This window comes from Arthrobacter sp. SW1, from assembly GCF_001766675.1.
In the GTDB taxonomy this organism is placed as follows: Bacteria; Actinomycetota; Actinomycetes; order Actinomycetales; family Micrococcaceae; genus Arthrobacter.
Genome location: NZ_MJLT01000012.1, coordinates 111,492 through 337,365 on the forward strand (window position 1 = coordinate 111,492; position 225,874 = coordinate 337,365).

Here is a 225,874-nt window from a genome sequence, read left to right on the forward strand (position 1 = left end):
GGTGGAGGATGTGCTGCTGTTCCGCGGAATCATCGAGCCGGCCGCTGCCGTGCTGTCAGCCAAGGCGGCGCTGACGGCAGCTGCCCGCCAGCACCTGCAGCAGTGCCTTTCGGAACTCATGAACGCGACGCCGGAGACATACCGGCCGCGGGACGCCAGGTTCCATATCGCGATCGCAGAGCTCTCCGGTTCAGCGAGCCTGGTGGGCGCCGTCGCCGAAACCCGGGCGCGGCTCAATGAGCTGCTGGACCGGATCCCGCGGCTCGGGCCGAACCTTGAACACGCCAACGAACAACATGCGGAAATCGCGGAGGCGATTCTCCGCGGAGATGCGGTGACGGCAGAACGCGTGACCGTGGAACACCTAGAAGGCACGGCCTCGCTGCTGCGCGGCTTCCTGGCTTAGCTTCCCTGCGCCGCCTGGCGCGGCGCGGGAGTGCCTACTTCCACCAGTTGTCGAAGATGGTCACCGGAACGGTGCGCTTGTGGCGGGTGCGGAGGTACTTGTCCTCGATCAGCGTCGCCACGCCCTCCGGAACCTCGCGGCCCTCAAGGTAATCGTCGATCTGGTCGTACGTCAGGCCGAGTTCTTCCTCGTCGGTCCGGCCGGGCTGGCCGTCCAGCAGGTCCGCCGTCGGGACCTTTTCCCAGATCCGGGCGGAGGCACCCAGCTCAGCCAGCAGCGCCCGGTTCTGGCGCTTGTTCAGGCCGAACAGCGGCAGGATGTCCGCGCCGCCGTCGCCGAATTTGGTGAAGAAGCCGGTGACGGATTCCGCTCCGTGGTCCGTGCCGATCACCAGGTAGTTGTGCTCGCCGGCCAGGGCGTACTGCGCCATCATGCGCACCCGGGCCTTGGTGTTGCCCTTGTGGAAGTCGGAGATGGCAGCGCCGGTAGTCTTCTCGAATTCGTCCTCCAGGCCGTCCACGGCCGCGGAGATGTTGAAGGTCCATTCGGTCTTGGCGCGGATGAAGTCCAGCGCGGCCTGGGCGTCCTCTTCATCGTGCTGGATGCCGTACGGAAGGCGGACGGCCACGAAGTTGGCTTCCACGCCCTCGCTTTCCAGTTCCTCCACGGCCAGCTGGGCAAGACGGCCGGCCAGGGACGAATCCAGGCCGCCGGAAATGCCCAGCACGAATCCCTTGGTGCCGGTGGCCAGGAGGTATTCCTTCAGGAACGTCACGCGCTTGCGCACCTCCCCGGCAGGGTCGATCCGGGGCTGCACGCCCATTTCCTCGATGATCTTCGCCTGGAGTTTGCGCATGGCACCAAGACTAGCCAGCCGTGTCCGCAGGGCTCAACTGTGGCGGCGGAACGGCGGGGCGCCGCGGCTAGTAGAGGAATACCGGCAGCCAGTCCCGGTTGTGTGCGTGCACCAGGGCCAGGAACAGGACCAGGTCGAAGAGCAGGTGCACGGACACAACATAGCTAAGCGACTTGGTCAGCTTGAAGGTGTAGCCCTGCAGCAGGGCGAAGGGGAACGTCAGCAGCGGACCCCACGCCTGGTAGCCGATCTCCCACAGGAAGGACGAGAAAATGACGGCCTGCAGGAGGTTGGCCAGCCAGTCCGGGAAGTGTCGGCGCAGCAGGGTGAAGGTGGTGCAGATGAAGAACAGCTCGTCCCAGATGCCCACACTGTTCACGCCGAGGAAGAGCCGCCAGAAGATGGTCGGATCGGAAGCGTCCGGCCAGTTCTGGTAGACGCCCGTACGGATCAGGTAGGCCGGGAGGATGAAGTAGCCCAGCGCCACCACGCCCAGCAGGTACAGCTTGGCGGCCAGCGGCCAGGGCCTGCCGGTGTTCACGGGAAACCGGATGATGTTTTCCCGGTACACAAACCTCGACACGAGCCACGGCAGCAGCACCGCCAGCGCCAGCGCGCCGCCCATGAGCGCCATGTGCCCCAGGCTCAGGTCCGCGTTCAACGGCACCAGGCTGATGATGAGCAGTCCGGCGGCGACCAGGGCCAGGTGCTTCATCAGCTGCCGGTCGATGAACGCCGCGCTGACCACGCCAGCGGCGAGGAGGCCGAGGCCCAGGGTTTCGTTCCCGGCGGCGAACAGCGGGACCGCGGAGACGGACAGGAGCGACGCCGGAAGCAGCTTCCAGCTGAGCGCGGTCCGGGTGGTTTCCGTGGGAGTCATGGGCACCTTCCAAGCATGTCAGGCTGCGCCGGCTTCATGCGGCGCCCGTTTAGAATTGGAGCCATGACTTCTGCTGCTGACACCTCTTCTGCCCGCGCCCGCCTGCTTGAACTGATCAAAGAGCTCGCGGTGGTCCGCGGCAAGGTGATCCTCTCCAGCGGAAAGGAAGCCGACTACTACGTCGACCTCCGCCGTATCACCCTCCACCACGAGGCCTCCAAGCTGGTGGGCCAGGTCATGCTTTCCCTGATCGACGACGCCGGCGTGGACGTCGAGTGTGCCGGCGGCCTCACCATGGGAGCCGATCCCGTCGGTACCGCCGTGATGCACGCAGCCGCCGACGCCGGCCGCGCCGTTGACGCCTTCGTGGTCCGCAAGGCGCAGAAGTCCTACGGCATGGGCCGCCAGGTGGAAGGCCCCTCGGTGGAAGGCCGCAACGTGGTGGTCCTGGAAGACACCTCCACTACCGGCGGCTCCGCACTGGCCGCCGTCGAAGGCGTCCGCAACGCCGGTGGCAAGGTGGTTGCCGTCGCGGTGATCGTGGACCGCAACACCGGCGCCAAGGAAAAGATCGAAGCCGAAACCGGCGTGCCGTACCTGTTCGCCTTCGGCAAGGACGAGCTCGGCCTCGACTAACAGTTTTGAAGCAAGCGTGCCCGGCCCCCGCAGAAGGGGGCCGGGCACGCTTCGTTTTGAGGCAGGGTTCAGAAGAGGCAGGGTTCAGGAACCGCTGTAGGGGACCCGTTCCCAGCCCAGCACATCGCTGCCTGTGGCTGAGTTGGGTGCCACGGTAACGCGCAGCCACTCATTGCTGGTAGCCGCACCTTCCACCGTCACACGGTGCAGGTTCTCCACCACGCCCTCGTTGTAGACCTCCAACCACGGGGAGCCTTCGGCGAGGGGAGCGTCGTCATTGAAGACGTGGCTGTCGCCGTTGAACAGGTACACCGGACCGCCGAAGGTACGGGCTCCCTCGGCAAGGGCTTCGACGATCGGACGGAAGCCGCTCACCAGCTCCGGGTTCTCTTCGACGCCGTTTGCGAGCATGTAGGGGTCGAACATGTCCGCCTGGGTCATCACGACGACGGCCCTCGCCTTGGTCCTGGCGGCGTCGGCAAAGGTGCGCTCCAACTGGGCGACGTCAGCCGCCGTACGTGACTGCACCTCCGCGAGCTGCGCCTGGTTGGGTTCCGTCTGGCCCAGTCCGGACCACGGCAGCAACGAATTGTTGGACCCCTGCACGTTCACCACGGAGAAGGCGATCCGCTGCTCGGCGAAGGTGACGTTTTCGGGAAGACCCTGCTCGGCCGCGGACTTCACCGGCATGTTCCCGCCGAGGGTCTTGCCCGGTTCGGCGAAGAACAGCTTGCGGAGGGCGTCCAGCCGTTCGAGGGGATCGTAGCTGCCGTTGTTGACCCGGTGGCAGTCCACCCATTCGTTGTCGCCCGGGGTATAGACGAGCGGCGCTTCGAAGCGGTCGAACTGCGTCTTGATGGCGGCGAAGTATTCGTCCGTGCATTGCGCCGATCCGGCCTTGATGTCGCCGAGATGGGCAACGAAGTCCAGCTCGTCCTGGCCGTTCAGTTCGGTGACCATGGCCGGGAAGCGGTCGAACTGCGCCGAACCGTAGGGAACGTCGCCGATCACGGCAAAGGAGAAGGACCCCGGCTGCGGCTCTGCCGGCACCTCGGCGGGACCGGCCGCCTGGGCCGGAACAGCGGTGGAAGCAAGAAGGGCGAGGGCTGCGGCGGCCCCGAGGATCCGGGAATGGGTGCGCGTGGGCATGATTGTCTCCATCAATTCGTCAGATGCGGTGTCCGCAAATCTAGGGCGACGAGGCAACCATGAGGGGACGCGCGGATGTCGCAGAATTGAACACCTTCAAGGAGCATCCGTAACGCCAGGCAATGCTCCCGCCACCGCCCCTGCATGACCCCGCGGCTTGTGCCTAAGCTGGCTGAGTGGACCAGCAGGCAGCGCAGATCCTCCGCCAGGCCGCCCAGCTCAAGGACATTTCCCGGCGCAGCTTCCTCATCGGCGCGGGTGCCTCGGGCCTGCTCGCAACGGACATGTTCATCACCCGCCGGATCCAGGCGGAACGCCGCATCACCAAAATCCTCACCGTTGACGACGACGTCGCCGAAGCGTACGTCCCGGACGCCTCCTGGATCCTGTTCCCCGGCTACAAGACCAGCTGGGAGGAGGCGCAATGGATCCTCAACTCGCTGCGCGGTGCGCTGCGGCAGCGCGGCCGCCTCGCCGCCGTCGGGTACTCAAACCTCGGTTTGGAAGTCGATGAGGTGACGGACGCCGTCGTGCGTTATGTCCGCGAACAGAAGCTCAGCAAGCTCTACTTCTACGGCCACAGCTTCGGCGGGATGCTCGCCACTGAGGTGGCCACGCGGCTGCGGGAGTGGCACGGCATCAAGGTGGAGCTGATCCTGCTGGACTCCTCCCCGTACAGCAAGTACGACGTCCTGGACCAGAGCTGGTTCGACGGCGTGGTGTTCCTGTACGAGAGCGGTTTCCGGGTGCCGTCGGTGCTGCGCGGCGGGTACGAACTGGGCGAGCGGGTAGTGCATAAGAACGAACGCAGCTGGCGGCAGATCTGGGACCAGACCCTGGAGCAGCTCACGCCGATCGCGCCGTCCAGCGTGCTCATCCAAAGTGAGTCGGCGTACATCTACCACTACGACGCCACGCGTTTCGCGGACCGGCTCGGCGAAACGAAGATGGCGTTCATCGGCAATCCGAGGGACGGCACCGTGAACTACGAGACCGCGCGGGCCGGCTGGGCGCGGACCTTCCGGAAGAACATGCTGTCCACGGATCGCCGTACCGACGGCGCCCTGCCGCCGCATGCCAGCCCGCAATGGAACCCGTTCGTGTACCGGCCCATTGTCGAGGAACTGCAGAACGAGCTGGTCCCGCTGCCCGGTGCGGCGGGCCGGGTGACGGCGTTCTGAATCACCGTTACAGGACTGCACGACGGCGGCCGCCCGCCAATGCGCGGAGGGTCCGGTGCCGTATGGCGCCGGACCCTCCGCGTGGGTCAAGCGCTACTTGACCCCGTTGATCTCCGGCTTCATGGCGCCGTAGGCGATGCCCCACTGGTCCAGGACCTTCTTGTACTCGCCGTTGTCGTACAGCTTCTGCATGCCGTCCTTGATGGCGTTAAGAAGCTGGGTGTTGCCCTTCTTCACCAGGATGCCGTTGGGCTTGGAGGGCAGCGGATCCAGCACGGTGGCGTACTTGCCGGGCTCGGTCTTGGCGAAGTAGGCCAGGTTCTCGGCGCCCTGGGCGGCCAGGTCGGCGCGGCCCTGGTCCAGCTGCAGGCGGGCAGCCGGGCCGGAGTCGGCTGCCAGGATCTCGATGGCGGGCTTGCCCTTGTCCGTGCAGAGCGTGGTGTTGAGGGTCTTGATGGTGTTGAAGAATTCGGTCTTGCCGCTCACTGCCACCTTCTTGCCGCAGGCGTCGTCCTGCTTGGTGAACTCGCCGGCGCGGGCGCCGGTGGTGTACAGGCGGCCCTGCGAGCGGAAGTAGTCCACGAAGTCGCCGGACTTCTGGCGCTCCACGGTGTCCGTCATGCCGGACATGACCATGTCCACACGACCGGTCTGGACCGAGTTGATCAGCTGGTCGAAGGGGGCTTCGACGATTTCGATCTGCACGCCCAGGACCTCGCCCAGTTTCTTCTGCAGGTCCACGTCCGCGCCAACGTACTTTTCGTCCTTGTCCTTGAACTCCATGGGCGGGAAGTTGGCGGACAGGCCCACGCGGAGCTTGCCGGAGGACTTGATGTCGGCGGGCAGGCCTTCGGTGGAGGCTCCGGAGGAGGTGCCGGCGTTTCCGCTGACGCAGCCGGTGAGGGCCAGTGCGGCGACGGCGGCCACGGAGGCCAGGCGGGCGGTGTTCTTGAGGTTCATCATGGGTACTCCTGGGGTTGGGGATTAGAAAACGCGGGAAAGGAACGCGGCGGTGCGTTCGTGTTGGGGGTTGTCCAGCACTTCCGAGGGGGTGCCGATTTCCACGATTTGGCCGTTGTGCATGAAGGCCACGCGGTCCGCCACTTCCTTGGCGAAGCCGATTTCGTGGGTGACAACGATCATGGTGAGGCCGGAACGGGCAAGGTCCTTCATGACGTCCAGCACCTCGCCCACCAGCTCCGGGTCCAGGGCCGAGGTCGGCTCGTCGAAAAGCATGAGCTCCGGCTTCATGGCCAGGGCCCGGGCAATGGCGACGCGCTGCTGCTGGCCGCCCGAAAGCTGGCGCGGGTAGGCGTTCTCCCGGCCGGCCAAGCCCACGCGGGCCAGGAGTTCGGAGGCGAGCTGCCTCGCTTCGGCGGGCTTCTGCTTCTTGACCTGCACCGGGCCTTCGATGATGTTCTCGAGGGCGGTCATGTGCGGGAACAGGTTGAAGCGCTGGAAGACCATGCCGATGTTGCGGCGCTGCCGGGACGCTTCCTTGTCCGAGAGTTCGTGGAGGTTGTTGCCGTCCTGCCGGTAGCCCACCACCTCGTCGCCGATCCAGATGCGGCCCTGGCTGAGGGTTTCCAGGTGGTTGATGCAGCGCAGGAAGGTGCTTTTGCCGGAGCCGGAAGCCCCCAGGAGGCAGACCACCTCGCCGGCAGCCACCTCGAGGTCCACGCCCTTGAGGACATCGTTGGCACCGAAGCTCTTGTGGACGTTCTCTGCACGCACAAGTACGTTGCTCATCGCATGGCCTTTCGATTGGTGCCGAAGAAGGCCTTCAGCCGCTGGACCGGGGTAGGGGGAAGCTGCTTGGCGGAAGAGCCCTTCGCGAAGCTGCGCTCCAGGTAGTACTGGCCGATGCTCAGGACGGACACCGCGCCCAGGTACCAGACGGCACACACGATCAGCAGCTCCATGATCCGGTTGTTGACGAAGTAGATGTGCTGGGCTTCGGCCAGGATTTCCGTCACGCCGATCGCCGAGGCGAGCGAGGTGGTCTTGAGCATGCCGATCACTTCGTTGCCCACCGGCGGGATGATGACCCGCATGGCCTGCGGCAGGATGATCCGGCGCATGGTCTGCAGCTTGGTCATGCCGATGGCCTGCGCGGCTTCGGCTTGGCCTTCGTCCACGGACAGGATGCCGCTTCGGACCACCTCGGAGGTGTACGCGCCTTGGTTCAGGCCCAGGCCGATCGACGCCGCCACGAACGGGGTGAGCATGTCGATCATGCGGCCCTGGAACACCCCGGGGATGCCCACCACGGGGAAGATCAGCGCCAGGTTGAACCACATGAGCAACTGGAGATACACCGGCGTTCCGCGGAACACCCAGACGTACATCCACGCGACGCCGGACACCACGGGGTTCTTGGACAAGCGCATGACGGCGGTGACCACGCCAAGGACCAGGCCGATCACCATGGCCACCACCGTGAGCACGATCGCCAGGCCGATGCCCGCGATAAGCGCCGGTGCGCTCAGGTACTCCTGCACGGTGGGCCAGTCGATCTGTGCCTGCGCGAAGGACACCGCGAGCCACACCAGCAGGAGCACGACGGCGGCGGCAGCGGCCCAGCGGCCCAGATGCTTCCGGGGGACGATCCTGAGTTCCGGCGCCGGAGCGCTGCTCCGGACGTTTTGCTCGGTCTGGCTATTCATGGGTGTCCTGATCGTGGTCGGAGTGGGAGGGGAGGACGCGCAGGCCTTGATAGTCGTTGGTCCAGCCGGACACCTGGTCAAGGCGGGCACGCAGCCGGGTGAGCTGTTCGGCCACACGGGCGGGCGCGGTTCCGCCGAAACCGGAGTGCGCCTCAAGGGCCGCTTCGACCGTCAGCACGGCCTTGACTCCGGGGGTGAGGCGGGGATCAACCGAGGCGAGCTGCTCGTCGCTCAGGTCACCGTAGTCCAGCCCGTTCTCTTCGCAGAATCTGACCAGGGCGCCGGAGATATGGTGGGCTTCGCTGAACGGAATGTCCTGGCGGGCCAACCAGTCGGCCACTTCGGTGGCGAGCGTGAAGCCGGCTGTCGCCTGGCGGGTGACTTCCTCGACGTTCACTTCGAAAGTGCGGACCAGGCCGCTCAGGGCCGGCAGCGCCACCTCGAGGGTTTCGACGGCGTCGAGAACGGCGTTTTTGTCCTCGGCGAGGTCGCGGTTGTAGGCGAGCGGCAGGGACTTGACCGCGGCCATCAGGCCCATCAGGTCGCCCAGCACGCGGCCGGCCTTGCCGCGGGCGAGTTCGGCGATGTCCGGGTTCTTTTTCTGGGGCATGATCGAGCTGCCGGTGCAGTAGGCATCGTCCATGCGGATCCAGCGGAACTGCTGGGAGGCCCAGGAGATGATCTCCTCGCACAGGCGCGAGATGTCGATCAGCGTCAGTGAGCAGACGAACAGGAATTCAATCGCGGCGTCGCGGCTCCCGACGGCGTCAATGGAGTTTTCGGCGCTGCTCTCGTAGCCCTGTTCCAGCGCAGCCGTTTCCGGCGTCAGCGCGAAGGTGGACCCCGCCAGTGCCGCTGCCCCGAGCGGCGAGACGGCGGCGCGGCGGTCCCAGTCCTGGAAACGATGGAGGTCGCGCAGAAGCGGCTGGGCGTGTGCCAGGAGCTGGTGCCCGAACACCACCGGCTGTGCGGATTGCAGGTGGGTGAATCCGGGAACCGGGGTGTGGAGGTGCTTTTCGGCCTGCCCGGCCAGGGCCTCGGCCAGTTCGACGATCAAGGCGCTGACGCCGCGGACCTTGTCCCGCATGTAGAGGCGCAGATCGTTGGCTGCCTGGTCATTGCGGGAACGTCCGGCCCGGATTTTGCCGCCCGTTGGGCCCATGCGTTCGATCAGCAGGCGCTCAAGGAAGGTGTGGACGTCTTCGTCGGCTTCCTGGGGCCGGGCGGTGCCCGCGGCGACGTCGCGCGCCACGTCATCGATGCTGGAGATGAACAGGCTGAGTTCGGAATCGCTGATGAGTCCGGCACGGTTGAGTTCGCGGACGTGGGCGCGGGAGCCGTGCAGGTCATACGGCGCCATGGCGAAGTACCGCGGATCGGAACGGGAGAAACGGGCGAGCTCCGGGCTGGACGAGCCGGCAAAGCGGCCGCCCCAGAGCTTGGTGTTGTCGGTCATCGGGGGAGGGCTCCTAGAGGGGGCTGCGTATGACATGAGTCACTGGGAATAAACAGAAGTATTTCTTTGGTAAACCGGCAAAGTCAATGGGCTGTGGAATTAATTGGAGGCCGGCGAGAATTTTCGAGTCATCGCTCCCGGTTTCGCCTGGACTTCCGCGGAATCTCGCGAAAGTCGACCTTTGGATACCGGTATCCGGGTCCGTAACAAATTGCCCGGATACCGGTGTCTTAGGCGAGATTAGCAATGCCAGACACCGGTATCCAATGCCGGTCCAGCATCCGGAAGCCGGCTGTCAGGGGGCACGGCGAAGCCCCGGCCGGCGCCTGCCAGGCGGGGTGGAGAAAGGGCCTGCTATGCCGTTGCAGACAGGGCGGGAGCCGCCACGGAGTCCCGGCGCATGAAGGTCGATTCCAGGACGTGGGAAGTCCCGGCAGGTCCCTCACCGTTGGTGCGGGCAAGCAGGATTTCTGCGGCGCGTTCGCCGATCCGGTATGCGGGCAGCGCGACGGCGGTTACCGCAGGGGCGCTCACGGTCATCCATTCGGCATCGTCCAGGCTTACGAAGGACATGTCCTCCGGGATCCGGAGCCCGGCTTCCCGCAGTGCCTGGAAGGACGGCAGGGCCAAGCGGTTGTAGGACACGATCAAGGCGGTGGGCCGGTCCGGGCGCCCAAGCATGCGCCGGAGCACGTCACGCGCGGCCTCGGGATTCATGGCTCCGGGAAGGAACTCGTAACGGATCCCCGCGTCCCGGGCGGTGTCCCGGATGGCACGGACCTTGTCCGCAATCGTGGAGATCGGCAACGGATCGCCGGCCTCCAGTTGCTCCGGCGACTTGGTGGTGCCCGCGATGAACGCCACGCTCTTGTGGCCTTCCTCGATGAGGTGCCGCATCACGGCGCAGGTATCGGCATAGTTGTCCGTGCCCACCCAGTCTGCAGGGACGTTGTCCGGCCTGCGGTCCAGGAGCACCAGCGGGCGGCCCATCTTCACCACGTCCAGGAGGTGGGAGGTGTCCACCCGGGAGGAGGCCGCGATGATCAGCCCGTCCACCCGCTTGTCCAGGAAAACGTCCACGGCGTCACGCTCGGCCGCAACGGCCTCCCCGGTGTTCGCCAGGATCACGTCATAGCCGCCCCGCTTGGCTGCCGCCGTGATTCCCTGGACGGCCTGGGCGAAGTAGGGGTTTTCGATGTCGCTGACCACCACGCCAATGGTGTTCGAGCGGCCCGAACTGACGCTGCGGGCCAAGGCGTTGCCACGGTAGCCGAGGGTTTCCGCCGCAGCCGCAACCATCGCCGCGAGCTCCGCGTTCACGGAACCATAACCGCCCAGGACGCGGGCCGCCGTCGAACGCGAAACCCCGGCGAGCCGGGCCACATCAAGCAGGGTGGCCGCACGGCGGCTGGAGGGGACCATAAGGGAAATCTACAACAAAGCGGCCGCGCGGATGACCGTGTGTGACACCGGTATCCGATGGGTGGTTTTACGCGGCGGTGGAGCGCAGTGCCGCAAGCTCCGCGGCACTCAATCCGGCTTCCCGCAAATAGTCCGCGGCGCTGCCGAATTCCTGCTCGAAAGCGGCCAGGAAATGCCGGATGGCGGCCTCGGGCGACTGCAGCAGCAACTGCGCCGGGTTGAAGGCTTCCGCCGGGAGGGCGGGCACCGCCCGGCCCCAGGTCTCGGCCATGACCGCGAGCAATTGCGGCAGGGCCGAGGTGGTGGCGATGTAGTCAGCTACCACCGCTTCAGGGTCGGTGCCGGCTGCCAGCAGTGCCAACGCCGCGACGACTCCGGTGCGGTCCTTGCCAAGCGAACAATGCACAAACACCGGGCCGTCCACCGCCGGCCGCAGCGATGCCGCCACCCAGGCGGGCCCCTGCCGGACCCAGCTCAGATAGAGCTCGCCGAGCTCCTCGGCGGTGCCCACCGGCGGCAGCCCGGCAGGTGCGGGGTCGAACGGGTTCTCCAGGAGCTCGACGCCGTTGCCCGCCGCGAGCTGCCATGGCAGCAGCTCGCGTTCCCGGCTGCTGCGCAGGTCCACGACGGTGCGGATGCCGTACCGTGACAGGAAATCCGTGGTGCCGGCAGCGTCCAGGCCGAAAGGCTGGCTCCCACGGAGGAGCCTTCCTCCCAGCAATGGCCGCAGGTTGAGCACCGCCATGGCCTGGCCTTCCTAGATCTGTTCCTTGAGCTCCGCCACCGAGGACAGGACCTGGTTGGGACGGAACGGGAAGGACGCGATTTCCTCGCGCTGGGTAATGCCGCTGAGGACCAGCACGGTGTGCAGGCCGGCTTCCATGCCCGCCACGATGTCGGTGTCCATGCGGTCGCCGATCATGGCCGTGGTTTCGGAGTGGGCATCGATCCGGTTCATCGCGGAACGGAACATCATCGGGTTGGGCTTGCCCACGATGTAGGGCTCCCGGCCGGTGGCTTTGGTGATCATCGCGGCAATGGCGCCGGTGGCGGGCATCGGCCCGTCCTGGGACGGGCCCGTGGCATCCGGGTTGGTTGCGATGAAACGGGCGCCGGCTAGGATCAGGCGCACAGCGGTGGTGATTGCCTCAAAGGAGTAGGTGCGCGTTTCGCCGAGCACCACGAAGTCGGGGTTCTGGTCGGTGAGGATGAAGCCGGCCTCGTGCAGCGCCGTCGTCAGTCCCGCCTCGCCGATTGTGTACGCGCGGTTGCCGGAACCGGAACCTTCCACCTGGTCCTTCAGGAACTGGGCGGTGGCCAGGGCCGAGGTCCAGATGTTCTCCTCCGGGACCTCCAGGCCGGAAGAGCTGAGGCGGGCGGCGAGGTCCCGCGGCGTGAAGATCGAATTGTTGGTCAGCACGAGGAAGCGCTTGGACGTGTCCACCCAGCGCTGGATCAGTTCGGAAGCGCCCGGAATGGCCTGGTTCTCATGGACCAGGACACCGTCCATGTCCGTGAGCCAGCATTCGATCTCACGGTCGTGCCGGTAGTTGGTGGACTTCTTCGGTTCCTCGCTTGCGTTCGCCATGCTTTTCCTCCGGGTCATTGGCAGATTCCTGCCCCAAGTCTTTCATTCCGCGGGAGGGTAGAGGTACCCATGACGGAGGGTGAAACATACCGGCTGACTCCTCTAGGCTGGTGCCTGTCGTGCGGGGGACACGCGCCGGTCCGCGGTCCTGCCTCCAAGCCCTGATCCGCAAGGATCGCCCCGAAAGGATCGTCCGATGACCACCAATAACGGTGACGGCACCCACGGAGCTCCCCAGTGGCCGGGGCAGCAGCCGCTCCAGGGCCCTCCGCCCCAGTACCAGCCCGGCCAGTATCAGCCCGGCCAGTACCCCGTTCAACCGGGCCAGTACCAGCCGGGCCAGTATGCCCAGCCGCAGGCGCCGTACCCTGTTCAACCGGGCCAGTACCAGCCAACCCAGTACCAGCCCGGCCAATATCAGCCGAACCAGTCCGCCCACCCCGACGACCTGGTCGAGGAGACCGTGCACCGCTACCCGGAACCGGTGGCCCAGCCGGCGCCCGTACCGCCGCCCGCGCAGCCTTCCAGCGGCAAGACCCTGGCCATCGTGATCGGCTCGGTTGCGGCACTGGTGGCGATCGCCCTGGTGGTGGTCTTCGTATGGATCGTGCCGTCCTTCACCAAGGCGCCCGCCACTCCCGGCCCCGCCGCGGGCGGAACATCCGCGGCTCCGGCGGATCCGCCGTCGGGAGCTGCTCCGTCCTCCAGCATCCCCGCGGACGCCATTCCGCTGCCGCCCGGCTGGGAGCAGTTGCAGGGCCCCGCCAACGTCCCGGCCGACGGCGACCCCGCCTTCGCGAAGTTCGTCACCGGGGAATCGTCTTTCCAGAGGCTGAAGGACTGGAGCTACGACGGCACCTTCGGCATCTCCAAGGACCCGGCCACCGGCAAGGAACTGCAGCAGGTGGCGCAGGGAACCGAGGAGAAGGACGCTGACGGTATTTCCCTGGCGTTCTCCTTCTTCGCCGAGAGTGAGGAAGGCAAGTACGGCAAGGATCCGGCGAAGGTGAAGGCCGCCATCCGGGCCACGCAGGCCAAGCTCGCCGCCATCCCGGCCGCGGAACTGCCCAAGCACCTGGTGGGCCACAAGTGCGCCTCCGACTTCAATGCCTCCAAGCCTGCCATCCGTGAATTCCGCCGGGGGATCGCTGTGGTTCTGCCGTTTACCTGCAAGACGGCGGCCGGGAACGACATCCAGGCCGTGAACCTGTTCTCAGTGACGCCATGGGGCACGCCGCAGATGATGGGCGTCAGCGGTCACCAGAGCTATTGGGACGCCCACCCCGGCGTCTTCGCCAAGCTGGCCAACAGCTACCGTGTCAACAAGTGGAAGCTGGGCTGACGCTAGGCTTGGGTGGTGAGCGAAGAACTGCCTGAGACGCCCGTTGCGGAGGTCGGAGTCGGCCCGTGGGAGGGCCCTTGGCCGGAGGGCGACCACTGGGATCCGGACCTGCTGGCCGACGGCGACCGCCGGAATGTCGTGGACAAATACCGGTACTGGAAGCACGAGGCGATCGTCGCGGACCTGGATTCACGCCGGCACGACTTCCATATCGCCATCGAAAACTGGCAGCACGACCTCAACATCGGCACCGTGGTGCGCACCGCGAATGCCTTCCTCGCCAAGGAGGTCCATATCATCGGCCGACGCCGGTGGAACCGCCGGGGCGCCATGGTCACCGACCGCTACCAGCACGTCCGCCACCACCCCACCGTTGAGGACTTTGTCGCCTGGGCGCAGGGGGAGGGGCTGGCGATCATCGGCATCGACATCTTCCCGGACTCGGTGCAACTGGAAAACTACGACCTTCCGCGGAACTGCGTGCTGGTGTTCGGCCAGGAGGGCCCCGGCCTGACTCCCGAGGTGCACGATGCCGCCGTCGCCACCTTGTCGATCGAGCAGTACGGCTCCACGCGGTCCATCAACGCTGCCTCGGCCGCGGCCATTGCCATGCACGCGTGGATCCGGCGGCACAACTTCGGCCAGCGCGTCACGGGCTGAGCGCTTCGGCACCGGGGCGGCGCCCGGGAGACGCCGGGACGGCGCCGGGGGCGTCCGAAAAAAGACCGACGGAACCCTAGGCCTGAAAGTTACCCGCCAGTAGCATGTGGCGTGGGCCGCGCTCATCGGAGAGCACGGCATTGACTGGAGGTTCAATGAAGCGCCGTCCTGCCCGTACCTTGTCAGCACTTGTCTTGGCCTTGGCCGTCACCGCGGGTGGTGTTGCAGCCGGCGCCGCCCCTTCCGCGCATGCCGCTCCCTTGCTTGAGTCCGCGGATTTCTACAGCCCTCCGTCCCTTCTTCCGCCGTCCAACGGCGACCTCATCCGAAGCGAACCCTCGGTTTTCTACGTTGACCCGCTGAAGGTCGTTAAGGCGAAAGCTTCGGCAACCCGGATCATGTACCGCTCGCTGAACAGTGCCGGAGTCCCCGTCGCGGTGACCGGAACTGTCCTGGTCCCGGACGCACCGTGGCTTGGTTCCGGGTTGCGCCCTTTGGTGAGCTACGCGGTAGGGACCCAGGGCCAGGGTGACCAGTGCGCGCCGTCCCGGGCGCTCGCCGCCGGTGAGGAGTATGAGGGGGTCTTCATTGCAGGGCTCCTGGCCCGCGGCTATTCGGTGGCGGTGACGGACTACGAAGGGCTCGGAACGGCCGGCCGCCACAGCTACATGGCGCGGGCGTCCCAGGGTCATGCCGTGCTGGATGCCGCCCGCGCCGCCCAGCGCCTGGGCGATCCCCGGATTTCGCCCAACGCCCCCGTGGCGCTGGCAGGCTACTCCCAGGGTGGCGGAGCCTCAGCGTCGGCCGCGGAACTCGCCCACAGTCATGCGCCGGAACTCAAGCTGAAGGGCGCCTATGCCGGAGCGGTTCCGGCCGACCTGCCCGCTGTCGGGCGGAACCTCGACGGCAGGCTCTACACCGCTTTCCTGCTGTACGCAGTGTCCGGGATGAGCGTCGCAGGAGGGATCGATGTCGGCCCTTACCTCAACGCAGCCGGACGTGCGAAGATCGCCGCGACGGACCAGGAATGCACCCTCCAGTCGATCGCCTCGAGCGGATTCCTGGATACGAGCCGTCTGACGGTGTCCGGGCAGAAGATGAGTTCGCTGCTGGATGTTCCGGCGGTGAAGGCCGTGGTGGCTGAGCAAAAGATCGGCAATGGCCGTGCTCCGAAGGTCCCGGTGCTGCTCTCGCACAGTTTGCTGGACGATGTCATTCCCTATGATCAGGGCCGGCAGTTGACCAAACGCTGGTGTGCAGCAGGTGCCCCGGTGTATTTCGATACGACGGCGGGCGCCACCCATGTGGGCGGGTACGCCGCGGCCATACCGCAGGCCTTCATCTTCCTTGAGCGCCGCTTCGCCGGTGCGCCGGCTGCCGGAAACTGCTGGCTCTACCGCTAGCAGGCCCTTGTGTTACCGACGGGTGACCCGAAACACGCCGCCGGAACGGATCTGGCTAGGATGGTGCCTAGCCGTAAGCGGTCTGTTTCAGGGTCATCACGCCCATAGACGAAAACACAGCATAGGAGTCACCATGCCCATTGCAACCCCAGAGATCTACTCGGAAATGATCGACCGCGCGAAGGCCGGCGGCTACGCTTTCCCGGCGGTGAACGTGACGTCGTCGCAGACCCTGAACGCTGCGATCCGCGGTTTCGCCGAGGCCGAGTCGGACGGCATCATCCAGGTCTCCACCGGTGGCGCTGCGTACTGGTCGGGCGCTTCGGTGAAGGACATGGTTGCCGGTTCGCTGGGTTTCGCCGCGTTCGCCCGTGAGGTCGCCAAGAACTACAACGTGAACATCGCCCTGCACACGGACCACTGCCCGAAGGACAAGCTGGACGGTTTCGTGCTGCCGCTGCTTGCCGCTTCCGAGGCCGAGGTGAAGGCCGGCCGCAACCCGCTGTTCAACTCGCACATGTGGGACGGCTCGCACGAGACCCTCACCGAGAACCTGCGCATTGCCCGCGAACTGCTGGAACGCACGGCTGCCGCCAAGATGATCCTCGAGGTCGAAATCGGCACGGTCGGCGGTGAAGAGGACGGTGTGGAGAACGAGATCAACGAGAAGCTCTACACCACCACCGAGGACGCCCTGGCCACCATCGAGGCCCTGGGCGCCGGCGAAAACGGCCGCTACATCACGGCCCTGACCTTCGGCAACGTGCACGGCGTGTACAAGCCGGGCGGCGTGAAGCTGCGTCCGGAGCTGCTGAAGCAGATCCAGTCCGAGGTTGGCGCCAAGATCGGCAAGGACAACCCGTTCGACCTCGTCTTCCATGGCGGTTCTGGCTCCACGGACCAGGAGATCGCTGACGCTGTGTCCTACGGCGTCATCAAGATGAACGTGGACACGGACACCCAGTACGCCTTCACCCGTCCGGTGGCCGGCCACATGTTCGCCAACTACGACGGCGTGCTGAAGATCGACGGCGAGATCGGCAACAAGAAGACCTACGACCCCCGCGTCTGGGGCGCTGCTGCCGAAGCCGGCATGGCCGCCCGCATCGTCGAATCCGCCCGCCAGCTCGGCTCGGCAGGCAAGACCTTCTAAGTCATGTCCGACGAATTCCGCAAGAACCTGCTGGGTCCCGAAGCCACGCTCCTTCCGGCTGAGACCGAGGTGTACCAGCACCTCGCCCTCGGCCAGGAAGCCCTGGACCTCGTGGCCAAGCACCCCACCTCCTCGCTGCTCTGGGCCATCCTTGCCGAGGAAGCCTGGGCGGAGGGCCGCACCATCGATTCCTACGCCTACGCCCGCGTCGGCTACCACCGCGGCCTGGATTCGCTCCGGCGCAACGGCTGGCGCGGCGTCGGTCCCATCCCGTGGGAGCATGAGCCGAACCGCGGATTCCTGCGCGCCCTGTACGCGCTGGGCCGGGCCTCGGCGGCCATCGGCGAAGCCGATGAACCGGAGCGGATCGAGAAGTTCCTGAACGACTCCGATCCCGCCGCGAAGGCGGCCATCGAGGCGTAAAGCCAGTACGACGGCGGCGCCCCTCACTGAACGGTGAGGGGCGCCGCCGCGTTTTAACGCCGTCGTCGTTCCTGCTGTGCGGGTGCTGTTCAGTTTTGTCGATTTCATTGACAGCTTTTGTTCAGCTTGCTTGGGTATTTGTCACAGCCGCAATGGGGGACGTGGCCGGCTGACGCATCCAACGCACGTGAAAGAGGTACAGAACCGTGAAAAGAACCTTCAGGACCCTGGCCGCATCGGGCGCCCTGGCGCTGGCCGTCGTGGCCGGGGCGGCGCCAGTGGCAACAGCCGTCGGAGAGGGCCCGGGCTACGGCGACAACGGCCAGATCACCACCTCCAAGCTGGCCACCTATGACGAACTGGTGTCCTTCCTGAAGGACCAGGACGCGCGCCAGGACGCCATGGAACTGGAAGTGATCGGCCAGACCGTCAAGGGCCGCGACATCCACCTGGTCAAGTACCTCACTGATCCGGCCAAGCCCACCATCCTGTACCTGACCCAGCAGCACGGCAACGAGCAGCTCACCACCGAGGGCGCCATGGCGTTCATCAAGCAGCTGGGTACCGCCAATTCCTCGGGCATCCTGGACGGCGTGAACATCCTGATCGTTCCGATGCTGAACGCGGACGGCGCCATGGGCGATGTGAACTTCCCGCTGGACGATTACATCGCCAAGGGAGACCGCCACCTCACCCGCTACAACGCCGAGGGTGTGGACCTGAACCGGGACCACGTGGACAAGATCCAGCCGGAAACCCAGGCGCTGCACAACAACGTGATGCGCAAGTACCGGATCGATTACATGATCGACCTCCACCATCAGGGCACCCGCAGCGAACGCGACGGCGAACTGGTGTCCGGCTCCATCCTGTACCCCACCACGCCCAACGCGGATCCGGCCGTGGTGGAGAAGTCCAAGCAGCTCGGCTCGGTGGTATTCAACAGCGTCGATTCCACCGGTTGGGGCCACCTGGGCAAGTACCAGGGCGGCAGCGCGGAAACCATCAGCCGCAACGGCATCGCCGTGGAATACGGAATCGCCACCCTGCTCTTCGAAATGCGCGGCATGTCCGACCACTACCTGGACGGCTACGCGCTCGGCCAGCGCAGCAACGGCTACCTGATCAAGCAGACGGTCACCACGCTGACCTCGACGGCCGCGGCCATTGCGGACGGTTCCATCGCCGACGCCGACACCACTTTCTGGGACACCCTCGCCACCCAGAACAGCCGCGACGGTGGGGAGGAAGACGAGTAGGACACCCTCGCGAACGTACAGTTGGGGCCCTTAAACCGCCGGTTTAAGGGCCCCAACTGTACGTTCGCGCTTCAAGAGGGCGGAAAACCTTACTCGAGTCCCATTGCCTGGCGGACTTCGACCACTACCCGGTGCATCGCTTCTTCGGCCTTGCCGGTATCGCCGCGGGATACCGCGGCGGCAACGTCTTCGTGCGCCTTGAGGGCCGCCTGCTCCGGGCGGAACGGCATGAGGCCCTGTTTCGTGCGGCTGGTGAGGACCTCGGCCACCATTTCGTCGATCGCCGCGAACATCTCATTGCCACTGGCGTGCAGCAGCAGCCGGTGGAAGGCGATGTCCACGGCAAGGAAGGCTTCCAGGTCCCCGGCCTCGCCGAGCCGGCGCAGCTCCGCGGCCAGGGCGCCAAGTTCCCCGCGCTGGGCGTGCGTGGCGCGGCGGGCTGCTGCCGCTGCGGCGATGGGCTCGACGGCGATGCGCAGCTCCGTGAGGGAGGCGTACTGGGCTTCGCGGCGTTCGGAGAGCAGCCGCCAATGCACCAGCTTGGGGTCGAAGACGTTCCAGTGCCGCGGATCCTGCACCACGATTCCCACGCGCCGCCGCGAATAGACGAGGTTCATGGACTCAAGGACGCGCATGGTGTCCCGGGCGATGGTGCGGGAGACGTTGAACTCCTGCTGGAGGTCATCGAGCGTGAGGCGGGTGCCGGGGGCCAGCTTGCCGGAGGCGATCGACTCTCCCAGTGTGTCCAGCATGCGTTGGTGGAGGCCGCCGCCTTCTGCTGTCGCCGTCGACATGTCCTGCCTTTCACGTGCCGGGTTCACACCCCAGCTTAAGGTCTCCGGCGCAAAAGTATGACCAAAAGCACAAAAAGTACTACCAATCACTTTTCAATGGTGCTATCTTTTTCAGGAACGCGGCGCATCAGCGCCGAACCCGAGCTTCTTCGGAAGCCAACGACGTCTTCCTGCGGAGGTAGGGCAATGGAGTCATCTGCAATCCACGTGGTCGTCATGGGCGTTGCCGGCGCAGGCAAGTCCACGATTGCCGAAGCGCTGTCGTCGTCCCTTGGCTGGGACATGGCCGAAGCGGACCGTTTCCACCCGTCGGCCAACATCACCAAGATGGCCGGTGGAGTCCCCCTCACGGACGAAGACCGCTGGCCTTGGCTGCGCAGCATCCGCGACTGGATGACGTCCGAGGCGCAGGCAGGCAAGAGCACCGTGCTGACTTGCTCCGCGCTCAAGCGCAGCTACCGCGAGCTGCTCGCGGAGGCGCAAGGCCGCGTGGTCTTCGTCCACCTCGACGGCACTCCGGAACTCCTCGCCGAACGCATGGGCGGCAGGGAAGGGCACTTCATGCCGCCCAGCCTCCTGCCCAGCCAGCTGGCAACCCTGGAACCGCTCAGCGCCGAAGAATATGCCTCCGGAAGCCTGCGTCTGGACATCTCCCGGGAGCCGTCCGCCCTGGTGCGCGCCGTCGTCGACGGGCTCATGCTGCAGGCCGCCTAGGCACTTCCCCCAACACCCACCCTGTTTCAAAGGAGAACCATGACCATCGAAGGATGGACCCAAACGCTTGGCGCGGGCCCGCTGCTGCTCATCGCAGCCGCCGCCATCGCCGTCCTGCTCGTCCTGATCATCCGTTTCCGGATGCACGCGCTGCTTGCCCTGATCACTGTCAGCCTTGCCACGGCGTTCGCCACGGGAATCCCCGCGGACAAGGTGGTTCCGGTGCTCGTCAACGGCTTCGGCACCACGCTGGGCACGGTGGCCCTGCTGGTGGGCCTGGGCGCCATGCTCGGCCGGATCGTGGAAACCTCGGGCGGCGCCAAGGTGCTGGCCGACTACCTCATCAGCGTCTTCGGCGAGAAGCGGGCGCCGTTCGCCCTGGGCCTCGCCTCGCTGATCTTCGGCTTCCCGATCTTCTTCGACGCCGGCCTGGTGGTCATGCTTCCCGTGGTCTTCGCCGTGGCACACCGCCTCGGCGGCGGCCTGCTCCGCTACGGCCTCCCGGCCGCGGGCGCCTTCTCCGTGATGCACATCTTCGTCCCGCCGCACCCGGGCCCGGTATCCGCTTCCGCGCTGCTCGGCGCAAACGTCGGCCTGGTGGTCATTGTCGGCCTCGTCGCAGCCATCCCCACCTGGTACGTCACGGCCTACCTTTACGGCCTGTGGACCGGCCGCAAGCTGGTCCTCCCGGTTCCCGCCATCCTCGGCGAAGCGGACGAAGAAGCCGAAAAGCACCCGCCGCGCTTCAGCACCGTCATGGGCGTGCTGCTCCTTCCGCTCGTGCTGATCTTCCTCAACACCGGCCTGAACACGCTGGCTTCCTCCGGCGTGCTGGACAAGGCCGTTACCGCGGAGCCGTGGTTCCAGATCCTCCGCACCATCGGTGAGACCCCGGTGGCCCTGCTGATCTCCGTCTTCGTTGCCGCCCTGGTCCTCGGCATGCGCCGCGGCATCCACGGCTCCGTGCTCGAAAAGCTCCTCGAGTCCTCCCTCGGCCCGGTCTGCTCGGTTATCCTCATCACCGGTGCCGGCGGCATGTTCGGTGGCGTGCTGCGCACCTCCGGCATCGGCAAGGCCCTGGCCGACGTGCTGGGCGGAATCGGCATCCCGCTGATCGTTGCAGGCTTCCTGATTTCCGCGATCCTGCGCATCGCCCAGGGTTCCGCCACGGTCGCGCTGACGACGGCGGCCGGCCTGATCGCTCCGGCCGTCGCCGACGCGGGACTCAACGGCATGCAGCTGGCAGCCCTCGTGATCGCCGTCGCCGCCGGTTCCGTGGTGGTGTCCCACGTGAACGACTCCGGCTTCTGGCTGGTGGGCCGCTTCTTCGGCATGGACGTCAAGACCACCCTGAAGACCTGGACCGTCATGGAAACCCTGATCGGCGTGGCAGGCTTCGCGGTCGCAGCCCTGGTGTTCGCCATCGCGGGCGCCGCAGGCTAGCGGTACCCGCACCCCCCGAACGCGACAGCGCGGCCGGCACCTCTGGAAGGTGCCGGCCGCGCTTTGCTTTGGGTCCGGCGTCGGGCATGATTCCGGCATGGAGAAACGCGAGTCGTCCGCTGCCGCCATCGCCGCCTTCGAGGAATTGGGCGCTGACCTGCTGGACGCCGGCGTGGTGGCCGGGCAGATGTTCGGCGCCCGTTCGCTGCTGCTGGAGAAGAAGGCGATCGCCTGCCTGAACGGGGACCTGGTCGCTTTCAAGCTGGGCCGTGATACTCCGGAACACGCGCGGGCGCTCGCGTTGCCCGGCGCCGTGCTCTTCGATCCTTCAGGGATGGGCCGGCCGTTCAAGGACTGGGTGGAAGTCCCGCTCGCGGCTTCGGCCGAGTGGCCTGCCCTGGCGGACGCCGCCCTCGCGAACGCCCGCCGGTAAGCGGACCGCGGACGACGGCGGCCGCCCGGCTCCTAGCGGGCGCTCACCGGGGCGGGCGCCTGCTCGGTTTCGGGGTAGATGGTCTCCAGCGGCGCCCGGTTGGTGGCCTTTGCCCACGGGTAGTAGACCGCCATGGTCACCACGATGCCCACGATCCAGGAAATGTCCGCGCCGCCCAGCCAGTGGGTGACCGGGCCGGTGTAGAGGGCCTGGGCCAGGAAGGGGATCTGGACCACGACGCCGATGCCGTAGGAAACCAGCGCGGCAACGTTCCAGCGGCCGTAGCGTCCGTCCGGGTTGTAGAGCGCCGGGATGTCCAGGCGGTCACGGGAGATCTTGTAGTAGTCCACCAGGTTGATGACAGACCACGGCGTGAACACCATGAGCAGCATCAGCACGAAGTTCTTGAACAGGTTCAGGAAGTCCTTGCTCGCGAACAATGCGATCAGCACGCTCACCGTGATCACCGCGATGATGAACACGATCCGGGTTGCCTTGGATACGGAGTCGCGGCGGTTGAGGGCCGTGCCGATCGTGACCGCGCACATGAAGGAGCCGTAGGCGTTGAGGCAGTTGACGGTCAGCTTGCCGGAGACGATCACCAGATAGATGAAGATGGCGATCAGCCCGGCACCTGCCAGTTCGCCCATGTAGCCCACCTGGTTCTTCAGGAAGTTGCCGCCCAGCCCTGCGGCGGAGAGTGCACCGGCGATCGCGCCGATGGTCATGGCCCACTGGGCACCGCCCACGGATCCGGCGAAGGTGTACCAGAAGGTCCGGCGCTCGCTGGTTTCCTGCGGCAGGTAGCGGGAGTAGTCCGCCACGTACGGCCCGAAGGTCATCTGCCAGCCGGCGCTCAGTGCGATGGCGGTCAGGAAGGTGGGCCACTCGAAGCCCTTGAGGAACATCACCTGGCCGACGTCGTACTTGCTCAGCACCGCGAAGGTCAGGTACAGGAAGCCGGCCAGGCCAAGGATTGTGGCGATCCGGCCCAGGGCGTGGATGTACTTGTAGCCGAGAATGGCCAGCAGTGCGGTCGCCCCGCCGAAGATCAGGATGCCGACGGCGGGAACGTTGACGCCGAGGATCAGGTTGATGGCCTGGCCTGAGAGCACGGTGCCGGTGGAGGCGAAGCCCACGTACATCAGGATGACGAGGACCAGCGGAATGATGGCACCGTACACGCCGAACTGGGCGCGGCTGGAAATCATCTGGGGCAGGCCCAGCTTCGGTCCCTGGGCGGAATGCAGGGCCATGACCACACCGCCCAGGACGTTGCCGATCAGCAGGCCGACAATGGCCCAGAAGGCGTCGGCGCCGAACACGACGGCGAGGGCGCCGTCCACGATGGCGGTGATCTGCGCGTTGGCGCCAAACCACAGGGTGAATTGGGATTTCGGGTGGCCGTGGCGCTCGCCGGCCGGGATCATGTCGATCGACCGGGCTTCGACGGCGCTGCTTGGTGCTGCTGCCATGGGTAACTCCTAATGCTGAACGGGCATGTTCCATGTCACAGGAATGCCCGCCGCGGAACAATGGGTCCAAGGCCGGACCTGTCGCGGATCCCAGACACTTTTCGCGTGTCGCTGGCCGGTTCCGGGAAGCGGGCGTGTGCGTCCCGCGGCACCGCAGGGCCGCCGTCGCGCCCTGTTACGGAAGCATGACGCCGTGCCTTAAGGCCGGATCCGCTAAACTTGGCTGGTAAGAGCCCCGGAACTCTTGCCATCCTGCCCGTGAATGTCTGTTGAAGACCGTGGGCGGGGCCAGTCTTCGGGGCGTTCTCATGTACGGCGCCAAGCGAGGTGTTCCCGCCCGCTTGCCCGAAAGAATGGGGGAGGATCCCATGCCCGCTATCGTGATCGTCGGAGCCCAGTGGGGCGACGAAGGCAAAGGCAAAGCGACCGACCTGCTCGGTGGCCGCGTTGACTACGTGGTCAAGCCCAACGGCGGCAACAACGCCGGGCACACCGTCGTCGTCGGCGGCGAGAAGTACGAGCTCAAGCTCCTTCCGGCCGGCATCCTGAGCCCCAACGCCATTCCGATCATCGGCAACGGCTGCGTGGTGAACCTCGAAGCCCTGTTCCAGGAAATCGACGGCCTCGAAGCCCGCGGCGCCGATACCTCCCGCCTGCGCGTTTCCGCCAACGCCCACCTCGTGGCCCCGTACCACCAGGTACTGGACAAGGTCACCGAACGCTTCCTCGGCAAGCGCGCCATCGGCACCACCGGCCGCGGCATCGGCCCCGCCTATATGGACAAGGTGGCCCGCCTCGGCATCCGCGTGCAGGACGTCTTCGACGAATCGATCCTCCGCCAGAAGGTGGAAGGCTCGCTGCGCCAGAAGAATGAACTCCTGGTCAAGGTCTACAACCGCCGCGACGTTGTGGTGGACGAGATCGTGGAATACTTCCTCTCCTTCGCGGAGCGCCTGCGGCCCCTGGTCATCGACTCCACGCTGGTGCTGAACAACGCCCTGGACGAGGGCAAGGTGGTGCTCATGGAGGGCGGCCAAGCCACCTTCCTGGACGTGGACCACGGCACCTACCCGTTCGTGACGTCCTCCAACCCGACGGCCGGCGGCGCCTCCGTGGGCTCGGGCATCGGCCCCACCCGGATCTCCCGCTCCATCGGCATCATCAAGGCCTACACCACCCGCGTCGGCGCCGGTCCGTTCCCCACGGAACTCTTCGACGAGATGGGTGTGTACCTGCAGAAGACCGGCGGCGAGTTCGGTGTGAACACCGGCCGTCCGCGCCGCTGCGGCTGGTACGACGCCGTCCTGGCCCGCCACGCTTCCCGCGTGAACGGCTTCACCGACTACTTCGTCACCAAGCTGGATGTCCTCACGGGCATCGAGCAGATCCCGGTGTGCGTGGCCTACGACGTTGACGGCGTGCGCCACGACGAAATGCCCATGACGCAGACCGAGTTCCACCACGCTGTGCCGATCTTCGAATACTTCGACGGCTGGACCGAGGACATCACCGGCGCCAAGACGCTGGAAGACCTCCCCGAGAATGCCCGCAACTACGTGCTGGCGCTCGAGAAACTCTCCGGCACCCGCTTCTCCGCGATCGGCGTGGGCCCGGACCGCGACCAGACGATCGTGCTGCACGATTTGATTGAAGACTAGGCTGATCGAGGACTAAGCCTTCGAAAGAGTACGACGGCGGCGGGCTGCCCCGGGTTCCAAAGGAACCTTGCGGGCGGCCCGCCGTTGTTTTTGCGGGGCATTGCGGCCCTCCGGAGCACCTTCCAAACAGCCGGGAAAAAAATTTCAGAAAGTGCGTAACCCTCCGTGTATCTCCGTCGATTACCTCAGTGAACGGGCCGAGCTGGAATTTGTCCCCCATCATGTTCCAGCTCGGCCCTTCGCTTTACCCGCAAGAGAAACCTGGGCCCGGGTGGGTGTCTTGGGCTGTTTACGCGGGGCGGTTAAGCTGGAGGGGAGCGCCCGCAGCTTTTCCGTCCGGGGAAGCTGCGTACAACTGCCGAAAACCCTGCACCCACTGAAAGCACCTGAACTGTGACCGACGCCCTGACTGATGAAGCGTTGCAGGCCCTTCAGGGCAACGACGCCGAGCTGTTCAGTGCCGTGTACCAGGCCTTTGCGGGCCAGGTGTTGGGTTACCTGAGCGCCAAGGGGGTGAATGATCCCGAAGCCGTCACCCAGGATGTCTTCCTGGCGGTGTTGCCGCGGATCAACACCATCACCGGCGGCCTCAAGGGACTACGCACGTTTATTTTCTCCGTTGCCCACGCCCGGATGGTGGATGATCACCGCAAGCAGGGCAGGGCACCGGAACACCAGGAATTCGAAGCCGAGCGGGACACCAGGGAAGTCCTCTCGGCCGAAGCCGAGGTGATGGACCGGGTTGCCCCCGGCGAGGTTTTGGCACTACTCGCTTTTCTTGGAGAGGAACAGCGGGAAGTCCTGTCGTTACGGATCGTGGCCGGCCTGACGGTGGACCAAGTTGCCGAAATCATGGGGAAAAGCCAAGGTGCAGTAAAGCAGTTGCAACGGAGGGCCCTGAATGCCCTCCGTGAACACTCGGCAGTAAAGGAATATGTGGCGCCATGACGCGTTCCAATATGGATCGTGACGATATCGTCTCCGAGCTCATGCTCGACGCCGGGCTCGCCGGCGATGCGCCCCTCAAGGCCGCCCTGGACTCCATCAGCAGCCTTTCTACTTTGCCTGTACCGGCTCCTCGCGGTGAGCTCGCCGCGCTGCTCGGCGTACCTGCCGCCGCGTCGGAAAACCCTGCGTCGGAAAACCCTGCGTCTGAAACTCCCGACGGCGACGCCGGGGACGAGCTCGCAAAGCGCCGCCGCCTGAAGCGCCGCACCGCCGTCGTTGCCGGAGCCGTGGTGACCGCCATGGGACTGGGGATCGGCGGCGTGGCTGCCGGCGGCTTCAAGGAGCAGACGCCGGAATTCGTTGAGCGCCTGGTGGCGGGCTGGGGTCCGGAATGGAACCCGGCGCCGCCGTCGCTGGTTCCGGCCGCTCCCGTCCCTGACGCTCCGCGCGTGACCACCATACCTGCGCCCGTCACCCGCCCGGCTCCGGAAACCGCCCCCGTGGCACCGCCCAAACCGGCTGCCCCGAAGAATGCCGACGCGCCCGTCGCTGCGCCGAAGGCACCCGCCTTTGCCGAGAAGAAGGCGCAGAAGCCGCCCAAGGCGAAGCCCAAGGAAGCCCTGGATCCGCGCAACGAACGCCGCCTCGCCGAGGCTGCCCGCTCAGCGCGAAAGCTGTCCTCCGGCCCGTCCAAGCTGAGCTTCCGCGAGGCCCTCAGGATTGTCCTGAACAAGGAGGGCCTGCTGGGCGGAAACACGGTGGAGGACATCCTGCGCTGGCTTGTCCGGCTCGGCATCCGGGTCTGAGGCGTAGGCTGGGGGCATGACGCATGTCAATGACCCCGCCGTAATCGAACGCCTCATGCGCACCAAGGGCCGTTGGGCAATCGTCGGGCTGAGCAACAACGAATGGCGCTCGGCCTACGATGTTGCGCTCTACGTCCGCGACCGCATGGGCATGGAGATCATTCCGGTGAACCTCAAGGGCGAAGACGTCCACGGCGAAACCGGGTACAAGACCCTGGGCGAGATTCCGGCGGACAAGCACCCCCTCGACGTCGTGGATTGCTTCGTCAATTCCAGCCATGTGGGCGCGGTGATCGACCAGGCGATCGACGCCGGCGCCAAAGCCGTCTGGCTCCAGCTCGGGGTCAATGACGAGGCCGCCGTGGAACGCGCGAAGGCCGCCGGCCTGGATGTCGTGGTCAACACCTGCCCGGCCCGCGAAGGCTGGCATTACGGTCTGTAGGCCCGGTTAGGCTCGGAACATGGACGCTGCCACCCTTCGACGTATCTGCCTGGAATTCCCGGGTGCCTTTGAGGACTTCCCGTTCGGCCCGGAAGCTTCCGTGTTCAAAGTCCGCTCCACGGTGTCCGGCGGGGCACAGGCCGCCAAGATGTTCGCGCTCTCCGTCCTGGACGCCGAGAAACTGTCCGTCAACCTCAAATGCGAACCCGCCCTTGCCGTCCAGCTGCGCGCGGCCCATCCGGAAATCACCGGCGCATGGCATATGAACAAGACCCACTGGAACACCGTGGGCCTGGATGGTGCCCTTCCTGACGACATGATCCGGGACCTGGTGGAAGACTCCTATGACCTCGTGGTGGCAGGGATGAGCAGGAAACAGCAGGAGCAGCTGGGGTGGGCACGCCTCGCCGGGAAGTGAGCTGACGCGGCGCGTACGCCGTCGGCTAGATTGAGAGTGCGCAACACCATTCGATGCATTCGACGCAATCGGGAGCGGCCAGATGCTGGAGCAAAAGACACTCGACGAGTTGTGGACCTTTGACGATCCGGCGCTGTCCGAATCCCGTTTCCGGGAAGCGATGCAGGATCCGCGCTTCGACGATTACGAACGCTTGGAACTGGCCACCCAGCTTGGCCGTGCCATCGGAATGCAGGGGCGCTACGAGGAAGCCGATTCCCTCCTGGATTCCATTGATACCGAAGAAGAGCCCACCGTGGCGGTCCGGGTGCTGCTGGAGCGAGGCCGCCTGCTGAGCTCCTCGGGCCATCCGGCCATGGCTGTCCCGCTGTTGGAGCAGGCCGCGGAACTCGGCGACCACCTCGGCGAAGCGTTCCTTACGGTGGATGCGCTGCATATGCTCGCGATCGCGGACTCCGGGCACCAGGAATCCTGGACACGCAGCGCGCTTGAGTACGCGTCCGCCGTCGACGATCCGCGCACCAAGCGCTGGATGGTTTCGCTGCACAACAACCTGGGATGGGCGCTGCACGACGACGGCCGCCGCACCGAAGCGCTGGTGGAGTTCCAGCTCGCTGAGCAATGGGCGGAACGCGTGGGAACTCCGCAGCAACAACTCTTGGCACGCGAGGCGATCGCAGAGTGTGAAAGGGCGCTGAGCGGGCGGGCCTGAGCTGGGATTTCTCTCGCCAAAGGTCCTTCCAGCGCTTCCTCCCGGAGCCCTGGAAGGGTGCTTCCGCTACATCACATTTTGACTAAAGTTGATTGAAACTGCCTCGAAATATTGATTTTCGATCACCGGTGGTGAATTATGTCACACGAGGGTGGCGCTGCTTCGGGCGCCTTCCAGCCGACCGGAACACAGGCACGGGCGCCGTCCGGATCGGCCCTACGAGTCTTTGGAGGGTTTTAGGATGAACGTTCAGCAGTCCTTCGCACGCCGCGGTTTCCTCCGTGGTGCGCTTGCCACCGCCGTGCTGGCACCGATGGGCGGAGCCCTGGCTTCCTGCGCGTCCGGCGGCACTGCTCCCGCCGGCCCCACCGGGCAGGTGTCGGAGAACAATCCGTTCGGTGTGCCGGACAAGTCCACCCTTGACGCGGTGATCTTCAAGGGCGGCTACGGCATCGACTACGTGGAGTTCGCCGGCAAGCTCTACGAGAAGAACCTGCCCGGGTCGACGGCCAAGATCAGCCCCTCCACGGCCATCTCCGCCGAACTCCAGCCGCGCTTTGCCGGCGGCAACCCGCCGGACCTCGTGGACAACTCCGGTGCGCAGTCCATCGGCATCAGCACCATCCTGGCCCAGCTGGAAGACCTGCAGCCCGTGGTGGATGCCAAGAACCTCGAAGGCGTGCCGATCAAGGACACCCTCTACGAAGGCGTCCTTGCCCCGGGTACCTTCGACGGCAAGCTGGTAGCCATCAACTACGTGCTCACCCTCTTCGGTGTCTGGTACTCCTCCTCGCTCTTCGAAGCCAACGGCTGGGCTCCGCCGAAGACCTGGGACGAAGCCTTCGAACTCGGCGAAAAGGCCAAGGCCAAGGGCAAGTACCTGTTCCTGTGGGGCAAGGAAGCCGCCAGCTACTACCTGGAGCTTGCGCTGTCCTCGGCCATCAAGGAAGGCGGCGACGAAGTCCGCGTGGCCTTGGAAAACCTCAAGGAAGACAGCTGGAAGCACCCGGCCCTCACCAAGGTCTTCGAAGCCCTGGACAAGCACGTCAAGGCCGGGCACTTCAAGCCGGGCGGCTCCGGCACGGCCTTCACCGCAGCGCAGGCCCAGTGGTCCAACAACCAGGACGCCCTGCTCTACCCGTCCGGCTCCTGGATCGAAAACGAAATGAAGGACCAGACCAAGGCCGACTTCAAGATGATGGGCGCACCGGTGCCCACCGTCACCACCAGCCCCAAGATGCCGTACGAGGCCCTGCACTCCGGCGGCGGCGAGCCGTTCATCGTTCCGTCCCAGGCCAAGAACAAGGCCGCTGGCAAGGAACTGCTGCGCGTCATGCTCTCCAAGGAAGCTGCTGCGAACTTCGCCAAGACCAAGCTGGCCCCCACGGTCGTCAAGGACACTGTTCCCGCGGACGGCTTCGGTTCCACCGCCCTGGTTTCCCAGACCAAGATGCTCGAAGCTGCCGGCAAGAACGTCTTCAACTGGCAGTTCCTGGACCTCTACGGCATGAACAAGGATGTGCTGGTTGTCTGGAACGCCTTCCTGGACGGCAAGTCGAACGCCGCCAAGCTGGCCGAGGACATGCAGAAGATGTCGGACAAGATCCGCAACGATGCCTCCATCAAGAAGGTTGAAATTAAGTGACCTTGCCCCCAGCAACCGTTTCCACGCGCGGTGGTGGCCTGTCCACCGCCGCGCGCGGGCGGCGCAAGCCGTCCTTGGACCGGATCTCCTTCATGGCGGTGTTCCTCGGAATCCCGCTGGCGATCTACCTCCTGTTTGTCATCTGGCCGTTCCTGCAGGCGTTCTTCTACTCCCTGACGGACTGGTCCGGCTTCAGCCCCAGTTTCAACTTCGTGGGCCTGGACAACTACGCCCGCATCTTCACGGATGACCTCTTCCTGAAGGCACTGGGCAACAACATCATCCTGTTGATCGTCGTTCCCCTCGTCACCGTGGTCCTGAGCCTCATCCTGGCCACGCTCGTGACGGTCGGCGGCAGCAGCAAGGGCCAGATCAAGGGCCTGAAGAACTCCAGCTTCTACCGCGTGGTCTCCTTCTTCCCGTACACCATTCCCGCCGTCGCCATCGGCATCATGTGGGGGCAGATCTACGATCCCTCCGGCGGCCTGCTCAACGGCATCCTCAACGGCCTTGGCCTGAACTTCAAGGACTACGCCTGGCTGGGCAACGCCTCCACGGCCATGTGGTGCTCCATTTTCGTGATCATCTGGGGCTTCGTGGGCTTCTACATGGTCCTCTTCATCGCCGGCATCAAGGGCATCCCCTCGGAGATCTTCGAAGCTGCCCGCATCGACGGCGCCGGCCGCCTGCGTACCGCGCTCAGCATCACCATCCCGATGATCCGCGACAACATCCAGACGGCCTACGTCTACCTGGGCATCTTCGCCCTGGACGCCTTCGTCTACATGGCTTCCCTGTTCCCCAACGCAGGCGGCCCCGAAAACACCACGCTGGTCATGTCCCAGCAGCTCTTCTTCACCGCCTTCCAGCGCGGCCAGTTCGGCATGGCGACCGCCATGGGCGTGGTCCTCGCGGTGGCAACCCTGATCTTCTCCGGCCTCGTGTTCCTGGTGAACAAGCTGACCGGCGGTTCCGATGGAGGCCGGCTGTGACCCTTCTCAAGCAACAACGGGTATCCGCCCCCGCCGGCCACGTGGAGCGCGAAGCGAAGACCACCGCCGGGGACAAGGCAGTAGCCGCCACCTCGCACGTGGTCCTGGCCATCTGGTCCGCGATCGTGGTCCTGCCGCTGCTGTGGACCTTCATGTCCTCCTTCAAGACCTCCAACGAGATCTTCGCCTCCCCGTTTGCCCTCCCGGGCAGCTGGAAGCTGGACAACTACATCAAGGCCTGGTCCGAGGCCGGCATCGGTGCGGCGTTCATGAACTCGGTGATCGTCGTGTGTGTATCGCTCGTGCTCGTGATGCTCCTCGGCTCCATGTGCGCCTACGTCCTGGCCCGCTTCACCTTTCCCGGCAGCAAGCTCATCTACGTGCTGATGCTCGCAGGCCTCACCTTCCCGGTATTCCTGGCCATGGTTCCGTTGTTCGGTGTCCTCAAGGGCATGGGCCTGCTGAACCAGCTGCCCGGCGTGATCATCACCTATGTGGCGTTCGCGCTGCCCTTCACCGTGTTCTTCCTGTTCTCCTTCTTCAAGAACCTTCCCGGCGAAATCGCCGAGGCCGCGGCGATCGACGGCGCCGGCGAATGGCGCACCTTCTTCCAGATCATGCTGCCCATGGCCAAGCCCGGCCTGGCCTCCGTAGCGATCTTCAACTTCCTGGGCCTGTGGAACCAGTTCCTCATCCCGGTCACCATCAATGCCGGCGGCCCGAAGGTCCTGTCCCAGGAACTCGCGGCTTTCGCCAGCCAGATGGGTTACGCAGTGGACTTCGGCGCTCTGTTCGCCGCTGTCACCGTCACGGTCATCCCGGTGCTGATTGCGTACATCCTGTTCCAGCGCCAGCTGCAGGGTTCGGTGTCGCAGGGCACCTCCCGCTAGGCGGACTTGCAGGACCAAACGCACGACGGCGGCTCCCACCTTCCGGTGGGGGCCGCCGTCGTCGTCCGGCTGATGGCAGGATGGGGTCCATGATCTTCATCGTCGTCAAATTCAAGACCAAGCCCGAATGGACCGAACGCTGGCTGGAGCTCGTGGCCGATTTCACCGAGGCCACCCGTGCCGAGCCGGGCAACCTGTGGTTCGACTGGTCCCGCAGTGTCGATGATCCCCACGAGTTCGTGCTGGTGGAAGCCTTCAAGGACGACGCCGCGGGGGACCACGTCAACAGCGATCACTTCAAGAAGGCCATGGCGGATATGCCGCAGGCCCTCGCAGAGACCCCGCGGATCGTCAGCCGCCAGATCGACGGCGAAGGCTGGGACCTGATGGGCGAGCTCCACATCGGCTAAGGGGCACGTCACCATGTGGATTGGCTGGATCGAGTTCGACATCCTCCTGGGCGATGTGCACAGCCTCAAGGAGAAGCGCTCCGTGGTGCGGCCGCTGATCGCCGAGATCAAGCGACGCTTCGAGGTGTCCGTCGCCGAAACCGGTACGCAGGAGCAGCACCGCCGGGTGCTGCTCGGGGCGGCGTTGGTGTCCGCGGACCACGGGCACCTCGTTGAGGTGCTCGACGCCGTCGAACGCCTGGTTGCCGGGCGCCCGGAAATCGAGCTGCTCAGCGCTCGCCGCCGCGACCTCCACAGCGAGGATTAAACAGCAACGCGGGGTCACTTACGGCCCATCCCGAGGGGATTTATGGGCCGTAAGTGACCCCGCGTTGGGGCTACGGAAGGGTGAGGCTAGCCGAAGTACTTCGGCAGGGTGCCTTCGTGCGCTTCGCGGAGGGCGTCCAGGGACATGGCCTCCACACCGTTGATCTCCAGCGCGTTGGAGGCTGCGTCCACCACGCCGATGCGCAGGTGGGCGAAGCCGCGGGCGGTGCACATGTCCTTGAAGCGGACCTCTTCGGAGCGCGGCACGGACACGATGGCACGGGCCTGGGATTCGGAGAACAGGGCCGTGAACAGGTCCACGCCGTCGCGCTCCAGCAGTTCCTCGAGGGCGATCCGGGCGCCGACGCCGTAACGCAGGGCGGATTCGACCAAGCCGGCGGCGAGGCCGCCCTCGGAGAGGTCGTGCGCGGAGTCCACCATGCCGTCACGGCTGGCGTTGATCAGGATCTCGCCCAGCTCACGCTCGGCAGCGAGGTCCACGCGCGGCGGCAGGCCGCCGAGGTGTCCGCGCAGCTTGGCCCATTCCGAACCGTCCAGCTCGTCCGCGGTGGTGCCCAGCAGGTAGATGGCCTGGCCGTCTTCCTTCCAGCCCGACGGCGTACGGCGGGCGACGTCGTCGAGCTTGCCGAGGACTGCAACCACAGGGGAGGGGTGGATCGGCGTGGTGCCCGTCTGGTTGTACAGCGAGACGTTGCCGCCGGTGACCGGGACGCCCAGCTCCATGCAGGCATCGGACAGGCCACGGATGGACTCGGCCAGCTGCCACATGACGTCCGGGTCCTCGGGGGAACCGAAGTTCAGACAGTCGGAGACAGCCATCGGCACGGCGCCGGAGGTGGCCACGTTGCGGTAGGCCTCGGCCAGGGCCAGCTGTGCGCCGTTGTACGGGTCCAGGTAGGTGTAGCGGCCGTTGGCGTCGGTGGCCAGGGCAACGCCCAGGCCGGTCTTCTCGTCAACGCGGACCACGCCGGCGTCGTCCGGGAATGCCATGGCGGTGTTGCCGCCAACGTAGCGGTCGTACTGCTTGGTGATCCAGGACTTGTCGCACATGTTCGGGCTGGCAACCAGCTCGGTGACGGCGGCGGCCAGCTCGGCCGGTGCGGCGGGGCGGCCGGCGTCGGCTGCGGAGCCGGTGAAGTGGTCCGCCTGTAGGGCGTCCTGCCAGGACGGGCGGGCGTACGGGCGGTCGTAGACCGGGCCGTCATGGGCAACGGTGCGGGGATCGACGTCGACGATCACCTCGCCTTCCCAGGTGATGATGAGGCGGCCGGTATCGGTCACCTCGCCCAGCCAGGCGTATTCCACGGCCCACTTGTCCATCACGGCTTCGAACGCTTCCACGTTCTCCGGGGTGACGACGGCCATCATGCGTTCCTGCGACTCGGACATCAGGATTTCGCCCGGGGTCAGCGTGGGGTCGCGGAGCAGCACGTTGGTCAGCTCAACCTGCATGCCGCCGTCGCCGTTGGAGGCGAGTTCGGAGGTGGCGCAGGAGATGCCGGCGGCACCGAGGTCCTGGATGCCTTCAACCAGGGAGCCCTTGAAGAGCTCGAGGCAGCACTCGATGAGCACCTTCTCGGCGAAGGGGTCGCCCACCTGGACGGCGGGGCGCTTGGACGGCTTGGTGTCGTCGAAGGACTCGGAGGCCAGTACGGAGGCGCCGCCGATTCCGTCGCCGCCGGTACGCGCACCGAAGAGGACCACCTTGTTGCCCTTGCCGGAGGCATTGGCCAGGCGGATGTCCTCGTGGCGCATGACGCCGACAGCCAGGGCGTTGACCAGCGGGTTGCCCTGGTAGACGGAGTCGAAGACCATTTCGCCGCCGATGTTCGGCAGGCCCAGCGAGTTGCCGTAGCCGCCGATGCCGGCCACGGCGCCGTGCATGACGCGGGCGGTGTCCGGGTGGTCGATCTCGCCGAAGCGCAGCGGGTCCATGACGGCGACCGGGCGGGCACCCATGGAGATGATGTCGCGGACGATGCCGCCGATGCCGGTCGCGGCACCCTGGTAGGGCTCAACGAACGACGGCGAGTTGTGCGACTCGATCTTGAAGGTGACGGCCCAGCCGTCCCCCAGGTTGGTGACGCCGGCGTTTTCGCCGATGCCCACCAGCATGTCCTTCTTCATTTCCTCGGTGACCTTCTGGCCGAACTGGCGCAGGTGGTTCTTGGAGGACTTGTAGGAGCAGTGCTCGCTCCACATGACGGAGTACATGGCCAGTTCGGCGCCGGTGGGGCGGCGGCCCAGGACCTTGACGATCTCCTCGAATTCGTTCTGCTTCAGGCCGAGTTCGGCCCAGGGCAGTTCGGTGTCCGGGGTGTTCGCAGCGTTCTCGACGGTGTCGATGTTGAACTTCTTGTTCGTCTCCGTGGTCACTTGGCGCCTCCCACAATCTTGTTCAAAACGGAGGTGAAGAAACCGAGGCCGTCCGTGCCGCCGTTGGACTCCGGGCCGAAGCCGGATTCCACTGCGTGCTCCGGGTGCGGCATGAGGCCCACCACGTTGCCGGCCGCGTTGGTGATGCCGGCGATGTCGCGGCGGGAGCCGTTCGGGTTGAAGCCCACGTAGCGGAAGGCGACGCGGCCTTCGCCCTCAAGCTCGTCGAGGGTCTTTTCGTCGGCGATGTACTGGCCGTCCTGGTTCTTCAACGGAACCAGGATTTCCTGGCCGGCGGCGTAGTCGGCGGTCCAGGCGGTGGTGTTGTTCTCCACGCGCAGCACCTGGTCCCGGCAGAGGAACTTCAGGTGGTCGTTCTTGATCATCGAACCGGGCAGCAGGTGCGATTCGGTGAGGATCTGGAAGCCGTTGCAGATGCCGAGGACCGGCAGCTTGGCGTCCGAGTTGGCGGCGTCGATGATCTTGGACATCAGGGGCGCGAAGCGCGAAATGGCGCCGGCGCGCAGGTAGTCGCCGTAGGAGAAACCGCCCGGGATCACCACTGCGTCGACGTCGGCAAGTTCGGTGTCGGCATGCCAGAGCGCGACGGCGGTGCCGCCTGCGAGGCGGACGGCACGGGCGGCGTCGCGGTCGTCAAGGGTGCCGGGGAAGGTGACGACGCCGATTTTCGCGCCGTCCAGCCGGGAGTCGGCGGCCACGGGGGCTTCGCCGATCAGGGGAAGTTCAGTCATGTCAGGCCTCGACGACCTCGACGTTGACGACGTCTTCGATGACCGGGTTGGACAGCAGGGTTTCTGCTGCTTCGCGTGCCTGCGCGAGGATGGCGTCGGTCACCTCGCCGTCGACGGTCAGTTCGAAGCGCTTGCCCTGGCGGACTGCGCTAAAGCTGGTGAAGCCGAGGCGGGGCAGTGCTCCCACGATCGCCTTCCCCTGCGGGTCCAGAATCTCGGGCTTGGGCATGACGTCGACGACGATCCGGGGCATCCGGTTACTCCTGTGCGTGAGCGTGTGGTTGAACCTGTTAAAGGCTTCCGCGGAGTGGTGCCGTCTCACGCCGATCCGCATCCAAACAGAGGTCAGCAGGGGGTCCGGCAACGGTGTTTGGTGCAGTGTGTCTTACGGATAAGGGGCGCTCCGCGAGCTTGCGTCTCCTATTCTACCGGCTGCGCGCGGTGCTTCATGCCTCCCCGTGGAGCGGTCGCGACGGCCGGTTTGGCACCTCCGGAATCCCGTGGCAGGGTGGGAAAGGCAGCCCTCCCGGGGCTATGACAGAAGCGCAAATCCATGTGACAGAAAATTCATGCGGCCACCTTCTTGTGACTATGATTGTCATGTCATTCACATGATGGGGCAGAAGCAGGAGAGGGGCCGATGGCCCGCGACTATGGGACCGCAGACGCCGCCGAACGGGAAGTATTGGAGCTTTCCGAACAACTGAACTCCACGACGCACTGGTACACCCGCCGGCCCCGCAGAATCCCCGGGGTTCCGCGCCGCCGTGAGCAGCCTGCCGTGCATCCCGCCCCCGCTCCGGGAAGCATTTTCGGCGGAAACCTGGCCCTCGTCCTGACGGCGGTGGCTTGGCTGACGTATGTTTTCACCACCGCGTTCGGCCTCCTGCTGGCGCCCTCGGGTTCCCCGCCGGCGGCCTGGCTGGAAGCCGGACTGGCAGTCCTCCTGGTGACGTTGCTGACCTTCTCCGCCGTGTCCTACATCCTGGCCCGGAACGGTGCCTTGCGGCGTTTCCGTGCGCACCGCCCCTTCTCCAGCTCGGCCCTGCATGAACACTTCCGGCAGGTCCCGGCGTCGATGGCGGTCCTGGTTCCGTCCTACGCCGAAGAGCCGGACATCGTAGCGGCCACCCTGTTCTCTGCTGCCCTGCAGGAATTCCCCGATGTCTCGGTGGTGCTGCTGATCGACGACAAACCGGAACCCGCGACGGCGGCGGATAGGGCCCGGCTGGAAGCCACCCGCCGGCTGCCCCTTGAGTTGGAGGAAAGGCTGCGCGGCCCGCGCGAAAGAGCCGAAGCCCTTGCCGGGCGCTTGAAATCCATCCATGCGGAGTCGACGTCGGACAAAGCGCCTGCCGCGTGCTGCGCTGACGCCGCGCGGGAGTTCGCCTCAGCCGCCTCCTGGCTCGAAAGCGCCGGGGCGTCCTGGCCGGTGACCTCCCACGAGGCCGCGTTCTTCGTACGGAATGTCCTCGGCTCGCTGGCCGAGGACTTCCGGGAGATCGCCGGTGCCCTGGATCTTGCCGCGAAGGCTCCGCGCCGTTTCCCGGTGACGAAGACCGCACTCGAGAACCTGGCCCGCAGGCTCCTCTGGGTGTTCCGGGCCCGCGTCACCTCGTTCGAGAGGAAGCTCTTCAGCCAGCTGTCCCATGAACCGAACAAGGCCATGAACCTGAATTCCTACATCGGGCTCATGGGGGCCCGCTGGGATGTCCGGGTGCTGGGCGGTATCCCCGGCCAGATGCGTACAGGCGCCGGAACGGGGCGCCTGCCGGAAGACGGAACCCTCGAAGTTCCGGACGCGGACTATGTGCTCACGCTCGACGCCGACTCTGTGCTGCTTCCCGAGTACTGCCTGCGGCTCACCCGCGAACTCGAAGCCGCGGGCAACGAACGCGTGGCGGTGATCCAGACGCCGTACTCCTCTTTCCCCGACGCCGCGAGCAAGATCGAGCACATCGCCGGCGCCACCACCGACCTCCAGCATCTCCAGCACCAGGGCAAGACCTTCTTCGACGCCACCTACTGGGTGGGCGCAAACGCGATCATCAGGAAACGCGCACTCGAGGACATCGTCGAAACGGAGCACGCGGATACGGGATCCTCTCCGCAGCAGCACGGGCAGCGGCCCCCGCTCAAACGGTACATCCAGGACCGCACGGTCATCGAGGACACTGAATCGAGCATCGACCTCGCCGCCAAGGGCTGGACCCTGATGAACTATCCCGAGCGGCTCAGCTACAGCGCCACCCCGCCGGACTTCGGTTCCTTGGTGGTGCAACGTCGTCGCTGGGCGAACGGCGGGCTGATCATCCTGCCGAAACTGCTCCGCACCTTCCACGAACGGCGGAAACTCAGCGAGCGGATCCGCTTCGGCGAGGTGCTCCTGCGCGTCGATTACCTCGCGTCCCTGGCCTGGAGCAGCCTGGGTGGAATCCTGCTGCTGTTGGTGCCGTTCGGCCGGCATCTGTTGAATCCGCTGGTCCTGGCCGTCGCCCTTCCGTATTTCGTGGTGATGGGAATGGACCTGCGGGCCCTTGGCTACCGCTTCAGCGATGTGCTGCGCATTTACGGCTTCAACCTGGTCCTGCTGCCCGTCAACGCCGCCGGAGTACTTACTTCGCTCCGGCAGGCGGCTACCGGCAAGAAGATCCCTTTCGCGCGGACACCGAAGATCAAGGACCGGACGGCGGCGCCGATGCCCTTCGTGGTGGCTCCGTACCTCCTGGTGCTGTGCTTGGTACTCCTGGGCCTGCGGCAGCTGGCACAGGAAGGCATCTTCTCCGCGATCTACGCCTTTGGAACTGCCGCACTGGGCATGCTGGCCATCCACGCCTGCATCGGCTTCCGCAATTCCGTGGTCGATGTGGTGCTGGGCCTGAAGCTGCTGCGCAGGAACCTCCGCGTGAAGACGGCGCGCCGCGGACGGAACGGGGGGAGTGAAAGAGGGGAAGAACTGCTCGCCCGCTGACGGCCGTCCGTTAATAGGCAACGAAAAAATGCGCAAAAGCGGCGGGTGAAACCGCTGAATCCGGGCGTACCGTGGAACCACCAAGAAGCGTCGGACACGAACTTCCAGGAGGAACCATGACTGAACATGTTGCCGAAGTCTCCGCCTGCAGTGTTGGCAGTTGCGGGTTCAACCACGATGGCTGTACCGCGTACGGAATCACCATTGGCGGCACCACGGACCACGCGTCCTGCGCCACCTTCATCGACACCACGGCCATGGGCGGCCTTCCCAAGGTCCTTGCCCACGTGGGTGCCTGCCAGCGCAGCGAGTGCATCCACAACAACCACCTCATGTGCGAAGCGCACGATGTCAGGGTCGGACCGGGCGCGGAAGCCGCCGACTGCCTCACCTACCAGCACGCTTAAGGCCTGAAGCCGAACGGGCACGCTCCATCCGGAGCGTGCCCGTTTCCATGCCCGGGACAGATCATCCGAAGCCGACAGAAGAGGCGCGCATGACTTGAAATGAAATCCCCTTTGTGTCCTATGTCATATTCAGCTCTCGCTCTGTACTGTATGAAGCGGTTGTTTCCGAACGGTTGTCACGAACTGTCAACCGGCCGGGCAGGCCACATTGATTGATCCCGGCAGTCTCGCCCGGATCGCCTTCAGAAAGGTGCAATCACCCGTGAAATCAAGAGGAAAGAGCTTCGTGGGAAGCGGGGGTCTTCGAAGGGCTGCGGCACTCGCCGTCGGTGTCCCGGTGCTGCTGTCATCCATGGCGATGGCGCCGGCACAGGCCGCGCCGGCGCAGGGCAGCAACACCGCCGCCATCAAGAAGAATCTTGATCCCAACGCATACAAGGACGGACGCTACATCGTGGTGCTCGCGGAAAAGCCCGCAGCCACCTACGACGGCGGCACCCCCGGCTACGCGGCCACCAAGCCCAAGGCCGGCAAGAAACTCGACGTCCGCAAGACCGAGGTGAAGCGCTACCAGGCCCACCTCCAGCAGCAGCAGCGGGAAGTCGCCGCCCAGGAAAACGTCAGCATCAAGCGGGACTTCACCTCGGCGCTCAACGGCTTCAGCGCCAACCTCACGGCAGACCAGGCGGTCAACCTCGCCAAGAACCCCAAGGTTCTCCTGGTCGCCCCGGACACCCAGCGTTCACCCGATTACTCCACCACCGACTACCTGAAGCTCAGCGGCCCCGGCGGCCTCTGGGAGACCCGGTTCGGCGGCAAGGACAATGCCGGAGCCGGCACCGTGGTGGGTGTCATCGACACCGGCTACACGCCGTCGAGCGCTTTCTTCGAAGGCGAACCCGTGCAGCCGCTCGCCGGCAACCCCCAGGTGGGCGTGCCGTACCGCACCGATGACGGCAAGATCGCCATGCTGAAGGCCGACGGCGAAACGTTCGTGGGCGAATGCCAGACCGGCCAGGACTTTGACGGCACTGCGTGCAATTCCAAGGTCCTCAGCGCCCACTACTTCGCCGATGCCTTCCTCGAAACCGTTCCCGAAGAGCACCGCGCCCCGCAGGAGCGCATCTCCCCGGTGGACGTGGACAGCCACGGCACCCACACGGCCAGCACCGCAGCCGGCAACTCCGACGTCGAGGCCACCGTTGACGGCCGCAGCTTCGGCATCACCAGCGGCATCGCCCCCGCAGCCAAGCTCGCCGTGTACAAGGTGTGCTGGGAAGACGACGACCCCAACACGGGCGGCTGCTACGGCTCCGCTTCCGTTGACGCGATCGACCAGGCCATCGCCGACGGCGTCGATGTGCTGAATTACTCCATCTCCGGCTCCACGGACACCACCACCGATCCCGTGTCCCTGGCCTTCCTCTCCGCAGCGTCCGCCGGCATCTTCGTCGCGGTGTCCGCCGGCAACTCCGGCCCCACCGCGAGCACCGTCAACCACGGCGCACCCTGGCTGACCACCGTTGCCGCCAGCAGCTTCTCCCAGGAACTGCAGGGCACCGTGGAATTCTCCGACGGCAGCAAGTACCGCGGCGCCAGCATCATGAACGCCGAAGTGCACGACGCCGGCGTGGTCCTTTCCGCCAACGCCGCCTCGGGCACCGGCAACGCAGCCCTCTGCGAACCCGGATCGCTGGACCCGGCCAAGATTGCCGGCAAGGTGGTGGTCTGTGACCGCGGCGTCGTAGCCCGCGTGGACAAGAGCGCCGAGGTCAAGCGCGGCGGCGGCGTCGGCATGATCCTGGTGAACCTCTCCGCCTCCTCCCTGGACACGGACAAGCACACCGTTCCCACCGTGCACGTGAACCCGCCGGCCACCGGCGAAATCAAGGAGAAGGTGGCCGCGAACCCGGCACTGACGGTCTCCCTGATCGACCACGACACCACGGGGCTTCCCCTCGAAGCACAGCCGCAGATCGCCGGATTCTCTTCCCGCGGCCCGCTCTCGGCCACCGATTCGGACCTGCTGAAGCCGGACATCGCCGCACCGGGCGTTGCCGTCCTGGCCGGCGTTTCACCGATCGGCACCGGCGGTGACACCTTCGGGTTCCTCTCCGGCACCTCCATGGCATCCCCGCACATCGCAGGCTTCGGCGCCCTGATCCTGGGCAAGAACCCCACCTGGTCCCCGGCCACGGTGAAGTCCGCCATGATGACCACGGCCTCTGACGTGGTCAACGCCGACGGCAGCAAGAACACGGATGTCTTCGCCACCGGCGCTGGCCACATCAACGCTGCCCGCGTGCTGGATCCGGGCCTGGTGTACGACGCCACCACGGAGGACTACCTGAAGTTCATCCAGGGCACCGGCGTGGACCTGGGCATTCCGGGCCTCGGCAGCACCCCGGCGCGGAACATGAACGTTCCGTCCTTCGCCCTCGGCAACCTGGCCGGCAAGGTGGAGGTCACCCGTACCCTCACCGCGCTCACCCCGGGCATCTACCGCGCAAGCGCCAGCGTTCCCGGCGTCAACGTGAAGATCACCCCGTCCGTGCTGAACTTCGAGGCAGCCGGCCAGAAGAAGACCTTCAAGGTCACCTTCGAGAACAAGAACGCGGCCCTCTCGCAGTTCGCCATGGGCTCCCTGAAGTGGGAGGGTGCCGGCAAGTCGGTGGTTTCCCCGGTGGCGGTGCGCCCGCAGTCCGTGATCGCGGGCAAGGACCTCGCCTTCACTTCGGACCAGGCCAACGGTTCCGCGATGATCGACATCGTCTCGGGCACGGACAAGCCGACGGCGGTCACCCTGGACGGCCTGTCCAAGGCCGATTCCTCGGCTGCTGAACTCGTCCCGGGCCCGGCTGCGGTGGAGAACAACGCCTCCAACTTCGTCAAGGAAGCCACCGTTGCGGAGGGCGCGGCGCTCGCCAAGTTCTCCGTGATCTCGGCCGACGACGCCGCGGACTTCGACCTGTACGTGTTCACGCCGTCCGGTGAACTGCTGACCGCTGCCACCGCAAGCGCCAGCGAATCCCTCTCGATCGAGAACCCGGAAGCCGGCACCTACACCGTCCTGGCCAACCTGTTCGCCAGCCCGGACAACCGGGCCACCCAGGCCAGCGTGGATGCCGCCATCCTCGGCAGCAACGAAGGCAACGCCACGGTGACGCCGAACCCGATCAAGCTGAAGAACGGCAAGAAGGGCCAGATCACCCTGGCCTGGACCGGCCTGGAACCGGGCTCCTACATCGGCCGCCTGAGCTTCGACGGGACCAGCGCACCGAGCTTCGTTTCCGTGATCATCACGGGTGACGGCGCGGTGGCGGTTGCTCCCGAACAGCAGCTGAACAACGGCGTCCCCGCCCAGGAGAAGCTGCAGGACGAGGAACGCGAGCTCCCGGACAACGCGGGCTGACGTAAACCTCACCACACACAGGCTGCGGTCGGCGGTAATCCCGCCGGCCGCAGTTTTTGTCTGCGCTCCTGCCCCTTGCCCTCTTCCACCTCTTGCACACCGGCGCCCGACGGGTGTCGAATCGGTGTAACGTCCGGCTGCAGCTTTCCCAGGAGGTGCCCATGTCGGCCAAGAACGGAAACAGCCAAGGCAAGGCAGGCGGCCCGGGCAAGGAAGCCCGCCGCAACGACGCCACCGCCGGCCTGGCCGCCGAACAAGCGGACATGATCCGCAACGTCGCCTTGGTGGGGCATTCGGGCGCGGGCAAGACGACGCTGGTGGAGGCCCTCCTCGCGGCTACCGGCGTGATCTCCCGGATGGGCTCGGTGGTGGACGGCACCACTGTGGGCGATTCGGACCCGGCCGCCGTCCACCAGCAGCGCTCCGTGGGCCTGTCCGTGGTTCCGCTGCTCCTGGACGGGGTGAAGGTGAACCTGATCGACACCCCCGGGTATGCAGACTTCACGGGCGAACTCCGTGCCGGGCTCCGTGCTGCAGATGCCGCCCTGTTCGTGGTGTCCGCGAACGACGGCGTGGATGCCGCCACGGTGGCGCTCTGGCAGGAATGCGAACGCGCCGGGACGCCCCGGGCCGTGGCGGTCAGCAGGCTGGACCATCCGCGCGCGGACTATGACGCCGCCGTCGCTGCGTGCCGGGACGCGTTCGGCGAGTCCGTTCTTCCCTTGCAACTGCCGCTGCGGGAAGGCGGTGAGGTCAGCGGCCTGCTGGACCTGCTTGGCAGGACGGTTTCCGGAACAGCCGACGACGGCGGGCAGCCGGCCAGGCGACCGGCGGAGCAGGCGGAACTCGCCGCCGTCGAAGGGAACCGCGCCGAACTCATTGAGGGGATCATCGCCGAAAGCGAGGACGAAACCCTCATGGACCGCTACCTGGGCGGGGAAGAGATCGCCCTGGACACCTTGGTCGCGGACCTGGAGACCGCCGTCGCGCGCGGGTCCTTCTTCCCGGTCTTGGCGGTGTCCGCGCTCACCGGGCTCGGCCTGGCGGAACTCCTGGAGTTCCTGCGCCGGGCCTTCCCGTCGCCGCTGGAGCGTGCCCTGCCGGAGGCCACCGGCTTGGACGGGGCACCCCGCAAGCGCTTGTCCTGTGATCCGGACGGCCCGTTGCTCGCCGAGGTGGTGCGGACCAGCGTGGATTCCTTCCTGGGGAAGGTCTGCCTGGTCAGGGTCTTTTCCGGGACCCTGCGGGAAGACACGGCCGTCCATGTGGGCGGCCGTGGTTTGTCCGGGCGCGGCCACCCCGACCACGACGCCGACGAACGGGCCAGCCACCTGTACTCGCCCTGGGGGCCTGCCTTGCGGGCCGTGCCCTATTGCGTGGCCGGCGATATCTGCGCGCTCAGCAAGGTGGCCAGCGCCGAAACCGGGGATACCGTCTCGGCCAAGGACGATCCGATGCTGATCAAGGTGTGGGAGATGCCCGAGCCCCTGCTGCCCCTTGCGGTCGAGGCCGCCGCGCGCAGCGATGAGGACGCGCTCGCGAAAGGCCTGGCCAGGATCGCGGCCGGTGACCCGGCGCTGCGCGTGGAACGGAACCCCGAAACCCACCAGCTGGTGCTGTGGTGCACCGGGCAGGCCCACGCCGACGTCGTCCTGGACCGCCTCCGCGAGCAGGGGGTCAAGCTGCAGACCGTGGACGTCATCACCCCGCTGCGGGAAACGTTCGCCGCCCCGGCGAGCGGACACGGCCGCTACGTGAAGCAATCCGGCGGGCACGGGCAGTTCGCCATCTGCGACATCGACGTCGAACCCCTGGAACGCGGCGCCGGATTCGAGTTCGTGGACAAGGTGGTGGGCGGCGTGATTCCGGGCCCGTTCATCACCTCCGTGGAAAAGGGCGTGCGCGCCCAGATGCAGAAGGGGGTGGCCGAGGGCTTCCCCGTAGTGGACATCAGGGTCACCTTGCACGGCGGCAAGACCCACAGCGTGGACTCCTCGGACGCCGCGTTCCAGGCCGCCGGCGCCCTGGCCCTGCGCGAAGCCGCCGCGGCCGGAAGGATCCAGTTGCTTGAACCGGTGTCCTCCGTGGTGCTCCGCGTCCCGGACGATTACGTGGGCGCGGTGATGAGCGATCTTTCTGCCCGCCGCGGCCGCCTCACCGGAACCTCATCGGAGGAGGGCTACACCGAGATCACGGCCGAGGTGCCGGACAAGGAACTGCTGCGCTACGCGCTGGACCTCCGCGCGCTCACTGCCGGCGGCGGCAGTTTCCAACGCAGCTACCTGCGGCACGAACCCGTGCCGTCCTAGATCGCGCCGTCGGACCCCGGAACGCCGCCCAGCAGGGGCGCCATGCTGCGCCATTTCGCGATCTCGCAGCCATCCGTGCGGCTGAAGCGGGCCGTGACCTGGCGGCCACGGAAGCGGCCGGTCACGGTGGCCGTCTGCGGACCGCCGTACTGCTGGGTGCAGCGGCGGTCCGGCCGCGGCACCGGAAAGAAGATCTCTTCGCCGTACTGCTCGACGGCGGCAAGCGCCGCCCGCGGGTCCGGAACCGTGGAGCCCTCGGCCGCTTCGCCGTCGGCGGCAAGCAGCACGAACTGCCGTTCCGGCGCACCCGGCGCGTCCAACAGCGTGACGGTCAGTTCGACGTCGTAGGTGGTCATCAAGGGCCTTTCCTGGTTCCTTAGCCGAGCAGCTCCAGCAGCGGGCGGATTTCCGCCAGCAGCCGGCCGCGCAGTTCCTGGGCTTCCGCGGCGAAAGCCCGTTGCTGCCCAACGTACTCGTTCTTGCCCTCGGGAGTCTCGATCCGGATGGCCGGGTAGCCCCATTCGCTCAACTCGTAGGGGGAGGCCTGCATGTCCATGGCCCGGATCCGCCAGGAAAGCTCGAAGCAGTCCATCACCAGTTCGCTCGGCAGCGCCGGGGCCAGCTTGTAGGCCCACTTGTAGAGGTCCATGTTGGCGTGCAGGCAGCCGGGTTGTTCCATGAAGCGCTGGGTTTCGCGGGTGGGCTGGAGCTCGTTCAGCGGGACGGCGTCCGGGGTGTAGAACCGGAAGGCGTCGAAGTGCGAACAGCGGATCCTATTCTCCTCCACCACGGCATCCGTGCCCTCCGAACCGAGCCTTAGCGTCAGGTATTCGTGGCGGAGGTCGAACTTGTCCTGCCGGTACACCATGGCCCATTCGTGCAGCCCGAAACACGCGAACTGGGCGGGGCGGGCGGTGGTGCCGGACAGGATGATCCCGGCGAAGCGCAGGGCCTCGGCGCGGTCGGTCACGAAGCGGCCGCGGTCGAAAGTGACCGCCACGCTTCCGGCGGGCAGGCCGGCGGCCGCCAGCCCGGCGTCGTCGAGCTGGGTGTAGTACTTCCACCCGGCGCGCTCCGAGGCCCGTTTGCCGCACAGCACGGTACCGTCGCCCGGGTGCCAGCGCAGCAGCTGCCCGGGCTTCTGGGTGTAGTACGTGAAGAGGAAATCCTCCACCGGGTGCTTCTTCCCGGCGGAGCGCCGTTCCAGGTACGGATCCGCGTAGCGCCGGACGCGTTCATGGTGGGCCGCTTCCAGCAGGAGCCATTGCTCTTCCGGAAGCAGCCGCAGCTCAGTCGTCAACGCCACTGGAGCCAAGCACCGCCTTGGCGCCTTCCCACGCGCCGATTTCGCAGCCGTCGGTGAGCTTGTAGGAGGACTCGACCCCAACGCCGTCCACGGCGCCGCTGACCACTGCCGTCTCCGGTCCACCGTATTGCATGGTGCAGGCGCGGTCCGTAGGCCGCGGGGCGCGCGTGAGCAGTGCCGGGTTGTCCTTCAGGGCCGCGCACGCCGCGGCGGCATTGGGGTGCTTGCTCTCGCCGGTCGGCGCACCGTCCCGGCACACCAGGGTGTAGCTGAGGGGTTCCGTGCCGGGTGCGGGGGTGATGATGATCGACAGTTCGGCGTCGCCCTTGCCGGGGCTTGCCGGTGTGCCCGACGGCGGTGCAGGAGCCGGCTTGGTACCGGGCGATTCTGTTTCGTCCGGCAACAGTCCGCCAGGGCTGCTGCTTCCGTTGCTCGGGCTTGCGTCGGGCGCGGGCGAGGTGGCGGCCGGCGGGGTGGACGCGGGCGTTCCGCCGCCGTTACCGGGGGAGCAGGCGGCCAGCCCGATGACGGCGGACCCTGCCATAGCGGCGACGGCCAGGGCCGTCCGGAAGATACGCGATCGCATGAGGGGCTCCTTGCTTTCTGCCATTTTATCGCCGGGCGGCCGCCGCGGGCCCGGCCGGGGCCAGAGGTGCTGAGCGCTGCGTGGCGGCGATCAGTCCGGTCATGGCGGCGTGGAGCTCGGCCACTTCTTCCCGGCTCAAGCCCAGGCGTTCCATGATGGTGCCCGGCACCTGGGTGGCTTGCTCCCGGAGGGCGGCGCCGGCGTCGGTCAGGGTCACGGCCAGGGCGCGTTCATTGCCGGGGACGCGCTCGCGGGTGAGCAGCCCGGCTTCTTCCAGGCGGCGCAGGATCGGCGAAAGCGTGGCGGGTTCGTGGAGCAGGGCATCGCTGATGTCCTTGAGCGTGCGCGGGCTGCGCTCCCACAGAGCGAGCATCACCAGGTACTGCGGATGCGTCAGCCCCATGCGTTCCAGCACCGGCTTGTAGATTCCCACGACGCTGCGCGACGCGACCGTCAGGGCGAAGCACAGCTGGCGCTCGAGCAGGAGGTCGTCATCTGCGGGGGTGGACATGTTCCTCCTTGGGGGAGTAGAAGACGAGGCCAGTTTAGCTTGTTGGGCTAATTATTAGTGCACTAACAGTTAGTGTACGCTGGAGCCATCAGGAGCCCACAGAGGGAGCAGAAATGGCCAAGGAATCATTCGCCCAGCGGTTCATGCGCGCCACGGGACGGCTGCGCATCATCTTCGGCCCCGCCCACACCAGTTCGCTGGATCATGAAATGACCGAGGCGAACCAGGCCCTGCTGCGCCAGCGCCAGGTTGAAACCCTGCAGTGGGAAACCAAGCGCCGGGCGGACGGCAGCAGCTACGTTGTGCCGAAGGATCCGGGGGACCGTTCCCTGCGCTGAAAACTCCCTGCTCCGAAAACAGGGCCGGGCGTATCATTGAACCACTTGAACCACTCGGGAACGGCGTGATTGCCGGGCCCCGCAGCGGGGAAGGAGGTGGATGTTGTGGGACGTTTGCTGGACAGCTTCATGCATGTGACCGGGCGTCTGCAGACCGTATTCGGATCCGCGACCCAGGGTGATACCGATGCTCCCGTGGTTCACAAGCATGATGCCTACGAACAGGCCTCGGAAGAAGACCTGTCGCACTTTGTGGTCGAAACCGACGCAGAGGGCCATCACTACGCAGTGCGTGATGATCCCGGGCCGACTACTACCGATTACAGCTAGGCAAAAGGGCCGGAGCGCCGCGAGCTGCTCCCCGTAAGCCGGGCTGAAAATTCACTTCCGACTTACGGGGAGCCTTGTCAGCCTTCGAGGCGGGAGTGTTCGCCCAGGCGGTGCCACGTACGGTTGTGGTAAACCAGCGCGTCACCGGGCTCGCCCGGCTGGGCGTCGCGTTCGATGTGCGATGTCAGCGCGCGTGCGACGACGATCGTCGATGTTCCGGCCTGCATCCGGTCGACCACCGCGCAACGCACCCAGGCACGGACATTGTCGAACACAGGCTCTCCGGTGCTCAGGCGCGTCCAGGACTGGGCCTGCGCGAAGCGGTCGATGCCACCGGTCGCACCCAGCTTCGCCACGTCGACGTCATGCACGTCGAGGAAATGCACGACGACGGTGGCGGCGCGTGAGAGGACATCGGAGGCCGAGGACAGCGCCGAGATCGAGAAGACGAGCAGCGGAGGTTCGGCGCTCACCGAAGCGACGGATGACGCGGTAAGGGCAACCGGCCCGTAACCAGCATCCGCCGAGATGACGGTGACGCCGCCGGGGTGCCCGCGGAAAAGGGCCTTGAAGTCATCGGCCGGCAGGTGCGGCGTCGAGGCGAGCTGGATCGCGTTGATCTGAGCGTCGACGTCCGTCATTTCAGGCGCGTGCACCGGCGAGCTCCTCGCGGAGGATGGCCGCACCCGCGCTGAGTGCACTCAGCTTCTCCAGCGCGACGTGCCGGGGGAACGGCGCCATGCCGCAGTTCGTGCTGGGCACGAGTTTGTCGGCGTCGACGAATTCGAGTGCTTTGCGCAGCGTGTCAGCGACCTCTTCCGGCGTCTCAACCGCTTCATTGGCCACGTCGATGGCGCCGAGCATGACCTTCTTCCCGCGCACCAGCTCGACGACATCCAGCGGGACGTTGGAGTGGTGGGACTCCAGCGAGATGGTGTCGATGGAGGAACGCTGCAACAGCGGGAAGGACTTTTCGTAGTGGCGCCACTGGGCGCCGAGAGTTGCCTTCCAATCGTTGTTGGCCTTGATCCCGTAGCCGAAGCAGATGTGCACCACGGTCTCTACGCGCAGCCCCTCGCACGCGCGCTCCAGTGCGGCGACGCCCCAATCCGAGACCTCGTCGAAGAATACGTTGAACGCCGGCTCGTCGAATTGGATGATGTCGACGCCGGCCGCCTCGAGTTCCTTCGCCTCCTGGTTGAGGATGGTCGCGAATTCCCACGCCAGCTTCTCGCGGCTGCGGTAGTGCGCGTCATACAGGGTGTCGACCATCGTCATCGGGCCGGGAAGGGTCCACTTGATCGGACGGTCGGTGATCGAGCGCAGGAACGCAGCGTCCTCGACGAACACGGGCTTCTCCCGCTCCACTGCGCTGACGACGGTCGGCACGCTCGCGTCGTAGCGGTCCCGGATGCGCACGGTCTCGCGCTTTTCAAAGTCGACACCGCTGAGGTGCTCGATGAAGGTCGTGACGAAGTGCTGGCGGGTCTGCTCGCCGTCGCTGATGATATCGATGCCGCGACGGGTCTGCTCCTGGACGGCTGCGCGCATGGCATCCTGTTTGCCTTCGCGCAGCTCGGCGCCCTCGAGCTTCCAGGGCGACCAGAGGGTCTCCGGCTGGGCCAGCCAGGCGGGTTTCGGAAGGCTGCCGACAATCGAGGTCGGAAGAAGTTTGGGGGTCATTGCGGATCCTTCGGTGCTCATGCGACGGGGGTGGGGTAAGCGGCGGCCCACTGATCGAGCAACTCGCGGTTCGGGGCGATGAAGTGCTCCTCGGTGTACCTGCCCTGCGTGACGCCGAGCCGGCTGCGCTCCTCGCGGTCGTAGGAGATCAGCGTCCGCGAGAAATCCTGTGCGCCCAGGCTTGGCCGGTAGACAGCGGGGGCGGCGGAGTTCGCGTTGTAGATCTCGGGACGGTAGATCTTCTGGAACGTCTCCATGGTGCTGATCGTGCTGATCAGCTGGAGGTTGGTGTAGTCGGTCAGCAGGTCCCCGCGGAAGTAGAAGGCCAGCGGCGCGACGCTGCCCGGCGGCATGAAGTAGCGCACACGCAGCCCCATCTTGCCGAAGTACGCGTCGGTGAGGGAGTGGTCGTCCTGCTGGTACTCAAGGCCGAGAGCAGGGTGGCTGTTGCCCGTGCGGTGGTAGGTCTTGGACGTGGAGACGCTGATGCAGATCACGGGCAGCTGCGCGAAGCGCCGGCGGTAGGCCTCGGAATCGAGGAAGCGCTGGAAGAGGCTGCCGTGCAGGTTTCCGAAGTTTTCGGGCAGGGCAGGGGCGCCCGATCCGTCACTCGCGGCGGGCAGCACCACGCTGAAGTCGTAGTCGCGGACGTACGAGGAGAAGTTGTTGCCCACGATGCCGTGGCTGCGGGCGCCGGTCTTCCGGTCGACGATGCTTGTGTCGAGCACCTCGAGCAGGGGGAACTGCCGTTCCTCGCCGTCTGAAGTGAAGTGCACCCTGGCCGAGACGATCTCGAGCTCGAGGGCATAGCGGTCACCCTCCGGGTTGTCCCAGTGCGCGAGGGAGTTGAAGCGACGGTTGATCATCGTCAGGGCGTTGCGCAGGTTTTCCTGGCGGTTCTCGCCACGGGCCAGATTGGCGAAGTTCGTGGTGATGCGCGAGCTCTCGGAGGGCGTGTAGTCCTCGTTGAACGGGGTGGTGGTGATGCTGAAGGTGAATGCGTCTGCCATGGTGGCCAATCTGATGGTGAGGGGGGCCTGGGCTGGCCGTCCGAAGTCGATGAGTCCATCATGCAGCGCCTTCGCTGATATCAGGTAACTAGGCCTAACTATGGATTCGTATAGACTGAATCTATGGTTCAGAGCGTGAACGGCCTGACGCTGCAGCAGCTGCGCTATTTCATCACGGTCGCGGACGAAGGCTCGATCTCCGCTGCCGCCGATCTTCTCTACGTCGCGCAGCCGACCATGTCCGCGGCGATGAAGGAGCTCGAAGCCCGCTTGGGGCGCACGCTCCTTGTCCGCTCGGCAAGGGGAGTGGTGCTGACCGCTGATGGTGCGGAGTTCCTCGGCTATGCCAGGCAGGTCGTGGAACAGGTGGAACTTCTCGAGCAGCGTTACCTCGGCCGGCCGCCGTCCCGCCGCCTGCTTGGGATATCGACGCAGCACTATTCGTTCGCCGTGGATGCGTTCGTCAGGATGGTCCAGGCGAGCGGTGCCGATGAGTACGAATTCTCCCTGCGCGAGACCCGTACCGAGGAGATCATCGAGGACGTCCGCACACTCCGCAGCGAAATCGGCATCCTCTACCGGAACGACTTCAACCGGAAAGTCATCGACAAACTGCTTCGTGAGTCCCGGCTCGTGTTCCACCCCTTGTTCCTTGCCGATCCGCATATCTTCATCTCGCGTAGCAATCCGCTCGCATCCCGGCGGCGGGCGACTCTCGAGGACCTCGAAGACCTCCCGCGGCTCACCTTCGACCAGGGGGCGAACAACTCGTTCTACTTCGCCGAGGAGATCCTCTCCACGCTTTCCAGCAAGCGCGACATCCGGGTCTCCGACCGTGCGACCATCTTCAACCTCATGATCGGCCTCGGCGGATACACGATCTCCACAGGCATCATCAGCGACGAGCTCGACCCGTCGATCGTGGCCATCCCGCTCGAGGTCGACGAACGCATCGAGATCGGCTGGATTGACCACGCCGCGGTTCCGCTGACGGAACAGGCACGGCGCTATCTCGCAGAGGTGCGGTCGGTCGTCACGGGCTTCGGGGTGGAACTGCTCGGTTAGACGCGCCTCGGTTAACGCGCCGAGGGCCTGGGCCGGTGGAATACCGGGCCCAGGCCCTCGAGGCCCGATTCAATGAGCGGGCTAAGTTGCGGCTAGCGGCCGGTGCCGCCGTAAACGGTGGCTTCAGCTTCGCCGTCGAGCTCAAAGGCTGCGTGGATGGCGCGCACGGCGTCGTCCAGCTTGTCAGCGCTGGTGACCACCGAGATGCGGATCTCCGAGGTGGAGATCATGTTGATGTTGATGCCGGCGTCAGAGAGCGCCTTGAAGAAGGTGGCAGAAACGCCCGGGTGGGAGCGCATGCCGGCGCCGATCAGGGACAGCTTGCCCACGTTCTCGTCGTATTCGATGCTCTCGAAGCCGATTTCCGGCTGGGCCGCCTTGAGGGCGGCGAGGGCGTCGGCGCCTTCCACGATGGGCAGGGTGAAGGAGATGTCCGTGTGGCCGGTGCCGTGGGTGGACACGTTCTGCACGATCATGTCGATGTTCGAGTGGGCATCGGCAATGACCTGGAAGATCGCCGCGGCCTTGCCGGGGATGTCCGGGACGCCGACAACGGTGACCTTGGCTTCGGACCGGTCGTGGGCCACGCCGGAGATGATTGGCTGCTCCAAGGCAACTCCCTCTTGAGTGGTGATCTTGTCATCGGCACCGGGCAGGACCCAGGTGCCTTCGTTCTGGCTGAATGAGGAGCGCACGTGCAGCGGCACGCCGAAGCGGCGGGCGTACTCCACGCAGCGCAGGTGCAGGATCTTCGCGCCGGAGGCGGCCAGTTCCAGCATTTCCTCGCTGGAAATGGTGTCGATCTTCTGCGCGGACGCAACCACGCGCGGGTCCGCGGTGTACACGCCGTCCACATCGGTGTAGATCTCACAGACGTCCGCTTCGAGCGCGGCGGCCAGGGCGACGGCGGTGGTGTCCGAGCCGCCGCGGCCCAGGGTGGTGATCTCGTTGGTGTTGCGGCTCATCCCCTGGAAGCCGGCCACGATGGCGATGTGCTGCTTGTCCAGGGCGGTGCGGATGCGGTGCGGGTCGACGTCGATGATGCGCGCCTTGCCGTGGATGCCGTCCGTGATCATGCCGGCCTGCGATCCGGTGAAGGACTGGGCGGAGGCGCCGAACTTGTTGATGGCCATGGCCAGCAGGGCCATGGAGATGCGTTCGCCGGCGGAGAGGAGCATGTCCATTTCGCGGGCCGGTGCGGAGTCCGTCACCTGGGCGGCGAGGTCCAGCAGTTCATCGGTGGTGTCACCCATGGCGGAGACCACGACGACGACCTCGTTGCCGGCCTGTTGCGCGTCGACCACGCGGCGGGCGACGCGCTGGATGCCTTCGGCGTCGGCCACGGAGGAACCGCCGAACTTCTGCACGATCAGCTGTTTGGTCTTGGCAGGCTGCGCGGCCAGTTCTTCGCTTTTCACTTCGGTAGTGGGCATACTCATGCGCGCACCCTCACTGCATCACTTGGGGATTGAAACACCGGGCGCCCTATTTACGGCACGCCGGCGTAGCTTTATTTCGCCAGTTTATCGCCGTGTGTCCACGGCCCGGGAATTGTGACCAAATCTCGGCCACGCGATGGATAGGCGTGACCTGCGCCACGGCGTACGATCAACTCACGATGTGCCCTGCGGGCGCTGCGCCGCGCAGGTTCACCAAAGCAGTTCAAGCTCTGTAGGGGGACACAGAGGTGGATCATGTCTGTTGCTGAAATACCTGAGGCCACCCGGGCGCCGCTCGCCTCCGGAGTTTCCGCGGTGGGTGTCTCCCGCCGCTTCGGTACCGTCCACGCCGTCGAGCATATGGACTTCGACGCGCCGTCCGGGCACGTGACCGCGCTGATCGGCCCCAACGGGGCCGGCAAGACCACGCTGCTGCTCATGCTCGCTTCGCTGCTGCAACCGGACAGCGGAACCATCACTGTGGACGGCCTGGATCCCGCGGTGGACACGGCGGCCGTCCGGCGCCGGCTTGGCTGGATGCCGGACACGCTCGGCGTGTGGGAGTCCCTTACGGCGCGGGAGATCTTGGTCCAGATGGCGCGCTTCTACCGCCTGCCGAAGGCCGGGATCGACGCCCGCGTGGCCGAACTCCTGGCCCTGGTGCGGCTGGAAGAACTGGCCGGGCAGCCCGCACGGGTCCTCTCGAAGGGCCAGCAGCAGCGGCTCAGCCTGGCCCGAGCCCTGGTCCACGACCCCTCCGTGCTGCTCCTTGACGAACCCGCAGCCGGCCTCGATCCCGGGTCCCGTGTGGAACTGCGGACCCTGCTGCGGAACCTCGCCGCCGCCGGGAAAGCCGTGGTGGTGTCCTCGCATGTGCTGAGCGAGCTCGACGAAATCGCAGATGGCGCCGTGTTCGTCAACCGCGGCCGGACCGTCAAGCACCAGACCGTGGAAGACGCCGCGAAACAGGGCCGGCGCTATGCCATCACCGCCCTGGACCCTGCCGCGCTGGCAGCCAAGCTCACGGAGATGGGGCTGGAATTCCTCCCCGGTACCGGCCGCAGGCCGTCCGTTTCGCTCATGCTGAACCACGACGACGGCGCTGCCGCCCTGTTGCGCGAACTGGTCACCTCGGGAATCGCCGTCGTGTCCTTCGGTCCGGCGAGCGGGGCCCTGGAAGAGACGTACATGAACCTCGATACGGAGCGGAAATGAGCAAGGCGGCAGAGACTCTCCCGGGCCCCGCACCGGTTCCCGGACAGGCTCCGGGGCGCGGCGCCGTCGCCGGCTATCTTGGCGGCATCCGCGACGTGGTGGTGCTGGAACTGAAGCAGCGGCTGCGTTCGCGCGGCTGGTACATCATGCTGGCGGTCTGGCTGGTGCTGATTGCCCTGGTCACGGCGATTACCTGGGCGGGGTGGAACGCGGCCATGGAGTCCCGCGCCGTGATGCCCGTGCCTGACGGCATGCCGGAACCGCAGGGACCGGGTTCGGCGATCTTCGAGGTGGTGCTGGCCTTCGTGCTGCTTTTCGCCCTGCTCGTGGCGCCGGCGCTCTCCGCCAACGCCGTCAACGGGGACCGTGCAGGCGGCACGCTGGCCATCCTGCAGGTCACGCTGCTCACGCCCGGGCAGATCCTGTGGGGCAAGTTCTGCGCGGCATGGCTCGTGGCCATCGCGTTCCTGGCGGCCAGCACGCCGTTCCTGGTATTCGCGGTGCTCCTGGGCGGGCTCTCTGCCGGGCACATCCTGGTTTCACTGCTGATGCTCGTGGTGGAAGTGGCCGTGATCTGCGCGATCGGCGTCGGGATTTCGGCGCTTGCCGGGCGTCCGCTGTTCTCGATCGTGGTGACGTACCTGGCCGTGGCCGCGCTGGTGGTGGGTTCGTTGATCGCCTTCGGCCTGGGCGTCCAGCTGACCCGGGGAACGGTCTTGGCCAACCAGCCCGTGTACCCGTCCATGGAGTTCGGTCCGGGGAGCGCGCCGGGGCCTTTCAATCCTGAATACACCTGCGAAGGGCCGCTCGTGGAGCAGGAGGCGTTCCACACGGAACGGGTGGCCTGGCTGCTGGCAATGAACCCCTACGTGGTGGTGGCCGACGCCATCCCGTACCCGGAACGGACGGCGCCGGTCTACTACTATTCCGGCGGCATGATCGAAAACATCAGCCAGGGTGCCCGCTCGGCGATCGCCGGACCAGACGGCACTTACACCTGTGCCAACGGCCAGGTGCAGCCGCAATACCTTGGACAAAGCACACCGCTGTGGCCGCTCGGCCTGACCCTGCAGGTGGCGCTGGCCGGACTGCTGCTGTGGCTCGGCTGGCGCTCGCTGGTCACTCCCGCCCGGCACCTGGCTGTGGGCACGCGAATCGCCTGAGCCGGCATGGTTTCCGGCCAGGCCCGCGACGATGGGATCCGCGACGATGAGGCCCGTGACGGCGAGCCGCGTGACGGCGAGCCGCGGTATGAGCGGATCGGCCGTGACGTGTTCGACGACGGCGGGCCGGCCGGTGCTGCCCGGGCCAATGGTTCAGTTGCGGCCGCCCGTTCAGCTGCCGGCGGTTCCCCCGTGGCGCCGCCGCGGCCGCACAGCTTGCGGCGCGCAGGCTTCGGCGGGCTAAGACGGGCCGCCGCCTGGGTGGGCCGGAAGGCCTGGCGGGAGGCGGCGTCGTCGTTCCGTTCGGCGCGCTTTTGGCTGCTCCTGGCGGCGGCTCTCGTCACCGCCAGCGGGACCACTTTCGTCGTCGCGGCCTGGAGCGGCATTTTCGACTGGGCCGCACCAAATCCGCTGGGGATGTTTGTCATGGCGGGTGCGGCGCTTGTGGTGTCGGGGGCGATCCTCGGAACGGCGTGGGGTTTCAGCCGGCCGGCGGCAGGGCCCTTCGCCCTGCAGCAGCGGCTGCTGGCATGCCTGCTGCAGGGCATGGCACTGGCGGTCCTTGGGCTGCTGGTGCTCCTGGTCCTGCGCCTGCTGCCGTTTCCCGCGCCGGATCCCTTGGCGGTTGACCCGCTGGTGCCCGGAAACGTCCTCCCCGCGGGGCCGGCGCTGGAGCTCCTCATGGTGGGGCTGGTGCTCTTCGAGGTGCTGGTCTTCGCCGCGATCGGCGCCGGATTCCGGACGATGTTTTCCCGGGCACGTATCGGCGCTGTCCTGGCCGGGCTCGTCACGGGATCGTTCGTCCTGGGGAACCTCGTGGCCGTCGCCTTGCTGATGCCGGCGATGCTGGTCACCGAACAAACCTCGGTTCCGGTAAACGTGAAGCGCGACGAGAGCCAGCGGTATGTGTCCTATGAATGCGTGGGCGGGCTGGTACGGAGCCAAACCGTGGTGCACGCCGAGCGGGTCTTGTGGCTCGGGGCGGGAAACCCCGTGCTCCTCTACTGGACGCTGGCCGCCGAGGAGCTTCCGCCGGGCAGCGACTACGGCTGGATCTTCGTTTCGATCCAACGATCCCTGGAAGGCCCGTTCTACGAGATCCCGTGCATCAACGGCGTGGCCAGCGAGGAATTGCAGCCTGCGTTCCCGCTGTCGGTGGTTGGAATCGCGGGGCAACTGGCTGCGGCCGCCGCGGTGACGGGCGCAGGCGTCCTGGCTGCCCGGCGTCGGGCTCGCCGCTACTCGAGTTCGGCGCCCGCCCGCTCCGGCACCAGGAACATGGTCACGAAGGCCAGGAGGTAAATCGCCGGCAGGAGCGCCAGGGCAAAGGCGAAACCGTGGGAGGACGCCACCATGGCGATGACCATCGGAGCGAAGCCGCCTACGCCGCGGCCGATGTTGAACAGGACGTTCTGCGCGGTGGCGCGGGCGTGCGTGGGGTAGAGCTCGGCCAGCAGTGCGCCGTAGCCGCCCAGGGTTCCGTTGGCGAAGGCGCCCATGACGAAACCGCCGAACAGGAGAATGGCCGGGTCCGAGATCTGGCTGTAGGCGAGCACCGAAACGGCCGCACCGATCTGGAAAATCCAGAACGCCTTGTGCCGGCCGAGACGGTCCGCCAGCTGGCCGAAGACGATGATGCCGGTCATCATGCCGAAGACCGTGACGGCGGTCCACGCCGAAGTCCCCAGCAGGCTGAGCTTGAACTCGGTGCTCAGGTAGCGGGGAAGCCAGGTCATGATGCCGAAGTACCCGAAGTTCTGCACCGAGGTCAGGATGATCATGGCGATGGTCACCCGGACCGCGCGGGCGTCTGCGACCAGGAGGCGAAGGGACGTCCTGGCGGAATGCGGCTCAGCCGCGGCTTCCAGGAACTTCGGCGATTCGTGGAGCCGCTTGCGCAGGATGATCGCGACGACGGCGGGGAAGGCCCCCACGACAAACAGGCCGCGCCAGCCAAAAGCCGAGATCACCGGGGCAGACACGAGCGCTGCGGCGAGCACGCCGAACTGGAAGCCGATACCCACCCAGGACGTGGCACGGGCCCGGTACTTGGCCGGAACGGCTTCGGCGGCGAGGGTCATGCCGATGCCGAATTCGCCGCCGATGCCGATGCCGGCGATGAAACGGTAGATGGCCATGTCCGTGAAGCCGGTGGACACCGCGGACAGACCCGTGAAGACGGCGAAAAGGATCACCGAGTAGGTGAGCATCTTCACCCGGCCGCAGCGGTCGCTGAGGATGCCGAACACGATTCCGCCCAACACCGCTCCGAGCAGCGTCAGCGTGGTCAGCGAACCTGCCTGGGCATCGGTGAGGTTGAAGCTGGTGATGATCCCGCCCAGCGCGAAGCTCAGGATCAGCAGGTCGAAGCCGTCCAGACCGTAGCCGATGGCCGAGGCCAGGACTGCCTTGCGGCCGTAGCGGACAGCTTCCTTGTCCTGCTGCTTTTCGGTGCCGGAGACAGCCGTGTCCGTGGGATTCATGAATCGTGTTCCTAACTGGCGGGGAGCGCAGGGCACGCCGGAACCGCCAGGTCCCAGGGCATGGCTGAGCGGGCATGACCGTGCTGGCATGACTGGGCAGGCATGACGGAGCTGGGACGAGGAGGTGAGGTTGACGGCGCCACACACGCAGGGGGCAATCTGCCTGCTATTTTCCCAGACGGGCGATAGCCGCCGCGAATCGCTTCTTGTGATTTAGCCGATACGGTCCAGGCGGTAGCGAAGCGAGGGAAGGCCTTTGCCGTGCCTGTCCTGGGCTGCCGAAAAGTGCCGGTCCACTGTGAAACCGAGCCCTTCCAGGAGCCGGCGGGACGGCAGGTTCGGCTCATAGACGCCCGCGAACACGGTGCGTGCGTTGCGCTCCGTGAACAGCCACTCAACCATGGCCGCCGCTGCTTCACGACCGTAGCCCAGGCCATGGTGATCGGGGTGCAGGACGTAACCCAGCGAAGCGCAGCCGCTTGCGAGCGGGCCAGGTGCCGGCGGCTCGGAGGTGTTCCACGCCCGGATGTTGCCGATGAGCGCACCGCTGTCCCGCAGCGTGATGGCCCAGGACAGGTTGAAGTGTTCGGGCGTGGAGGCAGCCGACCGCTGCAGTTGCTCCTGAAGCCAGGCTTCGGATTGCTCCGCGGAAAACGGGCTGTGTGAGAGGTACCGGGTCGCGTCCGGGTGGCTGCGCAGTTGATGGACGACGGCGGTGTCCCCGCTTTCGAGGAGCCGGAGCCTTAAGCGGCTGCTCAGCAGAGGCGCGGCAAGCTCTGCTGCCGCCCGCTGCGGTGAGTTCCGCAGTGGTGACTCAGGCACCGGCCGGGGCCCGCCGTCGTCGGGGGTTTGCATCAGGAGAGGACGTTGCGGCGGCCTTCAAAGGCGCGGCCCAGCGTGACTTCGTCCGCGTATTCGAGGTCGCCGCCCACGGGCAGGCCTGAGGCGAGGCGGGTGACGGCGATCCCGATCGTCTTCAGCATGCGCGCCAGGTAGGTTGCCGTTGCTTCGCCCTCGAGGTTGGGGTCCGTGGCAATGATGATTTCCTGGATGGCGCCGTCGTTGAGGCGGGTGAGGAGTTCGCGGATGCGCAGCTGTTCCGGGCCGATGCCGGCGATCGGATTGATGGCCCCGCCGAGCACGTGGTAGCGGCCGCGGAAGGAACGCGTGCGTTCGACGGCGAGCACGTCCTTGGATTCTTCGACCACGCAGATGACGGACGGATCGCGGCGCGGGTCGCGGCAGATGTTGCACATCTCCTGCTCGGTAACGTTGCCGCATACCGTGCAGAACTTCACGCGTTCCTTGACGGTGGTGATGGCCGTGACCAGGCGCTTCATGTCCTCGGGGTCGGCCTCAAGGATATGGAAGGCGAGGCGCTGGGCTGATTTCGGCCCGACGCCGGGGAGCCGGCCGAGTTCGTCGATCAGCTCTTGAACTGCACCTTCGTACACAATGTCCTCGTTTAGTCAGTGGTGTTGCTGGATTGCCGGCATGCTGCGGACCGGGCTTTGCGGAACGGGCGGGCGCCCGCCGGCGGCCGGATCAGCGGCGCATCAGGGGAGTGCCGTCGAGGGAACGCTCTTCCAGGAGTCTCCCGCCCAGAATACGCTCGACCGCGGCGCGGCCAAACACCCCGGATTCCTCGATGGTTTCATCGTCCGCGCTGGGGAAGTCTTCCACCATGGTGGCTGTTGCCGTGGCCGCGCGTGCCGGTGCCTGGTTGCGTCCGGCCAAGGCCTCCGGGCTGTTGGACAGCCGCTGGTAGAGGCTCTGTTTCCCAGGGCCGTTGCCGGCGCCGTTGTTCGCACCATTGTTCGCACCGTTGCTCGCGGAGTCCGCCGGAGCGGATGCCGGAACCGTGGCCCAGCCGTTTGCCGGGGCGGCCGGGGCCGGTTGCGATGCTGCGGCCGGCTCCTGCATTGGGGGTGCGGCAGGAACCTGGGCTGCGGCCGGTTCATAGGCGGGCGAAGTAGCCATTGAGGCGCCGGACAAGCCGTTCTGCGGTGCGGAATCCTCTCCCGCAACATGGGTTCCGACGTTGCTGCTGGTACCCACCACCCATGACCCCGGGGACTGCTCCACGGCACGCGACCACGGATCGTCCGAAGCAGCCGCCGGAACTGCCGGTGCAGCCTGTGCGGCCGCTTGGGGCTCAGGTTGGGGCTCGGGACGGGCGGCAGGCGCGGGCGCCGAGGCCGCCGGAGCCGCCGGGGCGGTGGGTGCCGGAGCCGTGTGCGCGGGCGCCACCTGTGCCGGTGCTGCCTGCCAGCCAGCGGCCGACGGCGGCACCCAGTCCATGGGCGGTTCTTCCTCCAAGGGCGGGGCGTCTTCGTCGCGCGGGGGACCCCAGTCGTCGTCGGAGTAGGAATAATCCTCCGCAGCTGGCGCGGGGGATTGCTGTGTCCTGGCTTCGGCGGGAGCCGCTGGAACGGGTGCTTCGGCGGCCGGAGACGGGTGCGAAGGCTGCGCAGTTACCGATGCCGGGGCACCAGCCGCAGGTGCCGGACCAGTGGGCGCCTCGACAGTGGTCACCTGGATAGCGGGCGATGCGGCTTTGGGCCCGCTCGTTGCCGGCGCCAGTCCCCAAGCAGTGTCCACTTCGGAGACGGCGGGCGCTGGCGGAGCCGGTGCGGGCGTGGCCGCGGGAGCCGCCGGCGTGGACGCCGGGGCTTCCGGACTAGCCGGTGCTTTTGGGTTTGGCGCAGAGCTCCCCGAACTGTTGCCGCCGGCCATGGCGGTGATCTGGCAGTCGATGCCGATGGTCTTGTGGATGGCCTGCCGGAGGTTTTCGGCATGGTCTGCCCGGCTGAACGCAGAGGCCAGGCCTTCGGTAGTAAAGGACAGCACCAAGGTTTGTCCGTCGAAACGCGCCACTTGCGCGTTGGCGCCCACCAAGGCCCAGCTGCTGCGCTTGATCTTGGTCAGCGTTTGCAGGATGTCCTGCCAGGCGCGGCGGACGACCTCGACGTCGGCCCCGCCGGAAGGAGCGGACCCGCCCGAAGCGGGCGGCGGGGTGACGGCCGCAGGCGCAGGAGCCGGGGCGGCCGCAGGCGCCGGCGGCTGAACAGCTTGGACCGGAGCTGCCTGGACCGGTGCTGCCTGTGCCGGAACGGACGGCTGCGGGTTCTCCTCGGTGGGCCAGTCGTTGGTCGTGACCCGTGGCGCGGAAATCGGCTTGGGCCGGGCGGGCGCTTCAGCCGAAGGCGACTCGATCACCGGCGCCGCGGCCGCAGGCGCCTCAACGACGGGCGCCGGGGCGGCTTCCGCAGCGGCCGGCACCCGGACGGGCTCCGGCGTCGGGCTGGGAACGGGCGGCTGAACCGGTGCCTGAACTGGCGCCGCCGCAGCGGGAACAGGAGGTACCGCCGCAACGGGAACAGCAGCGCCCGCGGGAACTGCTTCGCCGTAGCTGAGGCGCCGTTCCACACGGTCAATGCGGGCCGCGATGCCGCGTTCGGTCTGCTCGGCACCGGGCAGCAGGATGCGGGCGCACAGCAATTCAAGGTGAAGGCGCGGGGAGGTGGCCCCGGTCATCTCCGTGAGCGCGGTGTTGGTGACGTCCGCGGCGCGGGAGAGCTCGGCGGCGCCGAGGGCGCTGGCCTGGCCCTGCATGCGCGCGATCTGGTCGTCCGGCATGCCGCGCAGGATGGCCTTGGCGCTCTCCGGCATGGCCTGGACGATGATGAGGTCCCGGAAGCGCTCCAACAGGTCTTCGACAAAGCGGCGGGGATCGTGACCGGTCTGGATGACGCGGTCCACGGCGCGGAAGACGGTGGCGGAATCGCCGGCGGCGACGGCCTCCACGACGTCGTCCAGCAGGGAGGCATGCGTGTAACCGAGGAGCGCGACGGCGAGTTCGTAGTCCAGTCCGTTGCTGCCGGCGCCGGCCATGAGCTGGTCCAATACGGACAGGGAGTCGCGGACCGAACCGCCACCGGCACGGATCACCAGCGAGAGCACACCCGGAGCGACCGGCACATTCTCGGCAGCGCAGAGTTGTTCGAGGTACGCCATGAGCGGTTCCGGCGGCACCAGCCGGAACGGGTAATGGTGCGTGCGGGAACGGATGGTGCCGATAACCTTGTCCGGCTCCGTGGTGGCGAAGATGAACTTGATGTGTTCCGGCGGCTCTTCGACGATTTTCAGGAGCGCGTTGAAGCCGGCCGAGGTGACCATGTGGGCTTCGTCGATGATGAAGATCTTGTAGCGGTCCCGCACCGGAGCGAAGGTGGCGCGTTCGCGGAGATCGCGGGCGTCGTCCACACCGCCGTGGCTGGCGGCGTCGATCTCGATGACGTCAAGGGAACCGGAACCGCCGCGGGCCAGTTCAACGCAGCTGTTGCACTTGCCGCAGGGGGTGTCCGTGGGGCCCTCGGCGCAGTTGAGGCAGCGGGCCAGGATGCGGGCCGAGGTGGTTTTGCCGCAGCCGCGCGGGCCGGAGAAAAGGTAGGCGTGGTTGACGCGGTTCTTGCGCAACGCCGTCATGAGCGGCTCAGTGACATGCTCCTGCCCGATAACGTCCGCGAACGAATCCGGGCGGTATCTGCGGTAAAGGGCAGTAGTAACAGTCACAGGGAAAACCTAGCGGTAGGGACTGACATTTAAAGTAAGAGACCCCTCATGCACCCGCCAGAGCCCATCTACCCTTGCTACCTTCCGGTCCTGGGGGAGTTCAACAGGATGACGCCACATGAGGGGCCGCAGACAAGCTTACCCGAACTTTCAGCGGCACTCGAATCCGCCGTCGGGCACTGCGAAGGAACCGGAAGCTAGAGGGAAGCGATCGTCTCCGCCGCGATTCCGAAGGACATGGTCATGCCGATCCCGGAGGTCACGGTGACCACCTTGGTCCGCGGTTCCACGTCCTCCACCAGCAGGGAGGTCAGCGGGCTGCTGGCGTAGACGCCCTGCCAGCGCTGCGTGACCTGCAGCCTGGTGCCCAGGATCCTGCCGATTTCATCCACCAGCCGGGTGGTCCACCATTCGTCCTGGAAGGGCCCTATCGTCTGCCCGTATACGTGGCTGTCGCCCAGGATGAGGCTGCCGTCCGGCCGGCGGGTGAACATCACGTTGGCCACCATGTCAATCAATTCCGGGCTGTGGCCGTAGATTTCCCGCCGCACGGCCTCCGCGCCGGGCATGGCCGTGAAGCCGTCGTAGCGGGTCATCGAGGTGCCGGTCAGCACCGCGGAATCAAGGGTGTACCCGGCCGGCGCAGGGGCCAAGGCCATCTGCAGGGCGCAGCGCTGCACCTGGTAGCGGGCCGCGAGCTCCGGGAAGAGGTGGTCCATGTCGTGCCCCACGCACACCAGCACCTTCTCCGCGTGGAATTCTCCGCGGCTCGTGGAAACGGTCCCGTCCCGGATGTCCCGCACGGAGGTATTCCATTCGATCCCGACGCCGGACTGCTTCTGGAGCCAGTCCGCGATCTCTCCCGCGGTGGTGCGGGGATCGACGCGCAGGTCCGCGGGCAGGTGCGCACCGCCCACGATTGCCGGGTCCGGGGTTCCGCCGAGCACGGAACGGATTTCGCCGGCGGCCAGCAGCTGCACGGCGTCATTGCCGCGCTTGCTGTTCAGTTCCTCCAGCACGGTCTGTTCGGCGGCGCTGCGGGCCACCACGTAGGCGCCGGCCTCGGGAGCCCAGAAGCCCACGGCCTTTGCCGCCGCCAGCCAGCCTTCGCGGGAACGGTAGGCGGTGTCCAGCAGATCGCCGTCCTGGGCCGTGATGCAGCAGTGGCCGAAGTTCCGGATGGACGCCCCGTTGGGCCTCGCGTCACGTTCGATGATGCGCACCGTGTACCCCTTGCGGTGCGCTTCGAAGGCGTGCGCCAGCCCGACGATTCCGGCGCCGACGACGATCAGGTCCGTGCGTCCGGAGGCTTTGCTTGTGTTCATGGTGCGTCCTTTCGTGCTGCGGGATGGGCCCGGGCCGTGGGCGGTCAGCCTAGCGGCCAGGCCTTGATGGAGCTGATCAGTCCGACGAAGCGCTGCTCCACCGGGGTGAGCGGCTGGTCCGCCATGCGGACCAGGGTGACGGGACGACGGCGGGGCGCCGGCTCGATCTTGAGGCGGACCAGTTCTCCGGAGCGGAGGTCCTGGGCCACCACGTGTTCCGAGATGAGGGCCAGGCCCAGGCCTGCCCGGACGGATTCGCGGGCGGCCTCGGCGCTCCAGATGGTCCAGCTGGGTGCGTCCTTGAGTCCCCAGTCGGCCAAGGCCTGATCCTGGTCCAGCCGGGTGGAAGATCCGATTTCGCGGAGCAGGAAGCGTTGCCCCGCCAGGTCCTCCGGGGTGAGCTTGCGCCCGGCCAGGGGATGGGCCCGGCTGGCTGCAAGGATGAGGGCTTCGTCGAAGATTTCCGTGCATTCGAGTTGTTCGTGGTCCACCTGGCCGGCGCAGATGGCCAGGCTGACTTCCCGGTTGATGATCCATTCGGCCACTTTCTCCGCGTTGCCTACCCGCAGTTCCGTGCGCACCGACTCGTTCTCCGCGAGGAAGCGGCTGAGCACCCGGGGGAGCAGGTAGGAGCCGAGCGTGCTGGTCCCGGCCACGGACAGTTTCCGGTCCGCCTGCCCCTGCGCGGCGGCCACGTCGCCGTCCACGGAGTCCATGATGTCCAGGATTCGCCGGGCATGGCCGGCCAGGACCACGCCCGCCGGAGTGAGCGTAGTTCCGGCCGGTCCCCGGTCCAGCAGGTGCGCGGCCAGCGAGGTCTCCAGGCTCCGGACATGGGCCGAGACCGAGGGCTGGCTCATGTACAGGACGCGGGCCGCGGCGGAAATACTTCCGGCCTCCGCGACAGCGATGAAGATCCGCAGGCTTTGGGTGCTCAAATGCATGGGAACAAGCTAACTGACGGGGCCGGCACGGACGGGCGAACCATGGACGGCAGCGCTCAGGCCGGGAAGCTGATGCAGGCCGAACGCCATTCCATGTAGAACTCCCACGTTTCCGGGGAGCATTCGGGTGCGCCGTACTGCGAGAGCTTCGCCCCCATGTGCGGCAGGTGCGGCCACGCACCCACGCCGGGCCGGTTGACGTGGAGCATGCCTGCCTCGAACTCCTGCAAGGCGTCATAGGCGTGGGCCCGGTTGTTGGTGAAGATGGTCCCGGACATCCCGTATTTCACGGAGTTCGAGATTTCCATGGCGTGGCCGAAGTTCTCGGCGTCAATCACCGAAAGGACCGGTCCGAACACTTCTTCCATCGCCAGTTCCGAATCGGGCGCGACGTCCGTCAGGAGGGTCGGCTCCATGAAGTAGCCGTCCGCCAGCACCCCCGCGGTGGCGCGGGAACCACCGGTACGTACGGTGGCGCCGTCGGCCTTGGCTTGTTCGATGGCGGCCAGGCAGGCGTCAAGCCGCTCCTGGTTCACCACCGGCCCGAGCTTGGTGGATTCATCCGTGGGATCGCCGATCCGCAGTTCCTCCATCCGGGCGAGTACCTTGCCCACGAGTTCCTCCCGGACTCGTCGGTCCACCACCACGCGGCTCGTGGCGCTGCAGCGCTGCCCGGCCTGCCCGAAGGCCCCCAGGAGGATGGCGTCGGCAGCGAGGTCGAGATCGGCGTCGGCCAGCACGATCAAGGCATTTTTGCCGCCCAGCTCCAGTTGGGTACGCGCCAGCCGCGGCGCGGCCGCCTTCTGGATGGACAGGCCCACCGGGAGCGAACCGGTGAAGGAAATGCCGCGCACGTCCGGATGCCCGCAGAGGGTTTCGCCGGGCTCCCGGTCGCCGTGGACCAGGTTGAGGACGCCCGCGGGGACGCCGGCTTCGTTGAAGATGTCCACCAGCAGCGCGGAGGTCAGCGGCGCCAGCGGCGAGGGTTTGATGACGGCCGTGCAGCCGGAAAGCAGGGCGGGCGCCATCTTCCAGACCGGAATGGCCAGCGGGAAGTTCCACGGGGTGATGAGCGCGACGACGCCGATCGGCTTGCGCCAGGTCAGCGCCAGGGTGCGCGGTTCGTCGGCGGGGAGGGTGGAGCCGGAGAGTCGGCGGCCCTCGCCCGCCATGTACCGCAGGATGTCGATGGCGCGCTGCGCCTCACCCCGAGATTCGCGCAGGCACTTGCCCTGCTCCCGCGTGACGGCGGCGGCCAGTTCCTCCTTGCGGCGGGACATGATCTCGGCGGCCGCGAACAGGATGTCGCCGCGCTTGATCGAACCCAGGGCCTCCCATTCCTTCCCGGCCTTGGCCGCGGCGCCGATCGCGTCCAGGGCGTCCTGTGCGGTGGAGTCCGGGAAATGCCCCAGCACGTCCTTGGTGTTGGCCGGGTTGACGTTGGCGAAGGTCTTCCCGGCGGAGGACGGACGCCACTGTCCGTCAATGAAGTTCTGGTGCAGTTCGGTGGAGCTCATGCGTTCCTCTGTTCCGGCAGCGGCGTTGCTGCCTCATCGAAAAAAGGGGCGGACGGGTCAGGCGGCGCTGGGCCGTTTGTTCCAGGACGGAAGCAGGATCAGGGCGGCGGCTAGTGCGGCGGCGGCGAAGACGTAGAAGATCACGACGCCGGGGAAGAAGCCCGGGAGCAGCCCGCCAAGGATTGCACCCAGTGAGCCGCAGCCGTTGATGAAGCCGGTGGCGCCGGCGGCGTACTTGGAGGTGCCGAAATCGACGGCTGCTACGCCGGAGATCATGGCGTCCGCGCCGTAAACGGTGAGGCCGACGAAGGACAGCAGCCCGATGAACAGCGGCAGCGAACCTGTAGCGGTGACCGGCTGCCACAGGGCCAGCGCGATCACCAGCAGGCCCAGGCACAGCACACTGGGCGGCACGCGGCGGGCACTGAACAGGGTGTCCGACATCCAGCCGACCACGATCGGGGCAATCAGTCCCGTCAGGCCGAAGGCCACAGGAACCATGACGGCGGTGATCGAATCCAGGTGCGGAAGGGCGTCCAGCACCAGCACCGGCCCCCACAAGAGGATGGCGTAGCGGGCGGGCTTGAGGAGGAAGTACACGATGCCCAGCTTCAACACCATCGCGTCGTGCTTCGCGGCGGCCAGCAGGTCCTTGGCGGAGAAGCGTTCCGCCTTGACTTTGACCACCGGAACAGGTGCGCGGGTATGCGTCCGGACGTACTCGCCGTCGAGCGCTGAGTCATCCTCGTCAATGCCCGGAAGCCCCACCTCCTGCGGGTTGTTGCGCTGGAAGATGGCGAACAGGACCAGCGCCAGGGCGATCGTTGCGGTGCCTGCGAAGAAGGCCCAGCGCCAGCTGTCGAAGATCGAGTAAGCGATCCAGCCTGTGAACGGCGTGGCCACCAGGCCGCCGAACGCGTAGCTGGTGGAAAACAGGCCCATGGCCCGGCCGCGCCGCTTGATGGTGAAGAAGGACGCAATGTTCTTGCACAGGCCGGACCAGCCCGTGGACTGGGCCAGGCCCTGGACGATCATCAACGGGACGAACAGCCACACGGCCGGGGCGATGCCCATGAACAGAGCCGCGACGCCGGCCATCACCATGCCGCCCGCCACCACGATCCGGGTACCGAAGCGTTCGGCCACCGCACCCCAGATGAACTGCCCGACGGCGTACGCGGCCAGGTAGACCGAGTCCAGGACGCCGAGGGTCTGGCGGGAGAGGAACCCTTCCTCGAGGATGCCCACCTTCGCGGCGGAGAAGGCGGATCGGGGGAAGTAGAAGGCGGCGTAGGCCAGCCAGGAGAGGGCGAAGATGCGGATCTGCCACTTGAACAGCTCCTGCCGCTTGGTGGACGTCTTTGTCGCCTGCGGCTGGCCGGGCTGTTGGCCGCTTGAAGTCTGGAGCGTAGAGGTTTCAGTTGAGCCAAAATCGGACATGTCAGCGTCCTTTCGTCATGCAAACCTTGGGGGATTGGTGGGGCCGGCCGGGACCGGCGCCGGTTCCCTCCCGCAGCACTGCGTTGGGGCGGGAGGGAACCGGATGACGCGCTGGTGCTCTGTCTGCTTTCCCTTAGACGGACGCCGCCACGTTTGCCGCCACGTGGCTGGTGGCCACCCAGTAGGCGTCGTAGTTGTGCAGCACGGCCTGTTCCCCGTTGGGGCCGTGGCTCGCGGTGTCTTCCGGGGCCCCCAGCACCCGGTTGACGAAGAACGGGATGGCCAGTTCGCCCAGGCCGCCATGGGAGCGCAGCGGCACTTCCAGGTTGCCGAGGTCATGCCAGGCGGCGTAGCGGCCCAGCGCTGTGTGCTTGTCGGAGAGGACCGTGATGTCGCCCATCCGGTCCAGCGGCATGGCGAACAGTTCCGCCGCGTTTTCCGAGGTGTCCACGTAGGAAATTCCGTCGCGGCCGCGCAGCGTCGCGAGGACGGCGTCGCGGTCGGCGCCCGCCGGCAGGTACACGTTCGCGAACGAACCCAGGGCCCCGTGGTGGACCGTGTACGGATCGGTGATCGGCAGGATCACCCGGCTGCCGCCGTCGGGGGTATCTCCGCCGACGCCGAGCACCTTGTTCACCTCTTCCTCGAGGTAGATGACGCGCGGGGTTCCGTCCTCGTGGTGCTTGGGGCTCATGCCGTGGTCCGCCGTGATGACCACGACGGCGCCCAGCGCGTCCAGCTGCGATGCGTAGTTGTCGATCATCGCGTAGAAGTCGTTGGCCACCTCGGTGCCGGGGGCATTCTTGTGCTGGATGTAGTCCGTGAGGGTCAGGTACATGACGTCCGGTGCCTGCTGCTGCAGGAGCTTGACGCCGGCCGCCAGCACGAATTCGCTCAGCTCGGCCGAATACACTCCGGGCAACTCCATGCCCACCAGCTCCAGGACGTTCCCGATGCCGTTCTCCTCGACCGTGGCGGTGTCCGCCTTTTCCGCCGAGAAGCAGATGCCCCTGTTGGCCGGTTCCACCAGTTCCCCGGACCCTGCCGGGTCCAGCCCGGGCTGGGTGATGCCGGTGGCCAGCAGCCTGCGCAGCTTGTCCTTGGCGGTCACGACGGCGACACTCAGCCCCGCGGCGGCTGCCGCGGAGAAGACGGTGGGAACCCGCAGGAACTTGGGGTCGTTCATGAGGACTTCCTCGCCGGTGGCGGGGTCCAGGATGTAGTTGCCGCAGATGCCGTGGACGGCCGGCGGTCGGCCCGTGGCGATGGACATGTTGTTGGGGTTGGTGAGCGTGGGGATGGCGCAGTGCGCATCCCAGGACGTGCCCTTCGACGCGACGATCTCCTTGAGCCAGGGCATCCGGCCGGCGGCGATGGCGAGCTCATGGTAGGCCGGTTCGCTGCCGTCGATGCAGATCACCACCACCGGGGTTCCTTGGTGCACGTACTGCCGGCCGTTGACTGAGAACGTTGTCTGGGGCATGGGAACTCCTCTGCTGAATGCCTTGCTGCTTGCTGTGCCTCAAGCTTCGTCCGGCGGCCTCTGCCGACAGAAGACACCAATCCGCTATGCGGGGTATCAGTGCTGGTTATGGCCTTGACCGGTTGGCTTGGGCCGGTTGGCTTGGGCGGTGCTTTGCGCGGCACGGATCAGCCCTGCGAGGTCCGACGGAAAGACGGGCACCCGGGCTGCCTCGACCTCGGCCAGGGACCACCAACGGCTGCCCTTGAGCGATGCCTGTTCCGCCGTCGTCAGCGAGACCTCCTGAACGGCAGAGTCTGGCGCGGTGGCGTGGAAGAAGGTGTCCCGCTGGAGGGTGCGGACGCCGCGGAAGGTGAGGATGAATTCGGAGGTTCCCAGCGGCCCGTGGACGGCGTCGACGGCGAGCCCGGTTTCTTCGAGAAGTTCGCGCCGGGCTGCGTCCGCGGGATTTTCGCCGTCCTCGACGCCGCCGCCCGGAGTGATCCACCAGCTGCCCTTCCCGGGGTCCGCCGGGTCTGAATCTTCCATGAGGAGCACGCGGTTGGCGGCGTCGAAGAGCAGCACGCGGCCGCCCAGGCGCAGGGGCAGTTCAGGGGTGGCGTCGTTGCCGGGAAAAACCATCCCGGCAGTTTGCCAGCTTGTTCCGGGCCCGTGAAGGAGTGTCCACAGGGTGGCTGCCTACCGCCACCCGTTCACAGGCCAGGTCATGAATGCCGGCTCCTCATAGGGGTGGGCCGCGCGCAGGGCGCGGATGACGCCGTCGAGCACGTCTTCCTCAACCACGCACTCGACCCTGAGCTCGGGCACCTGCTCAGCTTCGCCGACAGCGCCGATGAACGGCTCGGCGCCGGGCAGGGGAGTGAAGCGTCCGGTGCCGGGCGTGGTGAAAGCGCAATGGCTGTAGTCGCCGAGGCGCCCGGCGCCGGCGTCGCCGATTGCGGCGATCAGCTGTTCGCTGTGTTCAAGGGGAACGTAAACCACCAAGGCATGCAGCTGGCTCATGTCACCATCCTGCCAGCGGTCCGGCTACTGGCGGCGATGGCCGTCAAAAACAGGTCAAAGGATGGTTTCTAATTTCCATTGCCAAACCGGGAATCACAGCGGAACATGGGTATGTACACCGACTGGGGGAATCTGCAGGATTGTGAGGCGTAGGGCCTGATGGGGAGGCCGGACCCGGCGTCTCAACGGAGTGCCGTAGGAATGGACGCATTGGGGGCGTCCATTTTTTCGTTAACGCGGAAAGCCGCCCGGAGGGCCGCCCCGGCACCCCGATTGGGACTTGCCGGAAATCTCGGGTACAGTAGGACCTGCTTTTGATTCAAAAGCATTGGAGAATTCGCCTAGCGGCCTATGGCGCACGCCTGGAACGCGTGTTGGGTTAACAGCCCTCGGGGGTTCAAATCCCCCATTCTCCGCGTTACGGCCCCGGACCTTCCTGAAGGTCCGGGGCCTTTTGCGTTCCCGGGCAGCCGGGCGCGCGCCCGACTTCGTTTCCGTCCTGACCTTCTTTGCCCGGATGTGCCTGCTGGCTGTGCTGACGTTCCGCGGTTCCGGACTCCGGCCCGGGCTCAAAGAAGGTCAGGAAGGGCGGGGCACGCCGGGCTGGCCCGGCGCCCAAACCGACAATGCGCCGCCCCGCTCAACTCCGCCCCGCTCAGCTCCGCGCTGCGGCCACGCGTTCCAGCACTTCGCGGCAGGCGAGGATAGCCGGGTGGATGCGCCCGGCCTTGCGCGTGGACGTGAAGATGGTGCGGTGCGGAAGCTCGGGCAGGTCCAGCAACTGCACGGACTTTTCGCGCCCGGTCCACACGAGGTCCGGCATGAGTGCGACGGCGTTGCCGGATTCGATGAGCCGAATCTGGGCTTGGAGATCCGCGGTTTCATAGCGGACGTCTGGCTCAAAGCCCGCGGAACGGCAGGCCTGCTCCGCCCAATGCCGGGACGCCGCGCCGTGCGGTTCCATCACCCAGGGCATCGACGCGGTCTCGGCCAGTGAAGTAATCGCCTCGCCGCCAAGACCCAGCGGCGGGGTGGCCAGCCGGATCGCATCGCTGGTCAACGTCGCACGGTCCAGCCCGGCGTGATGCGGTGCGGCGTGGCCGGGGTACTGCTCCGCCACCACGATGTCGAAGTCCCGCGCCCAGGTTTCGTACAGCGCGGTTTCGGGCTCGCGCTGGGTCATCTCCACGCGCACTTCCGGGTACTCGGCGCGCATCGACGTCAGGAAGTCCGGCATGAGCGCCAGTGCCGCCGACTGGAAGACCGCCAGCCGCACCGTGCCCGTCACTGAGGACAGCGACGCCGCCAGGTCCGTTTCCGCCCGCTCCAGGATGGCGAGCAGGGAAGCGGCGTGCTCCACCAGGATTTCGGCCTGCGGGGTGAGCTGCACCCGGCGGCCGGACTTCCGCAGCAGTTCCACGCCGGCCTCTTTCTCCAGCAGGGTCAGCTGTTGGGACACCGAGGACGGGCTGTACTTCATGGCGTCAGCCACCTCGGCCAGGGTCCCGCGGATCTTCAATTCATGCAGCAAGCGAAGCCGCCTGACGTCCAGCATGGAACCCTCCAAAAATGCTCGGAATCTCTAACGAATATAGTTCGGAAAAGTTCGCTTTTCCTAACCTGATTGTAGATCCATACTGGTGGAAACGAAGCACCATCCCCTAAGGAAAAACGCGCTATGAGCACACCAATCCGGGAATCCCGCGCCGCTGCCGCAGGCGCCGCAGGAAGCCACGACCTTCCGGACGCCGGACATTTCCAGGAACTCGGCAACGAAGCCACTGCCCTCGTCCGCCACTGGCTCACCGAGGCCTCGAAGATCCCCGTTGACATCTCCGCCCAGCGCCTCGCCGGCGTCCTGAAGGACCCCAACGGCCTGGAATTCACGGTCGGATTCGTCGACGGCGTCATCCGCCCCGAGGATCTCTCCGTCGCCGGCCGCAACCTGGCCAAGCTCGCCCCGAAGGTCCCGGCGTTCCTGCCCTGGTACATGCGCGCCGCCGTGCGTACCGGTGGCATCATGGCCCCGATCCTGCCGCAGGTGGTCATCCCGATTGCCCGCAAGGTGCTTCGTGAAATGGTCGGCCACCTGATTGTCGACGCCACCGACGCCAAGCTCGGCCCCGCCATCGCGAAGATCAAGCAGGACGGCGTCCACCTGAATATCAACCTGCTCGGCGAAGCCGTGCTGGGCGAACACGAAGCCGACCGCCGCCTCGAGGGAACCCTCAAGCTGTTGGCGCGTGACGACGTCGATTACGTCTCCATCAAGGAATCCTCCACGGTGGCCCCGCACCCGCTCTGGGCCTTCGACGAAGCCGTGGACCACGTGGTGGAAAAGCTCACCCCGCTGTACCGCCTGGCTGCCGCCAAGTCCAAGTTCATCAACCTGGACATGGAGGAATACAAGGACCTCAGCCTCACCATGGCTGTGTTCAAGAAGATCCTGGACAAGCCGGAGTTCAAGAACCTCGAAGCCGGCATCGTGCTCCAGGCCTACCTCCCGGACGCACTGGCCGCCATGCAGGAACTGCAGGAATGGGCCGCCGCGCGCCGCGCCAACGGTGGCGCTCCCATCAAGGTCCGCGTGGTCAAGGGCGCCAATCTGCCCATGGAACAGGTCCAGGCCTCCATCCAGGGCTGGCCGCTGGCCACCTGGGGCACCAAGCAGGACTCTGACACCAACTACAAGCGCGTCCTCAACTACGCCCTCACCCCGGAGCGCATCGACGCCGTCCGGATCGGCGTTGCCGGCCACAACCTCTTCGACGTCGCCTTCTCCTGGCTGCTCGCCAAGGAACGCGGCGTCACCCAGGGCATCGAGTTCGAAATGCTCCTCGGCATGGCTACCGGCCAGGCAAGCGCGGTCCGCAAGGACGTCGGCAGCCTCCTCCTCTACACCCCGGTGGTGCACCCGGGTGAGTTCGACGTCGCCATCGCCTACCTGATCCGCCGCCTCGAAGAAGGCGCCAGCCAGGACAACTTCATGTCCGCGGTCTTCGAACTCAGCGAGAACGAGACCCTCTTCGAACGCGAAAAGCAGCGCTTCTTCGCTTCCCTCGCGGAGCTGGACGATTCGGTGCCGGCGCCGAACCGCACGCAGGACCGCACCAAGGCTCCGGTTCCGGCGCCCCGTGAAGGCTTCGTCAACACTCCGGATACGGATCCCGCCCTTCCGGCCAACCTCGCCTGGGGCCGGGCCATCATGGAGCGCGTTCCGGGTTCCACCGTTGGCAACGACGTGGTCGAATCCACGAAGGTCTCCTCGGCCGAGGAACTGGACCGCATCATCGCCACCGCCGTGGACGCCGGAAAGGCCTGGGGTGCCCTGCCCGCCGCCGAGCGCGCCGCCATCCTGCACCGCGCCGGCGACATCCTGGACGCCCGCCGCGCCGAACTCCTCGAGGTCATGGCCTCCGAAACCGGCAAGACCATCGAACAGGGCGATCCGGAAGTCAGCGAAGCTGTCGACTTCGCGCACTACTACGCCGAGCGTGCCAAGGACCTGGAAAAGGTCGACGGCGCCACCTTCGTCCCGGCGAAGCTCACCGTGGTGACCCCGCCGTGGAACTTCCCGGTCGCCATCCCTGCAGGCTCCACCCTCGCGGCACTCGCCGCCGGCTCCGCCGTCGTCATCAAGCCCGCAAAGCAGGCACGCCGCTCCGGTTCCGTCATGGTCGATGCCCTGTGGGAAGCCGGTGTTCCCCGCGAAGTGCTGGCGCTCGTCCAGCTCGAAGAGCGTGATCTCGGCACCCAGCTGGTGTCCCACCCGGACGTGGACCGCGTGATCCTCACCGGCGGCTACGAAACCGCCGAACTGTTCCGCTCCTTCCGCAAGGACCTGCCGCTGCTGGCCGAAACTTCCGGCAAGAACGCGATCATCGTCACCCCGCACGCGGACCTGGACCTCGCGGCCAAGGACGTGGTGCAGTCCGCGTTCGGCCACGCCGGTCAGAAGTGCTCCGCTGCGTCCCTGGTGATCCTGGTGGGCTCCGTGGCGACCTCCAGCCGCTTCCGCAACCAGCTGCTGGACGCCGCCCGCTCACTGAAGGTGGGCTACCCGGACCTGGCCACCACCCAGATGGGCCCGATCATCGAGCCGGCCAAGGGCAAGCTGCTCCACGCCCTGACCACCTTGGGCGACGGCGAAAGCTGGGCCATCAAGCCGGAGAAGCTGGACGAAACCGGCCGGCTGTGGTCCCCGGGCATCCGCTACGGCGTGAAGCGCGGTTCCTACTTCCACCTCACCGAGTTCTTCGGTCCCGTGCTCGGCGTGATGACCGCGGCCACTCTCGAGGAGGCCATCGCCATCCAGAACGAGATCGAATACGGCCTCACCGCGGGCCTGCACTCCCTGGACTCCGAGGAGATCGGCACCTGGCTGGAAACCATCCAGGCCGGCAACCTGTACGTCAACCGCGGCATCACCGGCGCGATCGTGCAGCGCCAGCCCTTCGGCGGCTGGAAGAAGTCGGCCGTGGGCGCCGGTACCAAGGCCGGCGGCCCGAACTACCTGATCGGCCTGGGCAGCTGGGTTCCGGCCGAGCCGTCCGCCAAGCCCGGTGCCACCCTGAATGGCCCGGCCGCGTCGATCCTCGCCGCAGCCAAGACGGCCGTCAGCCCTGAGGAAGCGGCCGCCCTGCAGCAGGCCCTCTACAGCGACGCCGCCGCCTGGGCGGAAGAATTCGGCACCGCCAAGGACGTCTCCGGACTCAGCGCCGAACGCAACGTCTTCCGCTACCGGGCCCTCCCGGTGACCGTCCGCCTCTCCGAAGGTGCGCCGCTCGCGGAGTTGCTCCGCGTGGTGGCCGCAGGCGCGGTGGCCGGATCGGCACTCACGGTGTCCTCCGCCGTCGTGCTTCCGGACGCAGTGGTGGCCGCCTTCGCCGAGGCGGGTGTCATCGCCCGGATCGAGAACGACGCCGAATGGCTGGCGTCGGCGGCGCGGATCAACGGCGGACGCATCCGCCTGATCGGCGGGGATTACACCGCCCTGGCCGAGGCCACCGGCGGACGGCCCGACGTCGCGGTCTACCACGGCCAGGTCACTCCGGCCGGCCGGATCGAGATGCTGCCCTTCCTGCACGAGCAGGCTGTCAGCATCACCGCACACCGCTTCGGAACCCCGAACCACCTCTCGGATGCCCTGATCTAGCGGTCCGCGAAGGAGCCCGGCGCTATGCAGCGCCGGGCTCCTTGTTTTAAGCGGCGTAGCCGAGGCGCCGGAGCCGTTCCCGGGCGGCCTTTTCGCTGGAACTTTGCCGCCCCAGCCCCAAGCGGACGACGGCGAGCACGGCTTTTGCGGGCAGAACCGTTGGCAGGGGGAGGGGACCAAGGTGCGGCTTCCGCAGGCCCAGCAGCTCCCGGTACCGCGGCTCCAGGCTGGCGACCGCGGCGTTGAAGAGGATCCGGTAGCCGGGACGCAGCGACGGCGCGAGGGGAGGCCTGCGGATGAATTCCACGGTTTCACGGAGCCGGGCGTCGGCGCGCAACTCGCCCGAGGCGTACCAGCGGTCCATCTTCTCCCGGACCTCCGCCTCCGTGACCGGCGGATCAACCACTCCCATCAGCCGCCCTGCCTGGGCCCATTCGCGCACGTAGGCATCCGGCCCGCCCGGGATGGGCCCGCCCCAGATGCGGTGCACGGCGACGAAGGAATCGGCGTAGGCGGCATGCACCCAGCCGAGTAGATGCGGGTCCAGCGCGGAGTACGGGCGTTCTTCGCCGTCATTTCCCGCGTATGTTCCGTGCACCGTTTCGTGGATCCGGCGCACCTGCGCCGTCGCGTTCCGGGCGGCTTCACGGGATCCGTAGCTCACCGTGAAGATCCAGCGGATGGTACCCGCCAGGCGGCCCAGGGGATCCTGCTGGAACGCCGAATGGTCGTAGACTCCGGCCAGCGCCCCCGGGTGCAGCGACTGCATGAGCAGCACCCGGATGCCGGAAATGATGGTGGCCACGGAGCCGTGCACCGCCCAGACCGCGGACCCTGGCAGATGGTAGCCCGGGTCCTCGCCCTCGGCGAGCTCCAGGACCCAATCGGGGACGCCCTGCGGGTTGCCCGTGAAGGTGCTCCGCAGCTCTCCCTGCCACTTTCGGATGACGCTGAGCATCTTCCATTCTGTGCGCGGGGGCGGGGGTGGCGTAAAGGGCTATGTGCTCCGGCTCAGTGCCGCGAGTTCCTGGAGCCGCTGGTGCGAGACGCTGCCTGCTTCGGTTGTCCAAAGGGTCAACTGCTGTTCGGGATCTCCGGAATAGCGGAAGGAATCCCAACTGAAGGTGATCTCGCCGACCAGCGGGTGTTGCAGGGTCTTGGTGCCGAAAGTCTGCTGAGCCACGTGCCGCGCGGCCCACCACTGCCGGAACCTGGCGTCGCTGATGGACAGATCGCCCACGAGGGTAGCCAGTGCGGGGTCCGTGGGGTTGCCGGCCGTATCCATCCGGAGGATCGCCACACACGTCCGCGCCACGGACTCCCAGTCGGCGTAGAGGGTGCGCATTGCCGGGTCGGTGAAGACCATCCGGACGTAATTCCGCCGTTCCGCAGGAATGGCAGAGAAATCCGTGATGAGCGCTGCGGCCAGCGGGTTCCACGCGAGGACGTCCAGCCGCGGGCCGAACACGACGGCGGGAATATCGGTGAGCTGCTCAACCAGCCGGCGGAGCTGCGGCCGGGCCTGCGGATGCCTGGGCCGGCGGGCAGGCTGCCGGGCGGACTCCGCCAGCAGGCTTTCCAGGTATGCGCCTTGTTCCCGGTCCAGCCGGAGTGCCCGGAGCAGCCCTGCGAGGACCGGCGTGGTGGGTGCCAGGCGTCCTTGTTCCACGCGGGTGTAGTAGTCCGTGCTGATGGCCGCAAGCCGGGCAACTTCCTCGCGGCGCAGCCCTTTGACGCGTCGGGGGCCGAAGTCGAAAACCGGCAGCCCGACGTCCTCGGGAGTCAGTTCGCTGCGGCGGGTCTTCAGGAAATCGCCGAGTTCGCGCAAGTGGGGGGCTTTGGTGGTCACCGTTTCACTGTAGGTGGGTGCCGGGGCTTCTGCATGGGAAGGATCTTTCCCAGGATCAAACCCTCTCTTTTTGCTGTCGCACAAGACCGGCAGTGTGGAAGGCAAGGGGCGGCCGGCCAGCCGCTTGCCGAACGAAACCCCCGCCGAAAACAACACCAGGAGATGGAACCAGGCATGAAGACCGATGTGCGCTTCCGCAGCAATGGCGTGACTGTTGCTGCCCACCTGTACACCCCGGACAACACGTCCGGCGAGCAACTGCCGGCGATCGTCGTCGGTCATCCCACCACCGGGGTCAAGGAACAGACCGCCGCGATCTACGCTGAACGGCTAGCCAAGGAAGGGTTCATCACCTTGGCCTTTGACGCCGCCTACCAAGGAGAGAGCGAAGGATTTCCCCGCGGGCTGGAAGACCCGGACCAGCGTGCCGATGATTTCCGCAACGCGGTGTCCTACCTCAGCACCCGCGGGGACGTCGATCCCGGACGGATCGGTGCCGTAGGCATCTGCGGTTCGGGTGGTTACCTTGCCTATGCAGCCCAGACGGACCGCCGGATGAAGGCTGTGGCAACCGTTGTTGGCGCCGATGTGCCGCAGTGGATCAAGGCCGCCGGAGACGAAGCCTTTGAGCAATTGATTGAAGGCGCCGGCGCCGCCCGCACTGCCGAAGCCGCCGGCGAAGAAGTCCCGATGCTGCCGATGGTCCTCTTCGAAATCGATGAGAGCACCCCACCGGCGCTGGCTGAATTCCACGACTACTACCGGACTCCGCGGGCCCACCACGAACGCTCCACCGGCTACATTGCCCTGCGCAGCGTGGACAAGCTGGCCCAGTTCGAGCCCTTCGCCCGGGTGGAGCGGATTGCCCCGCGTCCGCTGCTGATGGTTTCCGGCAGTGAGGCCCTGACCTTGCCGATCAGCCAGGACGCCGTCTCCCGTGCAGGTGGCAGCGCGGAACTCTTCGTGGTGGACGGCGCTACCCACGTGGACTTCTACGACAAGGAAGAAGCAGTCGCACCGGCCGTCGGCAAGCTTGCCGGTTTCTTCACCAGGAACCTCGCAACAGCCTGACCCAGGGCACTTAACCCAAGGTGGCCGCGGCACTCCTGCCGCGGCCACCTTTGTGTCCGGAAGGTGCGTGTCCGGAGACTAAGCCGCTGGCACTTCGGCCGGCGTCCGGCGTCGGCGGTTCGGTGACGCTGCCACCAGCAGCGCCGCGATCGCGACGGCGGCACTCAGGATCAGTCCCGGCCGGTACTGCTCCAGCATTCCGGCCGCGTCCGCCGGGGCGGTGTGGCCGTGACCGCTGACGATCGCGGTGGTCACCGCGAGGACCAGGGCTGCGCCCACCTGGGTGCTGGTCTGGATGAGGCCGGCGGCCAGGCCCTGCTCCGAATCGCGGATGCCGGCGGTGGCCTGGACGTTGATGGACGGGAACGCCAGGGCGAAGCCGATGCCCAGCAGGATGATGGAGGGCAGGATGTCCAGGACGTAGTTGGGCGTGGTGCCCACCCGCAGGAACAGGACGTACCCCAGCCCCAGCGACACCAGGCCCGTGAGGATGAGCGTGGTGGCGCCGAACTTCTCGATCAGCCGGTCCGCAAACGGGGCGCTGGTGGCGACGATCAGGCCGGCGGGAAGCAGTGCCAGGGCCATCCCGAGCGGCGACCAGCCAAGCACCGACTGCAGGAACAGGGTGACGATGAACTGGAAGCTCAGGTAGGAGCCGAACAGGCCGATCGCGCTCAGGTTGGCCTTGGCCACCCACCCTTCGCGGAGGATGCCGAAGCGGATCAGCGGGTGCTTGACCTTGTTTTCGATGATGGCGAAGGCGGCCAGCACCGCTGCGGAGACTGCGAACCCGGCGATTGTTGCCACAGATCCCCAGCCCTTTTCCGGAGCGGATACCAAGGTGTAGACAAGCCCGAGCATGCCCAGGGCGAGCGTCACCGCGCCCCAGATGTCGTGCCCGCTGTTCTCCGCCGTCGGCTTGTCCTTGGGGATGTAGCGCAGGCCGAGAAGGACGACGGCGACGGCGACAGGAACCGAGACGAGGAAGGTCCAGCGCCAGCTGAGGCTGGTCATGAGGCCGCCGACGACGAGGCCCAGGGAGAAGCCGCTGGCGCCGAAGGTGGTGAAGATGGACAGTGCTTTGTTGCGTTCGCGGCCTTCCGCGAAGTTCGTGGTGATGATCGAGAAACCGGTGGGTGCGGTGAAGGCGGCTGCCAGGCCCTTGATGAAGCGGGTGGCGATCAGGATGGCGGGATCGTCCACAAGCCCGCCCACCAGGGATGCGGCGGCGAACACGCTGAGCGCGATGAGGAAGATCTTGCGGCGGCCCAGGAGGTCCGCGAGGCGGCCGCCGAGGAGCAGCAGGCTTCCGTAGCCCAGGACGTAGGCAGAGACGATCCACTGGAGCGAGTCGGTGCCCAGCCCCAGTTCCTGTCCGATGGACGGAAGGGCGACGCCCACCATGGAAACGTCCAGGCCGTCGAGGGCCAGGACCGTGCACACCACCATCAGGAGGAGCCACTGGGCGCGGGTCCAGCGGACGGCATTTGCGAGTGTTGAGGCAGAGCTTTCGAGGGTGTTCGTCGAAGTCATGGCATCAATGTATATGACACGTCATTGAATGACAAGGAATATTATGACGTGGCATTTAAAGCCGGATTGCACTAAGATCGGGGCATGGCAACGACAGACCGCCAGCTGGTTGAGCAATGGCGCAGCATCCAGGACGCGTACTTCCGCACATCCTGCGCCTTGGACCGCGCGCTTGAGGCCAAGTTCGACATCGGCCTGAATGAATTCGAAATCCTGGACCTCGTGGCGGAGGACACCGACACCAACGCCTGCCGCATGAAGGCCCTGGGGGAGCGGACCCCCATGACGCAAAGCGCCGTCTCCAAAGTGGTGGACCGCCTCGAAAAAGCCGGCCTCCTGGCCCGCCATTCCTGCCCCGAAGACCGCCGCTCCCTGTACCTCGAACTGACCGAGGCCGGCCGCACCCTGCACCGGCAGGCCGCCGTCGAACACCGGGCCCTGCTCAAGGAAAACCTCAACCTCAGCTGACGCCGTCTTCCAGGGGTTCCTTTTCGCCTTCGATGACGCCAGAATGAACCGTGAGCGCCCTGAGGGGAGGGCGTCAGGCTCGGGGAGCGTCATTGGGTAAGCACAGTAGGTCTTCCGTATTTTTTGGCTTGGCCCGTTCCAATGCATTCGGTTGGTTCGTGTCCACGGGCGTCTTGGGATGCCTGGCGGCACTGGTGATCGGCACCCAGGGCTTGCCCCCCTCTGTTGAACGTGTTGACCCCGCCGCGGCCAGCGGTGTCGTTGCACCGCGGCTCCTCGACGACCAGGCCGCTTCCCTCCCCGTCAGGGTGGATCCCGGCGCCGGAAACATCATGGCGTTTGAGCGCTCCACCGTCCAGACCCTGACCAAGGGCGAAGCTGCCGCCCAATCCAAGGCGCAGGCGGCGGGAGCCGGCAAAGCACATGTTGTCGCTTCCAAGGAGCTGGCACGTCCTGCCAAGGGGAAGCTGTATGCCCCCTTGGAACACCTTGTTCCCAGTTCGCCCTTCGGTTTGCGGGTGGATCCGTTCAGCGGCCGCCCCGGCGAGTTCCATTGGGGACAGGACTTCGCCGCTGCGTGCGGCGCCCGGGTCTATGCCGCCGACGCCGGCGTGGTACGTGCCGTGGGCTGGCATCTTTGGGGCGGCGGGAATCGCGTGGAGATTGATCACGGGAACGGCCTGATTACCACCTACAACCATCTGCAGGGCATTGGCGTGCAGCGGGGCGAGCCGGTCCGTGTGGGCCAGGTGATCGCCAAGGTGGGTACCACGGGATCGTCCACGGGGTGCCATCTGCATTTTGAGACGGTCCTGAACGGGGTTCATGCCAACCCTGCGCAATTCACGCTTCTGCCCATCAGGCAGGTGGATCCCTTGGACGAGATCCTGATGGTCAGCTACGCTCCCGGCGCCAACGGTTCCAAGGGCGAAGCCTCCGGCCGTCCGGACTGGGCTGTCCCGGTGGAGGCCGCACCCGAGCGCCAGGTAGCCGGCGGCCAGCAGGAACGGCCCTCGAAGCCTTCGGGCTCCGGCCAGGCACCGTCCAAACCGAGTCCCCCCGCAGGCTCCACGACGAAGCCGGGTGCTCCCAGTAGCCCTGCGCCATCTCCGTCGCCCTCCCAGCCGGGCACCTCCCAACCGGGCACGCCCTCGAAACCGACGCCCAGCAGTCCGGGCACGTCCACGCCTCCTCCTTCGAGCACTCCGACTCCGACCTCGCCGACGAGTCCGGCGTCGCCTACCTCGCCCAGTACGCCGACGAGTCCGACGTCACCAACCTCGCCAAGTACGCCGACGAGTCCGACGTCGCCTACCTCGCCCAGTACGCCGACGAGTCCGACCTCGCCGACAAGTCCGACCTCGCCCACGAGTCCGACGCCCACGGCTCCCAAGCCGACATATCCGACGAGCCCCGCACCGACCAGCCCGACGCCCACGGCCCCGGCGCGGTCACCGTCGCTCCTGGATCCCGTGACCGGCTTGGTTGGCGGAGTGGTCTGCCTCCTGCTGTGCCCCACCCCCTAAGGCAAGGGCATTAGAATCGGACATCGTGCCGGGTTCCCCGGTACTGCGCACTCCAGCAGCTTGTCGATGCCGTAAGGAAGTTCCATGTCCCCGCTCCACTCCGTTCCGCTGACCTTCAACGACGGCTCGGAGGGTGATTTCGGGCGTTTCGCGGGCAAGGCGGTCCTGGTGGTGAACGTGGCTTCCGCGTGCGGGTACACCAAGCAGTACGCCGGACTCGAAGAGCTGTACGGCAAGTACCGCGGGCAGGGCCTGGAGATCCTCGGCGTTCCTTGCAACCAGTTCGGCGGACAGGAACAGGGCAGCGACGCCGAAATCGCCGAGTTCTGCCAGCGCAACTTCGGCGTCACCTTCCCGCTCCTCAGCAAGAGCAACGTGCTCGGCAAACAGCAGCACCCGCTCTACGCCGAACTCACCAAGCCCGCCGAAGGCGAAGACGTCCGGAAGGTGAAATGGAACTTCGAGAAGTTCCTGGTCAGCCGCGACGGCGAGGTGCTCGCCCGCTTCGCCTCCGCCGTCGAGCCCGGCTCCGAGGAGCTGAACACGGCGATCGAGAAGGCGCTCGCCTAAGGGGCTCCGCGCCCTTCGTTAATGCCCGACGGCGGGACGTTCCGGACGTCTCGACATCGCACCCGGGCGCGCCCACACTGGACGTGACTGCGGGCGGCCGCCCGCGTCGGGGAGCCGAGGAGGACGCAGGCGATGGACAACAAGGACCTGGTGCTGAAGGCCGGCACCGAGCTTTTCATTGACCGGGATCCGGGCGCGATCGACCGCTGGTGGGCTGAGGATTACCGCCAGCACAGCGCCATGGCCGGCGACGGGCGTGAGGTGCTGCGCGGATTGGTGGGGCAGCTGCCGCCGGACTTCCGTTTCGAACCTGTGCGCATCTTTGCCGACGGCGATCTGGTGGCCGTCCATGCCGTCTACTACGGTTTCGGGCCGGTGCCCATGGTCGCTTTCGACATCTTCCGGATCTCCGACGGAAAGCTCGCCGAACACTGGGACGCCCTCCAGCCGATGGTGGAGGAAACGGCCAGCGGCCGGAGCCAGAGCGAGGGTCCCACCGACGTGACCGCACCCGAACAGACCGAGGCGAGCCGCGCCGTCGTGCTCGACTTCGTGGAGACGGTGCTCAAAGGCGGGCAAGCCGAGCGGATCGGCGAGTTCATCAGTTCCGAACAGTACCTCCAGCACAACCCGTCCGTTCCGGACGGCCTGGACGGTCTCACCGCAGCACTCAAGGGCTGGGCCGAACAGGGCATCACCGTGGAGTACGCCACGGTGCACCGTTCCGTGGCCGAGGGCGAGTTCGTCCTGACCCAGTCCGAAGGCACGCTGGGCGGCAAGCCCACCGCGTTCTACGACCTGTTCCGCGTGGACGGCGGGAAGATCGTGGAGCACTGGGACGTGGTGGCGGAAGTTCCGGAGTCGCTGCCGCACGGCAACGGCGTGTTCTAGCCCTTCGACCCGCTACGCCGCGGTCACCTTCAGCGGGATCGAACTCCAGCCGCGAAGGGTGTTGTGCAGATAGGGCACAGGCTCGCCGCACAGCTCGATGCTCTTGATGCGGGTGGCCATCTCGGTGAACAACACGTCCATTTCGAGCCGGGAGATCGGCTGCCCCACGCACTGGTGAATGCCCATGCCGAAGGCCAGGTGGCCACCCGCGTTGCGGTCGATCCGGAACTCGTCGGCGGTGTCGCCCCATTGGCGGGTGTCCCGGTTGGCCGAACCGACGAACAAGAGCACCTTGGACCCGGCGGCCAGCGGAATGCCATGGAAAACGGTGTCCTCGGAAACCGTGCGGAAGAAGGACTGGAAGGGCGATTCGAAGCGCAGGGCTTCGTCGATGGCGAACTTCGCCAGCCGCGGCTTGGCGTGCAGGGCGTCCCACTGTTCCGGGTGGGCGGCCAATGCCTGCAGGGTGTTCCCGATCGAGAACACCGTGGTGTCCAGGCCCGCGGACAGCATGGCCCGGACCAGGAGTGCCGCCTGGTCCGCCGTGATCTCACCGCGGTCTGCCGCAGCCCAGATCTGCGCGCCCATGCCGTCCGGGGACAGGTTTTCGCGGGCGCAGTTGGCCATGACCCATTCGTGCGTGCCGGCGCCCTTTTCGAAGAAGGAGCGCGAGCGGTCATCGTCCGGGCCGAAGGCGCTGAAGTTCATGGCGCCGTGCGGCAGCAGGTTCTTTTCGCGGCCTTCCCGCGGAATCCCGACCGCGTCGCCGAACACCCGGATCGGAAACAGTTCCGCGAGCTCCGTGACGCCGTCGAAGCTTTGCTGATCGAGCAGCCGGTCCACCAGTTCCTTGGCGAACACCTCGAAGCCGGCCCGCAGCGAGCGGACTCCACGCGGTGAGATGACCCCGGCCATGGCCGCCCGCATGGGCCCGTGCACCGGAGGATCGGACTCCAGGATGCCTTGCGGACGCCACGCCGGTTCCTTGTGCAGGTTCTTCGGCCCCACGCCGGCGCCCGAGATGAAGGTGCGGTAGTCCTCCAGGATGTCCCGGCACTCCTCGAACCCCGCGAACGCAGGAACCCCATACTTTTCAAGCCAGACGGCGGGCCCGGCCGCGCGCATCCGCTCGAACATCGGATACGGATTGGCCAGGTTTTCGTCCGTGTAGGGATCGTCCGCGAAGACGGGAAGGGCCTGCGGCGGAGTGATCACTGACATCTCGGTCCTCGTTTGCGCTGGGTGACGGATTGATGGCGGCCGGGGGTGTTCCCGTGGCGCCCAAGGTATCGGCCATGGACACACAGCGATAAGCGTCATTCTCATTCCGTGGGAATAGTGTTTGTCCAAGCGCCGGGGCTCCACGCACCATCGAGTCCGTAACGGCCAACGGCGGAAACTGACGGAACAGGAGGGACGGGTACGTGGCGGGACAGGTTTCCTTTGAACGCGGCTTGAAGATCCTTTCTGCCGTGGCCGACGCCGGGGACACCACGGTGGAAGCCGTCGCCTCCAAGCTGGGCATCCCGGTCAGCAGCACGTACCGCTACTTCCGGCAGTTGCGCGAACTCGGCTTCGTCCAGGAAGACGGCGGCCTGTACCGGCCCGGCCGGGCCCTCCTCGCGCTGACCGGCCGGCACCTTACCCAGAGCCATCTGGCCGAGGTGGGCACGGCGGTGCTCAAAGACATCGTGGACACGGTGGGGGAGACCGCGGTCATGGTGATCCGGGTGGGCACCCGCGCCATGTGCCTGCGCCGCGTCGAACCGGAGAAGGCCATCAAGTACACCTTCGCCGTCAACGAACTCCTGCCGCTCAGTGCGGGAGCAGGCCCGCGGGCGCTGCTCGCCTGGGCGCCTGCCGACGTCGTGCGTCAAGTGCTCGACGCCGGCCTGCCGCGCTTTACGGACAACACGCCCACCGCCGAACAGCTGCAGTCCAGCCTGGCGCAGATCCGGGCCTCCGGCTGGGTGGTTTCGCGCGGCGAGCTGGATCCCGGCGCCGTCTCCGTGGCGGTTCCGGTGATGTTCGACGGCGAGGCGGTCTGCGCGCTCAATGTCGCCGGACCGGAAACCCGCTGCGGTTCACGCACCTGGCTGAACAGCACGCTGAAGACCCTGAACGCGTCCGCGGAGAACCTGGCGGCCTCGCTGGGCGCCCTCGCGGGCCAAGGAACACCACGCCAACACACACCACGGGAGGCAGGCGATGACGCCGCACACTCTGTCTGACGCAGCACGGCTTGAAAACGGACGCCCAGGCGCGGAGCCGGTGGTGATCGGTGCCGCCCGCGCCACTTTGGAAGAGCTGGTGCAGGTGGCGCGCCACCGCCGTCCCGTGGTGGTGGACGAGGCCGCGCTGGCACGGATGAAGCCGAGCGAGGAATGGCTGGGCGCGGTCATGGAACGCATGGAAGCCGGCGAGGAAACCGCTCCGATCTACAGCATCAACACCGGCTTCGGTTCGCTGGCCGGACGCAAGGCCTTCGACGAACCCTCCGACGCCGCCGAGCTCTCCCGCCGCCTGGTCATCTCCAATGCCTCGGGCGTGGGCCGCTACATGGACGAGGAAGTGGTCCGGGCAACCATGTTCATCCGGATCGTCAGCCTCACCCAGGGGTATTCCGGGGTGCGGGCGGACATTGTGAAGACCCTGGCGGACATGCTCAACCGCGGCGTGCATCCCGCGATCCCGGAATTCGGCTCCCTGGGAGCCTCGGGCGACCTGATCCCGCTGGCACACATCGCGATCGTCATGTCCCGCTCCCACCAGGGCGAGGACTTGGAGCTGGACTCCGGCGAAGCCTTCGTGGACGGTGCGGTGGTTTCCGGCAAGGCCGCCATGGAGCACGCCGGCTTGGAACGGCTTCCGCTCGGCGCCAAGGACGGCCTGGCCCTCCTCAACGGGACCTCCTTCTCCTGCGCCCAAGCCGCGCTCGCCCTGTACGATGCGCAGAACCTCCTGGACACCGCGCAGGTCACCGCCGCCATGAGCATCGAGGCCCTCATGGGATTCGGCGACGCCTTCATCGACGAGCTCCACCAGGCCCGCGGCCAGCGCGGCCAGATCGAGGTAGCGGCCCGCTTGCGCGAGCTGCTGTCCGGCAGCGGGCTGGTGGACGGCGACGCCGGCACGGACCCCCTGCGCCAGCCCCCGCAGGACGCCTACTCGCTGCGCTGCATCCCGCAGGTGTTCGGGCCGGTCAAGGACACCTTGGACTTCGCCACCGGCATCATCGACAACGAAATCAACGCCGCCACGGACAACCCGCTGATCTTCCCGTCCCTGCCGGCCAGCCGCACCTTGAAAGCCGTCTCCGGCGGCAACTTCCACGCCGAATACGTGGCCTTCGCCGCCGACTTCATCTCGATCGTGGTCACCGAAATCGGCAACATCACCGAACGCCGCCTCTTCCGCCTGGACGACGGCACCCTGAACCGGGGACTGCCGGACATGCTGGTGGCCAGCGAACAAATCGGCATGGACTGCGGCTACATGCTGCCCCAGTACCTCGCCGCCGCTCTCGTGTCCGACTGCAAGACCCTGGCCCACCCGGACAGCGTGGACTCCATTCCCACCTGCGCCAACCAGGAAGACCACGTGTCCATGGCCAACAACGCCGGCCGCCACACCCGGCAGATCGTGGCCAACATCGAAACCGTGGTGGCCGTGGAACTGCTCATGGCGGCCCAGGCACTGGAACTGCGGATGAACCTTCCTGCCACTGCGGGAGCCAAGCCCGGCCCCGCAAGCCTCGCGGCGCTCGCCTTCCTGCGCGCCACGGCCTCCGACGATGGCCGTCCCATCGACCACATCACGCAGGACGTGGTCCTGTACCCGCGGCTGCGCAAGGCCACCGAACTGGTCCACTCCGGCGCCGTCGTGGCCGCCGTCAACGCCGCGATCGGAGCCGGTGCTGAGGGTGAGGGGGCATGACCGCGCAGGCGGCAGAAGCCGCAAGCGTCACGAGGGGCTTCACCCGCCTGACGGTGGGCGGGATCCAGGCGGAGGCGGACGGCGTCGTCTCCCTGACCCTGGAGAACCCCGACGGCGGCGCGCTGCCGGCCTGGGAGCCCGGCGCCCACATCGATCTGCTGCTGCCGAACGGGCTGCTGCGGCAGTACTCGCTTTGCTCGGATCCCGCGGACACCGCACGCTGGCGCGTTGCGGTGTTGCGCGAGCCGGAGGGCCGCGGCGGGTCCCGCTACATTCACGAACAGCTCCGCGCGGGCGATGCCGTGGAGGTCCGAGGGCCGAAACACAACTTCCGCGGGGACGCCGGGACTCCGGGGGAGAGGCTGTTCATTGCCGGGGGCATCGGGATCACCCCGTTGCTGCCGATGGTCCGGGCGGCCGCCGCCGCGGACGAGCCATGGCGCCTGCTGTACCTGGGCCGCAGCCGGCGTTCCATGGCGTTCCTCGATGAGCTCGCCGTCCTGGACCCGGACCGAACCCGCGTGCGGATCCATGCCAAGGACGACGCCGGCCCGCTGGATCTGGGTGACTATCTCGCCGAGGCGGGCGGCGCCGTCGTCCTCGCTTGCGGACCGGCGCGCCTGCTGGCCGAGCTGCGCACCGCCCACATGGCCGGTACCGTGGCCGGCCTGGCGTTCGAGGATTTCGGTGCGGACGCACTGCCGGAAGAAGCGGCCGACGGCGGCGCTGCCGGGGAAGCGGGCAACGCGCCGTTTGTCGTGGAAACCGCGGACGGTACCGAGGTGGAGGTCTCGGCGGACGAGAGCATCCTCGATGCCCTGCACCGCGCCGGTGTCCCAGCGTTGAACTCGTGCCGGAAGGGGACGTGCGGCACCTGCGAAACCCCGGTGCTGGACGGAGTGCCGGAGCACCGGGACGGGATCCTCAGCGACGAGGAACGCGAAGCCAACGACACCATGATGATCTGTGTTTCCCGCTGCCGCGGCGCACGGCTGGTGCTGGATATCTAGCGAAGCGCCGTCCCGGAGAGGGGAGCCGGAGTCTTCCAGCGGCGGTCCGGCGTTTTGCCGCTGACGAGCACCACGGCCACGACCAGCAGCACCGAACCCCACGAGGCGTTCACGGGGTCAAGGGCGGTGCGCATCACCACGAAGGGCGGGACGATGGCGAGCACTGTGCCGACGGCGATCCGCCACATGGCAGGCCGCCTGCTGCCCGGCGCCAAGGCCGTGCTTGCGAGCTCCAGGCGCACCAGCGGAACGCACGCCAGCAGCACGATGGCCCAGGCAGCCACGTAGAACGCCGGCCGGCTCAGCCACCATTCCGTGCCGGCGGGCTCCGGGAACGGCAGCCGCAGCAGCAGTGCCGCACCGAACATCGCGATGATCAGCGGCAGGTGCCACAGGTAGATGGTCATGGCCCGGCTGCCCACCACGAACATCACCTTCTGCACCCAGCCAAGACGGACCCAGCGCTGCAGCACCGGATACGCGGCCTTGAGCAGCAGCAGATGCGCCAGGCCCACCAGCACCAGCGGGAACATCGGCGGGTTCTGGTTGCCGAGCATGTCCACCGGGTACGGGCCGCCGTGCGTCATGAGGGCCAGGGCCAGATAGCAGCCTGCCGCGGCGGACACCAGGGCCAGACGGGAGAAGCGGTCGAACACGCCGTCCGCGTACAGGAAGCCCAGCTGCTGCAGCAGGCCCCAGACGAACACCATGTTGAGCAGGCCGATCGGATTGGAGTCGAAGCCCCAGGGATTGCGCTCCAGCCCCAGCCGGACGGCGTCGACGGCGACCGCGCACCCGGCGAGCACCGCGGCGGTGCGATACGGGGCGGCGTCGTGGAAACGCGCCATGAGCGGGACCATCGCCTGGCAGATCAGGTACGCGGCCAGGAACCACAGCTGGACGCCGGCGCCCGCGGCGATCACGGCGAGCAGATCGCCGGGGACACCCGCCGCTGTCGCGCACCACAGCGCTGCGGCGAGGAAGACGTACAGGGCGATGGTCGGACGCACGAGCCGCAGCACGCGGGCGCGCAGGTAATCCCCGGCGTCGCCGCCGCGGCGCCGCACGCTCCGCCAGGAGGTGAGCGAGGCGAAGCCGCCCACCACGAAGAACAGGGGCATGACCTGGCCGAACCAGGTCCCCTGGGCAAACCAGGACAAATCGGTGAGCGGGTTCACCACGGCGATGCCGGCGGGGCCCACGCTGATGCCCATCATCAGCAGGTGTACCGCGACGACGGCGAACATGCAGGCCACCCGGACAAGGTCCACGACGAGGTCGCGCGACGCCGGAACGGCGGCGTTCCCGGTGTGCTCCCCGGCGGGCTGCAGCTTCAGGGCATTGGACGGCATGGTTCCTCCCAAGGATTATCCAACGATTGGAGAAATGGTAGGGCAAAAAATCCCGGAAGGCCATGGGGGCCTGCCGGGATTTTTGCGCGGGTGCCGCGAAGCGGCGCCGCGGCCTGAAAGCGGGTGCCGCCCCGGACTCAGCCGGCGTGTTCCTCCCGCCAGCTGCGCAGGAACGCGCCGCCGGCGTCGTCGTGGATGACATCCGCCGCCAGGCCCAGGTCCGCCGCCGTCAGGATGGGGTAGGGCTTCTCCGGAACGCCGTCCGCCGGGCGGACGTCCAGGTGCTGGACGTCGTGGTCGTTGTGGTGGAGCCAGTCGGCCATGGCGTAGTCCGTGCGGGAATCGCCCACGGTGCGCCAAGCCTGCGGGGTGATGCCCTGGGCGGCGAGGAGCTCCACGGCGCGGCTGGCGCCCAGGTCCTTGCCGAGGCGCACGGACTCGATGTCCGTGGAAATGATGGTGGGATCCAGGCGGTAATCGCCGGAATCGTCGGACTGCGGTGCGTGGTGGTCCAGGATGGCGGCCGAGAGTCCGTGCCGGCCCATGAGCTCCAGGGCGTCGGCGTCGAAGAGCTTCTGCTCGGCCAGGTAATCCTCGCTGGGAACATCCACGTGCTGCTCCACGGACACCATGGCCCGCTTGGTTTCGTCGAAGAACATGTGCGCCGAATAGTCCTCGGCCACCATGCGCCGGATGTCGTCGCCGTAGGCCTTCGGGACCGCGAGCTCGTGGTCGACATGCACCGGGCCGGCGCCTTCGGCCGTGTAGCTGAACCACACCGCGCCCTTTTCGCAGATCGCATGGACCACGGTTCCGGACGGCATGCCGGCGGCGATCATCGGTTCCATGACCTGCTCGCGGATGAAGGCGTCCGAGCGGCCGGTGTTGAAGATCACCGGAATGCCGGCCGAGGCAAGCGCCACAAGGTCCGCGATGATCTCCGGCTTCACGTCACGGGTGACGGGGCTGGCCACCGGGCCGTCGACGTCGAGGAGCAGCGCGAGGGCCGGGCGTGCGGGATGGGTGCCGGGGTTCGGAGCAGTCATGGCTCCATTTTGTCCCACCTTCCGCTGCATGACGGCGGTGTGACGGACTCCCGTGACGGACTCCGGTGACGGGCGACGACGGCGATGGTCACCTTTTGGCCACAAAGCGGCAGGCGGCGAGCCGCGAAAGTTTCCTTGGCCGCCGTCGTTATTTAGGCTGGCACAGTGATCTTCAAAGCTGTGGGCGAGGGACGCCCGTACCCCGACCATGGTTTTACGACGCCCAAGGACTGGGCCTCCCTGCCGCCGCGGCCGGTGCGGCTGGACGAACTGGTCACCACCAAGCGCACCCTCGACCTTGAGGCGCTGCTGGCCGAAGACTCCACGTTCTTCGGCGACCTGTTCCCGCACGTGGTCCAGTACAAGGGCACCATGTACCTCGAGGACGGGCTCCACCGGGCAGTCCGCACGGCCCTGCACCAGCGCACCGCCATCCACGCCCGGGTACTGGTCATTGATGGTTAGGAAGCCCAAGGACCCCACCCGACTGCACGGCCACCACGTGGTCACCGGACCCGAACTGCGCGCCACCTTCGCCGAGGAGCAGGAGCCGGACCACCCTGGACGGTTCCGGCGCCGGCTGTTCCACGGCGTGGTCCTCGCCGTGCTGCTGGGGCTGATCGTCGCCGGCACTGTTGGCGCCTGGGCAATCATGAGCGGAACCATCAGGTTCCCGGATGCCGTGGCCAGCAAGGCTCCGCCGGAAGTGTGCCCCACCACCACGTTCAGCTACCTGCCGAACGCCAAGGTCACGGTGCACGTATACAACGCCACCGGGCGCACCGGCCTGGCAAAGAGCATTGCCGACCAGCTCAAGGCCCGCGGCTACAAAGTGGGCAAGGTGGACAACGGCCAGACCCGCTACAGCGGCGCGGCGCAGATCATTTCCGGCCCCGCCGGGCAGGCCGCGGCGTTCAACATCCAGCGGAACCTCACCGGAACCGACTACTACCAGGACGAACGGCAGGACGCCTCCGTCGACTTGGTGCTCGCCCTGGGCTTTGAAGAGCTGACTCCCGCCAAGCTGGTGGACCAGACTCCCGGCAAGCTCAGCTGCCCGCGGGAGACCCGGCGGATCGCCGACGACGCCCGCTGGCCCGTGCTGCCGTCCGCGGCGCCGTAGGGGGCCGCTTCAAACGCAGGGTCACTTCAAACGCAGGGGCGCGCCGCCGTCGTCGAACCTTGCTCCGGCGCCGAGCTGGATGAAGCGGACCGTCTGCTTGAGCTGTTCCTCGAACCCGGGGTCGGCGGCATTGCCGCGGGCGGCGCTGGAGGACAGTGTGCCGTGGATCAGGCGGGCGAGCTGGGTGATGTCGGTGTCCGGCAGGTAGCCGGCCGCGACGCCGTCGCGCAGGATGTCCTCCAGCAGCAGGTTCAGCTCGCTGACGTGGTCCGCGAGCTTCGCGAAGGAGCCGGGGGAGAGCACTGCGGCCATGGCCGGGCCGGGCGGCAGGTGGCGGCGGCTCAGGTCCTCCACCTGGGCGCGGACGTACAGCGCCAACCGGTCCACGGGGTTGTCCAGCTCCGCGAGTGAAGAGCGGAGATCGCCCAGGAAGCGCTCGGTTTCATCCAGGGCGTACGCGATGAGGAGCTGCTCCATGTCCGCGTAGTAGTTGTAGACGGCGGTGCGGCCCACGCCGGCGTGCCGTGCGACGTCGGTCATGGTCAGGCCGGGCAGGCCGTGCGTGAAGAGGAGTTCCCCGAAGCCCGTGAGGATCCGGCGTTGGGTCTCGGCGCGCTGTGCCGCGTTGCTGGCGGCGGTGATCCTGGGCATAGAGACACTTTACAGGGATCTGTCAGTAAACGCGGCGTTGTGTCCCCGCCCCTTAAGCGCGAGCGTACAGTTGAGGCCCCGAAATCGCCGGATTTGGGGCCTCAACTGTACGCTCGCGCAGGGGGAACGGGGCTAGATGGCGCAGCCGTCCGGGCCGCAGGCTTCTGCGTCGGAGCTGCCGACGGCGACCAGCGGGTTCGCTTCCTGCCACGCCTGGTTAAGGGCCTGGGTGAAGACCTCGGCCGGCTGGGCGCCGGACAGACCGTACTTGCGGTCGATCACGAAGAACGGCACGCCCGTGACACCGATGGCGCGGGCTTCGGCGATGTCGCGGCGGACATCGTCGGCGTACTTGTCGTTCTCGAAGAGCTCTGCGACTTCCTCCGCGGGCAGGCCGAGCTCCACGCCGAGGCCGCTCAGGTAATCGCGGTTGCCGATGTCCTTGCCGTGCTCGAAGTGGTCGCTGAGCAGGCGTTCCTTGGCCGCGTCCTGCTTACCGTGGGCGGCGGCCAGGTGGATGAGGCGGTGCGCCGTGAAGCTGTTGGCGACCACGATGGAGTCGAAGCGGTAGTTCAGGCCTTCGCCCCTGGCCTGCTCCGTGACGTGCTCGAACATCCGGCTTACCTGCTCCGGGGCCATGCCCTTGCGCTTGCTGAGGTAGTCCAGTTCGGTGCCGTCGTAGTGCTCGGGGATGGTGGGGTCCAGCTGGTAGCTGCGCCACTGCACCTCCACGGAATCCCGGTGCGGGAACTCGGCGAGGGCGGACTCAAAGCGGCGCTTGCCGATGTAGCACCACGGGCAGGCGACATCGGACCAGATCTCAATCTTCATGCTTGCGCCAACTCCCGCGGAGCCGCGGCCATTCCCGGGAAACGGTGTCGTGTTGCTCACTGGGTGCCCGTGAAGGGAAGTGCGAACGTACAGTTGCGGCCCGGAAAACCGCGGATTTGGGGCGCCAAGTGTACGTTCGCGCCGGGAGTCTGAGGAGGTCAGACGGCCCGTTCCATGACGAAATCGTGCTCCACGCTGCCGCCCAGGCGGAAGGTCTTGGTGCCCACCTTCCGGAAGCCGCTCTTTTCGTAGAAGCGGATGGCGCGGGCGTTCTGGCTGTTGACGCCGAGCCACACACCGGCGGCGTCCCCGGCGCGCGCATGCGCAACGCTGGCCTCCATGAGTTCCGCGGCCGCGCCCTGCCCGTGGTGTTCAGGATGAACGTAGCACTTGCTCAGCTCCACGGACGGCAGCAGGGTCAGGGCCGCGGAAACGCCAGGGTCCTGGGCCGGCCGGGCCACGAGCATGCTGTAGCCGCGGAGCCCGCCGTCGATGTCGATCACCATCACGGTGATGTCCGGGTCGGCGAGGTACCCGGCAAAGCTGGCGGCGCTCAGGGTGTTCGCGAGGTGCGCCGCGATGTCCTCCGGTGAGGACTGCGGAGGGCAGGCCAACGGAAAGGTGACGGCGGCCAGCTCAGCCAGCGCGGCGGCGTCGGACGTGTTTGCTTCGCGGATCATGCTTCCTCCCGGGATCGAAGTCTACGTACTCCACGCGCGAACTGGCAGCAGATGACCCTTAACCAAGGTTTTAAGGGCATCTGCTGCCAGTTCGCGCTCATGTGGCGGGAGGCTTAGGCGGGGACGCCGTCGAGCGTTGCTGCCTCCGGGGCCCAGTCCTCCGGGAGCGGTTCCGACGACGGCGCGGAGCTGGCGACGTCGACGAACGCTCCGGAGTCGACGGACTCGGAGATGGCGATCATCGTGTCCAGCACATGGAAGGCGAGCTCCCCGGTGGCCCGGTGCGGCACACCGGTGCGGATGGAGCGCGCCATGTCCAGCACGCCCATGCCGCGGCCGTTGGACGGGCCGGTGGTCGGGATGACCGTCCAGTCGTCCTCGCCCGGGCGGATGATCTTCAGTTCGCCGTCGAAGTTGTTCGGATCCGGCACCAGCAGGCTGCCTTCCGTGCCGGAAATCTCCACGTACCCGAAGTTCATGTAGGCCGACTGGAAACTGAAGGTGCTGTGCGAGGTGGCGCCTTCTTCGAACTGGATCTGCGCGCTCACATGGGTAGGCACCTCCACCGTGAACTCCTGGCCTTCCTTGGGACCGGTATGCACCTTCCGGACCTCCCAGGCCTTCGAGCCCATGGCGGCCACCCGGCGGGCGCTGCCGAAGGCCTGGACCAGGGCGGTGACGTAGTACGGGCCCATGTCGAAGAGCGGGCCCGCGCCGTGCTGGAACAGGAACTCGGGGTTGGGGTGCCAGAGGTCCGGTCCCGGGTACTGCATGACGGTCTGTGCGGACAGCGGGCGGCCGATCTCGCCGTTCCGGATGGCCCGGATGGCGGACTGCAGGCCGGCGCCCAGGAAGGTGTCCGGCGCGCAGCCGACGCGCAGCCCGGCGGCGTCCGCTTCGGCCAGCAGCTGCCGCCCGCTCTCGCGGTCCAGGGCCACGGGCTTTTCGCTCCACACGTGCTTGCCGGCGCGGATGGCCTGGCGGCCGACCTCAGCGTGCGCGGCGGGGATGGTCAGGTTGACGATGATCTCGACGTCGGGGTGTTCCAGGGCGAGTTCCGGCGTGCCGTGCAGCTCCACGCCGTACTCTTCCGCACGGGCCTTGGCGGCCTCGGGGAACATGTCAGTGATGGCGACGACCTCGAGGTCCGGGAACTTCGTCAGGTTGTCCAGGTACTGGGTGCTGATGTTTCCGGCGCCGATGAGCGCGACGCCGACCTTGCCGTTGGTCATGCCGTTTCCTTTCCAGTCAGGTAAGCGAAGGATGCCGCGATGCCGTCGAAGATGTCGCCGCCGTAGGCGTCGAACTCGATGACGCCGACCTCCAGCGCGGAAGGTGCCTGGACGATGCTCCGGATGTCCAGCTCACCCGAGCCTGCCGGAAGCTGGGTAGCGGTCACCTTGCCGAGCTGTTCGACGTCGAAGGTGTCACCCGGGAACTGCGTCACCGGACCGTCCTTGATGTGGATGGCCACCACGCGCTCGCCGAGCTTCTTGAGGTACTCCACCGGATCCTGGCCGCCGGAGGCCACCCAGTAGGTGTCCACCTCGAGCACAACCTCCGGGTCCAGCAGGCCGGCGAGGAACTCGAGGGCGGTGACGCCGTTGACCGTGGAGGCCACCTCCCAGTAGTGGTTGTGGTAGCCCACACGGATGCCGTAGCCGGCGCCCTTCTTCGCGGCCGCGTTCAGCCGTTCGGCGACGGAACGGACGCTTTCCTCGCTCTGCCATTCCTCCGGGAGGGTGAAGGGATCGATCACGGTGCCGATGCCCAGCCGCTTGGCGGCGGCGAAAATCTCGTCCTGGTCCGCGGACAGCAGCGGCGCGTGCCCGGTGGGCGCGCTGAGGCCGGCGGACTTGAGGCCTTCCTCCAGGGCGTCCACGGTGGCGGCGAAATTGTAGGGCTCCACCTGGGTCAGGCCGATCCCGGCGAGGCGTTCGAGGGTTCCGTTCAGGTCGGCTTCCACCGCATCGCGGACGGAGTAGAGCTGGACCGAAAGACTCATTGTTTCTCTCTCTTCTGTAGCTGCTTCTGTAGCTGCCCGGCCGGAACCGGGCGTGGTTTTCAGGCTGGTGTCCGCGTCAGCGGCCGGCGAGGGATCCGCCGATGCCGCCGACGCTGAAGTACTTGTTGAGGGCCGCGAAAACGAAGATCGGTGGGATCATCATGACCACGGCCAGCGCCATCACGGAACCCCAGTCGGTGGCGTTCTGCTGGAAGAAGGACTGCACGCCCACCGGCAGGGTGAAGATCTCGTTGGAGCGCAGGAACACGATGGCCACCAGGTAGTCGTTCCAGGCGAGCAGGAAGGCGAAGATCGCGGTGGACAGCACGCCGGGCAGGCTGTTGCGGAGCACCACCTTGAGGAAGGAACCGAACACCGAGCAACCGTCGATCCACGAGGCTTCTTCGAGGCTGACCGGGATCGAGTCGAAGTACGCGGCCATCATCCAGGTGGCCACGGCCATGGTGGAGGCCACGTACACGATGGTGATGCCCAGCAGGTTGTCCACCAGGCCCAGGTTGGCGAACAGGATGAACAACGGCACCACCGAGGTGATGATGGGCAGCGACTGCATGACGAACAGCAGCAGCGAATAGCCGGACACCGCCCTCGACTTGCCGCGCGAGAGCACGTACCCGGCGGGAGCGGCGACGGCGACCGAGACCACCACGGTCGCGAGGGTCACCACCAGGCTGTTGGCCAGCCACGTGGAAGCCAGGGTCTTCTCGAAGGCGCCGGTGAAGTTCTCCAGGGTGAGCCCCGTCGTCGTGCTGGCCTGCGCGGGCAGCAGCGACAGGACAACCACCGCGCCGATCGGGACGAGGACGACGGCGGTGACCGCCAGGATCAGGGCGAAGCGCCACCAGCGGCCGCGCAGTCCGGCCTCGGAGACCGGGCGGCGCTTGCGTTCCTTGGCGGGAGCCTGGCCGGCCCCGGCCGGCGGTGCCGCGGGGGAGTGCAGAACGGTGCTCATTCGACGCTCGACTTTCGGATCTGGCGGTACAGGGCGGTGGAGACGATCACCAGGGTGATGGTCATGAGGAACGCGACGGCGACGCCCGGCCCGGTCTGGAAGTCCTGGAAGACCTTGCGGTAGGCGTAGACCACCAGCGAGGTGGTGGCGTCAACAGGGCCGCCGCCGGTGAGCAGGTAGATGGTGGGGAAGTCGTTGACGCAGAAGATCGTCATGAGGATCCACGAAATGTAGGTGGAGCGGGCCGTCAGGGGCAGGGTGATGCCGGTGAACTGCTGCCAGCGCGTGGCGCCGTCCATGCTTGCCGCTTCGTAGACGGTGTTGTCCACGGAGGTGAGGGCGCCGGCGCTCATCATCATCATGAACGGGAAGCTGACCCAGACTTTGAACAGGCAGACGGTGACGGCGGCCAGCGTGGGATCGGCCAGGAACAGCGGGGTTTCCAAGCCGAAGGCCGTGAACAGCTTGGCGGTGGGGCTGTCCGGTGAGGCCACCAGCCAGTTCCAAGCGGTGGAGGAGACCACGATCGGCACCACCCAGGGCAGCAGGAGCAGCACCTTGAACAGGCCGCCGGCAGGGATGCGGGTGCGCAGCAGCAAGGCCAGGCCAAGGCCCACCGCCCAGGAACCGAAGACGCCCACCAGGGTGAAGACGAGGGTGAACTGGACAGCTTTCCAGAAGGCTTCGGAAGCCAGTACCGAGGAGAAGTTGTCCACGCCGACGAAGTTGCCGGCGTCGATCAGGGAACCGTCGTGGGTGGCCTGGATCCCGGCGTAGACCAGCGGGTAGCCGTTGATGAGCAGGAGGAGCAGCACGGAGGGCAGGATCAGCCAGAAGTAGGTCCGGCTGGTCTGGCCGTGCAGCTTGCTGGCGCGGTTCACGCCGGCCTGCGGGGCGGGGCGGCCCGCGCCGCCGGGAGCGATGCCCCGGCGGGCACGGGACAGGCCCGAATTCACGGTAGTCATGGGAGGAACCGCCGGGTCAGGACTTCACGACCTGCTTGAGGCCCGCTTCGAAGGCCTTCAGCGCGGTCTTGGCATCGCCCTTGCCGCTGAGCACGGTCTGGGCGAACTGGGTGAGCGCCTGGCCGCCGTCGAGCACTGCGGTATTGGCGGTGAGCTTGGTGCCGCGGGCACCGAAGGTCTTGGCGATGGGCTGCCATTCCTTGACGATCTTGACGTTGTTGGGATCCGAGGTGAATTCGGGGAGCTCGGTGATCGACTTGAAGACCGGGAGGGCGTTCATGAGCTTCTGCTGCCAGAGGTCCTTCAGCTTGCCCATGTAGTAGACGAGGAAGGCTTCGGAGGCTTCCTGGCTGGGCGTGTTCTTGTACATCATGATGTTGTTCGGGAACAGCAGGGTGGCCTTGTCGCCGTGCGGGCCGGCGATGGGATCGGCCACGAGCAGGTCTCCGCTGGTGTCGCCGATGCGGTTGTTCAGGCCGAAGACGTGCGGGCCGTAGGCTGCCTTGGCCTTGTTCTTCCACTGGGCGTCGTGATTGTCGCCGTTGTAGCTGACGCCCGCGGGGTCGATGATTCCGTTGGAGTAGAGCTCGTACATGAACTCGACGGCTTCGACGTTGCGGTCGTTCATGACGTCGATTCCGCCGTTTTCGTCCCACACACCGCCGCCGTTGTTGACCATCATCTGCACCACGGCGTGGTTGCCGAGGAAGTTGCCGGCGCCGGCGCCGGTCATGAAGCCCACGGCACCGATCTTCTTCAGCGCTTTGCCGGCTTCCAGCAGGCCGTTCCAGTCCTTGGGAACGTCCACGCCGGCCTTCTCGAAGAGGGACTTCCGGTACCAGTTCACGCGCATGTCCAGTTGCCACGGCACGGCCACATAGCCCTTGTCCGACTGGAACGGCTCCAGCACGCCGGGCAGGAAGTCGTCGAACTGGCCGTTCTTCTTCAGGGCGTCGATGACCTTGTCCGCGTAGGCGATCTGGCCCTGCTGGTCGAACTGGAATGCCTGGAAGCCGCCGCCGGTGGACACGGCCGGTCCGGTCTTGGACGCGATGGCCGAGGAGAAGGTCTGGTAGAAGTTGTTCCACTGGATGGTCTGGTAGCCGGCCTTGGGTCCGGAGCCGGCGGGAACATAGCTTTCGGTGATCTTCTTTGCGGCGTCGTTATAAGCCGGGGTTGCCCAGGGCATGTCCCAGAACTTGATGAGGTCCCCGCCCCCGCCCTTGCTGGCCGAGCCGCCGCCGCACGCAGCCAGCAGGGGCACCGCTGCCGCTGCCGCCGTCAGGCCGAGGAAGCCGCGGCGGGAAAAGGAACGGCTGTGTCCCGTGGCGTTCAGTTCCGGTGTTGCGTTCATGATTCTCCTTTCAGGACCGACTGCGCCGGCGCAAGGTGCGGTCCGGCCCGATGCCGGGCGGTTGGTAGGTGATGCGATGAGGTGGGAAGAGATTGGGGCTCAGCTGGGCCCGGTGAGTTGTTCCGTCAGCCGGGCGAATCCGGCGAGGTCCGCGGGAAGGGTTCCGGCGTCGAGGTGGTCCTTGAGCCGCCGCCAGCTGTTGCGGTGCGCGGTTTCGTAGAGGGTGGGCAGCAGCAGTTCGCCTTGACTGGCGGTGGCGCGCACCTCCGCGGGCCACGCGGCGGAGGGTTCCGGGACGGTGACGCTGACGCCGCCGTCGTCGCTGTGGAGATGGAGTTCGACGCCGGCCGGCACCGCGTTGCTCAGCACGCCTTGGAGCGTGGCCGGGGCAGCGTTGGCGAGCCGCGCGGCGGCCGTGTAGCCGTGCGGTCCGAGGTGGAGGATCCGCAGCGCGTCCAGGCTGCCCGTCACGCGTACGACGGCGGCAAGGTGTTCCGTCAGCACGGTTCCGGGATCGCTGCCGGCGGCGGAGACCGCGAGCGAGTCGAGCATGACGGCGCGGCCGGCGGTTGAGCGGACGGCTTCTTCGGCGCCGGCCAGTCCCGGGTTCGATTCCCAGCGCAGGTCAAGCACCACCGCCGTTCCGGCGGCCTCCGCGGCCTCGGCCAGGGCAGAAGTGTCTTCGACGCATGGTGCGACGACCACGATGCCGCGCGCGCCGTCGTCGACCGCCCGGAGGGCTGCGGCGGTCCAGCCGGGAGTGCCGGCCACCGCATGGACGTGGGCAGTTTCCCCGGGGTCTGCGGCACGGAAACTCAGCGGCAAGGACGCGACGGTGGCACGCACCGCGGTTGCGCCGGCTGTGTCGTTGACGGTGTAGCTGCTCATGCGTCCGCTCCCATCAGCTCGGCTGTTGCCGCCTCCGCGGAGGGCTCGGCGATGGCGAGGGCGAAGGCGAGATCGTCGATCAGGCTCTCGGTGCCCCGCCGCGGCGCTCCTCCGCCGGCCAACCGGGCGAGTTCGCGCCATTCACCTTCGTAGCCGTTGTGTCCGTACGGGCCGAAGCTGCGGCGTTCGTTCGCGGTGCTGAGGGTGGCGGCGGCGGAGCCTGCCTGGACGTAGGAGGGGCTGAAGTCCACGCGCAGCGCGGCGTCGTCCGAGAAGGCTTCGAAGGTCCACGCGGGCTTCCAGGTGTTCCCCATGGCTGCCCTCAGCTCGATGCTCCGGCCCGCCGCACGCAGCGACACCAGGTAGCCGAAGGGACGGACATGGCGCGCCTGGAGGATCTCAAGGTCTTCGAAGTGCGGCACAAAGCGGCGGACCAGTGGAAGGTCATGGATGGCGAGGCCCATGATGCCGCCGTGCAGCGCGCTCCGTACGGCGGCGGGGTCGGAGTAGTCCGGAGCCGTCAGCCCGGGCCGGGCGAGGACCTCTGTGGCGGCGTCTTCGAAGCGGCTGTTCGGTGGGAGGACGATGGTGGAGCGGATGGTGTGGGCCGTTTCCGGCAGTGTGCCCCAGTGTGACTCCGCGGCGAGCCAAGCGGGATCGAAGGCGTGCATGGCACCGACGACCACCGGTACGCCCGTGTCCTTGGCGGCTACCAGGATCCCTGCGGCTTCGGCGGCATTCATGGCGAAGGGCTTTTCGCAGAGGACGGCCTTCCTGCCCGCCCGGCAGGCCGCGATGACTTGTTCGGCGTGGAAGCGGTGCGGGCTGCAGATGGCGACGACGTCGACCTCCGGATCCGCGAGCAATTCCTCCACGCTGCTGCTGTGCCGTGCACCTGCCCGGGCGGCCACTGACTCCGCCACGGAGGGATCTGCGTCCATGATGTGCCGGACCGCGAAGAGGTCCCCGAGCCGGCTGAGCGTGGGCATATGGATGGCTTGCGTTACCGGGCCTGCGCCGATGATCCCGACGCCGAGGATTTCCGTCCCAGTGCTGTTGCCGGTCAAGCTCCACCTCCTTGTGTGCAGAAGCCGCGGGGGCAAATCTATGCGCTTTAATCGCCGCGCAGTACCAATCAAAGCGCGTAGGTGTGACCTTGGCAACACCTTTCGCCAAGAAAGTGGCAAAAGTTTGAAGTTTGACGGCATTAATTGCCGGGAGCGCTGCTCAGTAAGGCAAAGCGGCAGGGGAGGGAACCGCTGGGGCAGCGGGCGCCGTCGTCGGGCGTTGCAGGGGAAGCCGCGGCTCAGGCGGCGCGGCAGCCGCAGCTTTCGCGGATCATGAGTTTGACGGGCAGCTGCCGCTTGACCGGCTCCTTGCCGGGCGAAGCCACCTGGTCGATCAGGATCGAGGCACCGGTGCGGCCGAGCTCCACGAGCGGCTGGCGGACCGTGGTCAGGGCGGGGCGGTTCACCAGGCCGGCCACCAGCCCGTCGAAACCGGTGACGGCGATCTGCCCGGGTACGCTGACCCCCGCCGCGGCCAGGGCGTCCATGTAGGCCAGGGCTTCTTCGTCGGTGGAGCAGGCCAGTGCCTGGGGGAGCGTTCCCTCGGCCAGCATGCCGGCCACGGTGTCCCGGGCGAACGCCGCGAGTTGGCCGGGAGGGGCGGTGTCCACGGTGCGGATGGCCAGCCCGGCGGCCTCCATGGCGCGCGAATACCCGCTGAAGCGGTGCTCCTTGTCCGGGAAACCCAGGGGGCCGACAAAGGCGATGTCCGTGAGCCCGTGCACGCTGATGAGGTGTTCGGTGAGCGCTGCCAGGCCGCCTTCGTTGTCCACCGAGACGCCGTGCAGGCCATTGTTGTTGATCGGGATGGACAGCTCCACCACGGGGATGCGCTTGGAGATCCGGAGGAGGATCTCGTCCGGCAAAGTGTTGGGGAAGACGGCCAGGCCGTCAACGCGGCCCGCAATCCCGGCGATGTCCGCCTCGCTGGACGTGGACTTGGTGTCGCCGACCATCAGCACGTAGCCGCGGCGCCAGCACTCCATCTCCACGCCGCGCTGGACCTCGTCGTGGTACAGCGGGAACATCCGGAAGTCCTCGTTGGCTTCGTCGCCAAAGGGCGCGTCGGCGTCGGGCGTCACGCCGCTGTTGCGGGCGTAGTAGTCGAAGGAGAACAGGCCGATGGCTCCGGTCTTGCCGCGGGCGAGGCCGCGGGCGCTCGCACTGGGAAGATAGCCAAGCGCGCGTGCTGCCTCCTCCACGGCTTCCCGGGTGGACGGCCGGACCTTGTGCGGCTGGGTGAAGGTGAAGGACACCGTGGCGATGGAAACACCTGCCCGTGCGGCAACGTCATAGACCGTGGGGCGCTTGGCCACGAATGTTCCTCCCGATGAAAACCCTGTGGTCCAAGCATTCCACGAATGGCGGGGGTGCGTTGGGGCGAGCCTAGCCGCAGCCGCAGCTTTCGCTCAGGACGAGTTCCACGGGCAGTTCCCGGGCTATGGTTTCTCCACCCGGGTTGGCGATTTGCTTGATGAGGATTTCGGCCGCGGCCCGGCCCAGGGCGATCATGGGCTGGCGGACCGTGGTCAGGGCCGGCCGGCTCATGCGGCCCGCCGCGAGGCCGTCGAATCCCGTGACGGCCACGTCTCCCGGGACCGATAGCCCGGCCCGTTTCAGGGCATCGACAAACAAGAGGGCCTCGGCGTCGTTTGAACACACGAAGGCGTCGGGGAGGCTTCCGGCGTCCCGGAGCCACCTGATCGCCTCGTCGCTTTCGCGGGCTGGGTCCGGAAGCGGATCCTTCAGCCGGCCCGCGTCGTCCCGGCCGGGCGCAGCCAGGGACCCGGCCTTCAGTCCGGCCTCCTCCATGGCTTCGGAGTAGCCGGCGAATCGGTGCTCCCGGTCCGGTGATCCGGCCGGGCCCACGAAGGTGATGGACGTGTGCCCATGGTGCCGGATCAGGTGCCGGGTGAGCTCCCGTGCCCCGTAGGTGTTCTCGACAAAGACGCAGTGCTGCCCTGTTTCCATGGCGGGAACGGCGAGTTCCACCACGGGAATGCGCGACGCGATCCGTTTGAGGATCTCCGTGCTGAAGGTGTTGGGAAAAACGGCGAGCCCATCCACCCGGCCGGCGATCTCGTTGATGTCGGCCTCGGATGCTTTGCCCCGCCCTTCGCCGATCATCAGCACATAGCCTCGGCGCCGGCACTCCATTTCCACGCCGCGCTGCACCTCGTCGTGGTAGAGCGGAAACAAGCGGAAGTCCTCGTTGGACTTGTCCGAGAAAACTCCTTCGGCCAGGAGGGCGCTGTCATCCTGCTGCAGGCTCGCGGCGCCGGTTCCGGCACGGCCGTAGTAGTCGTAGGAATAGAGACCGATGGCGCCGGTGCGTCCGCTGGCCAGCCCGCGGGCGCTTGCGCTCGGCACGTAGCCCAGTTCCCGGGCCGCCGCCGTCACGAGCGTGCGCGTCGCCTCGCTTACGCGGTGCGGCTGGCGGAAGGTGAATGACACCGTGGCGATCGACACGGACGCGCGCCGTGCGACGTCGTAGATGGTCGGGCGCTTGGCCACGAATACGTCCTTCCCGGATGACAACTGTGCGGCCCAAGCATCCCATGCACCGGGGACGGGCCTGCAAAACATGGCAGGCCCGTCCCGGGCGGTGGCTACCGGAACTACTGCTGGAACGCGGCGTCGAAGCTGGTCTGCGAGGCGGGGAAGTCGAACTTCTTCAGCGCGGCCAGGGCTTCGGGGGCGCCGTGCAGGCGGTCCATGCCGGCGTCTTCCCACTCGATGGAGATGGGACCGTTGTAGCCGATGGCGGTGAGGGCGCGGAAGGAGGCTTCCCACGGCACATCGCCGCGGCCCGCGGAGACGAAGTCCCAGCCGCGCCGCGGATCACCCCAGGCCAGGTGTGAACCCATCACGGTGTTGCGGCCGGTGGGGCGCAGCTTCGTGTCCTTGCAGTCCACGTGGTAGATGCGGTCCTTGAAATCCCAGATGAAGGAGACGGGATCGATGCCCTGCCACATCATGTGCGAGGGATCCCAGTTCAGGCCGAAAGCCTCGCGGTGGCCGATCGCCTCCAGGGTGCGCACGGTGGTCCAGTAGTCGTAGGCGATTTCGGAGGGGTGGACCTCGTGGGCGAAGCGCACGCCGCATTCGTCGAAGACGTCCAGGATGGGGTTCCAGCGGTCCGCGAAGTCCTGGTATCCGGCGTCGATCACCTTTTCCGGGACGGGCGGGAACATGGCCACGTACTGCCAGATCGAGGAGCCGGTGAAGCCGACGACGGTGTCCACCCCGAGCGCTTTGGCGAGCCGGGCGGTGTGCTTCATTTCCTCCGCGGCGCGCTGGCGCACGCCTTCCGGGTCGCCGTCGCCCCACACCTTCGGCCCGACGATCGCCTGGTGCCGGAAGTCGATCGGATCGTCGCATACCGCTTGGCCTTTGAGGTGGTTGGAGATGGCCCAGACCTTGAGGTTGTACTTCTCCAACAGCTCGAGCTTGGATTCGACGTAGCCGGGTTCGTCCCATCGCCAGGCGTCCAGGTGGTCGCCGGAGACGGCGATTTCCAGGCCGTCGTAGCCCCAGCCGGAGGCGAGCTTGGCGACTTCTTCGAGCGGCAGGTCGGCCCACTGGCCGGTGAACAGGGTGTACGGGCGGGGCATATCAGGCTCCTTCGGACGTGGTGTGCAGGGTGACCAGCGAACTCTTGGCGTTGGCGGATTCTTCGACGGCGGCCAGCACCTGCTGGACGGCCAGGCCTTCTTCGAACGACGGCGACGGCGCGGTTCCGTTTGCGATGGCGGCCAGAAAGTCACGGATCTGGTGGGTGAAGGTGTGCTCCCAGCCGATGATGTGGCCTTGCGGCCACCACGCGGCAAGGTAGGGGTGTTCGGCTTCGTTGACGAGGATGCGGCGGAAGCCTTGTTCGCGGACGGGGAGCGTGGCGTCCAGGAAGCCGAGTTCGTTGAGGTTTTCGAGGTCGAACAGCAGCGATCCCTTGTCGCCGTAGATTTCCAGCGTCAGGGAGTTCTTCCTGCCCATGGCCATGCGGGACACCTCCACCGAGGCGATTGCTCCGGAGGTGAGGGTCAGCGTGGCCCAGGCTGCGTCGTCGACCGTTACTTCTTCGGGGCCCGCCGGTCCGGGACGCGTGGTGACGAAGGTGTGGAGGCGGCCCGAGACCTCGGTGACGGAATCGCCCAGGAGGTACATGACCTGGTCGATGGCGTGGGAGGCGATATCTCCGAGGGCGCCGGATCCGGCGGTGTCCTTGCGCAGCCGCCAGGTCATGGGGGACTCCGCGTCGGCCAGCCAGTCCTGCAGGTATGCCGCGCGGACGTGCCGCACGGTGCCGAGGCGGCCTTCGGCGATGAGTTCCTTGGCCAGCGCGAGGGCCGGGACGCGCCGGTAGTTGAAGCCGATCATCGACTGCACTCCGCGGGCCCGGGCGGCGGCCGCGGCCTCGGTCATGGCTTTGGCCTCAGCGATGGTGTTGGCGAGCGGCTTTTCCACGAGCACGTGCTTGCCTGCTTCGAGCGCGGCGATGGCGATCTCGGCGTGCATCCACCCCGGGGCGCAGATGTCCACGATGTCGATGTCTTCGCGTTCGACGACGGCCCGCCAGTCCGTGGCGGACTCCGCCCAGCCGTAGCGGGCGGCAGCTTCGGCCACCTGTGCGGCGTCCCGCCCCACCAGCACTTTCTGTTCGATGGCCGGCACGTCGAAGAAGGCGGCGACATTGCGCCAGGCATTGGAGTGGGCCTTGCCCATGAAGGCGTAGCCGATGGCCGCGACGCCCAAGGGGCGGGAAGAGGGTTCCGGAGTAGTCATGGGGAGTTCCTCGGGTGGTTGGCGTTTTACTCGAACTTACGAGCACTTTTGCCTTGAGTCAATCAAAAGTTTGAAAGATAGGCGTCCGAAGCCGCCCTGAAGCCGGTGCCGTTGTGCTATTCCTTAACCATGGTGACCACTATCCAACGCCAGGAGAAGGCCAGCTCCGAAGGCGGCATCCTGGCCCGCGCCGGGGACCTGTTCCAGCTGCTCCGCGACGGCAAGGCCAGGACCCGCGCCGAACTCGCCGAACAAACCGGGCTGGCGCGCACTACGGTGGCCGCCCGCATCGACGCGCTGACCGGACTTGGCCTGGTGGGTCCCGCCGGTGAGGCGGCGTCATCCGGCGGCAGGCCGCCGTCGAAGTTTGCTTTCAATGCCGGAGTGCGGCTGGTGCTTGCCGCCGACGTCGGTGCGAGCCACGCCGCGGTTGCGGTCACCGACCTGAACGGCGTTGTGCTCGCCCGGCATTCCGAGAAGCTCGACGTCGCCGAGGGGCCGGAAGTGGTGCTCAGCTGGATCGTGGAGAACGGGCGCGCGCTGCTGAAGGAGATCGGCCGCAGCGAAGCGGACATCGCCGGCATCGGCATCGGCGTTCCCGGACCCGTGGAACACGGCAGCGGCAGGCCCGTAAAGCCGCCCATCATGCCCGGTTGGGACGGCTTCGACGTGGTCGGCTACATCCGCAAGGAGATCGACGCCGAGGTGCTGGTGGACAACGACGTCAACATCATGGCGCTCGGCGAACGCCACACGCACTGGAATTCCTACGACGACCTGCTCTTCGTCAAGCTCGCCACGGGCGTGGGCGCGGGAATCATCAGCAGCGGCCAGCTGCAGCGCGGCGCGGACGGCACCTCCGGCGACCTCGGCCACGTCCGCGTGCCCGGCGGCGACGGTGTCCTGTGCCGCTGCGGCAACACCGGCTGCCTTGAAGCGCTGGCAGCGGGGCCCGCTCTGGTGCAGAAGCTCGCGGCGCAGGGGATCCAGGCCGCCTCCGGATCCGAGGTGGTGGACCTGGCCGCGCAGGGCAACGTCCAGGCCATCCATGCCCTGCGCCAGGCCGGCCGTGACGTCGGCGAGGTGCTGGCCATCTGCGTCAACATGCTCAATCCCTCGGTGATCGTGGTGGGCGGCAGTCTGTCGCGCGCCGGCGACCAGCTCCTGGCCGGCATCCGTGAAACGGTCTACGCGCGCTCGCTGCCGCTGGCCACCTCGCGGCTGCGGATCGAACAGTCCAAGGCCGGCCCGGAAGCCGCCATCCTCGGCGCGAGCCGCATGGTGATCGACCATGTCCTTTCGCCGGCCGTGGTTGAGTCCGCCGTGGCGGCGGCCGCCAGGCCCTAGGGAGACGGCTTGTTCAAAGCGCCCGCGGCATTTGCCGCGGGCGCTTTTGTGTGCCCGGAAGGGCGTGGAGAAAGACATCTGAAGTGTGAAGCGCTTTAGTCATTGACAGCCGTTTTGGGGCCGGAGAACCTTTCTTATGACTCTTAGCGCACAATCTTTTGCATATAAGCTGGCAGAAGTTGGCGCGACGACCTTGGGCTTGTGAAAGGAATTCCATGAAGGCATTCATCAGCGCCGGACGCCGCCGTCTGGCCCTTAGCGCAGCGGCAGCCGTGATGGCCGGATCCATGCTTACCGCGTGTGGCGGCGGAGCTGCCACGCAGAACAACGGCCCCGCGGTGGACCCGGCTGCGGGCAAGGACGCCAGCGGCAGCATCAACGTCTGCGGTGGCAAGGACGCCTCCGGCATCTACAAGGGCACCGCGGAAGCGTTCACCAAGGCCAACGGCAAGGTCACGGCCAAGTACACCGAGATCGGCGCCACCACGGATGAAGCCCGCACGCAGGCCGTGCAGCGGCTCGAGGGCAAGTCCGACGAGTGCGACATCTTCCTGACCGACGTCATCTGGACTTCCGAATTCGCCTCCCAGGGCTGGCTGGTGGACCAGAGCAAGCTGGTTGAAGCGAACAAGGACCGGCTCATCCCCTCCACGGTGGAAACCACGAAATACGAGGACAAGTACTGGGCCTCGCCGTTCTTCACCAACGCCGGGCTCATCTACTACCAGAAGGACAAGGTGGCCAAGCCGGAAACCTGGCAGCAGCTCTACGCCGAAGCCGCGAAGGCTCCCGGCAACAGCTTCGTCTACCAGGGCAAGCAGTACGAAGGCCTCACTGTGAACTTCCTGGAGATGCTCTACAGTGCCGGCGGCGAGGTCCTGGACAGCAACGGCGAGGTGAAGATCGATTCGCCGCAGACCCGCGAAGTCCTCGACTTCATGGTCAAGGGCCTGAAGGACGGCTCGGCCGACCGCGCCGTCCTGACGTACAACGAGGACCCCGCCCGCCTGGCCTACGAATCCGGCGAAGACGGCTACCAGCGCAACTGGCCGCACGTGTACCGGCTGCTCAACGAGAGCGCGTTGAAGGGCACCTTCGGCGTCGCACCGCTTCCCACCTGGGAAGGCGGCAAGGCCTCCGGCGTGCTGGGCGGCTGGAACCTGGCCATCTCGGCACACTCCAAGAACCAGGCCGGCGCCGTGGCCTTCATTGACTTCGCCACCACCCCGGAGTGGCAGAAGCACGTGGCCATGGACTTCTCCCAGGCCCCGGTGAACGAGGCCGCCTACTCCGACCCCGTGGTCCTGGCCAAGATGCCGTTCGCCAAGGAACTCCTGGCCTCGGTCAAGGGAGCCAAGCCGCGCCCCATCTCACCCGTCTACCCGCAGATTTCCCAAGCTGTCTACAAGAACGTGTACGCGGTCCTGTCCGGCACGGCGTCCACTGAGGACGCCGTGAAGAACATGGCCGAGGAAATCACGGCAGCGAAGAAGAGCTTCTGACCATGTCCATCAAGTCCCTTTCGCCCGGCCGCGGCGTGAGCGCACGCGACCGTGCGGAGCGGCGGCTCGCCATCCGGATGACCGCTCCGTCCCTGATCCTCATGGCCTTGGTGGCGGCGGTCCCCATCGGATACGCCCTGTGGCTGTCGCTCAACCAGTACAGCGTCCGGACGGCCGGCCTGTCCCGATTCGTCGGCCTGGAAAACTACATCACCGCCCTGGCCAGCCAGGAGTGGTGGGCCGCATTCGGACAGACCTTCCTGTTCGCCGCGCTCTCGGTCTCCTTGGAGCTCGTCCTGGGAACGGCCATGGCCCTGCTGCTCAACCTTGCCTTCAAGGGCCGGGCCCTGCTGCGCACCGTGGTGCTGCTGCCCTACGCGATTGTCACGGTGGTCTCCGCGATCACCTGGCAGACGATGTTCCAGCCCAACCTCGGCCTGGTGACCAATGTCCTGTCCGCCCTGGGCCTGCCCGGCGGGGACGTCGTCTGGCTGGGCGAGCACGGCTACGCGATGGCCGTGATCGTCCTTGCCGACGTCTGGAAGACCACGCCTTTCGCGGCCCTGATTATCCTGGCTGGACTGCAGGTCATCTCCGCCGAGACCTACGAGGCAGCAGAACTGGATGGAGCCAGCAAGTGGCAGACCTTCGTCCACATCACCCTGCCGCTGCTGCGCCCGGCAATCGTCCTCGCCGCGATCTTCCGCACCATGGACGCGCTGCGCGTCTTCGACCTGCCGTTCGTCCTCACCCGTGGAGCGAATGGCACCGAATCCATGTCCATGCTCGCCTACACGCAGCTGCGTGAGAACCGCCTGGTGGGTGAAGGGTCAGCCTTGTCCATCCTGACCTTCCTCACGGTGATGGTCGTGTCGGTCGTCTACATCCGCTTCGCCGGCGGAAACATCCGCGAGGTCGCGAAGGAGGAACAATGAGCACGCTGACCGCAGAACGTCCGACGGCGACGCAAGCCGCCGTCCGCCGTCGGGCACCAAAGCGCCGCCTCCGCGGCGAGGCGAAACTGCACCCCCTGGTGTGGGTTTTCGTCGTGGCGGTCATGGGCTTTTCGCTCATCCCTTTCTATTGGCTGGTGAACACCTCCCTGAAGAAGGGCGCCAGCCTGTCCAAGGGCGAGCTGTTCCCTGCCGATCCGAGCCTGGAGAACTACCTCGCGGTGTTCCAGAACGCCGAGTTCCTGGTGGCGCTGCGGAACTCGGTGATCATCGCCGTCGTGACCACCACGGTGGCGCTGGTGTTCGCCTCCTTCGCGGCGTACGCACTGGCCCGGCTCAAGATGCGCCGTAAGGCGATGATCCTCACCCTCATCCTGTCGGTGACCACGTTCCCGGCCATCGCCATCGCGGCACCGATGTTCTCCATCTGGCGGGAGATCGGCCTCTACGACACCCTCCTCGGCCTGATCATCCCGAAACTGACCTTCGCGCTGCCGCTGGCGATCTACACGCTGACCTCCTTCTTCAAGGAAATCCCGCGCGAACTCGAGGAATCGGCGTACATGGACGGGGCTTCGCCGTTCACTGCTTTCCGCAAGGTCATCCTGCCGCTGGCGGTTCCGGGGCTGGCCACGACGGCCATCCTTGTGTTCATCTCGGTATGGAACGAATTCCTGCTCGCGGTCACGCTGACCACCTCGCCTGAGGCCCGGCCGGTCCCCGTGGCGATCGCCTTCTTCAGCGGGACCAGCGAATTCGACCAGCCGCTGGGCACCATCAGCGCGGCCTCCGTGATCATCACGGTCCCGCTGGTGATCCTTGTCCTCCTTTGCCAGAAGAGGATCGTGTCAGGAATGACCGCGGGCGCCGTCAAGGGCTGACCCTCTCCGAAATACCAACACAACAAGCCAACAACAGGAAAGAACAGGAAACCCCGTGAGCACTCAGCACGCTACGCCCGCAAGCCTCAAGGTAGGCGTCGTCGGCATCGGTTGGGCCGGCCAGCAGCATCTCGACGCCTACAGCAGGATCGACGGCGTCGAGATCCTCGCCGCCGCCGGCATGGAAGCCGAGCTCCTCGCCCAGGTGGAGGAGAAGTACAGCATTCCGCACGTCTTCGCCCGCTGGGAAGACATGCTTGAGCTGGAGGGCCTCGACGCCATCAGCGTGGCCGTCCCCACCTTCCTGCACGCGCCCATCGCCGTCGCCGCCCTGGAGAAGGGCATCCACGTGCTGAGCGAAAAGCCGATCGCACGCAACGCCGTCGAGGGCCAGGCCATGGTGGACGCCGCCCGCAAAGCCGGCCGCGTGCTGGACGTTGCCTTCAACCACCGCCGCCGCGGTGACATCCAGGCCCTCAAGTCCGTGATCGACCAGGGCGAGCTCGGCCGGCCGTACTACGCCAAGGCCGCGTGGCTGCGCCGCCAGGGCATCCCCACCCTGGGCAGCTGGTTCACCAACCCGGAGCTTGCCGGCGGCGGACCCCTCGCGGACATCGGCGTGCACGTCCTGGACTACGCCCTGCACCTGCTGGGCGAACCCAAGGTGCTGTCCGTCTCCGCGTCCACCCATTCCGAGCTGGGCCCGCGCGGCCTGGGCGGCAATGCCCGGTACACCGCCACGGCGTCGTCCAACAAATTCGAGGTGGAGGACTTCTCCTCGGCCTTCCTGCGCCTGGAAGGCGGCGCCACCCTGGTGATCGAGGCGGGCTGGGCCAGCTACCGGAAGCCCGATGACGAGATCAACTTCCTCGTGTACGGCACCGACGGCGGCGCTGAACTCAAGGTCGCCGGCAACCCGTCCCCGGAACGCGGCGAACTGCACGTCTTCAAGGACAACGGCGAAGAAAACGCCGACTACGCCCCCGAAGTGGGCTCCAACGGCATGCACCGGCAGGTGGTGGCGGACTTCGTGGCCGCTGTGCGCGCCGGCGAAAGCGAATGGGAGCGGCACGACGGTTCGCTCGCGCTGAACCGCGCCGTGATCATCGACGCCTGCTACCAGTCCGCGCTCGAAGGCCGGGAGGTGCGTCTCTGATGGCCGACCGCAAACTGAACATCGTCGTCTGGAACGAAGGCGTCCACGAAGCCCGCAACGAACCGGCCACCATGGCGGAGATGTACCCCGAAGGCATGCACGGGGCGATCGCCGCCGGCCTGCGCGGCTTCTACCCGGACGCGGACATCACGACGGCGACCCTCGCCGATCCGGAACACGGACTGTCCGAGGAGGTGCTCGCCCGCACCGACGTCCTGCTGTGGTGGGGGCACATCGCGCACGGCGAGGTCTCCGAAGAAGTGGTGGAACGGGTGCAGCGGCACGTGCTGGGCGGCATGGGCCTGGTAGTGCTGCACTCCGGCCACTTCGCCAAGATCTTCACGCGGCTGCTGGGCACCACCTGCTCGCTGAAGTGGCGCAACGACGGCGAACGCGAACTCGTGTGGACGGTCAAGCCTTCGCACCCGATCGCTGCCGGCGTCGAAAGCCCCATCCTCATTCCCAAGCAGGAGATGTACGGGGAGCTCTTCGACATCCCGGAGCCCGACGACCTGATCTTCATCAGCTCCTTCGAAGGCGGCGAGGTGTTCCGCTCCGGCGTGACCTTCTCCCGCGGCAAGGGCCGGATCTTCTACTTCAGCCCCGGCGACCAGGAATACCCGGTGTACCACCAGCCGCAGATCCAGAAGGTCATCGCCAACGGCGTGGGCTGGGTGGCGCAGCCCGAACAGTTCCGTGAAGCACCCTCCGTGTCCAACCCGCAGCGGGACTGGTACCTCGGCTGACGCGTGATCTTCGACAACGGCGCCACGGTTTACACAACCGTGGCGCCGTTGCCGTGATAGCAAGAAAGGGTGATCGAAAAATGAGCGGCCTGTTGTCCCGTGTTCCCCGCAGCTGGGTGGTCCTGGCCTGCATCGCCCTGATTTCGCTCTGCATGCGCGGGCCGATCGTCTCCGTTGCCCCTGTGCTGGACACCATGCAGGCCGAGCTCGGCTTCCCGCCCGTGGTCCTGGGCCTGCTGACCAGCATCCCGGTGCTGTGCTTCTCCCTCGCCTCGCCGGCCGCGGCGCTTGCGGGGCGCCGCTTCGGCGCCGAATTCGCGGTGACCCTCACTTTGCTGGGCGTCCTGGCAGGCGTGGTGCTGCGCTCGGCCGGGCCGCCCGCCGTCGTACTTTTCGGCACGGTGCTGATCGGCCTGGCGATCACGGTGGGGAACATCTGCATCCCGCTGATCATCCGGCGCGATGTTTCGTCGCGGCGGCAGGGCACCGCGATGGGCCTGTACTCGGCGTTCCTGAACGTGGGCGCCTTCCTGACCTCGGTGGTCACCGCACCGCTCGCGGAACTGATGGGCTGGCGGCTGGCGCTGGCCGCCGTCGGGATCCTCGCGGTGCTGGCGACGGCAGCCTGGGCCTTCGCGTTCGGCCCGCGGCGGGCATTCGTGCCGAAGCCGCTGCCTCCAGCGCCTGCACCCGCGGCGGATGCGCCACCGGTGGCCGGGGTCTTCTGGATCACCGCGGGCCTGACGGTCGGCTTCGCCGGCCAGGCGTTCTCCTACTACGGCGTGACCACCTGGCTGCCGAGCTTCCTGGGCGATTCGCTGGGCATGACCGCCACCGAAGCCGGCGCGGGCGCCTCGATCTTCCAGGTGCTGGCGATCCTCGGATCGCTCGGCGTGCCGCTGCTCGCCAAGTATTGGAGTCCGACGGCGGTGGCGCTCACCGTGAGCGCGCTGTGGGCGAGCATTCCCGTGGGCCTGTTGCTGGCGCCGTCGTGGTGGTGGCTGTGGTGCATCAGCGCCGGGATCGCGCAGGGCGGTGGCTTCACGATCATCTTCTCCGCCCTTATCAAGGTGGCGCCGGATATGGCCACGGCCGGCAGGATGTCCGCCTCGGTCCAGGGCGTGGGCTATTTCTTCGCGGCCATCGCCCCGAGTGCCGTGGGCTTCGTGCACGAACAGGCCGGCACCTGGACTCCGCCGCTGTTGGTGATCCTCGGCTCGGTGCTGGCCTTCGGCATCTGCACCACGGTCTCGGTTCGGAGTGCCGGCAAGCGCCGCTGAGTTTCCCCTTGGGGAAGCGCGAACTGGCAGCAGATGCCCTCTGAAACGGATTTAAGGGGGATCTGCTGCCAGTTCGCGCTGTGTGAAAGGGTGGTCCGCCGCCGGGCTGCCTCCCCGGCCTTCGGGGTCACTTGTTGCGAAGAGTGCAGGCAGCCCGGCCGGCGGAAATTTCTAGGCGGCGATCAGTTCTTCCTTGCTGGCCTCTTCCTTGGCTTCGGTGAGGAAGCGGGCGTAAGCCGGGATGGTCAGGAAGGTGGGGAAGTCTTCCGCCAGGGTGACCTCCTCGAAGATGCTGCGGGCATCGGTGAAGCGGTCGTCGTCGAAGCGTTCCAGGCGGGCGAACTCCTCATCCAGCAACTCCTCCACCCATTCACGGGTGATGACGTCGCCGGAGTCCGTGATGGCCCGGGAATGGATCCACTGCCACAGCTGTGAACGGGAGATTTCCGCGGTTGCTGCGTCTTCCATCAGGTTGTGGATGGCCACGGCACCGTTGCCGCGCAGCCACGATTCGATGTAGCGGATGCCCACTTCGATGTTGATGCGGATGCCCTGCTCCGTGATGCTTCCCTCGGTGGAGGAAACGTCGATCAGCGCGCGGTCGTCGGGTGTGACGTCCTCGCGGGAGCGGTCCAGCTGGTTCGGACGCGAGCCGAGGACGCCGTCGAACACTTCACGGCACACCGGCACCAGGTCCGGGTGGGCAACCCAGGAGCCATCAAAACCGTCGTTGGCCTCGCGGGTCTTGTCCGCGCGGACCTTTTCGAAGGACGCCGTGTTGGCGGCTTCGTCCTTGCGGTTGGGAACAGCGGCAGCCATGCCGCCGATCGCCATGGCGCCGCGGCGGTGGCAGGCACGCACCAGCTGCTCGGTGTAGGAGCGCATGAACGGCTGGGTCATGCTGACCTGGCCGCGGTCCGGCAGGACGAAGCGGGGGCCGCGGGTCCGGAAGTTCTTGATCAGGGAGAAGATGTAGTCCCAGCGGCCGGCGTTCAGGCCCGCGGCGTGATCGCGCAGTTCGTAGAGGATCTCCTCCATTTCGAACGCGGCCGTGATGGTCTCGATCAGCACCGTGGCACGGATGGTGCCCTGCGGGATGCCGAGCAGGTCCTGGGCCAGGATGAAGATGTCGTTCCACAGGCGGGCTTCGAGGTGGTTCTCGATCTTCGGCAGGTAGAAGTACGGGCCGCGGCCCTGGGCCAGCAGGCGGCGGGCGTTGTGGAAGAAGTACAGGCCGAAGTCCACGATCCCGCCGGCGATCGGCTTGCCGTCAATCAGCATGTGCTTCTCCGGCAGGTGCCAGCCCCGCGGCCGGACCACGATGGTGGGCAGCTCCTGGTCCGTGCGCAGCTTGTACTCCTTGCCCTCCTCCGTGGTGAAGTCGATGCGGCGTTCCAGGGCGTCCGTCAGGTTCAGCTGGCCCTTGATGACGTTGCGCCACGTGGGGGTGGACGAATCCTCCATGTCCGCGAGCCACACCTTGGCGCCCGAGTTCAGCGCGTTGATGGTCATCTTCCGGTCCACCGGCCCCGTGATCTCCACGCGGCGGTCCTCCAGTCCCGGCGCCGGGGGAGCGACCCGCCAGTTCGGATCGTTGCGGATGCCCTCGGTCTCCGGAAGGAACCGCGGATCCTGGCCGGACGCGATCTGGGCCCGGCGCGCGTGGCGGGCCTGCATCAGCTCCTGGCGCCGCTCCGCCGTCGCCCGGTGCAGCTTCGCAACGAAATCCAAGGCGTCCGGAGTAAGCACTTCGCCCTGCCGGCAGACCGGCTGCGCAGTGAGGGTGATGCCGTTGATGGTGAAGCTGTCGGTGAAGCTGTTCATGTCAATCTCTCCTCTGAGAAGCAAGTGTTCGACGGCGGCGTGGCTGGCTCGGGTGCCGGGCGCCGGTTCTGGTGATCGAGCCTGTCGAGATCGCCTTGGGTGCCGGACGCCGGTTCTGGTGATCGAGCCTGTCGAGATCTCAACCGCAGGGTTTGCCGGGGTTTCGACGGTTTCGACAAGCTCAACCACCGAACCACCGGATTTGGTGATCGAGCCTGTCGAGATCTCAACCGCCCGTCGTCGAACGGTAAGTGTTAGTGGAACTGGCCTTCTTCGGTGGATCCCACCAGGGCCAGGGTGCTTGCGTTCGGGTTGAGCGCAGTGGCGATGTCGTCGAAGTAGCCGGTGCCGACTTCGCGCTGGTGTTTGGTTGCGGTGTAGCCGCGGGATTCGGAGGCGAATTCCTTTTCCTGGAGTTCGACGTAGGCGCTCATGCCTTCGCGGGCGTAGCCGTGGGCGAGGTCGAACATCGAGTAGTTCAGGGCGTGGAATCCGGCCAGGGTGATGAACTGGAAGGTGAAGCCCATGGCGCCGAGTTCACGCTGGAACTTGGCGATGGTGGCGTCGTCCAGGTGCTTGCGCCAGTTGAACGACGGCGAGCAGTTGTAGGACAGCATCTGATCCGGGAATTCGGACTTGACGGCCTCGGCGAACTTCTTGGCGAGCTCGAGGTCCGGAGTGCCGGTCTCCATCCAGATGAGGTCGGAGTACGGGGCGTAGGCCTTGGCGCGGGCGATGCAGGGTTCGATGCCGTTGCGGACCTTGTAGAAGCCCTCGGCGGTGCGCTCGCCGGTGATGAACTCGCGGTCGCGTTCATCGACGTCGGAGGTGATCAGGGTTGCTGCCTCGGCATCGGTGCGGGCGATGACGACGGTGGGGGTGCCGGCGACGTCGGCAGCCAGTCGGGCCGCGTTCAGCGTCCGGATGTGCTGCTGGGTGGGGATGAGGACCTTGCCGCCCAGGTGCCCGCACTTCTTTTCGGAGGCCAGCTGGTCTTCCCAGTGAACGCCCGAGGCGCCGGCGGCGATCATGGACTTCATGAGTTCGTAGGCGTTGAGCGGACCGCCGAAGCCGGCTTCGGCGTCGGCGACGATCGGAACCAGCCAGTCCTCAACGGTCTTGATGCCTTCGGCGAACTCGATCTGGTCGGCGCGCAGCAGGGCGTTGTTGATGCGGCGGACCACCTGCGGAACCGAGTTCGCCGGGTACAGCGACTGATCCGGGTATGTGTGGCCGGAGAGGTTGGCGTCTGCGGCAACCTGCCAGCCGGAAAGGTAGATGGCGCGCAGGCCGGCCTTGACCTGCTGGACGGCCTGGTTGCCGGTGAGGGCGCCGAGTGCGTTGGTGTAACCGCCGTTGGGGGCTTCTTCCGTGAGCTGCTTCCACAGTTTCTCCGAGCCGCGGCGGGCCAGGGTGTGTTCCTCGGAGACGCGGCCGCGGAGGCGGACGACGTCGGACGCCGAGTAATCACGGGTGACGCCTTCCCACCGCGGGTTGGCAGCCCATTCGAGTTCCAGCGCGGCGGCCTGCTGCTCAATACTCTGCTCTGGTTCAAATGCTGCGGTCATGGTCTTGTCTCCTTTGACTCCGATGGGTCCGGTGATTGAGCTTGTCGATTGAGCTCGTCGAAATCTCGTGGAACCTACTTTTCTGGACTTTCCAAGGGGTTTCTAGAGGAAAACCATGGAAAGAAATGCACTTCTTCGCGTATTCTCAAGAAATGTCGCCTGCAAGCTGGAACCGCGAAGTTGCCGTCCCGCCGTCGTCCGCTGCATCCACGGAAGTGGACGTCATCAGCCTGGGCCGCCGCGTGCGGCATCTGCGCAAGCAGGCCGGGCTGACGCTCGACGAGCTGGGTGCCGCCGTCGGGACCGCCCCCAGCCAGCTGAGCCTGATCGAAAACGGCAAGCGGGAACCCAAGCTCGGCCTGCTGCAGGGCCTGGCAGGCGCCCTCAAGGTGAGCATCGAACAGCTGCTCGGGGCCGAGCCGCCCAGCCGCCGCGCCGCGCTGGAAATCGAGCTGGAACGCTACCAGCGCGGGCCCCTGTACGAATCGCTCAAACTGCCGAAAATCCGCATCAGCTCGCGGCTTCCGCTCGATGTGCTGGAGGCCCAGGTGGGCCTGCTGCAGGAGCTCGAACGGAAGATGAATGAGCAAGTGGCGACGCCGGAAGAGGCCCGCCGCGCGAACGGCGAGTTGCGTGCCATGATGCGTGAGCGCGGGAACTACTTCCCGGAGTATGAGGCCGAAGCGCAGAAGGTGCTCAAGCAGGTGGGCTACAGCGGCGGACCGCTGAGCCAGCACGTCATCGCGGACATCGCGGAGAAGCTCGGATTCACCCTGCACCACGTGGGCGATTTGCCGCATTCCACGCGTTCGGTGACGGATTTGAAGAACCGCAGAATTTACCTGACGCAGAACCAGCGGCAGGACCACGACCCCCGCTCGGTGCTGCTGCAGGCCCTTGGCCACTACGTCCTGGGCCACGAAACTCCCCGGAACTACGGCGATTTCCTCGCCCAGCGCGTGGCTACCAACTATTTCGCCGCCGCGTTGCTGCTGCCAGAGCAGACAACCGTGGATTTTCTGCAGAAGGCGAAGGCGGCCAAGGAGATCGCCGTCGAGGACATCCGGGACGCCTTCGCCGTGTCCTACGAAACCGCCGCGCACCGCTTCACCAACCTGGCCACCAAGCACCTGGGCATCACCACGCATTTCCAGAAGACGCACCAGAGCGGCATCATCTACAAGGCCTACGAGAACGACGGCGTGAACTTCCCGCAGGACCATACCGGGGCCATCGAGGGCCAGCCGTCCTGCAAGGCGTGGACCTCGCGCGCAGTGTTCGACGTGCCGGACAAGTTCAGCGCCTACTCGCAGTACACGGATACGCCGTCCGGGACCTACTGGTGCACGGCACGGACCGAGCGTTCGGCGTCGGGCGAGTTTTCGCTCTCCATTGGCGTGCCGTACCAGCACGTGAAGTGGTTCCGCGGGAGGGAGACGACGGCGCGCGCCACCTCCCGCTGCCCGGACCCGGACTGCTGCAAGCGGCCGCCTGCGTCCCTGGCGAACGAGTGGGCCGGCAACGCCTGGCCGTCCGCGCGGGCGCACTCGCACCTGCTCGCGGCCATGCCGCCCGGCGCCTTCCCCGGTGTGGACGAGACCGAGGTGTACGCGTTCCTGCAGGCGCACTCGGGGTAGCTCTGCCCTCCTGCGGGGGCGGGGGCGCGAACGTACAGATGGGGCCCTTAAAACCCCGGAAACAGGGCACGAACTGTACGCTCGCGCAAGTCATCTGAGGTGACGCTCTCGTTTGGCCGGGGCGGAAATCTTTCACATAGGATGCCGTGTGCCCTGCGGCCAAGCAGGTTATCCAGGGCGCTGCACTCCCCAAAGAAAGAAGTCCCCATGTCAGCCGACACTCACGGCACCCCAAACCCCGGCACACAAGCAGCCAAAAAGCTCCGCTCCCGGCATGTCACCATGATCACCCTCGGTGGCATCATCGGCTCCAGCCTCTTCGTCGGCTCCGCGAACGTCATCCACGCAGTGGGCCCGGCCGCCGTAATTTCCTACCTGATCGGCGGCCTGCTGGTCTTCCTGGCCATGCGCATGCTGGGCGAAATGGCAGCGGCACGTCCCGCCGTCGGCTCCTTCATGGAGTACGCCCGCGTCGGCCTCGGCGACTGGGCCGCATACTTCGTGGGCTGGCTCTACTGGTACTTCTGGGTGGGCGTGATCGCCTACGAGGCCGTGGTGGGCGGCTCCATCCTGCACGGCTGGGTGCCCGGCATTCCGCAGTGGATCTTCTCGGTGCTGCTGCTCCTGGTCTTCACCGGCGCCAACCTGGTGTCCCTGCGGTCCTTCGGCGAAACGGAGTTCTGGCTGGCCAGCGTCAAGGTGGCCGCGATCGTCGTCTTCTTGGTGGTGGGTACGCTCTTCGCCCTCGGCCTGTGGCCCAACGCCCAGTTCGCCGTCCCGAACCTCTGGGAGCACGGCGGCTTCATGCCCGAGGGCTTCGGCGCAGTGATCGGCGGCGTGGCGATCGTGATCTTCTCCTACTTCGGCACCGAAATCGCCGTCATGGCCGCCTCTGAATCCGAGGATCCGGCCAAGGGCGTGCGCCAGGCAACCAGTACGGTGATCTGGCGGATCCTGATCTTCTTCGTCGGTGCGGTTCTCCTCATCGTCACCATCGTTCCGTGGAACCAGCTGCCCGACCCCAAGGAAAAGGCGCCCTTCGCCTACCTCTTCAGCCTCTACGGCCTGCCGGGTGCGGACATCGTCATGAGCGCCGTGATCCTCACCGCGGTCTGCTCGGTGCTGAACTCCGGCCTCTACTCGGCGGCCCGCATGTTCTCCTCGATCGCAGGGCAGGGCTACGCGCCGAAGATCATCGCCCGCAAGTCCGCCTCCGGCATCCCGGTGGCGGCCGTCATCGCATCCACCCTGGGCGGGTACGCCGCCGTCATCATCAACTTCACGGCGCCGGACTCGGGCATCTTCGACTTCATCATGAACTCCGCCGGCCTCGTGGCGCTGTTTGTCTACGCCTTCATCGCCTTGACCCAGATCCGCACCCGCGCCCGCATGACCCCGGAGGAAACCGCCGCCCTGAAGCTGCGCATGTGGCTGCACCCCTGGCTGGGCATCCTGGTGATCGCGGCCGTGCTCGGGATCGTGGTGGTCATGCTCTTCTCCGGCGATTCCGGCCGCACCCAGGTGTGGACGTCGCTGGTTTCCGTGGCGGTGCTCGCCGCGTTCTGGCCGCTGGTGAACCGCCGGCTCAAGGCCCGCCGTGCTGCGTCTGAAGCGGCGCTTCACACAACCCAGGACACCGCGCCCGAAGACCCGGTGGACGCCTCCGCACGGTAACAACCCGGCGCGAACGTACAGTTACGGCCCTTAAAACCGCGAAAACAGGGCCTCAACTGTACGTTCGCGCCTGGACACAGCAAGCGTGGGCGCAACTCCCCATGGCAACGTCTTTTTCCTGTCGCTAGGATTTGCCCCGGGCCCATCGGCCCGATTCGCACCCCTGGGGGAAAAGGAAAATCCATGAAGTCGTCATCAGCGACGCCCTTCAGACGGCTACTGGCCGCTATTACGACGGCGGTCCTCGCCGCGACCGCCTTCGTCACCGGGGCTGTTCCGGCCCAGGCGGCGGGCTTCACCATCCAAGGCACCATCACGGGCAAGGCGACGGCAAGCGCAACGCCGGCGGTCTTGGGCGACGTCTGGGTGGGCGCCTATACGAACGATTGGCAGGCCGACAATGTGGGCGGCATGTGGACCGGGGCCGACGGTAAGTTCAGCTTCACCGTGCCGGCCGAAGGAAGCTACAAGCTCTGGATCAGCTGCGGCGCCTGCAGCAACACCTACGCCGATGAGTGGTACAACAACCACACGCATTCCGAATCCGCGGATCCGGTGACAGTGACGGCGGCCGCACCGACCGCCACGGCCAATGTTGAGCTCTCCGCTTACGGCAAGGTGAGCGGCCGGGTGACGGACAAGAACGGCTTGCCCATCACCACGCCGCTCGAGGTTTCGGCGTCCCCCTCCGAAGGTGGCCAGGTGGTTTCTGCTACCCCGGACGCCAACGGTTACTACACCCTGGCAAAGGTCCAGCCCGGAAAGATCGAGCTGCGGGTGACGGATGAATCGGGCAAGCACCTTTACGTCAACCAGCAGTGGAACGGAAGCGCGGGTGTAGAGGGCCACTATGACGGATTCACCATGCCCACCGGCGCCGTGTTGAGCAACGTCAATTTCGCCCTGAATCCACAGACGGTCTTCGAGGCAGCCGTGACGGACCCGGCAGGTGTACCGATCCCCAATGTTGCGTACGGCCCGCAGGTGTACAACGAGGCCACCGGGAAATGGGACGGCCCGCAGTACGGCCCCCTCCTGAGCGACGACGCCGGCAAGGTGTACTGGGACCTGACGGTGGGCAAGAAGTACAGGTTCTGCTTCAGCGACAACTACTACGAGATCCCGCGCGAATACCGCTACGTGGCCGAGTGCTATGACAACGTCCCGGACCTGGCAAACGCGAAGATCGTCACCCCCACCACCGCCGGAGAGCGCATTACGGCCACCGTGCAGCTCGCCGTCGCCGGAAAGGGACTGACCCAGGGTGACGCTTTCGCCTACGGCGGCAACCAGCCCGGCCAGACTGTCACCGTGGACCCCGGTGCCTGGGGGCCCGCTCCGGTGACGCTCAGCTACCAGTGGACCCGTTACAAGGACGGGACGGAGACGGCGATCGCCGGAGCAACGTCCGCCGATTACGTCCTCACCGAGGCTGATCGCGACCACTACGTCAGCGTGAAGATCACCGGCAGCAAGGACGGTTACGTCACCTCCAGCAGCTGGACAGGCATTGGAAAGGTCGGCGCCCCTGCGATCACCTCGTCCAAGCCGCTGACCCTCGAGGGCACGCCGGCTGTGGGCAACACCCTGACCGCTGATTTCGGCACGCTGACGCCGGCTCCCGAGTACGGCGCAATGTACGAATGGTATGTGGACGGCGTCCGGGACGAGCGCAGCTACGAGAACACGTTCACCCTGACCCCGGCCGATGCCGGCAAGAAGGTCACGGTGCGGGTCTCCGCGCACGACTGGCCCACCGAGCCCTACTACGCCCAGGCCACCAGCGCGCCGGTTGCCGCGGGTACGCTGACCGCCCCGACGCCCACCATCACCGGCACTGCGAAGGTGGGCTACACGCTGACGGCGAATGCCGGAACCTGGGGTCCGGCACCGGTGACGCTGGCGTACCAGTGGTTCCGCTCCGGCGTCGCGATCACGGGCGCCACCGCGGCAACGTACGTGCAGACCTCCGCGGACCTGGGCAAGACCATGACCGTCCAGGTGACCGGCACCAAGACCGGCTACACCACGGCGGCCAGGACCTCGGCTGCCACCGCGGCGGTTGCCGCCGGCACGTTGACCGCCCCGGCCCCGACCATCACGGGTACGAAAAAGGTGGGTTACCGGCTGACGGCGAACGCCGGTACCTGGGGTCCTGCTCCGGTGACGCTGGCGTACCAGTGGTTCCGCTCCGGCGTCGCGATCACCGGCGCCACGGCGTCCACCTACACGCTGACGGCCTCGGACCTGGGCAAGACCATGACCGTCCGTGTAACCGGCTCCAAAGCCGGTTACACCACGGTGGCCAAGACGTCCGCGGCCACCACTGCGGTAGTTGCCGGCACGCTGACTGCGCCGACGCCTACCATCACGGGGACCAAGAAGGTGGGCTACACGTTGACCGCCAATCCCGGAACCTGGGGTCCGGCCCCGGTGACGCTGAGGTACCAGTGGTTCCGCGGCACCACCGCCATCTCGGGTGCTGTGTACCAGACGTACAAGCTGACCACCACGGACCGCGGCAAGCAGATCCGTGTGCGGGTGACCGGTTCGAAGTCCGGCTACACCACAGTGAGCAAGTACTCGGCGTACACGGTGGCGATCGTCTGACGCGCTGACCGCAAAGGGTCCGCACCTTCCGGAAGGAGGATGCGGGCCCTTTTGCGTTGGGGAGAACTCCCCATGGCCGGACCTTTCCCCTTGTCGTTAGGATTTGCCCGGGCCACTTGGCCTCATTCGCATCCCTGGGGGTAGAGGAAAAGCTATGAAGTCGCCATTATCGACGCCGGTCAGACGGTTCCTGGCCTTGATTACGACGGCGGTCCTTGCGGCCGCCGCATTCGTCGCCGGAGCTGTTCCGGCCCATGCAGCGGTTTATACGATCCAGGGCACCATTACCGGGAAGCCCACTCCTGGCGCCACACCCACGGTGTTGGGTGACGTCTGGGTCGAGGCCGACACCAGCGATTGGCCTGGTGACAGGGTTGCCGGAATGTGGACCGCTGCCGACGGAAAGTTCAGCCTCACGATCCCGGCTGAAGGCAGCTACAAGATCTTCGTGAGCTGCGGCTCCAGCTGCGAAGCGACGTACGCAGACGAGTATTACAACAACCACAGCGGTTTCGGATCGGCTGATCCCGTGACGGTATCGGCCGCAGCTCCCATCGCCACGGCGAACGTCGAACTCGGAGCTTTCGGCAAGGTCAGCGGCCGTGTGACCAACAAGAGCGGCGCCGCGGTGACCGAGGTGGAAGTCTCGGCCTACCCCGATGAAGGCGGTCAGGGGGCGTCGGCCGTGCCCGACGCGAACGGCTACTACACTCTGGACAAGGTACCGCCAGGCAAGATCAACCTGGTGGTGCGGGACGAATCCGGCAAGCACCTTTACACCCAGCAGTACTGGAACGGCACCGCGGGCGTGGACGGCTACGGTTCGTTCACCATGGCGTCCGGCGCAGTCCTGAGCAACGTCAACTTTTCCCTGAACGCGCAGACGGTCTTCGACGCCACCATCACTGATTCCGCGGGCAAGCCGATCCCTGATGTCGCGTATGGTCCGCTGGTTTACAACGAAGCCACGGCAAAGTGGGAAGGCCCGCAGTACGGCCCGCTTCTGAGCGATGCCAACGGCAAGGTGTACTGGGACCTGACGGTGGGCAAGAAATACAAGTTCTGCTTCAGCGACAACTACTACGAGATCTACCGCGAATACCGGTATGTCGCCGAGTGCTACGACAACGCTGCAAACGAGTCCACCGCGACGGTCGTAACTCCGACGGTTTCGGGCCAGCGCATCACGGCCACCGTGCAGCTCGCGCTCGCAGGCAAGGGCCTGCAGCAGGGCGATGCCTTTGCTTACGGCGGCAACCAGCCAGGCCAGAAGGTCACGGTGGACCCGGGTGTCTGGGGCCCGGCGCCCGTCACGCTCAGCTACCAGTGGAGCCGCTACAAGGACGGAACGGAGACGGCGATTGCCGGGGCGACCTCCAGCAGTTATGTCCTTACTGAGGCCGACCGCGATTACAACGTCAGCGTGAGGATCACCGGAAGCAAGACGGGCTACGTCAGCTCTTCCGACTGGGCCGGTATCGGGAAGGTTGGTGCTCCTGCCGTCACCTCTTCGAAGCCTCTGACCGTGGCTGGCACCCCCTCCGTGGGCAACACCCTCACCGCGGACTTCGGCACGCTGACTCCGGACGTCCAGTACCCGACATACGAGTGGTTCGTGGACGGCGTGAAGGACGAAGGGCGGAGCTGGAACAAGACGTTCGCCCTGACGTCCGCCGATGCCGGCAAGAAGATCACGGTCCGGGTGTCTGCCCACGACTGGCCCACTGAGCCCTATTACGCCCAGGCGAGCAGTGCTGTCATCACCGGTGGCGTCCTGACGACGGCCACTCCCACCATCACGGGTACCGCGAAGGTGGGTTACAAGCTCACCGCCAACCCGGGGACCTGGGGTCCGGCTCCGGTAACGCTGAAGTACCAGTGGTTCCGTTCCGGCGTCGCGATCGCCGGCGCCACGGCGTCAACGTATGTACAGAGCTACTACGACCTGGGCAAGACCATCACGGTCCAGGTAACTGGCTCCAAGCTTGGGTACACGACGGTGTCCAAGACCTCCGCGGCCACCGCCGCGGTCGTGGCCGGAACGCTGACGACGGCGACGCCGACTATCACGGGTACCGCGAAGGTGGGGCAGACGCTCACGGCGAACCCGGGGACCTGGGGTCCGGCTCCGGTGACGTTGAAGTACCAGTGGTTCCGTTCCGGCGTCGCGATCAGCGGGGCGACGGCGGCCACGTACGTGCAGAGCTACTACGACCTGGGCAAGACGCTCACTGTCCGGGTGACTGGTTCCAAGGCCGGGTACACCACAGTGGCAAAGACCTCGGCTGCTACCGCGGCAGTGGTTGCCGGAACGCTGACGGCTCCGACGCCCACCATTACCGGTACCGCGAAGGTGGGCCAGACCCTCACCGCCAACCCCGGCGCGTGGGGTCCGGCTCCGGTGACGCTGAAGTACCAGTGGTTCCGTTCCGGCGTCGCGATCAGCGGGGCGACGGCGGCCACGTACGTGCAGAGCTACTACGACCTGGGCAAGACCCTCACGGTCCGGGTGACCGGTTCGAAGGCCGGGTACACCACGGTGGCCAAGACCTCCGCGGCTACCGCGGCAGTGGTCGCCGGCACCCTGACGGCTCCGACGCCGACCATCACGGGCACCGCGAAGGTGGGCCAGACCCTCACCGCCAACCCCGGCACCTGGGGTCCGGCGCCGGTGACGCTTAAGTACCAGTGGTACCGCTCCGGCGTCGCGATTAGCGGGGCGACTGCCACCACCTACACGCAGACGTCCGCCGATCTTGGCAAGACGATGACCGTGCGGGTGACCGGTTCAAAGGCCGGCTACACCACGGTGGCCAAGACCTCTGCCGCCACCGCGGCGGTAGTGGCTTAGTCACACGCTGCCAACGGGTCCGCACTTCCGGCAGGAGGTGCGGGCCCGTTTGCGCTGCGGGTGGCGGTTGGCGGAATCGCAACCGTACCGCGCCCCAACCGTGACCGGCCGGCCATGGCCATCGGAGGGGCCACTTGCTTGACTGATTCCATGAATCTTTCCCGTTTGCTGGCGTTGGGCGCGGTTGCAGCCTTGGCCGCGTGCTCGGTCCAAGCGCCGGCATCGCAGCCGTCCCCGGAACTGCTGAAATCGGAAGTTCAGCGGGCCGCCGTGAAGAGCGCGGACTTTCCCACGCAACTGGCGGCGTACCGGGCGTCTGCGCTGAAGCTCGGCGTGACCCTCCTAGCGGACGGCGGTGAGGAGCCCAACGGGAACGTTGTGTCCTCTCCGGGGAGCCTGCTGATCGCGTTGTCCATGCTCCGCGCCGGGGCGTCGGGGAAGACGGCGGCCGAGATGGACAAGGTGCTCGGCTTGCCCGCGGACGAGCGGGACGAGGCCATGAATGCGCTGCTCGCCTCGCTGGAAAAGTTCGACGGCGATCCCGCCTCGGTGGACGAAAAGAACCCGCCGCGCACTCCGCTCCTGCACACCGCCAACGGGCTCTTCATCAACAAAGGCACCCCGACCGGCAAGGGCTACCTGGACACCCTGGCCCGGCATTACGGCACCGGCGTTTACCCCGTGGACTTCCAGGACAAGGCCGTGACCGAGCCGGCCATCGACGCCTGGGTGGAGAAGAACACCGGCGGCCGCATCAAGAAGGCGCCCGTGAAGTTCGACCCGAAGGACACCTTCAGCCTGCTCAACGCGGTGTACTTCGCCGGCGCCTGGAAGGTTCCCTTCGACTCCGCGAACACCCAGGACCGGCCATTCACCACGGCGTCCGGGGAGACGGCCACCGTGCCCACGATGTCCGGCGTTGCCTCCGTGGCTTATGTGAAAGGCGAGGGCTGGCAGGCTGTGGACCTGCCCTACGCGGACGGCTTCGCGATGCGGCTGGTGCTGCCGGATGAATCGTCCGACGGCGGCGGGCAGCTCCCGTCAGACACCCTCGACGCCGGGACCCTCGCCGCGGTGGCGTCGGCACTCGGCAAGGCGGCGCCGTCGCCCGTTGCGGTTACGCTGCCCCGCTGGGACCACAAGAGTAAGTTCGACCTCAAGAAGATGCTTGTCCGGATGGGCCTGACGGAAACATTCAGCACCGACCGCGATTTCAACGCGATCCAGCGGGGCATGTTCCTCACGGCCGCCGCGCAGGCCGCCAACATCACCGTGGCGGAAAAGGGGACGGTGGCCGCGGCGGTCACCCAGATCAACGCCCGCGAAAGCTCCGCCCTGATCCCGCCGCAGAGCATCGTTTTCGACAGGCCGTTCCACTACCAGGTCGTGCACCAGGAAACGGGGCTGCCGTTGTTCATGGGCCAGGTGGCGGACCCTCGCTAGCGGCCCTGGCTTAGCGCGCTTGGCTTAGCGCGCTTGGCTCAGCGCGCGCCGCCCTGCCAGAGGGCGTCGAACGGTGCGTTGGACGCCACTCGTGCCTCGATGCCCGCCGTGACGAAGGCCTTTGCCGTCTTGGCGGCCTCCAGCGGCGCGGCGCCCTTGGCAAGTTCGGCGGTGATCGCGGCGGCCAGCGAACAGCCGGCACCGGACACAGCCACTTCGCCCACCTTGGGGGCGGACAGCACTTCCAGGGTCTCGCCGTCATAGTAGACGTCGACGGCGTCCGGGCCTTCCAACCGCACCCCGCCCTTGGCGAGCACGGCGGCTCCGCTCAGCTCATGGATGCGGATGGCCGCGGCCTTCAGCTCCTCCACGTTGCCGATGGACAGGCCGGAGAGGGACTCGGCCTCGAAGTGGTTGGGGGTGACGAAGGTGGCCAGCGGCAGGATCTTCGCCTTCAGGGCCTGGTCCGTGTCCAGGGCGTGGCCGGGTTCCTGGCCCTTGCAGATGAGGACCGGGTCCAGCACCACGTTGGCGAAGCTGCGTTCCGACAGCGCGGATTCCACAGTGGCGATGGTCGCCGGACTGCCGAGCATGCCGATCTTCACGGTGTCCAGGGCATCCGGGCCGTAGGCGGCGGTGGTGGCTTCGAGCTGTTCGGAAATGACCTGCTGGTCCACGGGCATGAAGCGGTGGTTCCAGTTGTCCTGCGGATCGAAGGACACGATGCACGTCAGGTTGGCGATGCCGAAGACGCCGAGCTCCTGGAAGGTCTTCAGGTCGGCCTGGGCTCCGGCTCCGCCCGTCGCCTCGGAACCGGCGATGGTGAGCGCGATGGCGGGGGAAACAGCGGTAACGGCGGAAGTCATGCGTCCATCCTGCCAGTTTCCGTTGTTCGGCGCGCTGGACGTTTGGCCAAGCCCGGGCGTGGCCGGCCGTGCAGTGGGTTCCGTGCAGCGCGCTTAACCGTGCAGTTCCCGGTACGCCCGTTCCGCGGCGGGGTGCAAGGGGATGCCCGCGGTGTTGATCAGGGTGTCCGGGCTGAGGAACTGCACGCCGGCGCTGCTCTGCGGAACCAGTTCGCCCGCGCGGGTGACCAGCAGTTCCACGGTCTGTTCCATCGTGTGGTCGTCGAGGTCCATCCGGCACAGCAACAGGTTCGCCACCCCCACCGTCCATGCGGCGGGAGCCCCGGCGTAGCTGCCTTCCGGGATGCGCACGCGGTCGTAGAACGGCCCGAAGCGCTCCCGCATGGGACGGATCACCGAGGACAGGTCAAGGAACGCCAGGCCGAGTTCCTTGTTCAGCGCTGCGATGGCCGCCGTAGGCACTCCGCCGGACCAGAACAGGGCATCCACCGTGCCGTCCCGGAGCGCGGCCAGGCCCTTGTTGAGCCCGAGGCTGCGCTTCACGGGCGGGTTCTTCGCGAACGCCGGCATTCCTGCGGCGAAGGTTTCCAGGATCCGGGCGGCGGTGAGGGAGGTGCCGGAGCGCGGCTCGCCCGTGCTGACGGTCCGGCCGGCGAGTTCGTCCAGGCCGCCGATTCCGCTGTCCTTGCGGACGATGCAGTGCACGTAGTTTTCGTAGACCTTCCCGACGGCGGCCATCGCCGGGGCGGTGCCCGTGCCTTTGTCCGATGCCGCCCGCGACGCCGCGTCAGCCAGCGCGACGGCGAAGGTCGCCTTGCCGCTCCGGAGGAGTTCCAGGTTTTCCAGGCTGCCGCCGGTGACCAAGGGTTTGGCTGTCTCGGCGATGCCCCGGCGCTGCAAGGCTTCAGCCAGCAAGGTGGCGAATTCCAGGTAGAAGCCGCCGTTTTCGCCGCCTGCCACCGTGACCTCCCGCAGGCCTCCGCGGGCGGTGCATGACGAAGCGGACACGGCCAGGAGCGGCACCGCGACACCCGCGGCCAGCAGGTTCCGCAGCACCGAGCGGCGGGACATGTCCATGTGCTCAGTCATCGCCCGCCTCCGCTTTGTGCGCGCCGGATACGGCGGGAAATTCCAGTCGGGCCAGCAGACCGCCACCGGGGTTTTCCTCGAGCAGCAGCCGCCCGCCGTTGGCCGCCGCCAGCCGCTCCACGATCGTCATGCCGAGCCCGGTCCCGGGCGTCCCTTGGTGCCGGGGCGAGCGCCAGAACCTCGACGCCGCCGCAGCCCGTTCCTCGGCGGGCAGCCCCGGGCCGCCGTCGGACACGAGGACCGAAACCGCACGGCCCTCGGAACGGAGGTCCACCACAACCCGGCTTCCCGGCGCGTACTTCAGCGCGTTGCCCAGCAGCTCGTCCACCATGTGCGCCAGCTCCGCAGGCTTGCAGGCCAGCCGCGCGCCCGGCGTGCCCCGGAGTTCAAGCCGGACGCCGGCAGCCTCCGCTGCGGGCCGTGCCCGGTCGGTCTCCTCCTGGAGGATGGTGAAGGGGTCGATCTCCGGGGCCGGATCGGGAACGGCGGCGGCGCCTTCGGACGCCCGGTGCTCCGCCGACGCAAGCCGCAGCACGCCGTCGAGGATGTCCTCCACGCGTCCGAGCTCAGCGGTGACGTCCGCGGCGGCCTGCTGTTCCTCCGGTGTCCGGAGTTTGAGCTGCAGCAGGTCCAGGCGCAGCCGCAGCGCGCCCACGGGGTTCCGGAGCTGGTGCGAGGTGTCCGCGATCAGCTGCCGCTGGGACTCCATGCTGTCGCTGACCGTCTGCGCCATCCGGCTGAACGTACGGCTCAGTTCCCTCAGTTCCGGCGGCCCGGCCTCCGGAAGGCTGGCCGTCTTCCCCTTGGCCGCCAATTCCTGCGCCGCCGCGTTCAGCCGGTGCACCGGGCGCAGCACCCACGCGGTCACGCGCGCGGCGGCGAGCAGCAGCACCAGCCAGAGCAGCAGCGAACCCAGCCCCACCCAGAAGTACCGTTCGCGCAGTTTCTGCCGGGCGGCGTCGAGCTTCACCTCCAGCACGGCCTCGCCCAGCACCTGGCTGGCCGGGCCGAACGCGCGGGAAATGTAGGCCGGCCCGGAGCCGAACGGCTGGAGCGGCGGCAGGGTGGTGTTGCTGAGGTTCAGGCTGGCCTGCCCGACGGCGGCGCGCACCTCCGGGCGGTCCTCGCCGAGGCCTCCGGAGGCGAGCGTTGCGGACGGCAGGCGGATGAGGACGCCTTCGCCGTAGAGGCCGGAATAGCGGTCCATTTCGCGTTGCAGTTCGCTGGGATCGCCGTCCAGGGTGGCGTCGTAAGCCAGCTGGGCGAAGCGGTTGAGCGCCGAGACCCGGTTGATCTGGACCTCCTGCCCCAGCTCGCGGCCGGCCGAAGCAAGGAGCGTTCCGGCGACCACCGCCACCAACAGGGCGGACAGCACGCCCAGGATCCCCAGGACGCGGAGCCTCATGGTTGTGGCCTCACGGTGCAGCTTCGATCCACAGTGCAGCCTCGATTCACTGTGACGCTTCGATCCGGTAGCCCACGCCGCGCACGTTGATGATGAAGCCCGGCAGGCCCAGCTTGGAGCGCAGCCCGGTGAGGTGGACGTCGAGGGAGCGGGAGGAGGCCAGGAAGGCGTCGCCCCACAGGGCGTCGAGGATCTGCTCGCGCGTGACCACTGAGCCGGCGTTCCGCGCGAGCAGCGCCAGGAGCTCGAATTCCGTTGCGGTCAGCTGCAGTTCACGGGAGCCGACGACGGCGACGCGCCGGTCGAGGTCGACGTCGAGGTCCCCGACAACGATCGAGTGCGGACGGGTGCCGGCCGCCTTGGCTACCCGGCGGGTGACTGCCTCGATGCGGGCCAGCAGTTCGACGAGCTTCACGGGCTTCACGAGGTAGTCGTCCGCCCCGGAACGGAGGCCGAGCACCACGCTGCGTTCGTCGTCGCGGGCGGTGAGGATGAGGATGGGGGAGTCGCTCACCTGGCGCAGTTTCCGCAGGAGCTCCAGCCCGTCGATATCCGGCAGGCCGAGGTCCATGAGGATCACTTCGTGCTCGCGGTGCACCAGCAGGGCATCCGCGCCGCGCGCCACCCGGTGCGGCGCGTGACCGGCGGATTCCACGGCAGCGGCGAGCGCCGATGCCATCGCATCGTCATCCTCGACGATCAGCACGCGCATTGCCCTGGGTCCTCTTTCCTTGCTTTCCCGCGGATTTTTCCGCCGGCCGCTCCTTTTGGACCTTACCGCGTCCGAAGACTTAAGGAAGTGTTAGGAAATCCCTTCCGGCGTTGGATGTGCCTCCGGTCACGCACTAGCTTGGCCGTTGGACTTATGCAGTAAACGGTTGCCGACGGCGGCGCCACGCAAGGAAGGTTCACCGATGAACACCCAGCACACAGAGCTTCAGGGCGGGAAGGCTCCGGCCTCGTCCGAAGCAGCATTGTCTGAATCAGCACAGACCCGCAGGGCCGTCAGCAACATCCTCAAGGGCTCGGCGGGCAACCTGGTGGAGTGGTACGACCTGTACGTGTACACGGTCTTCGCCGCCTACTTCCAGGCCCACTTCTTCAACTCCAAGGACGAGCTGCAGGCCGGCCTCGAAGCGATGGCGGTCTTCTCGACGTCGTTCCTCATGCGCCCCATCGGCAGCTGGTTCTTCGGCCGCTACGCCGACCGCAAGGGCCGCAAGGCGGCGCTGACGCTCAGCGTGACCATGATGTCGATCGGCTCCTTCGGCATCGCGATCCTGCCCACCACCAAGGAAATCGGCATCTGGGCACTGGTCCTGCTGATTCTGATCCGCGTGCTGCAGGGCTTCTCGGTGGGCGGCGAATACGGCACCAGCGCCACCTACATGTCTGAAGCCGCCACCGCCAAGCGCCGCGGCTTCTTCTCCAGCTTCCAGTACGTCACCCTGGTGGGCGGCCAGATGCTGGCCCTGCTGGTCCTGGTCATCCTGCAGAACACCATCGGCAAGGACGCCCTCACCGAATGGGGTTGGCGCATTCCGTTCGCGATCGGCGGCGTGGCCGCCCTCGTGGTGCTGTGGCTGCGGCGTTCCATGGAGGAAACCGTCTCCGCAGACCAGATCCGCGCCGCCCACGTCCGCGTGGAAGGCGAAGCCCAGCCGGGCACCATGAAGCTGCTGTTCACCAAGCACTGGAAGCCGCTGCTCATCTGCATCGGCGTCACCATGGGCGGCACCGTGGCGTTCTACACCTACACCAACTTCATCCTGAAGTTCATGAACGATACCTCCGGCATCGCCAAGACCGACACCTCCGTGATCAACTTCTGGGCGCTGTTCATCTTCATGCTGCTCCAGCCCGTCTACGGCATGATCTCGGACAAGATCGGCCGCAAGCCGCTGCTCGTCTGGTTCGGCGTGACCGGCGTGCTGTTCACCTGGCCGCTGCTCTCCACGCTGGCCGGCACCAAGGACCCCTTCACCGCGTTCCTGCTGATGATGGGCGGCCTGCTCATGGTGGGCGGCTACACCTCCATCAACGCCCTGGTGAAGGCCGAGCTCTTTCCGGCCTCGATCCGTGCGCTCGGCGTCGGACTGGGATACGCGATCGCCAACTCGCTCTTTGGCGGCACGGTTCCGCTGATCGGCGCCGCGTTCCAGAAGGCCGGCCGGGAGGACATGTTCTTCACCTACGTGACTGTGGCGATCTTCCTGTCCCTGCTGGTCTACGTCTTCGCCCTGAAGAACAAGAAGTCCACGCACCTGGATGCGGAACAGGGCGAGGCGTTCGTCTCGCGTTCCGCGGGCGCCGGCGCCCGTGATGACTCCCGCGATGACGACGACAGGAAGGACCTGCTGAAGGTCTAGCGTTCCCTTCGAGCCCCCCCCTTGTGAGGCCCGCTTTACGTCCATTGCCGAGCGCAGAGGACGTAAAGCGGGCCTCACACGTTAGCCTTAGGGACGTCCAGTGCTAATACAGCGGGGCGCCGTGACGTTGACCGGCGCCTGCGCGAACCACTACGAACGGATATCCAGTGACCACGCCTTCCGGCAATCCCTCCTTGAACAGCCCTGCCCCGAGTGTTGAGACGAAGGCTTCGCCGCGCTTCGCCTCGATCGGTTCCCCGTACTTCGCCATCATGCTGGCCATCATGGCCGTGGTACTGATCCTGTCGAATATCGGCGCATCCAAGGGCGTGGTCCTGGGCCCGATCGTCACTGACGGCGGCTTCTTCCTGTTCCCGCTGGCCTACATCCTGGGCGACGTGGTGAGCGAGGTGTACGGCTTCAAAGCTGCCCGGAAGGCGATCATCACCACCTTCGCGCTCTCCGTCTTCGCGTCCCTCTGCTACTGGATCATCATCGTCCTGCCGGGTTTCGGGGATGAGTACGGCACCGCGAAGCAGGCCGCCATCGAAGGCGCCCTCGGCCCGGTACCGCTAATTGTGCTTGCCTCGCTCCTGGGCTTCTTCGCAGGCCAGACCATCAACTCGTGGGTCCTGGTGAAGATGAAGGAACGCAGCGGCGAGAAGTCGCTGTGGGCGCGGCTCATGGGATCCTCGGGCGCCGGCGAGCTCGTGGACACCCTCATCTTCTGCAGCATCGCGGCGTCCGTGATCGGCATCGCGGACTTCGGCACCTTCCTCAACTACGTGGTGGTCGGCTTCGTCTACAAGACCGCCGTCGAGTTCCTCTTGGTGCCGATCACCTCCTTGGTGATCCGCTGGGTGAAGAAGCACGAACCGAGCTACGGAGCGTAAGAGCCCCCTAGGAGTAATACCGTCCCAGCGTCTCGGCCTTGAAGTCGAAGAAGTCGCCGGATCCGATGGCCAGGCGGGCGTCGTCCACCATCTTCACCACGAAGCGCTCATTGTGGATGGAGATCAGCGTGGCCGAAAGCATTTCCTTGGCCTTGAACAGGTGGTGGATGTACGCCCGCGAGTAGTTCTGGCAGGTGTAGCAGTCGCAGCCGTCCTGCAGCGGGCCGAAGTCCGCCTTGTACTTCGCTCCGGACAGGTTGAAGCGGCCGTCCGCCGTGTAGAACGCCGAGTTGCGGGCCACCCGGGTGGGGGAGACGCAGTCGAAGGTGTCCGCGCCGTTCTCGATCGCCGTGAAGATGTCGTCCGGTTCGGAGATACCCAGCAGGTGCCGCGGCTTGTTCTCCGGCAGTTCCTCGTTGCACCAGCGCACAATGGTGCCAAGATTCTCCTTCTCCAATGCCCCGCCGATGCCGAAACCATCAAAGGCCATGGCGCCGAGGTCGCGGCAGGCTTTGCGGCGAAGGTCCTCGTACTGCGCGCCCTGGATGACGCCGAACAGGGCCTGGTACGGCTTCCCCGTCCGTGAGAGGGTGAGGCGGCTGTGTTCGGTGACGCAGCGTTCGGCCCAGCGGCGCGTGCGCTCCAGGGATTCCTCCTGGTAGGCGCGGGAGTTCTGCAGGGTAGTCAGCTCGTCGAAGGCGAACATGATGTCCGCGCCGATCTGGTGTTGCACCTGCATGGAAATCTCCGGCGAGAAGCGATGCTTGTCCCCGTTGAGGTGGGATTTGAACCAGACGCCGTCCTCGTCCACGTGCGCCAGGCGTTCCTTGCCAGGAGCCACGGCGTCGTCCGGCCCCGAAGTATCCACCGACTTCATGTCGATGACCTTCTTGAACCCCGAGCCCAGGCTCATCACCTGGAAGCCGCCGGAGTCGGTAAAGGTGGGGCCGTCCCAGTTCATGAACGCGCCCAGCCCTCCGGCGGCGTCGAGGATCTCAGGCCCCGGCTGCAGGTAGAGGTGGTAGGCATTGGCGAGCACGGCCTGCGCGCCGAAGCCGCGGATCGACTCGGGCAGTACGGCCTTCACCGTGGCCTTGGTCCCGACGGCGATGAACGCTGGCGTCTGGATGGTTCCGTGCGGCGTGGTGATGGTTCCGGTGCGGCCCAGGAATTCGCCGCCGTTCGCCGCCCGCTGCTCCGCAGTCGGTGCGCAGGACTCCGTGAGGCGTGTGCCTACGGAGAAGGAAAACTCGGACTGGCGCTCCGCGAACGCAGGCTCCACGGACGCGGGCAGGGCGGGGGCTTCAGGCAGGACAGAATCGGCTGGCACCGTTACAGTCTGCCAGCCGATTGCCGGGAAGTGTCAGCGGACGCCCGCCTCTGTGCGGTAGTTCTCAGCCTTCCAGTTGTCCCAATGGGAGCGGATCGAACCCAGCTGCTGCGCCCCGAGGTCGTAGGTCGAGGCAATCACCAGAGCACCGCCGTCGGGCCTCTTCTCCGGAATGGCCTGCTGTTCGGCCACGATCAGCAGGCCTTCGCCGTGCTCGGCGTAACTGTGCACGGTGAGCCCCACTTGGTGGGTGGTGCGGAACCAGACCTTGCCGAAGATCGCCTCGCCGGTGGGCAGGGTCAGCTCGTACTCTTCGCCCGGTTGGGGCAGATCGTTGAGGCCGAGCCGCTCGATGGCGGAGCCGCCGCCGGACAACGTCACCACGTGCGTGCGCCGGTGTCCGTGCGGGTGGCGCTCCAGGGCGAAGCGCAGCTGCTGCAGGAAGGTCAGCCAGCCCTGGGTGATGTCCTCGTCCCATTCAGCCCACTCGGAATCGTGGTCCAGCGCGGCCCGGGTGACCCGGACTTCCGTGCCTCCGGTGACCGGGTGCAGTTCGAAGACGTCCCCGTTGTTCACTGTGAGGCTGGTGTGGTCGGCCCCCTCCACCACCTCGGAACTGAAGTAGATCTGCTTGATTTCCTCGTTGAGTTCGTCGCTTTCCCAGCCATGCCATTGGGCTACCAGCGACGGTTCGCGCAGCATGGTCCAAACTTGCTGCGCGTCGGCATTAATCACAACGCTCAGATTGTTCGTCATGGCCCCGAATGTACTCCTCTTCAGGGAAGCAAAACAGGGTTGACTCGAGCGCGAAAGCTTAGCCGGATCAGGCCCGGATGGCCTCGAGTTCGTTCGCCAGACGGTGGTCCAGCTCGCTGATCCGCAGGGTCTCCGAGCCGCCGTGGGCGCGCAGGAAGAGCAACGATTCGAAGCGCAGCATCCGCCATTCGCGTTCGGCGTCGTGGTTGCCGTTGTCGATGGAGCGGAAGATTTCCTTGTCGTACAGGTTCGGTTCGTTCAGCGCGCGCTGGCGGACGCGGGCTGCGATCCGGGCGCGGAACGGATCCGTTTCCAGCGAATCCGGCGCCTTCAGCAGCTGTGAGTACACCTCTGCGCGTTCCTCCTGGCCGAGCTCGCGGCAAATGAAGCCGGAGAGCGCCAGGGACCGTTCGATCGAGGTCCAGCGGTCCCGGTTGCCGTCGAACGGCAGCAGGTTGAGGATATCCGCGACGGCGAGGGCGTTCTCAGGATCCCGGAGTTGGATGAACAGATCATGCGCGAGGTCGCTGATGTCCCGCAGGCAGCTGCCGGACTTCGTATTGACGCCCTTGACCAGGCGTTCGCTCAGCACCGCGACGCCGTTCCTGCCGGGGTGTGCCTCGGCTGCCGCGGCGATCACCGCTTCCGGAGTGCCGGACGGCGCCGGGATCAGGGCCAGCTGCGCGGCGGTCGGTCCGCTGAGCGTCGGGGGAGCCGCCGGCAGCGGCGGGACGACGACGGCGGGTGCGGCCGGCGTCGTGAGCTCGCTGGCGGGTGCGGGTTCAGCGGACGGCGCGTCTTCGACGTCGGGCGTTCCGGTACCGCTGCCGGGTTCGCCGACCGGGACGGAAGAGGAGAAGGCGATGCGGACGCGGCCGCCGTCCGCGGTGGTCACGATGATGAGGGCGGGCGCCCCGAAGTCGTCGTACTCGAGCTCGATGCCGGTGATTTCCTCCGCCGGGCCGTCGCCGGGCAGGTAGAGATAATCACCGCTTTGCAGGGCCCCGGCCTGCTTTTCGCGGTACTGCTGATCGGCCGGGCTGTGGGTCATCGCCAAATATCCTTTGCGCTGGGGGTCCGCCCAACAGTCTATAGAACGGGCAGGGCCGAACGCGGGAGACTTCCCGGCTATGTGGAAATCCGGGCTATGTGGAGGGAGGCTTAGAGGCCGACGCCGGCGAAGGCGAGCGCCTGGCGCACCAGGTTGCCGCGGCCGCCGTCGAACTCCTGCTGGACTTCTTCGCTGAGGACTTCTTCCGGCGTCATCCAGGTCAGTTCCAGCGCGTCCTGGCGGGGATCGCATTCGCCGGTGACCGGGATGACGTAGACCAGGGAGACGGCGTGCTGGCGGTCGTCGGTGAAGCCGGTCTGGGACGGCGCGGGGAAGTATTCGGCCACGGTGAAGGGCACCGGGCTGATGGGCAGCTGCGGGAAGGCGAGCGGGCCGAGGTCTTTTTCGATGTGGCGCAACAGGGCGGCACGGATGGTTTCGCGGTACAGCACGCGGCCGGAGACGAGGTAGCGGACCATGTTGCCGTCGGCGTCGCCCTGCAGGAGCGTGCCCACCTCGTTGACGAAGCCCAACGGATCCAGCCGGACCGGAACCGCCTCCACATAGACCATGGGCAGGCGGCCGCGCGCCTCGAAGAGGTCCTCAGGGGACAGCCAGCCGGGGTTGGGGTCAGGGGTGCGCACGCTCATGCGTTAAGTTCTACCGCATCAGCTGCCCGGAGGGTCTGTTCACACCTGGGCCGCGAGCTCGTGCCGGGTCAGGCTCAGGTAGGCCGTCCCGTCCTCCACCTTGGCGATAGTGTCCGCCGCCGCATAGCTGTCGCCGGCCAGGAAGCCCCGGGCATCGATCTTGATGTAGCCCGAATGGAACAGCCGCCGCGCCATCAGCTCCGGAACCTTGGGCTCCCTGCCAAAAACGGAATGCAGCCCAATCGTCAGCAGGTCCGGTTCGGTACCGATCACGGCGTCCTCGAACAACTCCGCCTTTTCATTGGGCGGAACCACCTCTTCCACCCGGCCGATCACCTCGCCGGTACCGTCAACCACCGGCATGCCCTTTGTTATGGAATCCAGAATGCCCACGTCCGTCCTCCTTCGGTGCCCTGATTTCATTACGGCACCGCCGCGGCGGCTGGTCAAGGGGTGGTTTTGGGGGCTTCAGACGCCCTGCCGCACCAGCAGTTCGCCGCCATCCGGCGTCGGCATCACCAGCGCGCCGCCCTCCGAACGGACCTCAACCCCCGCGGCGGCGAGCCGTTCCCGCACGCTGTCCAGGCCGCCGTCGTACTCGAATTCGAGGGGGCCGCCCGCCGTCGCGGAAGCAGCCCGCACGGCCAGGATGCCGCCGTTCTTGGTGGTGAAATCGGCGCCGTCCGGGAATTCGTGGCGGGGCCGGGCACCGATGTTGCGGAGCTCCCGCGCGGCGTTTTCGACACCGGGCGTCAGCCAGACCCCGACGACGGCGAGCGCCGGGTCCGCGTCCGCGCACACTGCGCCGTGGGCGGCTTTGTCCGCGAAGAACGCGAAGCCGTCCTCCGCCGTGACCTGGACGGTACTGCCGTGCGGGGCGTCGATGACGTCGGCGCGGGTGCCGTCGGCCACGGTGCGGCGGGCGAATTCCGCGAGTTCGCCGACCTCGACGCCGAAGGCGGTGGTGCCGTCTTCAGCAGAACCCTCGGGGGCGCGGTGGAGGGCGAGGCGGCCGGAGCCGGCGTCGAACTCGCGCCAGTCGCCGTCGTCCACGGTCTTGATCATGCCGAGCGCGCCCAACAGGGGCTCCCAGGCGTCGGGTCGGGACGTGAAATGGATGGGGCGTACACGCAGCATGGCCCCAGCCTACGCGTCGCTGTCTCGCTATCCTCGCGACCAGGACTACAACCTGGAACGGTTCCCGGCCAACAGGTCGAGTTGGCTACCAGGCGTCTGGCCGCACCACTGAAGTTGGTAGCTTGAACGGGCAGGCTAGTTTCGGGGGAAGAAAATGACATTGACGAAGCGATTCCTCGTCGTCGGAAGCATCATTGCCGGAGCTGGAGTGCTCGTGGTGATCGGCTTCGCTATCGCTTCCGGCATCGACTATCGCATGGCCGAGGACGCCGGTCTCGAACCCGGTTACACGCCCCAATGGATTGTGTACGGCATGAGCGCCGGATGTTTCCTCTTTGGGCTCGGCGTACTGGCCGCGATCACCGCTGCGGTTCTCACACTTCGACGTCCGCTCCGTTCGACGACACGACTCCTGATCACAGGAAGCGTCGTGGCAGGAATCGGAGTCCTCACAGCGGGAGGCTTCCTGGTAGCGCTCTTCAGTGGATACCGCCTGCCCGGAGACGCAGGCCTGGAGCCGGGACGCACGCCGGAATGGATCCTGAACGGCATAAACGTCGGACTCTTGGTCATCGGACTAGGGCTGCTAGCTGCAATCACCAGTGGTGTTCTCGTGTCTCGACGGCGAGCCCGGCCCCTCAACTAATGGGGCGTTACCGGTGACATTTCCACTGGTAACGCGAACCGTCTCATTCGCTCTGGACGGAGGTGGAGCGAACTTTGTGGCTGCACGGCAGAATGGGCGCATGGCCGTTGAACTTGAGGAACTGCTGGTGAAAGACGCTGCGGAATGGCGGGCGTGGCTTGAGGCGAACCATGCCAGCAGCCCGGGGGTATGGCTGGTGCTGCACAAGAACGGCGGCAACGTCACCGCGCTCACCTACGATGCCGCGCTGGATGAGGCACTGTGCTTCGGCTGGATCGACGGCCAGGGCAAGCGCCGCGACGAGGAAACTTCCCTCCAGCGCATGACGCCCCGTGGTCCGCGCAGCCCGTGGTCGGCCCGGAACGTGGGGCATATCGCCCGGCTGGAAGCCGCCGGGAAGATGCGCGACGCCGGCCGGGCCGCCGTCGCCGCCGCCAAGGCCGACGGCCGCTGGGACAAGGCCTACTCCGGCCCCGCCTCTGCCGAGGTTCCGGAGGACCTGGCTGCGGCGATCGCCGCCGTCCCGGAGGCGCAGGCCATGTTCGATGTCCTCACCTCCACCAACCGCTTCGCGCTGATCTACCGCACCAATTCCGTGAAGCGCGCGGAAACCCGGGCCCGGAAGATCGCCGGATTCGTGGAGATGCTCGCCCGCCACGAGGCGCCCCACCCGCAGAAGAAGAAACCGGAGACGCCGCCCCGTTCTTAAGCGAGGCTGGCGGCCGCCTCGAGTGCCATCCACGCCTGGAGCTGGGTGGAAAGTTCGACGGCGGAGCCCGGCGGATACGTCTCGCTCGCCGGCCGCAGCGGGTCCTTGGAGAAGGTGGGCGTCTCAGTTTCTGAGCGGCCCTTCCAGAAAGCATCCGCCGTGTCGAGCACCATGGCGTGGGCGGCGTCCCGGGCGTGCTGCGGCAGGCGTTCATCGGCTGCGGCGCGGGCAAGGTAGCGGAGCAGGATCCCGGTGAAGAGTCCGCCGTCGCCGTCTCCGTGGCTCTTCAGAACGTTGCTCTGCTTGAGGGTCAAACGCTCCCGGACGGCTTCGATAAGCGCGGCAGCCCGCCGCACGTTCGCTTCGCCGCCGAGTTCCAGCATGGCGCCAAGCACGGGGCCCTGGTTGTAGGTGTAGATATCGGGGACCAGCACGGTGTCTCCGCCGCTGATGCGCAGGCCGTCCATATACAGCCCCGTTTCCGGGCTGAGGAGGCGGGCGTTGAGCCAGTCCAGCAGTCCCTGCGCGTGCTCGCGGCGCCCGGTGCGCGCGTAGTAAAGGGCCACGGGGGCAGTGGCCGGGGTGTTCTTGAAGTCGCGGGCCGTGTTCCAGAACGTGCCGCCGCCCAGATCCTCGGTGGACGCGGAATCGAACTGCAGGGTGAGGCTTTCGCGGACACGGGCATTGCGGCGGCGGCCCGGTTTGCGCGTTGCCTCGGCCAGCTCCTCCAGTCGCAGCGTGGCCATGGCCAGCCAGGCCATGTCGTCGAAATAGCTGTTGACGAAGCGCAGGAAGTTCCGCAGCCGGATGGTGGTGACCAGCCGCGACGCCAGGCGGCCGGCACTCGGCCGGGCTTCGCCGTCGAACCTTCTTCCGGCGGCGAGCTCCCGGCGACCGGCGTCCACCAGGCAGTCCACGTAATGCGCCTGCCACCAGTAATTCCACGGTTCCAGGAGCGCGCGCAGGCGTTTGTTGGGCCGGTAGGAGGCGCCGATATGCGTGCCCGGCAGGAAGAAGAGCCGCTGGCCGAAGGTCCGGGTGACGGCGCGGGCGGCCTGGTCGGCGCGGGCTGCCAGGTCCGGAGTATCTGCGGTGGCCATGGTCTTTAGCGTAGCCATCCGTTCCGGCCAGGGCTGCGCAATCCATGTGATTCAGTTAACATGCATTAACGCAATGGCTGGCATCAAGGAGGATGGATGGACATCAGGGGAGCGGTGGCGCTTGTCACCGGCGGCGCGTCGGGCTTGGGGGCCGCAACAGCCAGGAGGTTGTTCGACGCCGGAGCTTCCGTGGTGCTGCTGGATCTTCCGTCCTCGGCGGGCGAGGCTTTTGCGGCGGAACTGAACGGTGCCGTTCCCGGCAGCGGCCCGAAGGCCGTCTTCGTCCCCGCGGACGTGACCGATGAAGCACAGGTGCAGGCCGCCGTCGACGCCGCCACGGCCCTGGGGCCGCTGCGGATCGTGGTGAACTGCGCCGGCGTCGCCACCCCCGGCAAGGTGCTGGGCCGCGACGGAGTGCTGCCGCTGCAAAACTTCACCAAGGTCATCCAGATCAACCTGGTGGGCACTTTCAACGTCATCCGGCTCGCCGCCGCCGCGATGGCCGCCACCGATCCCGTCTCCACCGAGCTCGGCGGCCCGGAGCGCGGCGTCATCATCAACACGGCGTCGGTGGCCGCATTCGACGGCCAGATCGGCCAGCCCGCCTACGCCGCGTCCAAGGGCGCCGTGGCCGCGATGACCCTGCCCGTGGCCCGCGAACTGGCGCGCTCGCTGATCCGGGTGGTGGCCATTGCCCCGGGCATCTTCGAAACCCCCATGTTGGCCGGCCTGCCGCAGGAGGCGCAGGATTCCCTGGGCCAGCAGGTCCCGCACCCGGCGCGGCTCGGCCGCCCCGGCGAGTACGCGAACCTGGTGGCGCACATCGTGGAGAACGCCATGCTCAACGGCGAAACCATCCGCCTGGACGGTGCCATCCGGATGGCACCGAAATGAGCCACAAGACCCCCGCGCCGGACGAGCTCCCTTCGGCGGACTTCTTCGACTTCGAGTCCCTCCTCAGCGTGCAGGAGCAGCGCAAGCTCCAGGAAGTGCGCGAGTTCCTGGCCAGCGAGGTTGCCCCCTACGCCTCGGATTGGTGGGACAAGGCCGAGTTCCCTTCCCACTTGCTGCCCAAGCTGGGCGGGCTCCGGCTGAGCGCGCCCACGCACCGCGGCTACAGCAACCTTTTCGCGGGCCTGGTGATCGCCGAAATGACCCGCGTGGACACCTCGATCGCCACCTTCTTCATGGTCCATCACGATCTTTTCGTTGAGTCGCTGTATGAGTTCGGTTCCCAGGACCAGCAGGACCGCTACCTCGACGACGCCACCAACCTCCGCACCACCGGCGCCTTCGCGCTGACCGAACCGGAGCACGGCTCGGATGTGGCCGGCGGCCTGCAGACCACCGCCAGGCGGGTGCCGGGCGGGACTCCCGACGACGGCGGTGACCACTGGGTGCTGAACGGCGCCAAGCGCTGGATCGGCAACGGGACGTTCTGCGACCACATGCTTGTCTGGGCCCTGGACGAAGCCGAACTCGACGCGGGCCGCAAGGTGGTCCGCGGCTTCATCGTGGACGGCAACCTTCCCGGCATCACCCGCACCAAGATCGAGAACAAGATCGCCCTGCGCACCGTGCAGAACGCCAACATCACCTTCAAGGACGTCCGGATCTCCGAGGCGGACCGCTTCGCCGGGATCAACAGCTTCAACGACACCAACTACCTGCTGCGCGGATCGCGCCTCATGGTCGCCTGGCAGGCGGTGGGGCAGCAGCTGGCAGCGTTCGACGTCGCCCGGCAGTACGCGCTGGAACGCCTCCAGTTCGGTAGGCCGCTGGCGAAGTTCCAGCTGGTCCAGCAGCAACTGGTGGACATGCTCGGCAACGCGGTGGCCAGCATGGGCATGATGGCCAGGATCGCCCAGCTCCAGGAGGACGCCTACGTGGACGCGAAAGGGGAGCGGCACGGCGGGGCGAGCATGGCCCAGGTGGCCCTGGCCAAGTCCTACTGCAGTGCCCGGATGCGTGAAACCGTGGCGATGGGCCGTTCCATCCTGGGCGGCAACGGAATCGTCACCGACTACCGCATGGCGAAGATCTTCGCCGACGCCGAGGCCATCTACACCTACGAAGGCTCCTTCGAGATCAACTCGCTGATCGTTGGCCGGAACGTCACCGGGGTGTCAGCGATTGTGTAGTTTCGCGGCCTCAGCCTGCCGGTAGTGTTGTTCCTCGAAAGTACACATAGAGGGGGAACCCATGTCGGTTGGTTTGTTGGCCGTTGTCGATGACATCCTGAGCGCCGCGCTGAAGGCGTCCTCGAAGGCGGCGGGCGTGGTCATTGACGATGCCGCCGTGACGCCCCAGTACGTGCAGGGCATCACCCCGGCCCGGGAACTGCCGGTGGTCGGCAAGATCGCCTTGGGCTCCATCGCGAACAAGTTCGTGATCATCATCCCCCTCGCCATGCTGCTGACGGCCTTCGCCCCCTGGGTGCTGCCCTATCTCCTCATCCTTGGCGGCACCTACCTCTGCTTCGAAGGCGCGGAAAAGGTGCTCGAATGGTTCGGGATCGAGCACGGGCACGGCGAAGAAGAAGCCCGGGACGAACGCCGTCTGGTGCTCGGCGCCGTCCGCACGGACCTCATTCTGTCCACCGAAATCATGCTGATTTCCCTGGCCAGCCTGGACCCGAACCTGGGCATCTGGACCACCCTCGCCGTACTTTCCGCGATCGCCATCATCATGACCGTTGCCGTCTACGGTGTGGTGGCCTTGCTGGTGAAGATCGACGACGTCGGACTGAAGATGGAGACGAGCCGCAGCCAGGCGGTCCGCCAGTCAGGTGCCGCGATCGTGCGCTCCATGCCGGCAGTGTTCCGCGTGATCAGCGTGGTGGGCACGGTGGCGATGCTCTGGGTGGGTGGCCACTTGGTGATGGTGAACCTCGGCGAGGTGGGCCTACACTTCACCGAAGACCTGCTGCACAGCGTCGAGCACGCGCTCGAACCCCTTGGCGCCGTCATCGTCTGGTTCGGCGACACCCTGATCTCCGCCATCTGCGGCTTCATTGTGGGAATCACCGTGGTCGGCGTGATCCTCGGCATCGGCAAGATGATCGGCAAGCGCCCCAGCTTCAGCGAGGGCGGCGAATCGCCGGAACACGCATCAGCGCATAAGCACTGACCGGCTTTACACGGCGCCCTTACGCGTGCCGCGGGGCGAAGGTTTCTGCCACCGCCACCACGCCGAACGTTCCCAGCACGGTGCCGGTCACGCGGTCGATCCAGCGGCGGAACTGTGCGCCCTGCAGCCACTTCCGGAAGAACTGGGCGGCTGAAATGATGACGGCGAACCACACCACGGCCTCCACGTTGCTCACCACGGAAAGCAGCAGACCCATCCACACGGCGGGCACCTCCGGCACCAGGAACTGTGGGATGACGGCGATGCAGAACATGCCGTACTTCGGGTTGAGCAGATTGGACACGAAGCCTTTCAACCAGGTACGGCGAAGCGGTTCGAGGCTCAGGTGCGGCAAGGCACCCGGCGGCAGTTCGGCGTCGGACTTCTTCAGCGAGGCGCGCCAGAGCCCGATCCCCAGCCACAGCATGTACGCGGCACCACCCAGGCGCAGCGCGTCGTAGGCCACGGTGGAGACGGTGAGCAGCGCCGAAACCCCTGTCGCCGCGGCGGCGCCCCAAACGAATGCTCCCGCGATCATTCCGAAGGCCGCCATGTAGGCGTGGCGGCGGCCCTGGGCGATCGAATAGCGGAGCACCAGCGCGGTGTCCGTGCCCGGGATGACCGTGATGAGGGCGGCGAGTGCGGCGTAGCCGAGAAGGGATTCCTGAAGCGTCACCCTCCAAGGATAAGTGGGCTCAGACCACCCGTCCGGACGGCAGTTTTTCGCCCGCTTCCACGGCCACATCGATCGAATTTCCGGCCACAGGCATAGGGCAGGTCCCGTAGGGCGTGAACGCGCTGGGGTAGTTGATGGCGCGGTTGAAGTCGAGCACTACGGAGCCGTCCGGACGGGGGCGCGGGATGGCGAGCTTGCGCCACTCATCCGTGGTGTTCCCGTTCGTTTCATCGTGGAAGGTGACGTTGAGGGCGCCGAGCTTTTCCTCCTCGGCGTGCAGGCGGACCTCGTGTTCCCGGCCCGGGACGTGGAAGACCACCTCGCCTACGGAACGGTGCACGCCGTCCACCAGCGGATTCGCGGTGCCGATCGGCACGTCCACGGGCTCAGGGTAGGTCTCGAAGCGGCCCGTGATCACCCAGTCCGGCTTGTAGTCGAAGGTGGGAACGCCGTCGAATTCCGTCAGCACGGGCGAGGCGTCATCCCGGGTGCGGATGGCGTACTTGTCCGCGCGCATGGCCAGTTCCACCACCACCTGGGTGCCGTCCGCCCCGCCGAACTGCACCCACATCAGCGATTCCTCGTCCTGCAGCACGGCCGTGATGGTGCCGTCCACCGGCTCCCCGGTTTCCACGAGCGTGAGCCCGTCCGCCGCGCTGGCGGTGAGCGCCGCCGTCGTACCGTCGGTTGACCAGAGTCCCGGAACCAGTTCGACGGCGGACGGCTGGGGTTCCAGCCACTGGAAGGAAGTGAGGGTCAGCCAGCCGTGGGACGTCGCGAGGGCATTGTTCCGGCTGTTGCGGAACCGCTGCCACCGTTCGAGCTGGGCGTCGGCGGGTGCTGTTGCGGTCATGGTTCCTCCGGGTTGCTGCGGTGCGGTCTGCTGCCTTCAACCATGCACCGGCCGGCCCCATTCCCGAAAGCCGTACCCGGGCGTAGGCTCTGGCGCATGGGGATCGACGCGTTGGTGGCAGCGGTAGTCTGCGTTGGCGTCATAGTGGGCGCCATCTGGGCCGGGACCCGGATGGTCTCGCGCGGAGGCATGGCCAAGGGCGCCACCGGGACGTTCGGCAGTGTGTTGACGATGATCGATCCCGCCACCGGCGCACCCACCAGTACAGAGGCCGCGGCCGCGCGTGAAGAGATGAAGCAGAAGCGCCACGAGGTGTATTCGGAGGGGCCGGGAGGCCACGGCGTGGACCTTGCCGCCGGGAAGGTGGTCCTGCCGCGGCTCACCAATAGCAAGCTGCCTTAGTAAGAAACATTGCGGCAGGCTGCAGGCCCAACGGGTAGGATTCTCTGGAATCAGTAATCCGGCTCACAGTATCCAGCGCAGTGTACGGGCCTCCACCATGTCCAGAGGGTACTTTTCTTATGGTTGACACTGCACATTCCAGCGCCGATCTCGCCGCGGAGCTCCGGGCGGACGTCCGCCGCGTTTCCACGCTCCTTGGCGAATCACTGGTCCGCCAGCACGGCCCGGAGTTGCTCAAGCTCGTGGAGCAGGTCCGCCTGCTCACCAAGGAGTCCAAGGAAGCCGCCCGCGGCGGTGCCGATGCCACCGGTCCTTGGAGCGCGCACGACGTCGTCGCCCAGGTCCGCGAGCTGCTCGCCTCCCTGCCGCTGGACGAAGCCACCGAACTGGTCCGCGCGTTCGCCTTCTACTTCCACCTGGCCAACGCCGCCGAGCAGGTCCACCGCGTCCGCGGGCTGCGCACCCGCCAGGAGAAGGACGGCTGGCTGGCCAAGGCCGTCGCCGAGATCGCCGGCGAGGCAGGCCCGGAGGTGCTGCAGGATGTGGTGAACGGCCTGGACGTCCGCCCCATCTTCACTGCCCACCCCACCGAGGCGTCTCGCCGCTCCGTGCTGGACAAGATCCGCAAGCTCTCCGACGTGCTCGCCGAGCCCACCGCCGAAGGCACCTCCGCCCGCCGCCGCCAGGACCGCCAGCTCTCCGAAATCATCGACCAGATGTGGCAGACCGACGAGCTGCGCCAGGTCCGCCCCACCCCGGTGGACGAGGCCCGCAACGCGATCTACTACCTCAACAGCATCCTCAGCGACGCCATGCCGGAGATGCTCACGGACCTTTCCGAGCTGCTCGCCGAGCATGGTGTCAGTCTCCCCGCGCAGGGCGCTCCGCTGCGCTTCGGCTCCTGGATCGGCGGCGACCGCGACGGCAACCCCAACGTCACCGCCGCCGTCACCCGTGAAATCCTGCAGCTGCAGAACCAGCACGCCTTGCGCCTCAGCATCGCGCTGGTCGATGAGCTCATCTCCGTCCTGTCCAACTCCACCGCCCTGGTCGGGGCCGAGCAGGAACTCCTGGACTCGATCGCCGTCGACCTCAAGAACCTGCCGGGCCTGGACAAGCGCATCCTGGAGCTCAACGCCCAGGAGCCGTACCGCCTCAAGCTGACCTGCATCAAGGCCAAGCTCATCAACACCGGCAAGCGCGTGGCCGCGGGCAGCTACCACGAGCCCGGCCGCGACTACGCCACCACCGCGGACATGCTCTCCGAGCTGGAACTGCTGGAAAACTCCCTGCGGAAGCACTCGGCGTCGCTCGTTGCGGACGGTGCGCTGGCACGCGTCCGCCGCACCCTCGCCGCGTTCGGCCTGCACCTGGCCACCCTCGACATCCGCGAGCATGCTGACCACCACCACGACGCCGTGGGGCAGCTGATCGACCGGCTCGGCACCGAAGGGCCTTACGGTGAGCTCAGCCGCGACGACCGCTTCAAGCGGCTCAGTGCCGAACTGGCGTCCCGCCGTCCGCTGTCCGGCCACCCCATTAAGCTCGACGGCGCCGCGGACGGCACGTACGACGTCTTCCGCAGCATCCGCCAGGCTTTGCAGACCTACGGCCCGGACGTCGTCGAGACTTACATCATCTCGATGACCCGCGGCGCGGACGACGTCCTTGCCGCCGCCGTGCTGGCCCGTGAGGCCGGGCTGGTGGACCTCTTCGGCGCGGCACCGCACGCCAAGATCGGCTTCGCCCCGCTGCTGGAAACCGTGGAGGAACTGCGGGCTTCGGCGGAAATCGTGGACCAGCTGCTGTCCGATCCGTCCTACCGGGAGCTGGTGCGCCTGCGCGGGGACGTGCAGGAAATCATGCTGGGCTACTCGGACTCCAACAAGGAATCCGGCGTGCTCACCAGCCAGTGGGAAATCCACAAGACCCAACGCAAGCTGCGCGACGTCGCCGCCAAGCACGGCGTGAACGTCCGCCTGTTCCACGGCCGCGGCGGTTCCGTGGGCCGCGGCGGCGGACCCACCTACGACGCCATCATGGCCCAGCCGAACGGTGTGCTGGAAGGCGCCATCAAGTTCACCGAACAGGGCGAGGTCATCTCGGACAAGTACTCGCTGCCGGAACTGGCCCGCGAGAACCTGGAGCTCTCCCTGGCCGCCGTCATGCAGGGTTCCGCGCTGCACCGCACCCCGCGTACCTCGGAGGACGAGCGCGAACGCTACGGCGAAGTCATGGAGACCATCTCCGACGCCGCCTTCGAACGCTACCGTTCCCTGATCGATGACCCGGACCTGCCCGCGTACTTCCTGGCGTCGACTCCGGTGGAGCAGCTCGGTTCGCTGAACATCGGCTCCCGCCCGTCCAAGCGCCCCGATTCCGGTGCCGGACTGGGCGGCCTGCGCGCCATTCCGTGGGTGTTCGGCTGGACCCAGTCCCGCCAGATCGTGCCCGGCTGGTTCGGCGTTGGATCCGGCCTGAAAGCTGCCCGCGAGGCCGGCCGCACCGAGGAACTGGCCGAGATGATGGACCGCTGGCACTTCTTCCGCTCGGTGATTTCCAATGTGGAGATGACCCTGGCCAAGACGGACATGGACATCGCCGGACACTACGTCTCCTCCCTGGTCCCGGCCGAACTGCACCACCTGTTCGCCGCCATCCGGGCCGAGTACGAGCTCACCGTGGCCGAGGTGGAGCGGCTCACCGGGGAAACCGAGCTGCTGGAAGCCCAGCCCACGCTTAAGCGCTCCCTCGAAATCCGGGACCAGTACCTGGACCCGATCAGCTACCTGCAGGTGGAACTGCTGCGCCGCGTCCGTGAGGCCTCCATCTCCGGCGCCGAGATCGACGAGCGCCTGCAGCGCGCCATGCTCATTACCGTGAACGGCGTGGCCGCCGGCCTGCGCAACACCGGCTAAGGGCTCAACGTAAAAGAGGATGGAGCCCGGGAATTCCCGGACTCCATCCTCTTTTGTTTTCCGCCGGGCCTGGCAGTCGGCCGGGCCCGGCGGTGCATCCGCTGAGGCGCGTGACCTTAGCAGGGCTTGACGGTTCCGCCGATCTCACCGTTCGCGTGGTTGGTGGTGTGGATGTTGATCGAGAACTGGCCGGCCTTCAGGGCGGTGGCCTGCTCCGAGGTCAGCGTGAAGGTGCCGGTGGCACCACCGCTGGTTCCACCGGTGGTGGTCAGGTCAAAGCTGGTGTTGCCGCTGTGCAGGTGCGCACCGGTCACGGCGGAGGACATGCCTGCGTAGAGGCAGGCAACGGTCAGGGTGTTGCCGGTCAGCTTGGCCTGGCACTGGCCCAGGCCATCGGAGTCGACGGGCGGGGTGTGGGTGGCGCCGGACATGAGCACCGTGAATTCCGAGCTGGTGGTCACGGGCGGGGTAGTGGGCGGAGTCGTGGTTCCGCCTCCACCCAGGATCGGAAGGCTGCCGAGCAGGTTGCCGCCGAGCAGGCCGGACAGGCCGTCGGTCAGGCCACCGGTGCCGGGGGTGCCGGGCGTCGGCGTGGTGCCGCCGCCGGTGAGGCCACCCGTGAGGCCGCCCACTACGCTGGTAACGCCCTCTTCGCCGAGGACGCCGGGCAGGAGGCCGCCGGCCGGGGAGCCGGGGGTGCTGCCGGTGCCGCCGACAATGGTGGACAGCGATTCAAGGGTGTTGATGTTCTCGGTGATCTTCAGGACTTCCAGGACGCCCGTGGGGTTGCCGCTGGAGACGTCGCTCAGGGCCGTCTCCCACAGCAGGCGCCAGGTGTCGAAGTGGTCTCCGGCGAAGTTCACGTATTCATCCATGTTGCTCAGGGTCTCGGGGGAGATCCGGTGCAGGATGTCGGTGGCGTCCGTGGTCTTCCAGAGGTAGTTGGGATCCGTGAGCTTCTCCGGGGAGGGCAGGCCCGGGAGGATCAGGTCTGAAAGATCGGCCAGCTTCTCGACCGACGGCACGTTGAGGGTGGTCAGGTCATTGCTGTTCAGCGGAATGCCGATGCCGCCACAGGAGGTGAGCAGGGTGACGTAGTCCGTGCCGTGGCCCTTCACGTGCGAGGGGTTGAAGACCGGAATCCAGCCGAGGGGACCGCCGTAAATGTCAATAACCGGCATTTCGGAATTGCCGATCGCGCCGCTGGCCAGCGAGAGGACCAGGTTTTCGTACGCGGGATCAGTGTGGAATTCGTTGAAGTGGGCGAAACTTCCGAGCAGTGGAATGCCGTCTTCATTGGCCCACATGTGCTCGAGGAAGAACGTGCAGGCGTCGCCGCCTCCATGGCCACCGCCGTGGCCGCCGTCGTGCCCGTCAGCGGCAAAGCCGGCCGGGGCGGTTGCGAGTCCTCCGCCGAGGACAAGAGCTGAGCTGGCCGCAGCGGCAGCCAGCCACTTCCGGCCTGCGCGTGCGAATTTGCTGGACATCTCACTGGCCCTTTCTTCTGAGATTCAAGGAACGGCGGGAACCAACCCGGCGCGCCAAACTTTTGCACATTAGCGAAGAGCCTCCCCCCAATGAGGCGGCTGCCTCATTGGCGACGTTATTCAGTGTGTAAATTGACAGTCAATAACTTTGTAAAGATGTCACCGGCACGTTTTTCGCTGTTTCCGAACGGCAAATTCCCGGCGCATTTCCCCGGCATCCGTGTCCGCAGCGGTGGGCCGCGGGAAGTGCCTTGGCCATTAGGGTGGTGGGGTGCCGTCTTTCCAAGCCAAGTTGAAGATCACCGGGCTCCGGCCCGGCAACGCCCCCGAATCCGTGATGGACTCCGCGGTGGAGGCCTTGGAGACGCGGCACCACGTGGAATCGAACCAGTTGGGCATTGTGGGCGGCGTGCCGCAGATCGTGCTGCGCTTCCTCGTGGAAGCGCGCGACTACCAAGGCGAGAACAGCGAAGCCCGCCTTTCGGCCGAAATGATGCGCGACGCCGTCGAACGCGTTGCGCTGACCGGTTCCCTGTCCGTATTGCGCCGCAGCCGCGGCAAGTGGATGCCCGTCTGAGAAGGAACGAACGCCATGACCTCCCTTGATCCTGCCCTGGTGCTGGAGACCCTCCCGCAGATGCTCCTGGATGTGGCCGCGGTTGAGCGCAACATCGCCATCAAGGAAACCTGGACCCGGGACCACGGCATGGTGCTGGCCCCGCACATCAAGACCACCATGACCGAAGAGATCGTCCGGCGGCAGCTGCCCGGGTGCTGGGGCGTCACCGTGGCCACCACCGCGCAGGCCGCGAAGGCCGCGGAGTGGGGTGCCTCGAGGATCCTGATCGTCAACGAGGTGTTGTTCCGCGCCCATCTCGAGAAACTGCGCGCCATGCTGGCGGAGTCGCCGGAGCTGGAGATCTACGCCCTGGCGGATTCCGCCGCGGGAGTGGCCGCGGCGGCGGAGGTGTTCCGAGGGGCGACGCGGCCGTTGAAGGTGCTGATCGACGTCGGGACGCCCGGCGGCCGCACCGGGATCCGGGCCGCGGAAGAAGCAGGACCACTGGCGGCACTTATCGCCGACGCGGGCGGCCTGCTGCTGGCAGGTGTCAGCGCTTACGAGGGCGTGGCACCGAACGTGCGCACCGAGGAGAACCTGGCCGCCGTCGACGCGCACTGCCGGGTGGCGCGGGACGTCTTTGAGTCGTTGGAATTCGAGGTGGAGGAGCCCGTTTTCACCGTGGGCGGCTCCGCCTTCCAGGACCGTGCCGCGATGTTCCTGCCCGAGGGCGCCGTGAACGTGCTGCGTTCGGGCTGCTACGTGGTGCACGACCACGGAACTTACGCGGGCGTCTCGCCTGTGCCCGGTCTGGAGGCGGCCGCGGTGGTCCGCGCGTTGGTGGTTTCCGGGCCGGAGCCTGGCCGCGTGATCCTGAATGCCGGCAAGCGTGAATTGGCGTACGACGCCGGACTGCCGTTGATCGTGGCCCATCACCGGGGCGGGGAGCTGCTTTCTTCTGGCGGTTCAGGCGCTCCCGCCGGTACTGTCACCAAGCTCTTCGACCACCACGCAATCGTGGACGAGGCTGCCGGCCTCGACGTGGGCGATACCGTGGACCTTGGAATCTCGCACCCGTGCTCGGTCTTCGACCGCTGGCGCGAAGTGGTGGCGGTGTCCGCCGGCGGTGTCGAGGTGTGGAAGCCGGTGTTCTAGGCGGGACGAAATCTGTTGGGGGAGCAGAGGTCATGCGAATAAGAAGGACTGCCGTGGGGGCATCGGTGGTGTTGGGGTGCGTTCTCTCTGCCTGTGCTTCGCCGGGGACGGACGGGCCTGCGATGGTGGGAGGCGGCACCGGGGAGATCTGCACGCCCAACCAGCACGGGAAAACGATGCTCATGGGGGATGTGCTTACGGTCTCGGGTACCACCGCGGTGAGCCTGGATTCGGCGTATCTGCAGGATGAACGCAATGTCAGGCTCGAAGCGGCATGGGCTGTTCCGGTGGAGCCCAAACAGACGGTCGTCACCATGGGCTCCTTGGAAGATTCTTCGATGGCGCAAGGGCTTTGGGCATCGAAACATCCCTTGGCCGGCTACGAGGTCCAGCCGGGTGGGACCGTGAACGTCATCCTGGAAGTCGAGGTTGTGGACCCGCTGCTTGAAGGCTCCACCGCCGGCATGGCTGTCGAATACAGCAGCGGTTCCAGGCCTTTCGTCACGAAGGCCAAGATGGCCTATAGATTCCTCACCACCAACTGCGTGAACCGGTGAACGGCTCCCACAGGTGTTCTAGGCGTCCGGCTCCGGTTCGGAAATATCCAGCGGCTCGTCCACCGGGGAACGGTTGCCGCGCCTCCGGGTGACGATCACTCCCACCATGATGCCGATCACCAAGCCCAAGCCCACCCCGATCAGCGAACTCGCCCAGAACGGCAGCTTCGTGGTTGAGCCCGTGAAATAACCGAGTCCGATCTGCCACGCCGCCCAAAGCAGCCCGCCCAGCGCGGCGCACAGGCTGAAACCGCGGGCGGAGACGTCGGCAATCCCGGCGGCGGCCGACGTCGCGAGCCGTCCTCCCGGAATGAAACGGGCGCCGATGATCGCACCGTAGGTGGACGAACGGCCGGCCTTGGCGATGGCTTCGTGGATGCCGCGGTGTACCCGGCGGCCCCATCTCCAGCGGTCCAGTACGTGGCTGAGGCGGCGCTTGAACAGCTGGAACACCACCATGTCGCCCAGCCAGGACGCACCGGCCGCGAGCAGGCCCACCAGCCACGGATTCACCGTGCCGTCCGCGGCCAGGGCGCCGCCGGTGATGACCGCCATTTCGGAGGGGACGGGCGGGAACACGGCGTCGCCAAGGACCATGGGGATGATCCAGAGGTAGATCGCGCTACCCCAGCCCTCGGCCGTGCTCAAGTCCATGCGCACAAGGTACCGCACTGCAGTGCCAGACTGGTTCCATGCGCATCGAACTCGTTCAGGGCGACATCACCACGCGGCCGGTGGACGCGATCGTCAACGCCGCCAACTCCTCGCTGCTTGGCGGCGGGGGAGTGGACGGCGCCATCCACCGGGCCGCGGGGCCGGAGCTGTTGGAGGCCTGCCGGGAGCTTCGGCGCACGGAACTGCCGGGCGGCCTCCCGGTGGGCGCCGCCGTCGCGACCCCCGGATTCCGGCTCCCGGCCCGCTGGGTGATCCACACCGTGGGCCCCAACCGGCACGCCGGAGAAACGGATCCTGCGCTGCTCGCTTCCTGCTTCCGGGAGAGCCTCGGTGTGGCGGCCGGGCTTGGCGCTTCGTCCGTGGCGTTCCCCGCGGTGAGCGCCGGCGTGTACGGCTGGGACGCGCGGGAGGTCGCCGAAACAGCGCTCGACGCCGTTGCCTCCTTCGGCGCCACGCGGCCGGACAGCGGGGTTGAAGTGGTGGAGTTCGTGCTGTTCAGCGAGCGGCTGCTGGAGGTTTTCCGGGAGGTGCGGGGTTCACTCCCGGAATAGCGCGGCTCAGCCTGCTTGCGGGGCCGGGCTTCCCGCCGTCGTCGTTGCATGGACATGGCTGAGCAACCGACCGGCGCGGAAGTACCAATAGGGCCACAGCACCCAGCCGGTGGCGCCTAGTGCGACGCCGAGGCCGGTTACCGTCCAGCGCAGGGCGTCGGGGCCGGGCAGGACGTACCCCAGTCCCGTGAGCGGAAGGCCGATCAGCAAGGCCGCGCCGATGAACCTGCCCAGGCGGCCGAAACCGCGGGGGAAGTCCGGGCGTTTCAACAGCTGCCGGTGCGCCAGGAGGAACCACAGGGCCTGGACCGTCATCGCCGAGACCGTAGCAATGGTGGAAGGCATGAATTCCAGCACCCCGAAGACCAACAGGAACGAGCTGACTGATCCCGCCACGCTGGCGGCGACCACCACCCATTTCAGGGTTTCGTTGCCGGTATTGGCGGGGAGCCTCCGATGGACCTGCAGGATCACCGGGATGGCGAGGAGGTTGAAGAAGCCGCCGAGGGCGTCGTTGGTGGTGCCGAAAATGTACGGGCCGCCCTTCGGGACCTCGATCGCGTACATCGCGGCGAGGGTCGCGACGCCGGCAACTCCGGTTGCGGCGGCGGTGTAGGCGAAGGCCGAAGCCGTGTGGTCGCCGGGGAGTTCGGGGAGCTGATCACTGCTGTGGTGCTTCATGGATCCTCCTTGGAATCCAGGGCGGCGCCGGCCGCAAAGCGATGAAATTGGCCCCAGCAGTCCAATGGTATTCCTGCGTGCGGAGGATGGGCAGGGGATTATGGGCGGAAGGCGATATCGCGATGTCTCTGACGGCGGTCGCGACGTTCCTTCCCGCTTGCATCCCGAACCCAGGCCAAGGGGCGGGGCATTTTCTGCGGAATTCCGCGGTTTTGGCTTACGTGAGACAGAAGCAAGTGGGGAGGAGCGTCAGCTTGCGGTCCTCGGAGCCTCCACAACAACCTTCTTAGTCCGACAGAACCTGGAACATCACATGGTCCTGCCAACGGCCCGCGATCTTGAGGTACTTAGGGGCGAGCCCGTAGCGTTCGAATCCGTTGCGCGTAAGCACCCGCTGTGACGAAGCGTTGTGCAGCAGGGTTTCCGCCTGGAGCCGGTGCAGGCCGAGCTCCTTGAAAGCGATGTCCTTGACTTCGGCGACAGCCCTGCTGGCCAAGCCATGCCCGTTGTGTTTTCTGCTTACCCAGTACCCGATCCCGCCCGACTCCAAAGCACCCCTGACAATGCCGCCGATGTTGATCCGCCCCACCAGCCCGCCGTCGGGAGCGGTGATTGCCAACGGAACCATGAGGCCGGCTTCGAACGATTTCAGCGCCTCGCCGATAAGGCGATGTTGGGTCTCCGCAGTGAAGAAGTCGTCATCGCGCAGAGGATCCCAAGGCGCCAGGAAATCCCGGTTCTCAGCAAGGACCTTGGCCAGCGCCGCGGCGTCTTCCAAGGTGATAAGTCGTGTGACTGCCATGCGGGTCCTCCTGCGTTACCGCGCCTCGCTGAGCTCCAGTTCGCTGCGGTACTCCACCGGCTTCTTGCTGATCGGGTCCACGAAACGGATGCCACGGGCCAGGAGCTGCAGCGGCTTGTCGTAATTGTCGGGCGCCTTGTCCAGAAGCTCGGGATAGAACGCATCGTTCACGATCCCCAAACCCAAGGACGCCATGTGCACGCGCAACTGGTGCGTCTTTCCGGTGTGCGGCTCCAAACGGTACAGCGCCCGCCTGCCGGCCGCTCCGGCGTCGAACGTTCTCAGCTGCTCGATGCGTGTCTCGGTGTTCGGCTCGCCTTCCACCACCTCCGCCAGGAGGTAATCGCGCGACTTGACCATGCGGTTGCGCACCAGCGCGGGGAACTCGACGGCGGGATGCCCGATCGCGGGCTCGGCGGCGGACACGCACTCGTACTCTTTTTGCACCTGGCGCTTCTCGAACAGCACCTGGTATTTCCCGCGGGTCTCCGGGTTAGTGGACAGCAACAGTACGCCGGCGGTCATGCGGTCCAGCCGGTGCATCGGGATGAGGTCCGGCAGGCCAAGCTGGTTCCGCAGGCGCACCAGCGCGGTCTCCTGGATGTAGGTGCCGCCCGGCGTGGTGGGCAGGAAGTGTGGTTTGTCCACCACCAGCAGGTGTTCGTCCTGGTGCAGGATGGTGATTTCCACCGGCAGCCGGGTCTCCTGCGGCAGCGTGCGGTAGTACCAAATGAAGGTGTGGTGGTCCAGGGGAGTGTTCCGGTCCAGCGGAACACCGCCTTCGCCCACGATCTCCCCGGCGTCGAAGCGGTCCTCGATGCCCTGCGGATCGATGTGCCCCCAACGGTGCATCATGTAGTCCATCGCGGTATCCCACGGGCCTTCGTCCGGCAGGCGCAGGCGGGTGGCGTTCACACCGTCGCGCACGGGAAGGGGGGATTGCATCACCGGACAATTCTACGTGGGCTGCTTGCGGGCCTTTCGCCGGGGCCTGCCCCCTTGGCGGAGCCCGGCGTAGTCTGGCCGCATGACTGCTTTCCGAATGGACCATGTGGGTGTCACCGTACAGGACCTTGACCGGGCCATCGCCTTCTTCGAGGCGCTCGGCCTCGAAACGGAGGGACGCTCGGAAGTCGGCGGGCCGTGGGCGGACCGGGTCAACGGCCTGGACGGAACCCGGGTGGACATGGCGATGATGCGGCCGCCGGGCGGAAACGGAACCAAGCTGGAGCTCACCCGCTTCGTCTCGCCGGAGCCCGTGGGCGAGATGGGCCGGCCCGTCAACTCCTTCGGCTTCAGCCACATCTGCTACGAGGTGGACGACGTCGAAGCGGTCGTCGCCAAAGCGCGCGAAGCCGGCTACGGGCTGGTCCGCGAACTCGTGAACTACGAAAACGTCTATCGGCTCGCCTACATCAGCGGACCGGAAGGCTTGCTCGTCGAGGTGGCGCAGGCGCTGTAGTCGGGCGGTCCGGGAGCTTGCCCCAAAACCGACGGCAAAAAAGTTCTTGACAAAAAAAGTTGTCGGTAGGCATGATGGACGCATGTTGGACATCGAAGTGATTGAGGACCCGGCGGCCGCGGAGGCGTCGCTGGATCCGATCCGCACCCGCATTCTCCGGGAGCTCGCGGAGCCGGCCTCGGCCACGCAGCTCGCCGCCAAGGTGGGCCTGCCCCGGCAGAAGGTCAACTACCACCTCAAGGCCCTCGAAGCCCACGGCTTGGTGGAACTTGTGGAGGAGAGGAAGAAGGGCAACGTCACCGAGCGCATTGTGTGCGCGACGGCGGCCTCGTACCTGATCTCGCCGGTCGCCCTGGCCTCCGTGGCCCCGGACCCCCGCCGCTTCGCCGACCGCTTCTCCGCCTTCTGGCTGCTGGCGCTCGCAGGCCGCACGGTCCAGGAAATGGGCAAGCTGATCGCCGGCGCCGCCGTGGCCAGGAAGAAGCTGGCCAGCTTTGCCATCGACGGCGAAATCACCTTCAAAACCGCCGCGGACCGGGCCGCCTTCGCCGAGGAACTCGGCGTCGCGGTGACTCGGCTCGTGGACAAGTACCACGACGGCGGCGCAGGCGGCGGACGCAAGCACCGGCTCGTCGTCGCGCTTCACCCCGCACTCAAGAACGCACAGAACCAGGCAGAAAAGGACCAAGGCAATGACCAGTAACCGTGAGTTTGAAATCGTCTTCGACGGCGAAATCCCCGGCACGCCCGAACGCATCTGGGAAGCCGTCACCAACGGCACCGCGGGGTGGATGTTCCCCACGGACCAGTGGCCCTCCGTCAAGACTGTGGAGGAGTACCCGAACCACCTGGTGAACCGCATGGACGGCCCGGACGGCTGGTTCAACCAGCTGGAACATGTCATCGAGCCGCTGGAGGGCGGCCGCGCCAAGCTCCACTACGTGCACAGCGGGATCTTCCAGGACAACTGGGACGAACAGTACGACGGCGCCAGCAAGCACACCGCCTTCTACCTGCACACCCTGGGCCAGTACCTCCAGCACTTCGACGGCAAGCCCGTGGTGTTCACCGACATCCAGGCTCCGGCCGCCTCGCAGAGCCCGGACGGCTTTGTGCGCCTGAAGAAAGCGTTGGGCGTGGACGGTGTTGCGCAGGGTTCCGCCGTCGAGGTGGAGGTCGACGGCGTGGGGCGGCTGAGCGGCGAACTGGACTTCTCGAACGAGAACTTCCTGGGCCTGCGCACCGCGGACGCGCTGTACCGCTTCTTCGGACGCAACGCCTTCGGCGCCACGGTGGGCATGACGGTCCACGATTTCAGCGGCAACGGCGACTCCGAGGCCACGGCCAAGGCCTGGGGCGGGTACCTGGAGAAGGTGTACGCCTAGGCAACAGCAAATGCGGGGCCCGCTCTGCGTCCTTTCGGAGGATCCAAGGACGTAGAGCGGGCCCCGCAGTGCGCTGGCCTAGGCCGGCTGTTCGATCGGCACCCAGATGTGGAAGCGGGCCAGCGAAAAGTCGCTGTTGTACTCGGTCTGCAGCAGTTCGGGCCCAGGTGCTGACTGGTACGAATGCGCCGGGAACCACTGGGTGAAGATGTCCCGCCAGAGGTACTGGATGGTGGTGATCTCCGGTCCCTCGCCGCTGAACACGGCCCAGCTGGCTGCGGGCAGCGGGAGCACCGCCAGGCCTTCGGGCGCCTTCTGCGTGGTGGCAACGGCAAGGTAATAGTCCAGTTCGCTGCCCTCGCTGCGGTCCCCGGAAATGTTGTCGGTGACGGACAGCACCCCGCGGGGTTCCACGTCGGACAGTTCCTTGAGCTTGACCAGTGCCGCGCGGTCCACGCTCCGGTTGAACTCTTCGATGGCGGGGTTGGGGCCTTCGTGCACCAAGGGGACCCGCGTGCTGAATCCCACCAGGTTCATCGCCGGGGTAGTGACGATCTTGTAGTCCATGGTTCGGTCTCCTTCGAGTGTAAGGGTGATCCGCAGGCGGGGCTGGGTGCGCAGCGGGCCTTTGCCACGGAGGGCATCGCCTGCCGTCACGCCGTGGAAGGCAAGGAACGCGCGGGAAAAGGCCTCCGTGGAGGAGTAACCCGAGCGCACGGCCACGTCCAGGAGGGTGTTGTTCCCGGCGGCCAGCAGCGGTGCGGCAACCGTCAGGCGCCTGCGGCGGATGTACTCCGAAAGGGGCATGCCGGCCAGCGCGGAGAAGATCCTGCGGAAGTGGTACTCCGAGGACAGCGTGTAACGCGCAAGAACGGCCGGGTCGATCTCATCGCCCAAGTGCTGCTCGATATGTTCCAGTGCCCGGGCGAATCCTTCGATCATTGCTTTTCCTTTCGACCATTCCACGCTAACGACGGCGTCACCTGCCCCGCCCGACTATCCGTGCCCGCTTTTATCGGGTCCGCCTTCGCCCGGGCCGGGTTACGCGATCGCCGCGGCCTCCGGCTCCTTCAAGGTGCGCCGCAGCTGAGGCGCGGCGTCCAGCCGGTCCTGCGCAGCGCGCAGGGCGAGGACCGCCGTCGTGAGCTGTTCCGGCGGGAGCGTGAACGGCACACGCAGGAAGTGTTCGAAGGAGCCGCCGACGCCGAAGCGCGGCCCCGCGGCCACCCGCAGTCCGAAGTCGGGAGCCAACACCGTGAGGGCCGTGCTCGACGCCGATGGCAATCTGCACCACACTGTCAGGCCGCCCCGGGGGCGCTCGAAGTGCCAGTCCGGGAGGTGCTCGGCGAGTAGGCCAAGCAGCGTTTCCCGGTTGCCACGCAGTGCCTCGAGCCGGGCGCCCAGGGGCTCGGCGAAACTGCGCACCAGTCGCGCGGCGGCGAGCTGCTCCACCACAGGACCGCCAAGGTCCATGGTGGTCCGCGTCGCGGTGAACCGGGCGATCAGCTCTTCCTCTGCCCGGATCCAGCCCGTCCGCAGGCCGGCCCAATGCGATTTGCTGAGCGAACCGATCGATACCACCGCGGGACTGAACGCGGCGAGCGGCGAGGTGCCGACGCCGTCGAGGTCCAGGGCGCGCAAGGTCTCATCCACCACCAGGACCGTCCCGGTGCCGGCGGCCTCGCGGACCAGCCGCCTCCGCTGCAGATCCGACATGACGCGCCCGGTGGGGTTGTGGAAATCCGGAACGAGGTACGCCATGGCCGGGCGCTGCTGCCGCATGGCCGCCACCATGGCCTCCACGTCCCACGCCGCACCGCCCGCCGCGGGCCCCTCCGGCGCGGCGGGCAACGGCGCCGGAACAATCCGGGAGCCCGAGGCGCGGATGGCATCCAGGGCGTTCGGGTACGTGGGGTGGTCCACCAGCACCTTCTGCTGCCGGCCCGCGAGAGTGCGCAGGATGATGTTGAGCGCGTGCTGGGCGCCGGAGGTCACCAGGATCTGGGCCGCCGACGTCGGCACACCGGCTTGCGTGTAATGCGCGGCGATCGCTTCGCGCAGTTCCGGAAGGCCGAGGGGGTCGTAGCCGAAGCCGGGCAGCAGTGCCGGCAGCTCGGTCAGCGCATCCGCGAAGGCCCGGTGCACCACCTCGCCGGTGGCGGGCAGGGAAGCGTAGGCGAGATCGATGACGCCGTCCGGCGCCACCAATCCGGGCATCTGTGCCGGCGCTGCCCGGTGGGGGAGCCGGGTGCGGGCGCGGCTTCCCTGGCTGGCGCTGAGGAAGCCCTGCTCGCGCAGGCTCGCGTAGGCGGCGGTGACGGTGGTGCGGCTGACCCCGAGCGTTTCGGCGAGGGCGCGTTCGCTCGGCAGTGCGACGTCCAGTGCGATGCGTCCGTCCAGTACCAGGAGGCGTACGACGTCGGCCAGCTCGCGGTAGGCGGGGCCCGCGCCGCTGTTCCATGCGGGCAGGAGCCGGGCGAGGGCTGCCGGGCTCAGCGAACCCGAGGGCTTTGTGGCGGAGAGCATAGGACCAGTATTCCAAACTGGCTATGGAAAGCAATGCCAGTTGCCGTGGAGGATGGAGCCATGATGACCCGAAGAATCACCCAGCTCCTGATCGGCCTCGCGATGTATGGCATCTCCCTGGCCATGTTTATCCGTGCCGGTCTTGGCCTGGACCCTTGGGACGTGTTCCACCAGGGGCTCGCCGTGAAGCTCGGTTGGAGCATGGGCACCGTGGTGATTGTGGTCAGCTTCCTGGTGCTGTTGCTTTGGATCCCCCTGCGGCAGATGCCCGGATTCGGAACCCTGGCCAATGCAGTGTTGGTGGGTGTCTTCGCGGACGTGGGGCTGGCGCTGATCCCGTCCTTCTCACATCTGGGCGGCCAGATCGCGATGCTCGCCGGTGCCGTGCTGCTCAACGGCATCGCGTCAGCGTGCTACATCGGTGCCCGCCTTGGCCCGGGTGCCCGCGACGGCCTGATGACCGGCCTGGCCCGACGCACCGGATGGTCCGTGCGCCTGTCCCGCACGCTGATCGAAGTGGTGGTGCTGGCTTCCGGCTTCGCCCTGGGCGGCACCGTGGGCGTGGGCACGGTGGTCTACGCGCTCTCGATCGGTCCCTTGGTCCAGCTGCTGCTGCCACGGTTCATGGTTCCGGAGAAGGCTGCTGCCGGGGTCCCTGCGGTGGATGCTGCGCCGGATGATGCACGGGCCGGTGACGCTGAGCCTGAGGCGGCTGCGAAGGCCTGACCTTATTCCTTCCCTGCGACGCGGGTAATTCCTGACGCACCTGGAATTCCCGCGTCGTTTGGAAGGAACCGCGTCGCAGGGGACGGAGCGGGTCGTGCGGTCAGTCGCGCAGCGGAACTCCGCGGGCGTCCCTGCGGAAGGATTCGTAACCGACCAGGATCAGGATGCCCTCCACGAAGCCCCACAGGCTCGCGATGCCGAAGGTCACGAAACTCAGGACCAGCTGGATGACGCCGATGGTGGTGTAGCCCAGGTAGAAGCGGTGGATGCCGAGCCCGCCCAGGAAAAGTCCCAGGAGTCCGGCGACAATTTTCGACTTCGGCTCCGCGTAGCCGTACGCCGGGTTCTGCGGCTGCGCGTAATACTGCGGCTGCTGGGGACCGGGCTGCTGTCCGGGATAGGGCTGCTGCTCGGGGCCGGGCTGCGCGTAGTACGGCTGCTGAGGTGCTTGGAACTGGGGTGGTGCCTGGTACGGCTGCTGCTGCGGGGCGCCGGGCTGGCCGGGGTAAGGCGGTTGCGGCGTGGGCTGCCGCGGTGCTTCGAAATGCGGCGGCTGCCCGTAGGCCGGCGGCTGTGCGGCAGGAGCCTGATCGGGGGCCGGAATCGAATCCGGGGCCGGGGTCCGCTCGGGGTTCGGCGATGTCATGGTGTTGCCTTTCGGATGATGGATGTGCAGCCACGGCGACCGGGCGGCAGCCATCGAAGACATCCCCCAGAATCCATGTGCCATCACCATCTTGGCGGACGCCTGCGGATTTCCGCTATTGGGCGCGGAGCGTCCGCTCGGCGCTTACTTACGGCGCCGGCTGGCAGCGCGGGCAGAAATAGATGGTCCGTTCCTCCAGGCCCGGTGATTTCCCGAGCGTTCCGCGTCGGATCGGCGTGCGGCAGCGCAGGCAGGGCTGGTGCTCGCGCCCGTACACCCAGTACCCGGGACGCAGTGCCCGGGGACCCAGGGTGGAGCGGGGCCCGGGCCCGAGGTTGGCCTCCAACAGCCGCTTCGCATCGGCCACGATCGCGGCCACATCCGGCACCTCCGCCACCGGGACCGCAGGATGCACGCCGGACAGGAAGCACGATTCGCAGCGGTAGATGTTACCGATCCCTGCCAGCTTCCCCTGGTCCAGGAGCGCGATCCCGATGGGTGTTTCCGGTGCGGCCCCGATCCTGCGCAGCGCCTCCTCAGCGTCCCAATCCGGCCCCAGCAGGTCCGGACCAAGATGCCCGAGCACCCGTTCTTCCTCTCCGGTCCGGATGACTTCGAGGATCCCGAGCGAGAAGCCGACGACGTCGGCCGAGGCTGTGCGCAGCACGCACCGCGCAGTGTGGCCGGGTTTCCGCCACCTGCCTCCAGGGGCATAGACCTGCCAGCTGCCCTCCATCTTCAAGTGCGAATGGATGGTCAGGGCACGCCCGGAATCGGCGCCATCGCGGACCCGCATCAGCAGGTGCTTGCCGCGCGGCACCACCTCGTCCACGGTCCAGCCGGAGAGGTCCAGCGTGGCGAAGCGGGGCACCCGGAAATCCGAGGACGTCAGGACGTGCCCGGCCAAGGCCTGGTGAAGTTCGTGGGCCGCCCGCCAGACGGAATCCCCCTCAGGCACGGATCCTCAATCCCTTCGGCGTGGAGTAGGCGCCGGCCGCCGCGAGGGCGTCCGCGATCGGAGTTCCGAGCAGGTCCTGGCCGTTGGCCTTTTCCATGATCAGTTTGTCCACGGCTCCGCGCCGCACCACGTCCACCAGCGCGGCAGCAGCTGCGGACAGCGCATCGGCGTCCTCGGTGAAGGTGAGCAGGGTCTTGCCGCCGCGTTCCACGTAAAGGACCAGGGCGCCGTCGACCATCACCACCAGGGCTCCTGCTTTCCTGCCGGGCCGGTGCCCGGAGGCGGCGTCGGCGGGCAATGCCGGCCACGGCAGTGCCGAGCCGTAGGGGTTGGCCGGGTCCGTGGCGGCGAGGGCCAGCGCATACGGCTCCGCCTTGTCCGCCCGGGCGTCCTCCGCGAAGGAACGCAGCCGGTCAACGGTGGCGGGGACGGCGAACTGCGCGGCTCCGAGGTGCTCGATGAAGTAGCCGCGGCGGCAGCGTCCGGCTTCCTCCAGCCGGGCCAGCACCTTGTACATCAGCCCGAAGCCGCCTGTAATGTTTTCCGCCATCACGGAGCCGCGGGTGACCACGCCGTAACGGTCCAGCAGGAGTTCGGCGGTGCCGCGGGCATGCAGCGTGGGATCGAGGTCGGGCACGGGCAGGGCGGACCAGCGGCCCACGGCCAGCGGCGGCGTCACGGCGCCCGCAGCTGACAGCGAACCACCGGGCAGGGAACCAGCCGACAGCGACCCGTAACGGCCGCCGCCGGTGAGGCCCGGCGAAAGGCCCGAACTGCCGATCCCGTGGGCCCGGCCGATCCGGCCCATCCGCAGCGAACGTGCGCGCGGAGGCCTGGCCACCTGCTTGTGCGCGGTCCGGCCGCCGGCAATCATCGCCCGCACGGGAGCGAAGGTGTCGCCGGTGATCCGCCCGGCCCATACGAGCTCCCAGAGCGCGGCGACCACGGCATCATCGCTGAGGACGGCGTCCATCCCGCCCGCCACCTCGGTGAGCTGCCGGAAGAAGTACGCCCCGCCGCCGTCGTGCAAATGGTTGAGAAGGCGCAGTTGCGCATCCGCCGGCTCGAACTCCGGGTCCGGACCCAGCGTCAGCGCGGCGGATTCGGCGAGGTGAAGGCTGATCCAGCCGTCGTTGCCCGGGAGGGAACCGGCACCGGACCAGAGCAGTTCGCCGGCGGCCATGAGCTCGTCGAGCATGGCCGGCTGGTAGTCGGCCACTCGGCTGGACAGGATCAACGGTTCCCACGCCGACGCCGGAATGGGCACTCCGGAGAGCTGGTCCACCGCCGTCATGATGCCGTCCAGCCCGCGCAATGCGGAGCCGGACCGGCCGGGACGCCGGACGTTCTGCCATTCGGGCAGGAAGCGGCCGTACGCGGCGGCCTCCACCGGCTCCACTTCGGCCCGCAGCGCAGCAAGGGAACGACGCCGGAGCTTGCGCAAGACCTCTGCATCGCACCATTCGCTGGCGGGTGGGGCGCCCGCGGCGGCGCCGGGGGCGTCCGGCGCCTCCTGGTGATCACCGCCGTCGGGCTCCTCCGCTACCGGATGTGGCCGGAACTCGCCTTCCACCACGCGGCCGTCGGCGGCGAGCCGCTTCAGCGCGGTACGGACGACGGCGGCGCCGAGCCCCAGGCGGGCGGCCGCCTCTTCCGCGGTGAACGGGCCGTGGGTCCGCGCGTAGCGGGACACGAGGTCGCCCAGAGGATCGGCCACCGGCTCGATGAACGCCAAGGGGACACCCACCGGCAGCGGAACTCCGACCGCGTCGCGCAGCCTGGCGGCGTCTTCGATGGCCGCGTAACGTTCCACCCCGCCCAGGGTGACGGTGAGCGCGCGGTTGGCTTTACGCAGCGCGGTGAGATGGGCAGCGGCCACTTCCGTTGCTGGTGTTTCGACAGGCTCAACCAGCGGTTTCGGGGTTTCGGCAGGCTCAACCACCGGTTCTGGGGTTTCGGCAGGCTCAACCACCGGTTCTGGGGTTTCGGCAGGCTCAACCACCGGTTCTGGGGTTTCGGCAGGCTCAACCACCGGTTCTGGGGTTTCGGCAGGCTCAACCACCGGTTCTGGGGTTTCGGCAGGCTCAACCACCGGTTCGGGGGTTTCGACAGGCTCAACCAGCGGTTTCGGGGTTTCGACAGGCTCAACCACCGGCACGAGTCTTGCCGCTACCTCTTCGGCCGTGAGCGGCCCGAGCAGGCGCAGGAGATCCGCCACGCCTTCGATCCCGCGCATGCGCCTGTCCGGTGCCAGCCGCTGCAGTTCCTGCTCGGTGCTTTCGATGACCTTGGCATCGAGCAGTTCGCGCAGTTCCACCCGGCCCAGCAGCTCGTTCAGCAGGGCGGAATCCAAGGCCAGGGCCGCGGCCCGGCGCTCGGCCAACGGCGAATCGCCCTCGTACAAGTACTGCGCCACGTAGCCGAACAACAACGACTTCGCGAAGGGCGAGGGCTGCTGCGTGGTGGTCTGCACCAAGCGCAGTTCCCGGCGTTCAATGGATGCAGCGATGTCCTTCAATGCGGGGAGGTCGTAGACATCCTGCAGGCATTCGCGCACAGTCTCCAGCACCACAGGGAACTGCGGATACTTCTTGGCGACGTCCAGCAACTGGGCCGAACGCTGGCGCTGCTGCCAGAGCGGCTGGCGCTTGGCCGGATTCTGTCGGGGGAGCAGCAATGCGCGGGCGGCGCACTCCCGGAAGCGCGAGGCGAACAGTGCGCTGCCGCCCACCTCCGCCGTCACGATCTGCTCGAGTTCCTCGGGCTCGAAAAGGAACAGTTCCGCGTCGGGTGGTTCGTCCTCCATCATGGGCACACGCAGCACGATGCCGTCGTCGGCGGCCATGGCGGAACCGTCCAAACCGTAGCGCTGCTGCAGCCGCTGCCCGACAGCAAGGGCCCAAGGAGCGTGCACCGGCATGCCGAAGGGGCTGTGGAGGACAACACGCCAGTCGCCTAGTTCGTCATGGAAGCGTTCGACGACGAGCGTGCGGTCGTTCGGGACCACCTCCGTGGCCTGCTGTTGCTCGCGGAGGTATTGGAGCAGGTTGCCCGCGGCGAAATCGTCCAGGCCGCTGGCTTTGCAGCGCTCCAGCGCTGGTGCGGGGTCCGAGGCCGAGAGCTCGCGGACGAACGCCCCAAGCGCCCGGCCAAGATCCACGGGCCGGCCGAGCGAATCGCCCTTCCAGAACGGCAGCTTTCCGGGCTGGCCGAAGGCGGGGGAGACCAACACACGGTCGTGGGTGATGTCCTCGATCTTCCAGCTGGTGGCACCGAGCGCGAACACATCGCCCACCCGCGATTCGTAGACCATTTCCTCGTCGAGCTCGCCTACGCGCCGCCCGCCCTTGGCCGTGCTGCCCTCACTGCCGCCATCTTCGGTGCCGATGATGTACACGCCGAACAGCCCGCGGTCCGGGATGGTGCCGCCGGAGGTCACGGCCAGGCGCTGCGCACCCGGGCGGCCCTCGATGGTGCCCGCGTTGCGGTCCCAAATGATCCGGGGGCGAAGCTCAGCGAATTCGTCCGAGGGGTAGCGGCCGGAGAGCAGGTCCAGGGTGGCCTCGAAGGCCGAGCGCGGCAGCGTGGCGAACGGCGCCGAGCGGCGTACCGTGGCGAACCAGTCCTCGACGTCGATGCTCCCCAACGCTGCGGCCGCAACGGTCTGCTGGGCAAGGATGTCCAGCGGGTTCGCCGGGATGTGCAGCCGCTCGATTTTGCCGCTGAGCATGCGCTCCACCGTGACCGTGGTGTGGACGAGGTCCGCCCGGTGCTTGGGGAACAGCACGCCTTCGGAAATCTCGCCCACCTGGTGCCCGGCACGGCCCACGCGCTGCAGCCCGCTGGCCACCGACGGCGGAGATTCCACCTGGATCACCAGGTCCACGGCGCCCATGTCGATGCCCAGTTCCAGGGACGAGGTGGCTACTACGCAGCGCAGCCGTCCGGACTTGAGGTCGTCTTCGATCATGGCCCGTTGGTCCTTGGACACCGAGCCGTGGTGCGCCCGGGCCAGGACGGGATCCGCGCCCTGTGTGCTGCCCGCCTGCGCCATCATGTGCGCGGGCGTCGCGGTGGATGTTGGAACAGCTGCCTCGGAGAACACATCCACGTCCACCAGCTGGCGTTCCGCGTGGATTTCGTTCAGCCGGGCGGTGAGGCGTTCGGCCAGGCGCCGTGAGTTGGCGAAGACAATGGTGGATTGCCGGGAGAGGACAAGATCAACGATCTTCTCCTCCACATGCGGCCAGATGGACGCCTGCGGCTGCAGCCCGGAGGCCGGACCGGAGTCGAAGGCCCCGGCCGCGCCCGCGAGGTCCGACATGTCCTCCACAGGCACGCTGACCGCGAGCTTCCAGTTCTTGGTGAACGCCGGGGCCACGATCTCCACCGGTGCCGAACCCGACAGGAACTGGGCCACGAGCTCCCGCGGCTCCACCGTGGCGGACAGGCCGATCCGCTGGGCGGGTTTCGGAAGCAGGGCATCCAGCCGCTCCAGGGACACGGCAAGGTGCGCCCCGCGCTTGGTGCCGGCCACCGCGTGCACTTCGTCCACGATCACCGTGTCCACGTCCATGAGCGTTTCCCGCGCACGCGAGGTGAGCATGAGGAACAGCGATTCGGGCGTGGTGATGAGGATGTCCGGCGGGTGGCTGAGCAGCGCCCGCCGCTCCGCCGTCGTCGTATCTCCCGAACGCACGCCCACGCTCACCAGCGGTGCCGGCAAGCCCAGGCGCTTGGCGGTTTGCGTGATGCCGATCAGCGGCGAACGCAGGTTGCGCTCGACGTCCACGCCCAAGGCTTTGAGCGGGGAAATGTAGAGGACGCGGGTGCCGCGCTTCCGTGCCTTGCCGTCCTCCACAGGAGAAGCGGACGGCGCCAGCAGCTTGTCCAGCGCCCAGAGGAACGCCGCGAGGGTCTTGCCCGAACCGGTGGGTGCCACTACCAGGGCATGGGCACCCGAGGAGATGGCGCGCCAGGCCCCTTCCTGCGCAGGCGTGGGCGCAGAGAAGGCGCCCAGGAACCACTCGCGGGTGGCGCGGCTGAACGCCTCCATCACACCGGGATTGCGCGGCTCCTCCTGCATTCCTCCATCATGCCGCACGGCACTGACAGTATTGGCGCGGGCAGGTCAGCGCGCTTGGAACGCCTCGATGGTCAGCAGCTTGACCGCCTCGTTGCTGCAGGCCTCGCGCTTCTGGGCGAGGAACACCGAGCCGGTGTCCTCGGGCGGGTAGATCCGGAATCCGGTGGCCGGGACCCGCTTGCAGTCCGGGTACAGGCCCGCCTGGGTGTAGCGCAGCACCGCCGCGCCGGATTCGCCCGGCTTCAGCAGCAGTTCCACGGGCGGCTTGGCGGTTTCCCGGTCCGCCGGGGCGCCGATCGGAGCACCGGTGGGCGAGGACACGAGCGATACACCCGGGAAGCCCTTGAGGATGCAAGGAGCGCTTCCGGAGTTGGTGAGGATGAGGCTCTGGTAGACGCTGCCTGCCGCGCCGCCCCCCGTTGATTCGACGCTCGGCTTCAGGGAAGCGGACTTGCACAGGCCGGGAGTCGCGGACGCCGGCTGCGAGGCCGGTCCGCTGGGCGTGGCCGGCCCGGTGGGGGTTGAAGGAGTCTCCGACGACGGGCTGGCCGAAGCACTCGGCGTGGCACTTCCGGACGGGCTGCCGGAGGTGGCGGCAGGACCGCCTTGACCCTGGCCGCAGGCTGCCAGCAGCAGGAGCGAGGCGGCCGTCGTCGTGAGCAGGAAAGCCTTCTTGGCACGCGCAGTAGTCATGCGCCCAGCCTTCCGGGACCGTCTTTTGGAGTCAATCGCGCCACGGCGGAGGGCAAGGAAATGGCGCCCGGATCGTGATGTTCCGGGCGCCATCGGCTAGTCCAGTCAGGCAGCTTTCTTCTTGCGGAAGAACGCGGCGCCGCCCAGCCCCAGGCCTGCCAGCCCGGCAAGCAGGCCGGCCCAGCTGCGGGCGTCCGCGCCGCCGTCGGACGAACCGCCGTCGGACGATCCGCCGTCGGACGCGCTGTTGGCGGACGCGTGCTCGGTCTTGTCTCCCGGGGCGGCCCCGTCACCGTGCTCCGGAGCGGCCGCCGTTACGGTCACGGACGGCGCCGGCGCCTCCAGGCTGTGCGGGTCCTGCCCTTCCTTGGGGAGTTCGGCCCAGTCGGTCTGGCCCTTGACGCAGTTCTGCAGGGTGGGGAAGTAGAGGGTCTTACCCGCGGTGTCCGGCAGCTTCACGGAGAGGACCAGGGCGTCGCGCAGGTGCGGGTCCAGCGGAGCCTTGGCCGTGTACACGATCTTGCTGGTGCGCTTGGTGATGGAGGTTCCGTCGGCCTGCTTCCTCGGCGCCGGCAGGGTTTCGGTGACCTTCTCCACGGTCCAGTTGGGATTCACCGTGGGCTGCGCGTCGTTGAGTTCCTGCGGCAGCGTGATGGTCACCTTGGTGGTGCCGGTGTTGTCGCAGCCGTGCGGTACGCCGAAGGTCAGCAGCGCGTAGGAGTTCGCGGCCGTCTTGTCCGGGGTGACCGACACGTGGGCGGAGGCGCCTTGGATGCCGGCGAGCATCAGCGCGGCGGTGCCGCCGGCAACAGCAGCAGCGGAGAGGGTACGGCGGAGGGTGGACTTGGTCATGATGGTGCCTTTCAGGGTGCGCGGAAGCGCGGAAGTACGGGTGTGTGCCCGTCACCGTGAAGGCGCGGGCGGAGTCAGGGAAGGAACGACGACGGCGGGCCGCGCCTGCTGTCCTGCCTGAGGTTCCGCCAGGGGCGGGGTGAGTGCGCCTCGGGTGCGCGGTGCAGCGCGGGCCGGGTGCCGGCGTCGGGCCTGAAGGATGGGGTGACCGCCCGCCAAAGGGGTCGCAACCATGCAGCCAGCTGCCAGAGGGCGGCCTCGCCCTTGGCGAAGAGGAGGGCGGAGGTCGCGGAGGCCACGACGTGGCCGGCCAGCATGGCCCAGCCGAAGGCGCCGTCTACGGTATGCGCGTGGTCCGCCAGGTTTTCCACGGCCGGCATGGGCATGGAGGGATGGTGGACGTGCGGGGCTTCAACAGCGCCCGCAGCGGACACCGGGCCGAGCATGGTGAAGGTTTCGTGAAGCAGCAGTTGGCCGCCTCCCAGCAGGGCCGCCACCCACGGGAACGCCAGTTTGAAGCGCGTGGCCAGTGTGGTGGTGAGTGCTGTCAGGGCCAGGAGTGCCAGCAGGATGGGCGCTACCGGAAGGGCTCCGCCCGCAATGACGTGGGCACCGGCCGCAAGGGAAAAGACCGTCAAGGCCAGCGCGATGGAACGTGCGGCGTGGAAGGGGACGGGTTTGGCCGCGGTCACTCTTGTTCGGGCCTGGGGGACAGCGATGGCAACGTGCACGTGGTCCCCCTCCTGTGGTGTTGTCCGTCCTGGGCGCCGTCGGCGCCCAGCCCCGATTCTACCTGCGGTGGAATTAACAGTCGCTGGTACCTTGGGGACCAGCCGACCCCAGGAGTTTTCATGGCGCGCCCGCCCCGACCGCTGATTTCCATTGACGCCATCGTCACCGCAGCCCTTGAGCTGATTGACGAGAGCGGCGATTTCAGCTTGCCCAAAGTGGCGAAGAAAATCGGCGTCAGCCAGTCCTCGCTGTACAACCACGTCTCCGGTCGCGAGGAAATCCTGGAACTGGTCCGCGGCCGCATTACCAGCGACAGCCCGCCGCCACCGCCCGGGATGCCGTGGGATGAGGTGCTTCGCGTGGAAATCCGCGAGTACCGCGAAAGCTTTGCCCGGCATCCCCGTGCGGCGCCCCTGATGGTGATGCAGACCGTGCGGAATGTCAGGGTGATCGCCTTTTACGAGCGGCTGTCCGACGCCCTGGAGGAAGCCGGGTTCAAGGGGAAGGACGTGGCCTCGGCCCTGGCCCTGATCGACAGCTTCGCGATCGGTGCCGCGCTGGACCTCGCCGCTCCCGGCAACGCCTGGGAAGTCGAGTCGGGCGGCTCCGCGCTGGGCCGGGCCGTGGAAAGCATCGCCGGGATGCCGGACCGGGCGGGAACGGCCTTCGAGTTCGGCCTCGAAATCCTGATCGAAGGGCTCCGACGGCGGGCTGCCGGGCTCTGATTTACGGGCCGTTCCCGGCCGGATTTTCTGTCACCACTTGTGTAACCGGGCCCCAGTCCGCATACTAAACGAAAGCCTTTCGTTTAGTGATCCGGCTCTCAGCCAGGATCTGCCGCGGACCGCAACGGTGCCGTCCGTGTACCTCCCCAACACTCCGGAGCATTCCTTGAGCACTTCCCCCACCACGGACGCCAGCGGCCGCGTCCCCCTTACCTGGCGCCGCGGAATCTCGACCTTCGGCATCGGCGTGATCGGTTTCATGGCCGCCAACCTGGTGCCGTTCATGATCATCGCTCTCGTCGAAGGCCACGGCCTCACACCCACCGCGGCGGGAACCGTCATGACCGCTTGCCTGCTGAGCACGGCCGCCGGTTGCCTCCTCACCTCGCGCTGGTCGGCCCTGTCCGGCCGCTACGTGGTGGCGCGCAGCGGACTCCTGCTCGCGGCGCTTGGCTTCGGTGCCGCTGCCCTTATCCCGGTCACGCCCGTGGCCATTGCCGGCATCATCCTCGGCGGCCTGGGCGGCGGCGGTTCCATTTCGGCCAGTGGTGCCGCCCTGGCTGCCCTGCGCAATCCGAACCGCGTGTCCGGCATGAGCGGCCTGGCCAACCGGGCCATCGTCACCGTGGTTCTCGCCCTGATCCCGATGTTCGGCACCGGCATGATCAGCGCCTTCGGCATCCTGGCGCTGCTGGCGCTCGCCTTCGCCGCGACCGCCGGCTGGATGCCGGCCGCGGCGGCCCCGGACTCCGGCGCGCTGTCTGACGCAACGGAAGCGTCCGACGTCGGGCACTCACCCGCTGCTGGCCCCGCACCCAAGGCGCCGCTCCTGGTAACGATTGCCGGCTTCAGCCTGCTGGCCTGCTTTGGGCTGTGGGCCCTGGGCGAGGATTCGCTGTGGGCGGTTGCCGGATCCATGGGCGCCGAACAGGCCGGGATCAGCGAGGCGGACATGGGCCTCATGCTCAGCGCGTCCACGGCCGGCGGCCTGGTGTTCGGCGCGATCGCCAGCTACCTGGGCGACCGCCTGGGCCGCACCATCCCGCTCCTGGTCCTCCTGCTGCTGGGCGGCGGGCTGAAGCTCGCGGCCGGCCTTGTGACCGATCCGGGGAGCTACATGCTGGTGATCATCGCCTGGAACACGGTCTACGCGCTGGCGTTCATGTACGTGGTGTCCGTGGCGGTGGCGCTGGATGTGCGCGGTTTCTGGTCCGCGGCGCTGAGCGGCACCTACCTGATCGGCTCCGCCTTCTCGCCCCTGTTCGGCACTTTTGTGGCCGAGAACTTCGGCTATGTGCCGCTGACCGTCGTCCTCTCCGGATTCAGCTTCCTGCTCCTCGTCCCGTTCCTGGTGATCTCCCGGGTGGCGGCGCGCGTGGAGAAGTCGGCCGCCGCCGTCGGAACGCCCGACTCCCAGTTCAACCAAGCAGCAATCGTTTAGTCCGCCCCGCATACCGAAGGAACACGCAGTGACCACCCGAACCCTGTACCGCAACGCCCGCATCTTCACCGCGGACGGCCCTGACCTTGCCGAAGCATTAGTCGTCGACGGCGAACGGCTGGCGCACGTGGGCAGCGAGGCGGCCGCGCTCGAGGTGCTTTCCGGCTCTGACTTTGCGGAGGTGGACCTGGGCGGCGCTTTCGTGATGCCCGGCTTCGTGGACGCCCACACGCACCTGGTGATGATGGGCGAAACCATGCAGAAGGTGGCGCTGCGCGACGCCGGGACCCTCGCCGAAATCCAGCTCCGGCTCAAGGAAGCCGTGGCCGCGGATCCTGGAGCTCCGCGCATCCTCGGCAGCGGCTGGCTGTTCTCGGCCATCCCCGGCGGCACCCCGACCGCGGAGATGATCGACGCCGTCGTACCCGACCGCCCGGTGTACCTGGACGCGAACGACCTCCATTCGGTGTGGGTGAACAAGGCCGCGCTCGCGGAAATGGGCATCGACAAGGACACCCCGAACCCGCTGGGCGGCATCATCGAGCGGGACCCGGAAACGGGGGAGGCCACGGGCCTGCTGCACGAAACCGCGATGCACCAGTACGCCTGGCCCACGCTCGCCTCCTTGACCTCGGACGCGGAGCGGGACGCACAGCTGGCCACGGCCTTCGAGCACTACCTCTCCACAGGCGTGACCAGCACCATCGACATGGCCCTGGGCGAGGACGAGCTGGCCGCAATGCTCCGCGCGCTCGAAGCCGGCGGCGGGACCCTGCCGCTGCGGATCAACGCGCACTGGCTGGTGGCGCCGTCGGAAGATCACGAGAAGAACCTGGCACAGGTGGCGCGGGCGGCAGCGCTGAGCCGTTCGGTGAATACGCCGTGGCTGCGCGTGGTGGGCATCAAGATCATCGCCGACGGCGTGATCGACGGGTGCACGGCCGCCATGAAGGAACCGTATTCGGACGGCAGCAACGCAGACCTCATCTGGGCACCGGAGTACCTGAATCCGGTGGTGGCCGCGGCCGACGCCGAGGGGCTGCAGGTGGCCATTCACGCGATTGGTGACCTGGCGTCCGAGGTGGCGCTGGACGCGTTCGAGCACGCGAACGCGGTGAACGGGCCGCGCGACCGCAGGCACCGGATCGAGCACATGGAGACGGTGACGCCCGAAAGCATTGAGCGCCTGGCACGGCTGGGAATCGTTGCCTCCATGCAGCCCGTGCACGCCGACCCGGCGGTCCAGGAAAACTGGCGGGCCATGCTGGGGGATGAGCGCGTTGAGCGCGCCTACCCGTGGACCGAATTCACCGACGCCGGCGCGGTGCTGGCTTTGGGCTCGGACGCTCCGACGGCGCCGCACCCGCCGCTGCCGAACATGTACATTGCGACCACGCGGAAGTCCGCGCTGGAGCCGTCACTGCCGGCGAACCTGCCCAAGTACGCTTTGGACTTGGCCTCCGCTCTTTCGCATGCGACCCGTGACGCCGCGTTCTCCTGCCGGCGCGAGCATGAGCTGGGCCTTTTGGCGCCGGGCATGTTGGCCGATTTTGTGGTGCTGGATACGGATCCGTTTGCTGCCGGGGTGGATTCTTTGTTGTCTTCTTCGGTGGTGCTCACCGTGGTGGGCGGGGACGTGAAGTTCCGGAAGTAGTTCTTGCTGTCGCAAAGAATGTCGTAGCGCGCGGCTAGGATGCATTTGTACATTCAGATCTGCCGTTCGCAGGGCAGTAATTCCATGGGGGAATTTACTTTGTTTACTACTTCTTTGCGCCGAAAAGCGCTTGGCACTCTCCTGGCGGTTTCCGCGTTCGTGGCTCCCGCCGTTGTTATCGCAGCACCGGCCGAGGCGGCGCCGACCATCGCCACGCGCGTTGCCTCCTACTCCGCCGGCCCCGCCACCGTGGTCCGCGGAAACGCCATCACCGTCCAGGGGCAGATGCAGCGTGCCTCCGGCCGCACCTGGGTCAAGACGGCTGCAGTTCCCGTTGTTGTCTACTTCGATCCGGACGGGACCAAGCCGAACGCTGCGGTGCGCACGGTGAAGACCAATGCCACGGGCTACTTCAAGACGAGCTTCCCGGCGTCGGTGACGGGCAAGTGGTCCGTGCGCATGCCGGCCACGGGTGCGCTCAAGGCCAGCGGCACCGGCCAAGTGACGGTCCGCGTGGTTGCTCCGGCGCCTACCTCCGCCAAGCCCGTGAGCAAGTGGAACTGCCCGGCCTGGGCGCCCATCAAGGGCAACGCGCCGAGCAAGATCTACCACCTGCGCGGCCAGCGGTACTACAACGCCACAACGCCGGAGATCTGCTTCTCCACGGAAGCTGCTGCGGTGCGGGCGGGATACCGGAAGTCGAAGGTTTAAGGGGCGCCATGAATCAAATCATGAAGAGCCGGGCAGTCCAAGGATCAGCTTCCGCCGGGGTCCTGATTGCTCTATGCGCTACAGTCGGAGGCCGTGAATACCCGGAGGTCTTCATGGCGCTCGGGGCAGGATGGGTTTTTGTAACGGCAATTGCGATCGTGAATGCAACGAGAAGCGAAAGCTAAGCTGCTCGGCACCTCTATCTAAGTCCTCACTGAGTGTGGGACCATCCCGGCATGGACGACATCCTCTTTTGGGCGTTCGGGGCAAGCTGGGCAGGCATTGCGTGGTCGATCGTGACATTCCTGGTTGCCGAGGCGCGCGGCCAGCACGAGGAAATGAAGAAATACGCTGCGGCGCTATTCGGAACTTTGGGGCTCTCAACCGTCGTCCTGCTGATCATGGTCTTTGCCGGCGCGACAGGGGATGATCAGGACTTGGCCGCAATTGGCGGGATCTTGATCGGCATCGTCTCCGGCGTATTCACCGCGTTCAGCGTGATGGGCGGGAAGCCACCAGTCAGCCCGCCTGGGTGAGCGGGCCGGATTAATCTGAGCAAAACAGAAGGCCCTTCCTTCCCTTGAAAACAAAGGGAAGGAAGGGCCTTCTCATTTGGCGGCCACACTGAGACAACGTTGGAGCATTGACACATGGAAAAAGGTCGAGAACGCTCTCGGCTCGTTCCTTTCAAAGTGAGTCGGACCACTAAGCTGGATTTCGAATCAATCTTGTCCGGCCTCATTGTTGTGCATCAGGTCCCGGTGTTGCTTCGGCCAGAGTTTCGGGCGGGCAGGCTCTTGGCCGCCGCGTCATGACCGCTGGGGACTTAGTGCCGGCTACGGCCCAAAAGACGAAGAAGTTGAGAAGGCGAAGGTTACTCATAGCCCATGTGGTTCCAGGCGGCATCCGCGAAGGTGTGCACTTGCTCTCGGGTCCATTTTGCATCTCCGCGGAAGAGATACTTGAGTCCGTTGACCTCTTCCCAGTCATTCCAGTCGCCACCGACCAGCGTGCTGTTGAAGATCGTTGCCAATACCCATCGCATGTCGGCCGTATAAGTATCCGCACCAAAGCTGCCATTCGGCACGTTGTAGACGAGGCATTCGATGAGGTAAGACGGGAGTTCGTCCTTGACCTCGCCTGCATCGAGCATCTTCGTCTGGAGCTTCTTGAGGGCGCGAGCCATCCGTTTGTATCGGCGACTTGTGGCAAGGTTTTTCGAAGTGCCGTTTTCCAGCTGATGGTGCGGGAAGTTGTTGACGATCTTGCCTGATCCGGTGTAGATGCGGGCACCATGATGTACGGTCTGCTCACTGTCGTAGCGTCGATATTCCCAGCAGGGAACGACATCTGCAGGGAGGGTGGTCTTCCCGTTGCGGATTCTGTAGGCGATGTCACCGACTTCGACGGAGTCTGTGCCGAACGACTCAATCAAGGCATCGTGAATGTCCTTCTTGAACTGATCCCGGGTGTAGGGATCGTCGGAGTCGACGACGCCGACAACCGACTTGTCCTTTCCCTTCAGCCCAAATTCAAGGTCGTAGTAGAAGAAGCCGTGATACTCAACCGCAATGTCTACGTCGAAGTTCAGGCGTACGTTGGTGTTGTTGGCGTACGACCCTTTGGCGTATACGCGCCATGGCCGGCCTTTGAGCGGTTCGTGGGCATCAAGACTTGTTTTTACTTGAGCCAGCGTTCGCTGCCATTTGTCATCTTCGTGGTTGCTGGGCGGTTGGGCCGCAGTCTTGAGCCAGTCTTCCCAGTTAGTCATTTGCATTCTCCTCCATTAGCTTTTTGCCGTCTGCGAAGTTTCCAATTCGCTTATTTGAGATTCGTTGGAAAGTCATTGAGCCGCCGCTCTTGCGACTCGTCCAGTACTCGCCTTCAAAATTCTGCGGATTTACATCGAATACTTCGAATGATGTGCCGCCCATGTGGATAGGGCTCCCATCCCTAACTTCCACTCGAGGTGTATTGCCGTAGTGATAGAAGACCGAGAAATCATCAGCAGAGTTCCGGACAATGTCGGCAATCACGGATCGAGACTTGCTCTGTTCCGTGATCAGAACGATTTGGATTGAGGTGAACGACTGCGTAACAACCAAGAAGGCCTCGTAGCGGTTGTTAGTTGACTGCTGGCTTTCTGGAGCCCAGGTGCTCACGAGGTGGCCGTGCCAAGTGCCGTGGAGGACTGGACGCTGGGTGACTCTTGGTATGAGCCACCACCTCCAAACCCACTTGTCGAAGGCGGCGAATGCTCCTACAACCAACAGGGGTATTGCGCTGACCGCACGGCTCCAGAGTGTTGGTAACTGGAGCCCATTGATCAGATTCACAAGAGAAATCAGGGCAAAGGCAATATAGGCTGCGATCTTTACGCGCATAAACTCAATGTTTCATCCCGGCAGGGGTGACCTCTCCTATTCTTTGTCGTCAAGCCTAGAGGTTGACCTTCAGCCAGTCGGTCACAGGCTTCGAGATACCGTAGGTGGCCCACGAGCTATTTGCCGTCATCACCACGACGTCGTCATTTGGGTCGATGTGCTCTTTGACGCCGTCCCGAAGTTGCGATGCCGTCAGCGTTGTCTTTACAAAGAAGCTGCTTTTGAGAGGCTTGGCCCAGCTTTGATGGGACTTGAGGTATTCGATGAGCTTCGTGTAGTCCTGCCCGGACTTGTTAAGGTCGTAGTTGACCCAGTGAACTGCCATAGCTTCCTCCCGGAAGTTTATTGTTGTGATTCGGAGATCCCGTACGCTTGCGGGGTGATGCACGGCTCGGCGGTGCCTGGCACCGCCGAGCCGAATGGTCACTTCTCGTTGCGGACGCCCTTGTGTTGGTTCGGGCTGCCGTTGATGATGCGACCGGTTTTGGTGTCGCGCTTGAACCACGTGTCTCCACGCTTGAACTCGCTGCGGCCCTTCACGGCACCGACGCGGTGCCCGTTGCCGGTATTCTTCGCCATCCTTCATCACCTCCGTTCTGAGCGCCCAAGTCCGCTCTACGGGGCGCTCATCTAGTAGTCGAGATACAGCTCCCCAGAGTTAGGATCAGGAGCGGCACTCGACGCAGAGGCCGTTGGTGATGAGGTTGGGGTGTAACTGTAGGAAGCAGTTCGTGCAGGCGCCCATAGTTTGGGTGTCCTTCTGGCACGGGCATTTGCCGCATCTCGGGCAGTATGGCTTCTTGCAGTCGGGGCAGGGATAACCTCGGAGTTCGAAGGAACTGCCACAGCAGAATCCGCTGAGCGCCGGCCTGGTATCAAAATCTCGGCGATCGGGAGCATGGAACCGTTCCGTGTTCCAGAGATCTGCACTTGAGAACACAGCGAATACGCGACTCTCATCAGCGACCGCGTCGACGTAGAAGTCTGCCCGGGAACCCCAAGGTGTTTGCCACGGCAAGCGGCGCGTCATCGTCCGCCCGTCCACCAGCTGTAACAGGGGATGGGTGTCCGTCAGATGTTGTCCGCGCCAGGGAAATACTGTGGGCCAACCACGCTCGGGGTCGGGTTTGACGCTGGCGTGGGTTACAGCCGTCGAACGCCGATCAATGATGACAACTGCGCCCAATCCTTGTAACTGATTGGCCAAGGCGATGGCGCAGACGGGTCTGCTAGCTTGCGTTGCGTTGTACAGATCGACCAAGTGTTGTGCGCGGAGCGGTCCTTGGCCGACGACTCTCGCTGCTGCGGTTTCAGGTAGAAGCAGGGTTTGAGCTATTCGGTCACAGACCGTTTCGAGTAGTCGACCAGGCTCGTCCTGATCCGCCAGCCAGTCATAGATATCCGGCGCTCTTTCCGCGAGCCAGTGTCCGAGCTCGTGAGCAAGCGTGAAATTCTGCCGTCGGCTTCCTGGGGTTGGAGCATAGAGAATCACACCGTCTTCGAGGAATGACACGCCATCACATGCGCCGCCGTCTGTGCGCGTGTGCGCCAGATGTTCCACCGCGCTAACGGTAAGGTTCAGATCGTTTCGAAGGGCGCCTTCCGGGTCATTGGCGAAGCGCGCTCTCATATCGGCGCTCAATAGTGATAGCGCCTGTCGGGCGCAGCTTTCAACGTCCTCGAGCCTTACCACTTTCGTTCGCTCCGTTCGACTGAAGCGACGAGTGCTTCGAGCGATCGAAGCAGTTGATTTGTGTCAGGATCTCCGCGGTGAACAGTTGCAAGCATCCGACCTTCCAACATGGCAGCAGCAACGGTATCGGAAAGGTTTCTAGCGGCAGCCCACCGCGATACGAGCTGTTTGAACAGCGGGTCTCTAAGTGCTGCGAGGAGCTGAGCAGGCAATGACTGCGAAGCTGAAGACGAAACCAACTGGTCAACAGGCGTGTCGAGAACCGCAGAGATCGCTTGAATTACAGCAGGTGGAACGTCGGCTGCAGTTCGAGTCTCCCAGCGGAAGATGTCTCCTTTGTCGAAGTCCCACCCTTTTCGTTGAAGACGCTCTGCAAGCTCACTCACCGTTACGCGTGAACGCTTTCTTGCACGGGCAAGCGACCCCGGCACGAGCCGGCACTCAGGTTCTGAAACGAGGCCAAGCATCGCTGCTACGGGGTCTTCTTCTAGCGGCGGAGCGCTTTGTGCCGACAGCCACACTTCATCGGCGATGTCTAGCAGAGTGATGAAGTCTTCGCGGTCCTGGTCACTGAGCCGAGGCTCCCGCAAGAGGCGTTCGCGGTCTTGTGGGGAGTCAATTAGTTCGGCTATGAGCCGATCACGCTCGTTGTCGTCCATCGTCGTCCTCCTTCCTACTGCGCATTTCATCTCGAAGGAGGGCCAGAGCACGCGTGGTCATCTGACTAACCCTCGAAGGGCTCACATTCAGTTCGGCAGCAACCTCAGCGCGAGGTCGCTCCAGGGCTATGGTGTCCCACACGGCTTTCCTATGGCGTTCGTCAAGAGCTTCCAAACAGTTGCCGATGACGGCAGCCCGATCCTCTCGCTCAACTGCATCGAGAACCTCCTCCACGACATCGGTACCATCGGTCCGGTCGTGGACTGCCTCTACGAGTGCAGGTCCAGCGTGCCGGACCTCCGCCGATTTGAGCCGGTCGAGCGCCTTGCGTTTGACCACCGTGAGCAAGAAGGCTTCCCAGTTGCGGACATTTTGCGGGGGAGAGGTCATGATCGAGACGACCGCATCACTGACGACATCGGCTGCATCAGACGAACGGCCGGCTCCGCGCAGGACCGAATATGCCATCTTGTACATGGCATCCCGATGACGTTGATAGAGCGCCGCAAGGTCCGGCTGCTCGGCTGACACTGTCACCGCCTTGCCCAATGGTGTCCCGCGCACTGCCGTCGGTGCTGATTCAAGAGCTGTCCCCCTCAGCTGGTAGTCGAGGCAGCCTGATAAATAGTTAGCCTGCCGTCGAGATCGATCCGATGAAGGAATTATTCCTGATTAGGAATTCGTGTCAGTCCAGGGACACGGGCCTGTTGTGCCGCCGGTTGTTACTCCTCAGAAGAGGTGATGGCGAGCCCCTCACTCAAGGGGTGCGCGGTGGAACTATCTCTCCCAACTACTTTGCGTCCTGGTCGCGAATTCCTATCGCGTGCACGATTCGACGCCGAGTTCGGCGGCCTTTACACGGACAGCTTTATCGTTCGACACGATGACACACGTCGGCCCGAAAAGGAGCGACTCGGTTTCTTGCATCGCGTCCAGAGCGCAGGCGACGAGCATCGGGTCGGCAGACCCCTTGTTCGCGTACAAGTTCACGAGCGCCGTATCGTTTTCTGGCACGGTGGCCATGACCGTACGGAGGTGTCCCAGCACGCTTGCGGTGGTCCGGTACTCGACTTCCTTGAGTACCTCGGTGTCAGGGTATCCCTTGGCTTCGTGGAGTACCTCAGAAGGGAGGCGACATTGCGTGCGGAAGAACTCGCTCGCACGTTGCGCCAGCGACAGGTGTGAGAGCACGTTGTTATCGATCAAGTACATCTCCTCGCTCATCGGAGCGCCGCTTTCAGCTCGCTAATCTCGGTGGGGCTGATCCGGTTCAGGCACACGACCCGGCAGAATTCGCGCTGAGAGAGCCGACGCTCGTCGACCGCGCGGAGCATGCGCGCAGTCAGGGCGCGACCGCTGTACTTGCGAATCGCTTTGACGGGTTTCGGTTGGCGCGGTTTCGGCTTTTGTCTGGCAAGGAACTCCGTCTCGAGCTCGCGCAGGTATCCGAGAGCAGTCAAGGTGGTGAGTCTGCCGAGGCGCATTGCCCTGACTGCTAGGGCGCTCGGGGTCACCTTGAACAGGTCTGCAGCGGCTTTGACATCGTCGAGGTCTTTGAGCGCGATTGCTTGCAACTCCACTGCGGGCATGAGGATTTCGCCTACGATGTCGTACTCGCGGCCAGCGTCGGGCGCAGTACTGTTCGCGTCGTAACTGACCGGCGCGAAGATTCCGCGCGCGACGCGCCAAGCAACGGTAGCAAAAGACATCGCGGAGGCCACCAAGCTCCTTGCGATGGCTCAAGACGACGAAGCTGCGTTGCTGGCGCGACTGGATATCGTAAGCAGGCTCGCGCAATGCGCTGGGCAGCTCTATATTGACGCGCCGGACGAAGGCAAGAAGTTGCTAAACCATGCCGTTTTTAATCGATTCGAGGTCAACTGCCACGACGAAGAAGATTGCGGCGGCGTCTTTCAGGGTTCCCGTCCGCGAACCGTTTGCACAGTGACAGGGCCCTCTCTGACGTCGTGGGGGCCGTTTATGCCGCCGCCCCTGGCAGGGAACCGCAGGCGGTCCCAAGGGGGCCTGCAGGGCAAGCCGTGCGACCACCGGGAATACCCGCCGATGAAGACGAAGAAACCCCCGGCATCCTTTCGGACAACGGGGGTTCCAACTTGACTAACTTGGCGGTGACGGTGGGATTTGAACCCACGTTGGCTGTTACACCAAACAACATTTCGAGTGTTGCACCTTCGGCCGCTCGGACACGTCACCAACTGGACTAGGGTACCGGAGATGGCCGCGGTTCCCCAAAACGAGCCCGGTCCACGGCCGCTCGAAGACTTCCAACGCCTACTGGTTAAGGGGCGCCGGGCGGACGTTCCTTCCCGGTTGCTTCTGGACCGCGTGAAGCAAATCCCGGGAAATCCGCGGAACGTGGCCCGAGCCTGAGGCCAAGGTCTGATTGCAACCGGGAAGGAACGTCGCCGCCCCCTGGCCGTGTGAGAGCTGCAGGGGCGCTCCAACGACTCCGCAGGGTCCGACGGCCCCGACACGTCCCGCCCGCCCTCGCCCTTCCAATGACCACGGCCCACGGATAGATTCGTAAGCACGATGACTATCCACGAGCACAGCCGCCAAGCCACCGCCTACTGGACCATCGGCCCGGGCAAGGGCGAACTCCGCAGCGAGGAACTCCCCGAGCCCCAGGCCAACGAAGCCCTCGTCAGGACCCTCTACTCCGGCATCAGCCGCGGCACCGAGCTCCTGGTCCACAATTGCCACGTCCCGGACAGCGTCGCGGATACCATGCGCGCCCCGCACCAGGACGGCGACTTCCCCTCCCCGGTGAAATACGGCTACCTCTCCGTCGGCGTCGTGGAGCAAGGACCGCAAGACTGGCTGAACCAAACAGTCTTCTGCCTCCACCCGCACCAGGACCGCTACGTTGTCCCGCTCAGCGAGCTCACCAGGATTCCCGACGGCGTCCCGCCCCGCCGGGCGGTCCTTACCGGCATGGTGGAAACGGCTCTCAACGCCCTCTGGGAAGCTGGGCCGCGGCTGGGAGACCGGATCGCCGTCGTCGGGGGAGGGTTGCTGGGCGGCACCCTCGCAACGCTCCTCCGGAAGTTCCCGCTGGAACGACTGGAACTGGTGGACGTTGACCCCGCCAAAGAACAAACCGCCAAGGCGCTCGGCATAGCGTTCGCCCGCCCGGAAGAAGCCGAAAAAGACTGCGACATCGTCTTCCATTGCTCCGCAACAAGCGAAGGCCTGCACCGCAGCCTTCAGTTGGCCGGCGACGAAGCCAAAGTCATCGAACTCTCCTGGTACGGCGACACACCAGTGAACGTCCCGCTCGGCGAAGACTTCCACGCCCGCCGTCTCTCGGTCATCGCCAGCCAGGTGGGCGTCGTCGCGAAGGCCCGCCGTCACCGCCGCAGCACCAAAGAGCGCCTCGAAACCGCCGTGCGCCTCCTGGAAGATCCCGCCTTCGAGCTCTTCCTCAGCCAGGACACCAGCTTCGCGGACCTGCCGCGCACCATGGAAAAACTGTCCAAAGACGGCGGCGGGAGCGCCTGCCACGTCGTCAGCTACCGTGCCCCGAAAACGGAGGAATAACGAATGTTCAGCCTCACCGTCCGCCGCAGCTTCATGATCGCCCACAGCCTTCCGCGCGAATCCTTCGGCCCGGCCCAGGGACTGCACGGCGCCACCTTCGTGGCCGAGGTCAGCTTCCGGCGCGCGGAACTGAACGCGGACGCCGTCGTCATCGATATCGGCGCGGCAGGGGACATGCTCCAGGAGGTCCTGGACCAGCTGAACTACAAGAACCTGGACGAGCTGCCCGAGTTCGCCGGCCAGCTCACCACCACCGAATTCCTTGCCCGGCATATCGCCGAACGGCTCGCGGAAAAGCTGCCCGACGCCGCCGCCCTCCAAGGGCTCGACGTCACCCTCCGCGAAACCCCCGACGCCTGGGCCAGCTACTCGCTTGACCTCCACCAGCGGCAATGAACGCCATCCGCTTCATCGTCCCGGGCAACATCGAGCACCGCTCCGGCGGAAACCTCTACAACGCCCGGCTTGTGGAGCAACTGGAAGCCCTGGGTGCCCGCACCGAAGTAGTGGTGCTCGACGGCGCGTGGCCGCCCGGGCTGCCCGAGGACCGTGAGTCCCTGGCCTGGGCCCTCCGCGATGCGCAGCTGGCGATTGTCGACGGGCTGGTCGCGGCCGGCGCGCCTGGCGAAATCGAAGCCGCGGTGTTCGCCGGCACCCGGGTCTGGATCCTCTCGCACATGGCGTTCACCGAACACGCCGGGCTCGAGGCCCGCTCCCTGGCCGCAGCGAGCGGGGTTATCTGTCCCAGCTCATTCGCCGCCGCGAACCTCATGTCGCTCTACGGGCTGGAACGCGTCCACGTCGCCCTGCCCGGAACGCTGCCCGCCGAGCCCGCCGTCGGATCACATCCCCCGCACATCGTCTGCGTCGCGGCCCTGCTGCCGAACAAGAGCCAACTGCTCCTCGTCGAGGCCCTGGCCCGGCTCGGACGCCTGCCGTGGACGGTGTCCCTCATCGGGTCGCCGGACGCGGACCCGGCCTATGCCGCGAAGGTGCGTGCCGCCGTCGGGCAGTACGGCTTGGAGGACCGCATCCGGCTGGCCGGCGAACTCCATGGCCAAGAGCTGGAAAACGAATGGCACACCGCCGACCTCAGCGTCCTTGTCTCTGAGCGCGAGAGTTTTGGCATGGCTGTGCCAGAATCGCTCGCACACGGGGTGCCCGCCATTGTCCGCAAGGGAACCGGGGCGGAGGAGGCGCTGGGCGATTACGGCGCGGGCGCCGCGGTGGATCTCGACGGCGGTCCGGGCGCCCTGGCGGAGGCGCTTGCGGCCTGGCTGGAGGATCCGGAGCTCGCGGCCCGTTGGCGGGATGCCGCGCTGGCCCGGCGGGGAACCTTGCCCGGCTGGGCCGCGACCGCCGAAAGCGTGCTGACCCTGATCCGCGGTTGAGCACAGTCTGCGGTTGAGCACTCAGACGAGCCTCAGCCGACGCCGAAACCCGTGAACTCTCCCGTGGCCGCACCGTACTCCGCGTCCACGTTGTCCACCGAGCCCGGCGCATGCTCAGAGCGGAGCCAGGCGAGCAACTCCTCCAGCTCCGGCTTCCCGCCCTCGGCCACAATGCGCACCGTTCCGTCCAGGCTGTTCCAGGCTTCCCCGTCCAGCCCCAGCTTCTGCGCCTCGGCCATGGTCCGGAAACGGAAACCGACGCCTTGGACGCGTCCCGTGACGGTCGCCGTCAGCCGCATTTGCTGCCCGCTCATGCCGCTCCCGAACCGTAGGGCCGCGTGATCGCTTCGAGGAGATGCCCGTTGGGATCCTGGAAGTACACGCCGCGGCCGCCGTCGTTGTGGTTGATCTGCTGTGCGCGGGTGCGTCCGGGGTCGGCCCAGTACGGGATGCCTTCCGCTTCAATCCGGGCGAAGATCCCGTCGAACTCTTCCTCGGACACCAGGAACGCATAGTGCTGCCGCGGAATTTCGCCCTGGGCCGACGCGAAATCCAAGGCGACGCCGTTCGCCAGCGGAACCGTCATGAAGGACCACATGGGCGTTGGCTCGGGCAGGCCCAGCATCCGGGTGAGGAACTCCGCCGAAGCGTGCTTGTCCCGCACATGGACGATGGTGTGGTTGAACTCGATGGCCATGGAACCTCCCGGGAACGAACCGGACACCTCCATCACACGGCCCCGCCCGGGCAATTGCAAGGGGTTCAGCCCAGCGGCAGCCGCGGCATCGGCCGGGCGGCGATCGCGGCGAGGTCCCGCGCGGCACCAGGCGGCGGCGTGCTCCCGGAAGCCCACACCGCGCTGAGGCTGCGCCGCAGCTCCAGCCCGCGCACCGGTACGGTCACCAAGCGGCGGAGGGTGACGTCGTCCCGCACGGCCAGCGCGCTCAGCACGGCAGGAGCGGTTCCGGCCGCGACGGCGGAACGGACGGCCGCCGTCGTCGGAAGCTCCACGAGCGGCGCCGCCTGCTCCGGGATGCCGGCCGCTGCAAGCAGATGCTCCAGCGCATCGCGGGTGCCGCTGCCGGGCTCGCGCGTCACCAGCCCGACGCCGGCCAGTTCGGCCGCGGTGACCGGCGCCTTCCGCTTGGCCCACTTGTGGTCCGGCGCGACCACCAGCACCATTTCGTCTTCCTGCACGACGGCGGTGCTCAGCCCCGCGGGCAGCTGCGGGCTTTCGATGAAGGCGATGTCGGCGTCGCCGGAGCGGACCCGGGCAGCGGCCGTTTCGCTGTTGGAGACCGCGAGCTCAACGACCGTGGGGGTGAGGCCGAGGGATTCCTGCTGCCGGCGCAGGGCCACCAGCCAGTGGGGGAGGAGGTGCTCGGCGATGGTCTGGCTTGCGGCGACGTGCAGCTGGCGGACGGCGTCGGAACGGAGCGAGGCGATGCCGGCGTCGAGTCGTTCGGCGGCGGCCAGGACGTCCGCGGCCCAGCCGGCCACGAGCTCGCCGGCCTCGGTGAGGGAGGAACCGCGGGGTGTGCGCGTCAGCAACGCGGCGCCGATCCGGGATTCCAGCGAGCGCATCCGCGAGGACACCGCCTGCTGGGAGAGCCCGAGCCTCTTGCCTGCGGCGGACAGGCTGCCGAGTTCGTGCACGGCGGCGAGCATCTCCAGCGCGGAGAGCTCGGGGATGCGGGGGCTGAGCACGGATCCTCCTGGGAGCGCGGCGGCGGGCGGGTACATCGGGGTGGGTTACAAGCCGGACTTGTACCCTGACAAGTGTATGCCCCCTACTTGGGCGCGCGCGGGCACGGAAGCATGGATGGCATGGGAATCCTGATGCTCGGCGAAGCGCGTCAACACACAATGCAGGCACACGAGCGGCGGTTGCTGTTCCGTGGCCTCGAACGGCCGTCCGAGCTCTTCGCGAACCTCGGCCCCAACTGGTTCGCCACCATCATGGGCACCGGAATCATCGCCACCGCCGGCGCCACTCTCCCGGTGCAATTCCCCGCCTTGCACGCCGTGGCCACCCTGTTCTGGGGAGGAGCCTCCGTGCTGCTGGTCCTGCTGGCCGCGTCCACGGTGCTGCACTGGACCCGCCACCACGACACCGCCCGCAGCCACCACCGCCACCCGGTCATGGCGCATTTCTACGGCGCTCCGCCCATGGCCCTGCTGACCGTCGGCGCGGGGACCTTGTTGCTGGGCAGGGACGTGCTCGGCGAGCAACTGGCCCTGGGCATCGACGCCGTGTTGTGGACGCTCGGCACGCTCCTCGGCCTGGCCAGCGCGTTCGCCGTGCCGTACCTGCAGTTCACCCGGCACACGGTGACCGCCGCGGACGCCTTCGGCGGCTGGCTGATGCCCGTGGTGCCGCCGATGGTCTCGGCCTCCACCGGCGCCCTCCTGCTCCCGTACCTTCCCGACGGCGAGGCCCGCCAGCTCATGCTCGCGGCCTGTTACTCGATGTTCGGGCTCAGCCTCCTCGCCTCGTTGCTCATCATTCCCTTGGTGTGGCAGCGGCTGGCGGTGCACAAGGACCTTGCCGCCGCCGCGGTGCCAACCCTGTGGATCGTGCTGGGGCCGCTTGGACAGTCCATCACCGCCGCCAACCTGCTGGCTTCGAACGCCCACCACGCTGTGTCCGGGACGCTGCTGCACGCGTTGGAAGCCTTCGGCGTGCTGTACGGCGTGCCGGTGCTGGGCTTCGCCCTCCTGTGGGCCGCCTTCGCCGCCGCGATCACCTTCCGTACCGCCCGCAGCGGCCTGCCCTTCAGCCTGGCGTGGTGGTCCTTCACTTTCCCTGTGGGCACCTGCGTCACCGGGCTGAGCGGGCTCGCCGCCCACACCGGACTCGGCACGTTCACGGTGATGGCCGCCGTCGGGTACGTCCTCCTGCTGGCTGCGTGGCTGGTGGTTGCAGCGCGGACCTTCCGCGGGAGCGTGATCGAGGGGACGCTGTTCCAGGCGGCCCCGGCCCAAGCCGCTATTGCTCAGCCAGCCACCCCGTAAACCGCCGCCCGACCCTCAGTCCCGGCGGCCGTCGTCGGCCTTTCCGGCCACCACACTGATGATCCGGCGCAGGCTCATGGCCACGGAGGCGCCAGCGGTCACGTTGGCGTCCCGGCTCGCGGCGCGCGCCACGGCTGAGCTGAGCTGCCCGACGGCGTCACGCGCCTCAGCGAGGCTGCCCGCCAGGGCGTCGGGATCGTTCCAGTCGCTGAGCAGGCCGGCAACGCTGGAGAGCGCCGCTGAAAGGTCCCCGGTGATTTCCGCGGGGATCACCGTGTCCGCGTGCTCCTCCCAGATTGCGCTGGCCAGAACGTCCGTCACGTCCTGGACGTGGAAGGTGACGCGCTCGATGTAGCGCTGCTCCGCCAGATTGTGCTCGAGGGCCCGGTGATGGCGGCGGCTGCGGGGATTGGCCTTGGCGCTGACTTCGGCGTCGTGCACGGCAGCCCGGACTTCGGACGCCGTCCGCGCGAGCTCCTGGCTGCGGCCGGCCCAGTCCTCATGGTCCGGAGGCCAGGACTCCTGCATGGCCGCAGCCATGTCCTTCAGCTGCCGGGCCAGGGCTTTCCGGTGCGCTGCCGAGGAACGGTCCACGCCGTCCAGGTGCAGCGGCGGGAAGACCAGCCAGTTGACCGCGAATCCCACGGCCACCCCGGCGGCCATCTGCAGGATGTATGCGAAGGAGAAACTTTCGGCATTCGCGCCGCCGATCACCAGCACGAACAACGCGGCCATGGGCACCCAGTCGGAGGCCGCGCCCATCCGCGGCAGGCCGCCGATCAGCACCGCGATTCCCACCACGGCTGCGATCGCCAACGCCGTAGGGCCCGTGAACGTGGTGAAGACGAACGCGACGCCGATCCCGAGGGCCAGCCCCAGCAGGCTTTGCAGCCCGTGCCTGGCCGAGTCCGCCACCGTGGGATACATGCTCACCAGTGCGCCCAACGGTGCGTAATACGGATACGCGGCGGCCGGTCCGGGCATCAACGGCGCGAGGTACCAGGCCAAACCGGCGGCGAGGGCCGTCTTGGCGGCGAACAGCAGGCGGTGGTACGTCACCGCATGGCGCACCGCCCCCGCGCTCGCCTGCACAGCGGCCCGCGGTGAGCGGAGATAGGCAAACTTCGGCTCAGCTTCTCTGCCGGAACGCATGCTTCCAGTGTTGCATTAGCGCCTTGTTTACTACGCCCGGTGCGCCGCGAAGAAGTCCCGCAGAAGGGTGGCACACTCGGCTTCCCGCACGCCGGGATACACCTCCACCCAGTGGTTGAGCCGGCGCTCGCGGAGGATGTCGAATACCGAACCCACGGCACCGGCCTTCTCGTCCCATGCCCCGAACACCACGCGCGGAATCCTGGCCAGGACGATCGCCCCGGCGCACATTGCGCACGGTTCCAGCGTGACCACCAGGGTGCAGTCCTCAAGCCGCCAGCCGTCGCCGCCTTCGCCCAGCTCCGCCGCATGCCGCTGCAGCGCGGCGGCGGCCTGGCGGATCGCCACGATCTCGGCGTGGGCGGTGGGGTCCCCGTGCGCTTCCCGTTCGTTGCGCCCGGCACCCAGCACGCCGCCGTCGGGCCCCAACACGACGGCGCCGATCGGCACATCGGCGGTGTCCAGCGCCCGCCGGGCCTCGTCGAGGGCAAGGCCCATCCAGGCCGTGTGCTCGGCGTGATACGGCTCGGGGATGCTCATGGCTTCAATGATAGTTTTGGACGCATGCGCACACTCGTCGTGGACCACCCGCTGGTCGCTCACAAGCTCACCGTTCTGCGGGACAAGAACACCCCTTCGCCGGTCTTCCGACAGCTGACCGAAGAACTCGTCACCCTCCTGGCCTACGAGGCCACCCGCGATGTCCGCACGGAACCCGTGGAGATCGAAACCCCCGTCACCAAGACCATCGGCACAGCGTTCACCAAGCCCACGCCGCTGGTGGTGCCCATCCTGCGTGCGGGCCTCGGCATGCTCGAGGGCATGACCAAGCTGGTCCCCACCGCGGAGGTCGGTTTCCTGGGCATGGCCCGCGACGAGGAAACCCTGGACATCATCACCTACGCCGAGCGCCTGCCCGAGGACCTTACCGGCCGGCAGATCTTCGTGCTCGACCCCATGCTGGCCACCGGCGGCACCCTGCGCGAGGCCATCAAGTTCCTCTTCAAGCGCGGCGCCTCGGATGTCACCTGCATCTGCCTCCTTGCCGCCCCCGAGGGCCTGGCCAAGCTGGAGGAAGAACTCTCCGACGCGAACGTCAAGGTGGTCCTGGCCTCCATCGACGAAAAGCTCAACGACAAGGCCTACATCGTTCCGGGCCTGGGCGACGCCGGCGACCGCCTCTACGGCGTGGCCGGCTGACGTCCGTCCGAAAAATCCCTGCCCTGCGGAACATTCACCGCCGCACGGGGCAGGGATCTTTCCGTTAACCGGGGAATTGTGGCGCCGTAGCCCTCTATCGTTTTCCTCCGGGCGCCACTAGCCTGTGGCGCATGGATTGGAAACTGGAACTGGTATTTGTCCCTGTGTCCGATGTGGACCGCGCCAAGGATTTCTACGTAAACAAGGTGGGTTTCAACGCCGATTACGATGAGCGGCCCACAGAGGGCATCAGGTTCGTGCAGCTCACCCCGCCGGGCTCGGCCTGTTCCATCGCCATCGGCGAAGGACTCAGCGACGCCCCTCCCGGCACCGCCCCCAGCATGCAAATCGTAGTCAGCGACATCCAGGCCGCCCACGATCAGCTGAAGAACAACGGCGTGGACGTGAGCGACATCGATATCCAGGCGTGGGGCCACTTCGTCTACTTCGCCGATCCGGATGGCAACAAGTGGGCCGTCCAGTACATTCCGCACCGGCCCAACGGCTAGGTGCGGCATCACACAGGACGCCGCGGCTGGTTCCCGGAAACCATGGCGGGCAGGATGGACGCATGACGCTCCCCGCCGAAACCGGTACCGAAGCCCGTTCCCAGGTCCGCAAGAAGAACATCCTCACCGTCCGCGCCGTCCTCTTCGACATGGACGGCACCCTGGTGGATTCCACAGCCGTGGTTGAGCAGGTGTGGGCAGAGTTCGCCGCGCGCTACGGCCTGGATTACGCGGAAATCCTGCGGACGGCACACGGCGTGCAGGCCCGGGATACGGTCCGCCGCTTCGCACCCGCGGGTGCCGACACCGATGCCCTCACCGAAGAACTCGGCGGCATGGAACGCACCCGGACCGAGGGCGTGGTGGCGCTGCCCGGAGCGGAAGCCTTCCTGCGCGCCCTGCCGGCGGACGCCGTCGCGCTCGTCACCTCGGCGGACCGCGCGCTTGCGGACGTCCGCATGCGCGCCGCCAGGCTGGAGATGCCCGCGACGGCGGTCACCGCCGAATCCGTCAGCCGCGGCAAGCCGGACCCGGAGGGATACCTGAAGGCCGCGGCATTGCTCGGCTTTGGGCCGGAGGACGTGGTGGTTTTCGAGGACGCCCCGGCAGGCATTGCGGCTGCCCGCGCCGCCGGCATGCGCACCGTGGTGGTGGGCGACGGCGGCGGCTCACCTGCCGAGGGCCTGCCCCGGATCGCGGACTACACGGCAATGGCCGTCGCCGTCACTCAGGACGACGACGGCCAAAGGGCAATCACACTGGAGTTCTGAGCCGGCTCAGTACCAGTTGTTGGCGTAGTGGAAGGACAGCGCTGCCGACGGAGAGCCGTAGCGTTCCTTGATGTACTTCAGGCCCCAACGCACCTGGGTCTTGTAGTTGGTCAGCCAGTCCGTGCCCTCGGAGGACATTTTTTCGGCCGGCAGGGACTGCACGATTCCGTACGCGCCGCTGCTCGGGTTGGTGGCCGTGGTGGTCCAGTTCGATTCCTTGGTCCAGAGGATGCGCAGCGAATCCATTTCACCGGCGCTCCAGCCGAAGGAGGAGAGCAGGCTGGCTGCGTATGCCTGGGCACCTGCGGGATCGTTCACAGGTGCGGGCTTCACCGGCGCGGCCGGCTTCGCGGGAACGGCAGGCTTGGCCGGCGCCACCTTGGCGGACTGCGCGGCGATGACCGGCTTCGGGGCCGACTTGGCGGGCTTGGCGGCGGCAGCCGGCTTTGACGGAGCAGCCGACGGCGTCGCGCTGGGGCTCGGGGAAGCGCTGGCCGTTGCGGAGACGTAGGAACGGGCGGCATCCGGAGCCTGGCCGGTGACCTGGCTGGACGCCGCCTGGCCTGCGGCGCCTGCGCCGAGGAGGACGGCCAGGGCGCCGGCGGTGACGGCAAGGCGCTGGCTGGTGCTGCGGAGCGCGGCGGCTTTCTTCAGAACGGTGCGCGGCGTGGACTCGTCCGCGCGTCGACGGCCATGCAGGCGTGACTGATCCTTGGCAGGAGACATGTGTGGTTACCTCTCAACGCCTGCGGAGTTAGCTGTCGGATTCGGATGAGGCCATCCGGCCGCGCGCCAGCGAGATTCTGGTTGTGCGGCTTCACCCCTAGGACCGGCCATGAACGGTTGGCGGTCCGGAGACTCTGGGTCCCCCGTCTCTGCCTGGGTTGTTGGGGCACCGGGGAGCGGCAGAGCTCGGCGACTGCCCGGTGGTGGCCTGAACTATCCGGCGCACCCTTTCGACGGTACAGGACCGTTATGCGAAAGTCACATTTAGGTAACGGAGATCACGACGGCGGTGCGTCGCCTTGCGCAGGCGCGCGCCGCCGTCGTCCGTTCAGCTTTCTTTCAGGGGAGTGGCAGCCGCACGGTGAACTCGGTGCGGCCGGGACGGGAGACGACGCCAACAGAACCGCCGTGGGCGCGGACGATCGAATCGACGATCGACAGGCCCAGCCCCGAGCTGCCTTCGGTGCCGCTGCGCGCGGCATCGGCCCGGGCAAAGCGGGCGAAGATCCGGTCCTGGAATCCGGGCGGGATGCCGGCGCCGTCGTCGGTCACGGTGATCACGGCGTCACCGCCTTCCGCACGCAGACCGGTGGTTACGGTGGTTCCCTCAGCGGTGTGCTTGCGGGCGTTGGAGAGGAGATTGGCCAGGACCTGGTGCAGCTGGGCGGCGTCCCCGCGGACCGTCATGGGTTCATCCGGAAGCTCAAGCTTCCAGCGGTGGTCCGGCGCCATGACCTTCTCGTCGCTGACGGTCTCGACCACCAGCTGTGTGAGGTCCACGTCGCTGGTTTCAAGTGCCTTGCCTTCGTCCAGGCGGGCGAGCAGCAGCAGGTCCTCCACCAGGGCGGTCATGCGCTCGGATTGGCTCTTTACCCGGTCCAGTGACTTGCGGCCGTCCTCGCTGAGGGATTCGGTCATGCGCAACAGCTCGGTGTAGCCGCGGATGGCGGTCAGGGGAGTGCGCAGCTCGTGCGAGGCATCGGCCACGAAGCGGCGCACCTTCGTTTCGCTGCGTTGCCGGGCCTGGAGGGCGTTGGAGACGTTGCCCAGCATGCGGTTAAGGGCGTGGCCAACGTTGCCCACCTCCGTTCCGGGAACTGCCGCCGAGGCCGGAACCCGCTCGGCGAGGGCAACGTCGCCGGCGTCGAGCGGCAGGCGGGACACCTTGGTGGCCACCTCGGACAGCTGTTCCAGCGGGCGCATGGTCCGCCGGATGATCACGGTCCCGGCAAGGCCCGCCAGTGCCAGCCCGCCCAGGGAAACCAGGACGGTGGTCCACACCAGCGAGGCTTCGATGCCCTCCTTTGCGGCAAGCGGAAGCCCGGTGACGATCACATCGCCGTACGGGGTCTGCGTGGCCACCAGCCGGTAACCGCCGCTGGACAGCTGCCGGTCCACGGGCGTTCCCGCGGGCAGGCCCAGCAGGACGCCCTCGTCCGCGTCCGAAAGCGTGGCGCGCTCGCCGTCGGCGTTGATGAACCCGGCGTTGCTGACCGTGGAACCGACAATCCGCGCGCTGATCGTCCCGGGGCCCAGCCCCCGCGCCTCCAGCAGGTCCCGGCGCCCGCCCGGACCTCCCGACGGCGGCCTGCCGAACTCGGTGGCGCGGTGCGCCGCCTGTGCCAGCTGCTCGTCCAGTTGCCGGGTGAGGAAGAGATCCATGGAGGCGTAGCTGACGGTTCCGATGACTCCGCAGATGGCAACCAGCAACCCCATGGAGACAAGGATCAGCCGGGTGCGCAGATGCCATCCGGCAGGATTGGCCCAATGCCTGCGGGGTGCTTCCGGCGTGGTGGTCATTCCGATGCCTGGCCGGCGGCCTTGATGACGTAGCCCGCGCCGCGCACAGTGTGGATCATGGGCGGGCGTCCGGCGTCGATCTTCTTGCGCAGATAGGAAATATACAATTCCACGATGTTCGCCTGGCCGCCGAAATCGTAGTCCCACACGCGGTCCAGGATCTGTGCCTTGCTGATCACACGGCGCGGGTTCTCCATCAGGTAGCGCAGGAGCTCGAACTGGGTGGCGGTGAGGGCGATGTCCTGCCCCGCGCGGCTGACCTCACGGGTGTCCACGTTCAGGATGAGGTCTCCCACCATCAGCTCCGCGGCGTCCATGGCGGCCACGCCGGAGCGCTGGACCAGGCGGTGCAGGCGCAGCAGGACTTCCTCCATGCTGAACGGCTTGGTGACGTAGTCGTCCCCGCCCGCGGCCAGGCCGGTGATCCGGTCCTGGACGTCGTCCTTGGCAGTGAGGAAAAGCGCGGGCACCTCCGGCGCGAAGGCGCGGATCCTGCCCAGCAGCTCCACGCCGTCGAACCCTGGCAGCATGACGTCCAGCACCAGGACGTCCGGGCGGAAGTCCTTCGCCAGCTTCACCGCCGCCGGGCCGTCCCCGGCCACGGCAACAGACCAGCCCGCCATGCGCAGGCCCATGCTCATGAGCTCGGCGAGGCTCGGTTCATCGTCGACGACGAGGGCGCGGATGGGCGAGCCGTCCGGGTGGCTGAGCTGGGGGAGGTTGTTCGTGGTGGAGTACGGGGATGCCATGGGACAAGCCTCCGATCCGGCCGTTTGCGGTCGCTTTGAGATTCCTGTGAGCAGGCTGTGTGAGGTCCAGCCTAGTTCTCAGAGGGCCCCTGAACGCTCCTAGCAGTCTTCTAGCAGACGTTCCACGGAAAATTTTCCACGGATCCGGGAACTTCGATTGGACAAGAGTTGTTTCATATCTTGAGATTCAGGGTAGGCGCGCGATTCCGTACTGAGATTCCCAAGCTGGCCAAGGAATCGAATATTCTTCGATTGTTTCGCGAAACCACGGCATTGTGACGAATCCGATCCGGTCACATTTGGTCATTCTGAAATTGTGATCTGGCGCACAATAGACCTTTTCGTCTCATGATGTGGACAGATCTGCGCTTTGTTACTTGCAAGTTCCCTTTGTTACGTTGCACACTTCAAATGTGAACAAGAACTCAACAGCACCTGCAGCCGCAGCAATCGGGACCAGCGCACCCGCTGGCATCGCGATGAGCTGTTGTCGAATGCACGCCTAACTTTCGACCCCAAAAAGTTTCAGGCATTCGTCCCTTGCCCAGCGTCGGGCGCCCCTCCCCAACTCATTGCGGGGACCGTACCAGCATTCGAAGCCGCGATGACGGCCATTCACATTGAGGTAAGCACTCCTATGTCAGTTGCATCCGGATACGTCCACATCTCCGTCCGAAACGCCAACAAGGCTGCGTCCAACGCAGGCCTGCGCCCCGGTCTTGGTGGCCGCCCCGGCTACGCCCAGCCCGGCCCCGCCGGCCAGGTTCCCGGCTACGTCCCCCAGGGTTACAACCCCAACTCCTACGGGCAACTCCGGGCAGTTCCGTCCAACGAATCAGCGCCCCTGACCGCGCCCACCCCCGTCCTGGCACCCGCTGAGCGCGCCATCCGCCCCGTCCCCGGCGACAACGTGGCCCGCGGCTTCGTGCTCTACATGGGCATCGACGAGGACACCGCCGCAGCAGCCGGCACCTCCATCGCCAAGCTCGCCCAGGAAATCCGCGCCTACGCCCAGTCCCTCGTGACCGGCGCCGAAAGCTACGCTGCCGTCGCCGTCGCGCCGGCCAGCGCCCCGGGTTCCGCGCTCGACGTCGTCCGCTCCACCTTCGGTGACCCCACCGTCAACAACCGCCAGCGCGCCGAGGCCGTCCGCCCGCAGCCGCAGCAGGAAGCCCGTCCCTCCGGCGTGCTGATCGACCTCGCCCGCCGCGAAGTCCACCTCGACGGAGAGTCCCTGAACCTGACCTTCAAGGAATTCGAACTCCTGAACTACCTGGTCGAAAACGGCACCCGCACCGTGGGTCGCGACGAGCTCCTCGAAGGCCTGTGGCGCAACGCCGAGGAAGTGCCCAACGAGCGCACCATCGACGTCCACATCCGCCGCCTCCGCTCCAAGCTGGGCCGCCTCGCCAACACCGTCCGCACGGTCCGCGGCCAGGGCTACCGCTTCTACGAGCACCCGGAGGTCATCGTCTGGGCCGCTCCGGAATACTCGATCTAGTCAGGCTTCACTACGCCGAAAGCGCCCGCTCCCTTTTGGGGCGGGCGCTTTCGCTTTCGCGGTGTTTCGCCGTGCCTTAGACACCTCCCGGCACGCCGCTCCGGTCGCTGGGCGACCTTCGCGGCGTTCTGGTCGGCGATGCGGCACTGCGCGAAACACCGCTTTCGCTACAGCGCCCGCGCCAAGGATGTGCCGCCCTTCGGCGTTCCACCTGCCGACGAGTATGTGCCTCCGCGGCTATAGGGTTGGGGGATGAGCGAGCATCACATCAAGCGGCTGGTGATCATGCGCCATGCCAAGTCCGATTGGCCCATGGGCGTTGACGATCACGACCGTCCCCTGGCCGAGCGTGGGCACCGTGAAGCTCCGCTGGCCGGCAAGTGGCTCCTGAAGCACGGGGTGGTGCCCGACTTCATTCTGTGTTCCTCGGCCCTGCGGACCCGCCAGACCTGCACCTGGGTGTGCAGCGAGTTGGGCGAGAAGGCGCCGACGCCGAAACTTGAGGGCGGCCTGTACGCCGCCTCCGCGGTGCGCATGCTCAGCATCATCAACCACGTGCCGGACACCGTCGGAACGCTCATGGTGTTCGCGCACATGCCCGGCGTCCAGGACCTCGCCATGCACCTGGCCTCCCGCGACTCGGACCATGAGGCCTACATGGACGCCGCCAGCCATTACCCCACGAGTGCGATGACCGTCATGGAGCTGGAGAAGCCCTGGGCCGAGCTGGACGGGCAGGACGCCAAGCTGACCCGTTTCATCGTTCCGCGCTAGACGCCGCCTCGCGCAGCAGGCCCACCACGTGCCGGATGCTCGGGCTGGACTTCATGGTCTTGCGGTACACAAGTCCCACCTCGCGCTGCTGCGCCGGCTTGTGCACGGGCACGGCCACCACGCCGCGCGGCAGCTCCGGGCGGCCCAGCCGCGGGACCAGCGCCACGGCCACGCCCTGCTGGACCATGGCGATATGCGTGGAGAAATCGGGATCGTACATGCGGATGTCCGGCACTTGGCCCAGTCCGGCGAAGATCGCCAGCAGGGCCTCATTGCAGATCGCTCCCGCGGGCGTGCTGATCCAGGACTCGCCGAGCAGATCGGCGGCCTCGACGGCGGACCGGCCCGCCAGGGGGTGTGCCGCATTGAGCAGGACGTCGGCGGTGTCCGTGCAGAGTTTTTCGTGGACCATGTTGCCGGGGATGAGCAGCGGCACGGAGTTCCAGTTGTGGACCACGCCAAGGTCCGCTTCCCCGGAGGCCACCCGTTGCACGGCTTCCCGCGGATCCTCGGCGAGCACGCGGATATCGAGCCCGTCGCCGCCCCCGGAACCGGCGCTGCCGAGCTTCCCGAGCATCGGCCCCACGAGCCCCCGGCATGCGGTGGAGAATGCCACGAGGCGCAGTACGCCGCTGGGCTTGGCGGGATCGGCCAGCAGGGTTGCCTGAAGTTCTTCCAGTTCGCCGAGGATGCGGCGCCCGTATTCGGCCAAGGCCATGCCCCGGTCCGTCAACAGCACGCCGCGGCCGTGCCGTTCCAGCACTGCTACGCCGCTTTGCTTCTCCAGCTTCTTGATCTGCTGCGAGACGGCGGACGGGCTGAAACCCATGATGTCCGCGGCCGCGATCACCGATCCATGTTGTTCAACCGCCACCAGCGCCCGCAATGCCGCGATTTCGATCATGAAGCAAATGTACATGGTCAGCTAAAGAATTCAACGCTGGTGCTTCATGGACCCCGAGTGCCACAGTAGGACCGTGAACCTTCGCCACTCGCTCCTCGCCACCCTGGTCGCCGTCCTCTGGGGGCTCAACTTCGTCGCCATCGACTTCGGCCTCCACCCCTCCGACGGACACGGCGGCACCGCCGAGGTTCCGCCGCTGCTGTTCGTGGCCATCCGCTTCGTGCTGGTGGTCTTCCCCTGCATCTTCTTCATCCCCAAGCCGGACATCGGCTGGAAGGCGATTGCCGGCGTCGGGCTCTTCATGAGCGCGGGGCAGTTCGGGCTCCTCTACCTCGGCATGGCGCTGGGCATGCCCGCAGGGCTGGCCTCGCTGGTGCTCCAGGCGCAGGTGCTGCTGACGGTGCTCCTCGCAGCGCGCTTCCTGGGCGAGAAGCCCGGGAAGCGGCAGCTTGCCGGTGTGGTGCTCGGCGTCGCCGGGCTCGCGGTGGTCGCGGTGGGCCGGAGCCTGGTGGCGCCGGTGGTGCCGCTCATGATCGTGCTCGCCGCGGCGTTGTCCTGGGCCATCGGCAACGTGATCGCCCGCAAGGCCAAGGCGGCGTCCGGGCTGGGGCTGGTGGTGTGGTCCGGGGCCGTGGTTCCGCTGCCGCTCGCGGCGCTGTCGCTCCTGGTCGACGGGCCTGCCGCCGTCGTCGGCACGCTTGCGCAACTGCAGCCGGCCACCATCCTCAGCGCACTCTACACAGCGGTCTTCGCCTCGCTGCTCGGGTACGGAATCTGGAACCGCCTGCTGAGCCTCTACCCGGGCTCGGCGGTGGTGCCGTTCACGCTGCTGGTCCCTGTGGTCGGGATGACGGCGGCCTGGCTGATCCTCGGAGAGGTCCCGACGACGGCGGAACTGGCCGGCGGGCTGACCCTCCTTGCCGGGGTGGCCGTGGCGGTCGTGCAACGGAAGGCGCCCGTCCTGCGGATCCCGGAACTGACCCGCAGCTGAGCGGCTCAGCTCCGGATGGTGCTGCCTTCCCGTGAGGCACTGTCCAGGATCGCTGCGAGACCGGCGCGGAACGTTCCGAGGGAATCGAGCCTGGCAAGGTCCGGATGGTGTGCCTCCAGCAAAGGGTGCCCTGCGAGCTGGGTGAAGACGCCGGGGCTGAGCCAAGGATCGTGGCCCGCCGACCCCGGAAGCTGCTGGATTTCCCGTGCGATTCCGGCGCCGAGCGCCAGGGCGTGGCTTTCCAGTGCGGCGTAGTAGTGGACCACGCGGGCGTGCGGCAGCCCGGCCTCGGTGAGGCATTCCAGGACGAATTCGATGGATTGCAGTTCGCCCGGCCCGTAAGTATCCAGGGCGAAGGACTCACGGCCCAAGGCAGGGTGGCGGATGAACGCCGCCATGAGTGCTTCAAAATACGCCTCCAGCCGGCTCCGCCAGTCCTCCCGGCCCGCGGCAGCCTGCGCGTCCGCTACCGCACCTTGGAAGAGCCGGTCCAAGGCGGCCCGGACAATCGCGTCCCGGTTGCGGAAGTGCCGGTACATGGCGCTGGCGTCCACGCCCAGTTCCTGGCCGAGCCGACGGAAGGTGAGGCGTTCCCCGGGCTCCTCGCGTGACAGCCGGATCACGGCATCAATGATGGATTCAGGGGTGAGTCGTACGCGTCCGTCACGCGGTGCCGGCTGCGCCATTGATCCATCCTGCTTCCGTTCCGGGGTGCTGGACCCACCGTACAGGATGCCCGGAACCGGCTGCCCGCACCTTGAGTCAACATTGTTGACTCAAGGTGCGGGCCAGCATAGGGTCAGGTGCGGCCCCGCCTTGAACTGGGGAAATGCGGCACCAATGTGAGGAATCCATGGCAACTGCCCGGACCATCGTGGAGAACGGATGGGTTTACACCGGCCTGGAGGATGAACCGCGGCCTCTCAGCCTGGCCATCGCGGACGGCCGGATCCTGGCCGTCGGCGCTCCGGAGGACGTCGCAGGACTGGCCGGTGCGGACACCCAGCGGCTGGACCTGCGCGGGCGGCTGGTGGTCCCGGGCTTCCAGGACGCCCACATCCATCCCGTCTTCGCAGGCGTGGAACTCCTGCAATGCGACCTCACGGGCGCGCGCAACGCCGAAGAAGCCGTGGCGACGGTGCGGCGTTACGCCCAGGAGAATCCGCACGAACCCTGGATCCTTGGCGCCGGGTGGTCCATGGACCATTTCCCGGGCGGCACTCCCGGGAAGGAACTGCTGGACGCCGTGGTCCCGGACCGGCCGGTCTTCCTCCAGAACCGGGACCACCACGGAGCCTGGGTCAACAGCCGGGCCCTTGAACTCGCAGGGATCGACGCGGCCACCCCGGACCCGGAGAACGGCCGTTTCGAACGCGACGCCGATGGTAGCCCCGCCGGGACCGTGCACGAAGGCGCCATGGATGCCTTCAACGGCGTCAAGCCCCCGGTGCCGCATGCCCTGGCGTACGCCGGACTCCTCCGTGCGCAGGAACTCCTGCTTTCCCAGGGGGTGACCGCGTGGCAGGACGCCTGGGTGGCCGCACCGCAGGACGGCGGCGCCGACGCCCTCCAGGTCTACCTGGACGCCGCGGCGTCGGGCGAGCTGAAAGTGCGGGTGCGCCTCTGCCAATGGTGGGACCGCATAGCCGGCGCCTCCCAGCTGCAGGCCATCCTGGAACGTCGGGAAGAAGTAGCCCGCGCCGTCGCCCCGGAAAAAGTCAGCGCAGGAAGCGTCAAGGTCATGGTGGACGGTGTGGCGGAGAACTTCACGGCCGCCATGCACCACCCCTACCGCGACAAGCACGGGCACCCGACGGACAACCGCGGCCTGGAATTCTTCGAGCCGGAGGACATGAAGGCCTTTGTCGCAAGCCTGGACGCCCACGGCTTCCAGGTCCACTTCCATGCGCTGGGGGACCGGGCCGTGACGGACGCCCTGGATGCCCTCGACCACGCCCGGGCGGTGAACGCCCCTGCCGGAGGGGCCGGAAACCGCCACCACCTGGCGCACCTCCAAATGGTGCGCGTCGAGGACACCCGCCGCTTCGCCGGGCTGGACGCCGCCGCCAACCTTCAGGCGTTATGGGCCTGCCACGAGGAACAAATGGACCAGCTCACCCTGCCGTTCCTGGAGCCGGATGCCGAGGACCGGCACTACCCCTTCGGCGAACTCGCCGCGCACGGTGCCCGCCTGGCAGCGGGGAGCGACTGGCCCGTCTCCACCGCCGATCCGCTGGCCGCCATGCACGTGGCGGTGAACCGCGTAGCGCCCGGTGAAGACCGCGAACCATTGGGCCCGGATGCCCAGAAACTGAGCCTCAAGCAGGCACTCGATGCCTACACGCAAGGCTCCGCCTGGGTAAACCACCTGGACCACGCTACCGGGACCCTGGAACCGGGAAAGCGCGCCGACTTCGTGGTCCTGGACCGCAACGTCTTCGACGTTCCGGCCCGGGACATCCATACCGTCCGCGTGGACCAGACCTGGATCGACGGCGAACGGGTCTTCCTGCGGGACGGCGCGTCATGACCGCTCTCCGGAGGACGACGACGGCGGGCGGCCGGAACGTCCGCCGCACACCGATGGTGCGCCTGACCGCGGCGGTGGCGGCCGCCGTCGTCGTCCTCCCTGCGCTGGCCGGGTGCGGCCGCCCGGCCGGCCCCGCAGCGGAACCTGGCGGCTCCAAATTCACCCTGAGCGAGCACACCCCGGCGCCCACCAAGGAGATCGACCACGTCAACTGGGGCATGTACGCCGAGCCGTTCTCGCTGGATTACGCCTATGCCTTCGACTACCCGGACAACACGGTGCTGTCCAACGTCTGCGAATCGCTGCTGCGCTGGAACGCGGACCTCAGCGTCTCCCCGGGCCTGGCCACGAAAGTGGAGAACCCGGATCCGCTGCTCTGGGTGTATACGATCCGCCGGGGCGTGCGCTTCCATGACGGGACCACCATGACGGCCGACGACGTCGTGGCGTCCCTGCGCCGCCACCTGGACGCAGAGGTCGGTTCCTTCTGGGCATCCGTCTTCCAACGCGTAGCATCGATCGACAAGACGGGGGACTACGAGGTCACCATCACCACGTCCACCCCCGACTACGTCCTCAACTCCGCCCTGGTGGGTGTGCCCGGGGTGGTGGAATCGGCCAGGACGCTCAAGGAGGCCGGCAAGGACTATGGGAACCCCGGCACCGGAGTGAACTGCACCGGACCTTTCAGCTTCGAGCGCTGGGAACCGGGAGAGAGCGTGGTCCTCAAACGCTTCGACGGCTACTGGGACACCGCGCTCCGGGCGAAGTCCAAGGAGATCGCCTTCCGCTTCCTGCCGGATGCCAATGCCCGCATCAACGCCTTCCAGACCGGCGAACTGGACGGCGGATTCAATATCCCCTCCAACGCGATCGACATCCTCAAGCCCAATTCGGACGCCGGAAACATCTACTTCGGCCGGGATGCCTCGGTCCAGAGCCTGGTGTTCGCCGATCTCGCCGGGACGTTCCGGGACGTCAGGGTCCGCAAAGCCCTGATGATGGCAGTGAACCGGCCCGCGCTCATCAAAGCCGCCGAGCAGGGGTACGGCATTGAAACCGACGCCCTGACCACCCGCAATGTGTGGGGGGCGGCGCGGCCGGCCACCGTGGAGGAAGCGTTCAAGGGCCTGGGCCATCTGGACTACGACGTGGAGGAAGCCCGCAGGCTCGTCAAGAAAGCCGGGGCCGAGGGAAAACCCTTTGTCTTCGCGTCCGCCCCGCTCAGCGCGGCATTCGACATCGAAGCCCGCGCGATCGCCTCGGCCGCCAAGGAGATCGGCCTGGTCCCCGAGATCCGGACCATGTCCAACGACAAATACACCACCCTCTTCTCCGACCCGGAGGCCCGCAAGGGCGTGGACGTGTTCCTCACCTCCTGGTATCTCTCCAGCTCCGAGCCGCTGGAGATGTACAGCGTGCTGCGCACCGGGGACTTCAGCAACTACGGAGGCTGGAGCAACCCCCGCTTCGATGACTTGGTCAACCGGGCCTATGGCGTCAAGGATCCGGACACCAGGGCCAGGCTCACGGCCGAAGCCGCGAGGATCGCCAACCAGGAAGTCGTCTGGGCGCCGCTCTACGAAACGGTCTGCACCCTGTGGCTCGGCAAACGCATTACCGGCCCCGACCCCTCCATCAACTACATGTACTTCCCCTGGGCAGCCAAGATCGGAGGACGCTGACATGGCGGTGCCTGCTGTGGCCTTCGTAGCGAGGAAACTGCTGGTCCTGGCCGTGACATTGTTCGCGGCCTCGCTGGCGGTGTTCTTCTCCCGCTTCCTGGTTCCCGGAGACCCCGCCCGTTTCCTGTTGCGCGGCCGCAGCCCGAACCCGGAGTCACTGGCGGAAATCACCCGGCAGTTCGGCCTGGACAAGCCCGCCTGGGAACAGTACTGGACGTGGGTGGGCGGCATCCTGCAGGGCGACTGGGGCCGCTCCCTGAGCTACCGGCAGGACGTTTCCGAGGTCCTCCTTGGACGCCTGCCCACCACCCTGCAGCTGGTGGCCCTGGCGGCGGTCTTCATCATGGTGCTGGGCTTGCTGGCCGGCATCGCGGCAAGTCTGAACAGGGGCTTCGCGGACCGTTTCATCCTCATCGCGCTCACCGCGGCCGGCGCCGTGCCGCCCTTCGTGGCCGCGATCGCCCTAGTGGCGGTGTTCTCCGTGGGCCTTGGCTGGTTCCCGTCCTTTGGAAGCGGCGACGGCGGCCTGGACCGGATCTGGCACCTCACCCTCCCGGCGCTCGCCCTGGGGCTCAGCTACATTGCCGTGCTGGCCCGGGTCACCCGCTCTTCCATGCGGGAGCAGATGCTCAGGGAACATGTGGAGGTTGCCACGAGCCGGGGCCTTGGCCGCGGGTCCGTGGTGGCCAGGCATGTCCTGCGCAATGCGCTGGGGCCGATCCTCACGGTGAGCGGCGTGCTGGTTGCCGGGCTCCTGGTCTCAAGCGCCGTCATCGAGCGTGCCTTCGGCCTGTCCGGTATCGGCCAGCTGCTGATCCAGTCGATCGACAGGCTGGACTTCGCCGTGGTCCAGGCGATTGTGATGGTGGTGGTGACGGCCTTCGTGGTCGTCAACACCTGCGTGGACCTCATCCAGCCCTTGCTTGATCCGCGGATAACGGCCGGAACGGAGAACCGTTGACCACCCTGACGTTCCAACTGCCGCAGGCGGGCCTGCGCCGGTACGGATCCCTCCTCTCACCGCTGGCGTGGATCGCGCTCGCCTTCCTGGCCGCCGTCGTCCTCCTTGCCCTGCTGGCCCCGGTCCTGGCGCCTTTCGATCCGGACTACGTGGACCTCAACAACGTCCTGGCCGGACCAGGCGCACAGCACCTGCTCGGCACCGATGCCCTGGGCCGGGATCTCCTCAGCCGCCTCATGCACGGTGGCCGGACCTCCCTGCTGGCGCCGGCTGCAGTAGTGCTCGGCTCGACGGCGCTCGGGCTCCTGCTGGGCCTGGCCGCCGGCTGGTCCGGCGGATGGGCCGGCAGGATCCTGGGCCGGATCTTCGACCTCCTGTTCTCCTTTCCCGCTTTGCTGGTGGCCATGCTGGCTGTGGCCCTCTTCGGCAAAGGGTTGGTGGCGCCCATCCTGGCGATGACCGTTGCGTACGTGCCGTACGTGGCCCGCTTGACGCAGTCGCTGGCCGCTGCCGAACGCGCCAGGCCCTACGTCCAGGCGTACCGGGTGCTTGGCTTCCGAACTCCATGGGTGGTGCTGTGCCGGGTGGTTCCGAACCTGCTTCCCGTGGTGGGCGCCCAGTCCACCCTGAACTTCGGCTACGTGCTGGCCGACCTGGCCGCCCTCTCCTTCATTGGCCTGGGGGTCCAGCCTCCCACCAGCGATTGGGGCGCCATGATCGAGGAGTCCCGCGGCGCCCTCCTGGGCGGCCATGCGCTGCCGGCCTTCTGGCCCGCCCTCGCCGTAGTTCTGGTGGTGGTGGCGGTGAATGTGCTCGGGGAAGAACTTTCCGAGCGGATCGGGGGCGGACTGAGATGAGCGCCCTGCTGCAGATCACCGACTTCAGCCTTGGCCTCGCGGGCCGGAAACTCCTGGACGGCGTCACCCTGGAAGTGGACGACGGCGAGTCGGTCGCCTTGGTGGGCGAATCCGGTTCCGGCAAGACCTTGATAACCCGCGCCGCGCTGGGGCTCTTCCCGGACCGTTCGCAGCGTTCCGGCACGGTGTCCGTGCGTGGGCTAGACACCCTGACGGCGGGCCGGCGGGAGCTGCTGAGGCTGCGCCGTGAGCACGCCTCCATGATCTTCCAGGATCCCCGGGCCGGCATCAATCCGGTCCGCACGGTGGGTGATTTCCTGACCGAAACCCTGGTGCGCTGGCATGGCCTCAACCGTGCCGAAGCCACGGCACAGGCTGTGGAGCAGCTGGAGCGGCTTGGACTGCGCCGTGCGGAGGAACTGGTGGCGCAGCACCCGCACCAGCTGTCCGGCGGCATGCTGCAGCGTGTCATGATCGCCGGGGCCCTCCTGGGCTCTCCGGAACTCCTTCTTTGCGACGAACCCACGACGGCGCTGGACGTCACCACCCAGGCCGGCATCGTAGCCTTGCTCCGCGAGGCCCGGCAGGAACGCGGGATGGGGATGCTGTTCGTCACCCACGACCTTGGCCTCGCCGCCAGCCTGTGCGAACGCGTCTACGTGCTGCGCGGCGGAAAGGTGGTGGAACACGGCGCAACCCGGCAGGTGTTCCTGGCCCCGAAGGAGGAGTACAGCAGGCAGCTGGTGGAGGCTACGCCCGTGATCGATCCCGGTGCCGCGCCGCACGCTCCGGAACTTCCAGAGGACGCTCAACCCCTGGTGGCGGTGGAAGGGCTCGGCAAGCATTACGGCCTCCGCGGGGGCGGGACGGTGACCGCCTTGGAGCAGGCCACTTTCCGGCTGCCGGCCGGCGGCTCCCTGGGGGTGGTGGGGGAGTCCGGATCAGGCAAGTCCACCCTGGCCCGGCTGTTGGTAGGGCTGGAAACAGCAAGCGAAGGCACTGTGCAAGTTGAGGGCAGCGGGCGGATCGGACACCGCCTCCGGACGGCCGAGCGGAGGCGCCTGGCCCGGGATGTGCAGATCGTCTTCCAGGATCCCTACCTGTCCCTGGATCCGCGGATTCCGGTCGGGCAGGCGGTGGCCGATGTCTTCCGCCTGCACGGGAAGGAGGGCCGGAGAAAGGCCAAGGAAAGCGCCCGCGAGCTTCTGGGCCGGGTGGGCATCGCCGCGGAGCGGCTGGGTGACAAGCCGCGGATGCTTTCGGGCGGGCAGCGGCAGCGGGTGGCCTTGGCCAAGGCCCTCGCCGCCCGGCCGCGGCTCCTGGTCCTGGATGAAGCCACCAGCGCGCTTGACGTTTCGGTGCAGGCGCAGGTCCTGGAACTGGTGGAAGAGCTCCGCGAGCACTTGGGCCTGGCCATCCTTTTCGTCAGCCACGACCTCGCGGTGGTGTCCCGTATGTGTTCCGAACTGCTGGTGATGCGGCAGGGCCGGATCGTGGAAAGCGGAGCCACCGCACGGATCCTGGCGGACCCGGAGAACGACTACACGCGGAGCCTCATCGGCTCATACCCGCGGCCCCTGTGGGAGACGGAAAGCCTGGAAGCGGAATCCGCAGCTCCCTAGGGTTTCCGCCGGGGGACGGTGCGGCTGGCCGGTGCGGGCTTGCGTTGGGAAGCAGAGCCCGACGCCGGCCGCCTGGCAGGAGCCTGCGGCACCTTCGCCGCGGGCCGCCTGGCCGGCGTCGTCTTTCCCGCCGGGCGTCGGACGGGCGTTGCCGGCTTCCCGGAGGGGCGCCGCGCAGTTTTGCGGGGCGGTCGGGAGGCCCGGGGCCGGCGGGAAGGCCACACCGCCCCGGCGAAGAGCAGCAGCAGGGACGCAGCCCCGGCCGCGATGGACAAGTAGAAGTAAATGTCCGAATCCTTGCTGCTGACGGCGCTGCCCAGGGAGTTCTCGTTCAGTGTGAAGGCCAGGCCCCACATGCGCAGGAAGGCGATGCCGAAAGCGACGAACAAGGTGGAGCCCAGGAAGGCCGCGGCCAGCACCACGTAGCGGCGCCGTGCGAAAACCTGCCACAGGGACGCCAGGTAGCCCGTCCCTACGGCGCCGAAGAACAGGAAGAGCACCCATTCTTCGAGCGTGACCGCCGCCAGGGCCAGTAACGCACCGGCCACCACGGCGGCAATGACCGCAAGTTTTCCACTGTTCCCCATACCCATGGAATCCATCATCCCGGAGCGGCCGCCGCTGCAATGCGCCTGGGCCGGTGCGGCAGATTGCAGTTCCGTACCGTTATCGCAGGACGTAGCCGTGCATGATGGTCATCACCGCGGCCACGCTCTGCTCCTTTGTGCGTTCAGGGTTGTACGTTTGGCGGTCCAGGCCCACCACGAAGATGGCCCCGAACATCGCCGCTTCCAGGCTGCCGCGGGCCACACGGGTATCCACGGGATACTTGGCGGCCACGCTTTCCAAGGCGGAGCCGATCACCGCGATCAGCTCGCCGCGGAGTTCGGCGAAGAGCTGGCCCCATTCGTTGGGCGTCTTCCAGTTCTCGCTGACCCAGAGCCGGGCGAAGGAGGGGTATTCGTCCATGAAGTCCATGGCCTGGCCGAGCATCGCCTCCATGGCGTCCAAGGGATCGGCGTCCGGGTCCGCGATGCTTTGCAGCCGGCCCAGCATGATGTCCACGCCGTGCCGCAGCAACTGGGCGATCAGGTCCGACTTGCTGCCGAAGTTGTAGTACACCGAGCCTTTGGACACCCCGGCCGCGGCGGCGATCTCGTCCACCGTGACGCCGGCAGCCCCGCGCTCGCCGATGAGTTCCATCGACGCTTCGAAGAGGCGCTGCCTGGTGGCGTTGGTCCGTGCGGGGCGCAGCTTCCGGCCCGGTGTCTCCTGCGGATCAACGGTGCTCATACGGCAATCTCCGGCTTGAGGGTCTTCAAGGTCCAGTACTTGTGCTTGCGCACCGCCAGGGTGGACAAGGCGCCGCCCAGCAGGGTGTAGCCGATCAGGCCCAGGACCGTGGGCCAGATCATCGACAGGTCCCCACCGTAGACCAGGTGCCGCATGCCGGTCACCACGTAACCCATGGGCATGATCTGGTGGACCACGTGGAGCGGTTCGGGGGTGGTCTGCCACGGGAAGGTACCGCCGGAGGAGACCAGCTGCAGCACCAGCAGGATGAGCACCACGAACTTGCCCGGGGTACCCAGCAGGGCCACCACGCCCTGGATGATCGCGCTGAAAGCCATGGCCGCGGCCAGCATGAACAGCCACATGAGCACCGGATGCGCCGGGTTCAGGCCCAGGCCGAAGTTCACCACGAGCGTCAGGATGCTCGCCTGCAGCACGGACACCACGAAGAAGGGCAGCCATCCGCCGACGGCGATCTTCCAGGACGGCGCGTTCGAGGCGAGGGCGCGCTGGGTGATGGGCCGCATGGCCTGGACCAGCATGAACACGCCGATCCACAGGGCGAGCGTCAGGAAGAACGGCGCGAGCCCGGCACCGTAGGAACCGGCCTTGGCCTGCGAAACGTTGTTTACCGCCACCGGGTCCGCGATCACCTTGGAGACTTCGCTTTTCTGGGAGTCGTTCGGGTTGGGGATCTTCCCCGCGCCCTTGGCCAGTTCGGCGGCGAGGGTCTTCGAGCCATCCGCGGCCGTTGCGGCTCCGCTGGCGAGCCGGGACGCGCCGTCGTCGAGCTTTGCGGCACCGTCCGACAGCGCGGCGGCGCCGTTGAGTGCGGTCTGCTGGCCGGCGGCCAGGGTGGCGGCGCCGGCACTGAGCTGGTCCGCGCCGGTGGAGGCCTTGCCGATGGCGTCCGTCAGGGCAGGTGTGGCGCCGGCCAGTTTCGCGGCGCCTGCGCTCACGGCGGCGGATCCGTCGGAAAGCTGCTGGATCTTTGCCGCGTCCGCTGCGATCTTCGCCTTCGCGTCCGTGATGGGCGCGGAGCCTGCGGCGGCGTCGTAGTCGGCCAGGATCTTGTCCGCCTGCTCCTGGTCGATGACGCCGGCGTCGATGAGCCGCTTGTTGGCGGCGACCACGCGGTCCCGCGCCCCGGCGTCGAAGGCTTCAAGCTGCCCGACGACGTTCTGCACCTTTGCGTTCAACTGCGCGTTTCCGGCGGCCACCTGGGCGGCGCCGTCGGCGAGCTTCTGCGAATCGGCGGGAAGGGTGGCGGTCTTGTCCTTGAGCTGGGTGAGCCCGGAGCTGAGCTGGCCGGCGCCGCTGTTGAGCTGGTTTGCGCCGTCACGCAGCTGGGTCTGCCCGGCCACGAGCTCCCCGGCGCCGTTGCGCAGCTGGGTGGTTCCGTCATGCAGGGTGGCCGCGCCGGCACTGAGCTTCCCGACGCCGTCCGACAGTTTCGCTGCACCGTCCGCCGCCTTGACGATCTGGCCGTGGATGGTGCCGAAGCCGGTGAGGAGCTGGTTGGCGGTTTCCTCGCCCACCTCCTTGGCCACGGTGGAGTGCACCGCGGTGGTGAGCTTGTCCACGATGGTGCTCAGGAGGTAGTTGTTGGCGTCGTTGGTGGTGACATTGAGCATGGCCTGGTTGGCGGCGTCGAAGCTGCCGGGCGAAACCAGGTTGGCGGAGAAATCCTTGGGGATCTTCAGGGCGAAGGCGTACTTGCCGCTTTCCACGCCGGCATCCGCCTCTTCGGCCGTGGCCACCTGCTGCCAGTTGAAGACGTGCCCTTCCACGAGGGAATCAGCCACCTTCTGCCCGGCCTGCAGCACCGTTCCGTCCGAGGCCTTGGCGCCTTCGTCCTGCAGCACCAGTGCGGCGTCGATCTTGTCCAGGTTCCCGTACGGATCCCAGTTCGCGTACAGGTACACGGCGCCGTAAAGCAGCGGGACCATGGTCAGCGCCAGGATGGTCAGCTTGGGCAGCAGCCCGCCGGTCATGCGCTTGAGTTCGGAGCGGGCCAGCCGCAGGACAGTCACCGTGCCACCTCTTCCCCGGCAGCTTCTTCCGCTGCCTCATCGCCGGCGGCTTCTTCGGCCGGCTGTTCTTCCGCTGGTTCTTCGGCGGTTTCTTCCTCCACCGCGGGTTCCGGCACCGCGTTGCCGATCGCGGCGCTCGCTCCGTCCCATCCGTCCGGGAGGGCGGAAACCACCGCGACGACCGCGAGCGGCCGCCCGGCGTCGTGCGCCAAGCGCTCAAGGCGGGGCAGCCAGTCCGCCGGATCGGAGCTGTGCCGGTCCGGTGAGTCGAGCACCAGGAGGTCGACGGCGGGGTCGGCCAGCGCAAGCGCGGTCAGGAGTTCGAGGCGGCGTTCCGCGGGAAGCTGTTCGATCCAGAGCCCGGCGATGTCCTCGAAGCTGTTCACTTTCAGCCACGGCTTGCTGAGCAGGGCTCCGCGGTAGCGGCGCGGGATGAGGGCGAGGTCTTCGGTGACGAGGTCCTGCACGCTCAGGTGCTGTTCGGGTTCGTTGACGCCGGGGGAGTCCAGCAGCGCGCTGGCCAGCCGGATCTTCTTGGTTTTCGCGGCGCCGTCCCAGGCGAGCGTGCCGTTGCTTGGCTTCATCCGGCCGCTGAGGGCAAGGGAGAGGGAGGTGCGTTGTTCCTGGCCGTCGCCGCTGACGAGGAGAAGCTGGCCGCGGCGGACCTCCAGCGAGGTGGGCGGCAGGAGGTCGGCGCGGCGGCCGTTGATCTGGAGTTCCTGTGCTGTGAGCACCTGGGGACCTTTCGCAGAGCCTGATGTCCCCTCCAGTGTATTTGAACTGACTAGTCAGTTCAAATAGGAATCTACAGGCCGTATTTCTCCAGGAGCCGCAGCCACACCTCGCTGAGCGTGGGGAAGGAGGGCACCGCGTGCCACAAGCGTTCCAAGGGCACCTCGCCCACAATCGCGATCGTGGCGCCGTGCAGCAGCTCCGCCACCCCCGGCCCGGCGAACGTCGCCCCAAGTACCACCCGCCGGTCCTCGTCCACCACCAGCTGCGCCCAGCCCTGGTAGTTCTCCGCATAAAGCTGGGAGCCGGACACATTGATGGGAAGCTCCACGCTGCCGGCCCGGATGCCCCGCTCCTGTGCCTGCTCCACGGTCAGGCCCACCGTGGCCACTTCCGGATCGGTGAACACGACACTCGGCACGGCGTGCTCGTTGGCAGTGGTGGTGACGTGGGTCCACGGCTTCGGGGCCCGGTGCAGTTTTCCTTCGGCCCGGGCCACGATCGCGTCCCCGGTGGCCCGTGCGCTGTACTTGCCTTGGTGGGTCAGCAGCGGGGTGCCGGCGGCGTCGCCGGCCGCATAAAGCCACAGGCCGCTCGTCCCGTCACTCGCAGCCCCTTCTACCAGCCCGGTCGAATCGGTGCTGATCCGCACGGCTGCCGTGCCGCCGTCGTCTTCGTCCTCCACGGCGGCGAGCCCCACGTTCTCCAGCCCCAGGTTGTCCAGCGCGGGCCGGCGGCCCGTTGCCACCAGGAGCTTGTCCGCGTCCAGGACCTTGCCGTCGTCGAGGGTGAGGGAGAAAGACTGCTCATTGGTCCGGACGCTGAGCACCGCGGTCCCGGTGTGCAGGGTGACGCCGTCCGCGCGCAGGCCCGCCGCCACCAGCTCGGCGGCCTCTTCGGGAAAAGCGCTGAGCAGCCTGCCGCGCGCCACCAGCGACACCTGCGATCCCAGCCGGGCAAAGGCCTGCGCCAGTTCGACGCCGGCCACGCCGCCGCCCAGTACCACGAAGCGCTCGGGAACCTGCCGGGCGGAGGTCGCCCCGCGGGTGGTCCAGTACGGCGCCCCGCGAAGCCCGGGAATGTCAGGAATGACAGGGGTTGAACCGGTGGAGATAACGACGGCGTGCCGCGCCTTGATCGCATAACTGTTGCCGTCCACCCCGTCCACCTGGACCTCGCGCGGTCCGGTGATCCGGGCGACGCCGCGCACCAGCTCGATGCCGGCGTCGTTCAACCACTGCACCCCGCCGTCGTCCTGCCAGCGGCTGGTGAAGTAATCCCGGTACGCCAGCACCGGGGCGGGGTCCAGGACCTTGGTGACAGAATCGGCCGCGCCGGGAACGGACTGTGCCACGTGCAGGGCAGTCCCCGGGCGGAGCAGGGCTTTGGACGGAATGCAGGCCCAGTAGGAGCATTCGCCGCCCACCAGTTCAGCCTCCACGATGGCGGCCGTCAGGCCTCCCCGGACGACGCGGTCGGCGACGTTTTCGCCGGCCGCTCCCGCGCCGATCACGATGACGTCGAATTCCCGGGGATGCTCCTCAGCCATGAGAGAAGCCTACGCCCCTCCCTCGCCGGGGCATCGGGGCGGTGAGGCAGTTTTTCGAGTGGAGATGGGACATCCGATATTGCCTTGAGCGGGGCTGTCCGGAGCACTAAGCTCGGCTCAACATTGCGAGGGGAGCAGGGATGGAATCCGGCATGGTGCGTCGGGCGCGGTTCAGCGCCCAGTCCCGGCTCCGGGCGTTGCAGGCGGACATCATGGACCTGATCCTCGAACGCGGACTCGAGGCCGGGGATCCCCTTCCCACCGAGAACGAACTCACCGCAGCGCTCGGAGTGGGGCGCAACACCCTGCGCGAATCCCTCAAGGTGCTGCAGGCCATGGGCGTGCTCGAGATCCGCCATGGCTTCGGCATGTTCGTGGCCTCCGGGAATTTCGACGCCTTCGCGGAAGGGCTGGTTTTCCGGAGCCGCCTCTCGCTGCGCCGTGACGGCGAGGATGCGCTGCAATTGCTCGGCATCCGCGAAGCATTGGAGCGGGGGCTGTTGCCGGCTGCGCTCGCTGCGGCCACGCCGGCCCGGCTGGAGCGGCTCGACGAAGCCGTCCGGCACATCGAGGACCTGGCCGGGACCGGCGAACACTCCGCAGCGGCTGACGCCGAATTCCACCGCTGCCTCTTCGAACCGTTGGGCAACGATCTGCTGCTGCAGTTGTTGGCTGTGTTCTGGAAGGTCCACCGCAGGATCCAGCTGGAAGCCGGCCCGGGCATGGAGGATGCCTCCGCCGTCGCGGCGCTGTACCGCGGCATCCATGACGCTGCGTTGGCCGGGGACGCGGAGACCGCCGGGCGCCTGCTGTCCTCGCGCTTCGAGGCCCTGCGCGCCAGGATCGCTGAGCTGCCGGATCGCTGAACTTTCGTCAGGCGGCTGACGCTTTCGGTGCATGCCCGACGGCTGCCTTGTGCCCGACGACGGTGCGGCGGGCACCCGGGCCGGGCACCCGCCGTCGTACTACTTGCCGGCTTTGGTTACCTGCCGAGTTTGGACAGCAGCGCTGTCAGGGCGGCCTGCACGCCCGTGCCCAGCGTCGGCTCGATGACCGGGGCGAAGAACGGCGAATGGTTCATCGGAATGGGCCGGCCGGACTCCAGGACCTCCCGGCTCATGCCGCCGAACATCCAGTACACGGAGGGCACACCGATTACTTCGGCGAAGGCGCCGAAGTCTTCGCTGCCCATCATCGGTTCCACGATCGCCACCTTGTCCTCGCCGATCGCGGCACGGAACGCCGCGATGATGCCCTCGGTTTCGGCAGGCTCGTTGTAGTTGCGCGGGAAGGTGTAGAGCTCGGTGATTTCCGGCTGCGGAGCCCCGGAGGCCTCGGCCTCGGCCAGGATGATGCGGCGGACGGCGGCCAGCACCTGGGCGCGGACGTCCGGTTCGAGGGTGCGGATGTTCAGGGTGAACTCCGCCGTGGCCGGAATGATGTTCTCCTTCAGCCCCGCGTGGAAGGTACCCACAGTAACCACGGCTGCTTTAAGCGGATGGATTTCGCGGGACACGATGGTCTGTAGGCGGAGCACCATCTGGGCGCCCAGGACGATCGGGTCGATGGCCACCTGGGGCTGCGAGCCATGGGACTGGCGGCCGAACACCGTGACCTTCAGGGAGTCGGCCATCGCCATGGCGTTGCCGACGCTGATGTTGATGGTGCCGGCCTCATTGCCCATGACGTGCTGGCCGTAGATGATTTCCGGTTTGGGTGCCTTGTCCCAGATGCCGTCCTCGATCATGGCCTTCGCGCCGGCCGCGGTTTCTTCGCCCGGCTGGAAGATCAGCACGATGGTCCCGGCCCAGGAATCCTTCGCGCCGGCCAGCAGTTCCGCCGCCGTCAGAAGGGTGGTGACGTGGGTGTCATGGCCGCAGCCGTGCATCACGGGGACGTCGGTTCCGTCGGCCAGGGTGCCGCGGGCCGTGCTGGCGTAATCGAGCCCGGTGTCTTCAAGGATGGGCAGGCCGTCGGTGTCCGCTCGGAAGCCGACCACCGGTCCGTCGCCGTCTCGCAGCACGCCGACGACGCCGGTGCCGCCGCAGCTGAAGTTGTCGATTCCCAAGGCGTCGAGCCGCTCTGCGATGAACCGTGCCGTGGCATGTTCCTGCATGGAGAGTTCGGGGTTCGCGTGGAGGTGCTTGTACATGCTGTGCATGCGCCCGCGGAGCTCGTCGTCGAGTTGTCCGTTGAGGGCGGCCGCGAGCCCGGCGTTCGTTTGGGGGAGTGCCTCGGTCATGGCCAGGTCTCCGTTCTCTAGGTGTCTTCCCGGCCGCGCTGTCCGCGGCCTGCTCCCACGCTATTGATGGATGGCTGTCTTTACCGACCGACCGGGCGTTCAGGGGACTCTGTGACGAAAAAAGAACCGGGAAAAGAAAAAGGTCCGTACCGCCGAAGCGGTACGGACCTTGTCTGTGCGCCCAAAGGGATTCGAACCCCTGACCTTCTGTTCCGTAGACAGACGCTCTATCCAGCTGAGCTATGGGCGCATTCTGTGCTTTCACACTGCGGTCCGTTGGGCTTCGCTCTCTCGCTCGCCCCCCGAACCTCAATAAACTTTACGCGAGATCCGCCCATCCGCCAAATCGGCGGGCTGTAATCTGCGCAACTATACCGGTCTATGTGACCTTGATCACTAAAATCGCCGGTTTTTGGGTCACAATCGTTGATTTTCCGCGGTTTTGCTTCTCGGGCCCCATGAGATCCCATGTCCTAAGCCGAAATGGTCTACTCCGCGACACCTAGCATTTAGGACACACCACTGACCCCGACGAAGGGAACCGCAATGGGCGACCTGGCGCGACTGCCGCTGCTTGAGAAGGCACCCACTACGCACGCACGCCTCCTGGCCTGGGTTGAGGAAGTCGCAGAACTTACCCAGCCCGACCGCATCCACTGGGTGGATGGGAGTGAAGGCGAATACAAGACCCTGACCGAGGAACTCGTCGCAGCCGGCACCCTGAAGCCGCTGAACCCGGAGACTTTCCCGAACTCCTTCGCGGCGTTCTCCGATCCGGCGGACGTGGCCCGCGTCGAGGAGCAGACCTTCATCTGCTCCGAGAACGAACGCGACGCCGGCTTCACCAACAACTGGATGGCCCCGGCCGAGATGAAGCAGAAGCTGCGCGGCCTGTTCGCCGGCTCCATGCGCGGCCGCACCATGTACGTCATCCCCTTCGTCATGGGACACCTCGACGCCGAGGATCCCAAGTTCGGTGTTGAGATCACCGACTCCGCCTACGTTGTCGCCTCGATGCGCATCATGGCCCGCATCGGCAGCGACGTGCTCAAGCGCATTACCGAAACCGACGCGTTCTTTGTCCCCGCCCTGCACTCCGTAGGTGCTCCGCTGGAGCCCGGGCAGAAGGACGTTGCCTGGCCCTGCAGCCCGGAGAAGTGGATTGTGCACTTCCCGGAAGAGCGCTCCATCTGGTCCTTCGGTTCCGGTTACGGCGGAAACGCCCTGCTCGGCAAGAAGTGCTACGCCCTGCGCATTGCGTCCGTCATGGCCCGTGACGAAGGCTGGCTGGCCGAGCACATGCTCATCCTCAAGCTGACCTCGCCCGAGCAGAAGGTCTACCACGTGGCAGCGGCCTTCCCGTCCGCCTGCGGCAAGACCAACTTGGCCCTCCTGGACCCCACCATCAAGGGCTGGAAGGCCGAAACCCTCGGTGACGACATCAACTGGATGCGCTTCGGCAAGGAAGGCGAACTCCGCGCCGTCAACCCCGAGGCCGGCCTGTTCGGCGTCGCTCCCGGCACCGGCTGGGGCACCAACCCCAACGCCATGCGCGCCATCGCCAAGGGCAACAGCATCTTCACCAACGTTGCCCTGACCGACGACGGCGGTGTCTGGTGGGAGGGCATGACGGAGGAAACCCCGGCGCACCTCATCGACTGGCAGGGCAACGACTGGACCCCCGAGTCCGGCCGCCCCGCAGCCCACCCGAACTCCCGCTTTTGCACCCCGATCGACCAGATCGACATGCTGGCCGAGGAATACTTCGCTCCGGAAGGCGTGAAGGTTGACGCCATCCTGTTCGGCGGCCGCCGCAAGACCACCATCCCGCTGGTCACCGAAGCCCGCGACTGGTCCAACGGCATCTTCATGGGCTCCACCCTGTCCTCCGAGACCACGGCTGCCGCCGCCGGCGCCGTCGGTGTTGTCCGCCGCGACCCCATGGCCATGCTGCCGTTCATCGGCTACGACGCAGGTGACTACCTGAACCACTGGGTGAACCTGTCCGCCAAGGCCAACCCGGAGAAGCTGCCGAAGATCTTCCTGGTCAACTGGTTCCGCCGCACGGCCGAGGGCGGCTTCGCCTGGCCCGGCTTCGGGGACAACTCCCGCGTCCTCAAGTGGGCCATCGAGCGCATCGAAGGCAAGGCCGGCGCCGTGGAGACCCCCATCGGCTTCGTTCCCACGGGCGACTCCATCGACCTGGAAGGCCTGGACATGACTCCGGCCGAGGTTGAAGCCGCTGTCCGCGTGGACGCCGCCGAGTGGCAGACCGAACTGGCATCCATCGAGGAATGGTTCGCGAAGTTCGGCGAGTCCCTTCCGGCTGCGCTCCAGGCAGAGCTTGACGGCCTGAAGGCACGCCTGGCCTGACGGCAAACGTACGACGGCGGCCCCGCACCTTTCGCTGGAAAGGTGCGGGGCCGCCGTCGTACTGCTGTGTTCGCTAGTTGGCGAGCCAGATGTCCGGACCGAAGACCTCGTAATGGATCCGCGTTGCCGGGATGCCGGCCCTCAGGACCCGTTCGCGCCCTGCAGCTCCGGTCGCAGGCCGATGGTCCGGAAGACCGGCTCCATCTGGCGCTCGTGGGGGAGGGCGGAAATCATGATGCCGTCGAGTTCGCGGTAAAAGACCTCGCGGGCGCGCGCCAAGGCGTGCCGCAGCCCGCATTCGGTAACGAGGGGGCAGTTGCCGTTGGGACTCTGGCATTCGGCCAGGTCCTGCCGGCTGTCGAGCTCGCGCAGGAGCTGCCCTACCGTCGCCCGGCGCCCGGCAGCGGTCAAGCGGGAGCCGCCGTTCCTGCCGCGTTCGACGGCGATCAGTCCCAGCGCGCGCAGCTTCGCCAGGGCCTTGCTCACGTGGTTGTAAGGCGTCCCGACGGCGTCCGCGACGGCCTGCGTGGTGAGCAACATGCCGTCAGGCGCCGCAGCCAGCACCAGCATGGCGCGCAGGCTCACATCCGCGAACGCGTTGATCTTCATGCAAACAAGCCCAGCCGGCGGGCGTCAGCCCACCCAGACGGCGGCTTCGTGGCCGTCCGCCTCCACCGGACGGAACGCGAAGCCTTCGGCTGTGACGTCATAGGGCACCACGGCAGCCATCAGGCCGCCGCTGCGGTGCTCGGCCGCCGCGTGGATTCCGTCCGTGCCGTGCTCGGGGAGCGTGACATCGCTGGCGAACGCCACTGCCTTGTAGCCGTCGCGGCCCTGGCGCAGCAGTTCGATGACATCGGCGAGCATCGACTCGGCGTCGATGTTCCCGTCGGCATCCGGCTCGCCCGGCGAGATCATCACCAGGCGCAGCTCGCCGTCGTCAGCCAGGGTCACTCCGAACGGAAGGAAACCGCCGTTCTGCTCCATGTGTTCCTGGGCGGTGCCGAGCGCAGCGCCCAGGACCTCGCGGAGTTCACGGGAAATGGTTTCCTGGGGGAGCGGTTCAGTCATTCCCTGGCCCTTAGCCGCGGACGATCGCCAGGACGCGGTCCCGGAGGGCGCCCATGGTCGCGGCGTCCTTGGCCTCGGCGTTCAGGCGCAGGAACGGTTCGGTGTTGGACGGGCGAAGGTTGAACCACCAGCTGCCGTCCTTCGCGGTGAAGGTGCTGCCGTCCATGTGGTCGATCTCGATGTCTTCGCCTTCGAAGTCGGCGCGGACCCGCTCGATCGCGGCGGCCTTGTCTTCGATCTCGGAGTTGATTTCGCCGGAGGACACGTACGGTTCGTACTGCCGGCCGAGCTCGGACAGCGGGCCATCCTGCTCGCCCAGGGCAGCCAGGACGTGCATGGCGGCCAGCATGCCGGTGTCCGCGTTCCAGAAATCGCGGAAATAGAAGTGGGCGGAGTGCTCACCGCCGAACACCGCGCCTTCCTCGGCCATGACGGCCTTGATGAAGGAGTGCCCCACACGGGTGCGCACGGCGCGGCCGCCGTCCTCCGCGATCAGTTCCGGAACGGCCTTGGAGGTCAGCAGGTTGTGGATGATCACCGGAACGTCCTCGCCGGCGGCCTTGGCCCGGGCGATTTCGCGGCGGGCCACCATGCCGGTGATCGCCGAGGGGGAGACCGGGTCACCCTTTTCGTCGACGACGAAGCAGCGGTCCGCGTCGCCGTCGAACGCCAGGCCGATGTCCGCACCGTGCTCGACGACGGCGGCCTGCAGGTCGCGGAGGTTCTCCGGTTCAAGCGGGTTGGCCGGGTGGTTCGGGAAGGAACCATCCAGTTCGAAGTACAGCGGAACGATCTCGAACGGCAGGGCCGGCAGCAGGGCATCGCCAAGTACTGCGGGGGTGGTCAGGCCCGCCATGCCGTTTCCGGCGTCGACCACGATCTTCAGGGGGCGGGAGCCGCTGAGGTCCACCAGCTTGCGCAGGTATTCGGAGTAGTCCTTCAGGACGTCCCGCACTGCGATGGTGCCCGGGGCTTCGACCGCGGGGATGGTGCCTTCGTTGAGGTACTGCTCGGCGAGGGCCTGGATTTCCTTCAGGCCGGTTTCCGAGGAGATCGGCTGGGCGCCGGCCTTGGCCATCTTGATGCCGTTATACTGTGCCGGGTTGTGGCTGGCGGTGAACGTGGCACCGGCTGCGTTCAGTGCGCCGCAGGCGTAGTAGAGCTCGTCCGTGGAGATCAGGTCCAGGAGCTGGACGTTGGCACCGCGGCGGGACGCGCCGTCGGCGAAGGCCTTGATGAATTCGGGGGAGGACGGGCGCATGTCCCCGCCCACCAGGACGGTTTCGCCGGCCAGGCCAAGGGTGTCGACAAAAGCGGCGCCGACGGCCTGCACGATTTCCGCGGTGATGGTCTCGCCGACGATGCCCCGGACGTCGTAGGCCTTGAAGGAAGCCGAGAGGTCGAAAGTGGTGTTCTGCTCGCTAGTCACGCGCTCAATCCTACTGTGGCCGGGGTGCCGCATTCCCACCGGAAGCCCGTATGTGGAAAGTCTCCGCAAAGATGACGGATTGTCCACATAGCCGGAAATCCCGAAGGTGGCTGTCAGGGGCGGCTGGAATACTGAAACCATGTCCCAGGAGCCATACACCGCAGAAATCACCCGCACCCGGCAGGAAGCCCTGCAGGTCCTCCGTGAGCTTGTCGGCAACCCCGCCGCGGACTTCCACGACGGGCAGTATGAGGCCATCGAGGCCCTCGTCGACGCCGGACGCCGCGCCCTGGTTGTCCAGCGCACCGGCTGGGGGAAATCGGCTGTGTACTTTGTTTCCTCGCTGCTGCTGCGGCGCCGCGGAGCCGGCCCCACGCTGATCGTCTCGCCGCTGCTGGCGCTCATGCGGGACCAGGTTGCGGCGGCTGCCCGTGCCGGCGTCCGCGCCGTGGCCATCAACTCCGCCAACCAGATGGAATGGGATTCCGTCCAGGCCCAGCTTGCGGCCGATGAGGTGGATGTGCTGCTGGTATCCCCCGAGCGCTTGACCAACCCCTCCTTCCGGGAGAACCAGCTGCCGGAACTGATCCGGCGCACCGGCCTGCTGGTGATCGATGAAGCGCACTGCATCTCTGACTGGGGCCATGACTTCCGGCCGGATTACCGGCGCATCGCGGACTTGATCGGCAGGCTACCCGGCACCGTTCCTGTACTGGCCACCACCGCCACGGCCAACTCCCGGGTGGTCCACGACATCGAAGAGCAGCTCGGTGCGGGCGTGCTCACCATCCGCGGTCCGCTGGGCCGCGAATCCCTGAGGCTTGGCGTCCTGAACCTCGAGAACTCCCGGGACAGGCTCGGCTGGCTGCTGACGCACCTGTCCGATATGCCAGGCAGCGGCATCATCTATGCCCTTACGGTTTCGGCGGCCGAAGACACCGCACGGCTCCTGGCCGACGCCGGCCACAACGTCCTTGCCTACACCGGAAGGACCGATCCGGCGGACCGGGAACGCGCCGAACAGCAGCTCAAGGACAACCAAGTCAAGGCCCTCGTGGCCACCTCGGCCCTCGGCATGGGCTTCGACAAACCGGACCTTGGCTTCGTCATCCACCTCGGTGCTCCGTCGTCTCCCGTGGCCTATTACCAGCAGGTGGGCCGTGCCGGACGTGGTGCGGCCAACGCCGATGTCCTGCTCCTGCCCGGCCGGGAAGACCGGGATATCTGGCAGTACTTCGCCACGGCTTCCATGCCGTCCGAGGAGAAGGCCAACGCTGTGCTGCAGACCCTCGGCGAGGCCGGAACTGCGTTGTCCACGGTCGCCCTCGAGGCCCGGGTGGATCTGCGCCGCACGCCTTTGGAGCTGCTGATGAAGGTCCTGGCCGTCGACGGCGCCGTGGACCGCGTCGGCGGTGGCTGGCGTGCCACCGGACAACCCTGGATCTACGATGCCGAACGGTATGCGCGGATCGCCGAAGCCCGGGTGGATGAGCAGGATTCAATGATCATCTACCAGGACACCGCCGGTTGCCGCATGGAGTACATCACGGCCGTCCTCGATGACGATTCGGCCCGTCCGTGCGGCCGTTGCGACAACTGTGCCGGCCGGTGGTTCCCGTCGGACATCGCCGCGGAGGCATCCGACGCCGCCGGCCGGACCCTGAACCGGGTTGGCGTCGCGGTGGAACCCCGCCTGCGGTGGCCGAGCGGCATGGACCGGCTCGGGGTGCCCGTCAAGGGCCGGATCAAAGCCGAGGAAGCCATGGCAGAGGGCCGTGCATTGGCCCGCCTGAGCGACCTTGGCTGGGGCGGTCCGCTGCGGGAACTGTTCGCGGCTGGTGCACCCGATCGCGAGGTGGACCCGGCCATGCTCCAGGCGTGCGTGCAGGTCCTGAAGGACTGGGCCGGCGGAAGCGCCGGCCCCGGCGCGTGGAGCGGCCAGCTGCGCCCGGCCGCCGTCGTCAGCCTTCCGTCCCGGGGCAAGCCGCTGCTGGTGGATTCCCTCGCCCGCGGGATCGCCGGCATCGGGCGCATGCCGTACCTCGGTCCGCTGCAGCTCCAGCACGGCGGGCCCACGGGTGGCCGCGGAGGCAACAGTGCCTACCGCCTGGCGGGAGTGTGGGAACGGATCGTCACGGGGCCGCAGCTGGAAGAAGCCCTCGCACCTCTCGCCGGCCAAAGCATCCTCCTGGTCGACGACCTCCTGGATAGCCGTTGGAGCCTCACGGTCGCCGCCCGGGCACTCCGGCAGGCGGGTGCCGGTGCCGTATTGCCCTTGGTCCTGGCCCAGGCGGGCTGACCGGCGTTCGGCCGGGCCCGGTCCGGCGTTGGGCCGGGCCCGGTCCGGCGTTGGGCCGGGCCCGTTCGGCCGATCCCGATACGGCCGGGCCAGGCCGGCTGGCAACTCCGGAAAACGCAAAAGGCCCCGGTCCCTTCGAAAAGGGCCGGGGCCAAACGCGGAGACGGGGGGATTTGAACCCCCGGTCGAGTTTAACCCCGACCCTTCATTAGCAGTGAAGTCCATTCGGCCGCTCTGGCACGTCTCCAGTCGCTATTGCTAGCCCACCAAGGATACGCAGAACACGGCGTGCAGCGCAAAACGGGCCGGGCGGGGAAGGGAGCCACTGACTCGTGGCTTCCTTCCCCGCCCGGAACCGGCTGGAGCAGTGCTTACTTGACGGGCAGCTGCGGGTCCACGCCGTACGTTTCGGCAAGCTTGGTCAGCACGCCGTGGGCACCCTGGAGGCTGACGGAGGAAGCGAAGACGCGGTCGTCGGCCTGCAGTACCTGTCCCTTGAGGGTCTTCCACAGCGGGTTGGACATGAACTGCTTCATCTGGGCACGGGACTTGTCTCCCTCTTCGGTGTCCTGGCCGAAGGCGGAGGTGATGATCAGGCCTGCTTCGGCCTGGGTGATCTTCTCCTGGCTGAGCTCGACCAGGATCTTTTCCGTGGAGTCCGGCTGGCCCTTGGGGCGCGGGATGCCGGCGTCCCTCATGATTTCGCCCAGGAAGGACTTGCTGGAGTAGAGGCGTGCGGTGTCTTCGCCAGCGAAGCGCACGTAGGAGTACGTCAGTTCAGGCTTCTTGGCCAGGATCGCGGCGCCAACCTTCTTGGCACGCTCCTGGTAGTCGGCGATCAGCTTTTCGGCTTCTTCCTTCTTGCCCAGGGCGTCGCCGAGCATCACGATGTTCTGCTTCCAGGTGGGGCCGGTGGACTGGGAGAACAGAGTCGGAGCGATCTTGGAGAGCTGGCCGTAGAGGGCCTCGTGGCGGACCTTGGCGGAGACGATCAGGTCCGGCTTGGCGTCGAGGATCTTGTCCAGGCTCGGCTCGGCAAGGGCGCCCACGTTGCTGGCTTCCTTGGTCAGCGCCGAAACATCGCCAAGGTAGGCGGGGAAGCTCTCGTCGCCGTCGCGGTAGGTGGTGTAAGCCACCACCTGTGCACCGAGGGCAAGGGCGGCGTCGGTGTAGCTGGCGTCGAGGGTAGCTACACGGAGCGGTTTCTTCTCGATGGTGGTGCTGCCCATCGCGTGATCGATGGTCTTCGGGTAGCCTGCGTCGGCCGCGGCGGAAGACGGGGCGGCGCCGGTGGAACCACCGCAGGCGGTCAGGGCCAGCAGGGCCGTGGCAGCCGCGGCGCCGAGGGCTGCGCGGGAGATGCGGGAGAGGCTCATGGAGGTGTGCTTTCGGTAGTTGGGGAACGGAGATTGTGGTGCTGCTTGTTACTTCGCGGGCAGGTGCGGGTCCACCCCGAAGTGCTCAGCCAGCTTGGTCAGTACGCCGTGGGCGCCCTGGATGCTGACGGAGGTGGCGATGACGCGGTCGTCCATTTCGAGGACCTCGCCCTTGAGGGTCTTCCAGAGCGGGTTGGACATGAACTTCTGCTTCAAGGCGATGGCCTTGTCGCCGCCGGAAGCCGTGGCAGAGGTGAGGATCAGGCCGGCGTCGGCGTCCATGATCTTCTCCTGCGAAAGCTCGGTAAAGATGGTTTCGGTGGAGTCCGGGGCGCCGGCCGGGCGCGCGATGCCTGCGTCCTTCATGATTTCGCCGAAGAAGGACTTCGTGCCGTAGAGGCGCGCGGTGTCCTCCCCGGAGAACCGCACGTAGGAGTACGTCAGTCCGGGCTTCTTGGCCAGGATGGCGGCGCCGACCTTCTTGGCGCGTTCCTGGTAGTCGGCGATCAGCTTCTCGGCCAGCGGCTTCTTGTCCAGGGCTTCGCCGAGCATCACGATGTTCTGCTTCCAGGTGGGGCCGGTGCTCTCGGAGAAGATCGTGGGGGCGATCTTGGAGAGTTGGCCGTAAAGGGCCTCGTGGCGGACCTTGGCGGACACAATAAGGTCCGGCTTGGCGTCGAGGATCTTGTCCAGGCTCGGTTCGGCGAGCGACCCGACGTCGACCGCGTCCTTGGTCTGGCCGCTGACATCGCCCAGATAGGCGGGGAAGCTCTTGTCGCCCTTGCGGTAGATGGTGTAACCGGCGATTTCGGCGCCGAGGGCCAGGGCTGCGTCCGTATAACTGGTGTCGAGCGTGGCCACGCGGAGCGGCTTCTTCTCGATCGTGGTGCTACCCATCGCATGCTCGATGGTCTTCGGGTACGCGGCGTCCGAGGCGGAGGGCGCCGTCGCGGCTCCGGTGGAACCGCCGCAGGCGGTGAGGGCCAGGAGGGCGGACACGGCAGCTGCGCCGAGGGCCGCGCGGGTGGAACGGGTGCGGGTCATTGTGTACTTTCGCTTGTCGCCGGGGAGTGCCTGGGGCGGCGGTGCTGTCATGAACGGGTAGTAAGGCAAGGCTTGCCTTAAGCGTCTTGCTAGACTGTAGCGGCGCGGAATAATTACGTGCAATTTTTCTTGCGTATTTTTCGAAAGGGTTACCGGTGGCCACTGTTGCGCATCCTCGCGTGCCCCTTCGGGAGGATCGACGACGGCGCATGCCCGCCCGCGGTTTGCTGCTCGCTGTGGCGCTGCTCGCCGCCGCCCTTCTCGCCAGTGTTCTGATCGGCGGCCTGGAATCCAGCCTTGCGGATGTATGGCACGCGGTGATGACGCCGAACGGCTCCGTGGCTGACGTCGCCATCCGCGAACTGCGCTGGCCGCGCACGGTCAACGGGCTCGTCGTGGGCGCATGCCTGGGCATCGCCGGGTGCCTGACCCAGGCCCACACCAGGAATCCCATTGCAGACCCGGGCCTCCTGGGAATCTATTCGGGCGCTGCGCTTGCCGTGGTCGGCGGTTCGCTGGTCGGCGGTGCCGCATTCCAGGCCGCACCGCTCCAGGCTGTGCTCGCTTTTGCCGGTGCCTTGATTGCGTGCGCGCTTGTGTTTGCCATCGGTTCGGCCAGCCGCCACGGCGTCACCACCGTCACCCTGGTCCTGGCGGGTGCGGCCGTGACCGCCCTGGCCGGGGGCCTCGTCTCCATGATCGTCCTCAGCAACGATTCGGCCCTGGACACCCTCCGCTTCTGGCAGCTCGGTTCCATCGCCGTCCGCGGCGGAATGGTGCCGGCCATGCTGCCGTTCCTGCTCGCAGGCCTCTTGCTCGCCGTGATCAACGTCCCTTCCCTTAATGCCCTCGCCTTAGGCGAGGAGACCGCCGCGTCCTTGGGTGTCGACCTTCGCCGTTCCCGCACCGTGGGAATCGCCGCGATCGCCGTGCTGGCTGCCGTCGCCGTCACCCTGGCGGGGCCGATCGCCTTCGCCGGATTGCTGGTCCCGCACCTGGCCAGGTGGCTGGTCGGCCTGGATTACCGCTGGCAGTTGCCTGGCAGCGCAGTGCTCGGCTCAGCCGTCCTGCTCCTCGCGGACACCGCGGGCCGCGTGGTGGCCCGGCCCGGTGAGCTGCCGGTGGGCGTCCTGCTGGCCGTCATGGGTGCTCCGTTCTTCATCTACCTGGCCCGCCGAAGGAGGCTGGTGTCCCTATGAGCTCCACGCTTCTCCGTAACGCCAAGGTGGTGCGGCTCGCCGGGGCCTCCGTCATCGTCCGTCCCCGGGCGCTGTGGGTGGGTGGCGGCGCCTTGCTGCTCCTGCTCCTTTCGGCGCTGGCCCATTTGATGTTCGCCGGCCGGCAGCTCGGGTTGGACGAGGTCCTGATGGGACTCGCCGACCCGCCCGGCACCCCGCCCCGGCTCATCCTGCAAGTCCAGGACTTCCGCCTTCCGCGCACGGTTGCGGGAGCTTTGGCCGGTGCCTGTCTGGCGGTCTCCGGCGGACTGACCCAGAACGTCGCCCGCAATCCGCTGGCTACCCCGGAA

General features: G+C 66.8%; 211 protein-coding genes, 4 tRNA genes, 1 other RNA gene, 1 pseudogene and 1 riboswitch (2 of these 218 only partly in view). Of the genes and pseudogenes, 99 read left to right on the forward strand and 118 right to left on the reverse strand.

The window, feature by feature from the left end; translation table 11 throughout:
- A protein-coding gene (locus tag BIU82_RS07900) for a GntR family transcriptional regulator (protein ID WP_070348915.1) crosses the window boundary here: on the forward strand, positions 1–406 show its 3' portion. The gene continues 311 nt to the left of window position 1, outside the view; only the last 406 of its 717 coding nucleotides appear in the window; its start codon lies beyond the left edge, outside the window; its stop codon occupies positions 404–406.
- A 34-nt stretch (positions 407–440) separates the two neighbouring features.
- Here the strand turns inward: BIU82_RS07900 and nadE are convergent, their stop codons facing one another.
- Positions 441–1,262 (reverse strand): ammonia-dependent NAD(+) synthetase, encoded by an 822-nt coding sequence (gene nadE / locus BIU82_RS07905; RefSeq protein ID WP_070348916.1) that lies wholly within the window; start codon positions 1,260–1,262, stop codon positions 441–443.
- Positions 1,263–1,329: 67 nt separating this feature from the next.
- Positions 1,330–2,142 carry a CPBP family intramembrane glutamic endopeptidase gene (locus tag BIU82_RS07910; protein ID WP_070348917.1) on the reverse strand — a complete coding sequence of 271 codons (813 nt, stop codon included), beginning with the start codon at positions 2,140–2,142 and terminating at the stop codon, positions 1,330–1,332.
- Positions 2,143–2,205: 63 nt separating this feature from the next.
- On the opposite strand from BIU82_RS07910, the gene pyrE reads away from it, so the two are divergent.
- Positions 2,206–2,778 (forward strand): orotate phosphoribosyltransferase, encoded by a 573-nt coding sequence (pyrE, locus tag BIU82_RS07915; RefSeq protein ID WP_070348918.1) that lies wholly within the window; start codon positions 2,206–2,208, stop codon positions 2,776–2,778.
- Positions 2,779–2,862: 84 nt separating this feature from the next.
- Here pyrE and BIU82_RS07920 read toward each other — a convergent pair whose 3' ends face one another.
- On the reverse strand, positions 2,863–3,927 hold the full coding sequence (locus tag BIU82_RS07920) for a metallophosphoesterase family protein (RefSeq protein WP_070348919.1): 1,065 nt from the start codon (positions 3,925–3,927) through the stop codon (positions 2,863–2,865).
- Between the two features lie 176 nt (positions 3,928–4,103).
- On the opposite strand from BIU82_RS07920, the gene BIU82_RS07925 reads away from it, so the two are divergent.
- Positions 4,104–5,108, forward strand: coding sequence for a thioesterase domain-containing protein (locus tag BIU82_RS07925; RefSeq protein ID WP_070348920.1), 1,005 nt, complete (start codon positions 4,104–4,106; stop codon positions 5,106–5,108).
- 93 nt (positions 5,109–5,201) lie between these two features.
- Here the strand turns inward: BIU82_RS07925 and BIU82_RS07930 are convergent, their stop codons facing one another.
- The 7 genes from BIU82_RS07930 to BIU82_RS07960 form a co-directional block, all read right to left on the reverse strand.
- Positions 5,202–6,071 (reverse strand): ABC transporter substrate-binding protein, encoded by an 870-nt coding sequence (locus BIU82_RS07930; protein WP_083292247.1) that lies wholly within the window; start codon positions 6,069–6,071, stop codon positions 5,202–5,204.
- Between the two features lie 21 nt (positions 6,072–6,092).
- Positions 6,093–6,857 (reverse strand): amino acid ABC transporter ATP-binding protein, encoded by a 765-nt coding sequence (locus BIU82_RS07935; protein ID WP_070348921.1) that lies wholly within the window; start codon positions 6,855–6,857, stop codon positions 6,093–6,095.
- On the reverse strand, positions 6,854–7,774 hold the full coding sequence (locus BIU82_RS07940; protein ID WP_070348922.1) for an amino acid ABC transporter permease: 921 nt from the start codon (positions 7,772–7,774) through the stop codon (positions 6,854–6,856). Before BIU82_RS07940 ends, BIU82_RS07935 begins: the two co-directional genes overlap by 4 nt.
- Positions 7,767–9,230, reverse strand: coding sequence for an argininosuccinate lyase (gene argH / locus BIU82_RS07945; RefSeq protein ID WP_070348923.1), 1,464 nt, complete (start codon positions 9,228–9,230; stop codon positions 7,767–7,769). The genes BIU82_RS07940 and argH overlap by 8 nt, the downstream gene beginning before the upstream one ends.
- 354 nt (positions 9,231–9,584) lie before the next feature.
- Complete coding sequence (locus BIU82_RS07950) at positions 9,585–10,652, reverse strand: LacI family DNA-binding transcriptional regulator (RefSeq protein WP_070348924.1); 1,068 nt, start codon at positions 10,650–10,652, stop codon at positions 9,585–9,587.
- A gap of 67 nt (positions 10,653–10,719) precedes the next feature.
- On the reverse strand, positions 10,720–11,397 hold the full coding sequence (locus tag BIU82_RS07955) for a tyrosine-protein phosphatase (RefSeq protein WP_070348925.1): 678 nt from the start codon (positions 11,395–11,397) through the stop codon (positions 10,720–10,722).
- 12 nt (positions 11,398–11,409) lie between these two features.
- Complete coding sequence (locus BIU82_RS07960; RefSeq protein ID WP_070348926.1) at positions 11,410–12,240, reverse strand: HAD-IIA family hydrolase; 831 nt, start codon at positions 12,238–12,240, stop codon at positions 11,410–11,412.
- A gap of 196 nt (positions 12,241–12,436) precedes the next feature.
- On the opposite strand from BIU82_RS07960, the gene BIU82_RS07965 reads away from it, so the two are divergent.
- The 6 genes from BIU82_RS07965 (at position 12,437) to BIU82_RS07990 (ending at position 18,480) form a co-directional block, all read left to right on the forward strand.
- Positions 12,437–13,582 (forward strand): hypothetical protein, encoded by a 1,146-nt coding sequence (locus BIU82_RS07965; RefSeq protein WP_070348927.1) that lies wholly within the window; start codon positions 12,437–12,439, stop codon positions 13,580–13,582.
- Between the two features lie 15 nt (positions 13,583–13,597).
- Positions 13,598–14,242: a TrmH family RNA methyltransferase gene (locus tag BIU82_RS07970; protein ID WP_253182718.1), complete on the forward strand. Its 645-nt coding sequence runs from the start codon at positions 13,598–13,600 to the stop codon at positions 14,240–14,242.
- Positions 14,243–14,397: 155 nt separating this feature from the next.
- Positions 14,398–15,645, forward strand: a complete 1,248-nt coding sequence (locus BIU82_RS07975; RefSeq protein WP_070348929.1) for a lipase family protein — start codon at positions 14,398–14,400, stop codon at positions 15,643–15,645.
- A gap of 133 nt (positions 15,646–15,778) precedes the next feature.
- Positions 15,779–16,798, forward strand: coding sequence for a class II fructose-bisphosphate aldolase (gene fbaA, locus BIU82_RS07980; protein ID WP_070348930.1), 1,020 nt, complete (start codon positions 15,779–15,781; stop codon positions 16,796–16,798).
- Positions 16,799–16,801: 3 nt separating this feature from the next.
- A complete protein-coding gene (locus BIU82_RS07985) occupies positions 16,802–17,221 on the forward strand; it encodes a DUF3151 domain-containing protein (protein ID WP_070348931.1) in 420 nt (139 codons plus the stop codon).
- 206 nt (positions 17,222–17,427) lie between these two features.
- Entirely contained in the window at positions 17,428–18,480 is a 1,053-nt protein-coding gene (locus BIU82_RS07990; RefSeq protein ID WP_070348932.1) for a M14 family zinc carboxypeptidase, read from the forward strand.
- An 89-nt stretch (positions 18,481–18,569) separates the two neighbouring features.
- Here the strand turns inward: BIU82_RS07990 and BIU82_RS07995 are convergent, their stop codons facing one another.
- Positions 18,570–19,274: an FCD domain-containing protein gene (locus BIU82_RS07995; protein ID WP_070348933.1), complete on the reverse strand. Its 705-nt coding sequence runs from the start codon at positions 19,272–19,274 to the stop codon at positions 18,570–18,572.
- Between the two features lie 186 nt (positions 19,275–19,460).
- On the opposite strand from BIU82_RS07995, the gene BIU82_RS08000 reads away from it, so the two are divergent.
- The 3 genes from BIU82_RS08000 to BIU82_RS08010 all read left to right on the forward strand — a co-directional run bounded on the left by BIU82_RS08000 (position 19,461) and on the right by BIU82_RS08010 (position 21,864).
- Positions 19,461–19,988, forward strand: coding sequence for a gluconokinase (locus BIU82_RS08000; protein ID WP_070348934.1), 528 nt, complete (start codon positions 19,461–19,463; stop codon positions 19,986–19,988).
- Positions 19,989–20,027: 39 nt separating this feature from the next.
- A complete protein-coding gene (locus tag BIU82_RS08005) occupies positions 20,028–21,431 on the forward strand; it encodes a GntP family permease (RefSeq protein ID WP_070348935.1) in 1,404 nt (467 codons plus the stop codon).
- A gap of 97 nt (positions 21,432–21,528) precedes the next feature.
- Complete coding sequence (locus tag BIU82_RS08010; RefSeq protein WP_070348936.1) at positions 21,529–21,864, forward strand: hypothetical protein; 336 nt, start codon at positions 21,529–21,531, stop codon at positions 21,862–21,864.
- Between the two features lie 32 nt (positions 21,865–21,896).
- On the opposite strand, the gene BIU82_RS08015 is transcribed toward BIU82_RS08010, so the two are convergent.
- Positions 21,897–23,339 carry a cytosine permease gene (locus tag BIU82_RS08015; RefSeq protein ID WP_070348937.1) on the reverse strand — a complete coding sequence of 481 codons (1,443 nt, stop codon included), beginning with the start codon at positions 23,337–23,339 and terminating at the stop codon, positions 21,897–21,899.
- A 368-nt stretch (positions 23,340–23,707) separates the two neighbouring features.
- Here BIU82_RS08015 and BIU82_RS08020 point away from each other — a divergent pair, with 368 nt between their 5' ends.
- The 11 genes from BIU82_RS08020 (at position 23,708) to BIU82_RS08070 (ending at position 32,567) form a co-directional block, all read left to right on the forward strand.
- Positions 23,708–24,997 carry an adenylosuccinate synthase gene (locus BIU82_RS08020; RefSeq protein WP_070348938.1) on the forward strand — a complete coding sequence of 430 codons (1,290 nt, stop codon included), beginning with the start codon at positions 23,708–23,710 and terminating at the stop codon, positions 24,995–24,997.
- A gap of 393 nt (positions 24,998–25,390) precedes the next feature.
- Entirely contained in the window at positions 25,391–25,945 is a 555-nt protein-coding gene (locus tag BIU82_RS08025; protein WP_070348939.1) for a sigma-70 family RNA polymerase sigma factor, read from the forward strand.
- On the forward strand, positions 25,942–26,751 hold the full coding sequence (locus BIU82_RS08030) for a hypothetical protein (protein ID WP_070348940.1): 810 nt from the start codon (positions 25,942–25,944) through the stop codon (positions 26,749–26,751). Before BIU82_RS08025 ends, BIU82_RS08030 begins: the two co-directional genes overlap by 4 nt.
- A gap of 16 nt (positions 26,752–26,767) precedes the next feature.
- Positions 26,768–27,193, forward strand: coding sequence for a CoA-binding protein (locus tag BIU82_RS08035; RefSeq protein WP_070348941.1), 426 nt, complete (start codon positions 26,768–26,770; stop codon positions 27,191–27,193).
- 19 nt (positions 27,194–27,212) lie between these two features.
- Entirely contained in the window at positions 27,213–27,611 is a 399-nt protein-coding gene (locus BIU82_RS08040) for an MmcQ/YjbR family DNA-binding protein (protein ID WP_070348942.1), read from the forward strand.
- Between the two features lie 82 nt (positions 27,612–27,693).
- Positions 27,694–28,323, forward strand: coding sequence for a hypothetical protein (locus BIU82_RS08045; RefSeq protein WP_070348943.1), 630 nt, complete (start codon positions 27,694–27,696; stop codon positions 28,321–28,323).
- Positions 28,324–28,564: 241 nt separating this feature from the next.
- Positions 28,565–29,968, forward strand: a complete 1,404-nt coding sequence (ngcE, locus tag BIU82_RS08050) for an N-acetylglucosamine/diacetylchitobiose ABC transporter substrate-binding protein (protein ID WP_070348944.1) — start codon at positions 28,565–28,567, stop codon at positions 29,966–29,968.
- Positions 29,969–30,060: 92 nt separating this feature from the next.
- Entirely contained in the window at positions 30,061–30,960 is a 900-nt protein-coding gene (locus BIU82_RS08055) for a sugar ABC transporter permease (RefSeq protein ID WP_083292263.1), read from the forward strand.
- Between the two features lie 41 nt (positions 30,961–31,001).
- A complete protein-coding gene (locus BIU82_RS08060; RefSeq protein WP_253182729.1) occupies positions 31,002–31,850 on the forward strand; it encodes a carbohydrate ABC transporter permease in 849 nt (282 codons plus the stop codon).
- 89 nt (positions 31,851–31,939) lie between these two features.
- Positions 31,940–32,260: a putative quinol monooxygenase gene (locus BIU82_RS08065; protein ID WP_070348947.1), complete on the forward strand. Its 321-nt coding sequence runs from the start codon at positions 31,940–31,942 to the stop codon at positions 32,258–32,260.
- A 13-nt stretch (positions 32,261–32,273) separates the two neighbouring features.
- Complete coding sequence (locus BIU82_RS08070) at positions 32,274–32,567, forward strand: DUF503 domain-containing protein (protein ID WP_070348948.1); 294 nt, start codon at positions 32,274–32,276, stop codon at positions 32,565–32,567.
- An 86-nt stretch (positions 32,568–32,653) separates the two neighbouring features.
- Here the strand turns inward: BIU82_RS08070 and purL are convergent, their stop codons facing one another.
- Genes purL through purS form a run of 3 tightly spaced genes read right to left on the reverse strand, consistent with a single transcriptional unit; the run spans position 32,654 to position 35,968 of the window.
- Positions 32,654–34,963, reverse strand: a complete 2,310-nt coding sequence (purL, locus tag BIU82_RS08075; RefSeq protein ID WP_070348949.1) for a phosphoribosylformylglycinamidine synthase subunit PurL — start codon at positions 34,961–34,963, stop codon at positions 32,654–32,656.
- A complete protein-coding gene (gene purQ, locus BIU82_RS08080) occupies positions 34,960–35,715 on the reverse strand; it encodes a phosphoribosylformylglycinamidine synthase subunit PurQ (RefSeq protein WP_070348950.1) in 756 nt (251 codons plus the stop codon). The genes purL and purQ overlap by 4 nt, the downstream gene beginning before the upstream one ends.
- Before the next feature lies 1 nt (position 35,716).
- A complete protein-coding gene (gene purS / locus BIU82_RS08085; protein ID WP_028265707.1) occupies positions 35,717–35,968 on the reverse strand; it encodes a phosphoribosylformylglycinamidine synthase subunit PurS in 252 nt (83 codons plus the stop codon).
- Between the two features lie 387 nt (positions 35,969–36,355).
- On the opposite strand from purS, the gene BIU82_RS08090 reads away from it, so the two are divergent.
- The 4 genes from BIU82_RS08090 to BIU82_RS08105 all read left to right on the forward strand — a co-directional run bounded on the left by BIU82_RS08090 (position 36,356) and on the right by BIU82_RS08105 (position 44,814).
- Positions 36,356–38,686 (forward strand): glycosyltransferase family 2 protein, encoded by a 2,331-nt coding sequence (locus tag BIU82_RS08090; protein ID WP_070348951.1) that lies wholly within the window; start codon positions 36,356–36,358, stop codon positions 38,684–38,686.
- A 116-nt stretch (positions 38,687–38,802) separates the two neighbouring features.
- Positions 38,803–39,093 (forward strand): DUF1540 domain-containing protein, encoded by a 291-nt coding sequence (locus tag BIU82_RS08095; RefSeq protein ID WP_070348952.1) that lies wholly within the window; start codon positions 38,803–38,805, stop codon positions 39,091–39,093.
- A gap of 352 nt (positions 39,094–39,445) precedes the next feature.
- On the forward strand, positions 39,446–42,505 hold the full coding sequence (locus tag BIU82_RS08100; protein WP_070349158.1) for a S8 family peptidase: 3,060 nt from the start codon (positions 39,446–39,448) through the stop codon (positions 42,503–42,505).
- Between the two features lie 161 nt (positions 42,506–42,666).
- A complete protein-coding gene (locus tag BIU82_RS08105) occupies positions 42,667–44,814 on the forward strand; it encodes an elongation factor G-like protein EF-G2 (RefSeq protein ID WP_070348953.1) in 2,148 nt (715 codons plus the stop codon).
- Here BIU82_RS08105 and BIU82_RS08110 read toward each other — a convergent pair.
- Genes BIU82_RS08110 through BIU82_RS08125 form a run of 4 tightly spaced genes read right to left on the reverse strand, consistent with a single transcriptional unit; the run spans position 44,811 to position 47,217 of the window.
- Positions 44,811–45,170 carry a serine protease inhibitor gene (locus BIU82_RS08110; protein WP_070348954.1) on the reverse strand — a complete coding sequence of 120 codons (360 nt, stop codon included), beginning with the start codon at positions 45,168–45,170 and terminating at the stop codon, positions 44,811–44,813. The two genes, BIU82_RS08105 and BIU82_RS08110, sit on opposite strands and share 4 nt — an antisense overlap.
- Before the next feature lie 20 nt (positions 45,171–45,190).
- A complete protein-coding gene (locus BIU82_RS08115) occupies positions 45,191–46,120 on the reverse strand; it encodes a 3-methyladenine DNA glycosylase (RefSeq protein WP_253182719.1) in 930 nt (309 codons plus the stop codon).
- Positions 46,104–46,706, reverse strand: a complete 603-nt coding sequence (locus BIU82_RS08120) for an SSI family serine proteinase inhibitor (protein ID WP_070349159.1) — start codon at positions 46,704–46,706, stop codon at positions 46,104–46,106. Before BIU82_RS08120 ends, BIU82_RS08115 begins: the two co-directional genes overlap by 17 nt.
- 25 nt (positions 46,707–46,731) lie before the next feature.
- Positions 46,732–47,217: a MarR family transcriptional regulator gene (locus tag BIU82_RS08125; protein WP_070348956.1), complete on the reverse strand. Its 486-nt coding sequence runs from the start codon at positions 47,215–47,217 to the stop codon at positions 46,732–46,734.
- A gap of 113 nt (positions 47,218–47,330) precedes the next feature.
- Here BIU82_RS08125 and BIU82_RS08130 point away from each other — a divergent pair, with 113 nt between their 5' ends.
- Both BIU82_RS08130 and BIU82_RS08135 read left to right on the forward strand, forming a co-directional pair.
- Positions 47,331–47,555, forward strand: a complete 225-nt coding sequence (locus BIU82_RS08130; protein WP_070348957.1) for a hypothetical protein — start codon at positions 47,331–47,333, stop codon at positions 47,553–47,555.
- 105 nt (positions 47,556–47,660) lie between these two features.
- On the forward strand, positions 47,661–47,885 hold the full coding sequence (locus BIU82_RS08135; protein ID WP_139146537.1) for a hypothetical protein: 225 nt from the start codon (positions 47,661–47,663) through the stop codon (positions 47,883–47,885).
- A gap of 77 nt (positions 47,886–47,962) precedes the next feature.
- Here BIU82_RS08135 and BIU82_RS08140 read toward each other — a convergent pair whose 3' ends face one another.
- The 3 genes from BIU82_RS08140 to BIU82_RS08150 are packed head-to-tail and all read right to left on the reverse strand — an operon-like array spanning position 47,963 to position 50,578.
- Positions 47,963–48,526, reverse strand: a complete 564-nt coding sequence (locus BIU82_RS08140) for a flavin reductase family protein (RefSeq protein WP_070348958.1) — start codon at positions 48,524–48,526, stop codon at positions 47,963–47,965.
- Position 48,527: 1 nt separating this feature from the next.
- Positions 48,528–49,568, reverse strand: a complete 1,041-nt coding sequence (locus BIU82_RS08145) for a methionine synthase (RefSeq protein ID WP_070348959.1) — start codon at positions 49,566–49,568, stop codon at positions 48,528–48,530.
- Positions 49,569–49,585: 17 nt separating this feature from the next.
- Positions 49,586–50,578: a DUF1852 domain-containing protein gene (locus BIU82_RS08150; RefSeq protein WP_070348960.1), complete on the reverse strand. Its 993-nt coding sequence runs from the start codon at positions 50,576–50,578 to the stop codon at positions 49,586–49,588.
- 123 nt (positions 50,579–50,701) lie between these two features.
- On the opposite strand from BIU82_RS08150, the gene BIU82_RS08155 reads away from it, so the two are divergent.
- The gene (locus BIU82_RS08155) at positions 50,702–51,643 is read left to right on the forward strand and encodes a LysR family transcriptional regulator (RefSeq protein WP_070348961.1); all 942 of its coding nucleotides are present in this window, start codon (positions 50,702–50,704) and stop codon (positions 51,641–51,643) included.
- A gap of 92 nt (positions 51,644–51,735) precedes the next feature.
- On the opposite strand, the gene BIU82_RS08160 is transcribed toward BIU82_RS08155, so the two are convergent.
- Positions 51,736–53,082, reverse strand: a complete 1,347-nt coding sequence (locus BIU82_RS08160) for an aspartate kinase (RefSeq protein ID WP_070348962.1) — start codon at positions 53,080–53,082, stop codon at positions 51,736–51,738.
- A 255-nt stretch (positions 53,083–53,337) separates the two neighbouring features.
- Between BIU82_RS08160 and BIU82_RS08165 the strand changes: the two genes are divergently transcribed.
- From BIU82_RS08165 to BIU82_RS08175, 3 genes are read left to right on the forward strand one after another with little or no spacing between them, the layout of a single operon-like run.
- Positions 53,338–54,297 carry an ABC transporter ATP-binding protein gene (locus BIU82_RS08165; protein ID WP_070348963.1) on the forward strand — a complete coding sequence of 320 codons (960 nt, stop codon included), beginning with the start codon at positions 53,338–53,340 and terminating at the stop codon, positions 54,295–54,297.
- Positions 54,294–55,460: an ABC transporter permease gene (locus tag BIU82_RS08170; protein ID WP_070348964.1), complete on the forward strand. Its 1,167-nt coding sequence runs from the start codon at positions 54,294–54,296 to the stop codon at positions 55,458–55,460. Before BIU82_RS08165 ends, BIU82_RS08170 begins: the two co-directional genes overlap by 4 nt.
- Positions 55,461–55,466: 6 nt before the next feature.
- Positions 55,467–56,762, forward strand: a complete 1,296-nt coding sequence (locus BIU82_RS08175) for a hypothetical protein (RefSeq protein ID WP_070348965.1) — start codon at positions 55,467–55,469, stop codon at positions 56,760–56,762.
- On the opposite strand, the gene BIU82_RS08180 is transcribed toward BIU82_RS08175, so the two are convergent.
- The 12 genes from BIU82_RS08180 to BIU82_RS08235 form a co-directional block, all read right to left on the reverse strand.
- A complete protein-coding gene (locus BIU82_RS08180; protein ID WP_070348966.1) occupies positions 56,699–57,943 on the reverse strand; it encodes an MFS transporter in 1,245 nt (414 codons plus the stop codon). The two genes, BIU82_RS08175 and BIU82_RS08180, sit on opposite strands and share 64 nt — an antisense overlap.
- A gap of 213 nt (positions 57,944–58,156) precedes the next feature.
- Positions 58,157–58,798, reverse strand: a complete 642-nt coding sequence (locus tag BIU82_RS08185) for a GNAT family N-acetyltransferase (RefSeq protein WP_070348967.1) — start codon at positions 58,796–58,798, stop codon at positions 58,157–58,159.
- Positions 58,798–59,397, reverse strand: a complete 600-nt coding sequence (gene recR, locus BIU82_RS08190) for a recombination mediator RecR (RefSeq protein WP_070348968.1) — start codon at positions 59,395–59,397, stop codon at positions 58,798–58,800. Before recR ends, BIU82_RS08185 begins: the two co-directional genes overlap by 1 nt.
- A 91-nt stretch (positions 59,398–59,488) precedes the next feature.
- Complete coding sequence (locus tag BIU82_RS08195) at positions 59,489–62,518, reverse strand: DNA polymerase III subunit gamma and tau (RefSeq protein ID WP_074466417.1); 3,030 nt, start codon at positions 62,516–62,518, stop codon at positions 59,489–59,491.
- 34 nt (positions 62,519–62,552) lie between these two features.
- Positions 62,553–62,649, reverse strand: an RNA gene (gene ffs / locus BIU82_RS08200) — signal recognition particle sRNA small type.
- A gap of 66 nt (positions 62,650–62,715) precedes the next feature.
- Positions 62,716–63,843, reverse strand: coding sequence for a TIGR03364 family FAD-dependent oxidoreductase (locus BIU82_RS08205; protein WP_070348970.1), 1,128 nt, complete (start codon positions 63,841–63,843; stop codon positions 62,716–62,718).
- 44 nt (positions 63,844–63,887) lie between these two features.
- Positions 63,888–64,787: a LysR family transcriptional regulator gene (locus BIU82_RS08210; protein ID WP_070348971.1), complete on the reverse strand. Its 900-nt coding sequence runs from the start codon at positions 64,785–64,787 to the stop codon at positions 63,888–63,890.
- Positions 64,788–64,843: 56 nt separating this feature from the next.
- Complete coding sequence (locus BIU82_RS08215) at positions 64,844–66,304, reverse strand: aldehyde dehydrogenase family protein (RefSeq protein WP_070348972.1); 1,461 nt, start codon at positions 66,302–66,304, stop codon at positions 64,844–64,846.
- 57 nt (positions 66,305–66,361) lie between these two features.
- The gene (locus BIU82_RS08220) at positions 66,362–67,744 is read right to left on the reverse strand and encodes an MFS transporter (RefSeq protein WP_083292248.1); all 1,383 of its coding nucleotides are present in this window, start codon (positions 67,742–67,744) and stop codon (positions 66,362–66,364) included.
- A gap of 133 nt (positions 67,745–67,877) precedes the next feature.
- Positions 67,878–69,227: a phosphonoacetate hydrolase gene (gene phnA / locus BIU82_RS08225; protein WP_070348973.1), complete on the reverse strand. Its 1,350-nt coding sequence runs from the start codon at positions 69,225–69,227 to the stop codon at positions 67,878–67,880.
- A 96-nt stretch (positions 69,228–69,323) separates the two neighbouring features.
- Positions 69,324–69,848, reverse strand: a complete 525-nt coding sequence (locus BIU82_RS08230) for an NUDIX domain-containing protein (RefSeq protein ID WP_070348974.1) — start codon at positions 69,846–69,848, stop codon at positions 69,324–69,326.
- Between the two features lie 57 nt (positions 69,849–69,905).
- A complete protein-coding gene (locus BIU82_RS08235; protein WP_070348975.1) occupies positions 69,906–70,229 on the reverse strand; it encodes a hypothetical protein in 324 nt (107 codons plus the stop codon).
- A gap of 330 nt (positions 70,230–70,559) precedes the next feature.
- Between BIU82_RS08235 and BIU82_RS08240 the strand changes: the two genes are divergently transcribed.
- Positions 70,560–70,645, forward strand: a tRNA-Ser gene (locus tag BIU82_RS08240).
- Between the two features lie 239 nt (positions 70,646–70,884).
- Here the strand turns inward: BIU82_RS08240 and BIU82_RS08245 are convergent.
- The gene (locus BIU82_RS08245; protein ID WP_070348976.1) at positions 70,885–71,784 is read right to left on the reverse strand and encodes a LysR substrate-binding domain-containing protein; all 900 of its coding nucleotides are present in this window, start codon (positions 71,782–71,784) and stop codon (positions 70,885–70,887) included.
- Between the two features lie 123 nt (positions 71,785–71,907).
- On the opposite strand from BIU82_RS08245, the gene BIU82_RS08250 reads away from it, so the two are divergent.
- The gene (locus tag BIU82_RS08250) at positions 71,908–75,384 is read left to right on the forward strand and encodes a bifunctional proline dehydrogenase/L-glutamate gamma-semialdehyde dehydrogenase (RefSeq protein WP_083292249.1); all 3,477 of its coding nucleotides are present in this window, start codon (positions 71,908–71,910) and stop codon (positions 75,382–75,384) included.
- Positions 75,385–75,430: 46 nt separating this feature from the next.
- Here the strand turns inward: BIU82_RS08250 and BIU82_RS08255 are convergent, their stop codons facing one another.
- Both BIU82_RS08255 and BIU82_RS08260 read right to left on the reverse strand, forming a co-directional pair.
- Positions 75,431–76,342, reverse strand: coding sequence for an oxygenase MpaB family protein (locus BIU82_RS08255; RefSeq protein WP_070348977.1), 912 nt, complete (start codon positions 76,340–76,342; stop codon positions 75,431–75,433).
- 39 nt (positions 76,343–76,381) lie between these two features.
- Positions 76,382–77,233, reverse strand: coding sequence for a helix-turn-helix transcriptional regulator (locus BIU82_RS08260; RefSeq protein WP_070348978.1), 852 nt, complete (start codon positions 77,231–77,233; stop codon positions 76,382–76,384).
- A gap of 174 nt (positions 77,234–77,407) precedes the next feature.
- Between BIU82_RS08260 and BIU82_RS08265 the strand changes: the two genes are divergently transcribed.
- Positions 77,408–78,304: an alpha/beta hydrolase gene (locus BIU82_RS08265; protein WP_070348979.1), complete on the forward strand. Its 897-nt coding sequence runs from the start codon at positions 77,408–77,410 to the stop codon at positions 78,302–78,304.
- Between the two features lie 78 nt (positions 78,305–78,382).
- On the opposite strand, the gene BIU82_RS08270 is transcribed toward BIU82_RS08265, so the two are convergent.
- A complete protein-coding gene (locus BIU82_RS08270) occupies positions 78,383–79,837 on the reverse strand; it encodes an MFS transporter (protein WP_070348980.1) in 1,455 nt (484 codons plus the stop codon).
- 84 nt (positions 79,838–79,921) lie between these two features.
- On the opposite strand from BIU82_RS08270, the gene BIU82_RS08275 reads away from it, so the two are divergent.
- Positions 79,922–80,305, forward strand: coding sequence for a MarR family transcriptional regulator (locus tag BIU82_RS08275; protein ID WP_070348981.1), 384 nt, complete (start codon positions 79,922–79,924; stop codon positions 80,303–80,305).
- 332 nt (positions 80,306–80,637) lie between these two features.
- Positions 80,638–81,081: pseudogene (locus tag BIU82_RS20140) on the forward strand (M23 family metallopeptidase); the annotation flags it as partial.
- A gap of 122 nt (positions 81,082–81,203) precedes the next feature.
- On the opposite strand, the gene BIU82_RS20145 reads toward BIU82_RS20140, so the two are convergent.
- Positions 81,204–81,824 (reverse strand): hypothetical protein, encoded by a 621-nt coding sequence (locus BIU82_RS20145; RefSeq protein ID WP_171906519.1) that lies wholly within the window; start codon positions 81,822–81,824, stop codon positions 81,204–81,206.
- A gap of 91 nt (positions 81,825–81,915) precedes the next feature.
- On the opposite strand from BIU82_RS20145, the gene BIU82_RS08290 reads away from it, so the two are divergent.
- Complete coding sequence (locus BIU82_RS08290) at positions 81,916–82,401, forward strand: glutathione peroxidase (protein WP_070348984.1); 486 nt, start codon at positions 81,916–81,918, stop codon at positions 82,399–82,401.
- Positions 82,402–82,533: 132 nt separating this feature from the next.
- Positions 82,534–83,292 carry a nuclear transport factor 2 family protein gene (locus BIU82_RS08295; protein WP_070348985.1) on the forward strand — a complete coding sequence of 253 codons (759 nt, stop codon included), beginning with the start codon at positions 82,534–82,536 and terminating at the stop codon, positions 83,290–83,292.
- A 12-nt stretch (positions 83,293–83,304) separates the two neighbouring features.
- Here the strand turns inward: BIU82_RS08295 and BIU82_RS08300 are convergent, their stop codons facing one another.
- Positions 83,305–84,513: a cytochrome P450 gene (locus BIU82_RS08300; protein ID WP_070348986.1), complete on the reverse strand. Its 1,209-nt coding sequence runs from the start codon at positions 84,511–84,513 to the stop codon at positions 83,305–83,307.
- A gap of 233 nt (positions 84,514–84,746) precedes the next feature.
- Between BIU82_RS08300 and BIU82_RS08305 the strand changes: the two genes are divergently transcribed.
- From BIU82_RS08305 to BIU82_RS08315, 3 genes are read left to right on the forward strand one after another with little or no spacing between them, the layout of a single operon-like run.
- Positions 84,747–85,523 carry an IclR family transcriptional regulator gene (locus BIU82_RS08305; protein ID WP_253182720.1) on the forward strand — a complete coding sequence of 259 codons (777 nt, stop codon included), beginning with the start codon at positions 84,747–84,749 and terminating at the stop codon, positions 85,521–85,523.
- On the forward strand, positions 85,501–87,228 hold the full coding sequence (locus BIU82_RS08310; RefSeq protein WP_083292250.1) for a histidine ammonia-lyase: 1,728 nt from the start codon (positions 85,501–85,503) through the stop codon (positions 87,226–87,228). The genes BIU82_RS08305 and BIU82_RS08310 overlap by 23 nt, the downstream gene beginning before the upstream one ends.
- Positions 87,225–88,238 carry a PDR/VanB family oxidoreductase gene (locus BIU82_RS08315; RefSeq protein ID WP_083292251.1) on the forward strand — a complete coding sequence of 338 codons (1,014 nt, stop codon included), beginning with the start codon at positions 87,225–87,227 and terminating at the stop codon, positions 88,236–88,238. Before BIU82_RS08310 ends, BIU82_RS08315 begins: the two co-directional genes overlap by 4 nt.
- Here the strand turns inward: BIU82_RS08315 and BIU82_RS08320 are convergent.
- Positions 88,235–89,590 (reverse strand): acyltransferase, encoded by a 1,356-nt coding sequence (locus BIU82_RS08320; RefSeq protein WP_070348988.1) that lies wholly within the window; start codon positions 89,588–89,590, stop codon positions 88,235–88,237. The two genes, BIU82_RS08315 and BIU82_RS08320, sit on opposite strands and share 4 nt — an antisense overlap.
- A 137-nt stretch (positions 89,591–89,727) precedes the next feature.
- Positions 89,728–90,636 (reverse strand): hypothetical protein, encoded by a 909-nt coding sequence (locus tag BIU82_RS08325; RefSeq protein WP_070348989.1) that lies wholly within the window; start codon positions 90,634–90,636, stop codon positions 89,728–89,730.
- Positions 90,637–90,801: 165 nt separating this feature from the next.
- On the opposite strand from BIU82_RS08325, the gene BIU82_RS08330 reads away from it, so the two are divergent.
- The gene (locus tag BIU82_RS08330) at positions 90,802–91,101 is read left to right on the forward strand and encodes a type II toxin-antitoxin system VapB family antitoxin (RefSeq protein WP_070348990.1); all 300 of its coding nucleotides are present in this window, start codon (positions 90,802–90,804) and stop codon (positions 91,099–91,101) included.
- Positions 91,094–91,759 carry a LytR C-terminal domain-containing protein gene (locus tag BIU82_RS08335; protein WP_070348991.1) on the forward strand — a complete coding sequence of 222 codons (666 nt, stop codon included), beginning with the start codon at positions 91,094–91,096 and terminating at the stop codon, positions 91,757–91,759. The genes BIU82_RS08330 and BIU82_RS08335 overlap by 8 nt, the downstream gene beginning before the upstream one ends.
- Positions 91,760–91,780: 21 nt before the next feature.
- Here BIU82_RS08335 and BIU82_RS08340 read toward each other — a convergent pair whose 3' ends face one another.
- From BIU82_RS08340 to BIU82_RS08405, 14 genes are all read right to left on the reverse strand, one after another.
- Positions 91,781–92,410, reverse strand: coding sequence for a TetR/AcrR family transcriptional regulator (locus tag BIU82_RS08340; RefSeq protein ID WP_070348992.1), 630 nt, complete (start codon positions 92,408–92,410; stop codon positions 91,781–91,783).
- A 132-nt stretch (positions 92,411–92,542) separates the two neighbouring features.
- Entirely contained in the window at positions 92,543–93,241 is a 699-nt protein-coding gene (locus BIU82_RS08345) for a DsbA family oxidoreductase (protein ID WP_070348993.1), read from the reverse strand.
- Positions 93,242–93,399: 158 nt separating this feature from the next.
- The gene (locus BIU82_RS08350; RefSeq protein WP_070348994.1) at positions 93,400–93,921 is read right to left on the reverse strand and encodes a GNAT family N-acetyltransferase; all 522 of its coding nucleotides are present in this window, start codon (positions 93,919–93,921) and stop codon (positions 93,400–93,402) included.
- Between the two features lie 113 nt (positions 93,922–94,034).
- On the reverse strand, positions 94,035–95,153 hold the full coding sequence (locus tag BIU82_RS08355) for a Gfo/Idh/MocA family oxidoreductase (protein WP_070348995.1): 1,119 nt from the start codon (positions 95,151–95,153) through the stop codon (positions 94,035–94,037).
- A complete protein-coding gene (locus BIU82_RS08360; protein WP_070348996.1) occupies positions 95,150–95,926 on the reverse strand; it encodes a sugar phosphate isomerase/epimerase in 777 nt (258 codons plus the stop codon). The genes BIU82_RS08355 and BIU82_RS08360 overlap by 4 nt, the downstream gene beginning before the upstream one ends.
- A gap of 76 nt (positions 95,927–96,002) precedes the next feature.
- Complete coding sequence (locus BIU82_RS08365; protein ID WP_070348997.1) at positions 96,003–96,899, reverse strand: carbohydrate ABC transporter permease; 897 nt, start codon at positions 96,897–96,899, stop codon at positions 96,003–96,005.
- Positions 96,896–97,864 carry a sugar ABC transporter permease gene (locus BIU82_RS08370; RefSeq protein ID WP_070348998.1) on the reverse strand — a complete coding sequence of 323 codons (969 nt, stop codon included), beginning with the start codon at positions 97,862–97,864 and terminating at the stop codon, positions 96,896–96,898. Before BIU82_RS08370 ends, BIU82_RS08365 begins: the two co-directional genes overlap by 4 nt.
- Positions 97,865–97,880: 16 nt before the next feature.
- Positions 97,881–99,218: an extracellular solute-binding protein gene (locus BIU82_RS08375; RefSeq protein ID WP_070348999.1), complete on the reverse strand. Its 1,338-nt coding sequence runs from the start codon at positions 99,216–99,218 to the stop codon at positions 97,881–97,883.
- A 99-nt stretch (positions 99,219–99,317) separates the two neighbouring features.
- Positions 99,318–100,106, reverse strand: a complete 789-nt coding sequence (locus BIU82_RS08380; RefSeq protein WP_070349000.1) for a hypothetical protein — start codon at positions 100,104–100,106, stop codon at positions 99,318–99,320.
- Positions 100,103–101,173 carry a Gfo/Idh/MocA family oxidoreductase gene (locus BIU82_RS08385; RefSeq protein WP_070349001.1) on the reverse strand — a complete coding sequence of 357 codons (1,071 nt, stop codon included), beginning with the start codon at positions 101,171–101,173 and terminating at the stop codon, positions 100,103–100,105. Before BIU82_RS08385 ends, BIU82_RS08380 begins: the two co-directional genes overlap by 4 nt.
- Positions 101,174–101,412: 239 nt before the next feature.
- Positions 101,413–102,489: a LacI family DNA-binding transcriptional regulator gene (locus BIU82_RS08390; RefSeq protein WP_070349002.1), complete on the reverse strand. Its 1,077-nt coding sequence runs from the start codon at positions 102,487–102,489 to the stop codon at positions 101,413–101,415.
- 70 nt (positions 102,490–102,559) lie between these two features.
- A complete protein-coding gene (locus BIU82_RS08395; protein ID WP_070349003.1) occupies positions 102,560–103,687 on the reverse strand; it encodes a LacI family DNA-binding transcriptional regulator in 1,128 nt (375 codons plus the stop codon).
- Between the two features lie 104 nt (positions 103,688–103,791).
- Complete coding sequence (locus tag BIU82_RS08400; protein ID WP_070349004.1) at positions 103,792–104,787, reverse strand: sugar phosphate isomerase/epimerase; 996 nt, start codon at positions 104,785–104,787, stop codon at positions 103,792–103,794.
- Position 104,788: 1 nt separating this feature from the next.
- Positions 104,789–105,955, reverse strand: coding sequence for a Gfo/Idh/MocA family oxidoreductase (locus tag BIU82_RS08405; RefSeq protein WP_070349005.1), 1,167 nt, complete (start codon positions 105,953–105,955; stop codon positions 104,789–104,791).
- 129 nt (positions 105,956–106,084) lie between these two features.
- On the opposite strand from BIU82_RS08405, the gene BIU82_RS08410 reads away from it, so the two are divergent.
- The 7 genes from BIU82_RS08410 to BIU82_RS08440 all read left to right on the forward strand — a co-directional run bounded on the left by BIU82_RS08410 (position 106,085) and on the right by BIU82_RS08440 (position 113,820).
- Positions 106,085–107,302 (forward strand): ROK family transcriptional regulator, encoded by a 1,218-nt coding sequence (locus BIU82_RS08410; RefSeq protein ID WP_070349006.1) that lies wholly within the window; start codon positions 106,085–106,087, stop codon positions 107,300–107,302.
- Positions 107,303–107,517: 215 nt separating this feature from the next.
- Positions 107,518–108,804, forward strand: a complete 1,287-nt coding sequence (locus BIU82_RS08415) for an ABC transporter substrate-binding protein (RefSeq protein ID WP_070349007.1) — start codon at positions 107,518–107,520, stop codon at positions 108,802–108,804.
- 2 nt (positions 108,805–108,806) lie between these two features.
- Entirely contained in the window at positions 108,807–109,739 is a 933-nt protein-coding gene (locus tag BIU82_RS08420; RefSeq protein WP_070349008.1) for a sugar ABC transporter permease, read from the forward strand.
- Positions 109,736–110,638, forward strand: a complete 903-nt coding sequence (locus tag BIU82_RS08425; RefSeq protein WP_070349009.1) for a carbohydrate ABC transporter permease — start codon at positions 109,736–109,738, stop codon at positions 110,636–110,638. Before BIU82_RS08420 ends, BIU82_RS08425 begins: the two co-directional genes overlap by 4 nt.
- Positions 110,639–110,693: 55 nt before the next feature.
- Complete coding sequence (locus tag BIU82_RS08430) at positions 110,694–111,794, forward strand: Gfo/Idh/MocA family oxidoreductase (RefSeq protein ID WP_070349010.1); 1,101 nt, start codon at positions 110,694–110,696, stop codon at positions 111,792–111,794.
- A complete protein-coding gene (locus BIU82_RS08435) occupies positions 111,794–112,540 on the forward strand; it encodes a ThuA domain-containing protein (protein ID WP_070349011.1) in 747 nt (248 codons plus the stop codon). The genes BIU82_RS08430 and BIU82_RS08435 overlap by 1 nt, the downstream gene beginning before the upstream one ends.
- 80 nt (positions 112,541–112,620) lie before the next feature.
- Positions 112,621–113,820, forward strand: a complete 1,200-nt coding sequence (locus BIU82_RS08440; RefSeq protein ID WP_070349012.1) for an MFS transporter — start codon at positions 112,621–112,623, stop codon at positions 113,818–113,820.
- A gap of 171 nt (positions 113,821–113,991) precedes the next feature.
- Here the strand turns inward: BIU82_RS08440 and aceB are convergent, their stop codons facing one another.
- Both aceB and aceA read right to left on the reverse strand, forming a co-directional pair.
- Positions 113,992–115,644, reverse strand: coding sequence for a malate synthase A (gene aceB, locus BIU82_RS08445; RefSeq protein WP_070349013.1), 1,653 nt, complete (start codon positions 115,642–115,644; stop codon positions 113,992–113,994).
- A 254-nt stretch (positions 115,645–115,898) separates the two neighbouring features.
- Positions 115,899–117,212 carry an isocitrate lyase gene (gene aceA, locus BIU82_RS08450; protein ID WP_070349014.1) on the reverse strand — a complete coding sequence of 438 codons (1,314 nt, stop codon included), beginning with the start codon at positions 117,210–117,212 and terminating at the stop codon, positions 115,899–115,901.
- A 125-nt stretch (positions 117,213–117,337) separates the two neighbouring features.
- Between aceA and BIU82_RS08455 the strand changes: the two genes are divergently transcribed.
- The 5 genes from BIU82_RS08455 to BIU82_RS08475 all read left to right on the forward strand — a co-directional run bounded on the left by BIU82_RS08455 (position 117,338) and on the right by BIU82_RS08475 (position 127,427).
- Positions 117,338–118,849 carry a helix-turn-helix transcriptional regulator gene (locus tag BIU82_RS08455; RefSeq protein WP_070349015.1) on the forward strand — a complete coding sequence of 504 codons (1,512 nt, stop codon included), beginning with the start codon at positions 117,338–117,340 and terminating at the stop codon, positions 118,847–118,849.
- Positions 118,850–119,056: 207 nt separating this feature from the next.
- Positions 119,057–120,523 (forward strand): amino acid permease, encoded by a 1,467-nt coding sequence (locus tag BIU82_RS08460; protein ID WP_070349016.1) that lies wholly within the window; start codon positions 119,057–119,059, stop codon positions 120,521–120,523.
- A 183-nt stretch (positions 120,524–120,706) separates the two neighbouring features.
- Positions 120,707–123,133, forward strand: a complete 2,427-nt coding sequence (locus tag BIU82_RS08465; protein ID WP_070349017.1) for a carboxypeptidase regulatory-like domain-containing protein — start codon at positions 120,707–120,709, stop codon at positions 123,131–123,133.
- 154 nt (positions 123,134–123,287) lie between these two features.
- On the forward strand, positions 123,288–125,984 hold the full coding sequence (locus tag BIU82_RS19870) for a carboxypeptidase regulatory-like domain-containing protein (RefSeq protein ID WP_083292253.1): 2,697 nt from the start codon (positions 123,288–123,290) through the stop codon (positions 125,982–125,984).
- Between the two features lie 150 nt (positions 125,985–126,134).
- Positions 126,135–127,427 (forward strand): serpin family protein, encoded by a 1,293-nt coding sequence (locus BIU82_RS08475; protein ID WP_070349165.1) that lies wholly within the window; start codon positions 126,135–126,137, stop codon positions 127,425–127,427.
- A 38-nt stretch (positions 127,428–127,465) separates the two neighbouring features.
- Here the strand turns inward: BIU82_RS08475 and BIU82_RS08480 are convergent, their stop codons facing one another.
- The 4 genes from BIU82_RS08480 to BIU82_RS08495 form a co-directional block, all read right to left on the reverse strand.
- Entirely contained in the window at positions 127,466–128,293 is an 828-nt protein-coding gene (locus BIU82_RS08480) for a hydroxymethylpyrimidine/phosphomethylpyrimidine kinase (RefSeq protein WP_070349019.1), read from the reverse strand.
- A 93-nt stretch (positions 128,294–128,386) separates the two neighbouring features.
- Positions 128,387–129,382, reverse strand: coding sequence for a TAXI family TRAP transporter solute-binding subunit (locus BIU82_RS08485; RefSeq protein ID WP_070349020.1), 996 nt, complete (start codon positions 129,380–129,382; stop codon positions 128,387–128,389).
- Complete coding sequence (locus tag BIU82_RS08490; RefSeq protein WP_070349021.1) at positions 129,375–130,787, reverse strand: HAMP domain-containing sensor histidine kinase; 1,413 nt, start codon at positions 130,785–130,787, stop codon at positions 129,375–129,377. The genes BIU82_RS08485 and BIU82_RS08490 overlap by 8 nt, the downstream gene beginning before the upstream one ends.
- Positions 130,788–130,833: 46 nt before the next feature.
- Positions 130,834–131,499, reverse strand: coding sequence for a response regulator transcription factor (locus tag BIU82_RS08495; RefSeq protein ID WP_070349022.1), 666 nt, complete (start codon positions 131,497–131,499; stop codon positions 130,834–130,836).
- A 202-nt stretch (positions 131,500–131,701) separates the two neighbouring features.
- Here BIU82_RS08495 and BIU82_RS08500 point away from each other — a divergent pair, with 202 nt between their 5' ends.
- The gene (locus BIU82_RS08500) at positions 131,702–133,156 is read left to right on the forward strand and encodes an MFS transporter (protein ID WP_070349023.1); all 1,455 of its coding nucleotides are present in this window, start codon (positions 131,702–131,704) and stop codon (positions 133,154–133,156) included.
- Positions 133,157–133,323: 167 nt separating this feature from the next.
- The gene (locus BIU82_RS08505; protein WP_070349024.1) at positions 133,324–134,049 is read left to right on the forward strand and encodes a queuosine precursor transporter; all 726 of its coding nucleotides are present in this window, start codon (positions 133,324–133,326) and stop codon (positions 134,047–134,049) included.
- A gap of 7 nt (positions 134,050–134,056) precedes the next feature.
- Here BIU82_RS08505 and tgt read toward each other — a convergent pair whose 3' ends face one another.
- The 6 genes from tgt to BIU82_RS08535 form a co-directional block, all read right to left on the reverse strand.
- Complete coding sequence (gene tgt, locus BIU82_RS08510) at positions 134,057–135,379, reverse strand: tRNA guanosine(34) transglycosylase Tgt (RefSeq protein WP_070349025.1); 1,323 nt, start codon at positions 135,377–135,379, stop codon at positions 134,057–134,059.
- A 33-nt stretch (positions 135,380–135,412) separates the two neighbouring features.
- Positions 135,413–136,135, reverse strand: a complete 723-nt coding sequence (locus tag BIU82_RS08515; RefSeq protein ID WP_070349026.1) for an SRPBCC domain-containing protein — start codon at positions 136,133–136,135, stop codon at positions 135,413–135,415.
- A 67-nt stretch (positions 136,136–136,202) separates the two neighbouring features.
- On the reverse strand, positions 136,203–137,186 hold the full coding sequence (locus BIU82_RS08520; protein ID WP_070349027.1) for a DUF6707 family protein: 984 nt from the start codon (positions 137,184–137,186) through the stop codon (positions 136,203–136,205).
- A gap of 110 nt (positions 137,187–137,296) precedes the next feature.
- A complete protein-coding gene (locus BIU82_RS08525) occupies positions 137,297–137,836 on the reverse strand; it encodes an NUDIX hydrolase family protein (RefSeq protein WP_070349028.1) in 540 nt (179 codons plus the stop codon).
- Between the two features lie 39 nt (positions 137,837–137,875).
- Positions 137,876–138,229: a hypothetical protein gene (locus tag BIU82_RS08530; RefSeq protein ID WP_070349029.1), complete on the reverse strand. Its 354-nt coding sequence runs from the start codon at positions 138,227–138,229 to the stop codon at positions 137,876–137,878.
- Between the two features lie 75 nt (positions 138,230–138,304).
- The gene (locus tag BIU82_RS08535; protein WP_070349030.1) at positions 138,305–138,973 is read right to left on the reverse strand and encodes a hypothetical protein; all 669 of its coding nucleotides are present in this window, start codon (positions 138,971–138,973) and stop codon (positions 138,305–138,307) included.
- Between the two features lie 160 nt (positions 138,974–139,133).
- Here BIU82_RS08535 and BIU82_RS19875 point away from each other — a divergent pair, with 160 nt between their 5' ends.
- Positions 139,134–139,619, forward strand: a complete 486-nt coding sequence (locus BIU82_RS19875) for a hypothetical protein (RefSeq protein ID WP_171906520.1) — start codon at positions 139,134–139,136, stop codon at positions 139,617–139,619.
- A gap of 100 nt (positions 139,620–139,719) precedes the next feature.
- On the forward strand, positions 139,720–140,328 hold the full coding sequence (locus BIU82_RS08545) for a YdeI/OmpD-associated family protein (protein ID WP_070349032.1): 609 nt from the start codon (positions 139,720–139,722) through the stop codon (positions 140,326–140,328).
- On the opposite strand, the gene BIU82_RS08550 is transcribed toward BIU82_RS08545, so the two are convergent.
- Positions 140,325–141,428: a glycoside hydrolase family 76 protein gene (locus BIU82_RS08550; protein ID WP_139146540.1), complete on the reverse strand. Its 1,104-nt coding sequence runs from the start codon at positions 141,426–141,428 to the stop codon at positions 140,325–140,327. The two genes, BIU82_RS08545 and BIU82_RS08550, sit on opposite strands and share 4 nt — an antisense overlap.
- Positions 141,429–141,524: 96 nt before the next feature.
- On the opposite strand from BIU82_RS08550, the gene BIU82_RS08555 reads away from it, so the two are divergent.
- From BIU82_RS08555 to BIU82_RS08565, 3 genes are all read left to right on the forward strand, one after another.
- On the forward strand, positions 141,525–142,322 hold the full coding sequence (locus BIU82_RS08555) for an SDR family NAD(P)-dependent oxidoreductase (RefSeq protein WP_070349034.1): 798 nt from the start codon (positions 141,525–141,527) through the stop codon (positions 142,320–142,322).
- Positions 142,319–143,569 (forward strand): acyl-CoA dehydrogenase family protein, encoded by a 1,251-nt coding sequence (locus BIU82_RS08560; protein WP_070349035.1) that lies wholly within the window; start codon positions 142,319–142,321, stop codon positions 143,567–143,569. The genes BIU82_RS08555 and BIU82_RS08560 overlap by 4 nt, the downstream gene beginning before the upstream one ends.
- Before the next feature lie 61 nt (positions 143,570–143,630).
- Complete coding sequence (locus tag BIU82_RS08565) at positions 143,631–144,557, forward strand: DUF808 domain-containing protein (protein WP_070349036.1); 927 nt, start codon at positions 143,631–143,633, stop codon at positions 144,555–144,557.
- Between the two features lie 19 nt (positions 144,558–144,576).
- Here BIU82_RS08565 and BIU82_RS08570 read toward each other — a convergent pair whose 3' ends face one another.
- Together BIU82_RS08570 and BIU82_RS08575 are read right to left on the reverse strand one after the other, a co-directional pair.
- Positions 144,577–145,233, reverse strand: a complete 657-nt coding sequence (locus BIU82_RS08570; RefSeq protein WP_070349037.1) for a LysE family translocator — start codon at positions 145,231–145,233, stop codon at positions 144,577–144,579.
- Between the two features lie 19 nt (positions 145,234–145,252).
- Positions 145,253–146,086, reverse strand: a complete 834-nt coding sequence (locus BIU82_RS08575) for a DUF1684 domain-containing protein (protein WP_070349038.1) — start codon at positions 146,084–146,086, stop codon at positions 145,253–145,255.
- A 96-nt stretch (positions 146,087–146,182) separates the two neighbouring features.
- On the opposite strand from BIU82_RS08575, the gene BIU82_RS08580 reads away from it, so the two are divergent.
- Together BIU82_RS08580 and ppc are read left to right on the forward strand one after the other, a co-directional pair.
- Entirely contained in the window at positions 146,183–146,488 is a 306-nt protein-coding gene (locus tag BIU82_RS08580; protein ID WP_070349039.1) for a hypothetical protein, read from the forward strand.
- Between the two features lie 119 nt (positions 146,489–146,607).
- Entirely contained in the window at positions 146,608–149,406 is a 2,799-nt protein-coding gene (gene ppc, locus BIU82_RS08585; RefSeq protein ID WP_070349040.1) for a phosphoenolpyruvate carboxylase, read from the forward strand.
- Between the two features lie 116 nt (positions 149,407–149,522).
- On the opposite strand, the gene BIU82_RS08590 is transcribed toward ppc, so the two are convergent.
- Positions 149,523–150,893: a CHRD domain-containing protein gene (locus BIU82_RS08590; RefSeq protein WP_139146541.1), complete on the reverse strand. Its 1,371-nt coding sequence runs from the start codon at positions 150,891–150,893 to the stop codon at positions 149,523–149,525.
- Between the two features lie 271 nt (positions 150,894–151,164).
- Between BIU82_RS08590 and BIU82_RS08595 the strand changes: the two genes are divergently transcribed.
- The 3 genes from BIU82_RS08595 to BIU82_RS08605 all read left to right on the forward strand — a co-directional run bounded on the left by BIU82_RS08595 (position 151,165) and on the right by BIU82_RS08605 (position 153,164).
- Positions 151,165–151,470, forward strand: coding sequence for a hypothetical protein (locus BIU82_RS08595; RefSeq protein WP_070349042.1), 306 nt, complete (start codon positions 151,165–151,167; stop codon positions 151,468–151,470).
- 15 nt (positions 151,471–151,485) lie between these two features.
- Entirely contained in the window at positions 151,486–152,607 is a 1,122-nt protein-coding gene (locus tag BIU82_RS08600) for an alanine racemase (RefSeq protein ID WP_070349043.1), read from the forward strand.
- A 182-nt stretch (positions 152,608–152,789) separates the two neighbouring features.
- Positions 152,790–153,164: a hypothetical protein gene (locus BIU82_RS08605; protein ID WP_139146542.1), complete on the forward strand. Its 375-nt coding sequence runs from the start codon at positions 152,790–152,792 to the stop codon at positions 153,162–153,164.
- A gap of 18 nt (positions 153,165–153,182) precedes the next feature.
- Here BIU82_RS08605 and BIU82_RS08610 read toward each other — a convergent pair whose 3' ends face one another.
- The gene (locus BIU82_RS08610) at positions 153,183–153,818 is read right to left on the reverse strand and encodes a VTT domain-containing protein (protein ID WP_070349045.1); all 636 of its coding nucleotides are present in this window, start codon (positions 153,816–153,818) and stop codon (positions 153,183–153,185) included.
- 38 nt (positions 153,819–153,856) lie between these two features.
- On the opposite strand from BIU82_RS08610, the gene BIU82_RS08615 reads away from it, so the two are divergent.
- Entirely contained in the window at positions 153,857–154,390 is a 534-nt protein-coding gene (locus BIU82_RS08615) for an O-acetyl-ADP-ribose deacetylase (protein WP_070349046.1), read from the forward strand.
- A 6-nt stretch (positions 154,391–154,396) separates the two neighbouring features.
- Here the strand turns inward: BIU82_RS08615 and BIU82_RS08620 are convergent, their stop codons facing one another.
- The 3 genes from BIU82_RS08620 to BIU82_RS08630 form a co-directional block, all read right to left on the reverse strand.
- Positions 154,397–155,071, reverse strand: a complete 675-nt coding sequence (locus BIU82_RS08620) for a hypothetical protein (protein ID WP_070349047.1) — start codon at positions 155,069–155,071, stop codon at positions 154,397–154,399.
- Positions 155,072–155,357: 286 nt separating this feature from the next.
- Entirely contained in the window at positions 155,358–155,873 is a 516-nt protein-coding gene (locus tag BIU82_RS08625; RefSeq protein WP_070349048.1) for a GNAT family protein, read from the reverse strand.
- Between the two features lie 15 nt (positions 155,874–155,888).
- Positions 155,889–156,818, reverse strand: coding sequence for an RluA family pseudouridine synthase (locus tag BIU82_RS08630; RefSeq protein WP_070349049.1), 930 nt, complete (start codon positions 156,816–156,818; stop codon positions 155,889–155,891).
- An 82-nt stretch (positions 156,819–156,900) separates the two neighbouring features.
- Here BIU82_RS08630 and BIU82_RS08635 point away from each other — a divergent pair, with 82 nt between their 5' ends.
- The 3 genes from BIU82_RS08635 (at position 156,901) to BIU82_RS08645 (ending at position 158,720) form a co-directional block, all read left to right on the forward strand.
- The gene (locus BIU82_RS08635; protein ID WP_216099004.1) at positions 156,901–157,335 is read left to right on the forward strand and encodes a VOC family protein; all 435 of its coding nucleotides are present in this window, start codon (positions 156,901–156,903) and stop codon (positions 157,333–157,335) included.
- Between the two features lie 82 nt (positions 157,336–157,417).
- Positions 157,418–158,038 carry a helix-turn-helix domain-containing protein gene (locus BIU82_RS08640; RefSeq protein WP_070349051.1) on the forward strand — a complete coding sequence of 207 codons (621 nt, stop codon included), beginning with the start codon at positions 157,418–157,420 and terminating at the stop codon, positions 158,036–158,038.
- A complete protein-coding gene (locus BIU82_RS08645) occupies positions 158,028–158,720 on the forward strand; it encodes an ATPase (protein ID WP_070349052.1) in 693 nt (230 codons plus the stop codon). Before BIU82_RS08640 ends, BIU82_RS08645 begins: the two co-directional genes overlap by 11 nt.
- A gap of 78 nt (positions 158,721–158,798) precedes the next feature.
- On the opposite strand, the gene BIU82_RS08650 is transcribed toward BIU82_RS08645, so the two are convergent.
- Complete coding sequence (locus BIU82_RS08650; protein ID WP_070349053.1) at positions 158,799–159,662, reverse strand: AraC family transcriptional regulator; 864 nt, start codon at positions 159,660–159,662, stop codon at positions 158,799–158,801.
- Positions 159,663–159,761: 99 nt separating this feature from the next.
- Positions 159,762–161,246 carry a PLP-dependent aminotransferase family protein gene (locus tag BIU82_RS08655; RefSeq protein ID WP_070349054.1) on the reverse strand — a complete coding sequence of 495 codons (1,485 nt, stop codon included), beginning with the start codon at positions 161,244–161,246 and terminating at the stop codon, positions 159,762–159,764.
- 60 nt (positions 161,247–161,306) lie between these two features.
- Between BIU82_RS08655 and BIU82_RS08660 the strand changes: the two genes are divergently transcribed.
- Positions 161,307–161,972: a hypothetical protein gene (locus BIU82_RS08660; RefSeq protein WP_070349166.1), complete on the forward strand. Its 666-nt coding sequence runs from the start codon at positions 161,307–161,309 to the stop codon at positions 161,970–161,972.
- Between the two features lie 100 nt (positions 161,973–162,072).
- Here the strand turns inward: BIU82_RS08660 and BIU82_RS08665 are convergent, their stop codons facing one another.
- From BIU82_RS08665 to BIU82_RS08690, 6 genes are all read right to left on the reverse strand, one after another.
- The gene (locus BIU82_RS08665; RefSeq protein WP_216099005.1) at positions 162,073–162,618 is read right to left on the reverse strand and encodes a TM2 domain-containing protein; all 546 of its coding nucleotides are present in this window, start codon (positions 162,616–162,618) and stop codon (positions 162,073–162,075) included.
- Positions 162,619–162,766: 148 nt separating this feature from the next.
- Complete coding sequence (locus tag BIU82_RS08670) at positions 162,767–163,576, reverse strand: DNA-formamidopyrimidine glycosylase family protein (RefSeq protein WP_070349055.1); 810 nt, start codon at positions 163,574–163,576, stop codon at positions 162,767–162,769.
- Positions 163,569–168,662: a DEAD/DEAH box helicase gene (locus tag BIU82_RS08675; protein ID WP_070349056.1), complete on the reverse strand. Its 5,094-nt coding sequence runs from the start codon at positions 168,660–168,662 to the stop codon at positions 163,569–163,571. Before BIU82_RS08675 ends, BIU82_RS08670 begins: the two co-directional genes overlap by 8 nt.
- 45 nt (positions 168,663–168,707) lie before the next feature.
- Positions 168,708–169,355 carry a DUF4232 domain-containing protein gene (locus BIU82_RS19505; RefSeq protein ID WP_083292255.1) on the reverse strand — a complete coding sequence of 216 codons (648 nt, stop codon included), beginning with the start codon at positions 169,353–169,355 and terminating at the stop codon, positions 168,708–168,710.
- Between the two features lie 105 nt (positions 169,356–169,460).
- Complete coding sequence (locus tag BIU82_RS08685; RefSeq protein ID WP_070349057.1) at positions 169,461–170,207, reverse strand: YcnI family protein; 747 nt, start codon at positions 170,205–170,207, stop codon at positions 169,461–169,463.
- A 74-nt stretch (positions 170,208–170,281) separates the two neighbouring features.
- Entirely contained in the window at positions 170,282–170,899 is a 618-nt protein-coding gene (locus BIU82_RS08690) for a hypothetical protein (protein ID WP_070349058.1), read from the reverse strand.
- A gap of 159 nt (positions 170,900–171,058) precedes the next feature.
- Between BIU82_RS08690 and BIU82_RS08695 the strand changes: the two genes are divergently transcribed.
- The 5 genes from BIU82_RS08695 (at position 171,059) to BIU82_RS08715 (ending at position 176,006) form a co-directional block, all read left to right on the forward strand.
- Positions 171,059–171,664 (forward strand): TetR/AcrR family transcriptional regulator C-terminal domain-containing protein, encoded by a 606-nt coding sequence (locus tag BIU82_RS08695; protein ID WP_070349059.1) that lies wholly within the window; start codon positions 171,059–171,061, stop codon positions 171,662–171,664.
- A 166-nt stretch (positions 171,665–171,830) separates the two neighbouring features.
- Positions 171,831–173,105 carry an MFS transporter gene (locus tag BIU82_RS08700; protein ID WP_070349169.1) on the forward strand — a complete coding sequence of 425 codons (1,275 nt, stop codon included), beginning with the start codon at positions 171,831–171,833 and terminating at the stop codon, positions 173,103–173,105.
- A 28-nt stretch (positions 173,106–173,133) separates the two neighbouring features.
- Entirely contained in the window at positions 173,134–174,759 is a 1,626-nt protein-coding gene (locus BIU82_RS08705) for an amidohydrolase (RefSeq protein ID WP_070349060.1), read from the forward strand.
- Positions 174,760–174,873: 114 nt separating this feature from the next.
- Complete coding sequence (locus BIU82_RS20035; RefSeq protein ID WP_216099006.1) at positions 174,874–175,470, forward strand: hypothetical protein; 597 nt, start codon at positions 174,874–174,876, stop codon at positions 175,468–175,470.
- Between the two features lie 236 nt (positions 175,471–175,706).
- A complete protein-coding gene (locus BIU82_RS08715; protein ID WP_070349062.1) occupies positions 175,707–176,006 on the forward strand; it encodes a hypothetical protein in 300 nt (99 codons plus the stop codon).
- A 338-nt stretch (positions 176,007–176,344) separates the two neighbouring features.
- Here the strand turns inward: BIU82_RS08715 and BIU82_RS08720 are convergent, their stop codons facing one another.
- The 10 genes from BIU82_RS08720 to BIU82_RS08745 form a co-directional block, all read right to left on the reverse strand.
- On the reverse strand, positions 176,345–177,241 hold the full coding sequence (locus tag BIU82_RS08720; protein ID WP_070349063.1) for a hypothetical protein: 897 nt from the start codon (positions 177,239–177,241) through the stop codon (positions 176,345–176,347).
- Positions 177,234–177,854, reverse strand: coding sequence for a hypothetical protein (locus tag BIU82_RS19650; RefSeq protein ID WP_139146544.1), 621 nt, complete (start codon positions 177,852–177,854; stop codon positions 177,234–177,236). Before BIU82_RS19650 ends, BIU82_RS08720 begins: the two co-directional genes overlap by 8 nt.
- Positions 177,855–177,909: 55 nt before the next feature.
- Positions 177,910–178,179 carry a hypothetical protein gene (locus tag BIU82_RS08725; protein ID WP_070349064.1) on the reverse strand — a complete coding sequence of 90 codons (270 nt, stop codon included), beginning with the start codon at positions 178,177–178,179 and terminating at the stop codon, positions 177,910–177,912.
- A gap of 98 nt (positions 178,180–178,277) precedes the next feature.
- Positions 178,278–178,433, reverse strand: a complete 156-nt coding sequence (locus tag BIU82_RS19880; protein WP_171906521.1) for a hypothetical protein — start codon at positions 178,431–178,433, stop codon at positions 178,278–178,280.
- 85 nt (positions 178,434–178,518) lie between these two features.
- Positions 178,519–179,484, reverse strand: a complete 966-nt coding sequence (locus BIU82_RS20305) for an ImmA/IrrE family metallo-endopeptidase (RefSeq protein WP_074466418.1) — start codon at positions 179,482–179,484, stop codon at positions 178,519–178,521.
- Between the two features lie 56 nt (positions 179,485–179,540).
- Complete coding sequence (locus tag BIU82_RS19655; RefSeq protein ID WP_139146546.1) at positions 179,541–180,206, reverse strand: hypothetical protein; 666 nt, start codon at positions 180,204–180,206, stop codon at positions 179,541–179,543.
- Positions 180,187–180,738 (reverse strand): sigma-70 family RNA polymerase sigma factor, encoded by a 552-nt coding sequence (locus BIU82_RS19300; RefSeq protein WP_253182721.1) that lies wholly within the window; start codon positions 180,736–180,738, stop codon positions 180,187–180,189. The genes BIU82_RS19655 and BIU82_RS19300 overlap by 20 nt, the downstream gene beginning before the upstream one ends.
- A gap of 285 nt (positions 180,739–181,023) precedes the next feature.
- Positions 181,024–181,431 carry a PIN domain-containing protein gene (locus tag BIU82_RS08735; RefSeq protein WP_070349066.1) on the reverse strand — a complete coding sequence of 136 codons (408 nt, stop codon included), beginning with the start codon at positions 181,429–181,431 and terminating at the stop codon, positions 181,024–181,026.
- The gene (locus tag BIU82_RS08740) at positions 181,428–181,928 is read right to left on the reverse strand and encodes a hypothetical protein (protein WP_070349067.1); all 501 of its coding nucleotides are present in this window, start codon (positions 181,926–181,928) and stop codon (positions 181,428–181,430) included. Before BIU82_RS08740 ends, BIU82_RS08735 begins: the two co-directional genes overlap by 4 nt.
- 403 nt (positions 181,929–182,331) lie before the next feature.
- Positions 182,332–182,421: transfer RNA gene (locus BIU82_RS08745), tRNA-Ser, on the reverse strand.
- A gap of 339 nt (positions 182,422–182,760) precedes the next feature.
- Between BIU82_RS08745 and BIU82_RS08750 the strand changes: the two genes are divergently transcribed.
- Genes BIU82_RS08750 through BIU82_RS08760 form a run of 3 tightly spaced genes read left to right on the forward strand, consistent with a single transcriptional unit; the run spans position 182,761 to position 185,159 of the window.
- A complete protein-coding gene (locus BIU82_RS08750; protein ID WP_070349068.1) occupies positions 182,761–183,768 on the forward strand; it encodes a zinc-binding alcohol dehydrogenase in 1,008 nt (335 codons plus the stop codon).
- 3 nt (positions 183,769–183,771) lie between these two features.
- Positions 183,772–184,164: a 6-carboxytetrahydropterin synthase gene (locus tag BIU82_RS08755; protein WP_070349069.1), complete on the forward strand. Its 393-nt coding sequence runs from the start codon at positions 183,772–183,774 to the stop codon at positions 184,162–184,164.
- On the forward strand, positions 184,161–185,159 hold the full coding sequence (locus BIU82_RS08760) for a glycosyltransferase family 4 protein (RefSeq protein WP_083292256.1): 999 nt from the start codon (positions 184,161–184,163) through the stop codon (positions 185,157–185,159). The genes BIU82_RS08755 and BIU82_RS08760 overlap by 4 nt, the downstream gene beginning before the upstream one ends.
- 32 nt (positions 185,160–185,191) lie before the next feature.
- Here BIU82_RS08760 and BIU82_RS08765 read toward each other — a convergent pair whose 3' ends face one another.
- The 3 genes from BIU82_RS08765 to BIU82_RS08775 form a co-directional block, all read right to left on the reverse strand.
- Positions 185,192–185,473 carry an acylphosphatase gene (locus tag BIU82_RS08765; protein ID WP_070349070.1) on the reverse strand — a complete coding sequence of 94 codons (282 nt, stop codon included), beginning with the start codon at positions 185,471–185,473 and terminating at the stop codon, positions 185,192–185,194.
- Complete coding sequence (locus tag BIU82_RS08770) at positions 185,470–185,856, reverse strand: VOC family protein (RefSeq protein WP_070349171.1); 387 nt, start codon at positions 185,854–185,856, stop codon at positions 185,470–185,472. Before BIU82_RS08770 ends, BIU82_RS08765 begins: the two co-directional genes overlap by 4 nt.
- A 65-nt stretch (positions 185,857–185,921) precedes the next feature.
- Complete coding sequence (locus BIU82_RS08775) at positions 185,922–186,866, reverse strand: LysR family transcriptional regulator (RefSeq protein WP_139146547.1); 945 nt, start codon at positions 186,864–186,866, stop codon at positions 185,922–185,924.
- A 120-nt stretch (positions 186,867–186,986) separates the two neighbouring features.
- Here BIU82_RS08775 and BIU82_RS08780 point away from each other — a divergent pair, with 120 nt between their 5' ends.
- On the forward strand, positions 186,987–188,174 hold the full coding sequence (locus tag BIU82_RS08780; RefSeq protein ID WP_083292265.1) for a TDT family transporter: 1,188 nt from the start codon (positions 186,987–186,989) through the stop codon (positions 188,172–188,174).
- A 15-nt stretch (positions 188,175–188,189) separates the two neighbouring features.
- Here the strand turns inward: BIU82_RS08780 and BIU82_RS08785 are convergent, their stop codons facing one another.
- Both BIU82_RS08785 and tadA read right to left on the reverse strand, forming a co-directional pair.
- On the reverse strand, positions 188,190–189,326 hold the full coding sequence (locus BIU82_RS08785) for an aromatic acid exporter family protein (protein ID WP_083292257.1): 1,137 nt from the start codon (positions 189,324–189,326) through the stop codon (positions 188,190–188,192).
- Positions 189,327–189,356: 30 nt separating this feature from the next.
- Positions 189,357–189,866, reverse strand: coding sequence for a tRNA adenosine(34) deaminase TadA (tadA, locus tag BIU82_RS08790; RefSeq protein WP_070349072.1), 510 nt, complete (start codon positions 189,864–189,866; stop codon positions 189,357–189,359).
- A gap of 24 nt (positions 189,867–189,890) precedes the next feature.
- Here tadA and upp point away from each other — a divergent pair, with 24 nt between their 5' ends.
- The 3 genes from upp to BIU82_RS08805 all read left to right on the forward strand — a co-directional run bounded on the left by upp (position 189,891) and on the right by BIU82_RS08805 (position 191,805).
- On the forward strand, positions 189,891–190,526 hold the full coding sequence (gene upp / locus BIU82_RS08795; protein ID WP_070349073.1) for a uracil phosphoribosyltransferase: 636 nt from the start codon (positions 189,891–189,893) through the stop codon (positions 190,524–190,526).
- Between the two features lie 131 nt (positions 190,527–190,657).
- Positions 190,658–191,035, forward strand: a complete 378-nt coding sequence (locus BIU82_RS08800) for a VOC family protein (RefSeq protein WP_070349074.1) — start codon at positions 190,658–190,660, stop codon at positions 191,033–191,035.
- 62 nt (positions 191,036–191,097) lie between these two features.
- Positions 191,098–191,805 carry an HAD-IA family hydrolase gene (locus BIU82_RS08805; protein ID WP_070349075.1) on the forward strand — a complete coding sequence of 236 codons (708 nt, stop codon included), beginning with the start codon at positions 191,098–191,100 and terminating at the stop codon, positions 191,803–191,805.
- Between the two features lie 6 nt (positions 191,806–191,811).
- Here the strand turns inward: BIU82_RS08805 and BIU82_RS08810 are convergent, their stop codons facing one another.
- The 3 genes from BIU82_RS08810 to BIU82_RS08820 all read right to left on the reverse strand — a co-directional run bounded on the left by BIU82_RS08810 (position 191,812) and on the right by BIU82_RS08820 (position 195,080).
- Positions 191,812–192,531, reverse strand: a complete 720-nt coding sequence (locus tag BIU82_RS08810; protein ID WP_070349076.1) for a hypothetical protein — start codon at positions 192,529–192,531, stop codon at positions 191,812–191,814.
- A gap of 5 nt (positions 192,532–192,536) precedes the next feature.
- A riboswitch (cyclic di-AMP (ydaO/yuaA leader) is annotated at positions 192,537–192,733 on the reverse strand.
- A 137-nt stretch (positions 192,734–192,870) separates the two neighbouring features.
- The gene (locus tag BIU82_RS08815; RefSeq protein WP_070349077.1) at positions 192,871–194,331 is read right to left on the reverse strand and encodes a HAMP domain-containing sensor histidine kinase; all 1,461 of its coding nucleotides are present in this window, start codon (positions 194,329–194,331) and stop codon (positions 192,871–192,873) included.
- Entirely contained in the window at positions 194,328–195,080 is a 753-nt protein-coding gene (locus tag BIU82_RS08820; RefSeq protein WP_070349078.1) for a response regulator transcription factor, read from the reverse strand. Before BIU82_RS08820 ends, BIU82_RS08815 begins: the two co-directional genes overlap by 4 nt.
- Positions 195,081–195,717: 637 nt before the next feature.
- Here BIU82_RS08820 and BIU82_RS08825 point away from each other — a divergent pair.
- Together BIU82_RS08825 and BIU82_RS08830 are read left to right on the forward strand one after the other, a co-directional pair.
- Entirely contained in the window at positions 195,718–196,581 is an 864-nt protein-coding gene (locus BIU82_RS08825; RefSeq protein WP_070349079.1) for a winged helix-turn-helix domain-containing protein, read from the forward strand.
- Positions 196,582–196,833: 252 nt separating this feature from the next.
- Complete coding sequence (locus BIU82_RS08830; protein WP_070349080.1) at positions 196,834–197,355, forward strand: histidine phosphatase family protein; 522 nt, start codon at positions 196,834–196,836, stop codon at positions 197,353–197,355.
- On the opposite strand, the gene BIU82_RS08835 is transcribed toward BIU82_RS08830, so the two are convergent.
- On the reverse strand, positions 197,339–198,259 hold the full coding sequence (locus tag BIU82_RS08835; protein ID WP_070349174.1) for a LysR family transcriptional regulator: 921 nt from the start codon (positions 198,257–198,259) through the stop codon (positions 197,339–197,341). The genes BIU82_RS08830 and BIU82_RS08835 overlap by 17 nt on opposite strands.
- A 73-nt stretch (positions 198,260–198,332) precedes the next feature.
- Here BIU82_RS08835 and BIU82_RS08840 point away from each other — a divergent pair, with 73 nt between their 5' ends.
- Complete coding sequence (locus BIU82_RS08840) at positions 198,333–199,250, forward strand: EamA family transporter (protein ID WP_139146548.1); 918 nt, start codon at positions 198,333–198,335, stop codon at positions 199,248–199,250.
- A 5-nt stretch (positions 199,251–199,255) separates the two neighbouring features.
- On the opposite strand, the gene BIU82_RS08845 is transcribed toward BIU82_RS08840, so the two are convergent.
- A complete protein-coding gene (locus BIU82_RS08845; RefSeq protein WP_070349082.1) occupies positions 199,256–199,936 on the reverse strand; it encodes a TetR/AcrR family transcriptional regulator C-terminal domain-containing protein in 681 nt (226 codons plus the stop codon).
- A 167-nt stretch (positions 199,937–200,103) separates the two neighbouring features.
- On the opposite strand from BIU82_RS08845, the gene BIU82_RS08850 reads away from it, so the two are divergent.
- Genes BIU82_RS08850 through BIU82_RS08870 form a run of 5 tightly spaced genes read left to right on the forward strand, consistent with a single transcriptional unit; the run spans position 200,104 to position 206,905 of the window.
- The gene (locus tag BIU82_RS08850) at positions 200,104–201,780 is read left to right on the forward strand and encodes an amidohydrolase (protein WP_139146549.1); all 1,677 of its coding nucleotides are present in this window, start codon (positions 200,104–200,106) and stop codon (positions 201,778–201,780) included.
- Positions 201,777–203,465, forward strand: a complete 1,689-nt coding sequence (locus tag BIU82_RS08855; RefSeq protein ID WP_070349084.1) for an ABC transporter substrate-binding protein — start codon at positions 201,777–201,779, stop codon at positions 203,463–203,465. Before BIU82_RS08850 ends, BIU82_RS08855 begins: the two co-directional genes overlap by 4 nt.
- 1 nt (position 203,466) lies before the next feature.
- Positions 203,467–204,426, forward strand: a complete 960-nt coding sequence (locus BIU82_RS08860) for an ABC transporter permease (protein ID WP_070349085.1) — start codon at positions 203,467–203,469, stop codon at positions 204,424–204,426.
- A 5-nt stretch (positions 204,427–204,431) separates the two neighbouring features.
- The gene (locus tag BIU82_RS08865) at positions 204,432–205,283 is read left to right on the forward strand and encodes an ABC transporter permease (protein ID WP_139146558.1); all 852 of its coding nucleotides are present in this window, start codon (positions 204,432–204,434) and stop codon (positions 205,281–205,283) included.
- The gene (locus BIU82_RS08870; RefSeq protein WP_070349087.1) at positions 205,280–206,905 is read left to right on the forward strand and encodes an ABC transporter ATP-binding protein; all 1,626 of its coding nucleotides are present in this window, start codon (positions 205,280–205,282) and stop codon (positions 206,903–206,905) included. The genes BIU82_RS08865 and BIU82_RS08870 overlap by 4 nt, the downstream gene beginning before the upstream one ends.
- On the opposite strand, the gene BIU82_RS08875 is transcribed toward BIU82_RS08870, so the two are convergent.
- From BIU82_RS08875 to BIU82_RS08895, 5 genes are all read right to left on the reverse strand, one after another.
- On the reverse strand, positions 206,902–207,492 hold the full coding sequence (locus tag BIU82_RS08875; RefSeq protein ID WP_253182722.1) for a hypothetical protein: 591 nt from the start codon (positions 207,490–207,492) through the stop codon (positions 206,902–206,904). The two genes, BIU82_RS08870 and BIU82_RS08875, sit on opposite strands and share 4 nt — an antisense overlap.
- A 79-nt stretch (positions 207,493–207,571) precedes the next feature.
- Complete coding sequence (locus BIU82_RS08880) at positions 207,572–208,198, reverse strand: TetR/AcrR family transcriptional regulator (RefSeq protein ID WP_070349089.1); 627 nt, start codon at positions 208,196–208,198, stop codon at positions 207,572–207,574.
- Complete coding sequence (locus tag BIU82_RS08885) at positions 208,195–210,231, reverse strand: YhgE/Pip domain-containing protein (RefSeq protein WP_070349090.1); 2,037 nt, start codon at positions 210,229–210,231, stop codon at positions 208,195–208,197. The genes BIU82_RS08880 and BIU82_RS08885 overlap by 4 nt, the downstream gene beginning before the upstream one ends.
- On the reverse strand, positions 210,228–210,965 hold the full coding sequence (locus BIU82_RS08890; protein ID WP_070349091.1) for an ABC transporter ATP-binding protein: 738 nt from the start codon (positions 210,963–210,965) through the stop codon (positions 210,228–210,230). Before BIU82_RS08890 ends, BIU82_RS08885 begins: the two co-directional genes overlap by 4 nt.
- A gap of 71 nt (positions 210,966–211,036) precedes the next feature.
- Complete coding sequence (locus BIU82_RS08895) at positions 211,037–212,512, reverse strand: NAD(P)/FAD-dependent oxidoreductase (RefSeq protein WP_070349092.1); 1,476 nt, start codon at positions 212,510–212,512, stop codon at positions 211,037–211,039.
- Between the two features lie 152 nt (positions 212,513–212,664).
- Here BIU82_RS08895 and BIU82_RS08900 point away from each other — a divergent pair, with 152 nt between their 5' ends.
- Positions 212,665–213,378 carry an FCD domain-containing protein gene (locus BIU82_RS08900; protein WP_253182723.1) on the forward strand — a complete coding sequence of 238 codons (714 nt, stop codon included), beginning with the start codon at positions 212,665–212,667 and terminating at the stop codon, positions 213,376–213,378.
- Positions 213,379–213,494: 116 nt separating this feature from the next.
- Here BIU82_RS08900 and BIU82_RS08905 read toward each other — a convergent pair whose 3' ends face one another.
- Positions 213,495–214,673, reverse strand: coding sequence for an amidohydrolase (locus tag BIU82_RS08905; RefSeq protein WP_070349175.1), 1,179 nt, complete (start codon positions 214,671–214,673; stop codon positions 213,495–213,497).
- 257 nt (positions 214,674–214,930) lie between these two features.
- Positions 214,931–215,004 (reverse strand) — tRNA-Arg (locus BIU82_RS08910).
- Between the two features lie 296 nt (positions 215,005–215,300).
- On the opposite strand from BIU82_RS08910, the gene BIU82_RS08915 reads away from it, so the two are divergent.
- Positions 215,301–217,127 carry a phosphoenolpyruvate carboxykinase (GTP) gene (locus tag BIU82_RS08915; protein WP_070349094.1) on the forward strand — a complete coding sequence of 609 codons (1,827 nt, stop codon included), beginning with the start codon at positions 215,301–215,303 and terminating at the stop codon, positions 217,125–217,127.
- A gap of 141 nt (positions 217,128–217,268) precedes the next feature.
- On the opposite strand, the gene BIU82_RS08920 is transcribed toward BIU82_RS08915, so the two are convergent.
- From BIU82_RS08920 to BIU82_RS08930, 3 genes are read right to left on the reverse strand one after another with little or no spacing between them, the layout of a single operon-like run.
- A complete protein-coding gene (locus tag BIU82_RS08920; RefSeq protein ID WP_070349095.1) occupies positions 217,269–217,736 on the reverse strand; it encodes an Rrf2 family transcriptional regulator in 468 nt (155 codons plus the stop codon).
- Between the two features lie 24 nt (positions 217,737–217,760).
- On the reverse strand, positions 217,761–218,198 hold the full coding sequence (locus tag BIU82_RS08925) for a hypothetical protein (protein ID WP_070349096.1): 438 nt from the start codon (positions 218,196–218,198) through the stop codon (positions 217,761–217,763).
- 10 nt (positions 218,199–218,208) lie between these two features.
- The gene (locus BIU82_RS08930; protein WP_070349097.1) at positions 218,209–219,627 is read right to left on the reverse strand and encodes a phosphomannomutase/phosphoglucomutase; all 1,419 of its coding nucleotides are present in this window, start codon (positions 219,625–219,627) and stop codon (positions 218,209–218,211) included.
- Positions 219,628–219,766: 139 nt separating this feature from the next.
- On the opposite strand from BIU82_RS08930, the gene BIU82_RS08935 reads away from it, so the two are divergent.
- Positions 219,767–221,926: a RecQ family ATP-dependent DNA helicase gene (locus BIU82_RS08935; RefSeq protein ID WP_070349098.1), complete on the forward strand. Its 2,160-nt coding sequence runs from the start codon at positions 219,767–219,769 to the stop codon at positions 221,924–221,926.
- Between the two features lie 158 nt (positions 221,927–222,084).
- Here the strand turns inward: BIU82_RS08935 and BIU82_RS08940 are convergent.
- From BIU82_RS08940 to BIU82_RS08950, 3 genes are all read right to left on the reverse strand, one after another.
- A tRNA-Ser gene (locus BIU82_RS08940) sits at positions 222,085–222,173 on the reverse strand.
- 124 nt (positions 222,174–222,297) lie between these two features.
- Positions 222,298–223,302 (reverse strand): iron-siderophore ABC transporter substrate-binding protein, encoded by a 1,005-nt coding sequence (locus tag BIU82_RS08945; RefSeq protein ID WP_070349099.1) that lies wholly within the window; start codon positions 223,300–223,302, stop codon positions 222,298–222,300.
- Positions 223,303–223,350: 48 nt separating this feature from the next.
- Positions 223,351–224,397, reverse strand: a complete 1,047-nt coding sequence (locus tag BIU82_RS08950; protein WP_253182724.1) for an iron-siderophore ABC transporter substrate-binding protein — start codon at positions 224,395–224,397, stop codon at positions 223,351–223,353.
- Positions 224,398–224,555: 158 nt separating this feature from the next.
- Here BIU82_RS08950 and BIU82_RS08955 point away from each other — a divergent pair, with 158 nt between their 5' ends.
- Positions 224,556–225,545: an iron ABC transporter permease gene (locus BIU82_RS08955; RefSeq protein WP_070349101.1), complete on the forward strand. Its 990-nt coding sequence runs from the start codon at positions 224,556–224,558 to the stop codon at positions 225,543–225,545.
- Positions 225,542–225,874, forward strand: partial view of an iron ABC transporter permease gene (locus BIU82_RS08960; RefSeq protein WP_070349102.1) — the start only. 753 nt of this gene lie beyond the right edge of the window; 333 of the gene's 1,086 nt are visible here — the first part of the coding sequence; it begins with the start codon at positions 225,542–225,544; the stop codon falls past the right edge of the window. The genes BIU82_RS08955 and BIU82_RS08960 overlap by 4 nt, the downstream gene beginning before the upstream one ends.

Coding starts and splice junctions, on each gene's coding strand:
- BIU82_RS07940 (WP_070348922.1), bottom strand. CDS start 7,774: ATGAATAGCCAGACCGAGCAAAACGTCCGGAGCAGCGCTCCGGCGCCG.
- BIU82_RS08170 (WP_070348964.1), top strand. CDS start 54,294: ATGAGCAAGGCGGCAGAGACTCTCCCGGGCCCCGCACCGGTTCCCGGA.
- BIU82_RS08265 (WP_070348979.1), top strand. CDS start 77,408: ATGAAGACCGATGTGCGCTTCCGCAGCAATGGCGTGACTGTTGCTGCC.
- BIU82_RS08250 (WP_083292249.1), top strand. CDS start 71,908: ATGAGCACACCAATCCGGGAATCCCGCGCCGCTGCCGCAGGCGCCGCA.
- BIU82_RS08120 (WP_070349159.1), bottom strand. CDS start 46,706: ATGCGATCGCGTATCTTCCGGACGGCCCTGGCCGTCGCCGCTATGGCA.
- BIU82_RS08360 (WP_070348996.1), bottom strand. CDS start 95,926: ATGAGTCTTTCGGTCCAGCTCTACTCCGTCCGCGATGCGGTGGAAGCC.
- aceA (WP_070349014.1), bottom strand. CDS start 117,212: ATGACCGCAGCATTTGAACCAGAGCAGAGTATTGAGCAGCAGGCCGCC.
- BIU82_RS08165 (WP_070348963.1), top strand. CDS start 53,338: ATGTCTGTTGCTGAAATACCTGAGGCCACCCGGGCGCCGCTCGCCTCC.
- BIU82_RS19655 (WP_139146546.1), bottom strand. CDS start 180,206: ATGGACGACAACGAGCGTGATCGGCTCATAGCCGAACTAATTGACTCC.
- BIU82_RS08755 (WP_070349069.1), top strand. CDS start 183,772: ATGTTCAGCCTCACCGTCCGCCGCAGCTTCATGATCGCCCACAGCCTT.
- BIU82_RS08605 (WP_139146542.1), top strand. CDS start 152,790: ATGGGGGATGTGCTTACGGTCTCGGGTACCACCGCGGTGAGCCTGGAT.
- BIU82_RS08020 (WP_070348938.1), top strand. CDS start 23,708: ATGCCCGCTATCGTGATCGTCGGAGCCCAGTGGGGCGACGAAGGCAAA.
- BIU82_RS08175 (WP_070348965.1), top strand. CDS start 55,467: ATGGTTTCCGGCCAGGCCCGCGACGATGGGATCCGCGACGATGAGGCC.
- BIU82_RS08325 (WP_070348989.1), bottom strand. CDS start 90,636: ATGACTGCTCCGAACCCCGGCACCCATCCCGCACGCCCGGCCCTCGCG.
- BIU82_RS08650 (WP_070349053.1), bottom strand. CDS start 159,662: ATGATCGAAGGATTCGCCCGGGCACTGGAACATATCGAGCAGCACTTG.
- BIU82_RS08180 (WP_070348966.1), bottom strand. CDS start 57,943: ATGAATCCCACGGACACGGCTGTCTCCGGCACCGAAAAGCAGCAGGAC.
- BIU82_RS08660 (WP_070349166.1), top strand. CDS start 161,307: ATGATGACCCGAAGAATCACCCAGCTCCTGATCGGCCTCGCGATGTAT.
- BIU82_RS08855 (WP_070349084.1), top strand. CDS start 201,777: ATGACCGCTCTCCGGAGGACGACGACGGCGGGCGGCCGGAACGTCCGC.
- BIU82_RS08825 (WP_070349079.1), top strand. CDS start 195,718: ATGTCAGTTGCATCCGGATACGTCCACATCTCCGTCCGAAACGCCAAC.
- BIU82_RS08835 (WP_070349174.1), bottom strand. CDS start 198,259: ATGATCGAAATCGCGGCATTGCGGGCGCTGGTGGCGGTTGAACAACAT.
- upp (WP_070349073.1), top strand. CDS start 189,891: ATGCGCACACTCGTCGTGGACCACCCGCTGGTCGCTCACAAGCTCACC.
- BIU82_RS19880 (WP_171906521.1), bottom strand. CDS start 178,433: ATGGCGAAGAATACCGGCAACGGGCACCGCGTCGGTGCCGTGAAGGGC.
- BIU82_RS19870 (WP_083292253.1), top strand. CDS start 123,288: ATGAAGTCGCCATTATCGACGCCGGTCAGACGGTTCCTGGCCTTGATT.
- BIU82_RS08345 (WP_070348993.1), bottom strand. CDS start 93,241: ATGAAGATTGAGATCTGGTCCGATGTCGCCTGCCCGTGGTGCTACATC.
- BIU82_RS08125 (WP_070348956.1), bottom strand. CDS start 47,217: ATGTCCACCCCCGCAGATGACGACCTCCTGCTCGAGCGCCAGCTGTGC.
- BIU82_RS08365 (WP_070348997.1), bottom strand. CDS start 96,899: ATGAGCACCGTTCTGCACTCCCCCGCGGCACCGCCGGCCGGGGCCGGC.
- argH (WP_070348923.1), bottom strand. CDS start 9,230: ATGACCGACAACACCAAGCTCTGGGGCGGCCGCTTTGCCGGCTCGTCC.
- BIU82_RS08440 (WP_070349012.1), top strand. CDS start 112,621: ATGAGCGGCCTGTTGTCCCGTGTTCCCCGCAGCTGGGTGGTCCTGGCC.
- BIU82_RS08760 (WP_083292256.1), top strand. CDS start 184,161: ATGAACGCCATCCGCTTCATCGTCCCGGGCAACATCGAGCACCGCTCC.
- BIU82_RS07930 (WP_083292247.1), bottom strand. CDS start 6,071: ATGATGAACCTCAAGAACACCGCCCGCCTGGCCTCCGTGGCCGCCGTC.
- nadE (WP_070348916.1), bottom strand. CDS start 1,262: ATGCGCAAACTCCAGGCGAAGATCATCGAGGAAATGGGCGTGCAGCCC.
- BIU82_RS08340 (WP_070348992.1), bottom strand. CDS start 92,410: ATGCCCAGGATCACCGCCGCCAGCAACGCGGCACAGCGCGCCGAGACC.
- BIU82_RS07910 (WP_070348917.1), bottom strand. CDS start 2,142: ATGACTCCCACGGAAACCACCCGGACCGCGCTCAGCTGGAAGCTGCTT.
- BIU82_RS08600 (WP_070349043.1), top strand. CDS start 151,486: ATGACCTCCCTTGATCCTGCCCTGGTGCTGGAGACCCTCCCGCAGATG.
- BIU82_RS08610 (WP_070349045.1), bottom strand. CDS start 153,818: ATGGACTTGAGCACGGCCGAGGGCTGGGGTAGCGCGATCTACCTCTGG.
- BIU82_RS08485 (WP_070349020.1), bottom strand. CDS start 129,382: ATGACTGAGCACATGGACATGTCCCGCCGCTCGGTGCTGCGGAACCTG.
- BIU82_RS19505 (WP_083292255.1), bottom strand. CDS start 169,355: ATGACTACTGCGCGTGCCAAGAAGGCTTTCCTGCTCACGACGACGGCC.
- BIU82_RS08725 (WP_070349064.1), bottom strand. CDS start 178,179: ATGGCAGTTCACTGGGTCAACTACGACCTTAACAAGTCCGGGCAGGAC.
- BIU82_RS08870 (WP_070349087.1), top strand. CDS start 205,280: ATGAGCGCCCTGCTGCAGATCACCGACTTCAGCCTTGGCCTCGCGGGC.
- BIU82_RS08810 (WP_070349076.1), bottom strand. CDS start 192,531: ATGTCTCCTGCCAAGGATCAGTCACGCCTGCATGGCCGTCGACGCGCG.
- BIU82_RS08435 (WP_070349011.1), top strand. CDS start 111,794: ATGGCCGACCGCAAACTGAACATCGTCGTCTGGAACGAAGGCGTCCAC.
- BIU82_RS08665 (WP_216099005.1), bottom strand. CDS start 162,618: ATGACATCGCCGAACCCCGAGCGGACCCCGGCCCCGGATTCGATTCCG.
- BIU82_RS08535 (WP_070349030.1), bottom strand. CDS start 138,973: ATGCTGCGTGTACGCCCCATCCATTTCACGTCCCGACCCGACGCCTGG.
- BIU82_RS08550 (WP_139146540.1), bottom strand. CDS start 141,428: ATGGCCACCGCAGATACTCCGGACCTGGCAGCCCGCGCCGACCAGGCC.
- pyrE (WP_070348918.1), top strand. CDS start 2,206: ATGACTTCTGCTGCTGACACCTCTTCTGCCCGCGCCCGCCTGCTTGAA.
- BIU82_RS08375 (WP_070348999.1), bottom strand. CDS start 99,218: ATGAACGCAACACCGGAACTGAACGCCACGGGACACAGCCGTTCCTTT.
- BIU82_RS08315 (WP_083292251.1), top strand. CDS start 87,225: ATGACCGCGCAGGCGGCAGAAGCCGCAAGCGTCACGAGGGGCTTCACC.
- BIU82_RS08820 (WP_070349078.1), bottom strand. CDS start 195,080: ATGGCATCCCCGTACTCCACCACGAACAACCTCCCCCAGCTCAGCCAC.
- BIU82_RS08655 (WP_070349054.1), bottom strand. CDS start 161,246: ATGCTCTCCGCCACAAAGCCCTCGGGTTCGCTGAGCCCGGCAGCCCTC.
- purQ (WP_070348950.1), bottom strand. CDS start 35,715: ATGACTGAACTTCCCCTGATCGGCGAAGCCCCCGTGGCCGCCGACTCC.
- BIU82_RS20305 (WP_074466418.1), bottom strand. CDS start 179,484: ATGAGAGCGCGCTTCGCCAATGACCCGGAAGGCGCCCTTCGAAACGAT.
- BIU82_RS08415 (WP_070349007.1), top strand. CDS start 107,518: ATGAAGGCATTCATCAGCGCCGGACGCCGCCGTCTGGCCCTTAGCGCA.
- BIU82_RS08425 (WP_070349009.1), top strand. CDS start 109,736: ATGAGCACGCTGACCGCAGAACGTCCGACGGCGACGCAAGCCGCCGTC.
- BIU82_RS07965 (WP_070348927.1), top strand. CDS start 12,437: ATGACCACCAATAACGGTGACGGCACCCACGGAGCTCCCCAGTGGCCG.
- BIU82_RS08800 (WP_070349074.1), top strand. CDS start 190,658: ATGGATTGGAAACTGGAACTGGTATTTGTCCCTGTGTCCGATGTGGAC.
- BIU82_RS08900 (WP_253182723.1), top strand. CDS start 212,665: ATGGTGCGTCGGGCGCGGTTCAGCGCCCAGTCCCGGCTCCGGGCGTTG.
- BIU82_RS08685 (WP_070349057.1), bottom strand. CDS start 170,207: ATGACCAAGTCCACCCTCCGCCGTACCCTCTCCGCTGCTGCTGTTGCC.
- BIU82_RS08915 (WP_070349094.1), top strand. CDS start 215,301: ATGGGCGACCTGGCGCGACTGCCGCTGCTTGAGAAGGCACCCACTACG.
- BIU82_RS08565 (WP_070349036.1), top strand. CDS start 143,631: ATGTCGGTTGGTTTGTTGGCCGTTGTCGATGACATCCTGAGCGCCGCG.
- BIU82_RS07935 (WP_070348921.1), bottom strand. CDS start 6,857: ATGAGCAACGTACTTGTGCGTGCAGAGAACGTCCACAAGAGCTTCGGT.
- BIU82_RS08335 (WP_070348991.1), top strand. CDS start 91,094: ATGGTTAGGAAGCCCAAGGACCCCACCCGACTGCACGGCCACCACGTG.
- BIU82_RS08495 (WP_070349022.1), bottom strand. CDS start 131,499: ATGCGCGTGCTGATCGTCGAGGATGACGATGCGATGGCATCGGCGCTC.
- BIU82_RS08720 (WP_070349063.1), bottom strand. CDS start 177,241: ATGACTAACTGGGAAGACTGGCTCAAGACTGCGGCCCAACCGCCCAGC.
- BIU82_RS08300 (WP_070348986.1), bottom strand. CDS start 84,513: ATGTCAGTGATCACTCCGCCGCAGGCCCTTCCCGTCTTCGCGGACGAT.
- BIU82_RS08500 (WP_070349023.1), top strand. CDS start 131,702: ATGAACACCCAGCACACAGAGCTTCAGGGCGGGAAGGCTCCGGCCTCG.
- BIU82_RS08380 (WP_070349000.1), bottom strand. CDS start 100,106: ATGAGCAGCTACACCGTCAACGACACAGCCGGCGCAACCGCGGTGCGT.
- BIU82_RS07920 (WP_070348919.1), bottom strand. CDS start 3,927: ATGCCCACGCGCACCCATTCCCGGATCCTCGGGGCCGCCGCAGCCCTC.
- BIU82_RS08715 (WP_070349062.1), top strand. CDS start 175,707: ATGGACGACATCCTCTTTTGGGCGTTCGGGGCAAGCTGGGCAGGCATT.
- BIU82_RS07995 (WP_070348933.1), bottom strand. CDS start 19,274: ATGTCGACGGCGACAGCAGAAGGCGGCGGCCTCCACCAACGCATGCTG.
- BIU82_RS08160 (WP_070348962.1), bottom strand. CDS start 53,082: ATGAGTATGCCCACTACCGAAGTGAAAAGCGAAGAACTGGCCGCGCAG.
- BIU82_RS08625 (WP_070349048.1), bottom strand. CDS start 155,873: ATGGCAGTCACACGACTTATCACCTTGGAAGACGCCGCGGCGCTGGCC.
- BIU82_RS08895 (WP_070349092.1), bottom strand. CDS start 212,512: ATGGCTGAGGAGCATCCCCGGGAATTCGACGTCATCGTGATCGGCGCG.
- BIU82_RS08620 (WP_070349047.1), bottom strand. CDS start 155,071: ATGAAGCACCACAGCAGTGATCAGCTCCCCGAACTCCCCGGCGACCAC.
- fbaA (WP_070348930.1), top strand. CDS start 15,779: ATGCCCATTGCAACCCCAGAGATCTACTCGGAAATGATCGACCGCGCG.
- BIU82_RS08860 (WP_070349085.1), top strand. CDS start 203,467: ATGGCGGTGCCTGCTGTGGCCTTCGTAGCGAGGAAACTGCTGGTCCTG.
- BIU82_RS08065 (WP_070348947.1), top strand. CDS start 31,940: ATGATCTTCATCGTCGTCAAATTCAAGACCAAGCCCGAATGGACCGAA.
- BIU82_RS08145 (WP_070348959.1), bottom strand. CDS start 49,568: ATGACCCCCAAACTTCTTCCGACCTCGATTGTCGGCAGCCTTCCGAAA.
- BIU82_RS08000 (WP_070348934.1), top strand. CDS start 19,461: ATGGAGTCATCTGCAATCCACGTGGTCGTCATGGGCGTTGCCGGCGCA.
- BIU82_RS08515 (WP_070349026.1), bottom strand. CDS start 136,135: ATGACGAACAATCTGAGCGTTGTGATTAATGCCGACGCGCAGCAAGTT.
- BIU82_RS08780 (WP_083292265.1), top strand. CDS start 186,987: ATGGGAATCCTGATGCTCGGCGAAGCGCGTCAACACACAATGCAGGCA.
- BIU82_RS08905 (WP_070349175.1), bottom strand. CDS start 214,673: ATGCACAGCATGTACAAGCACCTCCACGCGAACCCCGAACTCTCCATG.
- BIU82_RS08765 (WP_070349070.1), bottom strand. CDS start 185,473: ATGAGCGGGCAGCAAATGCGGCTGACGGCGACCGTCACGGGACGCGTC.
- BIU82_RS08215 (WP_070348972.1), bottom strand. CDS start 66,304: ATGAGCTCCACCGAACTGCACCAGAACTTCATTGACGGACAGTGGCGT.
- BIU82_RS08370 (WP_070348998.1), bottom strand. CDS start 97,864: ATGACTACCGTGAATTCGGGCCTGTCCCGTGCCCGCCGGGGCATCGCT.
- BIU82_RS08070 (WP_070348948.1), top strand. CDS start 32,274: ATGTGGATTGGCTGGATCGAGTTCGACATCCTCCTGGGCGATGTGCAC.
- BIU82_RS08490 (WP_070349021.1), bottom strand. CDS start 130,787: ATGAGGCTCCGCGTCCTGGGGATCCTGGGCGTGCTGTCCGCCCTGTTG.
- BIU82_RS08830 (WP_070349080.1), top strand. CDS start 196,834: ATGAGCGAGCATCACATCAAGCGGCTGGTGATCATGCGCCATGCCAAG.
- BIU82_RS08015 (WP_070348937.1), bottom strand. CDS start 23,339: ATGGCAGCAGCACCAAGCAGCGCCGTCGAAGCCCGGTCGATCGACATG.
- BIU82_RS08275 (WP_070348981.1), top strand. CDS start 79,922: ATGGCAACGACAGACCGCCAGCTGGTTGAGCAATGGCGCAGCATCCAG.
- BIU82_RS08460 (WP_070349016.1), top strand. CDS start 119,057: ATGTCAGCCGACACTCACGGCACCCCAAACCCCGGCACACAAGCAGCC.
- BIU82_RS08255 (WP_070348977.1), bottom strand. CDS start 76,342: ATGCTCAGCGTCATCCGAAAGTGGCAGGGAGAGCTGCGGAGCACCTTC.
- phnA (WP_070348973.1), bottom strand. CDS start 69,227: ATGCCCCAGACAACGTTCTCAGTCAACGGCCGGCAGTACGTGCACCAA.
- BIU82_RS19650 (WP_139146544.1), bottom strand. CDS start 177,854: ATGCGCGTAAAGATCGCAGCCTATATTGCCTTTGCCCTGATTTCTCTT.
- BIU82_RS08950 (WP_253182724.1), bottom strand. CDS start 224,397: ATGACAGCACCGCCGCCCCAGGCACTCCCCGGCGACAAGCGAAAGTAC.
- BIU82_RS08945 (WP_070349099.1), bottom strand. CDS start 223,302: ATGAGCCTCTCCCGCATCTCCCGCGCAGCCCTCGGCGCCGCGGCTGCC.
- BIU82_RS08245 (WP_070348976.1), bottom strand. CDS start 71,784: ATGCTGGACGTCAGGCGGCTTCGCTTGCTGCATGAATTGAAGATCCGC.
- BIU82_RS08815 (WP_070349077.1), bottom strand. CDS start 194,331: ATGACCACCACGCCGGAAGCACCCCGCAGGCATTGGGCCAATCCTGCC.
- BIU82_RS08045 (WP_070348943.1), top strand. CDS start 27,694: ATGCTGGAGCAAAAGACACTCGACGAGTTGTGGACCTTTGACGATCCG.
- BIU82_RS08350 (WP_070348994.1), bottom strand. CDS start 93,921: ATGATCCGCGAAGCAAACACGTCCGACGCCGCCGCGCTGGCTGAGCTG.
- BIU82_RS08480 (WP_070349019.1), bottom strand. CDS start 128,293: ATGACTTCCGCCGTTACCGCTGTTTCCCCCGCCATCGCGCTCACCATC.
- BIU82_RS08955 (WP_070349101.1), top strand. CDS start 224,556: ATGCCCGCCCGCGGTTTGCTGCTCGCTGTGGCGCTGCTCGCCGCCGCC.
- ppc (WP_070349040.1), top strand. CDS start 146,608: ATGGTTGACACTGCACATTCCAGCGCCGATCTCGCCGCGGAGCTCCGG.
- BIU82_RS08140 (WP_070348958.1), bottom strand. CDS start 48,526: ATGACGGACGTCGACGCTCAGATCAACGCGATCCAGCTCGCCTCGACG.
- BIU82_RS08545 (WP_070349032.1), top strand. CDS start 139,720: ATGGCCGTTGAACTTGAGGAACTGCTGGTGAAAGACGCTGCGGAATGG.
- BIU82_RS08005 (WP_070348935.1), top strand. CDS start 20,028: ATGACCATCGAAGGATGGACCCAAACGCTTGGCGCGGGCCCGCTGCTG.
- BIU82_RS08920 (WP_070349095.1), bottom strand. CDS start 217,736: ATGAAGATCAACGCGTTCGCGGATGTGAGCCTGCGCGCCATGCTGGTG.
- BIU82_RS08615 (WP_070349046.1), top strand. CDS start 153,857: ATGCGCATCGAACTCGTTCAGGGCGACATCACCACGCGGCCGGTGGAC.
- BIU82_RS07975 (WP_070348929.1), top strand. CDS start 14,398: ATGAAGCGCCGTCCTGCCCGTACCTTGTCAGCACTTGTCTTGGCCTTG.
- BIU82_RS08095 (WP_070348952.1), top strand. CDS start 38,803: ATGACTGAACATGTTGCCGAAGTCTCCGCCTGCAGTGTTGGCAGTTGC.
- BIU82_RS08475 (WP_070349165.1), top strand. CDS start 126,135: ATGAATCTTTCCCGTTTGCTGGCGTTGGGCGCGGTTGCAGCCTTGGCC.
- BIU82_RS08235 (WP_070348975.1), bottom strand. CDS start 70,229: ATGAGCCAGCTGCATGCCTTGGTGGTTTACGTTCCCCTTGAACACAGC.
- BIU82_RS08675 (WP_070349056.1), bottom strand. CDS start 168,662: ATGCAGGAGGAGCCGCGCAATCCCGGTGTGATGGAGGCGTTCAGCCGC.
- BIU82_RS08525 (WP_070349028.1), bottom strand. CDS start 137,836: ATGAGCGTGCGCACCCCTGACCCCAACCCCGGCTGGCTGTCCCCTGAG.
- BIU82_RS08455 (WP_070349015.1), top strand. CDS start 117,338: ATGCACTTCTTCGCGTATTCTCAAGAAATGTCGCCTGCAAGCTGGAAC.
- BIU82_RS08205 (WP_070348970.1), bottom strand. CDS start 63,843: ATGAACACAAGCAAAGCCTCCGGACGCACGGACCTGATCGTCGTCGGC.
- BIU82_RS08035 (WP_070348941.1), top strand. CDS start 26,768: ATGACGCATGTCAATGACCCCGCCGTAATCGAACGCCTCATGCGCACC.
- BIU82_RS08030 (WP_070348940.1), top strand. CDS start 25,942: ATGACGCGTTCCAATATGGATCGTGACGATATCGTCTCCGAGCTCATG.
- BIU82_RS08400 (WP_070349004.1), bottom strand. CDS start 104,787: ATGCCCCGCCCGTACACCCTGTTCACCGGCCAGTGGGCCGACCTGCCG.
- BIU82_RS08845 (WP_070349082.1), bottom strand. CDS start 199,936: ATGGCGCAGCCGGCACCGCGTGACGGACGCGTACGACTCACCCCTGAA.
- BIU82_RS08355 (WP_070348995.1), bottom strand. CDS start 95,153: ATGACCAACGGCAAGGTCGGCGTCGCGCTCATCGGCGCCGGAAACATC.
- BIU82_RS08405 (WP_070349005.1), bottom strand. CDS start 105,955: ATGACTACTCCGGAACCCTCTTCCCGCCCCTTGGGCGTCGCGGCCATC.
- BIU82_RS07985 (WP_070348931.1), top strand. CDS start 16,802: ATGTCCGACGAATTCCGCAAGAACCTGCTGGGTCCCGAAGCCACGCTC.
- BIU82_RS08695 (WP_070349059.1), top strand. CDS start 171,059: ATGGCGCGCCCGCCCCGACCGCTGATTTCCATTGACGCCATCGTCACC.
- BIU82_RS08130 (WP_070348957.1), top strand. CDS start 47,331: ATGGCCAAGGAATCATTCGCCCAGCGGTTCATGCGCGCCACGGGACGG.
- purS (WP_028265707.1), bottom strand. CDS start 35,968: ATGCCCCGGATCGTCGTCGACGTCATGCCCAAGCCCGAGATTCTGGAC.
- BIU82_RS08770 (WP_070349171.1), bottom strand. CDS start 185,856: ATGGCCATCGAGTTCAACCACACCATCGTCCATGTGCGGGACAAGCAC.
- BIU82_RS07950 (WP_070348924.1), bottom strand. CDS start 10,652: ATGGTCCCCTCCAGCCGCCGTGCGGCCACCCTGCTTGATGTGGCCCGG.
- BIU82_RS08735 (WP_070349066.1), bottom strand. CDS start 181,431: ATGAGCGAGGAGATGTACTTGATCGATAACAACGTGCTCTCACACCTG.
- BIU82_RS08850 (WP_139146549.1), top strand. CDS start 200,104: ATGGCAACTGCCCGGACCATCGTGGAGAACGGATGGGTTTACACCGGC.
- BIU82_RS08750 (WP_070349068.1), top strand. CDS start 182,761: ATGACTATCCACGAGCACAGCCGCCAAGCCACCGCCTACTGGACCATC.
- BIU82_RS08290 (WP_070348984.1), top strand. CDS start 81,916: ATGTCCCCGCTCCACTCCGTTCCGCTGACCTTCAACGACGGCTCGGAG.
- BIU82_RS08230 (WP_070348974.1), bottom strand. CDS start 69,848: ATGGTTTTTCCCGGCAACGACGCCACCCCTGAACTGCCCCTGCGCCTG.
- tadA (WP_070349072.1), bottom strand. CDS start 189,866: ATGAGCATCCCCGAGCCGTATCACGCCGAGCACACGGCCTGGATGGGC.
- BIU82_RS08590 (WP_139146541.1), bottom strand. CDS start 150,893: ATGTCCAGCAAATTCGCACGCGCAGGCCGGAAGTGGCTGGCTGCCGCT.
- BIU82_RS08150 (WP_070348960.1), bottom strand. CDS start 50,578: ATGGCAGACGCATTCACCTTCAGCATCACCACCACCCCGTTCAACGAG.
- BIU82_RS08875 (WP_253182722.1), bottom strand. CDS start 207,492: ATGGGGAACAGTGGAAAACTTGCGGTCATTGCCGCCGTGGTGGCCGGT.
- BIU82_RS08055 (WP_083292263.1), top strand. CDS start 30,061: ATGGCGGTGTTCCTCGGAATCCCGCTGGCGATCTACCTCCTGTTTGTC.
- BIU82_RS07955 (WP_070348925.1), bottom strand. CDS start 11,397: ATGGCGGTGCTCAACCTGCGGCCATTGCTGGGAGGAAGGCTCCTCCGT.
- BIU82_RS08100 (WP_070349158.1), top strand. CDS start 39,446: ATGGCGATGGCGCCGGCACAGGCCGCGCCGGCGCAGGGCAGCAACACC.
- BIU82_RS08320 (WP_070348988.1), bottom strand. CDS start 89,590: ATGCCGTCCAATGCCCTGAAGCTGCAGCCCGCCGGGGAGCACACCGGG.
- BIU82_RS08105 (WP_070348953.1), top strand. CDS start 42,667: ATGTCGGCCAAGAACGGAAACAGCCAAGGCAAGGCAGGCGGCCCGGGC.
- BIU82_RS08410 (WP_070349006.1), top strand. CDS start 106,085: ATGGTGACCACTATCCAACGCCAGGAGAAGGCCAGCTCCGAAGGCGGC.
- BIU82_RS08270 (WP_070348980.1), bottom strand. CDS start 79,837: ATGACTTCGACGAACACCCTCGAAAGCTCTGCCTCAACACTCGCAAAT.
- BIU82_RS08310 (WP_083292250.1), top strand. CDS start 85,501: ATGACGCCGCACACTCTGTCTGACGCAGCACGGCTTGAAAACGGACGC.
- ngcE (WP_070348944.1), top strand. CDS start 28,565: ATGAACGTTCAGCAGTCCTTCGCACGCCGCGGTTTCCTCCGTGGTGCG.
- BIU82_RS08635 (WP_216099004.1), top strand. CDS start 156,901: ATGACTGCTTTCCGAATGGACCATGTGGGTGTCACCGTACAGGACCTT.
- BIU82_RS08640 (WP_070349051.1), top strand. CDS start 157,418: ATGTTGGACATCGAAGTGATTGAGGACCCGGCGGCCGCGGAGGCGTCG.
- BIU82_RS08220 (WP_083292248.1), bottom strand. CDS start 67,744: ATGTCCGATTTTGGCTCAACTGAAACCTCTACGCTCCAGACTTCAAGC.
- BIU82_RS08630 (WP_070349049.1), bottom strand. CDS start 156,818: ATGCAATCCCCCCTTCCCGTGCGCGACGGTGTGAACGCCACCCGCCTG.
- aceB (WP_070349013.1), bottom strand. CDS start 115,644: ATGAACAGCTTCACCGACAGCTTCACCATCAACGGCATCACCCTCACT.
- BIU82_RS08560 (WP_070349035.1), top strand. CDS start 142,319: ATGAGCCACAAGACCCCCGCGCCGGACGAGCTCCCTTCGGCGGACTTC.
- BIU82_RS08925 (WP_070349096.1), bottom strand. CDS start 218,198: ATGACTGAACCGCTCCCCCAGGAAACCATTTCCCGTGAACTCCGCGAG.
- BIU82_RS07960 (WP_070348926.1), bottom strand. CDS start 12,240: ATGGCGAACGCAAGCGAGGAACCGAAGAAGTCCACCAACTACCGGCAC.
- BIU82_RS08185 (WP_070348967.1), bottom strand. CDS start 58,798: ATGCAAACCCCCGACGACGGCGGGCCCCGGCCGGTGCCTGAGTCACCA.
- BIU82_RS08520 (WP_070349027.1), bottom strand. CDS start 137,186: ATGACCCACAGCCCGGCCGATCAGCAGTACCGCGAAAAGCAGGCCGGG.
- BIU82_RS08805 (WP_070349075.1), top strand. CDS start 191,098: ATGACGCTCCCCGCCGAAACCGGTACCGAAGCCCGTTCCCAGGTCCGC.
- BIU82_RS08935 (WP_070349098.1), top strand. CDS start 219,767: ATGTCCCAGGAGCCATACACCGCAGAAATCACCCGCACCCGGCAGGAA.
- BIU82_RS08785 (WP_083292257.1), bottom strand. CDS start 189,326: ATGCGTTCCGGCAGAGAAGCTGAGCCGAAGTTTGCCTATCTCCGCTCA.
- BIU82_RS08420 (WP_070349008.1), top strand. CDS start 108,807: ATGTCCATCAAGTCCCTTTCGCCCGGCCGCGGCGTGAGCGCACGCGAC.
- BIU82_RS08880 (WP_070349089.1), bottom strand. CDS start 208,198: ATGAGCACCGTTGATCCGCAGGAGACACCGGGCCGGAAGCTGCGCCCC.
- BIU82_RS08580 (WP_070349039.1), top strand. CDS start 146,183: ATGGGGATCGACGCGTTGGTGGCAGCGGTAGTCTGCGTTGGCGTCATA.
- BIU82_RS08090 (WP_070348951.1), top strand. CDS start 36,356: ATGGCCCGCGACTATGGGACCGCAGACGCCGCCGAACGGGAAGTATTG.
- BIU82_RS08010 (WP_070348936.1), top strand. CDS start 21,529: ATGGAGAAACGCGAGTCGTCCGCTGCCGCCATCGCCGCCTTCGAGGAA.
- BIU82_RS08210 (WP_070348971.1), bottom strand. CDS start 64,787: ATGCATTTGAGCACCCAAAGCCTGCGGATCTTCATCGCTGTCGCGGAG.
- BIU82_RS08575 (WP_070349038.1), bottom strand. CDS start 146,086: ATGACCGCAACAGCACCCGCCGACGCCCAGCTCGAACGGTGGCAGCGG.
- BIU82_RS08155 (WP_070348961.1), top strand. CDS start 50,702: ATGGTTCAGAGCGTGAACGGCCTGACGCTGCAGCAGCTGCGCTATTTC.
- BIU82_RS08555 (WP_070349034.1), top strand. CDS start 141,525: ATGGACATCAGGGGAGCGGTGGCGCTTGTCACCGGCGGCGCGTCGGGC.
- BIU82_RS08465 (WP_070349017.1), top strand. CDS start 120,707: ATGAAGTCGTCATCAGCGACGCCCTTCAGACGGCTACTGGCCGCTATT.
- BIU82_RS08295 (WP_070348985.1), top strand. CDS start 82,534: ATGGACAACAAGGACCTGGTGCTGAAGGCCGGCACCGAGCTTTTCATT.
- BIU82_RS08110 (WP_070348954.1), bottom strand. CDS start 45,170: ATGACCACCTACGACGTCGAACTGACCGTCACGCTGTTGGACGCGCCG.
- BIU82_RS08040 (WP_070348942.1), top strand. CDS start 27,213: ATGGACGCTGCCACCCTTCGACGTATCTGCCTGGAATTCCCGGGTGCC.
- BIU82_RS08645 (WP_070349052.1), top strand. CDS start 158,028: ATGACCAGTAACCGTGAGTTTGAAATCGTCTTCGACGGCGAAATCCCC.